A 220,768-nucleotide genomic window follows, 5' to 3' on the forward strand; every position below is an offset into this window, starting at 1 on the left:
GCGGTGAGCACCGGCGATCCGGCCGCGCCGGTGCCGAGCGCGCACGGCAGCGAGGTCTGCCCGCCCGTGTCGTGCTGCGGCCGGCCCGCGCACGCCTCGAGCGTCGAGGAGGCGGATCCGGCGGTCGGGTAGCCGAGGATCGCCAGGCGCGGCGCCTGACCGGTCGCCGGCACGAGGGGCGTCCCGAAGACGGGCTCGGCGGCGCCCACGGAGGCCGCGAGCACCTCGCCCGCGGGGCCCTTCACGCGCGCGAACCCGGCGTCGTCCGAGGCGCGGCCCGTCGTCGTCCACGAGGAGGACACGGCCGCGACGCGCACCGGCCAGATGCCGTGGGGCGCCGTGGCTCCCTGGGCTCCGGGGATGAAGGTGGCCAGAGTGGTGGCGGCGCCGGTCCTCCGGTCGACGAGGCAGTGGGCGGCGGTCGCGATCGCGTCGCCGTCCGGGGTGTCGACGACGCTCGCGGTGCACGCGTGGTCGCGCCCGCCCGAGACGTAGAAGAGGACGCCGACGAACGGCTGGCCGGGGTGCGGGACCGGCGCGGCGGCGCTCGCGTCCCCCGATGCGGAGAGGGTCGCGGACCGCGAGGCCGAGGCCGATCCGGTGACCGAGGACGCGTCGGCGGCGAGGGCGTCCGCGCGGGCGGCGGGCGTCCAGTGCGCGGCGGCGGCGGCCGGGTCGCCGGACGCGGGGACGACGACCGGTGCGGCGGATGCGGCGGACGCCGAGGACGGCACCGCGAGGCCGGCGGCGGCGAGGCCCCCGGCGAGCGCCAGCGCGGCGAGCGCGTGGCGGGAGCGGCCGGCGGCGGCCGGCGGGGTCGAGGCGGGGGTGGATCGCGGACGGATGCGCATGGTGTTCTTCCTCCAGGATCGGACGGCTCGCGACGCTCCGCCGGAGCGGCACCCGTCGACACGGGGCATCGGGACGCATGCCGCTCGCCGGAGGTCGCGCGGATGCCCGCACGCTACCGGTCGGGAGGCGCCCCAGGACGGGGGCGTCCCCAGGCCGACGATGGGGCGCCCGCGGGGGCCGGTGCGGTACCCGCGGGGGCCGCCGCCTCACACGAGGATCGAGCGGTCCTCCACGTCGTGCCCGAGCCCGGCCGCCGGCGCGAGCCCGCGCCAGGCGTCCTCGAGGATGTCGAGCGCGCGGTCGGTGGCCGCGGGCGGGGCCGTGATCGGGATCCGGAGGAACCGCTCGAAGGCGCCGTCGTGCCCGAACCGGCTCCCGCCCGTGATCGCGAGCCCGCGCGTGCGGGCGGCGAGCGCGAGCTCCGTGCTCACGGGCGCGCCGATGCCGACCCACACCGCGAGCCCGCCGTCGACGTGCGGCACCTCCCAGCCGGGGAAGCGCCGCGCGAGCTCCGCCTCCATGTGGTCGCGGGTCTCGCGGAGGCGCGCGCGGCGCTCGGCGAGGATCCCGTCCATGCCGCCCAGCACCTCGGCCACCACGAGCTGCTCGAGCACGGGCGTGCCGAGGTCCCGCGCCGAGCGCGCCCGGGCGAGCTCCCGGAGGAGCGGCCGGCCGGCGCGGATCCACCCGACGCGGAGCCCGCCCCACACCGTCTTGCCGACCGAGCCCACGAGCACCACCGTGCCCGGCGACCCGTGCACGGCGAGCGGCGGATGCGCCTCGGCCCGGTCGATGTCGAGCTCGGCCGTCGTCTCGTCCGCGATCACGGTCACGCCGTGCGCCTCGGCGAGCGCCACGATCCGGGCGCGCTGGTCCTCGGGCATGGTGCGCCCGGTCGGGTTGTGGAAGTCCGGCATGAGGTACGCGAGCGCGGGCCGGGTGCGGCGGATCGTCTGCTCGAGCACGTCCTCGTCCCAGCCGTCGGCGCCCACGCCCGCCCCGACGAGGCGCGCGCCCGCGTCGCGCAGGGCCTGGATCGCGTGCGGGTAGCTCGGCTGCTCGACGAGCGCCCGGTCGCCGCGGCGCAGGAGCACGGACGCCAGCAGCCCGATCGCGTGCTGCGCGCCCACGGTGACGAGCACGTCGTCGGCCTCGGTCGGCAGACCGCGGGCCCGGTAGCGGGCGGCGATCGCCTCGCGGAGCTCGGGCAGCCCCTCCACGTCGTAGCCGTGCCCGTCGAGGTGCGCCGGGAGCCGGGTCGCCGCGCGCATCGCGGCCTCGGCGAGCGCGGGCGCCGCGGGCACGGCCGCGCGGCTCATGTCGGCCACCTCGCGGCCCTCCCCCTCGGCGTCGGGCGCACGCCGCGGGATCCGCGTCACGCTGCCGGACCCGCGCCGGCTCGCGAGGTGGCCGGTCCCGCGGAGCGCCGCGTAGGCCGCCGCGACGGTGGTGCGGCTGAGCCCGAGCGCGGCGGCGAGCTCGCGCTCGGCGGGCAGGCGCGCGCCCACGGGCACGCGGCCGTCGAGCACGAGCCGGCGGATCCCGTCGGCGAGCGCCCGGTAGGCCGGGCTCCCCGGCCGGGTCCACTCCCCCAGCAGTGCGGTGAGGGCGGCCGGGCCGAGCACGGCGGAGGGCGCGGATCCGGAGAGGGTCATGGGGCCACAGCCTGCCGATTGGCACCTTGTCCCGCAACCGGCGACGCGATTGGATCTCCCTCATGCTCCGTCGCTCAGTCCAGTTCGCCATCGGGATCTTCCTCTACGGCTTCGCCATCGGGCTGATGCTCCAGGCCGCCGTCGGCGTCTCCCCGTGGGACGTCCTCAGCCAGGGCGTGACGCTGCGCACGGGCCTCCCCTTCGGGCTGGTGACGAACATCATCGGCGCGCTCGTGCTCCTGCTCTGGATCCCCATCCGCCAGCGACCGGGCTGGGGCACCGTCCTCAACGTCCTCTTCGTCGGCTACAGCGCGCAGGTCGCGCTGGCGGTGGTGCCGGCCGTCGAGACGCTCTGGATCCGCATCCCGCTCTTCGCCGCCGGCCTCGTCCTGCTCGGCGTCGCGACGGGCCTCTACATCGGCGCGCACTTCGGGCCGGGGCCGCGCGACGGGCTGATGACGGGGATCCACCGCCGCACGGGCTGGCCGGTGTGGCGCGTGCGCGTCGGCATCGAGCTGGTGGTGCTCGCGATCGGCTGGGCGCTCGGCGGCAACGTGGGGCTCGGCACGCTCGCGTTCGCCCTGCTGATCGGCCCGATCGTCCAGCGCACGCTCCCCCTGTTCGACCTCCCCGTGCCCCCGCGAGACCGCCGTCGCCGCGGCCGCCGCGACGCGTCCGCGGACGACGCGGGCGCCGTCCCGACCGGACCCGTCGCGACGGCGGGCTAGTCCGCGGGGCGACGCGGATCCAGCGGGGTCTCGGGCCGCGCCCAGCGCCGTCGCGACCCGGGCGCGTCGCGGGGTATCGTTGCCGCTCGTGACTCCGGACCCCCAGGCCCCCGAGAGCAGTCCCGCCAAGCGGCTGCTCATCGGCGAGAAGCTCGCCAGCGACAAGCTCGAGGGCCAGCTGCTCCCCAAGCACCTGGCGCTCCCCATCTTCGCGAGCGACCCGCTCAGCTCGGTGGCCTACGCGCCGCAGGAGCTGCTCCTCATCCTCACGCTCGGCGGGCTCGCGTTCCTGAGCTTCGCGCCGTGGGTCGCGGCCTGCGTCGTGATCCTGCTGGTCGTCGTGGTGCTCAGCTACCGGCAGCTCATCAAGGCGTACCCGTCCGGCGGCGGCGACTACGAGGTCGCGCACAAGAACCTCGGCGAGAAGGCGGGCCTCGTCGTCGCGTCGGCGCTCCTCGTCGACTACATCCTCACCGTCGCGGTGTCGGTGGCCTCGGGCGTCGACAACATCATCAGCGCGATCCCCGAGATCGCGCCGTTCCGCGTCGAGATCGCCGTGTTCTTCGTCGCGCTGCTCGCGGCGGTGAACCTCCGCGGCGTGCGCGAGTCGAGCAAGGCCTTCGCCGTGCCCACCTACCTCTTCATCGCCAGCGTCGGCGTGATGATCGCGGTCGGCCTCGCCCGCACCGCCCTCGGCGACCCGCCCGTCGCGGAGTCCGCGGCGTACACGGTCGACACCCCGAGCCTGTCGCAGGTGGCCTTCATCCTGCTGCTGCTCCGCGCGTTCTCGAGCGGCTGCTCCGCGCTCACCGGCGTCGAGGCCATCTCCAACGGCGTGCCCGCGTTCCGCACGCCCAAGGTCAAGAACGCGCAGGCGACGCTCGTCATCATGGGCGGCACGGCGATCGTCCTGTTCGTCGGCCTGACGACCCTCGCCCTCATCGCGCGCGTGCACTACGGCGAGCACCCGTGCGACCTCATCGGCTGGGCCGAGTGCGCCACCGAGCCGCAGAAGAGCCTCATGGCGCAGGTCGCGGCGGCCACCTTCGGGAACGGCAGCGTCATGTTCTACCTGCTGCAGGCGACCACCGCGGCGGTCCTCCTCCTCGCGGCCAACACGGCGTTCAACGGCTTCCCGCTGCTCGGATCCGTGCTCGCCAAGGACGCCTACGCCCCCAAGTCGCTGCTCACGCGCGGCGACCGCCTCGTCTACAGCAACGGCATGCTGCTGCTGGCGCTCGGCGCGACGCTCATCCTCGTCGTCTACCAGGCGAACCTCACGCAGCTCATCCAGCTCTACATCATCGGCGTCTTCGTCTCCTTCACCCTCGGGCAGACGGGCATGGTCGTGCACTGGACCCGCATGCTCCGCGAGGGCTGCGCGAACCGCGGCGAGGTGATCCGCGGCCTCGCCATCAACGCGTTCGGCGCGCTGCTCACGGCGCTCGTCCTCATCGTCGTCACCATCACGAAGTTCACGCACGGCGCCTGGCTGGTGTTCGCGATCATGCCGGTGCTGTTCCTCCTCATGCTCGGCGTCAACCGCTACTACCGGGACGTGGAGAAGGAGATCGAGGTCGACCCCGTCACGGTCTTCGGCTCCACGGGCGACCACGCGGTCGTGCTCGTCGGCCGGATGCAGAAGCCCGTGCTCAAGGCGCTCGACTACGCGATCGCCGCGAACCACGACAGCATCGAGGCGGTGCACGTCTCCGTCGACGACGAGGCGACGAGGCTCCTCGAGCGGCAGTGGGTGGAGATGGAGATCGAGATGCCGCTGCGCATCGTCGCCTCCCCGTACCGCGACATCAGCTTCCCGCTCATCAAGTACCTGAAGTCGCGTCGAGCGGAGCACGGGAGCGAGATCATCACGGTCTACACGCCCGTCTACATCGTCGGCCACTGGTGGGAGACGCTGCTGCACAACCACAAGGCCCGGCGGATCCGCCAGAAGCTGCTGCTCGTGCACGGCGTCACGCTCGCCCTGGTGCCGTGGCTGCTCGACTCGTCGGAGCTCATCTACGGCCGCCGGTCGCGGCCCGTCCCCGGCCAGGACCGACGCGGCGAGCCCGTGCGTCCGGTGTCGCGCCGCCCCGGCCCGCCGCCCACCACCCCCGTCAAGCACACGAGCGGGCGCGAGACGCCGTAGCGGGCGCGCGCATAGCGCATCTGCGCACGAATAGTTAGTGCCCCCCTTTTTTCGGCGGGGGGCTATGCACTGCCCTCCTCTCGGAGTTGCGTGTGGTTCGCAGGGTCCGAGCCCTGCGCACCTCGAACACCACGAGAACCGAGAGGGAATCACATGTCGAACGACCTCACACCGGCGTCGCCCGCGACCGGCGGATCCATCGCCGACGACGCGTACGCCACGGGCCCCGTGCCCGCGTACCCCGTCGCGGACGGCGGAGTCCCCACGGGCGGAAGCAGCACCACCGGCAGCACCAGCAGCACCAGCACGACCGACACCGCGAAGGAGCAGGCCGCGAGCGTCGCCGACGACGCCAAGGCCGGCACCCGGCACGTCGCCGGCGTCACGAAGGACGAGGCCGGGAAGGTCGCGTCCGAGGCGAAGGCCCAGGCGCAGGACCTCCTCGCCCAGACGCGCGACCAGCTCCGCGAGCAGACCGGCGTCCAGCAGGAGCGCGCCGCAGGCAGCCTCCGCACGCTCAGCGACGAGCTCCGCGACATGGGCGACAAGTCGGAGAGCACGGGCATCGCGAGCGAGCTCGTCTCCCAGGTCTCGCGTCGCGCCGGCAGCGCGGCCGAGTACCTCGAGGGCCGCGACCCCGGCACGCTCCTCCAGGACGTGACCGACTTCGCGCGCCGCCGCCCGGGCCTGTTCGTCGGCCTCGCGGTCGTCGCGGGCGTCGCCGCCGGTCGCCTCACCCGCTCGCTCACGAGCGAGGCGCACGACCAGAAGGAGGCGGAGGAGGCGGAGGAGGCGTCCGGCACCACGGGAGCCACCGCGACCGGCGCGACGACGACGGGCGCCTCCACGGGCTACGTCACGCCCGCCGTCCCCACCGCGAGCGCCTACGCGCCCACCGAGCTCAGCGCCGACGAGCCGCTCGGCGTCGGACCGTACGACGCCCCGGCGACGGACGCGTCCACCCCGCTCTACGACCAGACGCGCCCCGTCGACCCGCTGACCGAGACCTTCGGCACGGGCGAGCGCGCCGACGGATCGCGCGCATGACCGACGGACGCACCCCCTCCGAGGAGAAGGCCGCGACCACCAGCCTCGGCGACCTCCTCGGCAACGTCACGAAGGACGTCTCCACGCTCATGCGCCAGGAGATCGCCCTCGCCAAGGCGGAGATCAGCGACTCGGCCAAGAAGGCCGGGAAGGGCGCCGGCCTGTTGGGCGGCGCCGGCTATGCGGGCATCATGGCCGTGCTCTTCCTCTCCGTGGCCCTCATGTACGGACTGGCCTACTGGTTCGACAACCTGGCCTGGGCCGCGGTCGTCGTGGCCGTGATCTGGGCCGTCATCGGCCTCGTCATGTACCTGCAGGGCCGCAAGCAGCTGAAGACCGTGCAGGGAGCACCCCGAACGGCCGACAGCGTCAAGAAGATCCCCGAAGCGATGAAGAGGAACGAGGCAGACCGATGAGCGACAACCCCGACCAGATCCGTGCGGACATCGAGCGCACGCGCAACGAGCTGAGCATCGACGTGGATGCGGTGGCCGACAAGGTCACCCCCGCGAAGGTGGCCCAGCGCCAGACCGACAAGGTGCGCGGCGCCCTGTCGAACGTGAAGGACAGCGTCCTCGGATCCGCGAGCGACGCCCGCGCGAACGTGGGCGACGCCGTCTCCGGCACCGCCGGCGGCGCGAAGGCCAAGGCGAAGGGCAACCCCGTCGGCCTCGGCTTGGTCGCGTTCGGCGCCGGTCTCCTCATCGCCTCGCTGATCCCGGCGAGCGACAAGGAGAAGGAGCTCGCCTCGACCGTCAAGGACAAGGCGCAGCCCCTCGTCGAGAAGGCGACCGACGCGGCCAAGGACGTCGCGTCCGAGCTGAAGGAGCCCGCGCAGCAGGCCGCCCAGTCGGTCGCCAGCACCGCGAGCGACTCGGCCGGGACGGTCAAGTCGGAGGCGCAGTCGACTGCGCAGGACGTCACGAGCAGCGCCCAGGACGCGAAGCAGGCCGTCCAGGACGACGCCCGCGGCTGATCCGCCGCACCCGGAGGGGAGCCGGCCCATCGGGTCGGCTCCCCTCCGCCGTCGGCGCGACGCGCCGATCGTGTCCTCGAAAAGGAGGACACGGCTGTACAGTTGTTTGTGCACGAACTCTTTCCCCCGGGAGCTCGTGCGGCTCGACCGGAACGCGCGGTGCCCCGATGACGGTGCACCGCGCTCCGGTCGGACGGCATCCGGATCGACCCGTGAGGTCCGGATCGACGCGGGGGTCCGCGTCGTGAGTACCCGCGAAGGGCGCAGGACCCCCGCGTCCCCCGTCGGCCGGCGCAGCCGCGCTCAGCCCAGCGCCGCGACGACCTGCCGGGCCACGCGCCGCCCCGCGCGGTTCGCGCCGATCGTGGACGCCTGCGGCCCGTAGCCCGCGAGGAACACCCGCGGATCCCGAGCGGATACCCCCGACTCGACACGCACCCCGCCCTCCTTCTCCCGGAGGCCGAGCGGCGCCAGGTGCCGGATCTCCGGCCGGAAGCCCGTGGCCCAGATGACCGCGTCCACCTGGTCCCGGCCGCCGTCGGCCCAGACGACGCCGTCCTCCTCGAAGCGCGCGATGGCGCCCCTGCTCGCGAGCACTCCGCGGCGGATCCCCGCGACGATGCGCCGGGTGCGCGGCACGCCCGTGCCGCTGACGATGCTCGGCAGCGCCTCGCCCGCGCGCGCCGCCTGGTCCTGCAGGTCGACCGCCCGGACGGCGGCCTCGACGTCGAGTTCGCCCGCCTCGAGGAAGTCGACGGGCCGCCTGGTCGACCACAGCGTCCGCGCCGCGACCCCCTCGAGCTCCAGCAGGAAGCCGATGGCGGAGGTGCCGCCGCCCACCACGAGGACGCGCAGGCCCCGGAGGTCCGCCGCAGCGCGGTAGCCGGAGGTGTGCAGCTGCCGCCCGCGGAAGGTCCCGAGCCCCGGGTAGGAGGGGATGAAGGGCGCGCCCCAGGTGCCCGTCGCGTTGACGACGAGGCGCGCGACGCGGTCGCCGTCGGTCGCGCGCACGAGGAGCGGACGGGCGGCGTCGGAGGGGTGGGCGGCCCGGCGGCGCGACGCGGCGGGCGGCGGGACGTCCGCGTCGAGGACCGCGCGGACCTCGACGGGCCGCGCCACGCGCAGGTCGAAGTGCTCCTCGTACCTGGCGTAGTGGTCGCGCACCACCTCGCGCGCAGGGAGGCGCCGGTCGGCCGTCGCGAACGAGATGCCGAGCTGGGACATGCCGGGCAGGTCGGCGACCCGGTGCGCGGATCCGAGGCGGAGGGCGGCCCACCGGTGCTGCCAGGCGCCGCCCGTGGAGGGACCGCGGTCGAGCACGACGGCGTCCGTGCCCATGCGGAGGCCGAGGCGCTGCAGGTGGTACGCGACGGAGAGCCCGGCCTGTCCGGCACCGATGACCACGACCTGGGTCTCAGCGGGTTCGCGGCTCATGGGACGACCAGGCTAGCGCCCGCCCCCGCGTGGATCCCGAGCACCGGGGCGAGCACGTACGATGCCGTGTGCGCCTCCCGCCCAGGGGGACACGCCCGGGACGACGAAGGCCACATGTTAGGGTAGCCCCTAGGTTTTCTCCAATCCCTGTCCGCTGCATCCAGCGTTGTCACCGCCCGTCGGGGCCTGAGTCGTGAGGGGGTCTCGCATGGGGCGCGGCCGTCAAAAAGCTAAGCACACCAAGATCGCGCGAGAGCTGAAGTCGTTCAGTCCCAATGTGGACTACACCCAGCTGGAGCGCGAGCTGACCACCCACGGGGCGGTCGACGAGCAGTACGCGGCCGAGGCCGCGAAGTGGGATGAGTACGCCGACGAGCCGGACGCCTACGTCCCGGGCGACGAGCAGAAGCGCGCCTGATCCCGCCGCCGGCTGACGCCGGACGCGCACCGGACCCGTCTCCTCGTGAGGCGGGTCCGTTCACGTGCGCCCGGGGACGGCGGCGTCGCCACGACGACCGCGCTCCGGCCGGTCGTCCCGCGGGAGATCCCGCCGAGGCCGCGCGGGATCAGTCGCGGTAGCGGCCGGTGAGGCGCACGGCCCCGCCGTCGACGCCCTTGGCGCCCTGCTCGAAGCCGGCTCCCACGGGGGCCTCGCCGATCGTCACGCGGCCGGCCTCCCACGTCGGGATGCCCGCGGCGGTGAGCGCGCGGGCGATGCCGTCCGCGGCCGCGGCGTCGACCACGGCGATCATGCCGATGCCGAGGTTCCAGGTGCCCTCGGCGCTCTCGAGCGTCGAGCCCGCGATGCCGGCCAGCGCGCGGAACACCGCGGGCGGCGACCACGTGGAGCGCTCGAGCTCGCTGAAGGATCCGCGGGGCAGCACGCGCGCGAGGTTCGCCGCGATGCCGCCGCCGGTGACGTGGCTGAGGGAGTGGACGCCCGGGCCGAGCTCGGGCTGGCCGAGCACGTCGAGCAGCGGGGTCGTGTAGAGGCGGGTGGGCTCGAGGAGCACCTCGCCGACCAGGCCGCCGAGCTCCGCCGACGTGTCGCCGAAGCCGATGCCGGCGCCCGAGAGGATGTGGCGGACGAGCGAGAAGCCGTTGCTGTGCAGGCCGCTGGAGGCGAGGGCCAGCACGACGTCGCCGTCGCGCACGCGCTCGGATCCCAGCACGGAGTCGGCCTCGACCGCGCCGACCGCCGCGCCCGCGACGTCGTAGTCGTCCGGTCCGAGGAGGCCGGGGTGCTCGGCGGTCTCGCCGCCGACGAGGGCCGTGCCGGTGTCCGAGCAGGCGCGGGCGATGCCGGCGACGATGTCGGCGATGCGCGCCGGGACGACGCGGCCGCACGCGATGTAGTCGGTCATGAAGAGGGGGCGCGCGCCCACCACGACGATGTCGTCGACGACCATGCCGACGAGGTCCTGGCCGATGGTGTCGTGCTTGTCGATCGCCTGCGCGATGGCGACCTTGGTGCCCACGCCGTCCGTCGACGTGGCGAGGAGCGGGTGGCGGAAGCGCGTGAGCGCGCTCACGTCGAACAGGCCCGCGAACCCGCCGAAGCCGCCGATGACCTCGGGGCCGTGCGTGCGGGAGACGGCCTCCTTCATCAGCTGGACCGCGAGATCGCCGGCCTCCGTGTCGACGCCGGCCTCTGCATAGGAGCTCTTGGTGGTCACCTGAGACACAGTAGCGGCCGGGCGCGTCGCTCCCGTGTGGGAGACTGGCGACTCCCCCACCTCTTCTACTCTTCAGGAGTCAGCCGAAGCATGTGCGGCATCGTCGGCGTCGTATCGTCCGAACCCGTCAACCAACTCGTCTACGACAGCCTCCTGCTCCTGCAGCACCGCGGTCAGGACTCCACCGGCATCGCCACCGCCGAGGGCAACACCTTCCACGTGAAGAAGCTCAGCGGCCAGGTGCGCGAGGCGTTCCGGACGCGCGACATGCGCTCGCTCCTCGGCACCATGGGCCTCGGCCACGTGCGGTACGCGACCCGCGGCAGCGCGGCCGACGAGGACGAGGCGCAGCCGTTCTACGTGAACGCGCCCTACGGCATCGTGCTCGTGCACAACGGCAACCTCACGAACACGCGGGAGCTCGCGCAGGAGCTCTTCCACGTGGATCGCCGCCACACGAACACGAGCTCCGACACCGAGCTGCTCGTCAACGTCCTCGCGCACGAGCTGCAGTCGCAGGTCTCCGGCATGGCGCTGGATCCCGACCAGGTCTTCACCGCCGTCGAGCGCGTCCACGAGCGGGTCGAGGGGTCGTACGCGTCCATCGCGATGATCGCGGGGCACGGCATGCTCGCGTTCCGCGACCCGTTCGGGATCCGCCCGCTCACCCTGGGCCGCCGCGAGCTCGCGGGCGGGCGCATGGAGTGGGTCGTGGCGAGCGAGTCGCTCGTCATGGAGTCGCTCGGCTACGAGATCGTGCGCGACGTCGCGCCCGGCGAGGCCGTCTTCATCACGATGGACGGCGAGATGCACGCGCGCCAGTGCCACCCGACGCCGCGCCTCATCCCCTGCGCCTTCGAGTTCGTCTACCTCGCGCGGCCGGACTCGGTCATGTCCGGCATCAGCGTCTACGACGCGCGCCTGCGCATGGGCAACCGGCTCGCGGCGACCATCGCGGAGCACAGCCCGGCGGGCGACATCGACGTGGTCATGCCGATCCCCGACTCGTCCCGGCCGTCGGCCATGCAGGTCGCGCAGACGCTCGGCATCGAGTACCGCGAGGGGTTCTACAAGAACCGCTACGTGGGCCGGACGTTCATCATGCCCGGGCAGGCGCAGCGCAAGAAGTCGGTGCGCCAGAAGCTGAACGCCATGAGCTCCGAGTTCAAGGGCAAGAACATCCTCATCGTCGACGACTCCATCGTGCGCGGTACGACGAGCCGCGAGATCGTCGACATGGCGCGGCAGGCCGGCGCCAACAAGGTCACGTTCACCTCGGCCGCGCCGCCGGTGCGCTACCCGCACGTGTACGGCATCAACATGCCGTCGCGGCAGGAGCTGATCGCGCACGGGCGCAAGATCCCGGAGATCGCGCAGGAGCTCGGCGCCGACCACCTCATCTACCAGGAGGTCGCGGACATGCGCGACGCCATCGTCGAGGGATCCACCGGCGTGGAGGACCTCGAGATGAGCTGCTTCACGGGCGAGTACATCACCGGCAACGTGACGCCCGAGTACCTGTCGTGGCTGGAGCGCACGCAGCTCAGCTGACCCGCGGCGACCGCGGGCGCCGGAGCCGGATCAGGCGCCGGGCTCGCCGCGCTCGCGCTCGGCCGTGAGCACGCGGGAGCGGCGCGACGCCGTGCGGTCGAGCGCCAGCGCGATGAGCGCCGCGAGCCCGCCGAAGAGCACGACCGCGAACAGCGCGAGGAACGCCAGCACCTGGGCCTCGGAGAACTCCGGGTTCGGCGGGAACGTGAGCGTGAGGACCATCGCCACGACGAGGCCGAGCACGGCGCCCACGCCCATGAAGCGGAAGTAGCGGGGGGACCGCCGCACGAGGACCTCGGTGCGGCGCTCGTCGTCGGGCTGGGGTCGGGCGTCGGTCATGCGTCCATCATCCCCCGAGCCGCGGACACCCGGCGAACCGCGGGCGGCAGCGACGCGCGGCGACCCGACGGGTCAGCGGTCCGCGGGGAGCTGCCACGGCACGGGCAGCAGGCCGCGGAGGTCCGCCCGGAGGCCGGACGCGCGCACGGCGCCCGCCTCGACGCCCGCGTCCCAGGTCGTGCCGCCCGTGGCAAGCGCGATCCAGGTGGCCGGGTCGGTCTCGATGACGTTCGGCGGCGTGCCGCGCGTGTGCCCCGGGCCCTCGATGCACTGGACGGCGCCGAACGGCGGCACGCGCACCTCGACGGTGCCGCCGGGTGCGAGATCCGCCAGCGACTGCAGCAGGAAGCGCACAGCCGTGGCCCGCGTCTCGCGGTCGGCGTCGGCGCCCTGGGCGAGCGCGGCGCGCACGGCGGGCTGTCCGACGGTGGGGTGGATGCGCGCCTTGGCCATCGTCCCAGGATGCCAGAGCGCGCGGCGCCCGGGCTCCGGACGGCGGCCGCGCACCCCTCCTACTGGGGCGTCCCGCACGGTCCGCCATTAGGGGGACATCCATTACCGTGTATGGAAGTGCCCGGCGGTGACACGACCCGCCAGGCACGACATGACGTCCTCCCTCCCGTCGCCTCCCCCGGCGCCGGGAGGGTCGGGACGACACGCCTGCCGGCGGACCCGAAGAACGCCGGACGAGGCAGGGAGCCGACCCACCCCGTTCCCGCGGAGGGTCGGCCTCCCGCCCTCCTCGCCCCCTCCCCGGGCGCGGCAGCGGCATGCCCATGGGGCCGTCCCCGGTGCCCGGAGCGGCGGGGCCCGCGTCGATAGGGTGGGGGCGTGAAGATCCTGGTACTCGGTTCCGGTGCGCGCGAGCACGCCATCGTCACGGCTCTGCTCCGGGAGGACGCCGGGCACGACATCGTCGCCGCCCCCGGCAACGCGGGTATCGCGGGCGCGGTCCCCGTCGTCGCGATGGACATCGACGACCCGGTCGTGGTCGCCGAGCACGCGCTCGCGGAGGGCTTCGAGCTGGTCGTCGTGGGACCCGAGGCGCCGCTCGTCGCCGGGGTCGCGGACGCGCTCCGCACGCGCGGCATCCCGGTGTTCGGCCCGGGCCGCGCGGCCGCCGCGCTCGAGGGATCCAAGACCTTCGCCAAGCGCATCATGGAGGAGGCGGGCGTGCCCACCGGCCGCGCCGCCCAGGCCGGCACGGTCGACGAGGTCGAGGCGGCGCTCGACGAGTACGGCGCCCCCTACGTCATCAAGGCCGACGGGCTCGCCGCGGGCAAGGGCGTGCTCGTCACCGCCGACCGCTCCCTGGCCCTCGAGCACGCGCGCCACTACCTCGGCCAGGGCACCGTGCTCGTCGAGGAGTTCCTCGCCGGGCAGGAGGTGTCGCTGTTCCTCCTCTCCGACGGTCACGACGTCCTCCCCCTCTCCCCCGCGCAGGACTACAAGCGCCTGGGCGACGGCGACGCGGGGCCGAACACCGGCGGCATGGGCGCCTACTCGCCGCTGCCGTGGCTGCCCGCGGGCTTCGTCGACGAGGTCATCGACACCATCGCGCTGCCCACCGTGCGGAAGCTCGCCGAGGAGCAGACGCCCTTCATCGGGCTGCTGTACTGCGGCCTCATCCTCACCGCCGACGGCATCCGGGTCATCGAGTTCAACGCGCGGTTCGGGGATCCGGAGACGCAGGTCGTGCTGCCGCGCCTCGTCACCCCGCTGTCGCAGCTGCTGCTGGCCGCCGCGTCCGGCGAGCTCGGCGGGATGCCGCGCCCGGAGTTCTCGGACGACGTCGCGGTCACCGTGGTCGTCGCGAGCGAGGGGTACCCGGAGTCGCCGCGCACGGGCCGCGTGATCACGGGCCTCGAGGAGGCCGAGAGCGTCCCCGGCGTGAGCATCGCGCACGCGGCCACCGCCCGGTCGGACGCCGGACTCGTCGCCACGGGCGGTCGCGTGCTCAGCGTCGTCGCCACGGGGGCCGGCTTCCCGGAGGCGCGGTCGCGGGTCTACGAGGCCGTGGACCGGATAGGGCTCGACGGGTCGCAGCACCGCACCGACATCGCCGCGCAGGTGATCCGATGAGCGCCGCCGTCCCCGCCGGGCACGCCGCCGAGTGGGACCTGCCGGGCTGGGAGCACGCGTACTCGGGCAAGGTGCGGGAGCTGTTCAGCCCCGCGATCGACGACACCGAGGATCGCGCGCTCGAGGGCGAGCCGCACGTGCTCGTCGTCGCGACCGACCGCGTGAGCGCCTACGACTTCGCGCTCGAGCCGGGCATCCCCGGCAAGGGCGAGCTGCTCACGCATCTGAGCCTGTGGTGGTTCGACCGGCTCGACGTGCCGAACCACCTGGTCGACCGGGCGACCCTCGACCGCATCGGCATCCCCGACCAGGTGCGCGGGCGCGCCATGCTCTGCCGGGTGCTCGAGATGCTGCCCATCGAGTGCGTCGTGCGCGGGTACCTGGCCGGATCCGGCTGGGAGGAGTACTGCGAGCACGGCACCGTGTGCGGCATCCCGCTCCCCGCGGGGCTCCAGCAGGGCGACCGGCTGCCCGAGCCGATCTACACGCCCGCCTGGAAGGCGCCGCAGGGCGAGCACGACGAGAACATCACCTTCGCGCGCACCGAGGAGCTCGTGGGGCACGAGGAGGCGGCTCGCCTGCGCGACCTCTCGCTCGACGTCTACCGCCGGGCGTCGGCCATCGCCGAGGAGCGCGGCGTGATCCTCGCGGACACCAAGTTCGAGTTCGGCATCGACCCGCGCACGGGCATCACGACGCTGGCGGACGAGGTGCTCACGAGCGACTCGTCGAGGTACTGGGACGCCGAGGCGTACGCGACGGGCAACCGCACGGACAGCTTCGACAAGCAGATCGTGCGGGACTGGCTCGCGGCGAACTGGGATCGCACGGGCACGCCGCCGGTGCTGCCGCCCGAGATCGTCGAGCGGACGGCCGAGCGGTACCGCGAGCTGATCGCGCGACTCACCGGGGAGTAGGGCCGGCGGCGGACGGCGGATCGTCGCCCGCTGCCCGGCGCTCGCTAGAGGTGGTCGTAGCCGCGCACGACGCGGTCGATCGCGACCTCGGCGACGTCGCGGGCGTCCTCGTCGGGGAGCGCGTCGAGGGCCCCCTCGATGTCCTGGCCGCCCATGCGGAGGACGGCGAGGCGCTCGAACTCCTCGACCGCCTCGGGGGCGGGCTGTTCGGATCGCTCGGGTGCGGATGCCGTCGGCTCGTCGGCGTGCTGGTCGGTGCGCTCGTCCATGTTGGGTCCCCTCGGTCGTCCGTGGTCGGTGCGGATCGCGCCCCGGCCCTGCCGTCAGGGTCCCACACCCGCGTGGCCGGGGGATCCGTGGAGACCAGGGTGCCACGATGCGGCGCCGCGCCGCGCGTCGGGATCCACCGGACGGCACCGCGGGGGCACGAGCCGGGCCCGTCTACCGTGCAGGATCTCCGCGCCGGGGCAGCCGGCCGCGGACGCTTGTAGGTTCGGAGGAGGACCGGGCCGCACCCGGTCGACCCCTCGACGAACTGGCGCCCCTCCACGTGACATCCGCTCCCCCGCCCGGCTCCCCCCTCGACGCGACCGCACCCGCGCGCGTCCGACTCGCATCCGGGGCGGTCCCGCCGGGCGAGGACGCCGCCGGGCCCGCGGTCGCGCGCGTCCGGGACGCGCTCGCGGCGACGCCCGCCGGGCCGGGCTGGTCGACGGAGCGGGCGCTCGCCCTCGCGGTGGAGCTCGGCGACGGCGGGGCACGACCGGGCGGCGGCGGCACGACCGACCTGTGGGAGGCCCTGGCGACGCTCGCCGCCGCCGACCTCGGGCTCGCGCGCGCGGTCGAACCGCACCTCGACGCGCTCGCCATCCTCGACCAGGAGCGCGCCGCCTCAGGCGCCGCTCCCGCATCCGTCGCTCCCGCGGGCGACGCGGCTCCGACGTGGGGCGTGTTCGCGGCGGAGGGCGGCGGGGATCCGCTCACCGCCGTCGACGGATCCGACGGGGTGCTGCTCACCGGCACGAAGCCGTGGTGCTCGCTCGCCGGGTCGCTGACGCACGCGCTCATCACGGCCGCCGTCGCCGACGGATCGCGCGGCCTCTTCGCGGTGGACCTGCGCCAGCCGGGCGTCGAGGTCGTGCCCGGCGCCTGGGTCGCCCGCGGGCTGACGGAGGTGCCGAGCGGACCGCTGCGCCTGCGCGACGTGCCGGCGCGGCGCGTCGGGGCGCCCGGCTGGTACCTGGAGCGGCCCGGCTTCCACTGGGGCGGGATCGGCGTCGCCGCCTGCTGGTACGGCGGCGCCGTCGGGCTGGCGCGCACGCTGCTGCGCGCGGCGTCCCGCGAGGGGGCCGACCGCCTCCTCCTCATGCACCTGGGCGCCGTGGACGCGGCGCTCGACGGCGCCCGGGCGTCGCTCGCCGAGGCCGCGGCGCTCGTCGACGCCGGACGCGCCGAGGGCGACGCGGGGCGGCTGCTCGCGAAGCGCGTGCGCGCCGTCGTCGCGCGGGCCGTGGAGGAGACGCTGACGCACGTCGCGCACGCCCTCGGGCCGGCGCCGCTCGCGCAGGACGCGGATCACGCCAAGCGCGTCGCCGACCTCGAGCTCTACGTGCGGCAGCACCACGCCGAGCGCGACGACGCCTCGCTCGGCGGGGCGCTCGCGGAGGAGGCGCGGCGGCGGGCGGCGGAGGCTGCGGCCCCGGCTGCGGCTCCGGCTCCGGCTCCGGTCGCGAGCGCGCCGGCTGCGGATGTCGCGGATGCCGCGGATGTCGCGGCGAGCGTGGCCTTCGACGCGCGCGAGCCGGGGAACGACGCGGACGCCTGGCCCGCGGATCCGCGCTGGGATGCCATGCCCGCCCCCGACCTCGACGGGATGGCCGCGCTCGTCGTCGTCTCCGCGCACGCCGACGACGAGTCCATCGGCGCCGCCGGGCTGATGACGACGGCGGCCGCGCGCGGCGTGCCGGTGACCCTCGTGATCGTGACGGACGGGGCCGCCTCGCACCCCGGATCCCCCACCCGCACGCCCGCCGACCTCGTGGCGCTCCGCCGCGACGAGGCCCGGGCCGCGCTCGACGCCGTCGCGCCCGACGCCCGGCTCGTGCTCCTCGGCCACCCCGACGGCGGCGTCCGCGAGCGCCGCGACGCCGTGCGCGACGACCTGGCCGCGCTCCTCGACGGGTCCGCGCCGGGCACCTGGGTCGCGGCGCCGTGGCGCGGCGACGGGCACCGCGACCACCGCGTCACGGGCGAGGTCGTCGCCGAGCTGGTGGCGGCGGACGGGGGCGAGCGCGGGATCCGGCTCGTCGAGTACCCCGTGTGGATGTGGCACTGGGCCGCGCCCGACGACCCGCGCGTGCCCTGGTCCGCGATGCGCGCGCTGCCCCTCGACGCGCGGACGCGTGAGGCGAAGCGCGCCGCCATCCGCGCGCACGCCAGCCAGGTGGAGCCGCTCTCGGACGACCCCGCCGACCGCGCGGTGCTCCAGCCCGGCTTCCTGCGGCACGCGGACGCCGACCGGGAGGTGCTGATCCTCGCGGAGGAGCCCGCCGCGCCCGCCACCGCCGCCGAGCGCTTCGACGCCGCGTACGCCCGCCACGAGGACCCGTGGCGCGTCACGACCCGCTGGTACGAGCGCCGCAAGCGCCTCGCCACGCTCGCCGCCCTGCCCGACGAGCGCTACGGCCGGGCGCTCGAGATCGGCTGCTCCATCGGCGTGACGACCGCGGGCCTCGCCGAGCGCGTGGACGAGCTGCTCGCGGTGGACGTCGCGCCGACCGCGGTGGAGCGCGCCCGCGCCCGGCTGGCCGATGCCCCGCACGTGCGCGTCGAGGTGCGCGACGTCGGCGCCGACTGGCCCGCGGGCGCCTTCGACCTCGTCGTCATGAGCGAGGTCGGCTACTACCTCGACGACGCCGCCTTCGACCGGGTCCTCGCGGCGCTGCCCGACGCGCTCGGCGCCGCGGGCACCCTCGTCGCGTGCCACTGGCGGCACCCGGAGGGCGACTTCCGGAGGTCGGGCGACGAGGTGCACGCGCGGCTCGCGGCCGTCCCCGGGCTGCACCGCCTCATGCGGCACGAGGAGGACGACTTCGTGCTCGAGGTGCTGTCCGCGGATCCGCGCTCGGTCGCGACGCGCACGGGGCTCCGGTGACGGGGGACGCGGCCGGCGCGTCCGCGGCCTGCGCCGTGGAGCCGGCGACGCGGATCCGCGCGGTCGCCGTCGTCATCCCCGCGCGCGACGAGGAGGCGCTGGTCGGCCGGTGCCTCGCGTCGGTCGAGCTCGCCGCGGCCCGGGCGCGCGCCGCGGGGATCGGCGTGCGCGTGATCCTCGTGGCCGACGACTGCCACGACGGCACGGCCGACATCGCGCGGGCCGCGGGCGTCGAGGTCATCGAGAGCGCGGCCGGCCGGGTCGGCGCCGCGCGCGCCCGCGGGGTCGACGCCGCCCTCGCGGGCTGGGACGGGCCGGACGACGAGCTCTGGATCGCCTGCACCGACGCGGACTCCAAGGTGCCGCCCGCGTGGATCACGAGCCAGCTCGAGCTCGCCGACGCCGGGGCGGACGTGGTCGTCGGAACCGTCCGGCCCGAGCTCCAGGACCTCAGCCCGGAGCAGGTCGCCGCTTGGTGCGCCACGCGCGTGCCCGGGGAGGCGAACGGGCACGTGCACGGCGCGAACCTCGGCGTGCGCGCCGACGCCTACCTCGCGGCCGGCGGGTTCCCGGCGGTCGCGGAGCACGAGGACGTGGACCTGGTCGCCCGGATGCGCACCCGCGGGGCGAGCGTCACGTCGTCCGCGGCGGGCGAGGTGCTCACGTCCAGCCGCCGCGAGGGCCGGACGCCCGGCGGCTACGCGGGCTACCTCCACGTCTCGCTGCTCGAGCGGGCCCGCGAGCGCGCCGAGGGCGGGCGCGGGCCCTGCGTCGCGGCGGGCTGACGCGGATCCGGATCACCGTCACGCCTCGGGCGCGCGCTCGCGATCCTCTCGCAGCGCCGCCCAGCGACGGTGTGCGAGGACGTGCAGGACGAGGGAGACCGCCGCGACGACCGCGAGCGCGCCCGCGAGGACCCAAAGGCCGGAGTCCACGATGATCCCCGCCGCCACCGCGCTGACCACGGCCGCGACCGCCAGCCCGACGCCCACCGCGCGGAGCCCGTTCGTCGGGCCCTCCCCCTGCCGCGCGACGGGACGCTCGGGAGCGCGCTCCCACGTCACGATGAAGAATGTCGCGATGGGTCCGAGGAGCAGGGAGACGAGGAACCAGGTCCACCTCGACCGGTTCTTCTGCTGGGCGAGACCGGCGTTGACGAGCGCGAGGGCGAGCCAGCCCCAGGAGCCGATCCACTGCTGATCCGTGCCGTGATCCATGCCCCGACGCTAGTTCACGGGCGCCCGGCCCGGCTATTTCCCCACCTGCTCCGATACCCTCCCCCCATGCACAGAACCGCGCGGGAGCCCGCTCCCGACAGCCACAGTCCCGGCGCCCGGACGACCCCGGGCACGCCCCGCACCCTCCGCGCCACCGGCATCCGCTCGACCGCCACCCGCCCGACCGGCACCCGCTCGTGAACGGCGGCCTCGTCCTCAACATCGTCCTGGTCGTGGTGTTCGTCCTCATCGGCGGCGTGTTCGCCGCCACCGAGATGGCGCTCGTCACCCTCCGCGAGGGCCAGCTCAACGCCCTCGCCGCCCGCGGCCGCCGCGGCGAGAAGGTCGCAGCCCTCGCCCGGAACCCCAACACCTTCCTCGCGGCGGTGCAGATCGGCGTGACCGTCGCCGGGTTCGCGTCCGCCGCGTACGGCGCCTCGTCGATCGCGCCGTCCGTCGTCCCGCTGCTCGAGGCGTGGGGCCTAGAAGCGGGCATCGCGTCGACGATCGCGACCCTCGTGCTCACGCTGATGATCGCGTACCTCTCGCTCGTGCTCGGCGAGCTCGCGCCCAAGCGCCTCGCGATCCAGCGCAACGCGGGCTTCGCGTACGGCGTCGCGCCCGTGCTCAACGGCTTCGCGATCCTCATGCGCCCCGTGATCTGGCTGCTCTCCGCCTCGACGAACGTGGTCGTGCGCCTCCTCGGCGGCGACCCGCACAAGACCGGCGAGGAGATGACCGAGGAGGAGCTGCGCGACATCGTCTCCAGCCACGAGGGGCTCCCGGACGACGAGCGCCGGATCCTCGACGACGTGCTCTCCCTCCGCCACCGCCAGCTCAGCGAGGTGATGCGGCCGCGGCCCGAGATCGCCGCGCTCGACGGCATGGGCACGGTCCGCGACGCGGGGATCGACGTGCAGGACCGGCCGTACTCGCGCTACCCGGTGGTCGACAAGACCATCGACGACGTCATCGGATTCGTGCACGTGCGCGACCTGTACCAGGCGATCGCGGCGGATCCGGAGCGGCCCGTCTCCGAGATCCTCCGCCCGATCCCCTACCTCCCGGCGACCGCGCGCGTGCTCCCGACGCTCACGATGATGCGCGCCGAGGGCCACCAGATCGCCGTGATCGTGGACGAGTACGGCGGCACCGACGGCATCGTCACGCTCGAGGACCTCGTGGAGGAGGTCGTGGGCGAGATCTTCGACGAGTACGACACCGACTCCGCCGCGCGCGACCTCGCGGAGGACGGCGGCACGATCGACGGCCGCCTCAACTTCCAGGACTTCGAGGAGGCCACGGGCGTGAAGCTGCCCGACTCGGCGTCCGACACGGTGGCGGGCTTCGTCATCGAGAACCTCGGCCGGCTCGCGCAGGTCGGCGACTCGGTCGAGGTCGACGGGGTGACGCTGCAGGTCACCGCGCTCGACCGGCGGCGGATCTCGGAGATCCTCGTGATCCCGCGGGAGGAACCGGCGGATCCGGACGCGGAGGACGCGGAGGACACAGAGCGCGCCCCGGCCTAGGCGCGGACGCGACGGCCGGCTGGCGCACGCGGGTCAGGGCAGCGGGATCACCCGGTCCGGCACCGTGCGCCCGCCGACCTCGGCGAGCCCGTCGGCGAGCAGGCGCGTCACGAGCTCGCTGCCGCGGCCCTGCGTGATGCGGAGGTCGCGGCCGAGGTGCGCGGTGACGCGGAGGGCGGCGGATCCGGTCGCCTCGTCCTCCGCGATGCCGAGCGCGGGAGCGCCCATGCGCGCGCGGATCCAGCCGGCCGCCTCGTCGATCCACGCCCACGCGTACAGGTGGCCGGCGTCGGCCTCCGCGACCGCCGCCGCGAGGTCGAGCGCGAGGAGCTCCGCGACGGACGCCATCGGCAGCCACGCGAAGGCGGGCGCCCATGCGGGATCCGCCGTGACGCGCACGACGCCCGGCGCGCGCGCGGCGCGCACCGTGCCCGCGGGCACGCGCAGGTGGTCGACCGCGACGCCGCGCGATGCCAGCCACCAGGCGGTGCCGACGGTCGGGTGCCCGGCGAAGGGCAGCTCGCGCGCCGGCGTGAGGATGCGGATCGAGGCCCCGAGCGGATCCGCACCCGGCGCGTCCACCGCGTCCACGAACACCGTCTCGCTGAAGCCGAGCGCGCTCGCGATCGCGGCCTCCCGGCCGTCGGTGCGCGGCGACGCGAGCACGATCCCGAGCTCGTTCCCGTGGCGTCCGTCCGCGTCCGCGAACACCCGCACCACGTGCACCTCGTCCGGCCGCACGCCGTCGAGCGCGACGACCGGACGCTCCGTCACAGCTTGGCGTAGCGCGCGCGGGCGCCGCAGTACAGGCCGTAGGCGACGAGGCCGAGGCCCGTGATCGCGAGCACGGCGACGCCCGCGGGCAGCCCGGCGAGCGCTTGCAGCGCCCCGTCGAGCCCGGTGGCGCGGCTCGGGTCGGCCGTCACGGCGCCGACGACGAACAGCACGCCCACCGCCACGAGGGCGACGCCCTTGGCGACGTAGCCGGCGACGCCGAGCGCGGTGATCCCCCGCCCGAGCGATCCTGACGGCACGGAGATGTCCTCACGGAAGCGCTTCGTCGCGCCCTTGAACCCGAAGTAGACGCCGACCGCGACGACGGCGAGGCCCAGGACCACGAGCAGCCCGACGCCGCCGGGCGCCGCGAGGAGCCGGGCGCTGAGCGACTGGGTCTGCTCGGACGAGTCGCTGGATCCGCCCGTCGCGAAGCGCAGCGCCGTGAACGCGATGGCGAGGTAGGCGACGGCCTTGCCGAGCTCCTTCGCGCGCGCTGCCCAGGTGCGCTTCGCGTCCTCGCCGCGCGCGAGCACGGTCTCGACGAGCTGCCACAGGCCGAGCCCGATCAGGCCGACCACGACGATCCAGAGGAGCACGCGGCCGCCGGGCGATCCCGCGATCGAGCCGAGCGCGCCGGACTGGTCGGCCTCGCCCCCGCCGCCGCCCGTGGCGAGGCGGAACGCGATCACGCCGATGAGGAGGTGCAGCAGGCCGTTGACCGCATGCCCGAGACGGGCCGCGACCGCGAAGCCGGGCTTGCGCTGGAGGCTCGACGCGGCGCCGGTGGCGCTCATCGGTCGGCGCGGGTGGTCGTGGCGGGGGCCGACGAGCGGCCCGTGACGAGCGACGTCAGGCCGCGGACGCCGCGCTTCGCGGGCGGCGCATGCGGGTGGGCCGGGGGCGACTCGGGCGACGGCTCCTCCTCGTCGGGCTCCATGACGATCTTCCAGGCGGTCCAGGCGACGGCCGTGAGCGGCACCGAGAGGATCGCGCCGATGATGCCGCCGAGGATCGTGCCGGCCGTCAGCGCCAGCAGCACGACGAGGCCGTGCAGCTTGAGCGCGTTGCCCAGCACGACCGGCTGGAGCAGGTTGCCCTCGAGCTGGTTCACGGCGACCACGATGATGATCACGATGACGGCGGTGCCGAGGTCGTTGGTCACGAGCGCGACGAGCGCCGCGAGGATGCCCGCGACGGTGGCGCCGACGATCGGCACGAACGCGCCGATGAACACGATGAGCGACAGCGGCAGCGCGAGCGGTACGCCGAGGATGAACAGGCCCGCGCCGATGAAGACGGTGTCGACGAGCGCGACCGTCGCCGTGCCGCGGATGTAGCCGCCGAGCACCTTGGAGCCCTCGTGGCCCACGCGCACGGCGCGCTTCCGACCGCGGCCGCGGAACGGGCGGATGAGGAAGGACCAGATCTGCGGCCCGTCCTTGACGAAGAAGAAGAACACGACGAGCCCGAGCACCGCGCCCGTGACGACCTCGGCCGCGGCGGAGACGCCCGCGATGGCGCCGGATCCGAACTGGCTGCTGGTGAGGAAGTCGACGGCCGACTGGCGGAGCGAGTCGATCTGCGCCGAGTCGATGGGCAGCCCGCCCTCCTCGACGGTCGACTGCAGCTTGTCGATGCCCTCGCTGGTGGCCTTCACGAGCGTCGGCCACTGGCTCTGCACGCCGAAGACGACGAGCGTGATCGCGCCGCCGAACAGCACGAGGCCCGTGAGGAGCGCGATGGCGGCGGCGAGCGCGTCGGGGACGCCGCGGCGCTCCATCCACAGGACGAGCGGGCGCACGGCGCACGCGAGGATCAGCGCGATGATCACCGGGATCACGACGAGCTTGAGCGAGACGGCGGCGTACACGATCGCGACGGCGACCACGAGGACCGCCAGGATCTGCACGCAGCGGATGGAGAGGCGGCCGAGCTTGTCCTGCCAGACGGACTGCGGGGTGGTCATGCCGTCAACCCTACGGGCGCGAGCGCCGCGCGACCGGGCCGCGGTCGGGCCCGGCCAGGCGCCCGACCGGCCGATACCCTCGACCCATGGGACCCCGCCTCTCCGTCGTCCGCGAGGGCGCGCTCGACGTCGCCGCGCACACCTCCATCGCGGCGCTCCTCGCGCTCGCCTTCCCCGACTTCCGCGAGGGCTACGCGGGCGCGCGCAGCTGGGCGGGCGCGCAGCCCGAGCTGCGGATCCTCGTGCACGACGGAGACGAGCTCGTGGCGCACGCGGGGATCCGGCGCATGTTCGTGGAGGTGGGCGACGGCCGGGGCGACCCGGCGGACGACCTGCTCGTGGGATCCACCGGCATGGTCGCCGTGCACCCGGGTCGGCAGGGGCAGGGCATCGGCACGCTGCTCGCCGACGGGATCCGCGGTGCCCTCGCCCGCCTGGCCGTCCCGTTCGGCCTGCTCGAGACCAGCGACGAGACGGCGGGCTACTACACGCGTCACGGCTGGCTGCCGCTCGACGGCCGCGTCGGCCACTACAACGGCTTCACGCTCCGCGGCGCCGCGGAGGTCGTGCACCAGGACCACGGCTGGCTGATGCTGCCGGTCACCGCGCCCGCCGACGCGTTCCCCGCGGGCGACGTGCACGTGAACGGGCAGCTGGTGTGAGCGCGCCCGCCGCCGTCATCCGACGCGTGCGCCCCGAGGACTGGCGCGAGTACCGCACCCTCCGCCTCGAGATGCTCGAGGACACCCCGCTCGCGTACCTCGAGACCCTCGAGCACGCGCTCGCCCAGCCCGACGCCGACTGGCAGGCCCGCACGCTGCGCTCCGCGCGCCCCGGCAACACGGCCTACGCCGCGGTGGATCCCACGACCGGCCGTTGGCTCGGCGCCATGAACGCCTACGTCGGCACCGACCCCAGCCGCGTGATGCTCGTGAGCGTCTACATCACGCCGGACGCCCGGGGCCGCGCCGCGGGCGTCACCGACATGCTCCTCGACGCCGTGGTCGCCTGGGCCCGCGACCGCCCGGGCGCCCGCGCCCTCCGCCTCGAGGTGCACGAGGACAACCCGCGCGCCCGCGCCTACTACGAGCGCCGCGGCTTCGTCCTCACGGGCCGCAGCGTGCCGTACGCGCTCGACCGCTCGCAGAAGGACCTGGAGATGGAGCTGCCGCTCGTCTGAGGTCCCGCCCGGACGCGATGACGCCCGCCCCCTCACCGAGGGGACGGGCGTCGTGTCGTTCGATCAGCGGATCACCGCCGCGGCTCAGTGGGCCGCGACGGAGACCTCCTCGGCGTCGCGCGTCGGGCCGGGGGTGGCCTCGGCGACGGGCGCGGATCCGGCCAGCGGCGGCAGGCCCGCGGCGACGGCGGCACCGAGCCAGGCGTCCACGTTGGTCCAGTACTGGATGACGCGGGCGCGGAGCTCGGCCGTGGTGACCTTGCTCACGTGGCCGACGATGTTGCCGACGAGACGCTCGCGCTGGGCGTCGTCCATCGACTCGTTGACGAGCATGCGCGCCTGGACGAAGTCGTCGTCCTCCGCGTGCAGCGTGGCGGCCGAGCGGACGAGCTCGCCGTCCTGCTCCCAGCCGGCGCTCTCCGCGGCGCGGGCGGGGTCGGCGTGCGCGCCGCCGTGCGAGTTGGGCGCGTAGACGGGCGTGCCGGCGTCCTGGAACGTGTAACGCCCCTGGCCGTCCTTCGAGTAGCTGTGCACGGGCGACTTCGGCGCGTTCACCGGCAGCTGCGCGTGGTTCGTGCCCACGCGGTAGCGGTGCGCGTCGGCGTAGCTGAAGATGCGCGCGAGGAGCATCTTGTCGGGGCTGGCCTGGATCCCGGGCACGAAGTTCGAGGGCGCGAACGCGGCCTGCTCGATCTGCGCGAAGTAGTTCTCCGGGTTGCGGTTCAGGGTCATGGTGCCGACCTCGATGCGCGGGTAGTCCTTCTGCGACCAGACCTTGGTGAGGTCGAACGGGTTGAAGCGGTACGACTTGGCGTCCTCGTAGGGCATGATCTGCACCTCGAGCTTCCACTCCGGGTAGTCGCCGCGGTCGATGGCCTCGGTGAGGTCGCGGATGTGGAAGTCGGCGTCCTCGCCCGCGATCTGGTCGGCCTGCTCCTGCTTCAGGATCTCGATGCCCTGCTGCGTCTTGAAGTGGTACTTCACCCAGAAGCGCTCGCCGGCCGCGTTGATCCACTGGTAGGTGTGCGAGCCGAAGCCGTCCATGTGGCGCCACGAGGAGGGCAGGCCACGGTCGCCCATGAGCCAGGTGACCTGGTGGGCGGACTCGGGCGAGAGCGTCCAGAAGTCCCACTGCATGTCGTGGTCGCGCAGGTGCGAGCCCGGCAGGCGCTTCTGCGAGCGGATGAAGTCGGGGAACTTGATCCCGTCGCGGATGAAGAAGACGGGGGTGTTGTTGCCGACGAGGTCGTAGTTGCCCTCGTCCGTGTAGAACTTCAGCGCGAAGCCGCGGGGGTCGCGCCACGTGTCGGGGCTGCCCTGCTCACCGGCGACGGTGGAGAAGCGCGCGAGCATCTCGACCTCGGCGCCGGGCTGGAAAAGGGAGGCGCGGGTGTAGGCGCTCACGTCGTTGGTGACGCGGAAGGTGCCGAACGCTCCGCCGCCCTTGGCGTGGACGACGCGCTCCGGGATGCGCTCGCGGTTGAACTGCGCGAGCTTCTCGACGAGGTAGTGGTCGTGCAGCGGGATGGCGCCGTCGGGTCCGACGGACAGCGAGTGCTGGTCGCTGGCGACCGGGGCTCCGGAGTCGGTGGTCGTGTACTTCTGGTCGGTCATGGTGTTTCTCCTGTCAGCGGTGGAACGGGGAGGTGCTGGCTCGGGTCGTCCGGACGTGGGGCGGCCGGTGGCGACGGTCAGGTCGCGACGGTTTCACCGGGATCCGCGGCTGCGGTCCGGCAGGCGGGGCACAGGCCCCAGTACGTCACCTCGGCGCTCGCCACGAGGAACCCCGCCGAGTCGGACGGCATGAGGCAGGGGGACTCCCCCACCGCGCAGTCCACGTCGACGATCGTCCTGCACGACGTGCAGACGAGGTGATGATGATTGTCACCCGTCCGCCGCTCGTACCGCGCGGATGATCCCGCGGGTTCGATGCGGCGCACGAGACCCGCGGCCGCGAGCGCGCCGAGCACGCCGTAGACCGCCTGGATGCTCGTGCCGGGCAGCTCGCCCTTGACCGCGCGGAGCACCTCGTCGGCGTCCGAGTGCGGCTGGGCGTCGACCGCCTCGAGGACGGCCACGCGCGGTCGGGTCACCCGCAGCCCCGCCTCCCGGAGCGCGGCGCGCAGGGCGTCGGCGTCGAGGGGCGGCGCGTGGTGGTGCGCGTGGTCGGCGGGCATGCGGAGGAGTCAAGCACACTTCCCTTGAGCGATTCAAAACAAGTCGTGAACGCGGCGCGTCGCGACCGGGACCGTGCCTAGGCTCGACAGGCGGCCCATCCGGCCGCGGGAGATCGGAGCACCGCATGAAGCACATCCACACCGGCACGGGCCTCGACGTCGGCCGCATCGGCCTCGGCTGCATGGGCATGAGCGCCTTCTACGACGGCGCCGGGCAGGACGAGGCGGAGTCGATCCGCACCCTCCGCCGCGCCGTCGACCAGGGCGTCACGCTCTTCGACACCGCCGAGGCGTACGGGCCGTTCACGAACGAGCGCCTCGTCGGATCCGCGCTCAAGGACCGCCGCGACGACGTCGTCATCGCCACCAAGTTCGGCCTGCTGAAGCACGCGCCGGGCAAGGACGCCGAGGACTACGAGCGCGGCATGGACAGCTCGCCCACGAGCATCCGCATCGCCGTCGAGGCCTCGCTGCAGCGCCTCGGGACCGACCGCATCGACGTGCTCTACCAGCACCGCGTCGACCCGGCCGTGCCCATCGAGGAGACCGTCGGCGCGATGAAGGAGCTCGTCGAGGAGGGCAAGGTCCTGCACCTGGGGCTCTCCGAGGCCGGGCCCGACACGATCCGCCGCGCGCACGCCGTGCACCCCATCTCGGTGCTGCAGAGCGAGTACTCCATCTGGACGCGCGACCCCGAGGCCGGCGTGCTCGAGGTGCTCCGCGAGCTCGGCATCGGCCTCGTGGCGTACTCGCCGCTCGGCCGCGGCTTCCTCACCGGCGCGATCTCGAGCGCCGCCGACCTCTCCGCGGCCGACTACCGCTCGTCCTCCCCGCGCTTCGCGGAGGAGGCGTTCGCGCAGAACATGCGCATCGTCGACGCCGTGAAGGACGTCGCGGGCGAGCTCGACGCGACGCCCGCCCAGGTCGCGCTCGCGTGGATCCTGGCGCAGGGCGACGACATCGCCGTGATCCCCGGCACCAAGCGCGTCGCGCGCCTCGACGAGAACGTGGCCGCGGACGCCGTCACGCTCTCCGCCGACCAGCTCGCGCGCCTCTCGTCGCTGCCCACCCCGGTCGGCGACCGCTACGCGGACATGGGTCCCGTCGGGCGCTGATCCCGACGCACGCCCGCGGGCCCGGTCGCCTCGGCGGCCGGGCCCGCGTCGTCTCGCGAGGATCAGCGGGAGGTCACGCCTGCTGCTCGAGCCCGCGACGCCGGTTCGCGAGCACGGGCAGCGTGCCGCGCGCGGTCTCGACGGCCGACGGGTCGACGTCCACGACGAGCAGCTCCTCCTCGCCGCCGAGGCGGTGCAGCACCTCGCCGAGCGGGGAGATCACGGCGCTGCGGCCGATGCCCGTCGGCGCGCCGCTCGCGGGGTCGTGGCCGCGGGATCCGGCCGGCAGCGTCGCCGGGTCGCCCTGGCCGACCGCGACCACGAATGTCGTGGAGTCGAGCGCGCGGGCGCGCAGCAGGAGGTCCCACTGGTCGGCCTTGCCGGGACCGGCGCCCCAGCTCGCGCAGACGATGCTCACGGCCGCGCCGCGGTCGGCGCCCGCGAGGAAGAGGGCCGGGAAGCGCACGTCGTAGCAGGTGGCGAGCGACGCGCGCGTGCCGCCGACCTCGATCACGGCCACGTCCTCGCCGGGATCCACGGCGTCGGACTCCCGGAACCCGAACGCGTCGAACAGGTGGATCTTGTCGTACGAGGAGGCGCCCTCGGCCGGCGCCCCCGCGGGCCGGGCCACCAGGAGCGTGTTGCGCACGCGGCCGTCGGCGCCGGGCGTGAACATGCCCGCCACGATCACGACGCCGAGCCGGTCGGCGATCGCCCGCACCCCCGAGGCCCACGGCCCGTCGAGCGGCTCCGCGATCTCCGGCAGCGGGTTCCCGAACGCGCGCTGCGCCGCCTCGGGGAACACCACGAACTCGGCGCCCTGCCGGGCCGCGTCCTCCGCGAAGCGCTCGATCCGTGCGAGGTTGTCCGCGGGATCCGGCGAGCTGATGATCTGGGCGAGCGCGATCTTCATGGTCCTCCTCGTGATGTATACATAGCGTATGCGAGAACGGGCGGGCGATCCAGGCACCTCGGCGAGCGCCCTCTCCGGCCGCGCGCGGGCCTACGAGTTCCTGCACGCGCACGTCCTCACGGACCCCGACCAGCAGGGCGCGTTCCTCAACGAGCAGGAGCTCGCGGAGCGCATCGGCGTCTCCCGCACCCCGGTCCGCGAGGCCCTGTTGCTGCTCGCGGCCGACGACCTGGTGGAGATGATCCCGAAGCGCGGCGCGCGGATCCCCGTCATCACCGGCCGCGAGATCGCCGAGCTGATGGAGCTGCGCGGCGTCCTCGAGCGGCACGCCGCCACGAGCGCCGTGGAGCACGACCGCACCCCGCTCGACGAGATGCGCGAGGTGCTCGAGCAGCAGCGCGCGATGGTCGCCAGCCCGCCGCGCGAGAGCGGCCGGGAGTTCATCGAGCACGACCGTCGCTTCCACCAGCTGCTCGTGGACGCCGCGGGCAGCGGGCTCATGAGCCGCACCTACGCGAAGCTCCGCGCCCGGCAGATCCTGGTGGGCGTCGAGGCGCTCTACCGCGCGGTCGACCGGCAGGACCGCGTCTGCGAGGAGCACGCCGGGATCGTCGACGCGCTGGCCGCGGGCGACGCCGAGACGGCGCGCGACGCGATCGACCGGCACCTCGCCGTCACGCTCGACGTGCTGCTGCGCGCCTGACGCGCATCGCGCCACGCGCCGCGCCGCCCGCACGCGACGACGCCCGGACCCGCGTCGGGATCCGGGCGTCGTCGGGTGACGGCGAGCGTCAGACGCGCGGCGCGGCCACGCCCTCGGCACCCGTGCGCACGTACTCCTCGTCCTCGGACACGTCCGAGTCGCGGCCCATCGCGAGGCCCACGAGCGTGAGCACGACCGCGGCCGTGAGGTACAGCGCGATGCCGACCCAGCTGCCCGTCTCCTCGTAGATGATCGTGAACATCAGCGGCGCGATGGCCCCGCCGATCACGCCGGCGATCGTGTACGCGAGCGAGGCGCCCGTGTAGCGGAGCCGGGGCGAGAACTGCTCGATGATGTACGCCGCCTGCGGCCCGTACATGAAGGAGTGGAAGAAGAGGCCGAGCACGATGCCCACGCCGAGCACGAAGGTCGACGACCCGTCGGTGATCGCGAAGAACACGTAGGCCCAGACGGCGGCGCCCACCGCGGCGGCCGCGTACACCGCCCGGCGGTTGATCCGGTCGCTCACGGCGCCCGCGAACGGGATCGTGAACAGCTGCACGGCGGATCCGACGAGCACGGCCACGAGCACCTGGCTACGGTCGAAGCCGAGCGTGTTCACGCCGTAGGTGAGCGTGAAGACGGTGAAGAGCGCGTAGAGGACGTCGGGTCCGACGCGGGACAGGATCGCCGCGACGAGCGGCCGCGCCTGCGTGCGGAAGATCTCCGAGATGGGCGCGCTCGGCCGGTCGCCGCGCTCCTGCAGCGCCTTGAACACGGGGGTGTCCTCGAGCTTCAGGCGGATCCAGAGGCCGAACGCGACGAGCAGCGCGGAGAGCAGGAAGGCGACGCGCCAGCCCCAGTCGAGGAAGTCCTCCTCGGTGAGCAGCACGGTGAGCAGCGCGAGCGCGCCGTTGGCGAGCAGGTTGCCCGCGGGCGGGCCGACCTGGGCGGCCGAGGACCAGAAGCCGCGCCTGCGTGGATCCCCGAACTCGCTCGAGAGCAGCACCGCGCCGCCCCACTCGCCGCCGACGCCCACGCCCTGCGCGAAGCGGAGGAGCACCAGGATGATCGGCGCCGCGAGCCCGATGGTCGCGTAGCCCGGCAGGACGCCGATGAGGAACGTCGCGATGCCGATGAGCAGCAGCGTGAGCACGAGGACGGGCTTCCGGCCGATCTTGTCGCCGAGCCGCCCGAACACGAACCCGCCGACGGGGCGCGACACGTAGCCGACCGCGTACGTGGAGAAGGCGAGGATCGTCGCCGTGTAGGGGTCCGACGCGGGGAAGAACACGACGGGGAAGACGACGGCGCTGGCTGCCGAGTAGACGGCGAAGTCGTACCACTCGAGCGAGGTGCCGGTGAGGCTCGCGGTGAACGCCTTCACGAGCTCGCGGCGGGTGGGCTTCACGGTGGTCGCGGGCGCGCCGGGTTCGGGGGCGGGCGCGGGCGTCGCCCTGACGGCGGAGGGGTCGTCGGCCATGGGTGCTCCTGGTCGGTTCATCCGGGCGGCGGATCCCGGGGGTCGGATCCCGCCGGTCGTCCGGTCGGTGTGCTGTATACAGTAGGCATACCGGGGGCTCGGCACCATGGTCGAGGCGTCCGGATCCGCATTTCTTCACACGCTCGAAACACCACCGGAGGACCGATGACCACCCTGCGCTTCCAGCTGCCCGACGGATCCACCACGAGCGTCGAGGTCGTGTCGCTCCTCAACGCCGGCTACGCGGGCCGCGACCAGGCCGAGGTCCAGGCGCACATCGCGGAGCTCGCCGAGCTCGGCGTGCCCGGACCCGACGTCACGCCCGCGCTCTACCCCGTCGCGCCGTACCTCGCGTCGCAGGCCGACGCGGTGCCCGCGCAGCACGGCCGCACCTCGGGCGAGGCCGAGTGGGCCCTCGTCATCACCGACGACGACGTGCTCCTCACGGTCGCGTGCGACCACACCGACCGCGCGCTCGAGGTGCACGGCGTCGCGTGGAGCAAGAACGCGGGCCCCGACGTGCTCGGCCAGAGGGCCTGGCGCCTCGCCGACGTGCGCGACCGCCTCGACGCGATCCGCCTGCGCGGCTGGGTCGGCGAGGAGGGTGCCGAGGAGCTCATCCAGGACTCCACGCTCGGCGCGCTCCTCACCCCCGACCACTGGCTCGAGGTGCTCGAGCGGCGCGGCCTCCGCGTCCCCGGCACGGTGCTCATCTCGGGCACGGTCGCCATGGTGCCGGGCGTCGACCAGTTCGCGTCGCGCTGGCACGTGCAGCTCGAGGACCCCGCGACCGGCGAGACCATCGACGCCGCGTACCGCGTGGAGCTGCTGCCCGAGGCGATCGGCTAATCCGCCCGGGAGCCCGGGAGCCCGGGAGCCCGGGAGCCCGGCCGGCAGCGCCCCGCCGTCCGGTACGCTGAGCGCATCCACCCGCCTCCAGGAAGCCGGAGATCCATCGTGCCCACGATCGTCGTCGAAGTGATGCCCAAGGCCGAGCTGCTCGACCCCCAGGGGAAGGCCGTGGCCGGCGCCCTCGCCCGTCTCGGCAAGGACCGCTTCACCGGCGTCCGCATCGGGAAGCGCTTCGAGCTCACCGTCGAGGGCGAGGTGGACGACGCGCTGCTCGCGGACGTCCAGAGCCTCGCCGCCGACATGCTCTCCAACTCCGTCATCGAGGACGTCATCAGCGTCCACGTCGCCGGGCTCGACGGGTTCGGCATCTCCGCCGAGGCCGACATGGCCACCGGCAACGTCACCGACGACCACACGGTCGTCGACGGCGGCACGGCCGACACCGACGTCGCGGCGCACCCGCTCCCCCACGGTTCCGCCGCGGCGGAGCAGCGCTGATGCGCGTCGGGGTCATCACCTTCCCGGGATCCCTCGACGACCGCGACGCGCAGCGCGCCGTCCGTCTCGCGGGCGCCACCCCGGTCGCGCTCTGGCACGGCGACCACGACCTCCAGGGCGTCGACGCGGTCGTGCTCCCCGGCGGCTTCAGCTACGGCGACTACATGCGCGCCGGCGCCATCGCGGCCTTCGCGCCGATCATGCGCGAGGTCGTGGATGCGGCCGAGCGCGGCGTGCCCGTGCTCGGCATCTGCAACGGCTTCCAGATGCTCACCGAGGCGCACCTGCTGCCCGGCGGGCTGATCCGCAACGAGGCCGGCGCCTTCGTCTGCAAGGACCAGCGCCTGCGCGTCGAGGCCACCGGCACCGCGTGGACGAGCGCCTTCGCCGAGGGCGAGGAGATCACCATCCCGCTGAAGAACGGCGAGGGCGGCTTCATCGCCGACGCCGACACGCTCGACCGCCTCGAGGGCGAGGGCCGCGTGGCCTTCCGCTACCTCGGCGGCAACCCGAACGGATCCCTGCGCGACATCGCCGGGATCACCAACGCCCGCGGCAACGTCGTCGGTCTCATGCCCCACCCCGAGCACGCCGTCGAGGAGGGCTTCGGACCGGACACCCCGGCCGCCATGCGCTCCGGTGTCGACGGCCTCCGTCTCTTCACGTCCGTCCTCGAAGGAGTCCTCGCGCAGTGAGCGTCCACCCCGATCCCGCATCCGTCCCCACCGAGACCCCCGCGGGAGAGGGGCAGGGCGTCCGTCGCCATGTCGCCGACACCGTCGAGATGGCCGAGCGCACCCCGGAGAAGGAGCAGCCGTACGCGGCGCTCGGGCTCACCAAGGGCGAGTACCTCAAGATCCGCGAGATCCTCGGCCGCCGCCCCACGAGCGGCGAGCTCGCCATGTACTCGGTCATGTGGAGCGAGCACTGCTCCTACAAGTCCTCGAAGAAGTACCTGCGCCAGTTCGGGCAGAAGGTGTCCGAGTCCATGAAGAAGGACCTCATGGTCGGCATGGGCGAGAACGCCGGCGTCGTCGACGTGGGCGAGGGCTGGGCCGTCACCTTCAAGATCGAGAGCCACAACCACCCCTCCTACATCGAGCCGTTCCAGGGCGCGGCCACGGGCGTCGGCGGCATCGTCCGCGACATCATCTCGATGGGCGCACGTCCCGTCGCCGTGATGGACGCGCTGCGCTTCGGCGACATCGACGACCCGGACACGGCGCGCGTCGTGCACGGCGTGGTCTCCGGCATCAGCTTCTACGGCAACTGCCTGGGCCTCCCGAACATCGGCGGCGAGACCTACTTCGACCGCGTGTACCAGGGCAACCCGCTCGTCAACGCGCTCGCGGTCGGCGTGCTCCGCCACGAGGACCTCCACCTCGCCAACGCGCGCGGCGTCGGCAACAAGGTCGTCCTGTTCGGCGCCCGCACGGGCGGCGACGGCATCGGCGGCGCGTCCATCCTCGCGAGCGACACCTTCGCCGACGGCGGCCCCACCAAGCGCCCCGCGGTGCAGGTGGGCGACCCGTTCGCGGAGAAGGTGCTCATCGAGTGCTGCCTGGAGCTCTTCCGGGAGGACCTCGTCGAGGGGATCCAGGACCTGGGAGCTGCCGGCATCTCCTGCGCCACGAGCGAGCTCGCGTCCAACGGCGACGGCGGCATGCACATCCGGCTCGAGGAGGTGCTGCTGCGCGACCCGTCGCTCACGGCCGAGGAGATCCTCATGTCGGAGAGCCAGGAGCGCATGATGGCGGTCGTCACGCCGGAGAAGCTCGAGGGCTTCCTCGCGGTCGTCCGCAAGTGGGACGTCGAGACGAGCGTGCTCGGCGAGGTCACCGACACCGGCCGCCTCGTCATCGACCACCACGGCGAGCGCATCGTCGACGTGGAGCCGCGCACGGTCGCGGTCGACGGCCCCGTCTACGACCGGCCCGTCTCCTACCCCACGTGGATCGACGCCCTCCAGGCCGACTCCGCGTCGCGCCTGGCGCGCCCCACCGCGGCCGACGACATCCGCGACCAGTTCCTGCAGCTGCTCGGCAGCCCGAACCTCGCCGACGCGTCGTGGATCACCGACCAGTACGACCGCTACGTCATGGGCAACACGGCGCTGTCGTTCCCCGACGACGCCGGCATGGTCCGCGTCGACGAGGAGAGCGGCCTCGGCTTCTCGGTCGCGACCGACGCGAACGGCCGCTTCTGCCAGCTCGACCCGTACCGGGGCGCGCAGCTCGCCCTCGCGGAGGCGTACCGCAACGTCGCCGCGTCCGGCGCCACGCCCGTCGCCGTGAGCGACTGCCTCAACTTCGGCAGCCCCGAGGACCCCGAGGTCATGTGGCAGTTCAGCCGCACGGTCGAGGGCCTGGCGGACGGCTGCCTGGAGCTCGAGATCCCCGTCACGGGCGGCAACGTCTCGCTCTACAACCAGACGGGCACGCAGGCCATCCACCCCACGCCCGTCGTGGGCGTGCTCGGCGTGATCGACGACGTCGCGCGCCGCATCCCGTCGGGCTGGCAGGACGAGGGCGACAACATCTACCTGCTCGGCGTCACGCGCGAGGAGCTCGACGGATCCGCGTGGGCCGGCACCGTGCACGACCACCTCGGCGGCGTCCCGCCCGTGGTCGACCTCGGCGCCGAGAAGGACCTCGCGTCGCTCGTCGCTGCCGGCGCCTCGCAGTCCCTCATCGCCAGCGCGCACGACCTCTCGGACGGCGGCCTCGGCCAGGCGCTCGCGGAGTCCGTGATGCGCTTCGGCGTCGGCGCCCGCGTCTGGCTCGACGGCATCGTGCAGCGCGACGGCGTGGACGCGGCGACCGCGCTCTTCTCGGAGTCCACCGGGCGCATGCTCGTCACGGTCCCCCGCGAGGACGACGTCAAGTTCCAGGGCCTCTGCGAGGGCCGCGGCTACCCCGTTCTCCGCATCGGCGTCACGGACGCGCAGGCGCCCGGCCTCGAGCTGCAGGGCCTGTTCACCCTGTCGGTCGAGGAGCTCCGCGGGATCCACCGCGCCACGCTCCCCGCCCGCTTCGGCACCGCCGTGGAGGCATGAGCATGACCGACCCCGCATCGATCCCCGTCTGGTCGCCGTCCCTCGCCGAGCTCACCGAGCGCGTGCCGCTGCCCGCGGGCGCCGACATCCAGATGGGCCCCGTGCTGTACGACCACGCGGGCACCGAGCTCGAGGGCCTGCTGGCCCGCGACGCGTCGCAGGGCGGGCGCCGCCCGGCCGTCCTCGTGATCCACGACTGGTTCGGCGTCGGCGGGCACGTGGCCGCCAGGATCCAGATGCTCGCGCGCCTCGGCTACGTCGCCTTCGCGGCCGACGTCTACGGCCGCGACGTGCGCCCCGGCCCCGAGGAGGCCGGCCAGGTCGCCGGGTCCTACTACGCCGACCTGCCGCTCATGCGCGCCCGCGTGCAGGCCGGCATCGACCGCCTCGCCGCCGAGCCCGACGTCGACCCGTCGCGCATCGCCGTCATGGGCTACTGCTTCGGCGGCAGCGCCTCGCTCGAGGTCGCCCGCGCGGGCGCCGAGATCAAGGCCGCCATCTCCCTGCACGGCAGCCTCGTGGTGCACGAGCCCGCCGACGTCGCCGACGTGAAGGCCGCGATCCTCGTGCTCACCGGCGCGGACGACCCGATGGTCCCCGACGAGAAGGTCGCCGCGTTCCAGGACGAGATGCGCACGCGTCCCGCGATCGACTGGCAGGTCGTCACGTACAGCGGCGCGATGCACGCGTTCTCCGTGCCGGGGGTCGACTCCCCCGACCACGGCGCGCAGTACCAGGACCGCGCCGAGCGCCGCTCGTGGCGCGCGCTCACGGACTTCCTCGCGGAGCACCTGGGCTGACGCCCCGCCGCACCGATCCGTGCGCCGCCGGCACCCGCCCGCGGCGCGCGCGTCTGTCCGCGGCCCCTGCGCCGGCTGGCGGATCCCTCCGCGACGGGCCGACACGCCGCCTCCGGGTTGCCATCGCCGCACCCCTCGCGTAGACCTGTGCGTGCAGTTCACGCATCCGCCATGCGCCGTTGGTGCCCCGCAGGGGCACGTGCACGCAGGCTGATCATGCGAGACACGTGCGACCCGAGGAGATCTCCATGATGGCGAGCGGCGGATTCAGCCGACGCGACCTGTTCGACGGTGCCGGATCATCGGATCCGGGCGTCGGACGCCCCACCCGCGGTTCTGGCACGGCGCTCCTCGAGCGGCCGCGCGCGGACGAGACGACGACCACGACGGACGGCCCCGACGGCACCGCGGAGGCCGACCCCCCTCCGTCTCGTCAGGCGGAGGCGACGCGCGTCGCTCCCGCCCCGCCCCAGCAGGCGACCATCGGCTCGGCCGAGGGCGACCTCGTGCACGTGATGACCTGCAACATCCGCCTGGCCCGCCCCTCCACCGAGCCCGGCGACCCCGACCACTGGGCCGACCGCGAGCCCGTGCTCGCCCGCTTCCTCCAGCTCGAGCAGCCCACCGTCCTCGGCGTGCAGGAGGCCCTCGCGGCCCAGCTGCCCGCCATCGCCCGGGCGCTCCCCCACCACCGCATGCTCGGCTACGGCCGCGACGGCGGGTCCGGCGGCGAGTACAGCGCGATCTTCTACGACGAGCGCCGCCTCGACGTCGTCGCGTGGGACCAGTTCTGGCTGTCCGACCTGCCGGAGCTCATCGGATCCCGCTCCTGGGGCTGCAGCACCACGCGCATCGCGACGTGGGCGCGGTTCCGCGACCGCCGGAGCGGCGCCGAGTTCGTGCACCTCAACACCCACCTCGACCACGAGTCCGAGCTCGCGCGCGTGAAGAGCGCCGACCTCATCACGGAGCGGCTGCAGGAGGTCGCGTCCGGCGCGCCCATCGTGGTCACGGGCGACTTCAACGCGCCGGCCGAGGAGTCGGCGGCGTACGACATCCTCACCCGCGACGCGGGCCTCGCCGACACCTGGACGACGGCCGCGCACCACGCCACCCCCGGCATCGGCACCTTCACGGCGTACGGCGACCCGGTGCCCGAGGGCGAGCGCATCGACTGGATCCTCGCGGGCAGCGGCGTCGAGGTGGTCGACTCGGCCATCAACCCCTACACCTTCGAGGGCCGCTCCCCCTCGGATCACGCCGCCGTGCAGGCGCTCGTGCGCCTCGCCCGCACCGCCTGATCCGCCGCTCTCCCGGGCCCCGCCGCGCCACGCGCACGGCGGGGCCTTCCGCGTGCCGCCGTCCCGCGGCGCGCCACGCCGCCACGGGCCCGACGGAAACCGCATGCCACAATGGTTTCCGAGCGGCCCCGTGATCGCAGCGGCTGACGGGGTCACCGGCTCGCCGCTGCCGCGGACCCCACCACGATCGGATGTCACACCTATGCCCGCACGTCGCATGGCCCGGGGCGCCGTCAGCGCCCTCGCCGCCGTCCTCCTGCTCGCCGGGTGCACCAGCGCGCCGCAGCCCTCCCCCACCGCGACCGACGGCGAGCCCGCCCCGAGCGCGTCCGCCACGACCGCGCCCGAGGACATGGTCCGCATCGTCGTCATGGGCGACTCGAACACCAACGGCTTCGTCGGCACGCTGCCGCAGGGCATCGACCAGGGCATGGCCTACGTCGACTACGTCGTGGGCGACCCGCTGACCTTCGCGGGCGGCTGGGGCAACGACGGCGCGACGAGCACCTTCATGGCGGCGAACACGCCGACCGTCGAGGACGTCGACGTCGCGCTCATCATGATCGGCACGAACAACCGCCTCGCCGGCATCCCGGACACGCAGCTCGACACCGACATCATGCAGACGGTCGAGAAGCTGGCACCCAAGGAGACGGTGATCCTCGGCATCCCGCCGCAGAACGCCTCGCCCGAGACACCGCCCGAGGTCAACGCGCACCTCGAGCAGTTCGCCGACGCGCAGGGGTTCCACTTCTTCGACCCGTGGAAGAACCTCACGAACAAGGACCGCAAGTGGCGGACCGAGTTCTTCCGCGACGGGATCCATACGAACATGACCGGCTACAAGCTCATGGGCTCCGAGGTGCGCAAGTACGTCCGCACCGAGGTCCTCGACGACGGCGCCCAGAAGTAGGGGCATCCCCCCGCCCTGCCGCCGGCGACCTGGCGGATAGGGTCGAACCGGTGCGCCGGAGCGTCGCGCCCGCACCAGAGGAGGGTCCCGCGTGGCCAGCAGCGTGACAGTGAAGAGCGAGACCGGTCGGAAGATCGAGTTCCTCGAGGCGGTCCGCGGCGTCGCGTCGTTCGTCGTGGTCCTCCAGCACCTCATCGCCGCGGAGTACCCGGCGTTCGAGGACTTCAGCCGCCAGTGGGTGGACGCTGGCCGGGTCGGAGTCGTCGCCTTCTTCCTCGTCAGCGGCTACGTGATCCCGCTCAGCCTGCAGCGCCAGGACACCCGCACGTTCCTGGTGCGCCGCGTCTACCGCCTCTTCCCGCTCTACTGGCTCGTGCTCGGCCTCATGATGCTGTGGGTCGCGACCACGGGCGAGGGCGAGCTCGGCGGGCCGCTGACGATCATGGCCAACGTGCTCATGGTGCAGGGCGCCGTCGGCATCTCCACCATCGTGCCGACCGCCTGGACCCTCGGCATCGAGCTGATCTTCTACGGGCAGTCCCTGGTGGCCAAGCTCATCGGCCGCCTCGACCGCAGCGTGGTCATGGGCTACGTGTGGCTCGCGGGCTTCGCCGCCGCCGCCGTCGCCGGCCGTGTGCTCGAGCGCGAGCTGCCCTGGACGCTGCCGCTCCTGCTCTACACGGCGTCGCTCGGGCACGCGATCCACCTGCGCGACCGCGACGGATCCACCGCCTGGCGCGGCCTGCTCGTCGCGGGCGTCGTGGGCGTGCCGCTCTTCACGTACCTCAACGGCGGGCAGGACGCGACCTGGCCGCCCTTCGACTACGCCGTGTCGTTCCTCCTCGGGCTCGGCCTGTTCTTCGCGTTCTACGCGACGCGGCAGGCGGCCCACTCCCGCGTGCTGATCTGGCTCGGCGCGATCTCCTACGCCGCGTACCTGCTGCACCCGCTCGCGTACCGCGTGATGCGCGCCCTGGACGTGCCCGAGGGGATCTTGCGCGTCATCGCCGCGATCGCCGTGACCCTCGTCGTCTCCTGGCTCGTGCACCGCTTCGTGGAGGTGCCGTTCATCGGCGTCGCGCGGCGGCTCACGAGCCGCTCCTCGGGCGCGAAGGCGCCGCGGCACTAGTCGTCCCGAGGCGCTCCCCGGGGCGCCCGAAGGCGGGCCCTCGCGCCAGCATCCCGCGCGGACCCTGCACGTCGCGCTCCGGGCCGGCGCCGCGCGCCGGACGCCGGACGCCGGACGCGACATGCCGGCCGCCGCACGCGCGGCCCGAGCCGACGGACGACGACGGGCGCCCCTCCCGGAGGAGGAGCGCCCGTCGTGGCGTGAGGTGGTGCGGGTCAGCCGGCCGCGGGGGCCACGAGTCCGCGCTCCGCGAGCACGTCCGACATGATCGGCGCGAGGTCCTGCGACTGGCGCGCCGTGAGGTGCGACGTGTCGCCGCGCACGGGGATCCCGTTCACGAACGCCGGGCAGTTGCCCTGGCTGCAGAACCAGCCCTGCGTGTTGATGAACTGGACCGGCGCCCCGACCTCCTCGGCGGCCGCGGCCATGGTGCGCGCGTGGCTGATGAACGACGGCGACACCTCCGCGCGGCAGTCGTTCGGCGAGCTGGTCGGCGTCTTGCACTCGACGAGCGCGGTCGCTGCCGGCGGACGGGACAGGACGATGACGTTCGCCGCGGCCGTCTTCAGGCTGTTCATCGTGGTGAGCGCGCCGTCCTGCCACTCGCGGTCGGCGGCGCCGCCCACGGCCTTGCTCGACAGGTAGGAGTTGTCGACGGCCTCGCTCATGAGGATCAGCGCGGGCTTGGTCGCGTTCATCTCGCCGAGCGCCCAGTCGCGGAAGCCGGTGCACTCCGTGAACTCGGATCCGTCGGTGTCGATGCTCGTGACGGTGGAGGCGGGGCAGCGGGCCATGGTGAGCACGCGGACCTTCCACTCCTCGCCGAGGCTGGCACGCAGCATGGGCGCGTAGCTGATCGCGAGCGAGTCGCCGAAGATCACCGCGGTCTTGTCGGCGCCGGCGGCCTGGTTCCCGTAGGAGCAGTGCTCGGCGTTCTCGACCGCGTCCTTCTCCTTGGCGAGGTCGCCGCCGAGGCAGCCGTCCTTCGCCCACTCGGGCGCGATGACGTCGCGGCCGAAGTCGCCGAACGACTCGACGGCGGGATCCAGCGCGGGCCACTCAGTGGCGGCGAGGGCCGCCGTCACCTGCTCCGAGCGGACCTGGAGCGCGTTGCCCGTGGAGCCGACGGCGGGGCCCGCCGTCGGCGAGGTGGCGAGCTGGCTGCCGCCCGTCGGCTCGTCGCGGACGACGGCCACGGCGACGACGCCCACCACGGCGACCGCCACGACGGACAGCGCCGCGACGGTCATCCTCAGCTGCACGGCGGAGGACCGGCGGCCGGCCTTCTTCGGGTCGAGCCAGCTGGATCGGCGGATCGGGTCCTCGACGAGGTGGAACGACGCGATGGCGAGCACGAGCGTCGCGCCGATCGCGGCCGCGTAGTAGACGGTGCGGTCGCGGATCAGCGAGTCGAGCAGGATGATGACCGGGAAGTGCCAGAGGTACAGCGAGAACGAGAGCCGGCCGATGTAGGTCGTGACCGGGTTCGTGATCGGCGCCATGGCCTTCGACACCCCGCCGATGCCGGACGCGATGACCAGCGCGGTCGCGACGACGGGCAGCAGGGCGAAGGGCACCGGGAACGCGTTGTCACCGGAGACGAGGAAGAAGGACGCGACGATGCCCGCGAGGCCGACGTAGCCGAGCACCGGGCGGATCGAGGCGGGCAGCGTGGCGATGCGCGCCGCGAAGATCGCGAGGAGCGCGCCGATGCCGAGCTCCCAGGCGCGGGAGAAGGTGGAGAAGTACGCGACCGTCGGGCGGGCCGACGTCTCGTAGAAGCCCCACGCGAGCGACGCGACGATGAGGACGCCGACCGTGATGCCGATCGCGCGCGTGAAGAGGCGGGCGCGCTTGACGCGGTTCTTCGGGGTGCGGCGGCGGGCGAACGTGATGACCAGGAAGATCAGCACGGGCCAGACGAGGTAGAACTGCTCCTCGACCGAGAGCGACCAGTAGTGGCGGAACGGCGAGATGGGGCCGTCGGACGCGAAGTAGTCGGTGCCCGCGCTCGCGAAGTGCCAGTTGGAGACGAAGAGGGCGGACCAGACGGCGTCCCAGAGGCTGGCCTGCGCGCGGATCACGTTGAAGACGAGGAACGAGACGGCCGTGGTGACCACGAGCACCAGGAGCGCGGCCGGCATGATGCGGCGGACGCGGCGCTTGTAGAAGTCGAGGAACGAGATCGTCTTCGTGCGCTCGTACTCCTTCAGCAGCAGCCCCGTGATGAGGAAGCCGCTGATGACGAAGAAGACGTCGACGCCGACGAAGCCGCCCGAGGGCCAGTCGAACAGGTGGTCGACGATGACGGCGACCACCGCGAGGGCGCGCAGGCCCTCGACGTCGGGGCGGAACCCGCGGTTCACCGCGACGGGCGAATCCCCCTCGGGTGGCGGGTTCTTGTCGCTCGGTGCCGAGCGGAGCTCCGACGGATCCGGGAGCGCGGGAGTACCCCGGCGAAATGTCTGCGAGCTCATGGCCCAGGTCCCTACTCACTCGTGTACCGCCGCGCAGCACTGCTGTCTGAGCGACCCTAACAGGGCGTCAAGGGGCCTACCATGCCCCGGACGGGGGCGTTCCCGGCTGCCTGCACCTCTCGTGAGCTGTGTGATGATAGACAGCCGAGGCTGTGGATATCCCACGTATGCGGACACTCCGCGCCTGTGTGCTTTTGGGGAAGGGTTTTACATCATGGCGCTCCGTGACTTCATTCGGATGCTGCGGAGGGGCGCGGTGCTCATCATCCTGACCCTCCTGGTCGGGGTCGGTGCGGCCGCCGCGTTCTCCCTCCTCCAGACCCCCGAGTACGAGGCCTCGACGAAGATGTTCGTCGCGCCGAGCAGCTCCGGCAACGTCCAGGAGCTCCAGCAGGGCAACAACTTCACCCAGCAGGCCGTGAAGAGCTACGCGGACGTCGTCACGACCCGCGCCGTGCTCCAGCCGGTCATCGACCAGTTCGGCCTCGACATCACGTCGCGCGAGCTGGCCGAGTCGGTCCGCGCCTCCGCGCCGCTCGACACCACGATCATCGACATCACGGTCAAGGACCAGTCCCGCCAGGACGCCGCGACGCTCGCGGACGCCATCGGCGCGAGCCTCACCACGGTCGTCGGCACGCTCGTCCCCGAGACGATCGAGGGCACGCCGCAGGTGCAGATCACGCAGCTCGAGCAGGCGGAGATCCCCGAGTCGCCGTCCTCGCCGAACCTGCCCGTCAACATCATCGTCGGCGCGCTCATCGGCCTCCTCATCGGCGTGGGCGTCAGCCTCCTCCGCGAGACGCTCGACAACCGCATCCGCGGGGAGCGCGACGTCGAGCTCGTCACGACCAAGCCCATCCTCGGCGGCATCGCGTACGACCCGAAGGCGACCGAGCGTCCCCTCATCGTGCAGGACGACCCGCGGAGCCCCCGGGCCGAGTCCTTCCGCAGCCTCCGCACGAACCTCCAGTTCCTGGAGTTCGGCGGCCGCTCGCGCAGCTTCGTCATCACCTCCTCCATCCAGGGCGAGGGCAAGTCGACCACCAGCTCGAACCTCGCGCTGGCCCTGGCCGACTCCGGCATCAAGGTCGTCCTCATCGACGCCGACCTCCGCCGTCCGCGCCTCGCCTCCTACATGGGCCTCGAGGGCGCCGTGGGCCTCACCGACATCCTCATCGGCCGCGCCGAGATCGAGGACGTCATCCAGCCCTGGGGCTCGGGCATGCTCTCGATCCTCCCCGCCGGCCAGATCCCGCCGAACCCGTCCGAGCTCCTCGGCTCGCAGGGCATGGCCCGCCTGCTGCAGGACCTCGAGGCGCGCTACGACGTGGTGCTCATCGACGCCCCGCCGCTGCTCCCCGTCACCGACGCGGCGATCCTGTCCAAGAACGCCGGCGGCGCGATCGTCGTCGTCGCCGCGGGCCGCACGCACCGCACCCAGCTGAAGAGCGCCATCGCCAACCTCACCAACGTGGGCGCGGACGTGCTCGGCCTCGTCATCACCATGCTCCCCACCAAGGGCCCGGACGCGTACGGCTACGGCCACTACGGCTACGGGTACGGGTACACGGAGGACGAGGACGGCAACAAGTCCAAGGCGCCCATCGAGAAGATCAAGGCGTAGCTCCCCTCCATGTCGGAACTCCCCCCCACGAGCCGCAGGGCCGCACGCGCGGCCCTCGGCGACGCATCCACCGAGAGCGTCGACGACGGCTCGTTCCGCGTCCTGTTCGTCTGCTCGGGCAACATCTGCCGCTCGGCCCTCGCCGAGCAGGTCCTGCGCGCACGCGTCCGGGCCATCTTCGGCGGCGACGCCGCGGAGGCCGACTCGGTCGTGCGCTTCTCGAGCGCCGGCACGATCGCGGCCGACGGGCAGCGCATGCCCGAGCAGGCCGCGGAGCTGTCCGTCCGCTACGGCGGGGACCCGAGCGAGCACCAGGCCAGGTTCCTGACGCCCGGCATCATCCAGGGCGTCGACCTGGTGCTCACCATGGCCCGCGAGCACCGCAGCGCCGTCGTGCGCGCGGTGCCCCGCGCCAACCGCTTCACCTTCACGATCCGCGAGTTCGCGGCGCTCTTCCAGCACCTCGTCGAGGTCACCGGGGACGAGAAGCACATCGCGTGCGACGGCGACGTGCCGGCGCAGCTGCGCGCGCTCATCCCGCTCGTCGCGGCGCAGCGGGGCGTGACCCTGCCTCCCGCGCACGAGGACGACTACGACGTGGTCGACCCGTACCGCCGGTCCCAGGCCACCTACGACGCGTCGGGCGAGCAGGCCGGGGGCGCCATCGAGTCGATCCTCGAGTCCGTCCGCGCCGTCACCCGCACGGACGCTCCGCGCACCCGGGGCTGACCCGACCAGCACCACCGCACACGCGAGCGCAACCCGCTCCATCCAGACACCGCCGGCCCCGATCAGGAGCCGCCTGCCCCGGGGGACCAGTGGACACGCACCAGACACGACGCACGGACGAGGCCCAGGAGGGGTCGCGCTGGCGGGTCGTCTACGCCCGGCGCCTCGCGCTGAGCGACGCGATCGTCATCGTGCTCACGACCTTCGGCGTGCAGTTCCTGTGGTTCGGGACGACGGCCGGCACGGTGGACCTCGGCGGCAACGCGCGCGGCGTCGCGGTGACCTACACGATGGTCTCCGTCGTGCTGATCCTCGCGTGGCTGTTCGTGCTCACCGTCTACAGCACGCGGGACTACCGCATCGTCGGCACGGGCACGCAGGAGTACAAGCAGGTCGCCGACGCGACGCTGCGGCTCTTCGGGATCATCGCCATCGTCGCGTTCCTCGTGAAGATCGACCTGGCGCGCGGCTACATCGTCACGGGCCTGCCGCTCGGCCTGGTGCTCCTGCTCCTGTCGCGCGCGCTCTGGCGCGTGTGGCTCTCTGCCCAGCGCCGCCGCGGTGAGTTCTCGTCGCTGATCCTCCTGGTCGGTTCCCTGGAGAGCACCACCCACACCGCCACGACGCTCGCCCGCGCCCCCAAGGCCGGCTACCGCGTGGTGGGCGCGTGCCTCACGGGCGACGCCCGGCCGTCGCGCCTGCCCGGCCTCGACGTGCCCGTGGTCGGGAACGCCGACGACGTGCTCGTCGAGCTGGAGCGCCTCGGCGCCGACACCCTCGTGCTCACCTCCAGCGACGAGCTGCCGCCCGAGCGGATCCGCGAGCTCAGCTGGTCGCTCGAGCCCGGCCGCCACCACCTCGTCATGGCGCCCGGCCTCACCGACATCGGCGGCCCGCGCATCCACACGCGCCCGGTCGCCGGCCTCCCTCTCATCCACGTGGAGACGCCGCGCTTCGAGGGCCGGAAGCTCCTCTCCAAGCGCCTGTTCGACATCGTCGTCTCCGGGATCACGCTCATCGTGCTGAGCCCGGTGTTCCTCCTCCTCGCGATCCTCATCAAGGCCACGAGCAAGGGCGACGTCTTCTACAAGCAGGAGCGCATCGGCCTGAACGGCGAGCCGTTCCACATGCTGAAGTTCCGCTCGATGCGCATGAACGCCGATGCCGAGCTGTTCGCGCTGCTGGAGCAGCAGGGCACGGCCGACACCCCGCTGTTCAAGGTGACCGACGACCCGCGCATCACGAAGGTGGGCGGCGTCCTCCGCCGCTACTCGCTCGACGAGCTGCCGCAGTTCCTCAACGTGCTGCTGGGATCCATGAGCCTCATCGGCCCGCGCCCGCAGCGCGAGGGCGAGGTGGCGCTCTACGACAGCGCGGCGCGCCGCCGCCTGCTCATCAAGCCCGGCATGTCGGGCCTCTGGCAGGTGTCCGGCCGGTCGTCGCTCTCGTGGGAGGACGCCATCCGCCTCGACCTCTACTACGTGGAGAACTGGTCGCTCACCGGCGACATCATCATCCTGGCGCGCACGTTCAAGGCCGTCTTCGGCGCGGACGGGGCCGTCTGATGGGCGGGCTGGTGGTCCAGGAGTGGATCGAGAAGTCGGGCGGATCCGAGAAGGTCTTCGACGCCTTCGCGCACGCCTTCCCCGACGCCGACCTCTTCACGCTCTGGAACGACGACCCGGGCCGCTTCGGCGACCGCCCCGTGCGGGAGAGCTGGATCGCCCGCACGCCGCTGCGGCGGAAGAAGCCCCTCGCGCTGCCGTTCATGCCGCTCACGTGGAGCTCGCTCGACCTCGACGCGTACGAGTGGACCCTCGCGAGCTCGCACCTCTTCGCGCACCACCTCGGCCACGGCGACCACGGCACCCGCCGCCACGTCTACGTGCACAGCCCCGCGCGCTACCTCTGGACCCCCGACCTCGACCAGCGCGGCGCCAACCCGCTCGTGAAGGCCGCCGCTCCCCCGCTGCGCGCGCTCGACCGCCGGCGCGCGCAGGCCTCGCGGGCGTCGTACGCGGCGAACAGCGCGTTCGTGCAGGACCGGATCCGCACCGCCTGGGACGTCGACGCCGAGGTCATCCACCCGCCGGTCGACGCCACCGCCATCCGCGCCACCGCCTCGTGGGAGGACGCGCTCACCGGATCCGACGCCGCCCTGGCCGCGTCGCTGCCCGACCGCTTCCTCCTCGGCGCCAGCCGCTTCGTGCCGTACAAGCGCCTCGACCTCGCGATCCGCGCGGGCGAGGCCGCCGACGTGCCCGTCGTGCTCGCCGGATCCGGCCCGCTCGCCGACGAGCTGCAGGCGCAGGCCGCCGCCGCGCGCGTGCCGGTCACGATCATCCCGCGCCCCTCGGACGCGCTCCTCTACACGCTGTACCAGCGCTCGCTCGCGTACGTGTTCCCCGCCGTCGAGGACTTCGGGATCATGCCCGTCGAGGCCATGGCCGCGGGCGCGCGCGTGCTCGTGAGCGACGTGGGCGGCGCGACCGAGAGCGTCGTCGACGGCGTCACCGGCGTGCACGTGCACGACTGGGAGGGCGCCGGCCTCGCCGACGCGGTGGCGCGCGCCGCGTCGCTGGATCCCGCCGCGAGCGTCCGCCGCTCCGCCGACTTCGACGCGGCCGTGTTCGAGCGCCGCGTCGCCTCGTGGGTCCGCCACGACGGATCGCGCCTCGACGGGGTGGCCGCCTGATGCGCCGGCTCGTCGTCAACGAGGCCTACGCGGGGCAGCGGGTGACCGGCCAGCAGCGCTACGCGACCGAGATCGCCCGCGCGCTCGAGGGCAAGCAGGGCGTCACGCGCGCCACGCCCTCCGAGCGCATCGCGTCGTCGGGCGCCCGCAGCTGGCTCTGGGTGCAGACGACGCTGCCGTGGATCACCCGCCAGGACGTCCTCCTGTCGCTCACGAGCCGCGCGCCCCTCGTCCACCGTCGCCACATCGTGGTCGTGCACGACCTCTTCGTGCTCACGAACCCCGAGTGGTACAGCCGCGAGTACGTCGTCACCCACGTGCCGCTGCTCAAGGCGAACCTGCGCGACGCGCGCGTCATCGTGACCGTGAGCGAGCCCGTCGCCGAGCAGGTGCGCGAGCTCGGCCTCTCCAGCGCGCCCGTCGTGGTCGCGCCCAACGCGCCGAGCCCCGTCTTCGGCGAGCCGCGCGGCGCCGAGGAGCGGGCGCGCGTGCTCGACAAGCACGGCGTGACCGACGGCGGGTACCTGCTCGCGGTCGGCAGCATGGATCCGCGCAAGAACCTGAAGCGCCTCACCGAGGCCTACCTCGCCCTGCCCGAGGAGACGCGCGCCGCGGCGCCGCTCGTGCTCGTGGGCGCGAAGAGCGCCGTGTTCGGCGACGTCGACATGGCCGAGTCCGACGACATCAAGCTGGCCGGCTACGTGAGCGACGACGAGCTCGCCGTGCTCTACTCGGCCTCCCGCGGCGTCGTGTTCCCGAGCCTCGCGGAGGGCTTCGGCCTGCCGCTCGTGGAGGCGATGGTCGCGGGCGCGCGCCTCGCCGTGTCCGACATCCCCGTCTTCCACTGGATCTGCGGGGACGACGCGACCTACTTCTCCCCCGCCGACACCTCCGCCATCACCGAGGCGCTCGCCGGTCTCGCCGCCGCCGACCCGCTCGGCGACGAGGAGGCCGAGCGCATCCGCCGCGCCGTCACCCGCCGCTTCGACTGGCGCACCTCCGCGCAGACCGTGCACGACGCCTACCAGAGCATCGGCGCCCGATGATCCGTCGTCTCGGACTGCTGCTCCCCACGGGCGCGGCAGGGCTCACGCGCGTGCTCCAGCTGGTGCTGCTCGTGGTCCTCACGCGCGTGTCGGAGGGGTCGGCGCAGAACGCGCTCGTGACGGGGTTCGCGCTGCTCAGCTCGTTCGCGATCATCACCGACTCCGGCGCCGCCAACTTCCTGCTGTCGCTGCCGCGCACGCGCCTCACCCGCGGCGTGCACGCGCGGGCCGTCGCGTTCCACGCGGGCCTCGGGTCGCTGGGCGCGGCGATCGCCGTGGTGCTCACCGTCGCCGCCGCGTCCGCGATCCCGGGCGAGGCCGTGCTGCTGCTCGTCGCGCTCGGCGTCAGCCAGGTGCTCGACTCGCTCACCCGCACGATCCGCGCTCCGCTGCTCGTCGGCCGCCGCGACGCCTCCTACGCCTTCCCCGACCTCGCGCTCGTGGTGCTGAAGGCCGTGCCGCTCGCCATCGCGGCGCTCGTGCCCGAGGCCCTCGTGCTGCTGGCGTTCCCGGTCGTCTCGCTCGTCGTCACCGCGGGCACGTGGATCGCCGTCCGCCGCGGCCTCCCGACCACGGGCGACCAGCCCGTGCGCGTGTTCCCGCAGATCCTCGAGTTCGGCCTGTCGGGATCGCTCAGCGCGCTCTACTCGCAGGCGCCGCTCGTGCTCGGCACGGCGATCCTCGGGGTCGACGCCGTCACGCCGCTCGCGCTCGCCTACCGCGTGGTGCAGCCGCTCGAAGTGCTGCCCGCGACGCTCTCGCAGCAGCTGATCCCGCGCATCCGCACCGCCGGCCGTGCGGCCCGCGCCTACTGGTGGCGGTTCGCGCTCGGCGGCCTCGTGCTGGCCGGGATCCTGGCTCTCCTCCGCGAGCCGGTTGCCCGGGTGTTCGGCGGCGACGCGTTCGACCAGGTCGTGTTCCTCGTGATCCTGCTCTCGGTCGCCCCCAAGTTCGGCAACTACGCGCTCATGGCGTACGCGATGGGCTCCGGCCTCGTGCGCGTGCGGCTCACCGCCACCGTCGTCACGGGCGTCGTCGCCGTGGCCCTCACGCTGATCGCCTGCCTCACCGCGGGCACCGTCCTCCTCGCCGGCGTCACGCTCGCCGCCGAGCTCGTCCTGAGCGCCGCGATCGCCGTGCTCCTCATCCGCACCCGCAACGTCAGGAAGGAGGACGCATGAGGATCCTCATCGTCTCCGCCGACCGCACCCTCGCGTCCGGCCACCCGCAGAACCTCGGCGACGCCTTCCTCACCGACGCGCTCTCGGAGCGGCTCCGCCGGGCCGGCCACGAGACCGTGGTCGCCGACTTCGGGCAGACCGCCCGGCTCGACTCCACCGAGGAGCGCGCCCGGGTCGGCGGCGTGCGCGGCCTCGCGGACCTCGTGCGCCAGGTCGACGCGGTCGTCGTGGGCGGCGGCACGCTCCTCGCCGACGACCAGCCGGGCCGCCCGTTCGCGGGCCTGCCGCGGCTGATGGCGGTCACGGGCCTCATCGCGCGCACCAGCCGCACGCCGCTCGCGGTGTTCGGCGTGGGCGCGGATCCCGTCACCCGCCGCCGCGCGCGCCTCGCCCTCCGCGCGGGCCTCGACGGCGCCCGCGTCTGGACCCGCGACCCCGCCTCCGCGGGCCGCTCCGCCGGCTACTCGAAGCTCCCGGTCGAGGTCGCCGCCGACGTCAGCCTGTTCGCGGCCCCCGAGCTCGACCGGCTCGCCGCGCCCGCCGACCGCCGCCGCGGCGCCGTCGTGGCGCTGAACGCCAAGCACTCCCCGCAGGCCACGCTCGCGGACGTCGAGGCGCTCGAGGAGCGCTTCGGCGAGGTCGTCTTCGTCTCGATGGACCAGGGCGACGACTCCGACGTCGGCGCGCTGCACCCCGAGGTCCGCGCCCGGTTCCGAACCGAGCCCGGCGACCACGGATGGCGCCGCGCGGCCGAGCTCATGGCGGACCGCGAGGTCGTCGTCGCCTCTCGCATGCACGCCATGTACCTGGGTACGATGCTGAGGACGCCCGTGGTCGCGGTCGGCGGCGCCACCAAGGTCGGGGCGTTCGTCACGGAGTTCGGGACGCGCACGGAGCCGTCCGTCGACCGGGCGGTCCGCACCGCCGTCGCCGGGCCCGCCGATCCCGGCGCCGCATCCACCACCGCGGCGGCTCTCGTCGCCGCCACCGCCCGCCTGGACGCGGCTTTCGAGGAGATGACCACATGGGTCCGACGTTCCGCCTAGCGACCCCGGCGGTCTTCGCGGCCGCCGTGGCGCTCACCATCCTCGCCGTGCTCGGCGGCGTGGCCCTCCTCGGCAACGAGCTGTCCTACCCGTTCATGATCGCGGTGCTGGCGATCCTGCTGGTCGGCGTGCTCGTGAAGGAGACCGTCTCCAACGGGGACCCGATCACCCCGGGCGGCATCGTCGCCTTCACGGGGCTGCTCCTGTTCGTGCTGCGCCCGCTCACGGTCGCGAACAGCATGGAGACGAGCCCCGGCGCCATCGCCGACACGCGCTTCTTCTCCCCCACGCTGCAGCTCGCGGCGAGCACCGCCCTCATCGAGGCGCTGATCTTCTTCTCCGCGTTCTTCGTCGTGTACTACTACCAGGTGGCCCGCGAGGCGCGCCGGGTCGCCCGCGGCGGCGAGGACGCGAAGGCCCTCGAGCAGAACGCGCTCGCCGGCGGCCCCGCGGTCGTCGACCCGGACACGCAGGTGCGCTGGCAGCGCGTCTTCAACACGTCGGTGTCGCAGGCGCTCGTGGTCATCTCCTCGGTCGTGGCCCTCGGCCTCCTCGTGTACCTGGTGCTCTCCTCCGGCGGCATCCAGGCGTACACGACGGGTCTCGCCAACCGGAGCGACTTCCTCTCCGGCAAGTCGTTCATCGGCCTCTCCTACATCCCCGTGCAGATCGCGATCGTCTACAACGTGCTGGCCCGCCGCCAGAAGGGCCTCGAGGGCTGGAACTGGGTCAACCTCGTCGCCGTCGTGGTGCTCGTGGTGTGCGCCGGGTCGGCCGGCGGCCGCGGCCCGCTGATCATCGGCGTGTTCCTGCCGTTCCTGATCCTCAAGCAGATCGGCCCGAAGCCGTTCCGCTTCCGCACGATCGCCCTCATCGGCGGCGTCACGGCCGTGGTCGCGATGGTCTACTCGATCGTCATCCGCGAGTCCACGTTCGACAACGGCCGCTCGCTCGACCGCCTCACGCAGGACCCGATCGGCGTCCTCCTCGACCGCCTCACCAGCGGCATCGAGACGCGGCCGTTCGACGTGCTCATCCGCCTCAACGAGGTCGCGGCGCTGCCCGACTTCGTCTACCAGTGGGGCGCCACGTACGCCGCGGTGCCCGCGTGGTTCGTGCCCCGCGGGCTCTGGGAGGACAAGCCGTTCGGCGGCGGCAACACGTGGTTCACGTCCACGTACGTGCCCCGCTTCTACGGCGTCAACCGCGTCGAGACGAGCCTCTCGGCCATCGGCGAGGCCTTCTCGAACTTCGGCATCCCCGGGGTCGTCGCCGTCGGCGCGCTCCTCGGCCTGGTCGCGGGCCTGTTCATCCGCGCCCGCATGCGCCGCCGCGGCCTCCTCGGCGCGGCCATCGCGGTCGTCGTCACGCCGTACCTCTTCTCCCTCATCCGCGGCGACGCGTACCAGGGCATGTCGACGAGCATCGCGTCGCTCGTGATCCTCGTGCTGTTCTTCTGGATCTCCTCCACCCGCAAGCAGGTCACCGGCCCGCTCAGCGCGCCCGAGCCCCTGCCCGACGAGACCGCCTCCGCCGCCGTGCGCGAGCAGGCGCTCGTGGGGGCCGCCGCCGGCACCGCCGACGACGCGCGTCCCGCGATCGGCAACGGTCGGGCGTTCCCCGCCGGACGGCCGGCCGGGAACTGGAGCCCCGAGCGATGAGCGGCATCGACGACATCCTGCCCCCGGCCGACGGCCCGGACGGCGATCGCGACCGGGACGCTCGCGGCCGCCGCGACGCCTCCCGCACCCGCCGCCCCCTGTGGAAGCGCAAGCGATTGTGGATCCCCGTGGGCGTCGTCGGCCTCGCCGTGATCGGCACCGCGGTCTCCGCCGCGCTGATCCTGCCGCGCGTCGACACCGTGCAGTCGGAGCTCCGCGAGGCGCTCCCGCTCTCCGACCGGGTGCAGACCGCGCTGCTCGCCGGCGACGTCGACACCGCCAAGACCGGCGCCGCCGAGCTCCGCGACCACACCGCGAAGGCCGCCGAGGCCGCGGACGACGGCGTCCTCGCGGCCTACGAGTGGATCCCCGCGGTCGGCCCGAACCTCCACGCCGCCCGCGTGCTCGCCGCCACCAGCGACCGGCTCGCCACCGACGTCGTCACGCCCGCCACCGAGGTCTCGCTCTCCGCGTTCACGCCCGTGCTCGGCCGCATCGACGTCGACGGGATCCGCTCCCTCGGCCAGACCGTCGACACCGCGAGCGACGGCCTCGCCGGCGCGCGCGCCCAGCTCGACACCATCGACCGCGACGCCCTGTGGGCGCAGGTCGCGAACGACGTCGACCTCATGGACGACACGCTCACGAGCACCGAGGAGACCGCGGGCACGTTCCGCGAGGTCACGGGGATCCTCCCCGACCTGCTCGGCGCGGAGGGGGCCCGCAACTACCTGCTCATGTTCCAGAACAACGCGGAGGTGCGCTCCACGGGCGGCAACCCGGCCGCGCTCGTGCTGCTGACCGTCGAGGACGGCACCGTGCGGATCGCGAAGCAGGCGTCGAGCAACGACTTCCCGCGGAACGTGCGCCAGGGCTCCATCCCCGACGAGACCGTGCGCCTCGTCGAGCCGCGAGCGGACCGGTTCGAGCAGAACATCACGATGTTCCCCGACTTCCCCACCTCGGGCGCCCTCGCGAAGGCGTACTGGGAGCGCTACGTGGGCGGCCGCGTCGACGGCGTCCTGTCGTTCGACCCCATCGCGCTCAGCTACCTGCTCGAGGCGACCGGCCCCATCACGCTGGCCACGGGCGACGAGCTGAACGCCGAGAACGCGGTGCCCACGCTCCTCGGCGCGGTCTACGGCCAGTACCCGGACTACCTCGCGCAGGACCGCTACTTCGCGAGCGCCGCCAGCACGATCTTCGCGAAGCTCGTCACCGACACCCCGCCCGTCGTGCCGCTGGTCACCGCGCTCGACCGGGCGATCGACGAGCGGCGCCTGCTCATGTGGAGCACCGTGCCCGAGGAGCAGGCGCTCATCGAGGGCGGGCCGCTGAGCGGCGCGCTGCCGGACGACAACGCCGACCAGACGGCCATCGGCCTGTTCTTCAACGACATCGGCTCCGGATCCAAGATGAGCTACTACCTGCGCTCCGGCTCCCGGATCCAGGCGGAGACCTGCGGCGACACCACCACGTACACGGTGTCCGTCGACATGACGAGCATCGCGCCGCCCGACGCCGCGAAGACCCTGCCGCGCTACGTCACGGGCCTCGACGGCCAGGCCAAGGGCCGCCAGTTCGACGACCTCCTCGTGTACGGGCCCGTCGGGTCCACCGTCACGGGCTGGTCGACGCAGGCCGACCTCACCACCGAGGAGGCGCGCGGCACCGACATGGGGCGCGGCATGATCCGCATCCGCACCGAGCTCGCGCCGCAGGACACGAAGACCGTCGACGTGACCTTCACGATGCCCGCGTCGGACGACGCCGGACCGCTCGAGGTGCGGCACACGCCGCTCGTGCGGCCCCTCGAGTCCGAGATCACGCAGGTCCCCTGCACCACGGGCGGCTGACCCGCCGCACCGCGCCCCGACGACGCCTCCCGACCGCTCCCTCCCCGGATGGGGGCTTAGCGACCGCCATCGGCTCCCCCTAGGCTCGACGAGCCGCCGGGACCACCCGCCCGCCTGCCCGCACACCGCCCCCCGCGGATCCTCCACGCCGAGAGCACACGTTGACACCCAGCACCGCCACCACCCCGCCCCGCCGGGCGGGACGCGTCCGCCGATGGATCCTCCGCACTCTCCTGGCGCTGTTCGTGCTGCTGCTCGCGTGGCTGCTCGCGGGCATCCCGCTCTTCGTCCTCCCGCCGGCGAGCCAGCCGGACAAGGCCGACGTGATCTACGTCATCGGCCCGCCCAACCCCACGCGCCGCGACCTCGCGGCGAAGCTCGTGGACGAGGGCTACTCCGACACGGTCGTCTTCTCCGTGCCGTCCACCGGCCCGCAGTCGGCCGGCGAGCTCGCGGCGTGCAAGGGCGAGTTCCCCTACCCCGTGACGTGCGACACCCCGTCGCCGTTCACGACGCAGGGCGAGGCGCGCTACCTCAAGGAGAAGTCCGAGGAGAACGGGTGGACGAGCGCCATCGTCATCACCTGGACCCCGCACGTGACCCGCACGCAGCTGATCTTCGACCGCTGCTTCGACGGCGACCTCATGGTGGTCGAGGACCCGGTCGACTTCGGCCTCCGCCAGTGGATCTCGCAGTACACGTACCAGACCGGCGCCTTCGTCAAGGCCCTCGTCACGCCCGGCTGCTGACCCGATCGTCGCGTCGCGGCCCGTCCGGTCAGCCGGGCGGGGTTGAATGGACGGCATGACCCTCGCGATCGGCCCGACGACCGGCGACGACCTCCACCTCATCTCCCTCAACGTCCGCATGCCGTGGCACGGCACGCGCGCCGGCGAGGCCGACCACTGGCCCGAGCGCCAGGAGGTGCTCACGCGCTTCCTGCAGCAGGAGCGGCCCACGGTGCTCGGCGTGCAGGAGGCGCTGTGGCCGCAGGTACAGGCGATCGAGAAGGCGCTCCCGCCCTCGTACCGCATGGTCGGGCAGGGCCGCGAGGGCGGCAGCCACGGCGAGCACGGCGCGATCTTCTACCAGGCCTCCCGCCTCACCCTCCTCGAGCACGACGTGATGTGGCTCTCGGACACCCCGGACGTGATCGGCAGCATGACGTGGGGCAACCCCATGCCGCGGATCCTCACCTGGGCCCGCTTCCAGGACGAGGCCACCGGCACCCCGTTCGTGGTGCTCGACACGCACCTCGACCACGACGTCGCCGAGGCACGCGACCGCGCCGCCGAGGCCATCGCCGAGCTCGTGCGCACGCGCTTCGCGGGCCTGCCTCTCGTGCTCATGGGCGACTTCAACGCGCCCGTCGACTCGTTCCCCTACGACGTGCTCACCCGCCGCGCCGGGCTCCGCGACTCCTGGCTCGACACCGCGCGGCAGGCCACGCCCGCGTTCGGCACGTTCCCCGACTACCGGCCGCCGGTCGTCGACGCCCCGCGCATCGACTGGATCCTCGTGAGCGAGCGGGTGGACGTCCGCGCCGCCGCGATCAACGACTTCGCCTGGCGGGGCCGCATGATGAGCGACCACCTGCCGGTGCAGGCGCTCGTGCGGCTCGGCTGACGCGAGCCGTCACGCGTCCTGCCGCGGCCGGCGGGCCTCGTAGCCTGGGTGGATGACCACCGCACCGAAGGTATTCGCCATCCACGAGAACCCCGAGTGGTTCGGGCCGTTCGCCGAGGCGCTCGACGCGCGCGGCGTGCCGTACGAGGAGTGGCTCCTCACCGACGGCGTGCTCGAGATCGACGAGGCGCCGCCCGAGGGGATCTTCTGGTCGAGGATCAGCGCCTCGGCCCACACGCGCGACCACGCGCTCTCCAAGGACTACACGCGCGCGCTCATGAGCTGGCTGGAGGCGCACGGCCGCCGCACGGTCAACGGGCGCCGCACGATCGAGCTCGAGGTGAGCAAGGTCGACCAGCTCACGGCCCTCCGCGCCGCCGGCATCGAGGTGCCGCGGACGCGCGCCGTGATCGGCAGCCACCGCATCGTCGAGGCGGCGCGCGGCCTGCCGACGCCGTTCATCACCAAGCACAACCAGGGCGGCAAGGGGCTCGGCGTCCGGAGGTTCGACAGCGTCGAGGAGCTGGCCGCCTACGTGGAGGGGCCGGACTTCGAGGAGCCGCAGGACGGGATCACGCTGCTGCAGGAGTTCCTGGAGGCGGCGACGCCGCGGGTGACGCGCGTCGAGATCGTGGGCGGGCGCTTCGTCTACGCGATCCAGGCGGACACGGCGCGCGGCGGGTACCAGCTGTGCCCGGCCGACGCCTGCGCCATCGACCCGACCACGGGCGCGCTCGTGATGCCGCCCGGCGCGACCATCGCGCAGCAGCCCGGTGACACGATCTTCTCGCTGCGGGAGGACATCACCGCGGAGCACCCGCTCGTGGAGCGCTACGTCGCGTTCCTCGCGGGCCTCGGGATCGAGGTGGCCGGGATCGAGTTCATCGAGACCGCCGACGGCCGGCTCGTGACCTACGACGTGAACACGAACACCAACTACAACGCGGGCGTCGAGGCGGTCGCTCCCGCCTCGGGCCCGGGCGCGGTGGCGGAGCTGCTGGAGCGCGTGCTGCGGGAGGCCTACCCGGAGGGCTGAGCCCCGGGCGTCCGGCGGCCTCAGTCCGTCGGGCCGCCGTCCTCGGGCGCCACCGCGGAGGTGGCCGCGCCCTGGTCCTCGGCGATCTGCGTGTGGTGGTGGATGACCTCCGCGACGATGAAGTTCAGGAACTTCTCCGCGAAGGCCGGGTCGAGCCGCGACTCCTCGGCCAGCGCGCGGAGGCGGAGGATCTGGCGGCGCTCGCGCTCGGGATCCGCCGCCGGCAGCCCGTGCGCGGCCTTCAGGCGGCCGACCGACTGCGTGAACTTGAACCGCTCGGCCAGCAGGTGGACGAGCGCGGCGTCGATGTTGTCGATGCTGCCGCGGATCTCCCCCAGCTCCTCGAGGGCGGCTCGGGCGTCGTCGTCGAGGGGAGCCCCTGCGGGGCCGGTGTTCTCAGGCATGGCACGACCCTACCGATGCGGGCCTGGACGACGGAGGCGGGCGTCCCCATCGGGGACGCCCACCTCGCGGGTCGTGCTGGCGCGTCAGTCGACGATGGAGATCGTGACCTCGATGTTGCCGCGCGTGGCGTTGGAGTACGGGCAGACCTGGTGGGCCGCGTCCGCGATCTCCTGGCGGCGCTCGGGGGCGACGTTGGGGAGGTAGACGTCGAGCTCGACCGCGAGGCCGAAGCCGCCCTGGCCGTTGTCGCCGATGGAGACGCTGGCCGAGACCTCGGCGTCCTTCGTGTCGACGCCGGCGTTCTTGCCGACGAGGTGGGTGGCGCCGAGGAAGCAGGCGCTGTACCCGGCGGCGAAGAGCTGCTCCGGGTTCGTGCCCTCGCCCGAGCCGCCCATCTCCTTGGGGGGACGGGTGTCGAAGTCGATGCGGTCGTCCTCGCTGCGGACGTGTCCGTCGCGTCCTCCGCCGGAGGCGTGCGCGATAGCGGTGTAGATGGATTCCATGGATCCATCAGACCACGACGGAGCTGGGAGCGCGCGCCGCTCGCCGTGCACGTTCGCCGCACGGACGGTGGACCGCGGGCGAACGCGAGCGATGGGGCGGGCGGCCTCCCGGGCGCGTCGTCGAGCGGCGTGCCGGGGCGGATCCGGTCAGGGCAGGAGGCCCGAGCGGTAGCCCCAGACCACCGTCTGCAGGCGGTCGCGCGTGCCGAGCTTGGTCATGATGCGGGTGAGGTGCGACTTCACGGTGCTCGTCTCGATCACGAGCCGGCCGCCGATCTCGTCGTTGGAGAGGCCGTCGCCGAGGAGCCGCACGATGTCCTGCTCGCGCGGCGTGAGCACGTCCGCGCCCGGGTGCACGGCGCTGGCGGCGCGGCGGCGCGTGAACTCGGCCATGACGCGGCGCGTGGTCACGCCGTCGAGGGCGGCCTGCCCGGCGGCGAGCGCGCGGACGGCCGCGATGAACTCGTCGGGCTCGGCGTCCTTGAGGACGAAGCCGCGGGCGCCGGCCTCGAGCGCGCCGAAGACGTACTCGTCGAGGTCGAAGGTCGTGGCGACGAGGACGGCGGGGCCCTGCCGGTCGTCGAGGGGCGCGCGGCCCGGGGCGGGGTCGGCATCGGCGTCCGCCCCGGTGATCGCGCGGGTCGCCTCGATGCCGTCGCCGCCCGGCATGCGCACGTCCATCACGACGACGTCGGGCGCGAGGCGGTCGACGAGCGCGACGGCCTCGCGTCCGCCCGCTGCCTCGCCGACCACCTCGATCCCGCCCGCCGTCTCCAGCACGACGCGGAAGCCGGCGCGGACGATCGACTGGTCGTCGACCAGCACCACGCGGATCACGCGTCGCCCGCCCGGTCCGCGGCGACCGGCTCCACCGGGAGCTCGAGGCGCACGCGCCAGGTGCCGGATCCGGTCGGGCCCGCCTCCAGGCGGCCGCCGACGAGCGCGGCCCGCTCGCGCATGCCGACGAGCCCGTAGCCGGGCGAGGCCGCGGACGCGACGGCGGGGAGCCGGTTCTCGATCTCGAGGGCGAGGCGCGTCGGACGGGCGTCCAGGGTGAGCGTGACGGCGGATCCGGGCGCGTGGCGGCGCGCGTTCGCGAGGGACTCCTGCACGGTGCGGTACGCGGTGACGTCGGCGAGCGGGGCGAGCGCGGGGAGGTCCCCCGCGGTGCGCTCCTCGACATCGGTGCCGGAGGCCCGCGCCGCGTCGACGAGGCCGCCGACGTCGGCCAGGCCGGGGACCGGGTCGGTGCCGCCGCCCGCGCCGCCGGTGGGGCCGTCGTCGGTCTGGCGCAGGATCCCGACGATGGAGCGCAGCGCATCGAGGGTCTCGCGGCCCTGCACCCGGATCCCGCGGAGGGAGTCCTTGGCGCGGTCGGGATCGAGGTCCACGAGCCGCTCGGCCGCGCCCGCCTGCACGACGAGGGCCGTGAGGTGGTGCGCGGCCACGTCGTGCAGCTCGCGGGCCATGCGGGTGCGCTCGGCCGAGACCGCGGCGCGGGTGAGCGCGGCCTGGTGCTCGATCGACTCCGCCGCGCGGGCCAGCGTGTCGCGGTCGTGGCGGCGGCGGAGGGCGACCCAGGAGCCGACGGCGGCGCTCGCGACGGCGATGAGGATCCCGCTGACGAGGATCGAGGTCGCCGAGACGACCGTGTCGACGCCGAGGCGGACGTCGACGGAGTCGGGCACGAGCAGCGCGCGGACGTGGCCGGTGGCGGCGAGGACGGCGCCGACCGCCTCGATGCCGACGGCCGCCGCGACGACGCGCACCGCGGATCCGGCCGGGAGCACCGCCCCGACCGTGTACGCCGCGACGACGGGCGCCGCGGCCCAGAACCCGAACTCCGGCGGGAGCACCGCGATCAGGACGGCCTGGAGGGCCGACACCGCCAGGAGCGTCGTCCGCGGGCGGCGTCGCCGGGCCGCGAGGGGCGCGCACTGCACGAGGGCGATCGCCGCGATGACCGCGCCCTGCGCCGGGGACATGGTGCGCAGGGTGCCGTCCGCCCAGACGAGCGCGGCGAGGACGCCGAGGAGCAGCACCGTCATGACCGCCCAGGCGACCGCGGCGGCCGCGTCGCGTCCGTCGTCGGTGCGGATCCCGAGCCGCTCGAGGCCGCGCCGGGCCCGGTCGCCGAGGGCGACGCCGGGCCGGCCTGCCGCGGGACGGCGGGGCGGGACGGGCGCGCCGTCGACCGCGGCGGGCGCGGGCATCGGATCGGTCACGCTCCGAGCATGGCAGGCGTCACGCCCGTCCCGGCCCCGCATCAGTAGCTCACGCTCGGCGCGAGCAGGCGGAAGCCGATCGCGAAGGCCGCGACGCCGATCAGCGCGAGGAGCACGAGCGCGCGGCCCACGACGATCCACAGCCCGCGCCGCGTGCGGACGGCCTGCCAGACGGCGAGCGCGGCGGGGATCACGGCGAGGACGCCGACCACCTGCATCGCCTGGAGGGTGCGCATCGTGCCCGCGCCGACGTCGACGAAGGAGAGCGCCTGCACGGCCGCGACCGACCAGCCGAGGAGCGCCACGAGCGTCACCGCCTGCCCGATGCGGGACAGGAGGAGCGTGCGGCTGCGGCGGGGGCGCGGCGTCGCCACGGCGTCGTCGGCGGCGTCGGCGCGGGTGGCGCGACGACGGCGGCCGAAGCCCGCGATCGCGGTGACCGGCCAGACCACGACCGAGACGAGGAGCACGGCCACGGCGGCCAGCAGGCCCGGGATCGCCGTCCCGGCGACCTGCCACGGCTCCGCGCGGAGGAGCGTGAAGGACGCGCCCCACGCGATCGCGTCGACCGGCCCGCCGTCGGCGGAGGCGCGCGTCGCGATCACGGCGTCGCCGCCGACCTCGCGCCAGAGGTCGTCGCCGGCCCTCTCGTACACGCCCGTCGTGACGCCGAGCGGCTTCGGGGTGATGGCGATGGTGCCGTCGGCGCGGGGCACGATCTCGGTCTGGCCGCTGAGGTTCAGCAGCGCGCCCGGGTTGGAGAACGGCGAGCGGGACGAGAGCCAGGTGCCGGCGAGATCGGCGGCGGCCTCGGGATCGCCCACGGGGGCGGCGGATGCGGTGCCGGCGTCCGCGGGGCGCAGGTACCGGTCGGCGAAGCCCTGGAGCACGGTCGTCCGCAGCTCGAGGGTGTCGACGGCGTCGCGGCCGTTGCCGTTGAAGGTCACGAAGATGCCGGCGTCGCTCTCCGGGAACATGCGCATCGCCGTGTGGAAGACGTTGGTGTCGCCGTCGTGGCCGAACGCGGGGACGCCGGGCGTGCTGTCGTCGAAGAAGGCGAGGTCCATGCGCTGGCCGGCGGCGAGCGTGCCCAGCTGGTCGGCGCCGAGGGCCGGGCGGTGCATCTCGTCGAGGGTGGCGGGATCCAGCAGCGCCTGGTCGTCGGGCAGGTCGCCGAGGTGGCCGAGCATGAAGCGGGCCATGTCGGACGCGGTGGCCGAGAGCGCGCCGGCGGGCGCCGCGTTCACGACCTCCGTCGGGTACGCCGGCTGCGTGTCGTCGGGGTAGCCCTTGGCGAGGCGCGCGTCGAGGTCGGCGGGGAGCGGCTGCGCGAAGGACGACGAGGTCATCCTCGCGCGGTCGAGCACCTCCTGCTGCACGAGGTCGACGAACGACTTGCCCGCGACGCGCTCGGCGACGTAGCCGGCGAGGCTGGCGCCGTAGTTCGAGTAGGCGGGGGTGGTGCCGGGCGCGAAGACCTGCTCCGGCGGATCCGTGCGCATCACGTCCCCGAGGTCGCGCTCGCTGCCGGCCACGCCGATGAGGCCCGTGATGACCTCCTCGAACCCGGCCGTGTGCGTGAGCAGGTGGCGGAGGGTGACGGGGCCCTTCGGGGTGCCGAGGTCGAAGTCGAGGTACTCCTGCACGTCGGCGTCGAGGTCGAGCCGGCCCTCCTCGACGAGCTGCATGACCGCGGTGGCGGAGACCACCTTCGAGACGGAGCCGACGCGGAAGAGCGTCTCGTCGGGATCCACCGGGCGGGCGGGGCTCCCCTCGGTGCCGGTGTCGGCGAGGCCGTAGCCGCGCGTGGTGAGCACCTGGCCGTCGGCGACGACCGAGACGGCGGCGCCGGGGATCCCGGTGGTCTGCAGGGCGGAGCCGACCGCGCCGTCGAGCCACGCGTCGACGTCGGTGCGCGTGAGGTCGTGGCCGCCCTTCTGGTGCTGCGGCGGGGCGGGCGGCGGCGGATCCGTCGGGGTCGCGGCGGTGGCGGCCCCCGCGGCGAGCGGGATGGCGACGGCGAGCGCGAGCGCGCCGAGGATCGAGGCGGTGCGGCGGCGCGGCCGCCGGCGGGGGGTGGAGGTGGAGCGGGGTGTCGTGTCCATGCCTCCACGCTCCCGGCTGCGCGCCGCGGGCACAGGGCGCGGGAGTCGGCACCTCGGTTGCGACTCGAGTCGCAGGCGGGCGTCGACCGGGGTCAGGCGTCGGCGACGAGCTCGACCTTGAACCGCTCGCCGTCCTCGAGGAACGCGGCGTGGTGGTCGGGTCCGCCGGCGAAGGGGTGGCGGTCGGCGTAGAGGCGCGACCAGCCGTGATCCGGGGCCTCCGCCCACAGCCGCTCGACCTCCGCGGCGGATCCGGCGGGGAACGCGAGGTGGCTGAGGCCGGCGCCGCGTCGGTCGTGCGGGAGGTCGCGCGGGGCGCGGGCGATCACCAGGTACGCGTCCCCGAGGCGGAGGCTCGCGCCGTCGGACCAGCGGGCGTCCTCCGCGTAGCCGAGCTCGCCGAGGATCCAGCCCCAGGAGGCGAGCGCCGCGTCGAGGTCGTGCACCTGCAGCTCGACGTGGTGGAGGGATCCGCGGGCGGGGCCCCTGCCTCGATCGCCGTCCGCCATGCCGCCCACGGTACGGGCGACGGCCGTTCGGGGGCGAGCGCCGCGCCCGCGGACGACGTAGGGTGAGCCCGTCGCCCCGCATCGCCGGGGCCGAACGACGCGCCGACCCGACATCCCCCGTCACGTGCGCGAGCTCGTCCCCCGATGCACGCGCCGCCGCCCTTCCGGCCCGACGCGCCGCGCGCAGGACCGGGCACGGCTTCCCGGCCGCGCCCCGACGCTGCGTCCCGTCACACCGATGTGCACCTCCCGGAGGCACTCCATCCCCCACGTCCGCTCCTACCCCGCCGGCGACGCCTCGCGCGTCCACGCCGCGACCACCCCGCCCGACGACGCCGAGCCCGGCAGCCGCAGCTACCTGGACTTCGCCGTCGTCGCCGACCAGGCCGGCCCCCACACCGTCTCCGTCACCTACGACCACTGCGCGTCCACCCCGCTGGCCCTCGGCTTCGCCCTCGACCGCGGGCAGACCCGCACGGTGCACTACCCGCCGCTGCCGCGGGGCGCGACCCGGCGCACGCTCACGGTCGACGTCGACATGCGTCGCGGCCCCGGCGTCATCCGCGTGGCCGAGGGGCCGACCGGCGCGCGGCTGCACGTGCACTCGCTGTGCCTCGCGGGGATCCGCACGGGGGACGACGCGGATGCCGCCGACGGATCCCGGGCGGCCGCCGCGCCCCGGCTGACGCCCTAGTCCCCCCGATCTCCGAGCCCATCGCCGTCCCCCGCGGGACGGCCGTCCGGCCTGCCCGCGGGTCCTGATGCCACCGCGCCCCCGAATCGCGGGCGCAGTGGCGCGGGTGTGCCGGACGCGTTACGTTCGCCCCAGTCCCGATCGGTCACCCGGCGATGGGGACGTCGTGCGCACCGGTGGATCGCGTCATGCCGGCGGTGCTGTCGCGATCACACCAGGAGCCCGACCCATACGGGGGCGCCTGGGAGCAGGGCCCGGCACGCGGTCGCGCGCTCGCCGGGCTCGGGCTCGGTGAGCCGTCCGCATCTGCACATCTCCTCGCCGGATCCGCCCGCGCACGTGACCGACCAGCCGCCGAACCACGACCGAGACGACACCCATGACCGCGGACGCGCACCTCCCGCTCGGCCGGCGCGCGATGAGCCGCGAGGACATCGAGCTGATGGTCGCCGTCGCCTGGAACGAGGAGGGGCAGCAGCGCGGCCTCCGCCCGCTGGCCTGGCAGCTCGGCGACGCCGACTTCGTGCACTTCATCGGCAGCGCCGACGCCTACTCGCGCGCGGCCCGGCGGGAGATCATCGAGGACTGGATCGCCGGCCTCGGCCTCGCCGACACGATCGACTCCACGGCGCCGCCGCTCCACCGCATCGGGTCCGACATGGTCTGGACCGGCACCATCGACGCCGTCGGCCTGCAGTTCCACTACCCCGCCGACGGCGACGAGCTGGACCCCTACGCCGACTGACCCGCGCGGGCGCCTCAGCCGGCGGGCGGAGTGCGGAAGAGGACCGGCCGGCCCTCCTGCGCGGCGATGCGGGCGTCGAGCCCCGCGCGGACGGCCGGCCACTCGTCGGCGAGGATCGAGTGGATGGCGGCGTCGCGCCAGGTGCCGTCGGCCCGCAGCTGGTCCCGCCGGCAGACGCCCTCGAAGGTGGCGCCGAGCTTGAGGATCGCGGCGCGGGAGTGCGCGTTGCGCGCGTCGGCCTGCAGCTTGACGCGGCCGAAGCCGGAGTCGAATGCGAGGCCGAGGAGGAGGCGCTTGGCCTCCGCGTTCACGACCGAGCCCCAGACGCGCGGGTCGTACGCGGTCCAGCCGAGGTGCACGCGCTCGCGGCGGACGTCGAGCTCGGTGAGGCTCGAGGTGCCGACGAGCTCGCCGTCGTGCGGGCCGCCGACGAGGATCACGGCGTACGGCAGGTCGTCCCAGCGGAAGTAGCCGCGGGCCCACTCCTCGAACGCCCGGGCATCGGCGGGCAGGCCGGCCGCGCCGCCGCCGAAGCCGCCCGCGAAGACGGCGGGGTGCCCGATCACGGCGTGCAGCGCGGGGACGTGGTCGGGCGTGAGCGGGTCGAGCCGGACGTGGGTGCCGACGAGCGGCCGGGGCGCGGGGACGGTTGCGGTCACCCGGCCAGCCTGGCAGAGAGGCGGCCGGGACCCGCGGGAGTCGCGGGCCCCGGCCGGGCCGTGGATCCGGTCAGCTGCCGGCCGTGGGCGCGGGCGTCGTGGCGGGCGCGTCGCCGGACTGCTGCGGGGCGGCGGGAGCGGTGGCGCCGCCCCGCGTGCCGGGGCCGACGGGCGGGGTCGGCGGCGTGGGCGCCGTGCCGTCGGCGCCGACCGGCGGGGCGGGAGGCGCGCAGCCGTCCGCGGGCGGGGTCGGCGGGGTAGCCGGGGTGCCGTCCGCGTTCGTGGGCGTCGGCGGCGGCGCGGGCACGGTGGCCGTGGATCCGTCCGCGTCCGTGGGCGGCGTCGGCGGCGCGGGCGGCGTGGCCGGGGTCCCGTCGGCGTTCGTGGGCGGCGCGGGCACGGTGGCCGTGGACCCGTCCGCGTTCGTGGGCGGCGTCGGGAGCGCGGGCGGCGTGGATCCGTCCGGCAGCGCGGGCGGCGCGGGGCAGGTGGCGGTGGATCCGCTCGAGGACGCGGATCCCCCCTGGCCCGACGTGTCGCCGCCGTTCCCGTCGGCGTACGCCGCAGAGGAGAACAGCGCGACGAGGCCGAGGGACGCGCCGGCGATGCCGACGGCCATGCCGGTGCGGCGCTTCCGCGGGGCCGGGGCCGGCGCCCGCTCACCGGGCTGGCGCTCGAAGACGGTGATGGTGTCGTCCATGGTGGTCCTTCCGTGTCCGCCGCGGCGCCGGGTGCGCCGTCGGTCGATGGATCCAGGCTCGGCACCGGATCTGAAGTCCTGCTTAAGTTCCGCGCCCCGGCCGGGCACCTGGCCGGGACCGCCCATCCGCGCCTCCTACAGTCGGCACATGCTCCCTCCCGCGCGCGTCCTCGTGGTCGAGGACGACGAGGCCATCCGCGCCGCCGTCGTCTCCACCCTCACCGCCGAGCGGTTCGTCGTGCGCGGCCTCGCGTCCGGCGTCGAGCTCGAGGACGAGGTCCGGACGTTCCTGCCCGACCTCGTGGTGCTCGACTGGATGCTCCCCGGGCCGAGCGGCATCCGGCTGGCCGAGGGGATCCGCCGGTGGAGCGACGCGAGCGTCATCATGCTCACGGCCCGCGACGCCGTCGAGGACCGCCTGCGCGGCTTCGGCCAGGGCGTCGACGACTACATCGTCAAGCCGTTCGCGCTCGCGGAGCTCGTGGCGCGGGTGGGCGCGGTGCTCCGGCGGCGCGGGAGGCTCGCGAGCGTGGTCGAGATCGGCGACCTGCTGGTGGATCCCGACTCGGGTCTCGCGCGCCGCGGTGGCGAGGTGCTCGACCTCACGTCCATCGAGTTCCAGCTCCTCGCCTACCTCGCCGCGCACCGCGGCCGCACGCTCTCGAAGACGCAGCTGCTCACGCAGGTGTGGGGCTACGACGACGCCGACCCGAACCTCGTCGAGGTCCACATCAGCGCGCTGCGCAAGAAGATGGAAGCGCGCGGGCCGCGGCTCCTGCACACGGTCCGCGGGCTGGGATACCGGGTGGAGGCGTGAGGGCGCTCGCCCGCGCGCGAGGTGCGGGACGCGATCGCGCACCCGCGCCTGACGCGCCCCTGCGCACCGCTTCCCTCCGCACCCGCACGGTCCTCGCCGTGCTCGCGCTCCTCGCCGTGCTGCTCGTGGCGCTGTCGCTCACGGTGCAGGCGATCCTCGGGGCGCAGCTGCGGCAGCAGATCCAGGACCGGCTCGCCGACCGGGCGTCCGCCGCCGCTGCGCTCGTGGGCGTGCTCGACGACGACGCGCTCGCCCAGCGGCTCAGCGCGCAGGGCGTGGCCGTGGAGATCACGAGCCCCGACGGCGGCGAGGTCTCGGCGCGACCCGGGCGGGATCCGCTCGGCGGCACCCTGCCCGCCCCGGACCCGCTCGGCGACGCGCCGTCGACCACCCCCGCGCCCGAGGCCCCCGCCCCGCCGGCCCCTCCCGCCGCGCGCGCCGAGGCCGTGACCGTCACGTCGAGCTCCGTCAGCTCGTCGGCCGACGGGATCACGCTCCGCTCCGACCTCAGCGACGGCACCGTGCTGGCGCTCTCGGCGGGCACCGGATCCGTGGACGACACGCTCGCCTCCCTCCGCGGGATCCTCGCGGTCGCCTCGCTCGCCTTCCTCGTGCTCGCGGCCGCGGCCCTCGTGCTCGTCGTGCGCCGCACGCTCCGGCCGCTCGAGGACATGACGGGCGTCGCGCGCTCCATCGGCCGGGGCGACCGCGGCCGGCGCCTCCGCCCCACGCGCCCGACCACCGAGCTCGGCCGCACCGCCGTCGCCTTCGACGAGATGCTCGACGACATCGAGCACGCCGAGCGGCAGGCGCTCGCCGCCGAGGCCCGCATGCGCGCCTTCGTGGCCGACGCCGCCCACGAGCTGCGGACGCCCGTCGCCGGGATCCGCGCCTCCGCCGACGCGCTGGTCCGCGCGGATCCGGGCGCCGAGGAGCGCGAGCGCCTCTCCGTGCACGTGGTGCGCGAGGCGATCCGCGCGGGCCGCCTGGTCGACGACATGCTCACGATGGCGCGGCTCGACGAGGGGCTGTCGGTCGAGGGCCGGCCGGTGCGCGTGCCGCCCGTGGTCGAGGCGGCGGTCGCCCAGCAGCGGGCGCGGACGCCGGGCACGCGCGTCGTCGCCGACGTGCGCGGCGCTCCCCCGGCCGTGCGGGCGGATCCCGACCGGCTCGCGCAGGTCCTCGACAACCTCCTGCAGAACGCCGCCCGCTACGCCGCGTCCGAGGTGCGGGTGGAGGCCGAGCCGGGCGACGCCGGCACCGTGCGGATCACGGTGGCCGACGACGGCCCGGGCGTCCCCGACGCCGACCGCGAGCGGATCTTCGACCGCCTCGTCCGCCTCGACGCCGGCCGCGACCGTCAGCACGGCGGCGCCGGCCTCGGCCTCTCCATCGCCCGCGCGCTCGCCCGCGCCCAGGGCGGCGACCTCGTGTGCCTCCCCGCCGCGCCGGGCGTCGGCGCGCGCTTCCGGCTGACGCTGCCGGTGGATCCCGCGAGCTGAGTCCTTGCGCGGACGCCGGCGATGGTGTTGGTTGTCGATAACATCGAGCATCGATAAGGGGACGTCATGGCGAGCACGGGGATCATCGAGAGCCGACCGGTGCGCGAGCGGCCGTGGGTGCTGCGAATCACGCGCTTCGTGCTGCTGCTCGTGATGACGTGGACGGTGCTGGCCGACGCGAGCCGCACCCTGACCACGATCACGGGTCGCTACCTCGTCCTCGTCGGCGAGGGCGATCCGCGCCTCCCCCTCGCCGATCTCCCGCAGCTCGCCGACGCCGAACCCGCCGCGGGCGCCACCGGTGCCCTCGCCGACGCCGACCTCCTGCTGCGGATCCTCGGGGCGCTGCCGTCCCTGGTCCACGGCGTGACCGCCGTCCTCGCGATCGCCTGGCTGCTGCGCGCGCTCCGCGGCATCGCGCAGGGCGAGCCGTTCCATGCGTTCGTCGTCGCGAACTGGCGGCGGCTCGCGATCACCCTGCTCGTGGGCGGTGCGGCACAGGGGATCGCGGATCTGGCCTCCCACGCCTACCTCTCGGCGGGCCTCGGGTTCGGCGCCCTCTTCGGCGCGGTGGGGACCTTCTCCGCCGGCGAGCCCCAGAATTCGGCGTTCCTCGGCGGCGACTACGCGTCCATCAGCAGCCGAGCAGTCACCTGGCCCGTCGACCTCCTCCTCGCGGGCCTCGTCGCCCTCGCGCTCACGGCCGCGTTCCGCGCGGGCGCCCGCCTCGCCGAGGACGCCGATGGCGTCGTCTGATCCGCACCGCATCGCCTGCCACCTCGACGCCGTCCTCTCCGCGCGCGGCATGACCCTCACCGAGCTGTCGGCGCGCACGGGGATCACGATGGCGAACCTCTCGATCCTCAAGAACGACCGCGCCAAGGCCATCCGCTTCACGACCCTCACCCTCATCTGCGACGCGACGGGCGCGACGCCGCAGGAGCTGTTCTCGATCCGGCCCCTTCCCTGATCCCCGGTCGCGCCGCTGCCCCCGGCCTACGCTGACCACATGAGCACCGACGCCCACGCCCCGCGCACCCTGTCCGAGCACCGGCCGAAGGACGCGGAGGACCTCACGATCGAGGTCCCGGCGGCGCGGCTGTCGGCCGTGCGCGTGCCCGCCCGCACCGGGGATCCGGCGACCGCCCCCGTCGCGCTGCTCGTGCCCGGCTTCACGGGATCCAAGGAGGACTTCTTCCCGCTCATGGGCCCGCTCGCCGACCGCGGCTTCACGGTGGTGGCGTTCTCGCAGCGCGGGCAGTGGGGATCCACCGGCCCCGGCCAGGCCGAGCCGCCCGTCGACGCGACCGGCTACGAGCTCGAGACGCTCGGCCAGGACGTGCACCACGTGGTCGACGCGCTCGCGGGCGTCGGCGGATCCGGCGGGCGTCACGTCGCGAACGGCGCCGCCCCGGCCGCGCCGCTCGGCCCCGTGCACCTCCTCGGCCACAGCTTCGGCGGCGTCGTCGGACTGCAGGCGCTGCTCAGCGACCCGGGCCGCTTCGCCAGCTACACGCACTGGAACTCGGGGCCCCGCAGCCGCGCGGACCGCTCCGAGCAGATCGCCGCGGTCCGCGCCTCGGGCAGCGCCGGGCTCTGGCCGCTGTGGTTCCTGCCCGAGCAGCTCGCGGGCGACGACCCCGAGGTGGAGTGGTTCCGCACCCGCCTGTTCGGCACGGCGTCGGCGCAGCTGCTCGGCGCGCTGGAGATCATGCAGGCGCAGACCGACCGCGTCGAGGAACTCCGGGCGACCGGCGTCCCCGTGCTCGTCTCGCACGGCGACGCCGACGACGCCTGGCCCCAGGACTGGCAGCGCGACATGGCCGAGCGCGCGGGCGCCCGCTACGAGGTGGTGGCGGACGCGGGCCACTCGGCCCAGGTCGACCAGCCGCAGGCGAGCGCGGATCTCCTCGCCGGCTTCTGGCGGGGCGCGACGGGCACCGTCTGAGCCAGGCCGCCGACCCCCCGGGGTCCGCGGCCGCGTCCACGACGGGTCACCCCGTCGGCATCCCCACCTGCGGATTCAGCCCCACCGGTCGCGGGATCACGAGCCCCGCGTCGATCACCTCGCGCTCGCCCAGCGGCGCCGAGAGCGCCACCGAGAACGGGGTGGCGGGGTTGCTCGGGCAGAAGGCCCCGACGTTCCGGGGCCGCACCCCGAAGGCCACCTCCACGCGGTCCTCGGTCTCCTCGAGGGCGAGCAGCTGCACGCGTCCGGCCGCGTCCTCACCGGAGTTGCAGGCGTGTTCGGTGACGAGGAACGTGATGCGGTCGGACGACGGATCCGGCATCGCCTCGAAGGCGACGGTCGCCACCCCGAGGTCCGTGTGCTCCAGCCGCAGCGCGCACGGCGACGACGACCACGTCATCCACGCGGGCTCCTCCCCCGGCTGCCCGATGAACTTGGCGGCGAGGTACTCGTGGTCCGGCGGGATCTCGCCGTTGCCCAGCTCGTACGGCTCCGTGACCGCGCGCATGATCTCGATGTCGGTCGCCGACGATGCGACCACGAACCACCCGTCCTCCTCCGGGAAGCCGCGGTCGTCCCCCTGCCCCCGCGTGGCCTCGGCCAGAGCGTCCGCGCCTGCCTGCCCGAGGCTGCTGAGGGGCACGTGCGCCGCGAACGCCTCGGGGTCCACGGGACGGACGTTGCAGTCGTACCGGACGACCTCGGCCGGCGTCGGCACCGCCACCGGCTCGCCGCCCGAGGCCGCGGCGGGCGGAGCGGAGGCGATCAGCGTCCCCGCGTCGTCGTCGGCGGCGGGCGCGCAGCCCGCGAGGAGGACGAGCGCCGCGAGGGCGGTGGGGATGAGCGGTGAGCGGCGCATGCGGATCCCTCGGTCGGATGCCCTCAGCGTGGGGCACGAGCCGCGGATGCACCACCCCGCATCACGGGGACAGGAGCCGTCACGCCTTGTCGTGCAGCGTGACCTGGTAGCCGTCCGGGTCCGCGAACGCGAACGTGCGGCCGAACGGGCCGTCGAACGGGGCCGTCACGATGGGGACGCCCGCGGCGACGAGCCCGTCGTGGATCTCCTGCACGCCGGTCGCGTGCAGCCAGACCGCCGCGCCGATGCCCGGCTGCGGGGTGCCCGCGATGTCGGTTCCCGGGACCACCTCGCGGAGCGCGAACGCGATGGGCGTCGTGGTGAAGACGACGGCGTGCGGGGGCCCGGCGGGCGAGCGGACGAGTCCGAGGTGGTGCTCGTAGAACGCCTGGGAGGCGTCGAGGTCGGTGACCTGGAGCGAGATGAAGTCGGGGCCGGTGACGGGCATGGTGTCTCCTCGTATCTATGTCAGATGTCTGACATGGATGACCGTATGTCAGAATGCTGACATGAGTCAAGGCGCCGACGGCATCGACCTCCCGACCTCCCTCGGCTACCTGCTGAAGGAGGCCGCGAGCGCCCTGCGCGGGGCGATGGAGGAGGCGCTGCGGCCCCTCGGCATGACCATCACCCACTACTCGTGCCTGGAGCTCCTCGCACAGCGCCCCGGATCCTCGAACTCCGACCTCGCCCGCGGCGCCTTCGTCACGCGCCAGTCGATGAACGTGCTGCTGCAGACCCTCGAGCGCGACGGGATCGTCACCCGCCCGGCCGCGGAGGCCGTCGGCCGCGTGCAGCCCACGCGCCTCACGACGAAGGGCCGCCGCGACCTCGCCGCCGCGAGCGCCGCGGTGCGCGCGGTCGAGCTGCGGATGCTCGGCGACCTCACGGCGGAGGATCGGGAGGCCGCGACGCGGATCCTGCGCGCCATGGTGCGATCGCTCCGCGCGGAGGACGGCGCCTAGGCGGTCGTCGCGCTCGCCACCGCGCGACGGTAGAGGACCCCCTGCCGCATCGCCGTCACGACCATCAGCGCGCACGTGACGACCAGCAGCAGCGGGAGGCCCACCCGCATGACCACGAACACCGTCTCGAACAGGAACGCGCCGACGAAGCGCCCGCCCTGCATCTCCCAGAGGCCCGGGGTCAGGTACCACTCCTCCGGACGGAGCAGCGCGTGGAAGCCGGACTCACGCGACGACATGAGCACGAACACCACCACGAGCAGCGACAGGAGCACCGCGGCGTTCACCTCGAGCGCCCGCTTGTAGCGCTCCGCGCGCGACCGGGCGTCGGAGAAGATCTCGGCGTCCGCATCCGCCGTCGTGGAGGCGAAGTGCTGCGTGCCGCTGGTCCGGGTGCCGCTGATGTGCCGCCAGCCGCCGTCCGCGAAGAGCTGGCGGTAGTCGTCGAAGTCGGCCGCGCTCATGCGGGGTCGGTAGTCGATCCGGACGACGGCGGATCCGGGCTCGATGTCCGTGGACGAGTAGACGAACCCGCGCTTCCGCATGAGCCGCCCCTCGTCCGCCATCCGGTCGAGCCAGCGCTCCTCCTCGTCGAAGTCGACGAAGAACCTGATCACCATGGTCATCCCTCCCTGCCTCCCCGACCCCGCTCGTGCAGGCGCACGAGATGGGCCATCCGCTCGGCGTCCTGCGCGAGCACCTCGAGGCCGAGATCCGTGATCCGATACACCTTGCGGCGCGGATCCTCGCTCGCCACCCGCGTGATGAGCCGCTGCTTCACGAGGGTGTCGAGCGCGCCGTACAGCGTGCCGGGCGCCAGTCGCACGGCGCCCTCGCTCATCTCCTCGACGCGGGCCATGATCGCGTAGCCGTGCGCCGGCTCGATCAGCGCGAGCAGGATGCAGTTCACCGTCTCGGTGAGCGGCAGCAGCGGGTTGCGGGTCACGTCGGCCTCCTCATATCGCCCGACTCTACAGTCGGACGATATACAGCGCAACGATATACCAAAAGCGCCCGCAGGGCCGAGGAAGCGCGCGGGACCCGCGGCCTCCGCGCCGAGGCGTGCCTCATCGGCCCGGCCGTCGTGGATCAAAGCCAGGCCTCGGGGGGGGCGACCACCGCGTCGCATGTGAGCAGCCGCAAATCTCGCGCTGGCAGGACAGGACAGATGGCTCCGCAGAGCTCCGCGGGCATCGACGCGTAGGACCGACTCGTTGTCTGCCTGCCGTGAAGACGCAAGGAGCCGGGGTCACCCAACGTCAAAGTTGGGTAGTGTGGCGTCATGGAAGCACAGAGGGCCCCAGGAGCCACGCCAAAGCAGGGCAGCTCCCTGAAAGACATGATTGTTCTCGCTCACGTCGGTAAGAATCAAGAGGTCTTGGATCAGGTCGTAGTTGTCGGAAGCAAACGGGACGCGACGCTTGAGAATCTCCTGACTCTGATCGAGGGCAAAAACATAGTCGACAAGGTCATGCCGCGCGTAGGAAATATCCTGCTGTACGAAGCAATGGAAACAGCAAGCCAGACCCCTAGCGCCTCGTTGCAAGTCACAGGCGCAGATTTGAAGCAAAGTTCAACTATGATGCAGACGAGTTATCTCATCGACGCCTTGGGCAGCGCGGCGGAGCTCGCGCGGCTTCTTGGCGTGAACCGTAGCCAGCCGACGCAGTGGCGCGCAGGAAACGAAACTCCAGGGCCTGAGTCACGCCGGAACCTTCTCGATCTGTACTATGTAGTGGCGAAGGCGCTAGAATTATATCCCACAAAGGCCGCCATTGATTGGTTGAATGGCAGCAATGCCTATTTAGATGGTGCGCGTCCAATCGACGTACTGAAAATGCGGGGGAGCAAAGATGTAGTTCAGGCCCTTGAAGTGGCTATGGCTTGAAATGCTCGTCTACAGAGTTTTCACCTACGAACCCAGGGCTGCTCCAGGCGAACCAGGGCACGAAGATTACGTGCACCAACCAGCGCAAGGCTTGTCTCGGCTTGATAATCCAAGCTCTTATGTCAGCTGGTACTTTGGACAGTCGCCCGAAGCAGCAGTGGCGGAATCCTTTGGGGGCATCGCATCGTGGTCTGAAGAGATGTTCGAGACGCCATACCTCCCTTCCGGCCGCCGAACACTTGGCGTCTTCGAGATCGACACCGGCACTCCGTTTCTGGACCTTGACGATGCGAATGCGCTAGCTCAGCGATCACTCCGACCAACTCAAGTCATCTCTCGCACGCGTGCCGTCACACAGACATGGGCGTTGAACATCTTCCGCGAGACGGACCACAGTGGTGGGCGACTCTGGCGCGGTGTCAAATGGTGGTCGTGGTACGGACCTCAATGGACCATCTACGGAGCATGGACGACCGGCTCAGAAGTTCCCGTCCATACTCTTGTTGACGTCCAGGACCTCAGCCGGCATCATCCAGTGATCCAGTCCGTCCAGGCCGAGCTACAACGCACCTGGCATTAACGAATTCGATGTCGGATAGCGAATCCCGAATGCGTCACACAGAGGTCGAAGTTGGTCGGTTCGCATCTGAGCCGGCGGGCCGCCCGGTAACGCAGGAGGATCTACCGCTCGACGACGAGCCGCCTGAGCTCCGCCGACGACACGTACCCGAAGCGATGCAGCTCGCGCCACGCCGCCACGTACTGCTCCTGCCCCATGTCGAGATCCGCCTGGAGCCGCTCGCGGTTCATCGTGCGGGCGTCGGCGCGGCTGAGGAAGCGCGCGAGGTCGGCGGCGTCGGTGCCGAGGCGGGCGTCGTCGGCCCAGCCGTCGTGGATCAGGGTCAGGCCTCGAGGAGGTCGTGCAGCACGACGACCTGCTCGCGCTCCGGGCCCACGCCGACGGCGGAGATGCGCGCGCCGCTCATGCGCTCGATGGCCATCACGTAGTCCTGCGCGTTCTTCGGCAGGTCCGCGAAGGTGCGGCAGCCCGTGATGTCCTCCTGCCAGCCCGGCAGCTCCTCGTAGATGGGGGTGGCGTGGTGGAAGTCGGACTGCGAGACGGGCACATCGTCGTGGCGCACGCCGTCGACGTCGTAGGCCACGCAGACCGGGATGGTCGCGAGGCCGGAGAGCACGTCGAGCTTGGTGAGCACGAAGTCGGTGACGCCGTTGATGCGGGCCGTGTAGCGCGCGATGGGCGCGTCGTACCAGCCGCAGCGACGCGGGCGGCCCGTGGTGGTGCCGAACTCGAAGCCCTTGGCGCGCAGGTACTCGCCCGACTCGTCGTGCAGCTCCGTGGGGAACGGGCCGGCGCCGACGCGGGTCGTGTACGCCTTGACGACCGCGATGATCCGCTCGAGCCGGTTCGGCGCGACGCCCGAGCCCGTGGCCGCGCCGCCGGACGTGGCGCTCGACGACGTGACGAACGGGTACGTGCCGTGGTCGATGTCGAGCATGGTGGCCTGGCCGGCCTCGAACAGCACCGTCTTGCCCTCGTCGAGCGCGGCGTTCAGCTCGAGCGACGCGTCGCCCACCATGGGGCGCAGGCGCTCGACGTAGGAGAGCAGGCTCTCGACGATCTCCTCGGCCGAGATGGCGCGCCGGTTGTAGATCTTGACGAGCATGTGGTTCTTGGCGTCGAGGGCCGCCTCGACCTTCTGGCGCAGGATGTTCTCGTCGAAGAGGTCCTGGATCCGGATGCCGACGCGGTTGATCTTGTCCGCGTACGTGGGCCCGATGCCGCGGCCGGTGGTGCCGATCTGGCGCTTGCCGAGGAACCGCTCCGTGACCTTGTCGATGGTGCGGTGGTAGTGCGTGATGACGTGGGCGTTGGCGCTCACGCGGAGCTTCGAGACGTCGACCCCGCGGGCGGCGAGCGCGTCGAGCTCGTGGAAGAGCACCTCGATGTCGACGACGACGCCGTTGCCGATGACGGGCACGACACCGGGCGTGAGGATGCCGGACGGCAGCAGGTGCAGCGCGTACTTCTCGTCGCCGACGACGACCGTGTGGCCGGCGTTGTTGCCGCCGTTGAACTTCACGACGTAGTCGACGCGGCTGCCGAGGAGGTCGGTCGCGCGTCCCTTGCCCTCGTCACCCCACTGGGCTCCGATGATCACTACTGCGGGCATGGCTCACTCCTCGTCGGGGCGGGTCGGTCGGGTCGGGATCGGGTGTCGTGCGGTGGTGCGGGTCGTGCGGGCGGTGCGATGGGGCTGCGGGTCAGTCCTGGCCGCGGATGACGATGGCCTCCGTGGGCGGGAGCGCCCCGGCGGTGGCGGCCTCGATGTGGCCGGCGGCCGTGGGATCCGCGTCGCGCAGGAAGGCGCTGAGGCGCGAGACCTCGTCCTCCTCGCCGATGGCGGCGGCCGCGCGGCGGAGCGCGTAGAGGGAGCGGAGGACGCCGCGGTTCGGCTCGTGGCTCCACGGCACGGGGCCCTGGCCCTTCCAGCCGGACTTGCGCAGCGAGTCGAGGCCGCGGTGGTAGCCGACGCGCGCGAACGCGTAGGAGGCGATGCGGTCGCCCTGCACGTACGCGGAGTCGGCGAGCAGCGCCCAGACGAGCGACGACTGCGGGTGGTCGGCCGCGATGGCGCCGAGGGTGTCGTGATCGCCGTCGGCATTCTGGATGCGGGCGGCGACCTCGGGCTCGTCGGCCAGGCGCGTCTCGGGGACGCCGAGCAGGTTCTCTCCAGTCACACTCGATCCTACCAAGGCGGTCCTGCGGTTCCCGAGGGCGGGCGGATCCGGGATCCGGGGCATGCGCGGGCCGCGCCCGGCGTTGGCGGAGGGGTACCGACGAGAGGACATCCCCATGACGACCTGGTTCATCACCGGAGCATCCAAGGGCTTCGGCCGCGAGTGGGCGGAGGCGGCGCTCGAGCGCGGCGACCGCGTCGCCGCGACGGCCCGCGACATCTCGACCCTCGACGCGCTCGTCGAGCGGCACGGCGACGCCGTGCTCCCCCTCCGCCTCGACGTCACCGACCGCGACGCCGGCATCGCCGCCGTGCAGCAGGCGGCGGAGCGCTTCGGCACGCTCGACGTCGTCGTCAACAACGCGGGCTTCGGCCAGTTCGGCGCCATCGAGGAGCTCACCGAGGAGGAGGTGCGCGGCCAGTTCGAGGCCAACGTGTTCGGGGCGCTGTGGATCACGCAGGCCGCCGTCACGATCATGCGGGCGCAGGGATCCGGCCACATCGTGCAGGTCTCGAGCATCGGCGGGATCAGCGCCTTCACCAACACCGGGATCTACCACGCGTCGAAGTGGGCGCTCGAGGGGTTCAGCCAGTCGCTGGCGCTCGAGGTGGCCGAGTTCGGGATCCACGTGACGCTCGTCGAGCCCGCCGGCTACAGCACCGACTGGTCGGGCGCGTCGGCGAAGCGCGCCGAGCCCATCGCGGCCTACGACGGCATGCGCGAGCGCCGGGCCGAGGGCTACAAGCGGGTCACGCCGGGCGACCCGACGGCCACGCGCGACGCGATCCTCGCGGTGGTCGACGCGGACGAGCCGCCGCTGCGGATCTTCCTCGGCGACGGGCCGCTCGCCATCGCGGAGAAGGACTACGCGCAGCGCCTCGCGACGTGGCGTGAGTGGGAGCCGGTGTCGGTCGCGGCGCACGGCAAGAAGGACTAGCCCGCGCGGGCGCCGACCGGCTGAGGCCGTGTCGGCGCCCTCGGGTAGCGTGACGGACACCGCCGCCGCCCCGAGGAAGGACCCGCGTGCGCATCCTCCACACGAGCGACTGGCACCTCGGGCGCACCCTCCACGGCGAGGACCTGCACGCGCATCACGCCGCGTTCCTCGACCACCTCGTCGAGGTCGTGCGCGAGCGCTCGGTCGACGTGGTGCTCGTCGCGGGCGACGTCTACGACCGCGCGGTGCCGGGCGTGCCGAGCGTGCGGCTGCTGGGCGACGCGCTCGCGCGGCTGACCGCGCTCGCGACCGTCATCGTCACGCCCGGCAACCACGACTCGGCCGCGCGGCTCGGGTTCGCGTCGGCGCTGCTGCGCGACGGGCTGCACATCCTCGCGTCGGTGGAGACGCTCGACGTGCCGGTGGTCGTCGAGGACGCCGACGGGCCGGTCGCGTTCTACGGGGTGCCGTACCTGGATCCGGACGCCGTGCGCGCCGCCCTCGCCGCCCCCGGTGCCCCACCGCTGCCGCGCTCGCACGAGGCCGTGCTGGGCGCCGCGATGGACCGGGTGCGAGCCGACGCCGCCGGGCGGGACGGCGCGCGCGTCGTCGTCGTGGCGCACGCGTTCGTCACCGGTGCGGAGCCGAGCGAGAGCGAGCGCGACATCCGCGTGGGCGGCTTCGACCAGGTGCCGGCGTCGGCGTTCCAGGGGGCCGACTACGTCGCGCTCGGGCACCTGCACGGGGCGCAGGAGGTGCGGGCATCGGGATCCACGCGGCCGCGGATCCGCGCTCCGCACATCAGGTACTCCGGCTCGCCGCTCGCCTTCTCGTTCGGGGAGCGGCTGCAGCGGAAGTCGAGCGTGCTCGTGGAGCTGGCGGCCGACGGATCCACGACGGTCGAGCTCGTCGACGCGCCCGTGCCGCGGCGGCTGGCGGAGGTCACGGGGACGCTCGCCGAGATCGTCGACGGGCGGCACGCCGACCTCGCCGACGCCTGGCTGCGCGTGCACGTGACGGATCCGGTGCACCCGCCGCACCTCGTGGCCCGCGTGCGCGAGGCGCTGCCGCACGCGCTCGTCGTGCTGCACGAGCCGGAGGGGCGCGTCGAGGGCGTCCGGTCGCGCGTGGTCGACGCCACGACGGATCCGCTCGAGGTCGGGGCCGACTTCGTCGCGTACGCGACCGGCGCCCCGCCCACCGAGCCCGAGGCGCTCGTCCTGCGGCAGGCGTACGAGCAGGCGCTGGCCGCGGACCGGAGCGCCTGATGGACCTGCACCGCCTCACCCTCCGGGCCATCGGGCCGTTCGCCGGCGAGCACGTCATCGACTTCGCCGAGCTCGGGCGCTCGGGGCTGTTCCTGCTGGAGGGGCCCACCGGATCCGGCAAGTCGACGCTCATCGACGCCGTCGTGTTCGCGCTCTACGGGTCGCTGGCGAGCGACGGGTCGAGCCGCGACCGCCTGCACAGCCACCACGCGGCGCCCGGTGTGGAGCCGTTCGTGGAGCTCGTGTTCGAGACGGCCGCGGGGATCCACCGCGTGCGCCGGAGCCCGCAGCACCAGCGCCCGAAGGCCCGCGGCACGGGCACCACGAACCAGAACGCGACCGCGAAGCTGTTCCGGCTGTCGTCGCCCGAGGCCGAGGCGGGCGAGGTCGTCGGCACGAGCACGCAGGAGGTGGGCACGGAGATCGCGCGCATCGTCGGGCTGACGCGCGCGCAGTTCGTGCAGACCGTCGTGCTGCCGCAGGGCGAGTTCGCGGAGTTCCTGCGCTCGACCGGGGAGCAGCGACGGCTGGTGCTCCAGTCGCTGTTCGGCACGGCCGTCTACGACGCCACCGCGAAGCAGCTCGCCGAGATGCGCACGGCCGCGAAGGCCCGCACCGACGCGGCCGACGCGCGGGTCGCCGAGGCGCTCACCGGGCTGCGCGAGGCGGCGCGGGTGGATGCGCTGGAGGTCGCCGACGCGCCCGACACCGTGCGGCTCCTGGCCGAGCTGGCGGACGCGGCCGAGGCGGCGCGCGAGGAGGACGAGCGGATCCGGCACGACGCGGCCGCGGCGCTCCAGGACGCCGAACGGGTGACCCGGGCGCTCGCGCGGAGGCGGGCGCTGATGGAGCGCGAGGCGGCCGTGCGGGACGCGGCGGCCGAGATCCAGGACCTGGCGGAGCGCGTGGCGGAGGCCCGGCGCGCGGCGGCCGTGGTCGGCCCGCTCGCGGCGCGCGACAAGGCGGAGGCGGCGCGGGTCGCCGCCGCCGAGGCCGACGACGACGCCCGCATGGCGTGCCGGGATGCGCGGCCGGCGCTGGCGGACGCGCCACCCGCGGAGCTGGCCGAGCGGCGCGACGCGCTCGTGGCCGAGCTGACGACGCTGGCCGACGCGGAGGAGCGGGAGCGCGGCCTGCCGCGGCGCGTCGCGGACGTGCGCGCGGCCGAGGACGCGGTCGCGGCGCGCGAGGCGACGGCGGACGCCGCGGAGGCGGCGCTCGCGGAGCGGCCGGCCGCACGGATCCCGCTGGTCGAGGCCCGCGACGCCGCCGCGGCCGCCGCGGGCGGGGTCGACGCCGCGCGCGCGGGCCTGGCCGAGGCGGAGGCGACGCGGCGGCGCGTGGACGAGCTGGCGGAGCTGGAGGCGCGGATCACCGCCGCCCGTGATGCCCTCGACGCGCGCTCGGCCGACGCGACGGCCGCCGTGCAGCGCGAGGCGGAGCTGCGGCAGCGCAAGATCCGGGGGCTCGCGGGCGAGCTGGCCAGGGAGCTCGAGGACGGCGCGCCCTGCCCCGTCTGCGGCGCCGTCGACCACCCGCGGCCCGCGCCCAGCGCGCCCGGGCACCCCGACGACGACGAGATCGAGGCGGCCGCCGGCGCGCGCGCCCGCGCCGAGCGGGCGCAGGGGGACGCGGTCGCCGCGCTCTCGGCGGCGACCACGCGGCACGAGGTCGCGCAGGCGGCGCTCGACGGGATCACGCGGGAGACCGCCGACGCCGACGTCGCCGCCCGCGCGGCCCGGCTCGCGGAGGCCGAGGAGGCAGGCGGCGCGCTGCGCGATGCCGAGGCGGCGCTCGTGGCGCACGACGCCGAGACGGAGCGGATCCGCACCCGCCGCGACGACGCCCGCGCGGCGCTCTCGGGGCTGCGCGAGCGCGCGGCCCGGGCCCGAGAGCTCCGTGCGGAGGACGAGGCGGCCGTGCGCGCGGTGCTCGCCGACGAGGAGGCGGGCGACGCCGGATCCCCGGCCCGCGTCGCGGCACTCGTGGCCGACCGCGCCGCCGAGCGCGCCCTGGTCGAGCGCCTCATCGCCCTCGCGGCCACCCGCGAGCGCACGGCCGCCGATGCCGCCGCGCGCGCCGACGAGCTGGCGCAGGCGCTGGCCGCGGAGTCCTTCGCCACCGAGGAGGACGCGCGCGCCGCCGCCCTGCCGCCCGCCGAGCTCGAGGCGCGCGCCCGCCGGGTCGCCGCGCACGAGCGGGAGCAGGCCGTCGTCGCGGAGGGGCTGGTGGATCCCGAGGTCGCGTCGCTCACGGGTGCCGAGGACGCGGATCCCGACGCCGCCCGCACCGCCCTCGACGCCGCCCAGGCCGCCGCGCGCGCCAGCGCCGAGCGCGCCGCGCGCGCCCGCGACCGGGCCGACCGCGCCGCGTCCGCCCTCGCCCGCCACGACGAGGCCCGCCGCGAGAGCGCCTTGGCGGGCGACCGGGCCCGCGCCGCGATCCGCATGTCCGACGTCGCGAACGCGACGACCCCCGAGAACACGCGCGGCACGACGCTCGGCACCTACGTGCTGCTGCGCCGCTTCGAGGACGTGGTGCAGGCGGCCAACGCGCGCCTGCGGATCATGTCGAGCGGCCGCTACGAGCTGGAGGTGAGCGAGGAGCGGGAGGCGACGAGCCGGTCGCGGAAGACGGGGCTGGCCCTGCAGATCCGCGACCACGTCGTCGACCGCGTGCGCGAGCCCGCGAGCTTCTCCGGCGGCGAGACGTTCTACGCGTCGCTCAGCCTCGCGCTCGGCCTCGCCGACGTGGTGCAGGCCGAGGCCGGCGGGCTGCAGCTCGGCACGCTCTTCGTCGACGAGGGGTTCGGCACGCTGGATCCGGAGACGCTCGACGCGGTCATGTCCGAGCTGGGGCGGTTGTCGTCCGACGGCCGCACGGTCGGCATCGTCAGCCACGTCGAGGAGCTGAAGCAGCGCGTGGCCGACCGGATCGAGGTGCGGCGGCGGCCGGACGGGTCGTCGACGCTCACGTCGACGGTCACCGATCCGGCGTGATCGGGCGAGCGCCGCGGATCAGCTGAACGGGTCGCGGCGCTTCGCGGCGAGGTGGCGCCGCCAGTAGAAGGTCGCGCCGCCGCCGAGTCCCGCCGCGAGGACGAACGCGACGACGCCCACGACGCCGAGGCCGCCGCCCGTCTGCACGGTGACGAACCCGAGCGCGACCATCACGAGGCACGAGCGCAGCAGGATGAAGGCCAGGGACCGGTCGCTCGTCATGCGGCGCCTCTCGGTGATGCGGTGGATGGATGCGGGCGGGTGGAGGGGGATGCACCCGAGCCTAGGTGCCCCGGCCGGGGGACACCGGTTCGCTCAGCGGCTATCCGCGGAGCGTCGACCCGCTGCCCCGGGGGACCGCGCCGAACACCGCACATCTGACGGGAATCCCCGTCAGCCCTCTGCCGCGCGATCACCATGCATGATGAGCGGACGCGGCGGAGACGACCGACGCCCAGAGACCGCAGGAACCATGACGAGCACCCTGACCCCCACCCTGACGAGGGATCCCTCGCACCGCCCGCGCACCGTGGAGACCGCTGCCGCGGAGGACGAGGGCGCCGACGCCCTCCGCATCGACCCGGCCGCCACGCCCTCGGACGCCTCGTTCGTCCGCTCCGTCATGTCCGGCGCCGACGTCGACGAGGCCACCGCCACCTTCGCGCCCACGCTCGAGGGGATGCGCTTCGCCCCCGACCGCCGCACCGGCTCCTTCTCCTACCGCTACGCGATCCTCGGCAGCGAGCGCGTCACGCTGCGCACCATGCGCGTCGCCGGCCCGCACTGGGCCACGGGCGCGACGCTGCCCCAGCACGTCGTCACCTGGTTCCTCGAAGGGCGGATCACGGTGGACCGCGGATCCCGCGCCTTCGCGAGCTCCGGCCAGCTCCCCCTCCTCCTGCCCGCCGACAAGACCTTCCAGTACCAGGCGAGCGCGACGCGCCAGAACTGCGTGCACCTGGACACCGCGTTCCTCGAGCAGACCGCGACCGAGTTCCACCACGGTCCCGCCCGCCCGCTCCTGTTCGAGCACCGCAGCGTGCCGAGCGCCGAGGCGGCCGCCGTGTGGCGTCGCGCGGTCGCCGCGGCAGCCCCGATCATCACCGACCCCGACGCCTCCTCCGTGATGCGCGTCGAGGCCGACCTCTCCCTCGCCCGCGCGACCCTGCGCCTGTTCCCCTGGGACGACGTGGAGCTGCCCGACGAGCTGCGGGCCCCGCGCATGGCGCACATCCGCGTCGCCGTGGAGTACCTGCACCACAACGCGCACCTGCCGATCACGCCCGCCGAGGCCGCGGCCGCCGCGGGGATCTCGACGCGCGTCCTGCAGCTCGCCCTCCGCCGCCACCACGGCCAGACGCCCACCGAGTACCTGCGCGGGATCCGCCTCCGCCGGGTGCGCGCCGAGCTCCTCGACGCGACGCCCACCACCACGACCGTCCGCAGCGTCGCCGAGCGCTGGGGATTCGCGCACCTCGGCCGGTTCGCCGCGTCGTTCGCGGGCGCGTTCGGCGAGCTGCCGAGCGAGACCCTCCGGAGCTGACCCGCCCGGCGACCGCACCGCGGCCTGGGAGCTCGCCGCGGTCTGGGAGCTCGCCGATCTAAGTTGCACACACGTGTGCAGGATCACTACCCTGGTCGCATGACCTCCCTCGCCTCCGCGCGCGCGCCCCGCAAGGACGCCGCGACGAACCGCCAGGCCCTCGTCGACGCGGCCGTGGTCGCGCTCGACCGCGACCCGGACGCCTCCCTCGAGACCATCGCCACCGCCGCCGGCCTCAGCCGCCGCGCCGTCTACGGGCACTTCGCCACGCGCGACGACCTCGTACGCGAGGTGGTGCAGCGCGGCGCCCGACGCATCGTCGAGGCCCTGGCCGGGATCACGCACGAGGACAGCCGGATCCACGTCGCCCTCATCGGCGCGCGCCTCTGGGCCGAGGTCGAGCAGGTGCGCGTGATGGCCCGGGTCGCCGTGCGGGGTCCGCTCGCGCGCGAGGTCGGCACGGAGCTCGCGCCGCTGCGCGCCGAGCTGCTCCGCGTCGTCGAGCGCGGGATCGCCGCGGGCGAGCTGCGCGGCGACATCGCCGCGGCGACGCTCGCGCGCCTGGTCGAGGGCGGCGCGCTCGCGGTGCTCGACGAGGCGACCCGCAGCGACATCGGCCGCGCCGAGGGCCACACGCTCGTGATCCTCACCTCCCTCGCCCTCTGCGGCCTCGACTGGCGGTCGGCGGGCGACCTCGTCGCCGCCACCCCCGAGCTCCGCGAGGTCGCGCCCCGCAGCACGGAGGCGGCATCGTGATCGTCACCCTGACCGACGCGCGCGTCGGCGACGGACCCGCGCCCGCCCTGCCCGCGATCTCCCTCTCCTACGGCGGCCCGGATCCCGTGGTCGCCGTCGCCGAGACCGAGCTGCGGCCCACCGTCCTCTCGCTCGTCGCGTCCGGGCGCATGCGGATCGACGGCGGCTCGCTCGCCCTCGACGGCGACGACTCCCCCGGCGTCGCGGCGCGCATCGCCGAGCGGGTCGCGCTCGTCGACACCCCGCGCATCAACGAGCCCGCCGACGACGTCGCGCTGCGCGCGGTCGTCGCCGAGGAGCTCGCCCTCGCCGGGCACCGCTCCGGCCGGCACGAGGTCGGCGTGATCCTCGACGACCAGGGCCTCGCCGACCTCGCCCGCGCGCCCTTCTCCGCGGTCCCCGCGGTCGCCCGCATCCGCCTCCTCACCACGCTCGCCGCCAGCCGCGACGGCGTCGAGGCCGTCGTCGTCACCTCGCCCGAGCGGCACGGCGGCGCGGTGGGCGAGTGGATGCGCGTCCTCCGCGACCTCGCCCGCGCGGGCACCGGCGTCCTCGTCGTCACGAGCGAGGCCGCCGCCGAGGCGATCGCCGCGCTCCCGGCCGACGACGCGATCGCGACCCCCGAACCCACCCCCTCGATCGACGGAACGCAGACCCGATGAGACTGATCCCCCTGGTGCGCGCCGAGCTGACGCGCCTCACCGCCACCACCATGTCCAAGATCGCGCTCGTCGCGCTCGTGCTGGTGCCCGTGCTCTACGGCGGCCTGTACCTCTGGGCGAACCAGGACCCGTACAGCAGCCTCGACAAGGTCCCCGCCGCGCTCGTCGTCTCCGACCAGGGCGCCACGGTCGACGGGAAGCCCGTCGACTACGGCACCGACGTCGCGAAGGACGTGCTCGACGACGCCTCCTTCGACTGGCACGAGGTCTCCTCCGCCGAGGCGCGCACGGGCCTCGAGGACGGCACCTACGACTTCACGCTCACGATCCCGTCCGGGTTCTCCGCGGCGCTGACGTCGTCCTCGGGCACGGATCCGCAGCAGGCCCGCGTGGTCATGGCCACCGACGACGCCAACAGCTACCTCGCCACCACGATCGCGCAGCAGGCCGGCGCACGGATCACGAAGTCGGTCGCCTCGCGCGTCGGCACCGAGGCGGCGGGCAAGCTCCTGCTCGGCCTCGCGGACGTGCGCTCGAGCCTCGGCGACGCGGCATCCGGCGCGCAGCAGCTCGTCGACGGGACCGCCACCGCGCGCTCCGGCGCCGATTCGCTGGCGGACGGGAACGGGAAGCTCGCGACGGGCGCCGACACGCTCGCGTCCGGCCTCGGCCAGCTCCGCACGGGCACGGCGCAGCTCCCCGCGCAGACGCAGCAGCTCGCGGCGGGCGCCGACCAGGTCGCGTCCGGCGCGTCCACGCTCGCGGGCGGCGCGACCGACCTCTCGAACGGCGCCGCCGCGCTCACGCCGGGCGCGCAGAAGGTCGCGTCGGGTGCGCGGCAGGTCGCCGACGGGAACGCCAAGATCGCGGCGCTCGGATCCGCCGCGACCGCGGGCGTCGACCAGCTCGCCGGGCGGGTGCCGACGATCCGCGCCGCCATCCAGGAGCGCATGGCCACGGCAGGCGTCCCGCAGGCGGACATCGACGCCGCCCTCGCGAAGCTCGACGTGCTCGGCACCGACATCACGGGCGCCGCGAAGCAGGCCGACGGCCTGGACACGCAGCTGCAGACCCTCGCGACCGGCAGCGAGCAGGTCGCCCAGGGCAGCGCGCAGGTGGCCGACGGCGCCGGGAAGCTGCAGACGGGATCCGCCGCCCTGGCGACCGGAGCGGGCACCCTCGCGACCGGCAGCCGCCAGGTCGCCGACGGCGCCGACCGGCTCGCGAAGGCCTCCCCCGCCCTCGCGACCGGCATCGCGCAGGCCGCCGACGGCAGCGCCACGCTCGCCACCGGCGCGCACTCCGCGGCCGACGGCGCCACCTCGCTCGCGTCCGGCCTCGGCACGCTGCAGGACGGCGCCACGAAGCTGCGCGACGGCCTCGACTCGGGCCTCGACCAGATCCCCGCCTCCACCGAGGCGCAGCGCGGCGCGCAGGCCGACACGATCGGCGACCCCGTCGCCCTCCGGCAGGACGCCGTCACGCAGGCCGGCGAGTACGGCGCCGGTCTCGCGCCGTTCTTCATCAGCCTCGCCGCGTGGATCGGGATCTACGCCCTGTTCCTCATCGTCAAGCCGCTGTCGCGCCGCGCGATCACGGCACGCAAGGCGCCGCTGCGGATCACGCTCGCCGGCTGGCTGACGCCCGCGCTCCTCGGCGTCGTGCAGATGGCCGGCCTCTACGCGATCGTCGCCGGCGCGCTCGGCTTCCGCATCGCCCACCCGCTCGCCATGTACGGGACGATGGTGCTCGCCTCCATCACGTTCGCGGCGATCATCCTCGCGCTCAACGTGCTGCTCGGCAGCGTCGGCCAGTTCCTCGGGCTCGTGCTCATGGTCGTGCAGCTCGTCACCGCGGGCGGCACGTTCCCCTGGCAGACGCTCCCCGGGCCGCTCGCCGCGCTGCACCACGTGCTGCCCATGAGCTTCGCGGTGGACGCGCTCCGCCAGCTCATGTACGGCGGCGACCTCGGCAAGGCGGCCATGGACGCGGGCGTGCTCGCGCTGTGGCTGGTCGCGGGGCTCGCGGTGGCGCTGACGGGGGCGATCCGGATCACGTCGCACCGCACGCTGCGGGACCTGCGGCCGTCGCTCATCGGGTAGAGCGCGCACGGCGGGTCGCGGGGCACCCCTAGCCTGCCCGCGACCCGCCTCCGGGATGGCGCACGCCGTGCGCCGAGGGGGTCGTCCCCCGAGAGGAATCCCGTGCCATCACGCACCGCTGCCCGCACGCTCGCCCTGACCGCCGTCGTGGCCGGCACGCTCGCGGCGGTGACGCTCGCCGGGCCCGCCGCCCTGGCCTCCCATCCGCCGGCCGCCACCGCGGCGACGGCACAGCTCGCGGCCGCCACCGGCGGCACGGGCGACCGCCGCACCGTCACCGAGCCCGTCGACCCCGCCACCACGTGCGCCACCGTCCCGGCCCAGCTCGACATGCCGGACCGCTCCGCCTCCGCCGCGGACGAGGCCCGGGCGCCCGACACCGCCCGCATCCAGGCCGCGCTCGACTCCTGCGCGCAGTCCGGCACCGCCGTCGTGGCCGTGCGGCTGGCCTCCTCGAGCCGGGGCGCGAGCTTCCTCAGCGGGCCGCTGCAGCTGCGCCAGGGCGAGACGCTGGTGCTCGATCCCGCCGTGACCCTGTTCGGGTCGCGGGACGCCGCCGACTACCAGATCCCCCAGGGGCCGACCTGCGGCACCATCGGCGGATCCGGCAAGGGGTGCGCCGCGCTCATCACCGCCACCGCACCGCACGCGGGGGTCGCCTCCCGCGGCGGCATGGACGCCCGGCGCGGCCGCGTCGACGGCCGCGGGGACCACGCGATCCTCGGCGGCACGACCACCTGGTGGCAGCTCTCCGACCAGGCGCGCGCGGGCGGCGCGCAGAACGAGCCCCGGCTGATCCAGGCCGCCGGCGCCGACGACTTCACGCTCCACGACGTCGACCTGGTCGACGCCGCCATGTTCCACGTGTCCTTCCACGACGCCGACGGCTTCACGGCGTGGGGTGTGCGGATCCAGACCCCCGCCACCGCGCGCAACACGGACGGCATCGACCCGGCGGGCGCGACCGACGTGACCATCGCCCACTCCTATGTCTCGGACGGCGACGACGGCATCGCCATCAAGGGCGGCACGCACGCGTCGAGCCACATCAGCATCATCGACAGCCACTTCTACGGCACGCACGGCATCTCGATCGGCAGCGAGGTGACGTCCGGCGTGAGCGACGTGCTCGTCACCGGGTCCACGGTCTCCGGCGTGGACGCGTACGGCACCGCGAGCGTCTCCAGCGCCGGCGTGCGCATCAAGAGCAACCCGCTGGTGGGCGGCCCGGTCACGGGCGTGACCTACCGCGACGTCTGCCTGAGCCGCACCCAGGCCCCCGTGGTGTTCGACACGCACTACGCGAAGGGCACCGGCAGCGCGATCCCGTCCTTCAGCGGCATCGTGGTCGACGGCCTCCGCGCCGTCGACTCGCCGGCGAAGGCCGTCTCGACGCTCGCCGGGTACGACGACGCCCATCGGCTCGGCGTCTCGCTCTCCCGCGTCGCCGTGGATGCGCCCGCCGTCACGGCCGCGTACGCGGACATCGCCACGGCGGGTGCGACCTTCGGCGGATCCCCGCTCACCTCGACGCGGGCGGACGTGCGCATCACCGCCTCGGCGAGCGCGGGCGCCGCGCCCACGTGCGCGTTCCCGGCGTTCCCGCTCCTGTCGGGCCTCGCCCCCACCGCACCCTGACGCCGCTCGCGGGAGCGCCGGGTGCGGACCGCATGCCGCGGGTCGGATCAGGCCAGGCGCTCCAGCGGGTTCTCCGCGAGCTTCCGCACGAGCCCGCCGTCGACGAGGCGGCGGGCCGCGGTCGTGGGCTTCCGCTCCGCCTGGTCCACGACGCACGCGCCGAACTCGGCGGCCAGCGCCCCGCGCGGGTGGGCGGCGAGCACCTCGCGCAGGTACTCCTCCGGCAGCGCGTCGGGCCGGGCGCCGGAGATGTCGAGGCCGGTCGCGACCTCCAGGAGGTGCCCCTCGACGTCGAGCGCCGGATCCACCGACGGCCAGTTGTGCCGCACGATCGCGTCGAGCACGCGCTGGCGGCGTGCCGCGGGCCAGCCGGCTCCGGCCGTGAGCGCGACGGCGACGTGGCCGCCCGCGTGCTCGTACGAGATCGTGTGGTTGTCGTACTCGGTGACCGTGCCGATGTCGTGCAGCACCGCGGAGACGTAGAGGACCTCGTGGTCGACGTCGGTCAATCCCTCGACGACGGCGAACGCCTCGGCGAACAGCCACGAGCGGATCCCATGGGCCGTGATCGCGGCCGACTGGTACGAGGTCGCGAGCTCGAGGGCCCCGCGGGCGGCGGCCGTGTCGGGCACGGGGAAGTCGGCGATGCGCATGGCCCATGCTGGCATGGCGGCCGGGCGGATCCGCGCCCGGCCACGCCTCGTCGGTCCGCGGCCGCGGGCTGCGGGGCGCCCGATACGTTTCTCGCATGATCCGGCTCCAGAACGTCACGTACCTCGTCCGCGACCACGACGAGGCGCTGGCGTTCTTCGTCGGCGCCCTGGGCTTCGTCGTCCGGCAGGACGAGACGGCGCCGAGCGGCTGGCGTCGCGTGGTCGTGGGGCCCGAGGGCGAGGGGGCCGGCTTCGTCCTGGCGCTCGCGGAGGATCCCGCACCCGTGGGCCGCCAGGCCGGCGACGACGTCGCGTTCTTCCTCGAGACCGACGACTTCGCCGCCCAGCACGCCCGGATGCTCGCGCACGGCGTCGCCTTCCGCGAGGAGCCGCGCCACGAGCCGTACGGCACCGTCGCGATCTTCGAGGACCCGTACGGCGCCGCGTGGGACCTCATCCAGCCGCCCGTCGCGTGACCGCCCGGCGCGTGACCGCCCGTCCGCCCGCCGCGCCGCGGGGTGTCGCCGCCCGCGCCCGGCGGATGCGGATCGCCGCCGTCGTCGCCCTGGCGGTGGCCGCGTGCGCGGTGCCGGTCGCGTTCCTCCCGGCGTGGGGATCCGCGGGCGGCCGCCTCCTGCCGCTCGCCGTGATCCCGCTCGGCGGCGTCGTCGCGCTCGCGCTGGCGACGCGGCTGCTCGCCGGATCCGCCGGGCGCGACGAGAGGTCAGCCCGCCCGGACGTCGCGCTGCTCCTCGCGGGCGCGTTCGCGGTGCTGGGCGCGGTGCCCGCGCTCCTCGCGACCGTGCTGCTCGTCGCCGGCCCCTGACCGGAGCGCGCGCTACGCCGGCGTCGGCCGCGTCACGAAGGCGAGGCGCACGTGGTCGAGCTCGGCCCGCGGGATGACGGCCGTGAGGATCCGGTCGCCGACCTGCGCGCCCACCGCGACGACGTGCGCGTCGCGATCGAGCCGGAGCCCGTCGACGAGGACCCCATCCACCTCGATCTCGGCGGGCTCCAGATCCCGGGCGGTCGGGCTGTCGGAGACGACCGGCGGGAACGTGCCGCCGGTGCGCGCATCGCGGAAGGTGTTCGCGATGATGTGCTCCGCGTGCCGGAGGAGGACGCCCTCGACGTCCTTCACGTGGGCGCGCGGTCCCTCGGGACGCATGGGCGTCGTCATCACCGCCTCCCACAGGGACGGCCAGCGCATGCGCTGCCGCACGTCGTCGAGAGCCGGGGGCAGCGGTCGTGGCGTCGGCTCATCGAGCGCCGCCAGCTCCGCGCCGGTGAGGGGGCCGCGGTTCACGGGATCCGCCCGGTCGTCCGGATTCCGCCACAGCGTGTACATCAGGCTCGCATCGGCGAGCGACTCCGGTCCGCCTGCGGGCGTCGACGTGACGCGGTTCACGCCCCACTCCTCCAGCGTCGCCTGGGGCGCGAAGGTGAACAACGGGACCCCGAACTCGGCGGTGATCCCATCCGCGGTCGGCAGGTCGGGTAAGTCGAACGGCTCGTCGCTGATCTGCATCACCCCACACTGACGCCCGCCGCCGTCCGTCCACCCGGCCGCCGCATCCGATTCACCCGCCGCCCCTACCGTCGTCCCCCGTGACCCAGGACCCGACGACGCCTCCCTCCTCCGCGCTCTCCCGACGCGGCTTCCTCATCACCGGCGGCGCAGCCGGCGCGCTGGGCGTAGCCGGCCTCGGCGGGGCGCTCCCGGCGACCGCCGCGACCGTCGCCGACGTCGCGGACAGCGCGAAGGCGAAGGCGCCCGCCGCCCAGCAGGGATCCGGCGCCCGCTGGAAGCCCGACACCACGTCACCCCGCTTCACCATCGCCGTGCTGCCGGACACGCAGTACCTCTTCGACGGCGCCGCGATCCACCCGGAGCCGCTCGAGGCGTCGCTCCGGTACGTGCTCGCCGAGCGCGACCGGCACAACATCGTGTTCCTCGCGCACCTCGGCGACGTGACGCAGAACGGCGCCGCGAACGAGATCCAGGCCGCGAGCGCGCAGTTCACGCTGCTCGACAAGGCCGGCGCCGCGTGGAGCGTGCTCGCCGGCAACCACGACGTGGACTCCTCCACCGACGACCAGCGCGGCCGCACCCCCTACCTCGAGGCGTTCGGCCCGAAGCGGTTCCGGAAGTCGCCGAGCTACCGCGGATCCAGCCCCGACGGCTACAACTCGTTCCACACCTTCACGGCGGGCGGCCGCGACTGGCTCGTCCTCGCGCTCGACTGGCGCACCAGCGCCCGCGGCGTCGAGTGGGCGCGCGGCGTGCTGGCGGCGCACCCGACGCTGCCGGTGATCCTCACGGCGCACGACATCGTCGACTCGAAGCCCGACGGATCCGCCGTGCTCGACGACTACGGCCAGGGCCTCTGGGACTCCTTCATCTCGCAGCACGACCAGATCTTCCTCACGCTCAACGGCCACTACTGGAAGCCCGGGCGGACGACCCTGAAGAACCGCGCGGGCCACGACGTGGACCTGCACCTCGTGAACTACCAGGACCGCTACTACGGCGGCGCCGCGATGATCCGGCTGTACCACGTGGACCTCGAGCGGAACGCGATCGACGTCGAGACCCTGTCGCCCTTCCTCCTGGCCGGCGGCCTCGGCACGGGCAACGAGCTCGCGGACGAGGAGGTGCGGCTCTCCGGCGACGTGGATCGCTTCACCGTGAGCGTCGACTTCGAGCAGCGCTTCGCGGGCTTCGCCCCGGTGCCCGCACGTGCCGCCCGACCCGCCGCCGCGATGCTCGTGCCCGGCACGGTCGCGTACTGGCGCTTCGACGGCCACACCGACGGATCCGCGCTCGGCCCCGGCACGCGGATCCCGGACGCCTCCGGCCACGGCAACGACCTCGTGGTCGCGGGTCGTGCGGGCGCCGCCCCCGGATCGCTCCGCTTCTCCGCGGAGCACCACGACGACTCCCCCAGCGCCGGCAGCCTCACGCTCACGGGCGGCAAGGCCTCGGGCGACCACCTGCGCACGATCGACGGCGCCCCGCTCGACCAGGCGACGTTCCGCCAGGGCTACACGTTCGAGGCGTTCGTGCGGATCCCCGAGGGCTACGGCGGCGACGACGCCTGGAGCTCGATCCTGTCCCAGTCGGCCTCCGCGAAGGACGCGGGCAAGGCCACCAGCTCAGGCGACCCGGACGAGCCGGCCGTGGTGCTCACCGTCTCCGGCAGCCGCGAGATGCAGTGGTGCGTCTACCCGGCCAGCCAGGACGGATCCCTCACCAACTGGTCACACGAGCTGCCCGCCGCGACCTGGTGGCACGTCGCCGTGGTCAACGACAGCCAGCACACGACCATGTACGTCGACGGCTGCCCGGTGGTGCGGAACCCGACGACGGCGAACCGCGGGCTCGCGTCGGCCTCCCGACCATGGCTCCTCGGCGCCAACTTCTACGGCGGGAAGCTCGACCACGTGTTCCCGGGATCGATCGGCGACGTGCGCATCGTGGAGCGCGCGCTGAAGCCCTCGGAGTTCATGAACGCGTGAGGCAGGGCCGCCTGAGGAGCGAGCGACCGTCCGGGGCCTACAGCTCCGGGTGGTCGTCCTCGAGCAGGTGGAACCGGCGGTCGCGGTAGACGAGCGGCGGGGCGGGCTCGCCCAGGATCACGTCGAGGACCTCGGCGACGACCAGCACGGATCCGCCGACCGGCACGGTCTGGATGGTGCGGCAGCGGAGGGCGGCGCGCGCGTCGGCGAGCAGCGGTTCCCCGGTCGGCAGCTCCTGGAACCCCTGCTCCTCCGTGAAGCGCGGCGAGCCGGAGACGGCGAAGGCGCGGGCGAGCGCGGCGTGCTGCCCGGCGAGCAGGTGCACGAGGTAGGTGTCGGCCCCGAGGATCGCGCCGGCGGATCCCGTGGCGCGCGTCACCGAGAACGAGAGGGCGGGCGGATCCGCCGACAGCGAGGCGACGCTCGACGCGGTCAGGCCGGACGGGCCCTCCGCGGTGCGCGCCGTGATGAGCGCGACGCCCGCCGGGTGCCCGCGGAACGCGGCCTTGAAGAGATCGGGGTCGGCGCTCACGCCGGGTCGCCCTGGGGCGGCAGCACGGCGATGACCGGGTGGTCGGAGTGCGTCACGCCGACCTTGGTGGCGCCGCCCGGGGATCCCATCTCGGCGAAGAACTCGACGTTGGCCGTGTAGTAGTCCGACCACTTCTCGGGCAGGTCGTCCTCGTAGTAGATGGCCTCGACAGGGCAGACGGGCTCGCAGGCGCCGCAGTCGACGCACTCGTCGGGGTGGATGTAGAGGGAGCGCTCGCCCTCGTAGATGCAGTCGACGGGGCACTCGTCGATGCAGGCGCGGTCCTTCACGTCGACGCACGGGAGGGCGATCACGTAGGTCACAGGGCGTCCTCACGGGTGGGGGCCGTCGGGACGGCGAGGGTGGTGATGCGCATGGTCTCCAGGGTAGAACCTCACGTACCCTTGAGGTCAATCGGGAGGAGGCGTCGTGGCGGATGCGCAGGAGCCGACGGCGATCGCGGCGACGCCCCGGCACGCGCCCGGCGAGCTGCTCACGGTCGGCGAGATGACGCGCCGCACGGGCGTCGCCGCCTCCGCCCTCCGCTTCTACGAGGACCTCGGCCTCATCGCCGCCGAGCGCACGGCCGGCAACCAGCGCCGGTACGCGCGGCACATGCTGCGGCGGGTGTCGCTGATCACGGTGGCGAAGCGCCTCGGGATCCCGCTCGCCGACGTGCAGGCCACCTTCGACGACGTGCCGCTCGACCGCCCGCCGAGCCACGCCGACTGGCAGCGCGCGTCGCGCCGGTGGAAGCGCCTGCTCGAGGAGCGGCGCCAGGGCATCGAGCGGCTGGAGCGCGAGCTGACGGGCTGCATCGGCTGCGGCTGCCTCTCGATGAAGGCGTGCGGCCTGCTCAACCCGGACGACGCGCTCGGCGACCGCGGGTCGGGGCCGCGGCGGGTGCAGATCGACTGACGCCGCCGGATCCCGCAGCCGGCGTCAGCGCCGCTTGCGCCGCACCACGAAGAGCAGCGCCACGGCCGCGATCGGCCAGGCGCCCACGATCAGCGGGTCCATCCACGCGTGCTTCATGTCCGCGCGGCCGCGCCCGACGCGCGACGACACCGGGTGGTGCCCGCCCTCGGTGAGGATCCCCGCCTCGGTGAGCGGGTCGTCCGGCCGCCCGCTCACGAGGGATCCGAGGTGCGCGCCCGCCGCGTCCACCCGGTCGCCGAGCATCAGCAGCAGCCAGTGCACGGAGCGGCCCTCGCTGAACGTCGCGTAGGCGTAGCGCTTGATCGCGCCCGAGACGCCGTGCAGCGGCGCGACCGTGCCGAACACGGGCGGCAGCTCGGTGTGCTCGATGGAGCGCTCCCGGGGCGCGAGCTCCGGCTGGTGCTCCGGCATGTCCCAGTGGGCGCCCGAGACGAGGTCGGTGCGCTCGCGCGGGAACGCGGGGCGGTCGGCGGGGTCGAGATCGGCGCCCCAGCCGGGGATCCGGGCCCGGAGCGCGTCGGCGTCGATCGGACGGTGGTGGTCGCTCGCGCGGTACGGCATGTCCTGCTCCTACTTGTCGTCGAACGTGATGACGGTCTTGACGCAGTCGTCGAGCTTCGCGGAGAACACGTGGTACCCCTCCGCGATGTGCTCGAGCGGGATCCGGTGCGTGATGATGTCCCGCGGCGAGAAGTGCCCCGCCCGGATGTGCTCGATGAGCCGCGGCCACTGCCGCTTCACGGGCGCCTGGTTCATCCGCATCGTGATGCCCTTGTTCACGGCGTCGCCGAACTTGATCGCGGCGGGCACGGGCCCGTAGGCGCCCATGACGCTCACGGTGCCGCCCTTGCGCACGCCGTCGATCGCCCAGTTCAGCGCCACCGGGGATCCGCCCTGCACCTTGATCTTCGTGCCCGTGATCTGGTGCAGCGCGTGCCCGTCGGCCTCCGCGCCCACCGCGTCGATGACGACGTCGGCGCCGAGCCCGTCGGTCATGCGCTTGAGCTCGAGCACGGTGTCCTTGACCGCGGAGAAGTCGAGCGTCTCCGCGTGGGCGAACGACTCGGCCATGCGCAGCCGGTAGTCGAGCTGGTCGACCACGATCACGCGGCCGGCGCCCATGAACCACGCCGAGCGCGCGGCGTACAGGCCGACGGGTCCGGCGCCGAGCACGGCGACGGTGTCGCCCTCGACGATGTCGCCGAGCTGCGCGCCGAAGTAGCCGGTGCTCAGCGCGTCGGTCATCACGAGCGCGTCCTCGGCGTGGATGTCGTCGGGGATCACCATGGGGCCGACGTCCGCGAACGGCACGCGCACGTACTCGGCCTGGCCGCCGTCGTAGCCGCCCGTGGTGTGCGAGTAGCCGTAGATGCCGCCGACCGCCGTGGCGTTCGGGTTCACGTTGTGGCAGTTCGAGTAGAGGCCGCGGGCGCAGAAGAAGCAGGACCCGCAGTAGATGTTGAACGGCACCATCACGCGGTCGCCGACGGACAGGTTCTCTACCGACGGGCCGACCTCGTGCACGACGCCGATGAACTCGTGGCCGAACGTGGTGCCGACCCGCGTGTCCGGCAGGAGCCCGTGGTACAGGTGCAGGTCGGATCCGCAGATCGCCGCCCGGGTGACGCGGATGATCGCGTCGTTCGGGTGCTCGATGCGCGGGATGTCCTTCTCCTCCACGCGGATCCGGTAGGGCCCTCGGTAGACCATCGCTCGCATGTCGTTCCCTCCGTCGGTGCGTCGAGCCGACTCCCCCGGAGGAGGAGCGCCTACCCCCTTGACAGGCGGCGGCCGGATCCGGACGGCACCTCGGACGCGCGCCGGGCCGCCCGCGGAGGCGCGCTGGATAGCATCGGCCACGCCGCCGTCCGGACGCGGCGCGACGGAGGTGCCCGATGCGGGATGGTGCGCTCAACGCCCGCGGCGTCCGGCGCCGCGCGGAGATCCTCGAGGCCGCGCGCGCCGCGTTCGTCGCCGACGGCTACCGGGGCGCGACGATGGCGGCCGTCGCCGTCCGGGCAGGCGTCACCCACGCGGGACTGCTGTACCACTTCGCCACCAAGGAGGACCTCCTCGAGGCGGTGCTCGCCGACGAGAGCGGGCGGCAGACGGGACTCCTCGACGCGGCGGGATCCGCGGACGCTGCCGGATCCGCGGACGCGGCCGACGCCGACCCCGGCCGCCCGGACGCGCTCGACCGCCTGCACGCGCTGGTCGTGCGCAACGAGGCGGAGCCCGAGTGGGCGCGGCTGTTCTCCATGCTGCTCGGCGAGGCCGTCTCGCCCGACCACCCGGTGCGCGCGCGCATGGCCGAGCGCTACGACACGGTGTCCGCCGGCCTCGCGGAGCGCCTCCGCGCCCTCGGCGGCGACGTGCCCGCGGCCGAGCGGGAGAGCATCGCGCGGCTGCTGCTCGCGGTCATGGACGGGCTCCAGTACCAGTCGCTGACGGGATCCGCCGTCGACGTGGACCGGGAGTTCGGGCGCATGGTCGACCTCGTGCGCGCGCGCCTCGGCAGCGACCCGCCCGAGGTTTCTTAAGTCCGCTTGACACAATTTCCCCACCCGCGGCATGCTCGGACCTGCGCCGGCGACGGAGCCGGCGCGGATTCACGAGGGAGTGGACATGGGCGGACCCCGCACGTCACGACGACGGCGCATCATCGGCACGACGGCGACAGGGGCGCTCCTCGCCTCGTTCGCGCTGGGATCCGCGGTGGCGGCACCCGCGATCGCGGCGCCCGGGGACGCCACGCAGCCCGAGCTCGAGAGCGCCGGGTCCGCGCCCGTCATCACCGTCGACGGCCTCCGCTTCCGCGACCTCGACAAGGACGGCGCGCTCACCCCCTACGAGGACTGGCGCCTCTCCGCGGACGCGCGCGCGGCCGACCTCATCGGCCGCATGTCGCCCGAGGAGCAGGCGGGCCTGCTGATGCACGCGAGCCTCACGAACGCGGGCGCCGCGTACGACCGCGCGGCCTTCGACCCGCTGCTCGCCGAGCGGCACATCACGACCTACATCTCCCGCCTCGGCGAGGACGCGGTGACGCTCGCCACCCAGCACAACGCCCTGCAGGCTGCGGCGGAGGCGGAGCGGTGGGGCATCCCGCTGAAGATCAGCACGGATCCACGCCACGGCTTCACCGTGACCGCCGGCCAGACGGTCTCCAACGGCGACTTCTCACCCTTCCCCGACCCCATCGGCATGGGCGCGGTCGACGACCCGGCGATGACGCGGGAGATGGGCCGGATCATCGCGGCCGAGTACCGCGCCGTGGGGATCACCGAGGCGCTCTCCCCGCAGGCCGACATCAGCACCGAGCCGCGCTGGACCCGGCAGGACGGGACCTACGGCAGCGTCGGCGCCGACGTCGCGCCGCAGGTGGCCGCGTACGTCGAGGGGCTGCAGGGCGGCACCGACGGGATCACGCCGGAGGGCGTCGCGACGGTCGTCAAGCACTGGGTGGGCTACGGCGCGCAGGTCGACGGCTTCGACAGCCATTACTACTACGGCCGCTACGCCGCGTTCCCCGGCGGGGACTTCGCCGAGCACCTGGAGCCGTACGAGGGCGCCTTCCGGAACCACGCGGCCGGGATCATGCCGACGTACTCGATCCTCAAGGACCTCGACCTCGGCCAGGGCGTCATCGAGCAGGTCGGCGCGAACCACAACGAGTTCCTGCTGCAGGACCTGCTGCGCGAGCAGCACGGGTTCGACGGCGTGATCACGAGCGACTGGGGCATCGCCAACGACTGCCCCGAGGCGTGCCGCGAGAACCGGCCGCCCGCGTTCTTCGTCGGCCCGTGGGGCGCCGGCATGCCGTGGGGCGTCGAGGACCTCTCGCTCCCCGCGCGCTACGCCAGCGCGATCTCCGCGGGCGTCGACATCATCGGCGGCAGCGATCAGCCGCGCTACATCCTCGAGGCCGTCGAGCAGGGCCTCCTGACCCAGGAGCGGGTGGCCGACGCCGGCCGCCGCGTGCTCGACCAGAAGTTCCAGCTCGGGCTGTTCGAGGACCCGTACGTGGATCCCGCCGCGGCTGACGCCGTCGTGGGCAGCGACGCGTCACTCGCGGCCGGCATGCGGGCGCAGGAGCGGAGCCTCACCCTCCTCACCGACCGGGCACCGCAGGGCGGGGCCGCGCGCCTCGCCGCGGCAGACGCCGCCGGATCCCCCGCGCTCCCCGTGGACGTGCAGGACGGCACGACCGTGTGGCTGAGCGGCGTGCGCGCCGAGGCGGCGGCCGCCGCCGGCTTCACGGTGGTCGACGACCCGGCGGACGCCGACGTCGCGATCGTGCGCCTCGCCGACCCGCGCGGCGGGGACGACCTCACCGACCTGGGCTTCACCGGATCGGAGGCCGACTTCCAGGCGCTCGTCCGCGCCCACGACGCCGGCGCCCGCACCATCGCGGTGCCCCAGCTGACGCGGCCGCTGATCCTCGGGAACGTGGTCGAGGCCAGCGACGCGGTGCTCGCCTCCTACGGCGTCTCCGACGAGGCGCTGCTCGCGGTGATCACGGGCGAGGCCGAGCCCGAGGGACGCCTGCCGTTCGAGCTGCCGTCGTCGATGGAGGCCGTCGCGGCGCAGCTGTACGACGTGCCGAACGACTCCGCGGACCCGCTCTTCGCCTACCGCGCGGGGCTGTCCTACGCGGCGGCGCCCGGCGGGGAGCCGACGCCGGTGCCGACGCCCGCCCCCGGCGAGCCGACGCCCGCGCCGACCGTCGCCCCGGCGCCCGTGCCGGCGCCCGCGCCGACGCCGACGCCCACGCACGCGGCGGCGCACTCGGCCTCCGGTCGGGGCGGCCTGCCGATCACGGGAGCGGATTCGCTGCCCTGGATCGGCGGCGGCATCGTGCTCGTCGGACTCGGCACGGCCCTGACCCTGCTGGCGCGACGCCGCCGGGCCTGACCCGGCGAGCGGGGCCCGTCGATCGGCCACCGCACGCGAGGAGCCCCGGGGGACCGGGGCTCCTCGTCGTCGCGGCGGTCGGCCGGTGGCGACGACGCGGGCCGGGCGGGCGCATTCAGCCGCGGTCGAACCACATCCCGCAGGCCCGCGCGTCCGCGTCCGCCGCGACCTCGCCCGTGCGGGCGAAGTCGGCCCAGACCTGCCGCACCGCGCGGCCGCGCGCCGCCACCTCCGGCCACGCCTCCGAGGGCACGAGCCGCATCCGCGTCCAGGCCTCACGCGTGCCGAGGACCAGCGGCACGTCGGACGTGTGCCCGGCGCCGATGGGACTCGACGCCGGGGCCGCGCGGAGGACGTAGCGCACGGCCCGGCCGCCCGCCGCCCGGTGCCGCGCGACGAACGCCGCGACCGGCCGCGCGTAGACGCGGCGCGTGGTGGGACGCACGACCGCGCGCATCAGGATCGCCCGCAGCGCCCGGCCGACGACGGGCACGCGCAGCAGCGGCGCGACCACCGGCAGCGCGGGCAGGTACATCGCCGTCTCGTCGCGCGTCGTGCCGATGAGGAGGTCGACGTCGGGCGCGACGGCCCGCCAGGCGGCGTCGCGGCCGGCCTCGGCGGGCAGCGGCGCGTGCCCGTAGCGCGGACCCCACGGCAGGCCCGCGCGGATCCCGGACGCCCACGACGCGCGCTCCGCCCGCGCCTGCCGCCGCATCACGACGTCGAGCGGCGCGTCGCCCGGCAGCGCCCGGGTCGCGCGCCCCATCGCGCGGAACATGCGCTCGCGCCCGCCCGTGATCCCCACGGGCGGGCTCTGCACGATCGCCCGCCGGAAGAGGCCGCGGGCGCCGTCGCTGATCATGAGGTGCAGGATCGCGTCACCGCCGGCCGACTGGCCCATCGCGGTGACCGCGTCGGGGTCGCCGCCGAACGCGCCGATGGAGTCGCGGATCCAGCGCAGCGCCTCGATCTGGTCGAGGAGGCCCAGGTTGGCCGGCGGACCGCCGGGAGCGCCGCCGCCGAAGCCGAGCAGCCCCAGCCGCGCGGTCACGGCGACCACGATCACGCGCTGCTCGACCACGAGGTCGCGCGGGTCGTGGATCGCGAGGTCACCCGCGCCCGTCGTGTACCCGCCGCCGTGGAACCAGACGATCACGGGCAGCGTCTCGCCGGGCGCGAGGTCCGCGGGCCGCGTGATCGAGACCCGCTGGCAGTCCTCCGAGCGCTCGATCCCGTCGAGCGCGCCCTGCATGAGCGTGTCGAGGATCCGCGAGGAGGGCTGCGGGCACGCGGGCGCCGGACGCACGGCCGCGAGCACGACCGGCCGACCGTCGGATCCGCGCACGGGCATCGCCGACACGGGCGGGGCGCCGCGGTCCGCCGTCGCGTAAGGAATCCCGAGGCACCGGATCACGTCGCCGTCCCGGAACCCCGTCACGGGCCCGGATCGCGTCGGAGTCGGGCCGAGGACGGAGGGAGCGGGCATCCGGCCACGTTATCCGGCGGCCGAGGAAAAGCCGCGCCGTCTCGGGGAACCGCTCGGGTGGGCGTACCGTCGAGGGGTACCGCATCCGAAGAGGGCGCGGCCGGATCGACCCGATCCCTCCCCTCCCCCACCGGACAGCTCTAGGAGAACCATGCGCACCGTCAACGCCTACGCGGCCACGTCCGCCACCGATCCCATCACCAAGACCACCATCGAGCGCCGCGACGTCGGCCCGAAGGACGTCTCCATCGACATCGCCTACTCGGGCGTCTGCCACTCCGACATCCACACCGTCCGCGGCGAGTGGGGCCCCATCCAGTACCCGCAGGTCGTCGGCCACGAGATCGTCGGCCGCGTCACCGAGGTCGGCTCCGAGGTCTCCAAGCACGAGGTCGGCGACCTCGTCGGCGTCGGCTGCATGGTCAACTCCTGCAAGGAGTGCGAGCAGTGCAAGGCCGGCCAGGAGCAGTACTGCCTGAAGGGCAACATCCAGACCTACGGCGGCGTGGACCCGGCCGACGGCACCATCACGCAGGGCGGCTACTCCGAGGCCGTCGTCGTGGACGAGGACTTCGTGCTCCGCGTCCCCGAGTCCCTCGACATCGAGAAGGTCGCGCCGCTGCTCTGCGCCGGCATCACCACCTACTCGCCGCTGCGCCACTGGAACGCGGGCCCCGGCACGCGCGTCGCGGTGGTCGGCATGGGCGGCCTCGGCCACATGGCCGTGAAGATCGCGCACGCCATGGGCGCCGAGGTCACCGTGCTCTCGCAGACGCTCTCCAAGAAGGAGGACGGCCTCCGCCTCGGCGCCGACCGCTACTTCGCGACGAGCGACGACCAGACGTTCACCGAGCTCGCCAGCTCGTTCGACCTGATCATCAACACCGTCTCCGCGAAGCTCGACATGTCGAAGTACATCGGCCTGCTCGCGATCGACGGCACGCTCGTCAACGTCGGCGCGCCGTCGGAGCCGCTCGAGATCCCCGCGTTCGCGCTCATCCCCGCGCGCCGCAGCTGGGCCGGCTCCATGATCGGCGGCATCGCCGAGACGCAGGAGATGCTCGACTTCTGCGCCGAGCACGACATCCTGCCCGAGACCGAGCTCATCTCGGCCGAGCAGATCAACGAGGCCTACGAGCGCGTCCTCAAGTCGGACGTGCGCTACCGCTTCGTCATCGACGCGAAGACGTTCGCGTAAGCAGCGACCCCACGTCGAAGGGCCCCGCGGATCATCCGATCCGCGGGGCCCTTCCGCGTCCCGGGCGGCCTCGTCATCCGCGCGATCCCCATGACCGGTGCGCGAGCGCCGTGGTCGCGAGGCAGAGGACCACGATGACCGGCACCGCGACGAGCACCGCGGTGCCGAGGCTCGTGCCCGTCGCCAGGGCGCCCACGATGACGGCCGTGCCGCCCTGCGCGAGGTAGGCGACGAGGTACATGCTCGAGAAGGTGCTCGCGCGCCGCCCGTCGTCCGCGGCGGACGTGACGCAGCCCAGCCCGCCGTACATGAGGAACCCGTAGCCGACGCCGGAGAGCACGGCGGATCCGAGGAACAGGGCGAGCGAGTCCGCGACGCTCGCCGCGAGCAGCAGCGCCAGGCCCACGGCGGCGACCAGGCCGCCGAGCCGGACGGCCGCGAGCGTGGGCATCCGCCGGGCGAGCAGCGTGGTGGGCACGACCACCAGCGGCCAGGTCGCGAGCGTCGCGGCGGCGTGGAACGCGTTCGCGGTGCCGACGAGGTCCCGGATGATCTGCGCGCCGAGGGCGAGGAAGACCGCGCCCGTGACGAAGGCGACCGTCACCGCGGCGGTGCCCACGACGAACCCGCGGCGTCCGTCCCGCGGAACGGCGAGCAGAGCGCGGCGCCGGGCCGGTGCCGGGCCGGTCCCCGCCAGCCGCGCCGTCCGGGCCGTCTCGGGGAGGAACAGCAGCGCGACGAGGAGCGCGAGCACCGCGGCCAGGAGGATCCAGAAGGCCAGGTGCGTGGGATCGCCCGTGTACTCCACGAGCCAGCCCCCGACGAGGATCGAGGCGGTCGCGCCCAGCGAGGTCGCCGCCGCGTTCACGGCGCTCGCCCGCGTCGGGCTCGCCGACCGGTCGTACTCCACCAGCGCGGCGCTCGCGGCGCTCATCGCCAGGCCCACGCCCGCGCCCTGCACGATCCGCCCGGTGAACACCAGCGCGGGCGACGCGGCCACCGCGAACAGGACCGTGCCGACCGCGACGACCCCCACGCCCGCGAGCATCAGCCGGCGCCTGCCGAACCGGTCGGACAGCCCGCCGCCGAGGACCATGACCACCACGAGCGCCACCGGGTACACGGCGAACAGCGCCGTCGAGACCACCGGCCCTGTGCCCCAGAGGGCCGAGAACGCCGGGTACAGCATCGCCGGCGCGCCGCTGGCCCCGAGCGACAGGACGAGGACGCCTGCCGCGACCCAGAACGACGCCGCGGGCGAGAGTGCGGGGCGTCGCGACACGGGCAGGGCCTTCCGGTGGGCCGCGCGGAGCGGATCCGGGCGTGACGCCAGCGTAGGCGCGCCTGCGGTCGGCTGCGGGCCGGCCGCGGCTCCGTCCGCCGCGCGACGGGCGCGGCCTCGGCGGGCGCGTCGGTAGCGTCGAGGCCATGGACATGAGCTCGATGATCATGGGTGCCTCCATCGCGTCGGTCGCCTGGGTGGGCCTCTACCCGTGGGCGAAGCTGAAGAAGCTGCGCGCCATGGAGACCGCCGAGGAGGCGGCCGACGGACGAGGGCCGGTCGCATGATGCGCAGCGGTACGGGACGGATGATCGTCAACCCCGGGCCGTGGGAGCACCCGCTGCGCCAGTGGGTCGCCGGCGACGAGGACGGGGCCGTGAACCTGGCTCTCATCGTGGACACGATGGGCGCCCGCGACTCGCTCGTGCGGCTGCATCGCGGGCAGCCGCTCGACGACCACGACCTCGCGCTGTTCGGGATCGTGAACTTCCAGGCGTTCCTCATGACCTACGAGCCCGTGGTCGCGCTGCTCCCCGCGCCCCGGCGCCCGCAGCTGCACCCCGCGGTGATCGAGCTCCTGCCGGAGCTGGCCGACGGCCCTGCATCGCCGTAGGGACGGCGATCCGCTCGCCCACGAGCGGCGAGGACGGCCGCCCGGCCCCGCACGGTCTTTCGCATTGCTGGGCGTGGCCCAGGAACGGACACAGTCCGTGAGCTCGCCCGTAGTTTGTGTACTAAGAGACCGCGACGCGGGCAGGGGACGCGACCGGCGGCCCCGGCACGAGAGCCCGCCGATCCCCCACCCGGACCGCACGCCCGCGTGCATCCTCCTCGTCCCGTCGCCTCCCGCGACCCGCACCCCGAAGGACTCCGATGCGCGACACAGCCACCCCGACCACCCGCCGACGACGCCGCCCGATCCGCCTGGCGCTCGGCGCCGCGGTGGCCGCCGCCACCGTCGCCCTCACCGGCTGCGGCGCCGGCGCCGACGTGGGAGGCGCGGGCGTCGCCTGCGACATCCCGCAGCCCGACGCGAAGACGACCGTCAACGTGCTCTCCTACAACAGCCCGTCGACGAACCCCTTCACCGACGCCATCGCCACCGGCTGCACGGCCGGGAACCTCACGGTCAACGCCCCGACCACCGACTTCGGCGGCCAGAACCAGCGCGCCGTGCAGTCCATGTCGGGCACCAACCCGAGCTACGACCTCGTCGAGGTCTACGGCACCGTCTACCCGCTCTACGCGGAGCGCGGCTGGATCGAGCCGCTCGATGACCGCATCGCCGAGAAGGGCGACGACCTCGGCATCGACGACATCGACCCGACCCTGCTGGAGTCGCTGCAGTACGACGGCGAGCAGGTCGGCATCCCCACCTTCTGGGGCACGATCATCTTCATCTACCGCGAGGACATCCTCTCCGACCTCGGCATCGAGGTGCCGACCACGTTCGACGAGATGTACGCGGCGGCCGACAGGATCCGCACGGAGACCGGCATGGCGAACCCGCTGGCCCTCCCGTTCAACGCCGCGGGCGACAACTCGAGCGCCTACAACCAGTACCTCGGCTCGCTCGGCGGCACGTGGTTCGAGGACGGATCCGCCACCCCGACCCTCGACACCCCCGAGTCGATCCAGGCGCTCGACACCCTCCGCGCCACCTACCAGCAGATGAGCACGCAGTCGACTTCGTGGTCGTCGCCCGAGGTGATCACGCAGCTGCAGACCGGCCAGGCCGCCATGTCGATGCTGTTCGCCGGCCGCGTCTCCGCGCTCCTCGACGAGGGGCAGACGGAGAACTTCGACGAGTTCGCGTTCGCCGTGCCGCCCGCGGTCGAGGAGGGCGGCACCCCCGCCACCAGCCTCTCGGTCGACGGCCTCTCGATCGCCGCGAACTCGAAGGTCGACAAGGACCTCCTCTTCGACCTGCTCGGCGTCGCGACCGGCGCCGACGCCGCCACCGAGGCCGCCAAGGCCACGATCCCCGCCCGCACCACGCAGGCGCAGGCCGCCGACCTCCCCTTCGAGGAGGCCGCGCGCGACGTGCTCGAGAGCGAGAAGCCGAACGGCCTGCCGCTCGTGCCGTACATGTCCGACGTGTTCGCCGCGATGGCGCCGATCCTCGCGCAGGTCGTCGACGGCACGCTCTCCTCCGCGGACGGCGCCGCGCAGCTCCAGGCGGCGGCCGTGCAGGCCATCGCCACGGCGGGCTTCGCGCCCTGATGCACGGGATCCCCGGCACCACGTCCCGCCCCCGCCTCCGCCTCCGGGCATGAGGCTCAAGACCTTCGCCGCGTTCACGGCCCCCGCCATCATCCTGATGGCGGGGCTCCTGATCGTGCCGCTCATCACCACGCTCGTCTGGAGCTTCCAGAACGTGCCGGTCGGCCAGCCCGGCGTCTTCAACGGCATCGCGAACTACGTCGAGATCTTCACCGACCGCCGGTTCGGCCGCGACGCCGCCTTCACGATCACGTACGCGATCGTCATGACGGTCGCGAAGCTCATCGTCGGCTACGGCATCGCGCTGCTGCTCAACCGCATCGAGCGCGGGCGCATGGTCATCCTCGGGCTCCTCATGGCGAGCTACGTGGTGCCCACCGTGATCGGCGCGCTCAACTTCTCCTGGCTCTTCAACGACATCTTCGGCGGCGTCGTGAACCAGGGCCTCGCCGTGTTCGAGATCCACGTGGACTGGCTGACGGAGACCGGGCCCGCCCGCGTGCTCATCGGCCTGCACGCGCTCTGGCACGAGACGCCGTTCGTGATCCTCGTGCTGCTCGCCGGCCTCCAGACCCTGCCCGAGGAGCCGCTCGAGGCCGCGCAGCTCGACGGCGCCGGCTGGTGGCAGCGCCAGCGGTACATGATCATCCCGCTGCTCGCGCCGCTGTTCTCCTTCGTGACGCTGATCAGCCTGATGGACAGCCTCAAGGTCTTCGACTCGATCCGGATCATCACCCCGGCCGCCGGCAGCGTCGGCACCGAGTCGCTCATGGTGTTCGTGTACCAGGTGGCCCTCGGGGAGTCGTACCGGCTGGGGGTGGCGAGCGCGGTGAACGTGGTGACCATCCTCATCACGCTCGTGCTGCTGATCCCGTTCCTCCGACAGACCTGGAAGGGGGCGCGGGCCGCATGACCGCATCCACTCCGCTCGTGCCCACCGGCCGCCGCCGCGCCCCCGGGGACGTGCGCACCCTGACCGCCCGGGAGCGTCGCCGCCGCGAGGCGCTCGGCTCCCTGTGGGCCGGGGCCGCGCTCGTCGTGATCGTGCTCATCTCCCTGAGCCCGTTCCTCTGGGCCCTGCTGACGGCGATCAAGCCGTTCCAGGACGCCTTCACCAACCCGCCCACGTGGGTCTTCGAGCCGCGCCTGGACGCCTTCGTCGACCTCTGGCGCGGGACCCGGTTCGCGGCGGTGCTCGTGAACACGTTCATCGTGGCGCTGCTCACCGTCGTGGTCGCGCTCGCGGTCGGCGCTCCCGCCGCGTACGCGTTCGCCCGGTACGCCGGGGTGATCGGCCCGCTCCTCCTCGTGCTGGCCGTCGTCCTCCGCACGATCCCGCGGTTCGCCGTGGTGCTGCCCTTCTACGAGATGAGCCAGGCGCTCGGGATCTACGACACGAACGTGGCGCTCACGGCCGCGCTCGTGGCGGTGAACATGCCCTTCACGCTGCTGCTGCTCGTCGGGTTCTTCCGCGACATCCCGACCGAGCTCGACGAGGCCGCGATGATCGACGGCTGCAGCCGCTTCGGCGCGTTCCGCCGCGTGATCGTGCCGCTCATGGGCCCGGGGCTCGTGACCGCGGGCGTCTTCACGCTGCTCGTCGCGTTCCAGGAGTACCTCGTGGCGCTCACGCTGACGCAGAACCAGGCCGTCACGATCCCCGTGTTCATCGCCGCGCAGAAGGGCGCCGACGACATCTCGACGTACCAGACGCTCGCGGCGGCCAGCATCGCGCTCGTGATCCCGGTGGTCCTCATCGCGGTCTTCGCCCGGAAGTACCTCGTGGCCGGGCTCGGCGGCGGCGCCGTCAAGGGGTGACCGGCGCCGACGGGTGGTGGCGCAGCGCCGTCATCCACCAGGTGCTCCTCCGCAGCTTCGCCGACGGGGACGGCGACGGCGTCGGCGACCTCGCGGGCCTCCGGGCGCGCCTGCCGTACCTGGCCGAGCTCGGCGTCGACGCGATCTGGGTGAACCCCTGGTACCCGTCGCCCATGGTCGACGCGGGGTACGATGTCGCCGACTACCGCGACGTGGATCCGGCGTACGGCACCCTCGCCGACGCCGAGGCGCTCATCGTGGAGGCGCACGCGCTGGGGCTCCGGGTGCTGCTCGACATCGTCCCGAACCACACCTCCGACGCGCACCCCTGGTTCCGCGGCGCGCTGGCCGGGGACGCCGGCGACCGCGCGCGGTACCTGTTCCGCGAGGGCCGCGGATCCGACGGCGAGCTGCCCCCGAACGACTGGGAGAGCTGCTTCCGCGGGCCCGCGTGGACGCGCACGACCGACGCCGACGGACGCCCCGGCGCCTGGTACCTGCACATGTTCGCCCCCGAGCAGCCCGACCTCGACTGGACGAGCGCCGAGGTGCGGGCCGAGTTCGTCGACGTGCTCCGCTTCTGGTTCGACCGCGGCGTCGACGGCTTCCGCGTCGACGTCGCGCACGGCCTCGCCAAGGCGCCCGGCCTGCCCGACGGCCTCGGCGCCGACCGCCGCACGGAGGCGCACCCCGGCTGGGACCAGGACGAGGTGCACGACGTGTACCGGGAGTGGCGCCGGGTCGCCGACTCCTACGATCCGCCGCGGGTCTTCGTCGCCGAGGCGTGGGTCGCCCGGCCCTGGCGCCTGCCCCTGTACCTGCGGCCCGACGAGCTGCACACCGCGTTCGAGTTCGAGCCGCTGCACACGGCCTTCCGGGCCGCACCCTGGCGCCGCGTCATCGACGACGGCCTGGCGAAGGCGCGGGAGTCGGGCGCGCCGAGCGCGTGGGCCCTCACCAACCACGACGTCGTCCGCCAGGTGACCCGGTACGGCCGGGAGCAGCCCGCGGTGCGCGCCTCGAACGAGGAGCAGCGGGCGCGTTTCGGCGTGGATCCGGTCGACCACGACCTCGGCCGCCGTCGCGCCCGCGCCGCCGTCACGATGACCATGGCGCTCCCCGGCGCCGCCTACGTGTACTCCGGCGAGGAGCTGGGGCTGCCCGAGGTGGAGGGCCTGCCCGACGCGCGCCGGGTGGATCCCATCCACCACCGCTCCGGCGGCACCGACCCCGGACGGGACGGCTCACGCGTGCCGCTGCCGTGGTCGGGGAGCGCGCCACCCTACGGCTTCACGACCGCCGGCGCGGACGCGGACGGCGACCCCGCCGAGCCGTGGCTGCCGCAGCCGGACGCCTGGGCGGAGCTGACGGTCGAGCGCCAGGAGGCGGATCCCGCGTCCACCCTGCGGCACTACCGGCGGCTCCTGGCGGCCCGCCGCGCCCTGATCGTGCCGACGGAGCCGCTCGTCTGGCTGGACGCGCCGCCCGACGCCCTGGCCTTCCGCCGGGGCGACCTGCAGTGCTGGGTCGCCTTCGGGACGGATCCGGTGCCCCTGCCGACCGGGTTCCGCGTCGTCATCAGCTCGACCGGCGACGTCGACGGGATGCTGCCGCCCGACACCGCCGCATGGCTGGTGCCCGACGGGTCACGGTGACGGCGGGGCGCGCGAGCGGATCCTCCGACCCCGGCCCTGCTCCGCTCCCCCGCGCTACCGTCGGGGCATGCGCCTGATCCTCATCCGCCACGGCCAGACCAGCTCCAACGTGGCCGGCGTCCTCGACACCCGCGTCCCCGGGCCCGGGCTCACCGACCTCGGGCGCACGCAGGCGGCGCTCCTGCCGGAGACGCTGCGGGACGAGGCGATCGGCGCCCTGCACGTCTCGACCATGCGGCGCACCCACGAGACCGCCGCGCCGCTCGCGCACGCGCTCGGCCTCGCCCCCGTCGAGCGCGCCGGGATCCGCGAGATCGGCGCGGGCGGCCTGGAGATGCGCGGCGACCGCGCGGCCGTCGAGGAGTACCTGGACACGATGATCCGCTGGGTGGCCGGCGAGGACGAGCGGCGCCTGGCGGGCGGGGAGACGGGGCGCGAGTTCGCCGCGCGGTTCGACGAGGTCGTCGCGGAGGCGGAGCGCTCGGGCCACGGCACGGTCGCGCTCGTCAGCCACGGCGCCGCCATCCGCTGCTGGTCGGGGATGCGGGCCCGCGGCCTCGACGCGGCCTTCGTCGCCGACCACGCGCTGGAGAACACGGGCGTCGTGATCCTGGAGGGCTCGGGCCGCGACTGGACCCTCGAGTCCTGGGAGGGCGAGCCCGCGAGCGGCGTCGGCGAGGACGCCCCGTCCGGCCCGACGGGCGGGACGACGGCCTAGGCGGGCTCCGCCGTGGCGGGCCGCTCCCCGATCGACGACTGGAACCGCACCAGGTAGCCGTCGGGATCCTGCACGAGGAACTGGCGGACGCCCGCCTCCTCGTCGCCGATCCGGTACCAGGTCGTCTCCGGCTCGAGGAAGAGCGCGACGCCCGCCGCGGCGAGCGACTCCGCGACGACGTCGGCGTCCTCGACGGCGATCTGGAAGTTGATCCCCCGCCCGTACGGCCGCTCCAGCGGCCCCGTCACCCAGTTCCGGATGATGCCCGCCTGCTCGAGCATGAGGTGCGCGCCGCCGCGCGCGATGTACGCGAAGCCCTCCGCCGGGCGGTCGTAGCGCACCGCGAAGCCGCAGAGGTCGCGCCAGAACACGAGGCTCGCGGCGAGGTCCGTGACCAGCAGCTCGGGGACCAGGTCGGGCTCGTCGTCGGGATCCATGCGGCCATGCTCGCAGACGGATCGCGGGCCGGAGCAGCGCCGGCCCCCGTCACGCGAGCAGGTGCTCGGCGACCGGCCATCCGTTCACGACGACGTGCGCGGCGATGATCGCGGGCAGGTTCCGATGCCGCCACCACAGGATCCCGAGCAGGAGACCGAACGACCCCTGCGCGACGACGACGCGGGCCACGTCCAGCACCGGGGCGCCGGTGCCGTGGGAGGCCAGGTGCATGAGCGCGAAGGCCAGCGACGCGAGGGCGATGCCGGGCGCAGGGCCGAGCGACGCCTCGAGCCGCGTCTGCAGCCACCGCCGGTAGAAGAGCTCCTCACCGATCCCGGCGGTCAGCGCCGTCGCCACCGCGGCGACGAGCAGCGTCGAGGTGTCGACGCCGCCCAGGTCCGGCCGCGGGTTCCACGGGGCGACCTGCGACAGGAGCGCCCACACCACCACGACGACGGCCGGCGCCCACCAGCGCCCGGCATCGCGGACGCGGTCGATGCGGATGCCGCGCAGCACGCCGACCACGACGGCGGGGAGGGCGATCAGCATGACGGCCTTCAGGAGCACGTAGCCCTCGCTCCGCGCCAGCCCGAGCGCTCCCACCGCGAGCGGGAAGGCCGCGGCGAGCACCAGCAGGATCCACGTCGCCGCCCGGTGCCGCGCCGGCGCGGACACGATCGCGGGCTGCTCCGGCATCCGTCGCGGCAGCATCAGCGTGAGGGCGATGCCCACGGCTGCGGGCAGGAGCACCGCCCACCACGGGACCGAGGGCGCACCCGGATCCGCCGACGTCGGCGCCCCGTCGGGCTCGGCGACGAGGACGATCCCGAGCGCCAGCACCCCGAGGGCCGCGCAGAGGACGAGGACCGTGCGGCCGAGGATCCGGTGATGCACGCGCACGCTCATGCGCGCCCCGGCGCCGGCTGCCCGCCATGCCCCTCGCCGCGGAAGCGGGCCGGGACGAAGCCCGGGAAGTCCTCGCCGATCCCGCCGGGCTCGGCGAAGCCGTCCACGAACGCGGTCGCTTCGGCGATCAGCTGCTCGGGGGTCAGGTGCCCGCCCCCGATGGTGAACCCGTACGTGCCGCCCGCCGGTCCGGTGAGCCAGGCGAGGTCGTACGTCGGGGTCGCGCCCCTCGGCTCCCGCTCGGCGATCCGCCACCGCTCCCCGAGCACCGTGACCTCGAACGCCTCCATGCCCCGAGCCTACGGACGTCCGCGCCCACCGCCCAGCGGTCGGCCCGGCGGTCACCCCGACGCGGCCCGTTACCGTGGACGGATGATCTCCACGCTCCCGCCCACCGCCGAGCTGCACCTGCACGTCGAGGGCACCCTCGAGCCCGAGCTGGTGTTCGAGCTGGCCGAGCGCAACGGCGTCGACCTCCCCTACGCGGGCATCGAGGACCTCCGCTCGCGCTACGCCTTCACCGACCTGCAGTCCTTCCTCGACCTCTACTACGCGTGCACCGCGGTCCTCCGCACGCGCCGCGACTTCCACGACCTCGCCGCCGCGTACCTCGAGCGGGCCGCGGCCGACGGCATCCGGCACGTGGAGATGTCGTTCGACCCGCAGGCGCACACCACCCGGGGCGTGCCGGTCGACGACGTGCTCGACGGCCTGCTCGACGCCCTCCGCGACGCGCGCGTCCGCCACGGCATCTCGGGCGGCCTGATCCTCAGCTTCCTCCGCGACCGCCCGGTGGAGGAGGCGATGGCGACGCTCGAGTCGGTCGCCGGCCGGGCCCACGAGCTCCTCGCCGTCGGGCTCGACTCCGCCGAGGTCGGCTACCCGCCGTCCCTGTTCGTCGACGTCTTCGCGCGCGCCCGCGAGCTCGGCCTGCACGCGGTCGCGCACGCGGGCGAGGAGGGTCCGCCCGCCTACATCCACGAGGCGCTCGACCTGCTGCACGTCGAGCGGGTGGATCACGGGGTGCGCTGCCTCGAGGATCCCGCGCTCGTCGACCGGCTCGTCGCCGAGCGGATCCCGCTCACCGTCTGCCCGCTCTCGAACGTGCGCCTCGGCGTGAACGAGACGCTCGACGAGCACGCCCTCCCGGAGCTCCTCGCCCGCGGCGTGCTGGCGACCGTGAACAGCGACGACCCCGCGTACTTCGGCGGCTACCTGGGCGAGAACCTCCGCCAGCTGCGGGCCGCGCACGCCTTCGACGACGACGCCATCGCGCTCCTCGCCCGCAACTCGTTCGAGGCGTCGTTCCTGTCCGACGAGCGCCGCGCGGAGCTGCTGGCCGTGGTGGACGCGTGGCGGGCGTCCGCGCTCTGACGCCGGGCCAGGCGGCGTGCTGCCTCCGGGTGCCGCCTCGACGGGACGACCGGCGCCGCGTCCGTGGTTGCCTAGGAGCATGACGCCGCACGAGGATCCCGGGAGCAGCCGCTCCGTGATCATCACGATCGGGGACGAGGAGCTCGTCATCCGCCACAAGTACGAGGTCGCGAGCATCGCCAACGACATCATGGTCGCCGCGTGGTTCGTCGCCGGCAGCCTCCTCTTCTTCTCCGAGTCGACCACCACGGCGGGGACCTGGCTGTTCCTCGTCGGCAGCATCCAGCTGATGATCCGGCCGCTCATCCGCCTGGGTCGCCGGGTGCACCTCACCCGCATCGGGTCCCGTGCGCCCGGAGACACGGGACGCGACTTCTGACGTCCCGGGTCGGCCCACGACGGCGGCGTCGGCCGTCGCACTGTCCGCGTCGAGCAGGCAGGATCCGGCGAGGAAGACGAGCCGCGCGTCAGCGCGCGCCGCGGCGGGCGCGGTCGGCATCGCTCGGACCCGCACGACTGGGGGCCACGCCGACCGGGCCCGCGAGCCCCGGGCTACCCTCGCCGGATGCCTGATTTCGTGCGCTTCCAGAGCGCCGCCCCCAATCGCCGCGGCACCTTCCCCGGCGTCTTCGCGCTCGCGAACGGCCTGCGTGACGATGGCCGCCTGTCCGAGGAGGAGATGGCCTGGATCGCGGCCTCGAACGCGCACATGAACGCGACGTACGCGGATCCGTCCAGCGTGGTCCCCGACTGCTACGACCGCACGCTCAACCCGCGGGCGCGCGCCTGGTTCCGCGCTGGCTCCGTCGACCTGCTCCGCGTCACGCGCGCGTACCTCGACCTCCTCGACCGGCACGACGTCCCCTGGCACGAGCTGCGCACCCGCACGCCCGGCCGCATCGTGTACGAGGACGACGTGCAGGTCGTCGCGGTGCCGCACACGCACGACGAGTGGCCGTTCCGCTGACCGTGCCGGATCGCGACGGCGCTCAGATCCCGCGCGCCGCGCGCGCCGCCCGCGCCCGGGCGAGGATCCCCTGGATCACCGCGGTCTTCGCGTCCGCGTAGGCGTCCATCGTCTCCCACCGCCGGATCATCAGCTCCCGCTTCGTGCGCTCGTAGAGGTCGCGATCGGCGTCGTCGCAACGCAGCCGGTCGCGGAGCAGCAGGTAGGCCTCGACCGCGGGAGCGCCCTCCTCGTACACGTGCACGTGGACGTCCCGCGCGGGCGTGCGCACGAGTCGGTGCCCGGGCTCGCGGACGCGCAGCTCGTAGCCCGCGGCGACGAGCTCCGCGACGTGGTCCTCCTCCGCCGTGATGTCGGCCACCACGAGCACGACGTCGACGATGGGCTTCGCGGCGAGGCCCGGCACGGAGGTCGAGCCGATGTGCTCGACGGCGAGCGCCGCGTCACCCACGGCATCGAGGATCCGCCGCCGATGCTCGAGGTACGCCTCCGCCCACGCCGGGTCGTGCTCCTGCAGCCCGACGGTGAGCGGCGGCTGCCCGCCCACGACCTCCACGGTCGTCACGTCGGGTCGGCGGCGATCGCGGTCGTCCATCACCGGGACATCCTGGCGGGCCTCCGCGAGCCAGGACCCGGCTTCGCCGACCCCGGCGCGGGCGGACGCGGCGCCCGGACCGCGACAGCCGCGCCGACCGACGCCAGCACCAAGCCCGCCCCGAGGGCCTGCACCGGCGACAGCGACTCGCCCGACCAGCACAGCCCGATGGCGACGGCGACGAGCGGGCTGAGCAGCCCGAGGAAGGCGGGCACGCGTGCCGGGAGCGCGCGCACGCCGCGGAACCACAGGAGATAGGCGAGCGCGGTCCCGACGAGCGCCAGGTACGCGTACCCGGCGACGTTCACCGGCGTGAGCGGCGCGGTGGGCAGCGGCTCGCAGGCCGCAGTGAGCGCTGCGAGGAGGAGCCCGCCCGCGAGGAGCTGCCACGACGTGGTCACGAGGGGCGGGTGAACCGAGCCCCATCGCTTCGCGAGCACCACGCCCACCGCCATGCAGAGCGCGCCCGCGACAGCTGCGACGACACCGGTCGCGTCGAGTCGCGCGTCGGCCCGGAGGACGATCAGGGCGACGCCCGCCAGGCCGACGATCCCCGCGAGGACCACGCGCACCGGCAGCCGATCCCGCAGCACCCACGCGGCGAGCACGGAGACCAGCAGCGGCTGGATCCCGCCGATCACCGCCGCGACGCCGCCCGGCAGCCGGTCGGCCGCGATGAACAGGAACGCGAAGAACGCGCCGATGTTGAGCGCTCCGAGGACAGCGGAGCGCCACCACCATGCGCCACGCGGCAGCTGGCGGCCGATCGCGAGAAGTACCAGCCCGGCGGGCAGCGCTCGGAGCGTCGCGGTCAGCAGCGGATGGCCCGGGATGAGGAAGGCAGTGGAGGTGGCGTAGGTCGTGCCCCACAGTGCGGGCGCGATGGCCGTCAGGAGGACGAGGCGGAGTCGGTCGGTGAGCACGGAGCCAATGTAGCTCAGTGCTTAGCTAGTAGGGTGGGCGGCATGGATCACGTGGATCGCATCCTCGAGCAGTGGGGTGTCGAGCGCCCCGACCTCGACCCGTGGCCCATGGCCGTCATGGGGCGGCTCGCGCGGGCTGCCGGAGTTCTCTCCGCCGAGCTCGACCGGACCTTCGCGCGCCACGGGATCGACGCATCGACCTTCGACGTGCTCGCGACCCTCCGGCGTCAGGGCACGCCCCATCGGCTGGCTCCGGCGGTGCTCGCGCAGGAGTCGATGATCACCACCAGCGCCGTCGCCCAGCGCCTCAACCGCCTGGAGGCGCTCGGCCTCGTGACCCGGCACCCCCGCCCCGAGGACGGGCGCGGCAAGCTCGTCGAGCTCACGGCGGCGGGCCGGGAGCTCGTCGACCGCGTGCTCCCCGACCACCTCGCCACGGAGGAGGCGCTGCTCGCCCCGCTGGACGCCCGGGAGCGCCGGACGCTCGCAGAGCTGCTCGGCCGGCTCGGTCCGACGAGCGCCTAGGCCACTGCGCCGCGGGTCAGCCGAACGACACGTGCTGCGTGATCCACGCGTGCATCACGACCGCGGCCGCCGCCGACGCGTTGATGGAGCGGGTGGATCCGAACTGCGAGATCGCGACGGTCATGTCGGCCGCCGCCACCGCCTCGTCGCTGAGGCCCGGGCCCTCCTGGCCGAAGACGAGCACGCAGCGCTCCGGGAGGCGCGTGGTCTCGAGCAGCACGGATCCGTCGACGTTGTCGATCGCGATGATCGGCAGGCCCTCGCCGCGCGCCCACTCCACGAGGTCGGCGATGGTGGCGTGGTGCACGACGTGCTGGTACCGGTCGGTGACCATCGCGCCGCGCTTGTTCCAGCGGCGGCGGCCGACGATGTGCACGGTGTCGGCCGCGAACGCGTTCGCGCTCCGCACGATCGACCCGATGTTCATGTCGTGCTGCCAGTTCTCGATGGCCACGTGGAACGGGTGCCGGTGCTGGTCGAGGTCGGCGACGATCGCGTCCATGCGCCAGTAGCGGTACCGGTCGATGACGTTGCGGGTGTCGCCGCGCTCGAGCAGCTCGGGATCCAGGTGCGGCTCGTCCGGCCACGCCTCCGGTCCGCCGGGCCACGGGCCGACGCCGTGCGTGGAGAGCTCGACCGTCGGCGTCGGCTCGGGGGCCTCGGAGTCGGCCATCAGATGTAGATCGCCGGGTCGACGAAGAACGCGGGATCCACATGCGCATCGGGCGCGCGCCCGGCCCGCTTCCCGGTCTCGACCGCGGGGATGCCCGTGAGCACGGATCCCGCAGGCGCGTCCTTCACGACGACCGCGTTCGCGCCGATGACGCTGCCCGCGCCGATGGTGATAGGCCCGAGCAGCTTCGCGCCGGCGCCGATCGTGACGCGTTCGCCCACCGTCGGGTGCCGCTTGCCGTGCACGAGGCTCTTCCCGCCCAGCGTGACGCCGTGGTACATCAGCACGTCGTCGCCGATCTCGGCCGTCGCGCCGATCACGACGCCCATGCCGTGGTCGATGAACAGCCGTCGCCCGATGCGCGCGCCCGGGTGGATCTCCACCCCGGTCAGCGCCCGCCCGGCCTGCGCGAGGAGTCGCGCCGCCAGACGGATCCGCCGTCGCCAGAGCGCGTGCGACACCCGGTGCAGCCACACGGCGTGCAGGCCCGGGTAGCCGAGCACCATCTCCAGGTACCCGCGCGCGGCCGGGTCGTGGGCGCGCGCCGAGCGGAGGTCCTCGACGAGGCGGGCGACGACTCCCACGCCTAGTCGCGCAGGTCGTCGAACAGCACGGTGGAGAGGTACCGCTCGCCGTAGTCGCACACGATCGCGACGATGGTCTTGCCCTTGCTCTCGGGGCGCTTCGCGATCTCGAGCGCGGCCCACACGATGGATCCGGACGAGATGCCGCAGAGGATGCCCTCGTCGGTCGCGAGCGCGCGCGAGACGCGGATGGAGTCCTCGAGCGAGACGTCGACGACCTCGTCGTAGACCTCGGTGTCGAGGATCTCGGGCACGAAGTTCGCGCCGATGCCCTGGATCTTGTGCGGGCCGGGCTTGCCGCCGTTGAGGATGGGCGAGTCGAGCGGCTCGACCGCGACGATCTGCACGCCCGGCTTCCGCTCCTTGAGCACCTGGCCGACGCCCGTGATGGTGCCGCCCGTGCCGACGCCCGCGATGAACACGTCGACGGCGCCGTCGGTGTCCGCCCAGACCTCCTCGGCCGTGGTCTCGCGGTGCTTCTGCGGGTTGGCCGCGTTCGCGAACTGCTGCGCCCAGATGGCGTTCGGCGTCTCGGCGACGATCTGCTGGGCCCGCTCGACGGCTCCGCGCATGCCCTCGGGCCCGGGCGTCAGGACGATCCGCGCGCCGTACGCCCGCAGCACCAGCCGGCGTTCGATGCTCATGGTCTCGGGCATGGTGAGGATGACCGTGTACCCGCGCGCCGCGCCGACCATCGCGAGCGCGATGCCGGTGTTGCCGCTCGTGCCCTCGACGATGGTGCCGCCGGGCTTCAGCTGGCCCGACGCCTCGGCCGCGTCGATGATGGCGACGCCGATGCGGTCCTTCACACTGGACGCCGGGTTGTGCGACTCGAGCTTCACGAGCACGGTCGCGTCGAGCCCCTCCGTGAGCCGGTTGAGCCGGACGAGCGGAGTGCCGCCGACCAGCTCGGTGATGTCGTCGTAGACGCGACCTGCCATGGGTTCCACCTTCGTCGTGATCCTGATCGGTGCGGGGCCGGGCCGCGCGCACCTGCTCGTCGTCGAGCCTATGGGAGCGCAACCGCGCGTGACGCGACGGCATTCCAGGGCGGGCGGACGGTCTGCCCGGGCATCCTGTGGAGGAGCCCGTCACCGCCGGCGTCGCCCGAGCGAGGATTCGCGCGACAACCCCGAGGCGATCCCGCGGCGTCCGTCATCCGCACCCGAACCGGGATCCCTCCTGCTCACGAAGGAGAGACATGCCCATCCCCGCGCGTCCACTCACGATGATGCTCGTCGTCACCGCCGCCTCGCTGGTCGGCGCGATGACCGCCGCCCTGGGAGCCGCTCCCAGCGCAGTCCCGCACGCCGCCGCCGCGCATCAGGCAGCGGTCGCACGCGCGAGCGTCGACTCCGTCGCCCGGACGGCCCCGGCTATCAGCCGCGCTTCCACCCCCGCCATGACCGACGCCGACCTCGACGGCCTCGTCGCCGTGCTCGATGCCCTGCCCGACGACATCAAGTCGGCAGATCCCCGCACGACACCGGACTACGAGCACCGCCTGGGTCAAGCCATCGACCGGGTGACCGCATCGTCGCGCATCGACACATCGATGCGGTCCTCGACGCCAGACGATGCGCTCTCGCCTATCGGCACGGGACGCGCCGTGCACGCAGCGGATCTCCGCAGCGCCGCTCCCACGGTTCGACTCGCCATCGACTGGATCGCCTGCGGCGCAGCCGTGGCAGGTGTCATCGCCCAATACGGCCTGCCCGTGTTCTAGGTGGTCGGTTGGATCCGGGAGGCGCGCGAGATCTACGGCAGCGTGCGAGGCATCATCGAGGCGCTGAACACGGGTGCGTTGGCTCAAGAGATCCCTGGCGAGGCAGCCGAGCTGATCACCACGCTCCTGGGCTTCGACGGAGTGGTGGCCGCGTGCTTCAGCCCCGCCTCGCTGGAGGCCTGAGATGTCCGATGAGATAGCGGGTGACCCGGTCCGGCGGAACCCTCCCGGCTGGACACCGCCCGGCTTGTGGGCGCCGCTGTGGGGGCACCTCACGGTGGCGCTGGTGAAGGCACCGATCGTGGTCGTGGCGTCCCAGGTCCTCATGCTCGTCCCCGCCTGGGGCCCGGGCTCGCTCGACCGGACGATCGGAGCCGTGACCCTCATGACCCTGGTCTTCTGCACCGTCGAGGTCGTGGTCGAGCGCCCCTTCGTCATCCGCGGTCGACTGATGGCCCCGGGTGGATGGGGCTTCGCGGTCCTCCCGTGGCTCGCGGGGTCGATGGCCGCAGCGGCGACGGTCATCCTGTGGCTCGGCGTCCCCACCGGTGGCGTGCTCGCCTCGGTGATGTCCGGCGTGGAAGCGGCCTTCGTCCTCTGGTCGCGCGCCTGGCGTCCCGGGGACACCGACGCCGGGTACCACGAGAAGTGGGTCAAGACGAAGGAGATGACCAAGGAGATGTTCGCGCCCGACGTCGCCGAGATCCGCCACCGGCTGGACGAGCGGGCGATGGACGGGTACCGCCGCAAGATCGCCGAGCGCGAGGAGCAGCGGCGACGGGAAGAGGAGCAGGACCAGGGGGACCGACCGCCGCGCGACGCGTGACCGCCGCCCGCCGACACGGCAGGCTGGACCCATGAGCGCGCGCATCGAGGTGGAGGGGCCCGGCGGCCCCGAGGTCATGACCCTGACGGACGGCCCGGTGCCGGATCCCGGACCCGGCGAGGTGCGGATCCGCGTGCACGCCGCGGGCGTCAACTTCATCGACACGTACCGCCGGAGCGGCGTCTACCCGATGGCGCACCCGTACGTGCCCGGATCCGAGGCGGCGGGCGTGATCGAGGCGCTCGGCGACGGCGTGAGCGGCGTGCACGTGGGCGACCGCGTCGCGACCGCCGAGGCCGAAGGCACGTACGCGGAGCACGCGCTCGTCCGTGCCGAGACGCTGCTGCCGGTGCCCGACGGCGTCGCGATGGAGACCGCTGCCGCCCTCCCGCTGCAGGGCCTCACCGCGCACTACCTCGCGACGAGCTCGTACCCGGCCGGCCCCGGGGATCGTGCGCTCGTGCACGCGGGCGCCGGCGGCGTGGGCCTCCTGCTCACGCAGCTGCTGGTGGACCGCGGTGTCGAGGTGATCACGACGGTCTCGACCGAGGAGAAGGCCGCCCTCTCGCGCGCGGCCGGCGCGACGCACGTGCTCGGGTACGACGACGTGCCGATGCGCGTCCGCGAGCTGACCGACGGCCGGGGCGTCGACGTGGTCTACGACGGCGTGGGCCGCGACACGTTCGCCGGCTCGCTCGGCAGCTTACGGATCCGCGGCACGCTCGTGCTCTTCGGCGGCGCGAGCGGGCAGGTGCCGCCGTTCGACCTGCAGCGGCTCAACTCCGGCGGATCCCTCTCCGTCACCCGCCCGACGCTCGCCCACTTCCTGCTCGACGCCGAGGAGCGACGGTGGCGCGCGGGCGAGCTGTTCGCAGGCCTCCTCGACGGATCCCTCGATGTGCGGGTGGGCGCCACCTACCCGCTGGCCGACGCGGCGCGGGCGCACGAGGACCTGGAGGCCCGTCGCACGACCGGCTCCGTCGTCCTGATCCCCTGACGGCGGATCGTCGTTAATCGTTTGCCATGAGGGAAAACGACATGTAGCTTTCCCTCATGGAAAACGATCGAGCAGCGGACGCGGCCGCAGCCCTCCGCGACGTCCAGGCCGACCGCGAGGCGCTCGCCGCCCGCATCCCGGAGCCGCGCGCGCACCTCGCCGGGTTCGGCGCCATCGCCCTCGCGTGGGTGGCGCAGGCCGCGACCCTCTCCCCCGGCGCCGACTACGAGCCGCCGACCACCTCATGGGTCGCGATCGCCGCGGGGCTCGTCCTCCTCGTGCTCCTGCGCCACCGCACCGGGATCCGCTTCCGCGAGGTGGGCGCACGCGCCGTCCTGCTCGTGGTCGCGTGCCTCGTCGCCTGCCTCATGCTCTTCTCGATCTCGCTGGGCCTCGTCGCGCAAGGCCTGCCTTGGGGAGTGGCGATCACCGCGCTCGCGGCCTTCGCGCTCGTCACGTGGCTCGCCACGCTCGCGTTCCGGGCCGCCGTCGCGCGGATCCACCGGGCGTGACGCGCGCCGTGCCCGGCCCCGCCCCCGCCCCCACCTTCGACGAGCTGATCCACGCGCCCGTCCGCCTCCGCATCTGCGGGCTCCTCCGCCGCGTCGACCAGATCGACTTCACCGTCCTCCGCGACACCCTGGGCGTCGCCGACGCCAGCCTCTCCAAGCACCTCAAGCTCCTCACGGAGAGCGGCTACGTCGCGTCGCGGAAGGCCTCCTCGTCGGTGCGCTCGGACCGGCGGCAGCTCACGTGGCTGTCGCTGACGGCCTCGGGCCGCCGCGCGTTCGACGCGCACATGGCGGCGTTGACGGAGATCGCCGGCACCGACGGCTGAGCTCCGGCCCGGCGCCCTCCCGGCGGCACCGCCTACCCTCGTGCCATGCCCGCACCCGGATCCCCGCTGACGCGCCTCGGCCTCCTCACCACCGGCCCCTTCGACCCCGCGGATCCCGCGCGCGGCTTCGAGGAGGCCCTGCGGCTCGTGGAGCTCGGCGACGCGCTCGGCCTCGACACCGCGTGGCTGCGCCCCGACCACCTCCGGACCTCGATCTCCTCCCCCGTCGCGATGCTCGCCGCCGCGTCGCAGCGCACCCGCCGCATCGGGCTCGGCACCGCCTCGATCCCCGTCCGCGCCGAGAACCCGCTCCGCCTCGCCGAGGACCTCGCGACGGTCGACCTGCTCGCCGGCGGCCGCCTCCGCCCCGGCCTCTCGGTCGGCAACCCGGGGCGCGTGGCGGCCCTCGACCGGGCGATCCATCCCGTCACGGCCGACCACGAGGAGCCGGGGCGCGAGCGCCTGCTGCGCTTCCGCGACCTGCTGCGCGGCGGCCGGGTGCCGGGCGCGGAGGAGCACGACGCGGATCCCGACGACGACGAGGCCATGACGCCCACCGTGCAGCCGTCCTCCCCCGGACTCGCCGACCGGCTCGGCTACGGCGCGGCGACGCTGCGCACCGCGGCCTGGGCGGGCGCGCACGGCTTCCGCCTGCTGGCCTCCGGCGTGACGGAGCGCGGATCCGGCGCGGGCTTCGGCCGCGACCAGCGCGCGCTGATCGACGCCTACCGGGACGCCCATCCGGATCCGGCCGCCGCCCACGTCACGCTGGCCCTCGTGGTCGTGCCCACCGACGGCGCCACGGCCGCGCAGCGCTCCCGGTACGCGGCCGACGCGGCGGTGCGCGCCGAGCGGGCCGACCGGGCGGAGGGCCGGCCGGGCGGCGCGAGCATGGTCCGGGCCGGCGACCTCGTGGGTCCGGCCGAGGAGCTCGCCGCGGCCCTCCGCGCGGATCCCGCTGTGCAGGCCGCCGACGAGCTCGCCGTCGTGCTGCCCGCCGGCCTCGTGGAGGACGACGCCGCGCAGATCCTCGCCGACGTCGCGGAGCGCCTCGGGCCCGCGCTCGGCTGGACCCCCGCCGGCGCCTGACCCCACGCACGACGACGCCCTCCCGACGACGGGCCGGGTCAGTCGGCGATGAACGCGAGGATGTCGGCGTCGAGCGCCTTCTGGTACTCGCCCGAGATGCCGTGCGGGGCGCCCGCGTAGACCTTGAGCGTGCCGTGCTCCACGAGCTCGGCCGACTTGAGCGCGGCGTTGGCGATGGGCACGATCTGGTCGTCGTCGCCGTGCGCCAGGAGGATCGGCACGTCGAGCGCCTTCAGGTCCTCGGTGAAGTCGGTCTCGGAGAACGCCGCGACGCAGTCGTAGGCCGCGGCGAGGTTCACGAGCATGCCCTGGCGCCAGAAGTCGCGCTTGGCGCCCTCGGACACGACGCTGCCCTCGCGGTTCGCGCCGAAGAACGCGTCGGACAGCTCGATGTAGAACTGCGACGCGTCGGCGAGCACGCCCGCGCGGATCCCGTCGAAGACCTCCATCGGGACGCCGTCCGGGTTGGACTCCGACGCGACCATGACGGGCGGCACGGCGCCCGCGGTCACGACCTTGCGCACGCGGCCGACGCCGTGCTGCGCGGCGTAGCGGACGACCTCGCCGCCGCCCGTGGAGTGGCCGACCACGACGAGGTCCTGCAGGTCGAGGTGCTCGACCAGCTCCGCGAGGTCGCGCGCGTAGGTGTCCATGTCGTTGCCCGCGTACGTCTTGGACGAGCGGCCGTGTCCGCGGCGGTCGTGCGCGATGGCGCGGTAGCCGGCGTCGGCGAGCACCTTCAGCTCGACCTGCCAGGCGTCCGAGCTGAGCGGCCAGCCGTGGCTGAGCAGCACGGGCTTCCCGGTGCCCTGCTCCGTGTAGTAGAGCTCGGTCCCGTCGGAGGTGGTGAAGTACGGCATGGTTCCCTCTCGGCTGTGGGTCGGGGCGCCCGCCGCGTCGCGCGGCCGATCAGCGGCCCGTTCCGCGTTTGCGGGGAGCTCCGCGGTCTGCGAATCTCTCCCTGGTGATCACGCCCATCGAACCGTCACCAGGGGGTGAGCCGCCATGCAGGAAGCAGGCAGTTCCCGTGCCGTTCCCGCGGTGATCGCGCGGCGGCGCGCATGACGGGCGTCGGCGGGATCCTGCGCGGCCTGCGCGTGTCGGCCGACCTCACGCTCGAGGCCCTCGCGGAGCGCTCGGGCGTGAGCGTGCGCACCATCAGCGACATCGAGCGCGGCGTCAGCGCGCGTCCCCGCCGGGCGACCACGTACGCGCTCGCGGATGCGCTCGGCCTCGAGGGGAGCCGGCGCGACCGGCTGCTCGCCGCGGCCCGGCCCCCGGTGGACGCCGCCGGCTCGTCGACCCGACCGTCGGGATCCGGCGACACCGCGCCCTACCGACTCGCCGACTTCCGCGGGCGGGACGAGGAGATCGACCGCCTGGTCGCCGCCGCCACGGGCCCCGCCACGGGCCCGGACGCCGAGGGCCCCGGCCCCCGCCAGGCGCCCCTGCTCGTGGTGCTGAGCGGCGCGCCCGGCGTCGGCAAGTCGAGCATCGCGGTCGAGGCGGCCCACCGGATCGCGGGCGCGTCGCGGCCGCGGCTGTTCGTCGACCTGGGCGGCCTCGACGACGCGCCCGCCGAGCCGCTCCAGGTGCTCCAGTCGCTGCTGCGGCAGCTCACCGGTGCGGAGGCGGCCCGGGGCGAACTCACGGAGGCGACCGCGGCCTGGACCGAGGCCACGGCCGCGCGGCCCGTCGTGGTGGTGCTCGACGACGCCGCGACCGAGGCGCAGGTGCGGCCCGTGATGGCGGCGGATCCGAGCGCGACGGTGCTCGTCACCTCGCGTCGGACGCTGGCCGGCCTCGCCGGCGCGCGCCACCTGCGCGTGCTCGTCCTGCCCCGGCGGGACAGCGTCGCGCTGCTCGAGGCGATCGTCCCCGCGGCGCAGCGCGTCGGCGCCGACCTGGACGAGCTCGCGCACCTGTGCGGCGACCTGCCGCTCGCGCTCCGGGTAGCCGGGTACCGCATCGCCTCGCAGCCCGCCTCGACCGTGGAGGACCACGTGCGCCGCCTGCGTGCCGAGGGCCGCCGCCTCCGCACCCTGGTCGCGGGCGACACGGCCGTGCAGGCGGCCTTCGCCACCTCGTGCGCCCACCTCACCCCCGAGGCGCGCGACCTGTTCCGGAGCCTCGCGCTCCTCCGCGGCTCCTCGTTCGCGGCGCCGATGGCGGGCGCGATCCTCGGCCTCGACGAGGACGCCGCCCTCGGGCTGCTCGACGAGCTGGCGGACCTCGGCATGGTCGAGACGATGAGCGGATCCCGCTACCGCCTGCACGACCTCCTGCGCCTGTACGCCGCGGAGTGCCTGCACGCGGACGTCGCACCCGACGAGATCCGGCGCCGCTCCGACCGCCTGCGCCGCTGGACGCTCGCGACGGCGTCCGCGGCCGGGCGCCTGTTCACCGAGGACGACGTCCCCCAGCCGGACCTCGGCCCGAGCTCGTCGTTCGCGTCGGAGGCCGAGGCGCGCGCCTGGCTCGTCGCCGAGGTCGACTCCTGGTGGCCCGAGTACGAGGCCGCGGCGGCGGAGGGCGACGAGGAGCTCGTGGCCCGGGCCTTCCCCGCGATACTGCCGTTCGCCGACCGGTGGATGGAGTGGGGCCGCTGGCACGAGCTCTTCGCCCTCTCGGCGGAGGTCGCGCACCGCGTCGGCGACCGCGTGATGGAGGCCGAGGCGCTCAACGACCTCTCCTTCATGCAGTTCTACGGGCGGTGGGATCCGGAGGCGGCGCTGGCCTCCGCGCGCCGGGCGCTCGAGGTGGCCACGGCGGGCGGCGACGCGCGGGGCCGGGCATGGGCTCTGTCCCACATCGCTGCATGCGAGGAGGCGCGAGGCGACGTGGAGGCCGCCTCGGCCACGGCGCGCCTCTCGATCGAGGGATTCGCGGCGCTCGGCGACGTCGAGAGCTCGCTGAACCCGCGCACCCTGCTCGCCCGGCGGCTGCTCGCCACGGATCCCGAGGCGGCGCTGGCCGCCTACGCGGCGATCCGTGCCCTGACCAGCGACCCCGGCACGAGGATGTCGGCGCACGTGCGCTCCACCATGGGGCTCGACGCCATGGCGCAGGCGGGCAAGGCGCTCCTGCTGCTCGGCCGCCTCGACGACGCCCTGGCTCTCGCGGACGAGCACCTCTCGGCGACCGCCTCGGCCTCGGGCGGCGACGGACGCGACCGCGCCCGCGCGCTCCGGAACCGCGGGATCGCGCGCGCCCGCCTCGGCGACCCGACCGGCGCGCGGGCGGATCTCGAGGGCGCCCTCGCCGCAGCCGGCACCCTCGCGCCGGCGGCGTGGTCGGCCGGCCTGCGGGAGGAGCTCGCCGCCCTGGAGGCCGCGCCGCGCTGACAGCCCGCGCACGACGACGCCCCTCCCGCGCGATGCGGGAGGGGCGTCGTCGTCTGACCGGCGGGACCGGATCAGTGCATGCTCACGGCCTCGCTCGACGCGCCCTCGCGGAAGCGCTCGAGGGGCACGCGCACCATCGACCAGGAGATGATCGAGGCGCAGGCCACGCCGATCGCCGCCGCCAGGAACACCACGTGGTAGCCGTCGACCTGCTGCTGGAGCGGGTTCGCGACGCCGTCGGTGGCCGCCGCGGTGACGGCGGAGGCGAACAGGGCCGTGAAGACGGCCGTGCCGATGGATCCGCCGATCTGCTGCGTGCCCGTGAGCGCCGCGCCCGCGACGCCCGCGTCCCGCGGCTCGATGCCGGAGAGCGCGACGTTCTGCATCGGCACGAACACGCACGCGAGCCCGATGCCGAGCAGGATCTGGCCGGGCAGCACCTGAACGACGTACGCGCCGTCGACCGTGACGCGGCTGAACCACAGCAGCCCGGCGGCCGCGATGAGCGGGCCGACCGTCATGAGGATCCGCGGCCCGACCCGCGGCAGCAGCCGCGCGACCTGCGGCGCCGTGAGCATGATGGTCGCGGCCATGGGCAGCGACGCGAGACCCGAGATCAGCGGCGACATGCCGAGCACGATCTGGAAGTGCAGCGTGAGGTAGAGCAGCCCGCCGAGGAGCGCCGCGCCCACCATCACGGAGGTGAGGTACGCGCCGCCGCGGGTGCGGTCGGCGACCACGCGGAGCGGCAACAGCGGGTTGCGTGCCCGCGACTCCCACCACACGAAGGCCACCATGATCCCCACGCCGAGCGCCAGGAAGCCGATGGTGTCCGGCTCGCCCCAGCCGTTCTCCGCGCGGGAGAAGCCGTAGACGATCGACGCGAGGCCGACCGTGACCAGCAGGGCGCCGGGCACGTCGTAGCTGCGGTCGCCGTCGGCGCGGCTCTCCTTCACCAGCGGGATCCCCGCGATGACCGCCACGACCGCGATGGGCACGTTGACGAGGAGGCACCAGTGCCAGCTGAGGTACTCGGTGAGCACGCCGCCGAGCAGCAGGCCGACGGCCGCGCCGGATCCGGCGATGGTGCCGTAGACGGCGAACGCCTTGACGCGGTCGGGCCCGGACGGGAAGGTCACCGACAGGAGCGCGAGCGCGGCGGGCGCGAGGAGCGCCGCGAAGACGCCCTGCAGGCCGCGCGCGAGGAGCAGCATCTCGCCGGAGACGGCGACGCCGCCGAGCGCGGAGGCCGCGGCGAACCCGACCATGCCGAGGAGGAAGGAGCGCTTGCGGCCCCAGTAGTCGGCGATGCGGCCGCCGAGCAGGAGGAGCGAGCCGAACGCGAGCGCGTAGACGGTGACGACCCAGGTGCGGTCGGCGTCGCTCATGCCGAGGTCGCGCTGGGCGGCGGGCAGGGCGATGTTCACGATGGTGCCGTCGAGCACGACCATGAGCTGGGCGAGGGCGACGACGGCGAGGAGGATCCACTTGCTGCGGGCGGACGGCGCGGCGGGGTCGGCCGGGGCGGTGGCGCCGGCGGCCGCGGCGGGGGACGTCGAGGGCGGTGCGTTCTCGGGGGTGCGTGCGTGGGAGATCTGGTGCTCCTGGAGGATCGTGCGGCGCCCGGGCGGGCGAGGACGGTCCAATCTAGGGCCGCCCCGTGGCGAGAGTCAAACGAACCGGTTCGTTTGACATACGCTGTTCACATGGCAGAGACGACGGGGTCCGCCCGCACCACCGACGAGAAGCCGGACGACGTCCGGCACCGCATCCTCCTGGCCGCGCGCGAGGAGTTCGCCGCCCACGGACTGGCGGGCGCGCGCGTCGACCGCATCGCCCGCTCGGGACGGGCGAGCAAGGAGCGGCTCTACGCGCACTTCACCGACAAGGAGTCGCTCTTCCACGCGGTGCTGAAGCTCAACGGCGTCGAGTTCTTCTCCGCCGTGACGCTGGATCCCGCCGACCTCCCCGGCTTCGTCGGCCAGCTCTTCGACCACGCCTACGAGCACCCCGAGCACCGCCGCATGCTCGCGTGGGCGCGGCTCGACGGCGTGGCGCTCGACGTGCCGCACAGCGCGACATCGCCGTCGGCGAAGGTGCAGGCGATCCGCCGCGGGCAGGAGGAGGGCCACATCGACCCGTCGTGGGATCCGCAGCGCCTCCTCACGATGCTGTTCGCGCTCGCGCAGGCGTGGGTGCAGTCGCCGTACCCGGCCATGCACGCGGAGGGTCCGAAGGCGCGCGCCGCCGACCGCGCGGCCGTCGTGGAGGCGGCCCGGCGGATCACGGCGCCGCCCGCCCGCTGACGCCGGCCCCCTCCCACCTGGGCATCCGTCCGGGCATCCTGCGGATTCCCCGGATGAGGAAGACGGATCCCGCTCGCCGCCCGTAGCGTGAACCCATGTCCGACACCCTGACCCGCGAGTTCGAGGCGGGCTCCAGCCACTCGCACCCGCTGCGGCGGTTCCTGCGTCGCTGCCGGGCCTGGATCGAGCTGCACCCGAAGGCGCGCTGGCTCTACCGGATCCTCGTGGGTCTCCTCGGCGTCGCCATCGTCCTCGTCGGCATCGTGCTCATCCCGCTGCCGGGCCCCGGCTGGCTCATCGTCTTCCTCGGGATCGCCGTGCTCGGCACCGAGTTCCCCGCCGCGCACCGCGTGAACGTGTTCCTCAAGCGCCAGCTGCACCGCTTCTGGGACGCCTGGCGTCGCTGGCGCGCCTCCCGCGCCGAGCGCCGCGCCGCCCGCGCGCCCCGCTGACCCCGGCGTCACCCTCCTCCGGGTCCGCGCCATCTCCCCCTTCCGGTCGATCCGGCCCCGTCACCCCGCTCCGTAGGGTCGGAGCATGTCCTCCCCCGCAACGCTCCCGATCCCGGGCAAGGCCCGCCTCCGCCTGCGCACCGTCGGCCGCGAGACCGCGCTGCTGGCCGTGGCGTTCACCGGTGGGGTGCTCGCCTTCGGCATCGCGATCGCCGCGGCCGAGGAGACCGGTGCCACCGGGGCCCGTCCCACGTTCGTGCTCTTCCTCGACCTCGTCGCCGGCCTCGTCGCGATGGGGCTCCTGCCGATCAGGCGTCAGGCTCCGGTCGGCGTCGCGGTGACGATCGCGGCCCTCGGCGGCATCTCGTCCTTCGGGGTGGTCGCCGCGCTGATCGCGGTCGCCTCCGTGTCCGCCCGCCGCCGGCCACGCGGGATCGCCGCGGTCGCGGGCACGCTGCTCGTCGTCACCCTGGCCTGGGAGGGCACCGGGTCCACACCCGCCCCGATCCGCCCGGAGGAGTGGCCGCTGATAGCCGGCGTGATCCTCCTGGTGGTCGCCCTCCCCGTCGTCGTGGGCCTCTACGTGGGCGGCCGTCGCGAGCTGCTCGCGTCGCTCCGGGAGCGCGCCCGGCTCACGGAGGAGGAGCAGGCCCTCCGCTCCGAGCAGGCGGCCGACCACGAGCGCACGCGGATCGCCCGGGAGATGCACGACGTGCTCGCGCACCGGCTCTCGCTCGTCGCCCTGCACGCCGGGGCGCTCGAGTACCGCGACGACCTGGACGCGTCCGAGGTGCGCGCGACCGCGGGCGTGGTGCGCGACAACGCCCGCACCGCGCTCACCGAGCTGCGCGAGGTGCTGGGCGTGCTGCGGGATCCGTCGGGATCGCCCGCCGTCGCACCCCCGCAGCCGACGCTGGCCGACCTGCCCGAGCTCCTCGACGAGGCCCGCGCCCTCGGCGTGGAGGTGCACGCGCACGTCCACCCCGACACCCGCGACGACCTGCCGCGACTGTCCGCGACGACCTCGCGACACGCCTACCGGGTCGTCCAGGAGTGCCTGACGAACGCCCGCCGGCACGCGCCGGGCGCGCCGGTCGAGGTGTCGCTGGTCGGCCGGGCCGGCGGATCCCTGCGCATCGTCGTGCAGAACCCCGTGCCCGCGACGCCCGCCCCCGATCCGACGGCGGCGACGCCGGCGACCGCGCCGGGCCACGGCCTGGCCGGGATCGCCGAGCGGGCCCTCGCGCTGGGCGGCACGCTCGACGTCGCCCGGCGCGACGGCCAGCACGTGGTCGAGGCGGTGCTCCCGTGGACGGCGTGACCGCCGACTGGCCCCGGCCGGACGCCGCGGCGCTCGCGGGCGTCGTCCCCGCGGGCGGCCCGCCGATCCGCGTCGTCATCGTCGACGACGACGCCCTCGTCCGCGCGGGCCTCGCGATGCTGCTGGGCGGCGGGCACGGGCTCGAGGTGGTCGGCGAGGCCGCCGACGGGCTCGCGGCCGGCGCCGTCATCGCGCGGACCGCGCCCGACGTCGTGCTCATGGACATCCGCATGCCGGTCTGCGACGGGATCACCGCCACGGCCCGCGAGGTCGCCCGCCGCCCGGAACTGCCCGTGATCGTGCTCACGACCTTCGACGCCGACGAGCTCGTGCTCGGGGCGCTTCGCGCGGGCGCCCGCGGATTCCTGCTGAAGGACACGCCTCCGGTGGAGCTCGTCCAGGCCGTGCGGCAGGTCGCCGCGGGCCGGTCGATCCTCTCGCCCTCGGTCCTCGACACCGTGATCGGCGTGGCCGCCCAGCGCGACCGCGCCGACCGCACCGCGGAACGGGCGCGCTTCGCGACCCTGACGGAACGCGAGCAGGAGGTGGCCCTGGCCGTCGCACGCGGGTGGTCGAACGCGCGCATCGCGGCCGAGATGTTCCTCGGCGTCGCCACCGTCAAGACGCACGTGGGGCACGTGCTCGACAAGCTCGGGGTCGACGGCCGCGTGCAGGTCGCCGTGCTCGTGCACGAGGCCGGGCTCGCCCCGTCGGGGTGAGCCCGGCCTCGGGCGGTGCCGGCCGGAGCCGGTCAGGCGTCGCGGATCAGCTGGCGAGCGCCGGGTAGTCGGTGTAGCCCTCGGCGCCGGGGCCGTAGAACGTCGCCGGGTTCGGCTCGTTCGTGGGCGCGCCGGACTCCCAGCGCTCGACGAGGTCGGGGTTCGCGATGACCATGCGGCCCACGGCCACGACGTCGGCTGTGCCCTCCTCGACGAGCTGGATCGCCTCGTCGTACTCGGTCTGCACGCCGAAGCCGCTGTTGATCATGAGCGGTCCGCCGAAGGTCTTCCGGAGGCCCTGCACGAGCTCGCCCGCGGGCTCCGCGTGCAGGATGCTCACGTACGCCATGCCGAGCGGCGCGATGCCCGACAGCAGCGCCTCATAGGTGGCGCGCGTCTCGTCGGGGTCCTCCTCGAGCACGTCCTGGATGTTGTGCGAGGGCGAGACGCGGATGCCGACGCGGTCGGCGCCGATCTCGCGGGAGACCGCGTGGGCCACGTCGATGCCGAGCTTCGCGCGGGCTGCGGGCGATCCGCCGTACGCGTCGGTGCGCACGTTCGAGACGGGCGACAGGAACTCGTGCAGCAGGTAGCCGTTGGCCGAGTGGATCTCGACGCCGTCGAAGCCGGCGTCGATGGCGTTGCGCGCCGCGACCGTGAGCTCGTCGACGATGAGCGGGACCTCGTCGGTCTCCGGCTCGCTCGGCACGGGGTACGGCTTCTTGCCGGTGGGCACGTGCACCTCGCCCTGGATCGCGATGGCGCTCGGCGCGAGCAGCGGCAGGCCGCCCGTGATGTCCTCGTGCGAGACGCGGCCGCCGTGCATGAGCTGCATCACCATGCGGCCGCCCGCGGCGTGCACCGCCTCGGTGACCCGGGTCCAGCCCGCGATCTGCTCGTCCGTCACGATGCCGGGCTGTCCCGGGTACGCCTTGCTGCGCTCGCTGGTGAACACGCCCTCGGTGACGATGAGGCCGGTGGACGCGCGCTGGCGGTAGTGCTCGACGATCAGGTCGCCGGGGACGCCGGCCTCGTCGGCGCGCATGCGGGTCAGGGGCGCCATGACGACGCGGTTGGGGAGCTCGAGGGCGCCCAGGGTGACGGGGGAGAAGAGCTTCACGTGGTGGATCCTTCGTCTCGCGGGTGGCCCGGCGGGCGCCGCGACGGATCACGTCGGGCGGGCGTCGGGGACCAGCGGTCCGGGCGGACCGCCCTGGCACGAACCCGGCCGACCGGAGGGCCATTCCTCGGGGCGCGCTTCTCCCAGGCGCTCGTCAGGCTGCTCGCCCGCCGGGCGCGCCCCGATCCGCTCAGTACGACGCGGGAGCCTCGGTGCGGCGCGCGAGCACGACGTCGTCGGCGGCCAGGTCGTGCCAGCCGCGGAGCAGGTGCCGCGGGTCCCAGCCGACGGACGCGTACGGCAGCCAGATGGTGAACAGCCAGCCGAGGGCGAACGCGTTCTGCACCACGCCGCGCAGGAGCGCCCGGCCGAAGCCGAGCATGCCGGGCTCCGAGAAGCGCTGGACGCGGATCCCGACCATGGCCTTGCCCGGCGTCGAGCCCTTCCAGCCGAGCCACCAGGTGGCGATGAGGAGGTACGCGACGAGGCTGATGAGGAGGCCCAGCACGGCACCGCCGAAGTAGGTGTCCATGACGTCCTCGGCCGCCTGGCCGAACAGCTGCTGGTCGTGGATGCGCTGCCGGGCGATGCCCTGCAGCGGGACGATGAAGGCGCCCGCGGAGACCCCGCCGACGATCCCGAAGACCACCTGGTCGAGGATCCGCCCGGCCGCGCGCCGCCCCACGCCGGCGAGCCGCCAGCCCGGGTCGATGTGCTCCGGGAGGGGGCGCATCGCGTGCGGGACGAGGACCATGCCGTAGCCCGGCGGCGGGACCGCGCCCGGGTGCATGGCCGGGTAGGGACCGGCGGGGTAGGGGCCGCCGGGGTATGCGGCGCCGGGGAAGGATCCGGCCGGGTACGCGGGATCCGGATGCCCGTCGTCGGTCGCGGGGGACGCTGGCCCGTACGCCGTCCCGTCCTGCGGATCCGCCGCCCCGCCCTGCTCCCGCGGCCGCCCCTGCCCTGCGTCCGGCCGCCCGTCGTCGTGCGCGTCGCTCATCGCGTCTCCCCTGCTCGTCGCGCCCGCGGCGCGGATCCAGAGTATCCAGCAGGTGGGGAAACGGACGCGAGGAGGGCCCGGCACCCTCGCGGATGCCGGGCCCTCCCGGTCGTGCTGGTCGTGCGGATGACGCTCGCGTCAGCCCTGGATCTCCCCGCGGGAGACGGCCTCGGCGTACTTGCGGAGGTCCGGCCCGGGCTCGAAGTCGATGAACCGGTCCTTCAGCTGCTCGAACAGGCGCTGGTACACGGTCTCCCAGTCCTGGCCCTCGAGCTCCTTGGCCGCGTCCTGCACGGCCTCCTGGAGCACGCGGTCGCTGTCCGTGAGGATCTTGTCGCGCGCCTCCTGGTTCCAGCGGATCTCGGACGTGTCCATGATCAGGCCTTCACGTCCCCGCGCCAGGCGCCGTCCTCGGTGCCGCGCTTCTCGATGAACTCCTTGAAGTTCTTGAGGTCGGCCTTGATGACGTGGTCGTCGACGCCGATCACGGCGCCGACCTTCTCGACGAGGCCCTTGGCCTCCCAGTCCAGCTGGACGGTGACGCGGGTCTCGGTGTCGCTGAGCTTGTGGAACGTGACGACGCCGGCGTGGTCCTCGTCGCCGCCCGTGGAGTTCCAGGCGACGCGCTCGTCGGGGTGCTGCTCGGTGATGTTGGCCTCGAACGTGCGCTCGATGCCGCCGATCTTGACCTTCCACTCGGTGAGCGTGTCGGTGACCTGCGTGATCGACTCCACGTAGCTGAGGAAGTTCGGGAACGACTCGAACTGGGTCCACTGGTTGTAGGCGGTGCTGACGGGGACGTTGACGTCGACGGTCTCGATTACTCGGGGCATTGCTTCTCCTCGTTCGGATTCGGTGCGTGGGGTCGGATCCTCGTGCGATCCGAGAGCCCGGGCGTCGATGTGGACACCGGCGCGGGCACGCCTCCGACGCTACGCCGGGCCCGCACCCGGCATCCCTCACCCGGGGAATGCACAGGGAACGTCCAAGCGCAGGTCACGCCTCGGCGGCGTCCGCGGGTCCGAGCAGCCGCTGCACGAAGGCGCGCGACCACGAGGCGTACACGCGGGACGCCTGCGCGGCGTCCGGGTCGCCGATGTCGATGACGCTCTCGGGAGGGAACGGCACGGCGAGCGCCTCGTGCCGGGAGGCGATGATCTCCGCGGTGACGCGGTTGAGCAGGCGCGCGTGCCGGGCGGCGACCGGGCGCCAGGCCACGGGCACGCCCGTGCTCTCGCGCAGCGGCGGCACCTCGGCCACGAGCACGCGAGCCCCCGCGGGCAGGCCGCGGCTCAGGTCGTCGATGGCCGCGCACATGAGGCGGCGCCAGGTGCGCTGCGGCGTGAGGCGGATGCTGTCGCCCACCCCCACCAGGAGCAGCACGACGTCGACGCCCTCGAGGAGCTCGCGATCGCGGACCGTGCCGGCAGCCGTGTGGATCGTCAGGTCGGCGAAGGGGCGGGTGGCCCACTCGACGCCGCGACCCGTGCGCCGGGCCAGCTGGCGGGAGAAGTGCCCGGCCATGCCGAGCTCGTGCGACAGCACGCCGAAGCCGACGGCCGTGGCCTCCCCGATGACGAGCACGCGCTGGGGCGAGTCGCCCGGCACGACGCCGGATCCCTCGTCCCGCGGGAAGACCTCGCTGGAGAGGCCCGCGCGGAGGGCCAGGTACTGCACGAAGATGGCGGGCCGGGCCACGACCTGCGCCAGCCGCCTGATGTGTCCCGTCATGCGCCGCACCCCCCGGTCATCGACGCTCCCAGCGTACCCGGCGGGTCAGACGCCGCGGTTGCGCAGGAAGGGCATGGGCGAGGTGGCGACGCCGCCCTGCCGGATCTCGAAGTGGAGGTGGCAGCCCGTGCTGTACCCGGCGTTGCCGACGGCGCCGATCTGCTGGCCCGCCTGCACCGTCTGGCCCGTGCGGACCATCACGCCGTAGGAGTAGAGGTGCCCGTAGACGCTCGTCACGCCGCCGCCGTGGTTCAGGGTGATCGCGTTGCCGAAGCCGCTCGACGCCCCGGCGAACTGCACGGTGCCGGACGCGGTCGCGTAGATGGGCGTGCCGCAGCCGGCGCCGAAGTCGTCGCCCGCATGCAGGCGCCAGACCTTGGCGATGGGGTGCAGGCGCATGCCGTAGGACTGGTACGAGCCGTAGCTGCGGATCGGCATGGTCCAGCCGGACGCGGAGGGCTGGCCCCCCGAGGACGGCGGGCGGGGCGCGTTGGCCGGCGGACGCGCGGCGGCGTTCGCGGCGGCCGCTGCGGCGGCGGCCGCGGCGCGGGCGTCGGCCTGGCGGCGGGCCTCGGCGGCCGCCTCCTCCTGGCGCTTCCGCTCGCCGATCGCGAAGCCCTCCTCGACGGAGATGCGGGAGTCGCGGAGGGTGGTGAGCTGCGCCTGGAGCTCGGAGCTGCGGGCCTCCTGCTCGGCGAGCGCCTGATCCGCGCGGGCCTGCGCCGCGGACGCCTCCTGCAGCTTGGCCTCGGCGTCGGCGGCGAGGACGGCGAGCGCCTCCTTCGCGACGGATGCCTGCTTGCCGAGCGACTCGGCCGTGCGGGCCGAGGTGACGGCGGTCGTGAACGCCGTGTCCTGCCGGTCGGCGAGCTTGGTGGCGGTCCCCATGCGGGCGAGGAGAGCGTCGGCGTCCTCGCCGCCGCTCGTGAAGAGGCGGAGGGAGACGTCGCCGCCGCCGCCGCTGCGGGCGAGCTGGGCGACGAGCTGGCCGACCTGGCGCTTCGCCTCGTCGGCCTCGGCCTGCGCCTTCTCGGCCTTGGTCTGGAGGGCCTCGAGCTCGCCCGTGGCCTGGTCGAGCGCGTCCACCGCGGCGGCGTGCTCGTCGGAGCGCTGGAGGGCGAGCGCGGTGGCGGCCTCGACCTCGGCGGAGAGGCCGGAGATCAGGGAGGTGATGCGGGTGACCTGGTCGGCGGTGGCCTGCTCGCTGGAGCGCGCGGCCTGCACCTCGGACCAGGTCGGGTACTCCTCCGCGGCCTGCGCGGACGGGACGCCGAGGCCGAGCAGGAGGCCGGACGCGGCGATCGCGGCGGCGAGCCGGAGGCGCGGTGCGGCGCCGTTCCGCGGGCGCTCGGAGGCGCGGCGGCAGGTGCGGTCGGTGCGGGAGATGGCGGGCCTCGTCGACGTCGGTGGAGCGCGGTCCTTTCGACGGTAACCGAAATGTTCAGGAACACCACCATCCACTTCCGTTTCCGTGCTTGAGGAAATCCGCTTGACGAGGGCAGGACGGGCCGGCCGAGCCCGGCCGCGCGCGAGCCCGCGTGACAGACTCGATCGACACGAGGAGCGCGACGCCGCATGAGCCACGACACCACCCCCGCATCGCCCGGAGCAGGAGCCGACGCCGCCGTCGCCGCGCCGCGCGACGCCGAGCTGCAGAGCACCACCTGGACCCTGGTCCTCGCCCTGAGCGCCGAGCAGGTCTCGGGCGACGGCACCCGGTCCGCCCGGCTGGCCGAGGCGCAGGCCGCGTTCGAGCGCCTGCTGCCCGCCGACCACGTCGTCGTCCGCTGGACCCGCGAGGTCGGCCGGATGATGACGGAGGAGACGCGCCTCTGGACCCGGTGGGAGCTGTTCACGCCCACCGTCGCGACGCCGCTGAAGCTGTGGTCGGAGGGCTACGTCGACGAGGCGTGGTTCGCCGAGCGGCTGGAGGACGACCCGTTCGTCCCCGTCGTGATGAAGGCGCCCGCGGACGCCGCGCAGGACGGGGACGCGTCATGAAGGTCCTCGTCACCGGATCCCGCGGCAAGGTCGGCCGCGCCGCCGTCGAGGCGCTCGTCGCCGCCGGGCACGACGTCACGGGCGTCGACCTCGTCCGCCCCGTCTTCGACGCGGGCGTCGTCGTGCCGGGCCGCTACGTGATGGCAGACCTCACCGACCAGGGCGCCGCGTTCGCGGTCGTCGCCGGCATGGACGCCGTCGTCCACGTCGCCGCGATCCCGCAGCCCACCGGCAACCCCGCGCACGTCGTGCTGCAGACGAACCTCATGTCGACGTTCCACCTGATCGAGGCGGCCGTGCGCTTCGGGGTGCCGCGCTTCGTCAACATCTCGAGCGAGAGCATCGTCGGCAACTTCTTCCCCGAGCGGCCGTTCCTGCCGGACTACGCGCCCGTCGACGAGGAGCACCCGCTCCACCCGCAGGATCCATACGCGCTCTCCAAGGCCTTCGGCGAGCAGCTGATGGACGCGGCCGTGCGCCGGTCCGACATCCGCGTGATCTCGCTCCGCCCGAGCACCGTGCACAACGAGGACAACTACGCGTCGAACCTCGGCAAGCAGGTGCGCGACGCCTCCGTGCTCACGGCGAACCTCTGGAGCTACATCGACGCGGACGACCTGGCCGACGCGATCGTGCTGTCGGTCGCCTCCGACCTGCCGGGCCACGAGGTCTTCTACATCGCGGCCGCCGACAACGCGGGCGGGCACGACTTCGCCGCGGAGCTGAAGCGGCACTACGGCGACGCCATCGAGCTGCGGGCGATCGAGCGCGTGGACTCCTCGGGCATCTCGACCGCGAAGGCCCGGCGCCTCCTCGGCTGGGAGCCGAAGCGCAGCTGGCGCGACCACCTCGACGCCGACGGGAACGCGCTGCCGCGCTAGGCGGATCCGTCGACTGAGCGACGTCCGCCGCGAGCGGCCGTTCGGGGGAATGCGCCCCCGGGCGGCCGGTCGCTAGCCTCCGGAGATGCCCGCCTACGTCCGCCCGCGCATCGACGCGCCACCCGCGCTCGACGACGCCGGCAGCCCCTCCGGCTCCCGGTGGGACCTCGCGGACGGGCCGCCCGAGGACGCGTGCTCGCGCACCTCGCACCTCGAGCGGTTCGCCCCGCTGCACGCGGTCGCCGACGCGCTCGTGGCGCACCTCGTGGCGACGCACGACGTGACGGCCATCGCGGGCGCGGATCCGACGCTCACCGACCCGCATCCCGACGCCGTGCGCACCGTCCGGCTCGCGCCGCGCGACGGGAGCGGCCCGGCCTTCGCCCTCGAGTGGACGTCGTTCCCCGGGGTGATGCTGCGCACGGGCCGCCGGACGTCCGCGGCGTTCCCCGCGTGCGGCTGCGACGCGTGCGACGACCGCTGGGAGGACGTCGCCGACGAGCTGGAGGAGGCGGTGCTCCTCGCGGCGGGCGAGCTGCCGCCGCCGCCCGAGCCCTTCGGCGACCTCGTCCGCTGATCCGCCGCGCGACGCCGCCTCCTCCCGCCCGGTCGCCCGCGCCCCGCGTCGGTACGCTCGCGGGGTGACCAGCCCCGGGGACCCCGTCGATCCCGCGGGCTCGCACCCCGGATCCGCGCCCGGCACCACCCCGGCCGGCGTCGAGGCGGCGGTCGCGGACGCGACGGACGCGGCCGCTCCCGGCGGACCCGGCTCCCGCCCGCGCAGCACGGCCGCGGGCGCCGCGCTCCAGGTCGGCACGATCGTGAGCGTCAGCCTCGGGTCGTCGCTCGCCGGGCTCGTGATCCCCGCGGTCGGCCCCGTGCTCGTCGTCGCCGCGCGCCAGGTGATGATGGCGGCGCTCGTGCTGCCGGTGGCGCGGCCGCGGATCCACCGCATGACGCGCGCGCAGCTCGCGCCCGCCGTGATGCTGGGCCTCGCGCTGTCGCTGATGAACCTCTCCTACTACGCCGCCGTCGACCGTCTGGGCCTCGGCATCGCCGCGACCATCGAGTTCCTCGGCCCGCTGTCCATCGCGCTGCTCGCCTCGCGCCGCCTCCTCGACGCCGCCTGCGCGCTCGTGGCGGCCGCGGGCGTGGTCGTGCTCACGGGCCTCGAGGGGCGGATCGACGTCTTCGGGCTGATCTGCGGCGCGACCGCCGCCGTGACCTGGGCCGGATACATCGTCTTCACCCGCCGCGTCGCCGAGCGGCTGCCGGGCTTCCAGGGAATCGCGGTCGCCAGCGTCGTGAGCCTCGTCGTGCTGGTGCCCTGGGCGATCCTCACACTCGACGTCGCGGCCGTCGACGGGCGGATCCTGGGCCTGCTCGCGGCGATCGGCCTGCTCGCGTCCGCCGTGCCCTACTCGCTCGACACCGTGATCCTCCGCCGCATCACCCCGCGCCTGTTCGCCGTGCTGACGAGCCTCAGCCCCGTGGTCGCGGCGATCCTCGGCGTGATCGTGCTGCGCGAGACGCTGACGCCGGTGCAGCTCGGCGCGATCGTCGTGGTGTGCGGCGCGGCGGGCGTCGCCATCGCGACGCACCCGCCGGCCGCTCGGCCGCCCGCCTGAGAGGCCGCCCGCCTGAGAGGGCGGCCGACCTCGACTCCTAGAAGTGCCCGAAGGGGGTGCACTGCCCGGCGAGGCCCCCGCGGTAGGTGACGCAGCGCGGGGAGTCGTTCGCGACGTGCCAGTGCTCGCCCGGCCGGACCTTGACCGAGTAGGTGTTCAGTCCGCCGATGTCGTCGCAGGACCTCGAGGGCGTGAGCTCCGCGCCGTACCTGCCGCCGGCGGGCGCCTCGATGGGGACGGCGTTCCATCCGCGGGACAGCGGGACGCAGAACACGTGCCCGTGGGAGAAGGTCCGGACGTGCATGCCGTAGAGCTGGCCTCCCGTGATGTAGACGTCGACGCCGTTCCACGGCGCCGTGTGCGGGCCCGCTTCCGGGGACGCGCTCGCCGACTGGGCGGCGAGGGGCAGGACGCTGACGACGCCCGCGAGGGCCAGCGCGCAGGCAGCGATCCGCAGGCGACGGCGCGGGGCGCGGACGGACGGGGAGGAGGGAGCGGTGGGCATGGTGAGCTGCCTTCGGGGTGGAGGGGATGCGGTGCGAGCGCACCGGCGGCTGCACCGTAGCGGCGGCCCCGCCCTCCCCGCGCCCGCTCTCCCCACCGCCCGACGGGGCGCATGTCACGCCCGGCTGCCGCACGCAGCCGGGCGCGACGCACGTGCAGGTCAGCGCGCCCCGAGCTCCGTCAGCACCTCGGCGAGCTGGCCCACGGCCCAGACGAGGTCCTCCTCCTCCACGACGATGGGCGGCGCGAGCCGGATCGTCGAGCCGTGCGTGTCCTTCGCGAGCACGCCGCGCTCGGCCAGCCGCTCGCAGACCGCGCGGCCCGTGGCGAGCGCGGGGTCGATGTCGATGCCCGCCCACAGCCCGCGGCCGCGCACCTCGAGCACGCCGTGGCCCACGAGGTCCGCCAGCCGCGCGTGCAGCACGGCGCCGAGGCGGCGCGCGCGCTCCTGCGGCTCGCCCGTCGCGAGCATGTCGACGACCGCGTGGCCCACGGCCGCGGCCAGCGGGTTGCCGCCGAACGTGGATCCGTGCTGCCCCGGCTGGATGACGCCCAGCACGTCGGCGTCGCCGACGACCGCGGAGACGGGCACGATGCCACCGCCGAGCGCCTTGCCCAGGAGGTAGAGGTCGGGCACGACGCCGGCGTTGTCGCACTCGAAGGTCGCGCCGGTGCGGCCGAGGCCCGACTGGATCTCGTCCGCGATCATCAGCACCCGCTCGCGCGTGCAGATCCGCCGCACGTCGGCGAGGTACCCCTCGGGCGGCACGACGATGCCGGCCTCGCCCTGGATCGGCTCGACCAGCACGGCGACCGTGTCGTCGTCGATCGCGGCCTCGAGCGCCGCGGCGTCGCCGTAGGGCACGGTCACGAAGCCGGGCGTGAACGGCCCGAAGTCGGCGCGCGCCTCCTCGTCGTCGCTGAAGCTCACGATGGTGGTGGTGCGGCCGTGGAAGTTGCCGGCCATCACGATGATCTTGGCGCGGCCCGCGCCCACGCCCTTCACGCGGTAGCCCCAGGCGCGCGCGACCTTGATCCCCGACTCCACGGCCTCCGCGCCCGTGTTCATCGGCAGGACCATGTCCTTGCCGGCGAGCTCGGCGAGCGCCGTGACGAACGGGCCCAGCTTGTCGTTGTGGAACGCGCGGCTCGTGAGGGTGATCCGGCCGAGCTGCTCGGTCGCGACCCGCACGAGGTCCGGGTGCGAGTGCCCGAAGTTCACGGCGGAGTACGCGGCGAGGCAGTCGAGCAGGCGCCGGCCGTCGAGGTCGGTGACCCAGGCGCCCTGGCCGGACGCGACCACGACGGGCAGCGGGTGGTAGTTGTGCGCGGCGTGCGCCTCCTCCGCGTGGATGGCGCGGGCGCCGGCGTCGGATGCGGCGGGGCGGTCGATGGTGTCGGTCATGTCGCGCCTACTTCCGGAGCTCGAGCGTGCAGCACTTCACGCCGCCGCCGCCGAGCAGCAGCTCGGACAGGTCGACGCCGATGGGCTCGTACCCGCGCTCGCGCAGCGACGCCTCGAAGCCCACGGCCCGCTCGGCGATGACGACGTGGAGGCCGTCGCTGTAGGAGTTGAGGCCGAGGATCGAGGCGTCCTGCTCGCTGACCTCGATCGCGTCGGGGAAGCGGCGCTCGATCTGGTCGAGGCTCGCGGCGTCGAACGCGCCCGGCAGGTAGGCGATGTTGGTGTCGTCGAGCACCGCGATGGCGGTGTCCAGGTGGTAGAACGACGGGTTCACGAGGCGGAGGGTCACGACCTCGCGGTCGAAGATCCGGGCCACCTCGGCGTGGCTCGTGCTGTCGCTGCGGAAGCCGGTGCCGGCGAAGATCGTGTCGCCGACGAGCAGGATGTCGCCCTCGCCCTCGTTGACCTCCTCGGGCACGCGCACGTCGAAGCCGGCCTCGCGGAACCAGTCCATGTAGGCCGGGCCCTCGGGCTGGCGCTCGGGGTGCTGGAAGGCGGCGCCGTACGCGATGCCGTCGAGCGTGAAGCCGCCGTTGGCCGCGTAGACCATGTCGGGCAGGCCGGCGATCCCGTCGATGAGGTCGACCTGGAAGCCGAGGCCCACGTAGGTGTCGTGGAGCGTCTGCCACTGGCGGACCGCGAGCGACGTGTCGGTCGGGACGGCGGGATCCATCCACGGGTTGATCTTGTAGACCACGTCGAAGTGGTCGGGCCGGCACATGAGCACGCGCTTCGCGACGGGCGTGCGGCCGGCTGCGGTCTCGGTGGGCAGGGGGAGGGTGGAGGGCATGGTGCTCCTGCTTCGTGCGGCGCGCCGGGTGGCGCGGTCGTGGAGGCGGACGATGTCCCCGAGCCCCGAAGGGACGCCTGTGATGTCAGCCTGGCACGCGCATCACGCCGGTTCGACGGGTCACAGCGCGGATCCCGCGCGTGAGGACCCCTTCTCGCGCACGATCCCGCCGTAGGGTCGGGGCATGGACAACCTCGACCACCGGATCATCGACCTCCTCCGCCAGAACGGCCGCGCCGGCTACGGCGACATCGGCGGCACGGTCGGGCTCTCGGCCAGCGCGGTGAAGCGGCGGGTCGACCGGCTGGTGGCCGACGGCGTGATCCGCGGCTTCACGATCCAGGTGGATCCCGCGGTCGACGGCCTCAGCACCGAGGCCTACGTGGAGCTGTTCTGCCGCGGGACGGTCGCGCCCGACGAGCTGCGCCGGATCCTGCAGGGCGTCCCCGAGGTCGTCGACGCCGGCACCGTCACGGGCGACGCCGACGCGATCGTCCGCATCCGCTCCCGCGACATCCCGAGCCTCGAGGACGCGCTCGAGAAGGTGCGCCTCGCGCCGAACGTCGACCACACGCGCAGCGCGATCGTGCTCTCGCGGCTGGTGAACCGGACGCTGGAGTAGCGGCGACCCCGATCCGTAGGGATTCCCCCACTGCGCCGCGCCCCGCGAGCCGCCAGGCTGAGGCCATGAGCGATGAGGTGCACGTGCGCGCGGTCGAGGTGACGAAGGCGTTCCCGGCGACGCGGAAGATGGACGAGGTCCGGGTGCTCGACGGCATATCCCTGAGCATCCGCCCCGGGGAGATGGTCGCGATCGTGGGCCCGTCGGGTTCGGGGAAGTCCACGCTGCTGTACTGCCTCTCGGGTCTGGAGCAGGTGACGGGCGGATCCGTCTCCCTCTTCGGCCGCGACCCCCGCACGACCCGGGCGGAGGACCTCGCGCGCATGCGTCAGCAGCAGGTCGGGTTCGTGTTCCAGGCGTACAACCTCGTCCCGTCGCTGACCGCGCGGGAGAACATCGCCCTCCCCCTCCGCCTCGCGGGGCGCAAGGTCGATCCCGCCTCGATCGACGCGGCGCTGTCGTCCGTGGGACTCCACGACCGCGGCGGGAACCTGCCCGGCGAGCTGTCGGGCGGGCAGCAGCAGCGCGTGGCCGTGGCCCGCGCCCTGGCGACCCGGCCCCAGCTGCTCTTCGCCGACGAGCCGACGGGGGCCCTGGACTCCCGGACGGGCGCGGACGTGCTGGCGCTGCTCCGCGACATGGCGGCAGGCACGCGCTCCGTGGTGCTCGTCACCCACAGCGCGGAGGCGGCGGCGGTCGCGGACCGCGTGCTCGTCCTGCGGGACGGGACGATCCACGCCGAGCTCGTCCGGCCGACGGCGGACGAGGTCTCCGCGGCGATCGCCGCGGCCCGGCCGGTGCATGTGCGGGATCCCCGGTGATCCGCCTCGTCGTCGCCGAGCTGCGTCACGACCTGCGCCTCTGGATCGGCTCCGCCGTCATCGCCGGCGCGGCCGCCGCGATCCTCGCGATCATGGCCGGCATCGTGTCGAGCGCGCTGCGCCTCGCCGGCGCCGGGCGCATCTCCGACGCGGACCTCGAGGGCGTGATCGGCTTCACGGCCACGCCCGTGCTCCTCAGCGGCATCACCATGGTCATCGTCGTCGGCGGCGCGGCCGAGCTGTCCGTCGCGGCGCAGCGGCAGGACCACGCCAGGTGGCAGCTGGCCGGCATGACCCCGCGTCGCGTCCGCCGCACGATCCTCGGGCTCCTCGCCGTGCTGGCGGTCGCCGCCGCGGTGGCGGGCATCGCGATCGGCGCCGCCCTCACGCAACCCGTGTTCGGCTGGCTGACGTCCCGGGTGCCGACGCTGCAGGGCGCGCGCGCGAGCCAGGATCCCCTGAGCGCCGCGTCCGTCATCGTCCTCATCACCGCCCTGATGCTCCTCGGCGGCCGCCGCGCGGCCCGTCAGGCCTCCCGGGTCCCGCCGATCGCCGCCCTGCGCACGCCCGAGGACCCGCGGATCCGCATGACCGTGGTGCGCTGGATCATGGCCGCGTCGGGGGGCGCCGCGGCCGTCGCCCTGGGAGTCGGCATGCAGGACCTCCCGCTCACGGGCATCGGCCAGAACGGCCTCTTCGTGGGGCTCGCGATGATGGTCGCCCTGGCCGCCATCGCCCCCCTGGCGGTGCGGCCCGTGCTGCGCGCCTGGACCGCCCTGATCCCCGCGCGCGGACGGCCGGCCTGGTACCTGGCCCGCCACGCGTGCGCGCACCGCATCACCCAGTCGACGTCGGCCGTGGTGCCGCTCACCCTGGGCATCGTGCTCGTGGGCTCGGCCACGAGCGTCACGGACATGTTCGCGAGCGCGCAGGCCTCCCTCTCCGGGACGCCGGCCGCCGCCCCAGATCGGGAGGCCGACCTCCTCCTCTTCGGGGCGCCGCTCGTGCTCACGCTGATCGCCTCCGCCGTCAGCGTCTTCATGACGGGACGTGCCCGGGACCGCGAGTTCGCCCTGGTGCAGGCCGCGGGCGCGACCCCGCGGCTCGTGCGCCGGGCCGCGGCGCTGGAGGCCGTCGTCTACGCGGGGACCGCGTTCCTGCTCGGCCTCGTGATCGTGACGGTCGCCTCCGTTGTCGTCTGGGACGCGCTGCGGCGGACGGCACCGGACACGCAGCTCTCCGTGGGCGCCGTCCCGATGCTGGCGCTCCTCGGTGCGGGCCTCCTGGGCCTGCTGCTGGCGACGCTGGGGCCGACGCTCGTGGCCCTCCGGACGAGCATCCCGCGCGCCGTCTCGGCGTGAGGGATCAGGCGAACAGCGCTACCAGGATCACCACGAAGATGACGACGAAGAGGGCGGGGACCGCGTAGCGGATCACGTTCGTGAGGCCCTCGGCGCCGATGACCGCGCGGGCCGCGTGCGAGGTGGCGCCGCGGTCGCGGAGGTCGCGGGCGATGGCGATGGCCTGCGAGTTGATGGAGAACTGCACGGCGGATCCGAGCACGCCCGTCGCGAGCAGGATCAGGGCGGCGGCGAGGCGCGTGCCGAGGTCGGCGTCGGCGAGACCCGTGCGGAGCAGGACCACCGTGGACGTGAGCAGGAAGACCGGGGCGAGCTGGCTCGTGATCATCTGCTTGCGGGCGCGCGACCACATGGTGATCAGCTCGAGCTCGGACATGCGGGATCCTCCTGTCGGCGGCGCGGGGGTGCCGCTCGTCCATCCTCCCCTGCCCGCGCCGTCCCGGGGTGCGGAGCACGTGCATGTCGCGCCCGCCGCCCCGCGGATCGCTAGCCTCGGCGCATGGATCCCGCGCCCGGCTACCGCATCGACCCGGGCTCCACGACCCCGCCCTACGAGCAGCTCCGCGGGGAGATCGCGCGCCGGGCAGCGGACGGCGAGCTGTCGATCGGCGCCCGACTGCCCACCGTGCGGGCGCTCGCGGAGCAGGCCGGCGTCGCCGTCAACACCGTGGCGCGGGCGTACAGGGAGCTCGAGGCCGACGGCGTGATCGAGACCCGCGGGCGCGCCGGGTCGTTCGTCGCCGCGCAGGACGAGGTGCCCGCGGCGCTGCGGGCGGCGGCCGTCGCCTACGCGCAGCTCGCCGGCCGGCTCGGCGTCGCCGCCGACGACGCGCGGCGCGTGGTGGACGAGGCGCTCCCGGCCGGGTGACGGATCCCGCCCACGGGCGCGCGGTGACGCCGGGTCGCCGCGATTCCACCTCCCGTTCACCCGGAGGCCCGACAGTACGCACGCCGCCCGATCCGAACGGAGACCACATGCCCGAGTCCTCCCCGGAGGCGGCGACGCCGCACGACGACGCCGAGGTCGCCGAGGTGGCCGACACCGCGCAGGCCGCCACGGTCGCGCCCGACCCGGGCACGGTGGCCGACGCCGCCCAGCGCGTGCTCGACCGGGCCGACGCCGTCACGCCGCCGCGCACGCTCGTCGACGTGCTCCGCGCCACGGTCGCCGCGCACCCCGACGCGTCCGCCATCGAGGACGGCGACGGCGCGCTCAGCTACCGCGAGCTCATGGCGCGCGTCGTGCAGGTCGCCGCGTCGCTGCGGGACGCGGGCGTCGGCAAGGGCGACCGGGTCGGGATCCGCATGCCGTCGGGATCCCGCGACCTCTACGTCACGGTGCTCGGCGTGCTCGCGGCCGGCGCCGCGTACGTGCCGGTGGACGCGGACGACCCCGACGAGCGCGCCCGCCTCGTGTTCGGCGAGGCGCGCGTCGCGGGCGTCGTGACGGGCACGGGCGAGTTCACGCCGCGGATCCCGGACGCCGCCGAGACGGCCGACTCCGCCGCCGCCGCGCTCCGGATCCTCCCCGCCGCCGCCGCGCACGCCTCCACCTCCGCGCTCCCCCTCGTCGCGCCGCCCGCGCCCGAGGACGACGCGTGGATCATCTTCACCTCCGGATCCACGGGCACCCCCAAGGGCGTCGCCGTCTCGCACCGCTCCGCCGCCGCGTTCGTCGACGCCGAGGCGCGCCTGTTCCTCCAGGAGGAGCCGATCGGCCCCGGCGACCGCGTGCTCGCGGGCCTCTCGGTCGCGTTCGACGCCAGTTGCGAGGAGATGTGGCTCGCCTGGCGCCACGGCGCGTGCCTCGTGCCGGCGCCGCGCAGCCTCGTGCGCAGCGGCATGGACCTCGGGCCGTGGCTCACGACGCACGGCGTGACGATCGTGTCCACCGTGCCGACGCTCGCCGCGCTGTGGCCCGCGGAGTCGCTCGAGAACGTGCGCCTGCTCATCTTCGGCGGCGAGGCCTGCCCGCCCGAGCTCGGCCAGCGGCTCGCGACCGACGGGCGCGAGGTCTGGAACACGTACGGCCCCACCGAGGCGACCGTCGTCGCGTGCGCGGCGCCGCTCGGCGGTCCCGGCCCCGTCCGCATCGGCCTGCCGCTCGACGGGTGGACCCTCGCGGTCGTCGACGCCGAGGGCGCGCGCGTGCCCGAGGGCGGCGTCGGCGAGCTGATCATCGGCGGCGTCGGGCTCGCGCGCTACCTGGATCCCGCCAAGGACGCCGAGAAGTACGCCCCCTTCCCCGCGCTCGGCTGGGACCGCGCCTACCGCTCGGGCGACCTCGTGCGCTTCGAGGCGGAGGGCCTCGTCTTCCAGGGCCGCGCCGACGACCAGGTGAAGGTCGGCGGCCGGCGCATCGAGCTGGGCGAGATCGAGGCGGCGCTGCAGGGCCTCGACGACGTGCAGGGCGCGGCCGTGGCCGTGCAGACCACGGGCGCCGGCAACCCGGTGCTCGTCGGCTACCTCGTGCCGCGGGATCCGGCCGCCTTCTCGCGCGAGGACGCGGTGCAGCGCCTCCGCGTCGCGCTGCCGGCCGCGCTCGTGCCGCTCATCGGCGTCGTCGAGTCGCTGCCCACGCGCACCTCCGGCAAGGTCGACAAGGCCGCGCTCCCCTGGCCGCTGCCCGGCGCCGCGGGCGACGACGGCGCCGACCTCGACGCGGAGCTCCGCCCGCTCGCCGAGATGTGGTCCGCCGCGCTCGGCACGCCCGTCGCGAGCGCCGACGCCAACTTCTTCGACCTGGGCGGCGGATCCCTGTCGGCCGCGCAGCTCGTGGCCCGGATCCGCACGATCGACCCCGAGTTCACGGTCGCCGACGTCTACGCGCATCCGCGCCTCGGCGCCATGCAGGCGGCCATCGCCGGGCGCGCTCCGCGAGCGGAGCGCAGCGGGCCGCAGGTGGACGTGACGCCGACGCCGCGCCGCACCCAGTGGATCCAGACCCTGCTCGGCGCGCCCCTCCTCGCCCTGCAGAGCCTCCGCTGGCTCGCGCTCCTGCTCACGGCGAGCGCGCTGCTGCGGCCGCTCGGCGGCTTCGACGCGCTGCCGGACGTGTCGTGGTGGCTGCTCGTGCCGGGCCTCCTCCTCTTCGCGACGCCGTTCGGCCGCATGGCGATCTCCGCGGTCGCCGCCCGCCTGCTCCTCCGCGGGCTCACGCCGGGCGACCACCCGCGCGGCGGGAGGTGGCACCTGCGGATCTGGCTGGCCGAGCAGATCGCGCAGCAGATCGGCGCGGTCGGGCTCGCGGGCGCGCCGTGGATCACGTACTACGCGCGGGCGCTCGGCGCGCGCATCGCCGACGACGTCGACCTGCACACGCTGCCGCCCGTCACGGGCATGCTCCGCATCGGCCGCGGCGCCTCGGTCGAGCCCGAGGTCGACCTCTCCGGGTACTGGATCGACGGCGACACCGTCCGCGTCGGCGCCGTCCGCATCGGCGCGGGATCCACGGTCGGCACGCGCTCGACGCTGCTTCCGGGCACGCGCATCGGCAAGGGCGCGGAGATCGCGCCCGGCTCCGCCGTCTTCGGGCGCGTGCCGTCGGGTCAGCGCTGGGCGGGATCCCCCGCCGCGCGCGTCGGCAAGGCCCGCGTCTGGTGGCCCGACCACCGACCCGCCAGGAACACGCGCTGGGTCGCCGCGTACGGCGCCGCCTCGGTCGCGACCGCGCTCGTGCCGGTCGTCGCCTTCGTCGCGGGCGGCGGGATCCTCGCGGCGGCCATCCGCGGATCCGCCGACCTCGGCGACGTGTGGTGGCGCGGCCTCGGCGCGCTCGTGCCCGCCGTGCTCGTCACGGGCCTCGTGCTCGCGCTCGTGGTGGTCGGATCCGTGCGCCTGCTCGGCCTCGGCGTCACCGAGGGGATCCACGCGGTGCGCAGCCGCGTCGGCTGGCAGCTGTGGACCACCGAGCGCCTGCTCGACCTCGCCCGCACCGTGCTCTTCCCGCTCTACGCCGGCCTCTTCACGCCCGTCTGGCTGCGCCTGCTCGGCGCCCGCGTCGGCAAGGACGTCGAGGCGTCGACCGTGCTCCTCATCCCCGCCATGACGACGATCCGCGACGGCGCCTTCCTCGCCGACGACACGCTGGTCGCCGGCTACGAGCTCGGCGGCGGCTGGATGCGCGTCGCCCGCGCCGAGATCGGCCAGCGCGCGTTCCTCGGCAACTCGGGCATGGCGGGCCCCGGCCACAAGGTGCCCAAGGACGGCCTCGTCGCCGTGCTGTCGGCGGCGCCCACCAAGTCGAAGGCCGGATCCTCGTGGCTCGGCTCCCCGCCCGTCCGGCTCCGGCGCACGGTCGCCGCCGCCGACGACGCGCGCACGTTCCGGCCGCCGACGCGCCTCCGCGTCGCCCGCATCCTGTGGGAGCTGCTGCGCGTCGTGCCCGTGTTCGTGACCTGCGCCATCGGCCTCGCGGTGCTCGTGACGCTCGCCGCCATCACGGACGCGTGGGGCCCGCTCGTCGCGTTCCTGCTCGGCGGCGTGGTGCTGCTGGCCGCGGGAGCGGTGGCGGCGGCGGTCTCGACGGCGGCCAAGTGGATCCTCATCGGCCGCATCCGCGCGGAGGAGCACCCGCTGTGGTCGTCGTTCGTGTGGCGGAGCGAGGTGTCGGACGTCTTCACCGAGATGGTCGCCGCGCCCTGGTTCGCGTCGTCCGCGGCGGGCACGCCCGCGCTCGTGTGGTGGCTGCGGAGCCTCGGCGCGCGCATCGGATCCGGCGTGTGGTGCGACTCGCACTGGCTGCCCGAGGCCGACCTCGTGACCCTCGGTGACGCGTCGACGGTCAACCGCGGCTGCGTCGTGCAGACGCATCTGTTCCATGATCGGATCATGAGCATGGACACCGTCACCCTCGACGCGGGTGCGACCCTCGGGCCGCACAGCGTCATCCTCCCCGCGGCGCGCATCGGCCCGCAGGCCACCGTCGGCCCCGCGAGCCTCGTGATGCGCGGCGAGCTCGTGCCCGAGGCGAGCCGTTGGAGCGGCAACCCGATCGGCCCGTGGCGCGAGGTGAAGACGGGACGGTACCTGCCGGAGGAGCCCGCGACGGCATCCGCCGACGCCTCGCCGACGACCGCCGCGCCCGCGACCGCCGGTCGCCGGTGAGGGCCGCGACGGGACCCGCGTCCGGCGACGGCTACACCCCCGAGGTCGGATCCTCCGCGTACGCGGTCGAGCACTACGACCTCGACCTCGACTACCGCGTGGCCCGCAACCGGCTGAAGGCGCGCGCCGTCATCACGGCGGTCGCGCGCGAACCGCTCCCCCGCTTCGAGCTCGACCTCACGGGCCTCCGCGCCTCCGACGTGCGCGTCGACGGCCGCCGCGAGACCCGGCACGTGCAGCGTGGCGGGCGGCTCGTCGTCACGCCGGCCGCCCCCATCCCCGCGGGCGCCTCCTTCACGGTCGACGTCGCCTACTCCGGCGAGCCCGGCCCGCGCCGCACGACGTGGGGCGAGCTCGGCTGGGAGGAGCTCGGCGACGGCGTGCTCGTCGCGTCGCAGCCGAGCGGCGCGTCCACCTGGTTCCCCTGCAACGACCGGCCGGACGACCGGGCCGCGTTCCGGATCCGCGTCGCGTGCGAGGTCGACTACTCCGTGATCGCGAGCGGACGCCTCGTCTCGCGCCTCGAGCGCTCCGGCCGCGCCACCTGGACGTACGAGCAGGACGCGCGGACGGCGCCGTACCTGGCGACCGTGCAGATCGGCCGGTACGCCGAGCGGCGCGTGCCCGCCGGATCCACCGAGGCGGTCCTCGCGTACCCGAAGCCGCGCGAGGCCCGCGTGCTGCAGGACCTCGCGCCGATCCCGCGCATGATGGCGTTCTTCGAGACGCTGTTCGGGCCGTACCCGTTCGACGAGTACCGGGTGGTGGTCACCGACGACGAGCTGGAGATCCCGCTCGAGGCGCAGGCGATGGCGGTGCTCGGCTCGAACCACGCCGACGGCACGGGCGGATCCGAGCGGCTCGTGGCCCACGAGCTCGCGCACCAGTGGTTCGGCAACCAGGTGGGCCTCGCGTCGTGGCAGCACATCTGGCTCAACGAGGGGTTCGCCTGCTACGCCGAGTGGCTGTGGTCGGAGGAGTCCGGCGGACGCACCGCGGACCAGCTCGCGCGCGAGCACCACGCGCGACTGGAGCGCGACGGCACGCGGCTCGGCATCGGCGATCCCGGGCCGGAGTCGATGTTCGACGACGTCGTCTACAAGCGCGGCGCCCTCGCGGTGCACGCGCTGCGGCTGACCCTCGGCGACGCCTCGTGGCGGGAGCTGCTGCTGCGGTGGACGGATCCCGCGTGGACGGCGCCGCGCACCACCGCCGACCTCGTGGCTGCGGCCGGCGACGCGGGCGCGCTGCTGCGGGCGTGGCTCGCGGACGGGCCGCTGCCGGCGCTGCCGCGACGGGGGCGGCGCTAGGCGGGACCTCGCCGGGTCGGCGTCGCGGCGGACCCTCAGCGCGTCAGCGTCAGCAGCCCCGTCACGTCGTCGAGCACCGCGTCGGGGCCGGCCGCCTCGAGCGCAGCCCGGTCGTGCGCGCCCGAGAGCACGCCGACGACGAGGCCCGCGCCCGCTGCCCGGCCGCACGCGACGTCGCTCGCGGTGTCGCCGACGACCGCGACCGCGGCCATGCCCGAGACGCCCACGCGGAGGGCGGCCGCGAGCACGAGGTCCGGTGCCGGTCGGCCGCGGCCCGCGTCCGCCGGCGACAGCGCGAGGTCGACGAGGTCGCGCCAGCCGAGCGCGTCGAGGATCGCGTCGCGCGTGACGGGCGCGAAGCCGGTCGTGAGGGCGACGCGGCGGCCGTCGGCGCGGAGGCGGCGGATCACGTGCTCGGCGCCCGGGATCGGCTCGGCGCCCCGGGCCTCGACGATCGCCGCGTAGGCGTCCTCGAAGGCGGCCGTCGCGCGCGCGGCCTCGGCGGCGTCGCCCGCGCAGAGGTGCAGGAACACGTCGGACTTGGAGCGGCCCATCGTGCGCCGCACGTACGCGATCGCCTCGTCCCAGTCGATCCGGTCGACGAGCCCCGTGCGCTCCGCGGCGCCCCGGAACGCGGCCTCGACCACGCCGTCGTCGCGCACGGTCGTGCCGGCCATGTCGAGCACGACGAGCTCGATGCCGTCGAGGGCGAGGGCCGAGGGATCGGTCGGGGCGGTGGATGCGGTGGTCATGGCGGGCCTCTCTCGGCGGTGGACGGCGGGCGCGGCGGCGTGAGGGAGATCCGCGTCCACCGCCCCGAACCTGGCCGCGAGCGCCCGCTCGGCGAGGCCCAGCCCGCAGGTCATGCCGATGCCCGTGGTGGCGGCGAGCGCGAGCACGCCCGGCAGCGGCTCCTCGGCGAGCAGCTCCCCGGGCGCGGACGCGTAGACGCCCTGCCACCGCTCGAGCACCCGCACGGGTGCGTCGAACAGGCGGCCGGCCTCGACGAGGATCAGCTCGGCGGTCGCCTCGGCCTGGAACGGCGACGGCGCGGCGGAGCGCGCGTGCGAGTCGCCGAGGATCACGCTGCCGTCGGCGAGCTGCGTGCACATGAGGTTGAGGTCGACGGCGGCGAGGTCCGGTCGGTCGGCGTGCAGGCGCTCCCGCACGGCGGCGGCCTCGGGCAGCTCCGCGAAGGCGCGGTAGCGCACGAGGGACCAGCCGGTGAGCAGGGGCGCGTCGAGCGGGGCGGCCAGCGGGATCCGCACGCGCAGCATGTCGAGCGCGCAGCGCTCCACGCCGCGCGCCTCGGCGAGTTCCGGCAGCAGCTGGTCGACGTCGTGGTTCACGGCGACGACCACCGTGCCCGCGTCGATGGGCCCGCGGCTCGTCTCGACGCGGCCGGGGGCGACGCGGCCGACCTGCGTGCGCAACCGGAACACGACGCCGAGGGCGGCGAGGTGCCGGCGGATCGCGGGGGCCGCCTCGCGCGGATCGACCTGGAGGTCCCGGGCGAGCAGCGCGCCGCCCACGACGTCGGCGTCGCGCACCGGCGCGAGGCGGCGGATCCCGTCGGCGTCGAGCACGCGCACCGCGCCCGGTCCGAGCGGCCCGTCGGCGGGGATCGCGGCGGCCGCGGCCTCGAGCAGCGCGAGCTCGTCGGCGTGCCGGGCGACCGCGTGGGCGCCGGCCGCGCGGATCCCGAACCCGGCGTCGCGCGCGAGCCCCAGCCACAGCTCCCGCGCCACCACGGCGCAGCGGAGCGCCTCGCCGGACTGCGCCGTGACGCCGACGTGCCCGAAGTTGCGGACGCTCGCGCCCGCGGGCTCCGCGCCCCGCTCGACGACGACCACCGACAGCCCGCGCCGGACGGCCGCGTACGCCGCGCCGAGCCCGACGACGCCCGCGCCGACCACGACCACGTCGGCGCGCTCGGTCACCGCAGCACCCGCCGCATCCACACGGCGAGGCCCTCGATCACGAGCACGGTCGCGAGGATCATCAGCACGATCGCCGTGACCATGCCGTAGCGCGCCCCCTCGCTCGCGTTGAGGAGGTAGTAGCCGACCCCGCCGCCGCCCACGATGCCGAGGAGCGTCGCCGCGCGGACGTTGGTGTCGAGCAGGTAGAAGCCGTGGCCGAGCATGGCCCGCGCCGCCTGCGGCAGGGTCGCGGCGGCGAGGACCTGCGGCCGCGTCGCGCCCGTGGCGGCGAGCGCGCGCTCCGGGCCCGGATCCACCTCCTCGAGCGAGTCGGCCACGAGCTTCCCGAGGAGGCCCACCCCGCCCACCGCGAGCGCGAGCGTGCCCGCCTGCATGCCGAGGCCGCTGATGACGATGAGCACGATCGCGAGGATGAGCTCGGGGACGCCGCGCACCGCGACGAGCACGAGCCGCGCGACGCCGCGCATCCCCGGGCCGGGCGCGACGTTGCGGGCGGCCAGCGCGCCCACCACGGCGGATCCCGCGAGCGTGAGCAGGGCCGCGGCGAGCGCGATGACGACGGTCTGGCCCATGGCGCCGACCAGGACGTCCCAGCCGTACGCGCCCGCGGTCGGCGGCCAGAGCTGGGCGGCGACCGCGGGGATCCGCGCCCAGAAGGAGCCGAGGTCGGACCACGTGACGTCGCTCACGAGCACCGCGCCGACGAGCACGACCGCGGCGACGGCGAGCGCGACGGCCGTGCGCACCCGGGCGCGCGTCCACGGCCGGCGGAGGGCGTCGGCGGGCGTGGCGGGCGACGCGGCGGGCAGCCCGGCAGCGGATCCGCCGCCCGCGCGCCGCGGGAGCAGCCGCGCGACGAGCCGGTCCATCGGCCGCGCGCGCACGACGCCGGCCCCGAGCATCGCGGCGCGCACGGCGGCGGACACGACCTCCATCACGACGCACAGCGCGAAGATCACCGCCGCGAGCCCGAGCCCGCGGCCGTAGTCGAGCGCCTTGAACGCGTACGACATCTGGAGGCCGAGCCCGGCGACGCCGACGTAGCCGAGGATCACCGACCCGCGCAGGTTGATGTCGTTCCGGTGCAGCACGTTCGCGACCCAGGAAGGCGCGACCTGCGGCAGCACGCCCGCGGCGAGCTCCTGCGTGCGGGATCCGCCGGCCGCGCGGATCGCGAGGCGCGGCCCCTCGTCGATCTGCTCGATGGCGTCGGCGAACATCTTGGAGAGCATGCCGACCGAGTGGATCCCGATGGCGAGGATGCCCGGCAGCGACCCGAGCGAGAACATCAGCACGAAGACCATCGCGAGCACCACGTCCGGCACGCTGCGCGCGAGCACGCCGACGAAGCGCGCGGCGCCCTGCCACACCGGGCCGGGCGACGTGTTCGAGGCCGCGAGCACCGCGACCGGCACGGACAGCACGGCGGCGAGGGCGGTGCCGGTGATCACGAAGCCGAGCGTCTGCGCCGTCAGCCGCACCAGGTCCGCGGGCTCCGGCAGCGTCAGCCCGTGGATGCGGCCGGCGAACCGCACGGCGTTGCCCCAGCTCTGCACCATGCGCGGGATCGAGATGTCGACCGACACGAGCGCGGCCACCGCCGCCACGAGGATCAGGCCGAGCACGATCCACGCGGCGGTCCGCGCGCGCGAGGCGCGGGGCCGCGGCGCCCGGGCGGCGACGTCGTCGTGCGCCTCCCCCGTCGGGGCGGCGGCGGTGCGCGCGAGCGTGGCCGTCATCGGGCGAGACCTGCGTCGGATCCCGCGAGCAGCTCGTCCTCCACCGCCCGGAGCTCGGCCGTGGTCGTCGCGACCCGCCCGTAGATCTCCATGACCTCCGCCTTCGTGAGCCCGGCCGCCGGGGTGTCGAGCACCACGCGCCCGTGCCGCAGCCCGACGACGCGGTCGGCCCATGCGATCGCGAGGTCCACCTGGTGCAGGCTGCACAGCACCGTGAGCCCCTGCTCGGCCGCGATCTCCCGGATGAGCGCCATGACCTGGTCGCTCGACTCCGGGTCGAGCGACGCGACGGGCTCGTCGGCGAGGAGGATCCGCGGGTCCTGCATGAGCGCCCGCGCGATCGCCACCCGCTGCTGCTGCCCGCCCGAGAGCGTGTCGGCCCGCTGGTAGGCGCGGTCGAGGAGCCCCACGCGGTCGAGGTGCGTGAGCGCGCGCAGCCGGAGCGCGCGCGGGTACGTGCGCAGCCCGAGCCGCGGCCCGCGCAGCTCGGCGAGCGCGCCCGTGAGCACGTTCTCGAGCACGGTGAGCGACGGCACGAGCTCGAACTGCTGGAAGATCACGCCGACCCGGCCACGCAGCGCGCGGAGCGCCCGGCCGCGCAGGGCGGGCACGTCCTCGCCGAGCACGCGCACGGATCCCGCGGTCGGCCGCTCGAGGCCGTCGAGGTGGCGCAGCAGCGTCGACTTGCCGGATCCCGACAGGCCGAGGAGCACCACCACCTCGCCCCGCGCGACCTCGAGCGAGACTCCGTCGAGCGCGGTCGTCGCGCCGAAGCGCTTGGTGAGGCCGGCGACCTGGACGACCGGCTCGGCGGATCCGCCTACTTCTTCTGGCACTGGGCCGACTTCGTGGTCTCGCACGTCTCGCGCACCTGGTCGTAGTACGCGTCGTCCACGGGCGTGGTGGCGTAGAACACGCTGCGGAACTCGGGGGTGTCGGCGCTCGTGACGCCCGCGGCCACCATCTGGTCCACCGTCACGTCGGAGAGCGCGTCCTTCAGCTGCTGCTTCACGTCGGCGGGCAGGGCGTCGGACTCGACGATCGGGGCGCCCGGCACCATGACCTTGTCGACGACCGTCACGGCGTCCGACTTGTCGACCTCGCTGTCCTCGGCGAAGCCCGCGTCGCACTCACGGCCCTCGCCGACCTTCTGCACGCTCACGTCGTGCTTGCCCGCGAACACGGGGGTGACGTCCTTCGTGGGATCCACGCCCGCCTTCAGCAGCTCGGCGCTCGGGAAGAGGTAGCCCGAGGTGGACGACGGGTCGACGAAGCAGACCTTCTTGCCCTTCATGTCGGCGAGCGAGGAGATGGGGCTGCCCTTCGGCACGATGGCCTCGGAGTAGTACCCGGGCTGCTGGCCCTCGGCCGTGATGATCGACGAGATGGGGTCGAGCTTCGCGCCGTTCTGCGTGGCCGTCACGTAGGTGAGGCCGGAGAAGCTCGCGACGTCGATCTGGCCGGCGATGGACGCCTCGATGAGCGCCGCGTAGTCGGTGCTCTCGTGGTACTCGACCTTCTTGCCCGTCTCCTTCGCGATGTAGTCCATGAGCGGCTGGTAGTTCGTCTGCGCGTTCGCGGAGTCGGGCACGACGCCGAAGACGAGGGTGCCGGAGTCGACCGCGTACCCGCCCGCGTCGGACGTGGATCCGGCCGCGTCGGTGGCCGCGCAGCCCGTGACGAGGGAGGCGACGCCGACGAGGGCGAGGGCGGTGGTGAGGAAGCGGGCGCGGTTCATGGTCGCCTTCCGGGCAGGGGTCGATGCGGGACGCCGACGAGTCTGCAACGGCCTCAGGTGGGGAAATCGCTGGCCAGACGGGTGTTCACGCCGAGTTCACGCGAGCGCGCGGCGGTGTCAGGCGGGCGGGAGCGCGTGCACGCGGATCCGCAGCGGGCCGCCGTCGCCCGTTCCGTCGCGGCGCGCGACGGCGGCGCGGAGGCCCGGGCCGAGGTCCACGTCGCGCAGGCGGAAGCGCGCGCCCTCGCCGTCGATCCATGCGACGAGGGCGTCGCCGTCCGCGGGGTCGGGCGCGGACCGCACCCGCGCCGGATCCACCGCGAGCCCGCGCCCGTCGGCCTTGAGCACGGCCTCGATCCGCACCCACTCCGCGAGGGTCATCCCGGGCGGCGCCTGCCGGTCGCGCGGCTCGGCGTCGATCCCGATCGGCCCGTCGGCGCTCACCGCGACGACCACGACGTCGCCCGCATGCGCGACGCTCGCGTGCAGGCCGTCGAGCGCGCGGGATCCGCCGAGCACCGGCCGCCCGTGCGCCCCGCCGCACGTGGCGCAGCGGGCGCGGACCGTGACGTCGGCGGGATCCGCACCCACGATCTCCGCGGCGAGCGCCCGCAGCGCGGCGCGTGCGGCGGCGGTGCGCGCGGGGCGGTCGGCGGACGGGTCGACGGGCACGCGGGCGATCAGGACGGCGTCGCCGCTCACGTTCCGGCGCCGGCGTCCGGCGGCGGCGTGGGGACGACGCCCGGCCCGCCGTCCTCGGCCGCCGGTCGCGCCGGCGTGAGGAAGGCGTTGACCCGCCCCAGCACGAACGCGGCGACCGCCAGCACGATCACGGCGAGAGCGATCCAGCGGGTGAAGCCGCTCGTCGACGCGCCGAGGAGCGCCCCGACGAACGTCACGGCGATGTCCACGAGGAGGACGACGACGGCGAGGATCCCCACGACCAGGGCGTAGCCGTCCAGAGGCCCCGGAGGTCGCGGGAGCGAGCCCGAGTCCGGCGGATGCGCCTTGCTCCCGAGCCGCTCCCGCTGCACGGGGATCCGCGCGGCCAGCAGCTGCGCGTCCGCGGGCATCGTCCCCGCGGGCAGGTGCAGGAACGCGCGGACGTCACCGCGGACCGGGTACGACGCCGCGAACAGGCGCGCGGTGCGGTCGCGCTCGTAGGTGGTGGTCCAGCCGGGGAACACGATGCCCCAGCGGCCGGCCTGGTCGTGGGTGCCGTCGTCGCGGTACCACTCCGCGAGGATCCGCCGGGCCTCGAGCTCGGTCGGGTTCCGTTCCACGCGCGTCCGCAGCGACTGGATCCCCTTCGCCCGCTCGCCCGCGTCCCGCATCGCCGTGGCGCGCGAGATCGCCCCGGCCTCGTCCATGCGCCCATCGTGGCAGGCCCCCGACCCGACCGCATGCGGCGGGCGACGCGGACGACGTCAGACGGCGCTCCGCGCGAGCGCCACCGCGGCGGCCGCGAGGGCGGAGGCGAGCAGCACGGACGACGGTCCCACCCACCACCACCCGTGACGCGCACGGGTCCCCTCGACGACCGCGGCGACCGCGAGGAGCGCGAGCGCCACGGCGGCGCCGCCGCGGGCGAGCGACGTCGCGCCGGCGCCGGTCAGCGCCACGAGGCCCGCCATGACGAGGGCCCCCGCGAGCACCGCCCAGCCGAGCACGTGCAGGGTGCGGGCGATCTCGCTCCGCCTGTCGCAGCGCCGCAGCGACTTCGCCCCGCGCCAGCCGTCGGGCGCCCGGAGGCCGCCCACGATCACCATGACCTCGTCGAGCTCCGGGGGCCGCTCCCCCTCCGGCAGCGCGAGGAAGCGGCCGAGGTGCTCGTCGCGCACCCCCGACGAGGCGATGAGCCGCGCCAGCAGCTCGCGCTCCCGGGCGGTGGTCCAGCCGGGGAGGGCGATCCCCCAGCGGCCGGCCTGGTCGGGCGCGCGGACCTCGCGGTACCAGGACGCGAGGAGCAGGCGGGCGACCGCGTCGCCCGGCTCGCTGCGCACGCGCGTCCGCAGCTCGACGATCGCGTCGCGTCGCCGGCCCTCGTCCCACATCGTCCGGGCGCGCTGGACGACCTCGGAGCGCTGCATGCGCCCAGGGTCGCGGATCTCCCCCTGGCCGCGCGCGATCCATCCCGGGGCGGGGCCGTCGGGTCGACGTCCTGGCGCAGCCCGCTACGCGATCCCCGCCAGGCCCCAGTAGGCGAAGGCCAGCGCGACGGCGACGACCAGCGCGATCGCGGTGATCCACCGACGGCCGGGTCGCGGTCGCGTGCCCTCGGCGATCACCGCCAGCTTCACCAGGAAGAGGGACGCCACGCCGACCCACCGCGCGACGCCGACCGTGGTCACGCCGAAGAGGGACAGGATCCCGGCGAGGAGCATCCCCAGCGCGAACACCACGGCCGCCGCGATGCACAGCCCGAGGGCCGTGCGGCGACGGGAGTCCGCCGCCGGGGCGAGCTCGCCGATCGGCGTCTCGATCCGGGCGTACCTCTCGCGATGCGCGGCCACGAGCGGCAGCAGCTCGGCCACGTGATCCGGGAGCTGGGGCTCGGGCAGGACGAGGAACGAGGCGATGGCGTCGTCGCGGTGCCCTGACGCCGCGATCATGCGCGCGAGCCGGTCGCGCTCGGGCGCCGTGGTCCAGCCCGGCGTCGCGATGCCCCAGCGGCCCGCCTGGTCCGGCGCTCCGAGCTCGCGGTACCAGCCCGCGAGCGTGAGGCGCGCGACCGCCTCGCGGGGATGGCTCCGCACCCGGTCCACGAGCGACGCGGTCGCCTCCCGCCGCCGTCCCTCGTCCCACATCGCCCGCGCACGGGCGACGGCCTCCGCCTCGCGCATGCGCTCATCGTGGCAGATCGGGAGGGCCGGACACGGCTCAGCGGAGGTCGCGCGCCAGCGCCTCGTCCATCTCCGGCCGTCCGCGCTCGAACCGCCCGACCTCCTCGGCCGCGCTAGATGACCGCCTCGCTCCAGTCGTCCGGGTTGCCGAAGCGGTGGGCCGTGATGCTGATGGCCTGCTCGCGCAGGAACGTGAGCATCTCGACGCGGCCGGCCGCCGTGACCTCGTCGGCGAAGACCGCCACGTCGGGCGTGCCGCGGAGCGCGTCGGACAGGGCCCGCGCCTCCACGAGACGGGAGTCCCGCGCCGCGACGAGCCGGACGCGTTCGGTGGGGATGCCGGATGCGGCGACGCGGGCGAGCCACGCGTCGTCCGTCTCGATGGTCACGTGCACGCTCGGCAGGTCGTCGAGCACCTGGCCGAGGCCGGCCGGCAGGATCCCCGGGACCGACACGTGCATCTCGGCGCGCGCGAGGCGCCCGGCCGCGAGCACGCGGAGCAGGTCGGCGAGCGCGCCCGACTCCGTGAGCCGCACCGTGACGGGCAGCGGCCGGTAGCGGAAGAGGTTGCGCTCGACGCCGAGGCCGCTCGGGTCCTTGACCTGGCCGAACTCGTCGTGCCAGGCGACCGCGTCGCTGAGCGCCGAGCGGCGGACGAGGTCGAAGTCCTCGTAGCGGATGGCGGGCTGCGCCGACTCGATGAGCTCGGTGACCCGCGGCGACAGCCCGCGGAGGTGCAGCGAGCTCGAGTGCCGGCCCTCGTCGGAGACCCAGGAGCCGAGGCCCATGAGGTAGTTCGGGCCGCCGGCCTTGGTGCCGGATCCGACCGAGGAGCGCTTCCAGCCGCCGAACGGCTGGCGCTGCACGATCGCGCCCGTGATCCCGCGGTTCACGTAGAGGTTGCCCGCCTCCACCGTCTCGAGCCACTGCTCGAGCTCGCGCGCGTCGAGGCTGTGCAGGCCCGCGGTGAGGCCGTACGGGATGGCGTTCTGGAAGCGGATGGCCTCCTCGAGGGTCCGCGCGCGCATCACGCCGAGCACGGGCCCGAAGAACTCGGTGAGGTGGAAGTACGACCCCGGCTTCACGCCGTCGCGGACGCCCGGCGACCAGAGGCGGCCGGTCTCGTCCTTGGCCTCGGGCTCGACGAGCCACTTCTCGCCGACGCCGAGCTGCGTGAGCGCGTGCTTGAGCTTGCCCGCGGCGGGCTCGATGATCGGGCCCATCTGCGTGGTCGGGTCCTGCGGGTAGCCCACGCGCAGCGACGACACCGCGTCGGTGAGCTGCGTGAGGAACCGGCGCGACTTCCCGACCGAGCCCACGAGGATCACGAGGCTGGCCGCCGAGCACTTCTGGCCGGCGTGGCCGAACGCGCTCTTCACGACGTCGGCCGCGGCCAGGTCGAGGTCGGCGCTGGGGGTGACGATGATGGCGTTCTTGCCGCTGGTCTCGGCGAGGAGCGGCAGGTCGCTTCTCCAGGAGCGGAAGACCTCGGCGGTCTCGTAGCCGCCCGTGAGGATCACGCGGTCGACCGCCGGGTGCGAGATGAGGTGCTCGCCGAACTCGGCCTCGCCCGCGTCGACCAGCGCGAGCAGCTCGCGCGGCACGCCGGCCTCGCGGAGCGCCTCGACGAGCACGGCGCCCGAGCGGCGGGCCTGCCCGGCGGGCTTGACGACCACGCCGCTGCCGGACGCGAGCGCCGCGAGCATGCTGCCCGCGGGGATCGCGACCGGGAAGTTCCACGGCGGCGCCACGACGGTGACGCGCGACGGCACGAAGCGGGCGCCCTGAACGCGGTCGAGGTCGCGGGCGCGCTCGGCGTAGTAGTGCGCGAAGTCCACGGCCTCGCTGACCTCGGGGTCGGCCTCGGCGATGGTCTTGCCGGTCTCCGACGCCATCACCTCGATGAGGCGCGCGCGGTTGCGCTCGATGGCGACGCCCACGCGGTGCAGGAGGGCGGCGCGCTGGTCGCCGGGGCGGGCGCCCCAGGTCGCGGCGGCCGTGCGGACGCCGTCGATGATGTCGTCCAGCTGGTCGGTGGAGTCGATGCGCGCGGCGTCGATGGTCGCGACGCCGAGCTGCGAGGCGGCGACGCGCGACAGGATCTCGCGGCCCCAGGCGCGGTTCGTCGGCAGCGCCGGATCCGTGTCGGCCGCGTTGTGGAACGACGTGGTGGAGGCGTCCGGGTCGACGAGCGCGTCGGGCGTCAGCAGCGAGCCGCGCGTGAAGCCCTGGACCACGTTCGTGAGCTGCGGGTCGACCTCGTCCTCGGGCTCCTCCGGCGTCTCGGGCTCGGCGAGCGGATCCACATCGTCGAGCTCCGGCGGGAACCGGCGGTCCTGCGTGCGGTTCGGCGCGGGGATCGTGTCGTCCACGGCCCGGAGCGACGAGCGGAACCGCGACTCCTCGCGCGCGAACAGCTCGCTCGACGTGCTCAGCTCGAACACCGCCGACATGAAGTTCTCCTGGCTCGCGTTCTCCTCCAGGCGGCGGATGAGGTACGAGATCGCCACGTCGAACTCGGTCGGGTGCACGACGGGCGTGTAGAGGAGGAGCCCGCCGACCGTGCGCTTCACGGCCTCGGCCTGCCCGGTCGCCATGCCGAGCAGCATCTCGAACTCGATCCGGTCGGTCACGCCGCGCTCCTCCGCGAGCAGCCAGGCGTACGCGACGTCGAAGAGGTTGTGGCCGGCCACGCCGACCTTCACGGCGTCGGCCGCGGCGGGCGTGAGCGCGTGCTCGAGCATGCGCTTGTAGTGCGTGTCGGTCTGCTCCTTGGTGGCCCAGGTGGCGACGGGCCAGTCGTGCATCCGGCCGTCGACCTGCTCCATCGCGAGGTTCGCGCCCTTGACGATGCGCACCTTGATGGGCGCCCCGCCCGCCGCGCGCCGCTCCTGCGCCCATGCGGTGAGCCGCTGGAGACCGGCGAGCGCGTCGGGCAGGTACGCCTGCAGCACGATCCCCGCCTCGAGGTCCTTCAGCTCCGGCTGGTCGAGCACGCGCGTGAACACCTCGATGGTGAGGTCGAGGTCCTTGTACTCCTCCATGTCGAGGTTGATGAACTTGGGCCGCGGCGACGCGAGCGCCAGCTCGTAGAGCGGGGTGAGCCGCTCGACGACCTTCTCGACGGCCTCGTCGAACGCCCACATCGACAGCTGCGAGACGACGCTCGAGACCTTGATGGAGACGTAGTCCACGTCGTCGCGGTCGAGCAGCTCGCGCGTGCCCTCCAGGCGGCGCGCGGCCTCCTTCTCGCCGAGCACGGCCTCGCCGAGCAGGTTGAGGTTGAGGCGGGATCCACCGGCGCGCAGCTTCTCGATGGCGGGCCCGAGCTTGTCGCTCGTGGCGTCGACGATGAGGTGGCCGACCATCTCGCGCAGCACGCGGCGCGCGACGGGCACGACGACCTGCGGGAGGACCGGGCCCAGGATGCCGCCCGCGCGGATCGCGCCCTGCATGTACCAGGGCAGGAAGCCGGGGGTCTTGGCGGTGAGGGCGGCGAGGCTGTTGCCGGCGACGGGCAGGTCCTCCGGGCGGACGACCCGGTCGACGAAGCCGATGGTGAAGTCGAGGCCGTTCTCGTCCTTGAGGACGCCCGCGAGGCGCTCGGCGGACGGGTCGGCCGGGTGCTGGGCGGCCTCGGCGAGCCAGGTGCGGACGAGCGCGACCGACCGGTCAGCGAGCGCGTCCCGGTCCGGGGCGGGGGTCGTGCCGTCGACCGTCGGGACGGCGGCGGTCTCGGGGGCGGATGCGGTCTCGGCGGTCATGCGGGAACCTCTTCGTCTCGGGTGGGCCTCGGCCCCGTCGTCGTCCGCGCGGCGAGCGCGTCCTCCCAGTGTGGGACCATGCTCTCATCGGATGCGCTGAACGTTTCCGATGATCATCGTGCGGCCCTGCCGATGATTCCACGCTCGCCGGAGATCCATGGGAGGCGCACGTGCTCGAGATGCGACGGCTGCGGCTCCTGCGCGAGCTCAAGCTCCGCGGCACCATCGGCGCGGTCGCCGACGCGCTGTCCTTCAGCCCGTCGTCGGTGTCGCAGCAGCTGTCGCAGCTGGAGCGCGAGGCGGGCGTCACGCTGCTGCGCCGCGTGGGCCGGCGGGTGGTGCTCACGCCGCAGGCCGAGATCCTCGTCGAGCACACGACGGCCCTGCTCGAGCGGCTGGAGCGCGCCGAGACCGAGGTGAACGCGTCGCTCGCGAACGTGTCCGGCACCATCCGCATGGCGGCGTTCCAGTCGGCGCTGCTCGCGCTCGTGCCGCCCGCGCTCACGATCCTCCGCGACGACTACCCGGACCTGCGCGTGGAGATCACGATGCGCGAGCCCGAGTCGGGCCTCCACGACGTGTGGGCGCGCGACCACGACCTCGTCATCGCCGAGCAGTACCCGGCGCACGCGGCACCCCGGCCGGCCGACCTCGACCGCGAGGAGCTGTGCGTGGATCCGCTCCGCCTCGGCCTCCCGCCCGGCCGCGACGACGTCCGCTCGATCTCCGACGCGCGCCGCCTGCCGTGGGTGATGGAGCCCGCGGGCACGGCCTCGCGCCACTTCGCCGAGCAGGTGTGCCGGGTCGCGGGCTTCGAGCCGGACGTCCGCTACGTGACCGCCGACCTGCAGGCGCACATCGACCTCGTGCGCGCGGGCCACGCGGCCTCCGTGCTGCCCGACCTCGTGTGGGCGGGCCGCGAGCCCGACGTGCGGCTCATCGGCCTGCCGGGCTCGCCGCGGCGCACGGTCTTCACGTCGTCGCGCGTCGGCAGCCTGGACCGGCCGGGGATCCGCGCCTGCCGTGACGCCCTCGCGCGCGCGGCCGAGACCATGGCCCAGGGCGCGGGCTGAGCCGCGGCGCCCGGACGACGACGGGCCCGGATCCGCATCGGATCCGGGCCCGTCGTCACGGGGAGCGCGCTCAGGCGGCGGGCGGGCCGCCCTCGGGATCGCGCGCGGCGTCCGTCCCGTCCGTCGCGGCGGCGCCGGACGGCTTCCGCCTGCCGGTCACCACGATGAGGACCACCGCGGCCGCCGCGAGCACGACGATGCCGATGCCCACGCCGACGATGACGCCGAGGTAGGGCGCGACGCCCTCCTCCTGGCCGGCGGCGGTGCCCGGATCCGCGGCGGACGAGCCCGGGTCCGCGGATCCCGCCCCGCCGCCCGAGGAGGCCGCCCCGCCCGGCGATGCCGCGGCGCACGCCGGGCCGTCGGGCGTGCCCGCCGACGCGGCAGCCCCGGCGGGCGCCTGGTACGTGAAAGCGATCGAGTCGGAGACCGGGTGCCCGTCGGCCGAGACCACGCGCCACGTCACCCGGTACTCGCCGGATCCGCCCAGCGCGACCGGCACGGACACCGAGCGCCCGGCGTCGGTCGCGCAGCCGGTCTCGTAGTGCGTGCCCTGGCCGTCCGGCCCGGTCACCTGCACGACGGACGAACCGCCGGCGGCAGGTGACGACCCGCCGCCCGCGTCGCCGCCCGCGCCCGCTCCCCCGGCCTTGGCCAGGTCGAGGATCACGTCGTTGAAGGTCAGCGTGACCTCCGACGGCGGCGCGTCGACGGTGGATCCGGCCGCGGGCGAGCTCGACACGAGGTAGTTGTGCGCGGACGCCGACAGCGCGCCGTCCGGGCCGCTCCCCTGCGCCAGCCCGACGAGCGCGACCGCGGCCGTGGCCAGGGAGGCGCCGGCGAGCGCGGCGGCGACCCGCCGGAGCGGTCCCCGTCCCGTCGCCCGGCGCCGACCGTCGCGGGGGCGGATCCGGTCCCCGGGCGTCACGCGCGGTCGCCGGTCTCGCGGCGCACGCGGGTCAGCGCGAAGACCGCGACCACGAGCGAGACCGCGCCGAGGGCGAGGCCGCCCACGCCGAGGCCCACGGCGACCGCGCTGGCCGACGCGCTGGAGTCGGCGGCCGTGGCGACGGTCGCGTCGGCGGCGGGCGTGGTCGTCATGGTCGCGCCCATGGAGTCGGCGGGCGGCGCGTCGTCGACGTAGAGCGTGGGCGCGGGGTGCTCCGGCTCCTCGCCCGAGGCGGGGGTGGCCTCGTCCCAGTCGACGACCGAGCCGTCGGAGTAGCCCTGGTGGGCGGGGAGCATGATGCTGCCGGTCTCCGGCACGGGCCCGACCGAGATCGTGAAGCGCTGGAACTCGCCGGCCTTGAGGCCCACGCCGTCGTCGGCGGTCCACTCGACCTCGATGGGCGCGTCGGTGATGGTCGCGTCGTCCGTCTTCACGGGGGTGTCGAGCTTCTCGGTCGTGACCTTCGCCGTCCAGCCGGGCACGGGCTCGGTGGAGAGGCTGGAGAACGGGGTGTCCTTCGGCAGGTCGACCGTGACGCTCGTGGTGGTCGCGGTGGCCGACTCGGTGGGGACCTTGAACGTCAGCGTGCTGTAGCTGCCGGCGGACGCGGTGTCGGGCGAGACCCGGACGTGCGCGGAGGCCGCGAGCGGCACGGCGACGGCGAGCGCGACGCCGCCGACGAGCGCGGTGGCCGAGCGGAGGATCCGGCGGCTGCGGGGAGCGGAGGTGGTTGAGCGGGTCATGGCAGGTCCTGTTCCGGGCCGCGCGCGGCGGCCCCGGGAGCGGACGCGGCGGTGCCGGCGTCCGGAGGGAGGAGAGGAGAAGAGGAGCGGTGGATGCGCGGGCATCCACCGCGGCGCGACCGCGAGCGCGGTCGCGCAGGGGCGAGCCGCGGATCCGGCAGGCGGATCAGGCGGCGGCGAGGGCGAGGCGGAGGGCGGTCGCGCGCGGCGGACCGCGGTGCCGCAGCCGGCCGATCCGGGCGCGGAGGTCGCGCAGCGGTCGGGGCGCGCGGTGGGCCCGGACGAGCGCGGTGCCGCGCCGCTCGGGCCGGAGGAACGGGATCGCGAGGGCGAGCACCACGCGGAGGGAGGAGGCCGCGACGAGCGCGCGGAGCGCCGCCTCGCCGTGCCGGAGCGCGAGCACGGTGACGACGAGCGCCGCCCCGTGCGACAGGAGCATGCCGGCCTCGAGCGCGCCGGGCGCGCCGGGCGCGCCGGCGGCCGGGTCGAGGCCCGGGACGTCGAGCGGGAGGGCGCCGTGCCCGGCCATGCCCGCGTGCGGATCCGCCGCGACGGCCGCACCCGACGCGTCGCCCGCCGCGGTGAACAGCCCGTGGAACAGCAGCTGGCTGATCGCGACCGCGGCGGTCAGCCGCCACAGGGCGGTCCGCGGCCCGGCGAGCGCGATGGCCGCGAGCGAGGCGAGCGCGAGCCCGAAGGCCACGACGCCCCACGACGGAGCGGCCCCGCCACCGGCCTCGTGGAACAGCGCGGCGACGAACGTGGCGGTGGTGGATGCGGCGAGCCCCCGGATCACGCGCTGGACGCGCGGGGCGATCGGGGACGGGGCAGGCATCGAGGGAAGTGTAGATGAGCGGGCCGGGAGGACGCGGCGACGGCGGGGGTGCCCGCCGTCGCCGCGCCGGTCCGTCCTACTGCGGCGGGTGCGCCGGGTCGAAGACCTTGGTGGTCGGGATGTCGGCGTACGCGCCGAGCCCCCCGTCGCCGTAGCCCCGGTCGAGCTTCGAGGTGTCGCCCGTGATGTCGAGCTTCACGGTCGGCCCGAGCGTCCCGCCGCGGCGGAAGGACTCCTTCGAGCCGACGGCGTCGATGAACGACTCCACCAGCCCGCCCGGGAGGATGTAGCTCGAGTACGCCTGGAACGCGCCCGGCGTCTGGTTGTAGTCGGGCGCGTACGCGGTGCCGCCCGCGTAGTTGAGGTTCGTCGGGTTGCCGAGCACGAGGCCGGATCCGCCGTTCATGGGCTTGTAGTCGCTGCGGAGGCCGTTGCCCACGAAGCCGTAGACGCCCTCGGGGCCGTCGATGCCCTTCGCGAAGGTCGACCGGTGGCTGATGGTGAACAGGTAGTGCTTGCCGTCCTGGATCATCACCTCGGGCCGCTCGGTCTGGTCGGTGACGCAGGCCGCCTCGAGCAGCGGATCGAGGTAGTGCCACTTCGTGAGGTCGGCGTCGTCCGCGACCGCGAGGCCGATGGACGCCATCTGGTAGTTCGCGCCCGAGGCGGTCACCTCCTTCGGGTCCTCCGCGGCCGGATCGCCCTTCCGGTAGCCGAGGTCGGTCGCGTCGCACTGCTGCTCGCCGCGCTTCCCGGCCACGTTGGCCTCGAACACCATGTAGGTCTTCCCCGGGTGGTCCGGATCCGTGAACGTGTACGGGTCGCGGAAGTTGACGCCCGCGTTCTGCTGGTTCGTCTGGTACCTCTGCCCGTCGGGGCGCAGGAGCGGGGTCACCGTCTCGAAGCCCTTCAGCGCGACGGCGCCGTCGGTCTTCTCGATGCGGCCCTGGCTGAGCGAGATGACCGGGTCGGCCGCCTTCACGTCCTGCCCCTTCGCGTCGCGGTAGAAGGCCACGTCGGTGAAGAACAGCTTGATCGTGCCGTCCGGCATGATCCGCGTGGATCCCGACCACTCGGCCTGCTGCGAGAACGACTGGTCGGGGAAGACCCCGTCCGTCACGCCGTCCTCGAACACGTTGCCCTGGTAGGTCCAGCCGCCGTTCTCGGGCCGCTGCTCCGCCGGGATCCCGGTGGGCCTGGTGAAGTAGCCGATCTTCGCGGCCGTGTGCCGGTCGTCGAAGGACAGCGTGCGCGGGGCCGTGAGCGCGAAGATCACGTCGTAGCCGTCGACGCTGTAGGTCTGGCCCGACGAGTCGGTCAGCGGCCACGTGTCCCACACGTAGGCCTTGTCGGTCATGGACGGGAAGTCCTGCGGCACCTGCGGCATGGTGAGCGCCTCGGGCATGGAGTTCTGCCGGGGCGCCGCGGTCGGGTCGGACAGCTTCGCGATCTGCTTCGCGTCGGCCCGGGTCCAGTGGGCCGTGAAGTCGTCCTCCGGCGCGTACGCCTTCTGGGTGTGGACGGTGGGCCGCGGCGGGGTCGAGCCCGCGGCCTGGGCGGATCCGCCGGCGAGCAGCGCGGACGCCACCACCAGGGTCGCCGCAGCGGACGCGGACAGCCCGCGCCTGATTCTCTTGGTCACCTGTTCTCACTCTCGTTCTCGTATCGATGAGACCGATCGCGTCGCGCGGTGCACGCTCCCCCGGTCGGCGAGCATAGGGGGTCGACGGCCTCGCCCGTGCCCCCTCTCGGGGTCGTCGACGGATCCCGGGCGTGTCCCCCGAACGGGGTGGACGCGAGGCCGTCGAGCCGATACCGTCGCTCATCGGTCGTGCGGCGGTGCATGCTCTCCCGCTCCGCTCCGCCACCCGTCTGCCCCCCGATCGCCAGCGCGAGGAGCTCGACGAACATGACCGCATCCCCACCGCGCCCGGAGATACCGGCGCTCGTCCCCCGGCTCGCGGAGCGCCTCCGGCCGTTCCTCCGACGACACCGGCGCGCCCTCTTCACGATCGTCGCGATCCTCCTGGTCGCCGCGCTCGTCATCACCGTGCGCGGCCTCGCCGGCGGCGGACCCGGCCCCGTCACGCCGCCGCCGCCCGCGCCCCGCGCCGCCGACGACGGGATCCACATCCGGCCGGCCGGCGAGTTCATGAACGACCCGCAGCGCCCCTTCCAGCTCGACGGCGTCTGGCACGCCTACGCGCTCGTGAACGCCGACCACCCGGGCGGCAACGGATCCTCGTGGCGGCACTACACGTCGCCCGACATGGTCACGTGGCACGACGAGGGCGTCGCGATCGACAAGTACGACACCCCGCTCGGCGACGCCGAGACCGGCAGCGTCGTCGTCGACACGGCGAACACGTCGGGGCTCGGCGCCGGCACGGTCGTCGCGATGCTCACGCAGCAGTCCGACGGCGTGCAGCGCCAGTCCCTCTACTACTCCACCGACGGCGGCTACCGGTTCCGGCCGTACGCGGGCAACCCCGTGCTCGACAACCCGGGCGGCCCCGACTTCCGCGACCCCAAGGTCGTGTGGGACGGCGCGCACGGACGGTGGAGCATGGCGCTCGCGGAGGGCCGGCGCATCGGCTTCTACACGTCGCCCGACCTCATCCACTGGACGTACGCCTCCGACTTCGGGCGCGACGACCTCGGCACGCTGGAGACCCCGGACGTGTTCCCGATCGCGAGCGCGGAGGATCCCGGCCGCGTCCGCTGGGTCCTCGGCGCGAGCGCGAACGGCACCGAGCAGGGCCGCGGTACGGGCTACGCCTACTGGGTCGGCGACTTCGACGGCGAGCGCTTCACGGCCGACGACGACGCCCCGCGCTGGCTCGACCAGGGCAGCGACTTCTACGCGGGCGTGACCTGGGCGGATCCGGCCGACGGCGACGCGCCCACCCGCCGCTACGCGATGGGCTGGACGAGCAGCTGGGACTACGCGGGGCGGCTCCCCCTGCGCGACGGCGGCGCGGGCGGCGGCCAGTCGCTGGTCCGCGAGGTCCGGCTGGTGCCGGACGGCGACGGCTGGGCGCTGCGGTCGTCCGCGCTCGACGCGCTCGACGGCCGCGAGGGCGAGGCGCGGCCCCTCGCCGACGCCCGCGTCGCCGCGTCGACGCCGCTCGCCGACGGACCGGCGGGGCCCTCGCGCCTCCGCCTCACGCTCACGCCCGACCCGGCGGATCCCGCGCGCGAGACCCGCGTGCGGCTCGCGTCCCCCGAGGGCGGCTCCGTGACGGTGGGCTACGACCGGATGCGGCGGCAGGCCTTCGTGGTCCGCGACGACGACCCGGACGGGATCATGCCGGACGCCTACGACCGGCCGTCGACGGCGCCGCTGCCGAACACGGCACCCGAGGATCCCGTGACGCTCGACCTGGTCTTCGACGACCGCACGGTGGAGGTCTTCGTCGACGGCGACCGCGCGGTGCTCACGACGGCGACGGTCGGGTCGCTGGGCGGCGCGGCCCTCTCCGCGGAGGCCGTGGACGGCACGACGCGCGTCACCGACGCGAGCTGGACGCCCTTCGACGCCGCCCGCTGACGACCCGCGCCGCCGCGGTCGGGCGGCCCGCCCGTCCGCGTCGCGGTCAGCCCGCGGCGACGAGCTCGACGTTGATGTCGTCCGGGTCCTGCACGGAGAGGATCGACATGCCGGTCGGGAAGTCGATGACCTCGCCGTGGACGATGCCGCGCTCCTCCAGGAGCGCCGCCGCGCGGACGAGGTCGTCGCGCGAGCCGACCTGCAGGCTCACGTGGTCGAGGCCGCGCGACGCCGGGTCGAACGCGGCGCCGCCGTCCGCGAGGGGGCGCAGGCCGAGGAGCTGCGAGCCGACGCCGTAGATGACGCCGCCGAAGTACTGCGCGGGATCCCGCAGCACGGCGGGGTCGCTCGGGTCGCCCTCGCTCTCGATCGCCGGGGTGAGGCCGAGCACGCCCTCGTAGAAGGCGCGCGAGCGGGCCAGGTCGGAGACGGAGATGCGCACGTGGTGCACGCCCGTGATGCTGTCGAGGGGAGCGGTGGTCGCGTCGGTGTCGGTCATGGTCCGACGCTAGGACGGTCGGCGTCGCCCGTCGCGGGCGGGTTCGTTCTCCGACCACGGCTCCTGGCGCGGGATCAGTCGTGCAGGTCGATGCCCCAGGTGCCGGACCACTCGGATCCGGGCGCCAGCGTGATGAGGCCGTCGCCCGAGTTGAACGCGTCGGCCGGCGCCGTCATCGGCTCGACCGCGACCGCCCACACGTGGCCGTCGACCACCGGGTACCACGGCGTCACGAAGACCTGCCAGTACGTGAACTCGCCGTCCGCCCAGATCTCGGTGCGGCGGCCGTCGGGCGCCTGCACGCCGTGGCGCGTGACGCCGTCGACCACGCGGGCGTCGGCCCACGCGTCGTCGAGCTGCGCGTCGCGCACGCGGACGCCGCCGCGCAGGTCGAAGCGGGTGCCCTCGACCGGGGTCTGGGTGCCCGTGGGGTTGAGGCGGACCGGATCCACCTCGATGTGGATGGGCGCGTCGATGACGACCTCGAGGTCCTCGGTGGGCACGTCGCCCACGCGGAGGAAGGGGTGCGTGCCGACGGCGACGGGCGCGTCCGCGTCGCCGACGTTGCGGATCCCGTGCGTCACGCGCACGCCGGAGCCCGTGAGCTCGTAGCGCACGGTCGTCTCGAGGGCGAAGGGGTAGCCGCGCTGCGGGTGGACGTCGGCGGCGAGCGTCACGGAGACGTCGTCGCGCTCGACGAGGCGGTACGGCGCGTTCTCGAGGAGGCCGTGGATCGCGTTCTCGCGGTCGACCTCGGTGATGTCGAGCTGGTGCACGACGTCGCCCTGCTGCCAGATGCCGTCGCGGATCCGGTTGGGCCAGGGCGCGAGCACGATGCCGCTGCAGAAGGGGGGCCGTGCCTGGTCCGGGTAGGACTGGACGAGGTCGGTGGCGTCCACCTGGAGCACGCGGAGCGCGGCGCCGACCTCCGCGATCACCATGCGCTGGGTGCGGCCGTCCACCTCCGCGATGAGCTCGTGCTGCTGGCCGGTGGGGAGGCGGGGGATGTACGACACGTCTTCGGGCACGCGCCGAGCCTATCCATACCGCCCCCTGTGGCGCCTCCCAGGGGCACGGCCGCGGCGCTCCCTAGGATCGTGCCCATGGCCCGGCATGAGAACGAGAAGGTACGCGCGATCCGCGAGAAGGCACGCATCGAGAGGGCCCTCGACGACAGGCGCCGCAAGCGCCGCCGGCTCATCACCCAGTTCTCCGTCGCGGGCGGGCTCGTCATCGTCATCGCGGCCATCGCCGGCGGCGTCTACCTCCTCGGCCAGTCGCAGGCCGCGAGCGCCGCGGGCCCCGCCGCCGACGCGACCGCGCCGCTCTCCACGGGCGACCAGGTGCGCGTCGCCTCCGAGCCCACGGGCGTGAGCGTCGGGGCGGCCGACGCCCCGGTCACCATGGACGTCTTCGAGGACTACTCGTGCCCCCACTGCGCGCAGTACGAGGCCGAGACCGGCCCGCTGCTCGACCGGATCGCCGCCACCGGCCAGGTGCGCATCGTCTACCACCCCATCCAGATCGTCACGAAGTACGGGCAGGTCGCGGGCAGCGCCGCCGCGTGCGTCCTCGCCGAGGAGCCCGACAAGTGGCCGGCCGTGCACTCCGCCCTGTTCGACAACCACTCCACCGTCACCGACTCGTGGACCCACGCCGACTTCGTCACGTGGCTCACGACCGAGGGCGTCTCCTCCGACGCGGCGCGCACCTGCGTCGCCGAGGGCAAGTACTCGTCGTGGATCACGAACAACACCTCGGACGCGACCTCGGCGGGCGTCACGGGCACCCCGACGCTGCGGATCCAGGGCGACATCGTGAAGACGGTCGCCGGCCAGGACCTCGTCGATGCGCTGAAGACGGCGGGCGCGCAGCTCCCCGACGGCATCGCGGCCGACAGCTGATCCGACGGATGCAGGACCACTGCCCGGCTCAGTGCCCGCGGTGGTCCTGCACCGTCATGCGCGGCCCGAACCGCGGCTTGCGGAAGCCGCTCGCCTCGATGAGCCGCATCACCCGCTGACGGTGGCCGCGCCACGGCTCGAGGAGCTCGAGCATCCCGTCGTCGTCGACCGCGTGGCCGACGAGCGCCCACCCGACGGTGTCGTGCACGTGGTAGTCGCCGACGCTCACGGAGTCCGGATCCCCGTGGGCGCGCTGCGTGGTCTCCGCCGCCGTCCAGATCCCGACGCCCGGGATCGAGCGCAGGCGCCGGGTGATCTCGTCGCTCCCCCGGCCGAGCGCGAGCGTGCGCTCGAGGCCCGCCGCCGAGGTCGCGACGGCGATGAGGGTGCGCGACCGCTTCGGGTCGACGCCCGCGCGGTGCCACTCCCACGACGGGATCAGCCGCCAGCGCTCCGGTGAGGGCAGCACGCGCATGCCGATCGGCACGGGCCCGGGCGCCGGGTCGCCGTGCGCGAGGATCAGCTGCCGCCACGCCCGCCGGGCCTCGAGACCGGTGACCTTCTGCTCGAGCACCGCGGAGGCCATGGCCTCGAAGACGTGGTTCGTGCGCATCAGCCGGAGCGCGGGCAGGCGGCGGTGCGCGTCGCGGAGGAGCGGGTGCGCCGAGACGTCGAGGTCGGACCAGTCGTCGCCCTCGCCGAGCAGCTCGGGCACCCCGTCGATCGCCCATTCGGCGCCGGGGCCCCAGGCGCGCGCGTCGACGCCGCCGTCCGCCCGCGGATCCAGCCGGAGCGACGCGGGGCCGAGCGGCGTGCGCGCGGTGCGCCAGACGCCGACGCGGCGCGAGCCGGGCGGGGCGGGATCCCAGCGGCAGGTCGGATCCACGACGCCGCGGAACAGCGGACGGAGCACCAGCCGCAGATCGACCTCGCGGTCGGGGAGGTAGGTCGTCCGCGCGTCGGGCGCCGTCACCTCCGCGCCGCCTCGTCCATCCCCTCAGGGTACGGACGGCCACCGACCGCCGGATCCGCGTCAGCCGCCGACCGCGTCGCGGACCGCCGCGGCCGTGCCGTCCACCACGAGGTCGGCGCGCCCACGCGTGCCCTCGATGAGGACCGCGTTGGCGCCGTCGACCTCCCGCGCCCACGCCGCCGCCGCGTCGAGGTCGCGGCCGCCGGCCGTGTGCCGGTCGACCAGGCGCGAGAAGCGCGCGTCGGCCGGGGTCGCGCAGAACCACGCCTCGTCGAGCTCGGCGCGGAGCTGCCCCCACGGGTCCTCGTCGACGAGCAGGTAGTTGCCCTCGAGCACGACGAGCCGGACGCCGGGATCCACCGCGATCGCGCCGGCCACCCCCTCGTCGACGGCCCGGTCGAAGGACGGCGCGTAGACCGCGTGGTCCGTCTCGGCGCGGATCCGGCGCACGAGCGCGAGCACGCCCCACCCGTCGAAGGTGTCGACGGCGCCCTTGCGGTCGTGCCGGCCGAGCCGGTCGAGCGTCGCGTTGGCCAGGTGGAAGCCGTCCATGGGCACGTGCACGGCGGTGCCCGCGCCCGCCATCGCGTCGACCCGCGCGACCAGCGCCCGCGCGAGCGTCGTCTTGCCGGCGCCGGGGCTGCCCGCGATGGCGAGGATCGCGCGGCGGCCGCCCTGCACGAGGCCGAGGGCGCGTCGCGCGAGGCGATCGAGGTCGGCGGCGGGGCGGGATCCGGGGTGCGGGCGCGCGCCCGGCTCGATGTCCATCCGTCCAGTCTCGCGGGACCGTGCCCCATGATGGACCTGTGCGCATCGGAATCCTCACCTCAGGCGGAGACTGCCCCGGACTCAACGCGGTGATCCGCGGGGCGGTGCTCAAGGGAACGACCATCCACAAGCAGGAGTTCGTGGGCTTCCGCGACGGCTGGCGGGGCGTCGTCGACGGCGACGTCATGCCGCTCGCGCGCCGCGACATCCAGGGCATCGGCAAGCAGGGCGGCACGATCCTCGGCACCAGCCGCACGAACCCGTTCGAGGGCGACGGCGGCGTGGAGCGGATCCAGGAGAACCTCGACCGCCTCGGCATCGACGCGATCCTCGCCATCGGCGGCGAGGGCACGCTCGCGGCCGCCAAGCGCCTCACCGACGCGGGGCTGAAGATCGTCGGCGTCCCCAAGACCGTCGACAACGACCTCGACGCCACCGACTACACGTTCGGCTTCGACACGGCGGTGCAGATCGCGACCGACGCCATGGACCGCCTCCGCACCACGGGCGACTCGCACAGCCGCTGCATGGTGGCCGAGGTCATGGGCCGCCACGTCGGCTGGATCGCGCTGCACTCCGGCATGGCCGCGGGCGCGCACGCGATCCTCATCCCCGAGCAGAAGACGAGCATGGACGAGATCATCGCGTGGGTGCGCTCGGCCTACGACCGCGGGCGCGCGCCGCTCGTCGTCGTGGCGGAGGGCTTCATCCCCGAGCACGCCTCCGACGCGCACGGCGAGCGCGGGCTCGACGCCTTCGGCCGCCCGCGGCTCGGCGGCATCGGCGAGCAGATCGCGCCCATCATCGAGGAGCGCACGGGCATCGAGACGCGCGCCACGACCCTCGGCCACATCCAGCGCGGCGGCACCCCGTCGTCGTACGACCGCGTGCTCGCGACGCGCCTCGGCCTCGCCGCGGTCGACAGCGTGCGCGACGGCCACTGGGGCCGCATGGTCGCGCTCCGCGGCACCGACATCGTGCACGTGGGCTTCGAGGAGGCGCTCGGCCGCCTCAAGACCGTGCCGCAGCACCGCTACGACGAGGCCGCGATCCTCTTCGGCTGACCCGGTCGGCTCCCGCCGCTCGCGACGCCCGACCGCCCGGGCGTAGCGTGACGGCATGACGTACCGCGCGCTCGTGGCCGAGCAGACCGTCGCCGACGACGGCACGAAGGGCATCGAGGTCGCGCTGCGCGACCTCCCCGACGAGCAGGCGACGGGCGGCGCGGCCGGCCCGGGCGACGGCGAGGTCCTCCTCGACGTCCTCTTCTCCAGCGTCAACTACAAGGACGGCATGCTGCTCGGCGGACGCCCCGGGATCGCGCGCACGAGCCCGCTCGTGGCCGGCATCGACGCGGTCGGCACAGTGGCAGCGAGCGGATCCGCCGCCTTCTCGCCCGGCGACCTGGTGGTCCTCAACGGCGCCGGCCTCGGCGAGAGCCGCGACGGCGGGCTGGCGGAGCGCGTGCGCGTGCCGGCCGACGCGCTCGTGCGCGTCCCCGACGGGATCTCCGCGGCGCGCGCCGCCGCCATCGGCACCGCGGGCTTCACGGCGATGCTCTCGGTGCTCGCGCTGGAGCGCGGCGGCGTCGCGCCCGGATCCGGCGACGTGCTCGTCACGGGCGCGGGCGGCGGGGTCGGATCCGTCGCGGTCGCGGTCCTCGCCCGCCTCGGCCACCGCGTGGTCGCCTCCACCGGCCGCGTCGACGAGCTCGGCGACCGGCTGCGCGCGCTCGGCGCGGCCGAGGTGATCGACCGCTCCGAGCTCGGCGAACCGGGCAGGCCGCTGCAGAGCATCCGCTGGGCGGGCGCCGTCGACAGCGTCGGCAGCGCGACCCTCGTCAACGTCCTCGCGCAGACCCGGTGGGGCGGCGTCGTCACCGCGGCCGGGCTCGCGCAGGGGCCCGACCTGCCGGGCACCGTGCTCCCCTTCATCCTCCGCGCGGTCACGCTCGCGGGCATCAACTCCGTCGAGGCGCCCGCCGGGCTCCGCCGCGAGGCGTGGGCGCGCCTCGCGACCGACCTCGATCCCGCGCTGCTCGACTCCATCACCACGACCGTGCCGCTGGCGGGGGCGATCGCGGCGGGCGAGCGGATCCTCGCGGGCGCCTCGAGCGGACGCGTCGTGGTGGACATCCGCGCCTGAGGCTCGCCGTCGCTCCGTCCGCCGCCGCGTCACCCCGCGCGGGGGCCCTGCCGCGCTAGCCTGGGCGCGACGCGGCACGCTGCCGCCGGAGCGAGGGATCATGACCGCAGTAGCCGCCACCGGAACCATCTTCGTCGGACTCGCGGCCCTGCTGCACGTGTTCTTCTTCCTCCTGGAGAGCGTCTGGTTCGAGAAGCCCTTCGCCTGGAAGCGCTTCGGCGTGGCCGACCAGGAGAAGGCCCTCATCATCAAGCCGTGGGCCTACAACCAGGGCTTCTACAACCTGTTCCTCGCGCTCGGCGCCGGCCTCGGCCTGATCCTCTACTTCGTCGGCAACGTCCCCGCCGGCCTCACGCTCGTGCTGTTCACCACGGCGTGCATGGTGCTGGCGTCGATCATCATCGCGAGCACGGGCAAGAAGTACCTCATCCCCGCGCTCGTCCAGGGCGTGCCGCCGCTGCTCGGCCTCGTCTTCTTCGCCGCCGCCTCCTGAGATCTCGCCGACGGTCGGCCTCACACGGTCCCCGGGCCTTCCGCCCGGCCGGCTGATGAGGTTAGGCTCACCTACATCATGACCGTCGTATCCCTCACCGAGGCCCTCCGCGACCGCGCACGACCGCGCGCCGAGGCCCAGGACGCGGACGAGTTCATGACCGCGCTCGTCACCGGTCGCGGCTGCCGCGACGACTACGTCGCGCTCGTCGCCCAGCACTACTTCGTCTACCGCGCCATCGAGGCGGCGACCGAGCGCATGGCGGCGGATCCCGTCGCCGCGCGCTTCATCAGCCCCCGCCTCACGCGCCTCCCGGCCATCGAGGCCGACCTCGACTTCCTCGTGGGACCGGACTGGCGCGACGTCGTCCGCCCGCTCGCGAGCACGGCCGCGTACGTCGAGCGGATCGAGCAGGTCGCCTCGGTGTGGGTCGGCGGCTTCGTCGCGCACCACTACACGCGCTACCTCGGCGACCTGTCGGGCGGCCGCCTGCTGCGCTCCCTCCTGCAGCGCCAGTTCGGCTTCGACACCAACGGCGTCGGCCTGTACCTGTTCGCCGAGATCGCGGAGCCCCGCCGCTTCTGCAGCACGTACCGCGAGGCGCTCGATCAGGTGCCGTGGGACGACGACGAGCGGGCCCGCGTGGTCGCCGAGGTCGAGAACGCGTACCGGCTCACGACCGACGTGTTCGCCGAGCTCGCGCGCGGACGCGCCACGGCTCCCCTGCGCCGCGCCTGATCCGCCGGCCGGATGTCCGGTGCCGGGCATAGGCTCCGGCCATGGACGGCTACGACCTCGACTTCCTGCCCATCCCGCTCCCGCTGCCCGAGGCCCCGGCCGACGCCCGGCCCGTGCGGCTCGACTACCTGCACTTCACCGTGCTCATGGACACCGGCCGCCGGCTCGCCGCCCTCACGGCCGTGAACATCGACGGCGCGCGCCTCGTCGACGTGGAGCGCTCCGACGGCTGGCACCTGGATCCGCGCCTCCCGGCCGACCAGCAGTGCGGCCCCGAGCTGTACGCGCGCAACGACATCGACCGCGGGCATCTCGTGCGGCGGCGGGATCCGGTGTGGGGCGAGATCGCGGAGGCGGCCCGCGCGAGCGCCGACACCTTCGTCTACACGAACGCGGCCCCGCAGGCGGCGGAGTTCAACCAGTCCAAGGAGCTGTGGCTCGGGCTCGAGGACTACGTGCTCGACAACGCCGACCTCGGCGACCGGCGCATGACGGTCTTCACCGGCCCCGTCTTCTCGGCCGACGACCCCGTGTACCGCGGGGTCCGGATCCCGCTGATGTTCTGGAAGATCGCGGCATGGGTGTCCGGTGACGAGCTCGCGGCCACCGGGTACCTGCTCGACCAGGCGCCGGAGCTCGGCGACCTCGACCGGACGTCGGCGACCGCGGACGCGCCCGAGCTCGGGCCGTACCGCACCTACCAGGTGGCGGTGGCGGAGATCGGCGCGCTCACGGGCTTCGACGTGGCGCAGCTCGCCGCGGCCGACCGGCTCGGCGTGCCCGCGACCGCGCGCACCGGGACGCCCGAGGACGGCCGCGACGGCTGGGTCGAGCTGGAGCGGTTCGCGGCGATCACGCTCTGACGCGCTACGCCGGCGGGGTCGCCGCGGCGGCCGCGCGGGCGGCGGCCGGGAGGGCGCGGATCACGCGGTCGAGCGAGGCCTCGTCCATGGCGGCCGAGACGAACCACGCCTCGAAGACCGACGGCGGCAGGCTGACGCCCTGGTCGAGCATGGAGTGGAAGAAGGCCGGGTAGCGCCAGGTCTCCTGCGCCTGCACGGTGGCGTAGTCGGTGATCCCGTGCTCGGGCGGCGTGCCGAACGTGAAGCTGAAGAGGCTCCCCGCGCGCTGCACCGAGTAGGCGAGGCCGGCGCGGTCGAACGCGAGCTCGACGGCGTAGATGAGGATGTCGGCCGCGATGTCGAGAGCGCGGTACACGTCGGCGTCGGCGAGGCGCAGGGTCGTGAGGCCCGCGGCGACCGCGACCGGGTTCCCGGAGAGCGTGCCCGCCTGGTAGACGGGGCCGAGGGGCGCGAGGTGGTCCATCACGTCGGCCCGGCCGCCGAGCGCGGCGACGGGGAGGCCGCCGCCGATGACCTTGCCGTACGTGACGAGGTCGGGGGTCCAGGCGTCGGGGTGGTCGGCCGCGAGGCCGGCGTTGTCGAGGCCCCAGTAGCCGGCCGGGTGCACGCGGAAGCCCGTGAGCACCTCGTCGGAGATGAGGAGGGATCCGTTGTCCTGGGCGATGCGCGCGAGCTCGGCGGTGAAGCCGGGCAGCGGCGGCACGACGCCCATGTTCGCGGCGGCGGCCTCGGTGATGACGGCGGCGATGCGCGGGCCGTGCTCGGCGAAGACGGCGCGCACGGCGCCGAGGTCGTTGTACGGCACCACGATCGTCTGCGCGGCGATGGCCTCGGGGATGCCCGCGGAGCCCGGCAGCGCGAGCGTCGCGACGCCCGAGCCCGCCTCCGCGAGGAGGCTGTCGGAGTGGCCGTGGTAGTGGCCGGCGAACTTCACGAGCAGGTCGCGGCCCGTGAACCCGCGGGCGAGGCGGATCGCGGTCATGGTGGCCTCGGTGCCGGTGGACACGAGGCGGAGCTTCTCGACGGGGCGGCGGTCCGCGGATCCGTCGACGCCCGCGACGCGCACGCGCTCGGTGACGAGCTCGGCGAGCTCCGTCTCGGCGGGCGTGGTGGCGCCGAAGCCGAGGCCGAGGGCGGCGGCGTCCTGCACGGCACGCACGACCTCGGGACGGGCGTGGCCGAGGATCGCGGGGCCCCACGAGTTGACGAGGTCGACGTACTCGACGCCGTCCGCGTCGGTCACGTACGGGCCGGCGGCCTTCACCATCATGCGGGGCGTGCCGCCGACGGAGCCGAAGGCCCGGACGGGCGAGTTCACGCCGCCGGGGATGACGTCGCGTGCGCGGTCGAAGAGGTCCTGGGAGTGGGTCACGGTGAGTCCTTCGGTGCCGGGCGCCGATGCGCTCGGATGCTGCGGGCCGGACGCGGGTCCGGCGGGGGCGGGTGGGTCAGCGGCGGGCGAGGCGCTCGGCGAGCTCGACGGCCCAGTAGGTGAGGATCGCGTCGGCGCCGGCCCGCTTGATGCCGAGGACGCTCTCCTCGATGGCGCGCTCGCGGTCGATCCAGCCGTTCTGCGCGGCGGCCTCGATCATGGCGTACTCGCCGGAGATCTGGTACGCCCAGACGGGCACGCTGCTGGTCGCGGCGACGTCGGCGAGGATGTCGAGGTAGCTCATGGCGGGCTTCACCATGACGATGTCGGCGCCCTCCTCGATGTCGAGCTCGACCTCGCGCAGGGCCTCGCGGCGGTTGCCGTTGTCCATCTGGTAGGTGCGGCGGTCGCCCTGGAGCTGCGAGTCCACGGCCTCGCGGAACGGGCCGTAGAAGGCGCTCGCGTACTTGGCGGCGTAGGCGAGGATCGCGACGTCGTGGTGCCCGGCGTCGTCGAGGGCCTCGCGCACGGCGGCGACCTGGCCGTCCATCATGCCGCTGAGGCCGAGGAGGTGGGAGCCCGCCTCCGCCTGGGAGAGGCCCATCGCGCGGTAGCGCTCGAGCGAGCGGTCGTTGTCGACCACGCCGTGCGCGTCGAGCACGCCGCAGTGGCCGTGGTCGGTGAACTCGTCGAGGCACAGGTCGGTCTGGACGACGAGCGCGTCGCCGACCTCCTCGACGGCCACGCGCGTGGCGACGTTGAGGATGCCCTCGGGGTCGCTCGCGCCGGAGCCGTCCGCGTCGCGGACCTCGGGGACGCCGAACAGCATCACACCGCCGATGCCCGCTTCGGCCGCCTCCACGAGCGCGCGGCGCAGGCTGTCGAGCGAGTGCTGGGACACGCCCGGCATCGACGTGATGGGCGACGCCTCGGTCAGGCCCTCGCGCACGAACATCGGCAGCACGAGGTCGGCCGCGTGCAGGCGCGTCTCGGCGGTGAGCCGGCGCATGGCCGGCGAGGTGCGGAGGCGGCGCGGGCGGTAGTACGGGGAGGTCATTCGGTGGTGCTCCGATCGAGGAGGTCGGCGAGGCCGGGGAGGCCTCCCGTGTCGGGACGCGGCTCCTCGTGACGGGCGATCTCGACGAGGGACTGGATGAGGGCCGCGGCCGAGCGCTCCGACGCGACCACGTCGACGCGGACGCCGGAGCGGCGCGCGTCCTTCGCGGTGCGCGGGCCGATGCACGCGATGAGGACGCCGTCGGGCACGTCGCCGAGCTGCTGGTGCACCTGCTCCGCGACGCTGCCGGACGTGACGAGGATGGCGCGGACGCGGCCCGAGGCGACGTCCTCGCGGATCCGGTCGCTGACGGGCACGCCCACCGTGCGGTACGCGACGACCGAGCGGACGTCGTGGCCGCGCGCGATGAGCCCGTCGGTCAGCGTGGGCTTCGCGATCTCGGACCGGAGCGTCAGGACGCGGCGGCGCGGGGATCCGGCGGCCATCTCCGTCCACTCCTCGAGGAGCGCGGTGGCCGACGAGTCGATGGACGGCACGAAGTCGACCGTGTAGCCGGCCGCGACGAGCGCCGCGGCCGTGGTCTCGCCGACCGCCGCGATGCGCGTGCCCGCGGGCACGACGGCACGGTGCGACGCGAGCACGTCCACCGTGGTGGCGCTCGTGACGGTGAGCCAGTCGAAGGATCCCGCGGCGAGGTCGGCGAGGGCCGACTCAAGCGCCTGCGCGTCCTGCGTGGCGGCGAAGTTGATCATGGGCGCGACCACGGGCGTGGCGCCCTGCGCGCGGAGGTCGTAGGCGACGCCGTCGCCCCACGGCCCGCCGCGGGGCACGAGCACGCGCCAGCCCTTCAGGGGCTTCTGGTCGGTCGAGGTCATCGGGTCCCTCCCAGCGGCGCGAGATCGGCCGCTCCGGCATCGAGGAGCTCCTGGGACACGGGTCCCGAGAGCGTGGAGGCGCGAGCGCCCAGCTGGTCGAGGTCCAGCCCCGAGGTGTCGAGCTCGTGGCTCGCCGCCATGCGCTGGGATCCGTCGGGCCGGTAGACCACGGCGGTGAGGGCGAGGCGCGCGCTCGTGACGGTCGCCCACGCGCCGATCGGCGCGGCGCATCCGGCCTCGAGCGCGGCGAGCACGCCGCGCTCGGCGAGCACGGCCGCGTGCGTGAACGGGTCGTCGACGGCCTCGACCGCGCGGCCGACCACGGAGTGCGTCTCGGCGTCCTCCGTGCGGATCTCGAGCGCGAGCGCGCCCTGCCCGGGGGCCGTCGGCCAGCGGTCGAGCTCGAGGTGCTCGGTCGCGGCGTCGATGCGGTCGATGCGCTCGAGGCCGGCGGCGGCGAGGATCACGGCGTCGAGGTCGCCCGCGGTCACCCGGGAGAGCCGGGTGTCGATGTTGCCGCGGATGTCGACGACGTCGAGGTCAGGCCGCTCGGCGAGGATCTGCGCGCGGCGGCGCGGGGATCCGGTGCCGATGCGGGCGCCGCGCGGCAGGGTCGCCAGCGTGAGGCCGTCGCGCGCGCAGAGCACGTCACGGGGATCCTCGCGCGCCGGCACCGACGCGACCGTGAGGCCCTCGTACGGCGCGGTCGGCAGGTCCTTGAGCGAGTGGACCACGAGGTCGCAGTCCCCGCGCAGGAGCGACTCCCGCAGCGCGCTCGCGAAGACGCCCGTGCCGCCGAGGCTCGCCAGCGACTCGCGCGACGTGTCGCCGTGCGTGGTCACGGGCACGAGCTCGACCTCGAGTCCCGACGCGCCGGTGATCTCCGCGGCGATCGCCCGCGTCTGGGCCAGGGCGAGCGCGCTCCCCCTGGTCCCGATGCGGAGCGTGCCGCGCGTGTCCGGCGTCGTGGGACCGTCCGTCACGGTGCGAGCCCGGACACGGCGGGCTTGAAGCCCAGGCGCACGTTCTCGCAGCAGCCGGGTCGGCAGACGTCGTACCAGGGTCCGAGGTCGGTCATGTGGGGGCGGTCGGCCGCCTTCACGCCGTCGCGGCGCTCCAGCACGAGGTCGATGAGGCCGTCGACGTACGCGGCGTGCACGCCCGGCGTGGGCACGCGCACCGAGTACAGGCCGTTCTCCTGCGCGGACTCGGTGGCCTCGTTGTCGAGGTCCCACTTGACCTCCATGTGGTCGCTCACGAAGCCGAGCGGCACGATCACGACGGCGCGGCGGCCCTGCGCGGGCAGCTCGCCGATGGCGTCGTTCACGTCGGGCTCGAGCCACGGCATGGAGGGCGGGCCGGAGCGCGACTGGTAGACGAGCTGCCACGGCACGTCCTGGTCGATGCCGAGCTCCTCCTTGACCTCGTGCATGACGACCTCGGCGACGGCCAGGTGCTGCGCCGCGTAGGCGCCGTCCTGGTCGAAGCCGCGCTCGGCGGGGCCGGACTTGGACGCGTCCGACGACGGGATGGAGTGCGTGGAGAACAGGATCTCGACGTCGGTCGCGAGGTCGACGGGCGCGCCCTCGGCCTCGAAGTGGGCGACCACGTCGCGGATCCCGTCGCGCGTGCCCTCGATGAAGGGCGTGACGAAGCCGGGGTGGTCGAAGAACTGGCGCACCTTGTCGATGCGGACGACGCCCTGCAGGCTCGTGTCCTCGAGCGCGTCCGCGAAGTCCTCGCGGTACTGGCGGCAGGAGGAGTACGAGCTGTACGCGCTCGTGGCGACGGCGATGAGCTGGCGGTAGCCCTTCTCCTCGGCCTCGCGCAGCGCGTCGTTGAGGTACGGGCCCCAGTTGCGGTTGCCCCACAGGACGGGCAGGTCGATCCCGCGCTCGGCGAGGCGCGCCTCGAGGGCGGCCTTCAGCTCCCGGTTCTGCTCGTTGATGGGGCTGATGCCGCCGAACGCGCGGTAGTGGTGGGCGACCTCCTCGAGGCGCTCCTCGGGGATCCCGCGGCCGCTCGTGACGTTGCGGAGGAACGGGATGACGTCGTCCTGGCCCTCGGGGCCGCCGAAGGAGGCGAGCAGGATCGCGTCGTACGCGACGGGCTCCTCGACGTGCGGCGGGCCCATCTTCGCGGCCTCGCTCGCGGCGGAGACGAGGGCGCCGGGCGCCCGCGGGGCGTCGGTGGCGGGGGCGGGCTTGCGACCCAGGTTCACTGCGGCCATTACTGGAGTACCTCCACGAGCTCGGCGGTGGTGATGCGGCGGCCCGTGTAGAACGGGACCTCCTCGCGCACGTGACGGCGCGCGTCGGTGTTGCGCAGGTCGCGCATCATGTCGACCAGGTCGACCAGCTCGTTCGACTCGAGCGGGAGGATCCACTCGTAGTCGCCGAGGCCGAACGACGAGACCGTGTTGGCGATCACGCTGCGGAAGGCCGCGCCCTGGCGGCCGTGCTGGGCGAGCATGCGCCCGCGCTCCTCGGGCGGCAGCAGGTACCACTCGTAGGAGCGGACGAAGGGGTAGACGCAGAGCCAGTCGCGCGGCTCGACGCCCCGGAGGAAGCCGGGCACGTGGCTGCGGTTGAACTCGGCGTCGCGGTGGACGCCCGCGGCGCTCCACGACGGGATGAGCGCGCGGATGAGGCGCGCGCGGCGGATCTCGCGGAAGGCCCACTGGAGGGTCTCCATCTGCGGGCCGTGGATCCAGACCATGAGGTCGGCGTCGGCGCGCATGCCCGAGACGTCGTAGAAGCCGCGGACGGTCACGCCCTCGGCCTCGACGATGTGGACGATGCCGTCGAGCTCGTCGACCGCGCCCGGCACCTCGCGACCGTCGAGGTCGTCGGGGCGGGCGGGATCGCGGCGGAGCACGGCCCAGAGGGCGTAGCCGCTGGGGGATGCCTCGGGGGTCGACCCGTCGTCAGGACGGGCCTCTCCGGGGGACTCGATCGGGGGGACCTGAGATGCCGCCGACTCGGCAGCCGGGATGCTCATGATCTCCATGGTACGTCTCGCGGACACCCCGCCCCGCATCGGCCGGACGGCCGTCAGATCATTCCCGGGCTATCGGGCGTCGCGGCCCGTCAGCGCGAGGAGCCGCACCTGGAGGGGGGCGTCCTCGGCGACCGGCACGGGCGACGCGAACAGGCCGCTGGCCTCGAGCGTGTCCTTCTGCGGGGCGAAGACCGTCCAGGTGGCGCGCACGAGCTCGTCGTCGATGCGCTCGTCCGCGCCGGTGGCGCGCGCCAGGTCCCAGCCGTGGATCACGACGTCGGACAGCTGCTCGCGGAGGTACTCGCGGGCGGGCACCCGGTCGGTGGACAGCACGACGGGGCGCTCCGGGTCGGCGGCGCCCCAGGCCTCCAGCGCCTCGCGGGAGTAGCGGCCCCACTCGGCGACGAGGTCGTCGTCCAGGTCGCGGATGAGCGGCTTCCCGGTCTCGGCGGTGTGGCCGGCGAGCAGGAGCGGCACCCACTGCTGCTCCTCGATGACGTGCGACACGAGCTCGCGGACGTCCCACTCGACGTCGGGCGTCGGGGCCGTCCAGTCGATGACCGCGCCCAGGCGGTCGGCGAAGCCGCTGTGCGCGCGGCGGAGGAGGTCGTGCCAGTCGAGGTCGGTGTCCATGGTCGCGCTCCCGTCGGTGGTGTCCCGGGGGAACGTCCGCGACGGGCGCGCGCATTCCCGGGGGATGTCCGGGGCGGCGTCCGCCCGGCCGGCGCGGGTCAGGCCGGGGGCTGCCGGGCCGCGGAGAACTGGTGGCGGGGCGCGCGGAGGGCGCGGAACGGATCCGTGCCCGCGAGCCCCTGCAGCCCCGGCGCGAGCACCCCGAGCACCCCGACGACCGCGATGAGCACGACCACGAGCCGGGGCCAGCCCGAGGCGACCGTGTGCACCACGGCCATGGGCTCCAGCAGGTTGACGCCGATGAGGAAGACGGTCGCGGAGACGGCGAGCGACATGGCCGCCCCGTCCGCGATGCCGACGATGGCGAGGATCACGAGCACCCACAGGCCGTACCAGGGGTAGACGACGGGCGACATGGCGACGATGCACGCGAAGGCGAGCGCCAGGCGCGCCTCCCCCGACAGCGTGCGCTTCGTGAGGATGCACCAGGCGGCGCCCGCGAAGCCGAGGAGGATGCCCGCGGTCTTGATCCCGCCCTCGACCGCGTCGCCCGGGCCGCCGAGCAGGTCCACCAGCGGGCCGAACGCGCCGGCGGCCAGGCCGAACGGCATGAACCACGAGACGACGGACACGGGGCTCGACAGCGCGGAGATCCAGCCGAGGCCCACGCCGAGCACCTCGCCGCCGAGCGCGAGGAGGCCCATCGCCGCGATGCCGGACGCGGTCCACGCGGCCCAGACGCGGGGATCGCGCGTGGGCGGGCGGAGGCCGGGGACGCCGCCGACCGACCCGTCGACCGCGACGCCGTCGGGCGCGCGGTCGTCGACGCGGCGGGCGCGCATCTCCGCGTGCACGATGGCGACGATCGGCAGGGCGAGCAGCGCGATCGGCTTGACGGCGATCGCGGCGGTCACCAGCAGCACCGCGAGCACGGGCCGGGAGTCGATCGCGGCGAGGATGCCGGCGACGAGCAGCCCCATCATGAGCGCGTCGTTGTGGGCCGCGACGACGAAGTTGAAGATCACGAGGGGGCTCGCGGCGAGGAACCACACGGTGCGCACCGGGTCGATGCGCCGGCGGCGGGCGATGCGGAGCCCGCACGCGACCATGAGGACGACGCCGGCGAGCGCGACCAGGCGCGCGGCGAGGACCGCCACCTCGAGCCCGACGGCCGTGTCGATCCCGCCGATGACGCGCTCGATCGCGAGGAAGAGCGGGCCGTAGGGCGCCGGGTTGTGCGCCCACAGGGGGTCGACGCCCGTGCTCCGCCAGTCGGAGAGCACCGCGGGGCCGTGCTGGTAGGGCGAGAGGCCCGCCCCGAGCACGCGACCCTGGGCGATGTACGAGTAGACGTCGCGGCTGAAGAGCGGCACGCTCACGAGGAGCGGCGCCGTCCAGAGGGCCGCGAGCCGGAGGGTGGCGCGGAGCCCGGCCGCGCCGAGGCGCGGGAGCAGGGCGCCGAGCAGGAGCCACGCGGCGATCATCATCACGCCGCCGATCACGACGGCGGCGGACGCGACGCCCGTGGCCAGGGGCGACACCCGCAGCGCGCCGATGGCCGGCAGACGCGACAGGTCCGACTCGGCGGGCGCGTGGCCGACGACGACAGACGCGCCGAGCAGCAGGAGCGACCCGGCGAGGCCGACGAGGGCCGGCAGGATCAGCGGGTGACGCCCGAGCTCGCTCGGATCCCGCCCCTCACGCCGGAGCGGACGGACGGGTCCCCCCTCGACCATGCGCGCGCTCCCGTCCGGCGGGTCAGCGACGCGCGGCGCGGGCCACGGCCCAGACCACGCCGCCCACCACGACGACGGCGCCCATACCGACGGCGACGAGGAGCAGCGGGTCCTCGTCGGCCGTGCGGCGGAGGCGACGGCGCAGGTCGGCGATGCCGTCCTTCGCGCGGCGGCGGACGTTCAGCTTCGCCTCGAGCGCGTCGAGCGTCGCGGAGATCTCCTCGCGCGTGTGCTGGATGTCGAGCTTCAGCTCGGTGCGGGAGCGGGGTCCCTGCGGGCGGGGGCGGTCAGTGGTCATACTTGCCGGTCCCCTTCACCGCGTCGACGTCCTCCTTGAGGCTGTCGACCGTCTCCTCGGGCGTCGGCGGGACGCCCTTCTTGAGCCAGCGGATGCCGAGCAGCGCCAGCACGACCGTGATGAGGAGGAAGACGCCCGCGACGATGAGCGCGGAGAGCCACGGCGAGAACGCCTCGGACAGCCCGAGGATCGCGGCGGCGACGAGCACCAGGAACGCGATGAACGCGAAGAAGAGGGCCACGACGAGGAAGCCGGCGCCGATCCCCGCGTGCTTGAGCTTGGAGACGAGCTCGTTCTTGAACGACTCGATCTCGTCCTTGATCAGCTGGACGATGAGCGTCGGCAGGTCGGCGACGAGCCGGACGAGCGAGCGCTTGCTCTTCGGATTGAGATCCTGATCCGTCATGCGGGGTTCCCTCCTGGGGATGGGCGGGCGGGTCAGCGGGTGGTGCCGGAGCCGTGGGGCTCGGGCGAGGCGGGGTCCATCGTCGGGTACTGCGAGGAGCCGCTGCTGGAGGGGGTGGAGCCGTTCGAGGAGTCCTTCTTGCCGCCGGTGACGGTGCCGACGACCTTCTTGGCGCCGCCGACGACCGCGTGCGCGACGTCGGGGGTGTGGTCCTTCACGAAGCCGGCCGCGTTGTCGACCTGGCGCTGGACCTTCGGGTCGTCCCAGACCTTCTTGGCGTTCGTGCGGATCTGCTCGTAGCGCTTGCGTCCGGCGCGGGCGCCGAGGACGTAGCCGACACCGGCTCCGGCGACGAAGAGAAGCTTGCCTTTCATGGGAGATCTCCGATCGTTGAGGGGGCACGTGCAGCACACGCCCGTTCAGCGTATCCCTCCGGCGCACCGGCGTGGTCGGGGGCGGCGGGGCCGTCGCCGACCGGCCACGGGGCCGCGACGGGGCCCGTCACCGCGCGAGGACGCGGTCGGCGGCGGCGACCGCGTCGGCCACGACGGAGGCGAGGCCGGTGCCCGCGACGGCGGATCCGGTGATCTCGAGGCCCGGGTGCTCGGCGGCCTCGTCGCGCACCGCCTGCACGCGCTCGCGGTGCCCGGAGGCGGCGAACGGGAGGGCGTTGGTCCAGCGCACGCGGGCGGATCCGGTGACGCGGCCCGCGAGGTCGACCCCGAGGAGGGCGGACGCGTCGCGCACGGCGATGGCGGTCAGCTCGTCGTCGGGGACGGCCGCGGTGTCGTCGTCGCCGCCCGCGCGCCCGTAGGAGAGGCGGAGCACGTGCCGGTCGCCCGCGAGCTCCTTCAGCCACGGCCACTTGGCGGTGGCGTGCGTGAGGGCCTTGGCGCGGATCCCCGGGGCGTCGGCGGAGACGAGCACGCCCGTGCCGCGCGGGGCCGCGTCGAGCTCGGGCGCCCGGACGACCAGCGTCACGAGCTCGACGGAGGACGGCTCGGGCCATCCGTCCGTGACGTCGCGCGGCGCGAGGCCGCCGAAGAGACGGAGGAGCCCCGCGGCGGGGATGGCGAGCACCACGCCCGCGGCGTCGATGCCGCGGCCGTCGGCGAGCTCGACGTGCCAGTCGTCGTACGCGGCGGCGCCCTCGTGCGAGCGGTGGCGGTGCACGGCCTCCACGGCGAGCGACGTGCGGACGTCGACGCCCAGCCGCTCCAGGTCGGCGACGAGCGCGTCGACGAGGAGGTGCACGCCGCCGGCGATGCCGCTCACGGCGGATCCCGCGGGCGAGGCCGCGCGCATCGACGCGACGGCCCGGCCGAGCGAGCCCTGCTCCGCGAGCCCGGCGCGGAGGCCGGGCGCGACGGCGTCGGCGTCGACCTCGTCGGGGTGGGCGCTGTGCACGCCGGAGACGATGGGGGCGACGAGGCGGTCGACGACGCGGTCGCCCATGCGCGCGCGGACGAGGCCGCCGAGCGTGCGCTCCTTGGCGCCGACGGCGGCGGGCAGCACGAGGTCGGCCTTGGCGCGGGCGACGCCGGCGCGGCCGATGGCCGTCGCGATGGTGGCGTCGAAGGGGTGCGCGGGGATCCCGAGCAGGCCCGTGCGCGGCAGCTGGATGGCGCGGTCGGCGAGCTGCACCCACGCGCCGTCCGGGTTCGGCTGCACGATGCGGTCGGCGAGGCCGAGCTCCCCGAGGTAGGCGGCGACCGTGCCGCGGCGGGTGGCGAAGCTCTCGGCGCCGCTGTCGAGGCGGAGGCCGTCGACCACGTGGGATCCGACGGTGCCGCCGAGCGCGGGCGACGCCTCCACGAGGATCACGCGCTGGCCGGCGAGCGCGCACGCGCGGGCCGCGATGAGCCCGCCGACGCCGCCGCCGACGACCACGACGTCGGTCGGGTCGACCTCGCCGGCCGCCTGCCGCGGGTCGCTAGCCACGGACGAGGTCCACGATGCGGGTGAGCACGGTCGGGTCGGTCTCGGGCGGCACGCCGTGGCCGAGGTTGAGGATGTGCGCGGGCGCCGCCTTCCCGCGCTCAAGCACGTCGCGGACGTGCGCCTCGAGGATGGGCCACGGCGCCGCCAGCAGCGCCGGGTCGACGTTGCCCTGCACGGGCACGGATCCGCCGAGCCGGCGCGACGCCTCGTCGAGCGGGATGCGCCAGTCGACGCCCACCGTGTCGACGCCCACGTCGCGCATGGCGCCGAGGAGCTCGCCCGTGCCGACGCCGAAGTGGACGAGCGGGACGGTGCGGCCGTCGGCCGCGGTGATCGTGCGCACGTGGTCGAGCGCGAGGGCGGACGCCGGGGCGACGCGCTCGGTGTAGTCGGCCAGCGAGAGGCCGCCGGCCCAGGAGTCGAAGAGCTGCGCGGCGGAGGCGCCCGCCATGACCTGCGCGTGCAGGAAGACGCCGGTGATCTCGGCGCACCAGCGCATGAGGGCGTCCCAGGCGTCGGGATCCGCGTGCATGAGGCCGCGGGCCGCGATGTGGTCCTTGCTCGGGCCGCCCTCCACGAGGTAGGCGGCGAGCGTGAACGGGGCGCCCGCGAAGCCGATGAGCGGGGTGTCGCCGAGCTCGGCGACGGTGCGCGCGACGGCCTGGCGGATGGGCTCGAGGGCGGCGGGATCCAGCGACGGCAGCGCGGCCACGTCGGCGGCGGTGCGCACGGGCTTCTCGAGCACGGGGCCGCGGCCCGCGACGATGTCGACGCCCACGCCCGCGAGCTTCAGGGGGATGACGATGTCGCTGAAGAAGATGCCCGCGTCCACGTGGTGGCGGCGCACCGGCTGCAGCGTGATCTCGCTGGCCATCTCCGGGTCGAGGCACGCGTCGAGCATGCGGGTGCCGACGCGCAGCTCGCGGTACTCGGGCAGCGACCGGCCGGCCTGGCGCATGAACCACACGGGGGCGCGCTCGCCGCGGTGGCCGCGGTACGCCTCGACGAGCAGCGACGACGCGGTGCGGGTGTTGAGCGGATGCTCCGCGGGGAGCGGGACGGCGGCGGACGCGGGCGCGGAGGACGAGGAGGAGGGCGTGATCACGGGGAAGATCATCGCATCCCCCGCCTGCGCGCCGGCTCCGCTGGGGAGGGACGCGGGCGACGGCGCGGGCCGCGCGGGCACGTAGTCAGGGTGCCCTCACCGAGCCGGCCCCGGCCCCGAGCACTCGGCCGGGAGGTTTACCATGGAGCGTGCTCATATGTCTGACGGCGAGTCATCACAACGCCAGCTTCGAGGTCCTCGAGAAGCTGTCCGTGGCCGCACCCTCCGTCGCCGGCACGCTCATGGAGCAGAACGACTTCATCGCGGGGGCCGTCGTCCTCGCCACCTGCAACCGCTTCGAGGCCTACCTCGACGTGGAGGAGCCCCTCACCGCGGCCCGCGCGCTGGCCGTCGAGGCCACGATCGACGTGGTCAGCGGCGCGAGCGGCATCGCCCGGGACGACGTCCGCGGCAGCGTCGACGTGAAGTGCGGCGACGCGGTCGCCGAGCACCTGTTCGCCGTCTCCTCGGGCCTCGAGTCCGTCGTCGTCGGCGAGGGCGAGATCGCCGGCCAGGTGCGCCGCGCGCTCGAGGGCGCGCGCACGGGCGGCACCACGAGCACGGGCCTCGAGCGCCTCTTCCAGACCGCGTCCAACACCTCCCGCGGCGTCAAGACCCGCACGGGCCTGCAGAGCGCCGGCCGCTCCATGGTCCGCCTCGCGCTCGACCTGGCCGAGAGCCGGATCGCCGACTGGTCGGCCACGCGCGTCCTCCTCGTCGGCACGGGCGCCTACGCGGGGGCGAGCCTCGCGGCCCTCCGCGACCGCGGCGTCGTCGACGTGCACGTCTACTCCCCCTCCGGCCGCGCGCGGAAGTTCGCCGGGCCGCACGGCATCCCCGCCGTCGAGGGGCGCGACCTCCTCAAGGCGCTCGCCGCGTCCGACGTCGTCGTCACCTGCAGCACCGCCCCCGCCGCCGTGCTCGCCGCGCACCACATGCAGGGCGCGGCCGCCGTCTCGGGTGACGGTCGCCGCCGCCTCGTCATCGACCTGGGCCTCCCCCGCAACGTGGATCCCGACGTCGTCACCGTCGCGGGCGTGGAGCTCCTCGACCTCGAGACCATCAGCCTCCACGCGCCGCTGCGCGACCTCACCGCCACGGACGACGCCCGCGAGATCGTCAGCACCGCCGCCGCCGAGTTCCGCGCCGCGAGCGCCGAGGACGCGGTCGCCCCCGCGGTCGTCGCGCTGCGCACCCACATCTTCGACGTGCTCGAGGGCGAGCTGGAGCGCGTCCGCAAGCGCGGCGGCTCCTCGGAGGCCACCGAGAAGGCGCTCCGCCACCTCGTGAGCGTCCTCGTGCACCAGCCGTCCGTCCGCGCCCGCGAGCTCGCCCGCCAGGGCGAGGGCGCCCGCGTGGTCGACGCCGTGCAGGCGCTCTTCGGCCTGGACGTGGAGCTGCCCGCCGCGGTCTCCTCCCCCGTCGCCGTGGCCCTGCCGCGCGCGGCCGAGGCGGGCTCGGCGTCGTGAGGCCCCGCATCCTCCGCGGCCCGCGCCTCGACGCGCCGCTCAGGATGACCGAGCCGGTGCGCACCGAGCGCCTGGTGATCCGGCCCTACACGGCCGACGACCTCGACGACTACGCCGACATCCAGCGCCGGCCCGACGTGGTCCAGTACATGTTCTGGCCCCTCCGCGACCGCGAGGCCTCCAAGCGCCACCTCGCCGGACGCCGCCGCCAGACGCGCCTCGAGCAGAGCCACGACTTCCTCGGGCTCGCCGTCGAGCTGCCGGACGAGCCCAGCCTGAACCCGCGCGCGGGATCCGGTCGCGTCATCGGCGACGTCTCCCTCCTCCTCCGCAACGCCGCATCCCGCCAGCTCGAGGTCGGCTGGGTCATGAACCCGGACTTCGCCGGGAAGGGCTACGCCACCGAGGCCAGCCGCGCCATGCTCGACATCGCCTTCCAGCGCGCGGGCGCCCACCGCGTCCTCGCGCAGCTCGACGCCCGCAACGCCTCCTCCGCGCGCATGGCCGAGCGCCTCGGCATGCGCCTGGAGGGCCGCTTCCGCGAGGAGCACCTCGTGAAGGGCGAGTGGGTCGACAGCCTGTACTACGCCGTGCTGGCCGACGAGTGGGCGGCGACGCCGCCCGCCACGACCTGACCCGCGGATCCCCGTGGACGGCGACCTGCCCGCGCTCGACCCGGTCGAGGTGCGGGGTCCCGTCCGCACGGCCCGGCTCGTGCTGCGCCCCTTCGTCCTGGACGACGTGGTCGCCCTCGAGGCCTACGCCGCCGCGCCGGGCGCTCGGGAGCACCTGGCCGGATCCGCGTCCGACCCGGAGCGCATGCTCGCCGACCGCCTCGGCTGGACCCGCCTGGCCGCGGTCGGCGACCGGCTCGCGCTGGCGGTCGAGCTGCCGGCGCTGGGTCCGCGGTCGGCGCGCGTGGTCGGCAAGGTCCACCTGCGGCTGCGCGCTCCCGGCGCCCGGCAGGCGGAGCTCGGCATCGTGCTGCACGAGGACGCCCGCGGCGCGGGCCTCGCGGCCGAGGCGGCCGACCGGGTCATCGAGCTCGCGTTCGCGGAGGCCGGCGTGCACCGCGTCGCCTGCCGGGTCGACGCCGCCGACGCCACCGCGCTCGGGCTGGCCGAGCGCCTCGGGATGCGACGGGAGGCGCTCCTCGTGCACGACCGATGGGATCACGGAGCCTGGGCCGGTACCGTGGTCGTCGCGCTGCTCGACGTGGAGTGGGCGGCTCGCAAGAGCCTCGACGGACTGTAGGAGGACCGCGTGACATCGACCCCCGACCCCGCCGGCCGACCGGTCGTCCCCGTCCTCGACGACGACGATGACGACGACCTCGACGAGCTCGACGAGCTCGACGCGGCGGATCCCCGCGTCGCCGCCGCCCGCCGCCGCACCGCCGCCGACAGGCCGCTCCGCGTGGCCGCCCTCGCGCTCATCCGCGACCGCCGCGTGCTGATGGTGCGCGTCGCGGGGCAGGACGTGCTCTACCTGCCGGGCGGGAAGATCGAGCCCGGCGAGGGGGCGCGGCAGGCGCTCGTGCGCGAGGCGTCCGAGGAGGTCGGGCTCGACATCGACCCCGCGAGCATCGAGGACCTCTTCACGGTGCTGGCCGAGGCGCACGGCGCGCACGAGGGGCGTCTCGTGAGCATGACGGTCTACCGCGCGGAGCCGCGCGCGGGGACGCGGCAGGAGCCCGTGGCGTCGGGCGAGGTGGCCGAGGTGGAGCTCGTGGGATCCGCGGACGCGGACCGCTGCCCGCCCGCCGGCCGGGAGGCCCTGGAGCGCCTCGTGGCGCTCCGGCTCATCGACTGACGGCGTCGTCCCCGGGGGCGGGGGCGTCCGCCAGCTCCGCCGTGCGCGTCGCGCGCACCTTCCGCCGCTGGTCGACGAACGCGACGATCGCGACCAGGGTCGCGATGCCGCCGGCGACGAGCGTCCCGGTCACCTCGCCGACCCCGTCGACCTGCACGGCCGCGACGAGGATCGCGATCGTGAAGGCCGCCATCACGACGCCGACCGCGAGGAGGAGCCAGGACAGGAGGCCCTTCGCGCGGGCGTCTGGGGTGCGGGTGGCCATGCGCCCATCCTCCCACGGGGAGCGCGCGGAGCACGGGGCCCCGGGCGGCTCCCGCCCGTGCGTCCGGTGGGAGCGGGGTGACGACGCGCCCGCGCAGGCGTAGCGTCGGAGACGTCCCATCCACCGAACGAAGGAGCGCGAATGAGTGCAGACGACAAGGCCCAAAACACCGGCGAGAAGCTCGCGGGGAAGGCCGAGGAGGCCTTCGGGAAGCTGACCGGCGACGACAGCAAGGTCGCCGAAGGCGAAGCGAAGCAGGCCGGGGCAAGCGCCAAGCAGGCCGGCGAGAACGTGAAGGACGTCTTCAAGAAGTAGGACTTCCGGGGGGACGTCCGTCCCGAGAGGCGAGGGGCCGGGTGCGGAGCATCCGGCCCCTCGTCATGTCCAGGGGCGGGCTGGGCCGGGCGTTGCGGCTCAGGCGGACGGGTCCGCGTCGGCCAGGGCCCGGAGCGCCCGCCGGTCGGGCTTGCCGGACGGCAGGGTCGGCATGGCGTCGATCCCGCGCACGACGGCGGATCCGGCAACACGGCCCAGCCGCGTGGCGAGCTCGCGGCGCACGCGCTCGGCGAGCACCGGATCCACGGCGCCGGGCGCGAACACGACCGGACGCTGCCCCCATCCCGCGTGCTCGCCGGGCACCGCGACGGCCTCGCCGAGCCGCGCGTCCCACGCGGCGAGCGACCGCACGGCCTCCTCCACCGCGGCGAGCCGCAGCTTCTCGCCACCGGAGATGACCACGTCGTCGAGGCGGCCGGTGATCCGCAGCACGCCGTCGACCAGCTCGCCGCCGTCGCCCGTGCGGTACCAGCGGCGCCCGTCGTGCTCGCCGAACGCGGCGTCGGTCGCGGCCGGATCCCCGAGGTAGCCCTCCGCGAGCATCGGCCCCGCGAGCTCCACCTGGCCGTCGACCACGGCGATCTCGGCCGTCGCGACCGGCACGCCGTCGTAGACGCATCCGCCCGCTGTCTCGCTGGATCCGTAGGTGCGCACCACGCGCCAGCCCAGCGCGGCCGCGCGGTCGACCAGCTGCGGCGGCGTGGCCTGGCCGCCCACGAGGATCGCGTCGAGTCGGCGCACGGCGTCGCGGACGCGCCCGCCCTCCGCGCCGACCTCCGCGGCCTCGACGAGCCTGTGCAGCTGCGTGGGCACGAGCGACGTGTAGCGGGCGACGCGCGCGTCCATCGACGCGGCGAGCTCGGCGAACGCGCGCGGGTCGAAGCTGCCGCGCGCGAGGACCGCCGGCGCCGTGCCCGCGGCTATGGAGCGCACGATCACCTGGAGGCCGGCGATGTAGTGGGTGGGCAGCGCGAGGATCCACTGCCCGGGCGCCCCGAGCGCCGTCTGCGACGCGGCCGCGCTCGCCAGCAGCGCGTCCGCCGACAGGGCCACGCGCTTGGGCCGTGAGGTGGTGCCGGACGTCTCGACCACGAGCGCGACGCGGCGCTCGACCTGAGCTGGCGGCGGCGGATCCCCGGCGGCGACGGGAGCGCCGACCGGCCGCGCGAGCAGCGCCGGCCCGTCGCCCGCGAGCGCGGCGCGGAGGAGCGGGACGACGTCGGCGCCCGTCGCGGTCAGGCGTGCGAGCGGCCTCACGGGCGCGCGGCCGCCGCGGTCAGAACTGCCACGGGAACGGCGACCAGTCGGGCGCGCGCTTCTCGAGGAAGGAGTCGCGCCCCTCGACGGCCTCGTCGGTGCCGTAGGCGAGGCGCGTGGCCTCGCCCGCGAACACCTGCTGGCCGACCATGCCGTCGTCCACGGCGTTGAAGGCGTACTTGAGCATGCGGATCGCGGTGGGCGACTTGCCGAGGATCGTCTCGGCCCAGTCGAGCGCCGTCGTCTCGAGCTCGGCGTGCGGCACGACGCGGTTCACGGCGCCCATCTCGTACATGCGCTGGGCGCTGTGCTCCTCGGCGAGGAAGAACACCTCGCGCGCGGACTTCTGGCCGACCTGCCGGGCGAAGTACGCGGATCCGTACCCGCCGTCGAACGACCCGACGTCGGCGTCGGTCTGCTTGAAGCGGCCGTGCTCGGCCGACGCGAGCGTGAGGTCGCAGACCACGTGCAGCGAGTGCCCGCCGCCCGCCGCCCAGCCCGGGACGACCGCGATGACGACCTTCGGCATGAAGCGGATCAGCCGCTGCACCTCGAGGATGTGCAGGCGTCCGGCGCGGGCCGGGTCGACGCCCTCCGCGGTCTCGCCCTCCGCGTACTTGTAGCCGTCGCGTCCGCGGATCCGCTGGTCGCCGCCGCTGCAGAACGCCCACCCGCCGTCCTTCGGGCTCGGGCCGTTGCCGGTGAGGAGCACGACGCCGATGCGCGGATCCTGGCGGGCGTCGTCGAGCGCCTGGTACAGCTCGTCGACCGTGCGCGGGCGGAAGGCGTTCCGCACCTCGGGCCGGTCGAAGGCGATGCGCGCGATCCGGCCCGTGAGGTCGTGGTGGTAGGTGATGTCGGTGAAGCCCTCCGCGAGGGGCACGTCGCGCCAGCGGGTGGGATCGTGGATGTCGGAGACCTGCTTCACCATGCGTCCAGCCTAGGCGTCGCCCCGTCGGCGGCCCGCGGGTGCGAGGCTGGATCCATGCTCCCCGCCCTGGACGACCTGCTCGCCACCGCCCGCGTCGTCGCCCTCCCCCTCCGCACGCGCTTCCGCGGCCTCGACGTGCGCGAGGCCGTGCTCTTCGAGGGCCCGCTCGGCTGGACGGAGTTCTCGCCGTTCGTCGAGTACGACGACGCGGAGTCCGCCGCCTGGCTCGCGGCCGCGGTCGACTTCGGGTGGACGGCGCCGCCCGCGCCGCTCCGCGACCACGTGCTCGTGAACGCGACCATCCCCGCGGTCGAGGCGTCGCGTGTCGCCGAGGTGCTCGCGCGGTTCCCCGGCTGCCGCACCGCCAAGGTCAAGGTCGCCGAGCGCGGCACGACGCTCGCGGACGACGTGGCGCGCGTCGCCGAGGTGCGCCGCCTTCTCGGCCCCGAGGGCCGCGTGCGCGTCGACGCGAACGCCGCGTGGAACGTCGACGAAGCCGAGCACGCGGTGCACGCCCTCGCCGAGCACGACCTCGAGTACGTGGAGCAGCCCTGCGCGAGCGTGGAGGAGCTCGCCGAGCTGCGGGAGCGGATCCGCCACCTGGGGGTGCCCGTCGCCGCGGACGAGAGCGTCCGCAAGGCCGACGACCCGCTGCGGGTCGCGCGGGCCGGCGCCGCCGACTTGCTGGTGGTCAAGGCGCAGCCGCTCGGCGGGATCCACCGCGCGCTCCGGATCACGCAGGACGCGGGCCTGCCGGTGGTGGTCTCGAGCGCCCTCGACACGAGCGTGGGCATCTCGATGGCCGCGCACCTCGCCGCCGCGATCCCCGAGCTGCCGCACGACTGCGGCCTGGGCACGGTCTCGCTCTTCGTCGAGGATGTCACGGCCGACCCGCTCGTGCCGGTCGACGGCCGGATCCCGGTGCGTCGCGTCACGCCGGATGCGCGCCTGCTCGACGCCCACGCCGCCGACGCGGACCGTCGCGCATGGTGGCTCGACCGGATCCGCCGCACGCACGCCCTGCTCGCACGCGCCTGACGCGGCGAGCCCGGCGCGGCCCGATCGGCCCGGCGCCTACAGCCCGCTGTAGGTGTGCAGGCCCTTGAAGAACACGTTCACGACGCCGAAGTTGAACATGACGGCGGAGAACCCGATGATGGCCAGCCACGCGGAGCGCGACCCGCGCCAGCCGCGCGTGGCCCGTGCGTGGATGTAACCGGCGTAGAGCACCCAGATGATGAAGGTCCAGACCTCCTTGGTGTCCCAGCCCCAGTAGCGACCCCAGGCGCGCTCGGCCCAGATGGCACCGGCCATGAGCGTGAAGGTCCAGAAGATGAAGCCCACGATGTTGAGGCGGTACGCCATCGACTCGAGCGTGACGGAGTCGGGCAGCGTCGCGAGGAAGCGCAGCTTCATGGACTGCGCGTCGGCCGCGAGCGACTCGCGCCGGAACTGCAGCAGCTGCACGCCCGAGAGCGCGAAGGCCAGGGCGAAGAAGCCCGTGCCGAGCGCGGCGACGAAGACGTGGATCACGAGCCAGTACGACTGCAGCGACGGCGGCAGCGGCGCGACCTCGACGCGGTACTGCACCACGGCGATGCCCAGCAGGATGAGGATGAGCCCGGTGACGAACGTGCCGAGGAACCGCAGGTCCCGGCGCGTGAGCACGATGAGGTAGACGCTGAGGATGAGCAGCGTGCCCGTCATGGCGAACTCGTACATGTTCGCCCACGGCACGCGCGAGGCGGCGAGGCCGCGGAGCACGGTGGCGACGGCGTGGGCGACGAAGCCGACGACGAGCAGGACCATGGCGACGTTGAGGCTGATCGACCGGCCGGCCGCCACGGGCGCGTCCGGCCCGGAGGCCACGGGCTCCCGCTCGAGGGTGGCTGTGCCGCCGCGCCGGGCGGCGGTGGCGCCGACCGCGGAGGGCTGGCGGGCCGCGGCGGTGGCCGCGTCGGCGACGAGCGCCGAGCGGCGCGCGAGATCGAGGGCGAACGCGATGAACGCGGCCGCGTAGAGCCCCATCGCGACGAGGAGCGCGATGAGGGAGACGTCGTCGAGCATGGCCGTGTTCACGAGGGGAGCCTAACTTCCGCTTCTGACATCGCGCCCGGCTCGAGGCCGGCCGCGTGCTTGTCCGCCAGGGCCGCGACCGCGGCCTCCAGCGTGGGGTCCTCGCCGCGGGCTAGTCCCGCGTACTCGAGGGTGGTGGAACCGTCCGCCTGCGGCACCGCCTTGACCCAGACGCGCCGACGCGGCACGAACAGGGACGTGAGCAGGCCGCCGAGGATGAGGATCGCGAACAGCAGGACCCAGCCCTGCGTCGGGTCGTGGTGCACGTCGAAGGAGACGAAGCGCGGCACGGAGTCGAGGCTCACGGTGCCGAGCCCGTCCGGCAGGTCGACGGTCTGGCCGGGCGCGAGCTCGATGGACTGCACGCCCGTCTTGCCGCCGGTGAGCTGCGTGAGGTTCCCGGTGTCCAGCGTGTAGACCGATGTCGGCACGCCGCCGTCGATCCCGAGGTCGCCCGTGTACACGTTGAGGGTCAGCAGCGGGTTGTCGAGGTCGGGGTACGAGGAGAAGAACGGCGCCTTCTCCGCGCCCTGCGTCGGGTAGAAGAAGCCGAGCATGCCGACCTGCTCGCGCAGGCCGTCCGGCACCTTGACCACGCCGAGCGACGTGAGCTTCGCGTCCTGCGGCAGGAACGGCACGTCGGCGCTGTAGACGCTGTTGCCGTCCGGATCCCGCACCGTCACGTGCGGCGCGTACCCGTTGCCGAGCAGGTACATGTCGGTGCCGCCGATGGCGAGCGGGTCGTTGACCTTGACCTCGCGGTCCTGCGGCTGGCCGCCGGGGACGTCGGCGGTCACGTCGGCCGTGAAGTCGAGCGGCTGGCCGATGGCGTTCGGGTTCTCCTGCTCGTACTGCACGTGCAGCGCGTTCAGCTTCACCCGGTACGGGGTGAGGGCCGAGTCGTCGAAGAAGCGGCCGGGGTTGAACGAGTCGAAGGTCGAGAGCGTGTTGACGAACGACTGGCCCTCCACGAGCACCTTCTGCCCGGAGTAGCCGAAGCCGCCGCCGATGCCGACCGTGACCAGGATCCCCACCAGCGCGGAGTGGAACACGAGGTTGCCGGTCTCGCGCAGGTAGCCCCGCTCGGCGGAGACGGAGAGCACGCCGCCCGCGGCCGACGCGTCGTCGACGAGGACCGTGCGGTACCGCTGGCGCTTGAGCAGCGCGCGGGCCTGGCGGATGGCGTCGACGGGATCCGCGGTGGTCGTGCGGGTCGTGTACCCGGCCAGGCGCGAGAGCCGCGCGGGCGTCTTGGGCGGCGCCTGGCGGAGCGCGTCGAGGTGGTGCTTGGCGCGCGGCACGACGCAGCCGATGAGGCTGATGAACAGCAGCAGGTAGATGGACGAGAACCAGACGGAGCTGTAGGTGTCGAACACCTGCAGCTTGTCGAGCACGGGATAGAGGTCCGGGTTGTCCGCGCGGAACTGGGTGACGCCGTTCGGGTCGGAGCTGCGCTGCGGCACGAGCGATCCGGGGATGGCGGCGAACGCGAGCAGCAGCAGCAGGAACAGCGCCGTGCGCATGCTCGTCAGCTGCCGCCAGAACCAGCGCAGCGTGCCGAGGAACCCGAGCTTGGGCTGCGCGATGGGCGCGCCGTCGCCGGCGGTCGGCCGCGGCGCCTGCCGCGGGGAGTCGACGTGGTCAGATGGCCGGGACATACGTGGCGATCACCCCCTGGAGCTGGAGCATCCACGCCGACCAGAGGCCCGAGACCATGAGCAGCCCGATGAGGATCAGCAGGGCTCCCCCGACGAGGTTGACGGTGCGGATGTGACGGCGGAGGAACCCGACGGTGCGCGTCATCCACCCGAGGCCGAGGGCCACGAGGAGGAACGGCACGCCGAGCCCGATGCAGTAGGCGACGCCGAGCAGCACGCCGCGGCCCGCGTCGGCCGAGGTGAGGCTCATGGAGATGACGACCGCGAGGGTCGGGCCGATGCAGGGCGCCCAGCCGATGCCGAACACGACGCCGAGCAGCGGCGCGCCCGCCAGCCCGGTCGCCGGACGCCACGAGCTCTTCACCTGGCGCTGCAGGAAGCCGAGCCGGCCGGTGAAGACGAGCCCCATGACGATGAGGACGACCCCGAGGATCCGGGTGATGAGGCCCTGCCAGCGCATCAGCCAGAACCCGGCCGTGGCCGAGACGAGCGTGGTGACGATGAAGACGGCGGAGAAGCCGAGGACGAAGAGCGCGGTGCCGAGGAGCAGGCGACGCCGCGTCGCGGATCCGCCCTTCGCCTCGGCCATGCCGCCGATGTACCCGAGGTAGCCGGGCACGAGCGGCAGCACGCACGGCGACGCGAACGAGACCAGGCCCGCGAGCAGGGCCAGCGGCACCGCGACGAGGAGCTGGCCGGAGAGGGCGCTCTGGATCTGGTCCACCTAGCCCGCCGGCTCCGCGACGGTGTCGGAGACGAGCGTGCGGAGCACGCCGGGGTCGATCTGCCCGAGCACGCGGGACGCGACGCGGCCCTGCCGGTCGAGCACGATGGTGGCGGGCACGGCGTTCGGCGCGATGGTGCCGGCGAACGCGAGCTGCATGGAGGTGTCCTCGACGTCGAGGACGGACGGGTAGGTGATGCCGTAGGTGCGGTCGAACGAGTCGACGTTCGGCGCCCGGTCGCGCGTGTTCACGCCGAGGAACTTCACGCCGTCGGGCGCGTGCTCCTCGCTGGCGGCCTGCAGGTCCTTGGCCTCGAGGCGGCAGGGCGGGCATTCGGCGTACCAGAAGTTGACGACGGTGACGGAGCCGCGGTAGTCGGCGGACGAGATCTCCGTGCCGTCGGCGAGCGTGCCCGAGAAGTCGACGGGCGCGTCGCGGTCGGCGAGCGGGACCTCCGTGAAGGTGCCGTCGCCGGCGATGTAGCGCTCGTTGTTGCCGCTGCGGTACTGGGCGGCCAGCGGATCCTCCGTGCATCCGGCGAGGACGACGGCGGCGAGCGCCGCGGTCGCGGCGACTCCGAGCAGGCGACGCGGGCGGCGGACGCGGGGCATCACACGGCCCCCTCGTCGACCGCGAGGTCGGACAGGCCGGCTGCCGCGTCGATGTAGCCGGTCTCGACGAAGCGGTCGCCGACGCGCTCCACCGTGGTGATGCTCGACAGCGCGCAGCGGCGCTGGCGCGGGTCGTGGAAGAGGCGCTCGCCCGCGAGGGAGAGGTGCACCATCCAGATGGGCAGCTGGTGGGTGACGATGACGACGTCGCCGTCGGGCACCGAGCGGTGCGCGGCCTTCACGGCCTCCGCCATGCGCGCGGCGATGGAGCGGTAGGACTCACCCCAGCTCGGCCGGATGGGGTCGACGACGAGCGGCCAGAGCCTCGGGGAGCGCGCGAGGCGCGCGGGCGAGGGGAAGCGGGATCCCTCGAAGCGGTTGGTGGGCTCGATGACCCGCTCGTCGGTGGTGACCTCGAGGGCGAAGCGCTCGGCCCACGGAGCGGCGGACTCCTGCGCGCGCTGCAGCGGGGAGGCGATCACGCGGTTGACGGGAGCGCCCTCCTCCTCCAGCGCGCGGGCGGCGGCGTCGGCCATGCGGTGGCCGAGGTCGGAGAGGCCGTATCCCGGGATGCGTCCGTAGAGGACTCCGTGCGGGTTGTGCACCTCGCCGTGACGGACGAGATGGATTCGTGAGGCGACCACGCGACAAGTGTAGGTGGCGTGCAGATGTACAACCGCCGAGCAGCGAACGCAACCCCATGCGCTAACCGTTCGTCCCCAATACGATCGAGGACACAGGTGCGGAGCGGCCCCTCGGATCGGTCCGCACCCGAACATTACGCACGTATGCGAACGTTTGGGCCCCAAACGAATTGCACGCTAACTTAGGTGCTCGAGGTCGTGATCCGGCCTCGCGGCGGACTCCCGGAGACAACGGGGATCCGCCCGAGACCCCCGTCGACCGGACGCGGGCCCGCATGACGATGCCGTCCGGGACGGCGCGGAAGGAACGGGCACCATGACGATGACACCGACCAGGCCCACGGCCACCGACAGCACCAGCACCGACTCCTCCCTCGACCAGGTCGAGGCCGTCGGTCCGGTCGATCCGTACGCGGACTCCGACCTCCCCGAGCCCTCGCTCGTGACCCCCGGCGCCAGCACCGACGCCGTCAAGGACTACCTGCGCCAGATCGGCCGCGTGCCGCTGCTCACCGCCGAGCAGGAGGTGACGGTCGCCCGCCGCATCGAGGTGGGCGTCCTCTCCCAGGAGGTGCTCGACACCCGCACCGACCTGACGCCCGGCGAGCGCCGCGAGTACCAGACGCTCGCCCAGGACGGGATGCGCGCCAAGCAGCACCTCGTGAACGCGAACCTCCGCCTCGTCGTGAGCATCGCCAAGCGCTACACGGGCCGCGGCCTGCCGTTCCTCGACCTCATCCAGGAGGGCAACATGGGCCTCGTGCGGGCGGTGGAGAAGTTCGACTACCAGGCCGGGTTCAAGTTCTCGACCTACGCGTCGTGGTGGATCAAGCAGTCGATCACCCGCGGCATGGCCGACACGAGCCGCACCATCCGGATCCCCGTGCACACCGTCGAGCACATCAACCGCATCAACGCGGTGCAGCGCGAGCTCGCGGTCGAGCTCGGCCGCGACCCCTCCATGGAGGAGATCGCGCGCGAGTCGGACACGCCCGTCACCAAGGTGCGCTACCTGCTCGACCGCGCGCAGGAGCCCATGTCCCTGCAGGTCCTCGTGGGCGGCAGCGGCGGCGACGGCGACACCGAGATGGCCGACCTCATCGAGGACGCCGACGTGACCCAGCCCATCGACGTCGTGACGCAGCAGCTCATGGCCGCGCACGTCACGCGCCTCATCGACGGGCTCGCCGAGCGCGACGCCGAGGTCGTGCGGATGCGCTTCGGCCTCGCCGGCCTCGAGCCGCGGTCGCTCGCGTTCGTCAGCCAGCAGCTCGGCGTGACGCGCGAGCGCGTGCGCCAGATCGAGAAGAAGGTGCTCGCCAAGCTCCGCATCCCGGAGCTGGAGACGTACATCCGCGGCTGATCCGCCGCATCCGGGAGGGGCCGTCCGCGCATGTCGCGGGCGGCCCCTCCTGTCGTGCGCGGGCGCTCGAGCGCCCCCAGGGCCCGTGATCCTGCGGATCCGCTCAGAACTGGGCCCACTAGCCATTAGTGCGCATACAGTCGAGGTCCACCCGGAACGGGCGGCGTCGCGACGCGCATCCACGTCGGCGACGACAGCATGCGGCTCGACGACGAGCCGCGAGGAGGAGGAGCCATGGCTCTCACGCAGACCGCACCCGGTCGGACCGACATCCCCGGCATCAGCTGGTCCCCCGTCGCTGCAGGACTCTGGGTCGCCCGCCGCGGCGACGAGTTCGCCGGCATGAGCGAGGAGCGGTGGGGCGTGGGCTTCCACGTCACCGACCGCCTCGGACGCGACGTGGGCGACTTCCGCACGCTGCAGGAGGCGCGCGGCGCGCTGGGCTGAGCCGACCGCCCCGCTCGTCCGGCAGGCGCCAGCACCTCCGGGCGGCGCGCGCACCGACCCAACGACCGCGCGCGAGCGGGCCTAGGGTCGAGCAGGTGCCTTCCTCCGAGATCCGCCCCACCGCATCCGCCCCCGACGACCGCGCCGACGGCTTCGTGCGCGTGCGGGGCGCGTCGGAGAACACGCTCCGCGAAGTGGACGTCGACATCCCGCGCGACCGCATCGTCGCGTTCACGGGGGTCTCCGGATCCGGCAAGTCGTCGCTCGCGTTCGGCACCGTCTACGCGGAGGCGCAGCGCCGCTTCTTCGAGTCGGTGGCGCCGTACGCGCGCCGCCTCATCCGGCAGGAGCAGACGCCGCACGTCGAGAGCATCACGGGCCTGCCGCCCGCGGTCGCCCTCCAGCAGCGGCGCGGTGCGCCCAGCACGCGCTCGACCGTCGGCACCGTGACCACGCTCTCCAACTCGCTGCGCATGCTCCTGTCGCGCGCGGGCACGTATCCGGCGGGCCAGGGCAGGCTCGACTCCGACGCCTTCTCCCCCAACACCGCCGCGGGCGCGTGCCCGGTCTGCCATGGGCTCGGCGTCGCGCACACGGTGACCGAGGACTCGCTCGTGCCGGATCCGTCGCTCTCGATCCGCGAGGGCGCCATCGCCGCGTGGCCCGGCGCCTGGCAGGGCAAGAACCTGCGCGACATCGTGATCGCGCTCGGGTACGACGTGGACGTGCCGTGGCGCGAGCTGCCGAAGGAGGCCAGGGACTGGATCCTGTTCACCGAGGAGCAGCCGGTGGTGCAGATCACGCCGCAGCGGGACCGCGTGGCGAAGCCGTACAACGGGCGGTTCTGGAGCGCGCGTTCCTACGTGCTGCACACGCTCGCCGACTCCGCGAGCCCGCGGCTCCGCGAGGCGGCGCTCGCGCACATGGTCTCGGGCACGTGCGAGCGGTGCGGCGGCAGCGGGCTCACGCCCGAGGCGCTGTCCGTGACCTTCGCCGGCCGCAGCATCGCCGAGCTCAACGCGCTCACGCTCGCCGACCTCGCCGACGCCATCGCACCGGCGAAGGGCATGGGCGAGGTGGCCGTGACGATCACGACCGACCTCGTCGCGCGCCTCGCCGTGCTCGTGGACCTCGGGCTCGGGTACCTCAGCCTCGGCCGCGTCACGACGACGCTGTCGCCCGGCGAGATGCAGCGGCTCCGGCTCGCCACGCAGCTGCGGTCGGGCCTGTTCGGCGTCGTCTACGTGCTCGACGAGCCGTCGGCGGGGCTGCACCCGGCCGACGCCGAGCCACTCCTCGAGGTGCTCGAGCAGCTGCGCGACTCCGGCAACTCGGTGTTCGTCGTCGAGCACGACATGGACGTCGTGCGGCGGGCCGACTGGATCGTGGACGTGGGCCCGGGCGCGGGGCAGGCGGGCGGATCCGTCCTCTACTCCGGTCCCGTCGCCGGCCTCCGCGAGGTGGAGGCCTCCGCGACCAGGCCGCACCTCTTCCCCGACCTCGCGCCGCCGCGCGCCGCGCGGACGCCGCGGACGCCCACCGGGAGCATCCGGGCCACGGGCGTGACGCTGCACAACCTCGTCGACCTCGACGTGGAGATCCCGCTCGGCGTGATGGTCGCGGTGACGGGCGTCTCCGGATCCGGCAAGTCGACGCTCGTGAGCCGCGTGCTGCCTGACCTGCTGCGCGCCTCCCTCGCGCCCGACCGCGTGGTGGTCGAGCCCACAGACGACGCGGACGGCGACGACGACGCCTCCGGCCCCGCACGCATCGCCCGGGTCGAGGGCGCCGACGCGGTCGACCGGCTCGTGTCGGTGGACCAGCGCCCGATCGGCCGCACGCCGCGCTCGACGCTCGCCACCTACACCGGCCTCTTCGACGCGGTCCGCCGCACGTACGCGGCCACCGACGAGGCGCGCGCCCGCGGCTACGGCGCCGGCCGGTTCTCGTTCAACGTCGCGGGCGGGCGGTGCGAGACGTGCCAGGGCGAGGGATCCGTGACCGTCGAGCTCCTCTTCCTGCCCGGCTCCTACGGCCCGTGCCCCACGTGCCACGGCGCCCGGTACGAGCCGGCGACCCTCGAGATCGAGTACCGCGGACGCTCCATCGCGGACGTGCTGGCCATGACGGTGGACGAGGCGCACGGCTTCCTCCACGACGTGCCGCTCGCCGCGCGCGCGCTCGCGACGCTGCGGGACGTGGGCCTCGGCTACCTGCGGCTCGGCCAGCCGGCGACCGAGCTGTCGGGCGGCGAGGCGCAGCGGATCAAGCTGGCCACCGAGCTGCAGCGCGCGCCCCGCGGCCACACCCTCTACCTGCTCGACGAGCCGACCACGGGGCTGCACCCCGCCGACGTCGTGCTGCTGCTCCGCCAGCTGCAGGGGCTCGTCGACGCGGGGAACACGGTCGTGGTGGTGGAGCACGAGATGGACGTGGTGGCGGACGCCGACCGGGTCATCGACCTCGGGCCGTCGGGTGGCGACCAGGGCGGGCGGATCGTCGCGCAGGGCACGCCGCGCGAGGTCGCGGACACCGCCGGGAGCCGCACGGCGCCGTACCTCGCCCGGCGTCTCGACGCGTCCTGATGGGGTCCCGTGCGTCGGCGCGGGCGCAGCGCGACGTGGGTAGTCTGACGTCCAGCGTCCGCGCCCCGCGCGCGTCCGACGCGCATCGGCATCCCGCACCTCCCCAAGGAGCACCACGTGACTGACTCGACCGGAACACCCTCCACGCCCGCGGGCTGGTACGCGGACCCCGCCGGATCCGACCGCCTGCGCTGGTGGGACGGCACGCGCTGGACCGACCACCTGACGGACGCGCCGCCCGCTGCCGCGTCGACGACGGGCTCGACGGCCGGATCCGGGGAGCGGCCCGCCGAGGCGGCACCCGCGACCGCGTCGTCGGCGCCGTACGTGCCGCCGGCCGGGCCGCAGCCCGCGTACGGACAGCAGCCGCACGCGCAGCAGCCCTACTCCCAGCAGCCCTACTCCCAGGCCGGCTACGCCCAGCAGGCCTACGCGGCCCCCGCTCCGCTGCCGACGGTCGCCGCGTCCACGTCGCCGTTCACCTGGGCGATCTGGGTGCTCGCGGCGCTGCCGGTGATCTCCCTCCTCATCGCGCTCAACGTCGACTACCGCGCCGCGCTCGACATGAGCCCGCGCGGGCCGAGTCCCGAGGCCGCCGTCGCGTCCGCGCTCAGCAGCCTCGTCCAGTTCCTGGTGTGGGCCGGCACGGTCGTCCTCGCCTACTTCGACTGGCGCGACCTGGGCCGCCGCGGCATCGCCAAGCCCTTCCACTGGGCGTGGGCGTTCATCCCCGTCGCCGGCGGGGTCTACCTGATCGGCCGGTCGATCATCGTCCGCCGCCGCATCGAGGGCGCCCCCGGCGCCGCGCTGTCGCCCATCTGGCTGTGGGTCGGGCTCAACGTCATCGTCATGTTCGTCGCGATCGTCAAGGGCGTCGAGGCCGCGACCTCGATGATGCAGCGGTACGGCACCTTCGGGTACTGATCCCCGCGCACCACCCGCTCCACCCGCACGACCTGCGCCCCGGTCGGCGCCTCCCCTCAGACGAAGCGGATGCGCTGCCCGGGGCGCAGCTGCGCGGCGAGGCGGACGTCGTCGCGCGCCACCACGCCGATCACCGGGTAGCCGCCCGTCATCGGGTGGTCGGCGAGGAAGAGGATCGGCCGCCCCGACGGCGGGACCTGGAGCGCGCCCGTGACGACGCCCTCGCTGGGGAGCTCGCCCGGGATCCGGCGCTCGAGCGGCTTGCCGTCGAGGCGCACGCCCACGCGGTCGGCCTCCGCCGTGACCTCCCACGGGCGGTCGAGGAGCGCGGCCCAGGATCCGTCGGCGAACCAGTCGAGGCGCGGGCCGGGCGAGACGCGGAGGACCACCTCGCCGCCAGCGGGGGCCGACACGGCGAGCGAGTCGACGGGCGGCACGGGACCCGCTGGCGCGGATCCGACGGGCAGCGCGTCGCCCACCGCGACGGGCGCCGGTCCCACGCGCGAGAGCAGGTCGGTGGCGCGCGAGCCGAGGACGGGCGCGACGTCGACTCCGCCGCGGACGGCGAGGTACCAGCGGATCCCCGCCGCGGCCGCGCCGATCTCCAGCGAGTCGCCCGCGTCGAGCAAGAGCGCCGCCGACCAGGGCGCGGGCCGCGTCTCCCGGCCCGCCGTGCGCATGAGGGGGCCGACGGCGCCGGTCACCGCGACCCACACCGCGGCCGTCGCGCGCAGCACGGCGCCGCCGAGCACGATCTCGAGGCCGGCCGTGCCCGGCGCGTTGCCGACGAGGAGGTTCGCGTCGGCGAGGGCACGCGGATCCAGCGCGCCGGACGGGGAGACGCCGATGCCGCCGTGACCGGGTCGGCCCGCGTCCTGCACGAGCATCAGCGGGCCGGTGCGCTCGACCACGAGCGCGGGGGCGGCGGGGACGGACGCGCGGCGGCCGCGGCGGACGGCCGGCTCGCCGGTCACGCCGTCACCTCGCGGAAGCGCACGGCGGATCCGGGCTGGAGGAGCGCCGCGGGCTCGCGCGCCGGATCCCACAGCACGGCGTTCGTGGTGCCGATGAGCTGCCAGCCGCCCGGCGAGGCCCGCGGGTAGATGCCGCTGAACTCCCCGGCGAGCGCCACGGCACCCGCCGGGACGCGCGGCCGCGGCGACGTGCGGCGCGGCACCTCGAGGCCGGGCACCCCCGCGAGGTAGCCGAAGCCGGGCGCGAAGCCGCCGAACGCGACGGTCCAGGTGCCGGAGGTGTGCCGCTCGACGACCTCGCGCACGCCGACGCCGAGGAGCGCGGCGACGTCCGCGAGGTCCTCGCCGTCGTAGACCACGTCGATCTCCACGGGCTCGCCGCCGCGGGCACCGGCCTCGTCGGCGGGCCGCGCGGCGAGCGCCCAGGAGCGGGCGGCGGCGAGCGGGAGCACGTGCGGATCCACCGTGACGAGGATGCTGCGCGCGCCCGGCACGACGTCGACGACGCCCGGGGGCCGCGTCGCGTCGAGCACGGGCTGGAGGCGGAGGACCTCGTCGAGCGAGTCGAGGTCGAGCATGACGGCGGCGTCGCCGCACGGCAGGAGCCGGAGTGTCACAGCGCGAGCCGCTGCGCCGGCGTCGTGGAACGGGGCCGCCGGGCGGCCTCGTCCTGGTCGGGCACCGGCCGGATCGCCACGCCCGCCGCCTCGAGGGCGTCGCGCACCGCGCGGGCCAGCCCGACGGCGCCCGGGGTGTCGCTGTGCAGGCAGAGGGAGTCGGGGTCGAGCCGCACGACGGATCCGTCGATCGCGACCACCGTGCCCTCCGTCGCCATGCGCACCGAGCGGGCCGCGACCTCGGCCGGGTCGTGGATCACCGCGCCCTCCTGCCGCCGGGACACGAGCGCGCCCTCGGGCGTGTACGCGCGGTCGGTGAACGCCTCGACGCGCGTCGGCAACCCCGCCGCGGCGGCCAGCCGCAGGATCTCGGAGCCGGGGAGGCCCAGCACGGGGAGCGTCGGATCCAGCGCCACGACCGCGTCGACCACGGCCTGCGCCTGGACCGGGTCATGGGCGATGCGGTTGTAGAGGGCGCCGTGCGGCTTGATGTAGGAGACGCGCGCGCCGACCGTCCGGGCCATCCCCGAGACCGCCGCGAGCTGGTAGAGCACGTCGCCCGTGAGCTCGGCGGGCGAGGCGTCGAGGTCACGGCGGCCGAAGCCCGCGAGGTCGCGGTAGGCGACGTGCGCGCCGACCGCGACGCCGTTCCGGGCGGCGCGCTCGAGCGCGTGCAGCATGACGAGCGGATCCCCCGCGTGGAACCCGCAGGCCACGTTGGCGCTCGAGACGACGTCGAGCATGTCGTCGTCGTCGCCGAGGGTCCAGCGGCCGAAGGACTCGGCGAGGTCGCTGTTGAGGTCGATCTGCATGGCGTCTCCCCTGCACCGGGCGCGGCCGCCGCGCTCCGCGGGGCCGTCCGCACCAGGCTAGGCGGCCCGCGGGGCGACCGGCCCGACAGCGGCGCGGATAGACTCGACGACCGTGACCTCACGCACCCTCATCAAGAACCTGGCCGCCCTCGACGACGGGGACGTGGCCGTCTCCGGCTGGGTCGAGACCGTCCGGGATCAGAAGAAGATCCAGTTCGTGATCCTCCGCGACGAGTCCGGCGCCGTCCAGCTCACCTACAAGCGCCAGGGCGAGGAGGACGAGACCGCCGACACCATCTCGGGGCTCGCCGCCGGCACCTTCCTCACCGCGACCGGCACCCTCAAGCACGACGAGCGCGTGAAGCTCGGCGGGCTCGAGATCGGCCTGTCCGGCATCGAGGTCGCGGGCGCGGCCATCCCGGAGACGCCCATCGCGGCCGACTCCTCCATCGACAAGCGCCTCGACTGGCGCTTCATCGACCTGCGCGCGCCCCGCAACTCGCTCATCTTCCGCGTGCAGACCACGCTCGTCCACGCGCTGCGCACCTACTGGGTCGAGCACGACTTCATCGAGGTCTTCTCCCCCAAGCTCATGGCCACGCCCTCCGAGTCGAACGCCGAGCTCTTCAAGGTCGACTACTTCGACGGCGTCGCGTACCTCGCGCAGAGCCCGCAGTTCTTCAAGCAGATGGCGCAGTCCGCCGGCTTCGGCAAGATGTTCGAGGTCGGCCCGGCGTTCCGCGCCGACCCGTCCTTCACCTCGCGCCACGCGACCGAGTTCACCTCTGTGGACGCGGAGATCAGCTGGGTCGAGAGCCACGAGGACGTCGCGCGGCTCCAGGAGGAGCTCATCGTCGCCGCGCTCACCGCGGTGAAGGAGAAGCACGGCGACGAGATCCGCGAGCTGTTCGACGTGGAGGTGACCGTGCCGAGCATCCCGTTCCCGCGGATCCCGCTGCTCGAGGCCAAGGACATCGTCGCGAAGCGCGGCCACGTGATCGACCGCGCGGACGACGACCTCGACCCCGAGGGCGAGCGCCAGATCGCCGCGCACGTGATGGAGGAGTTCGGCCACGAGTTCGTGTTCCTCACGGACTACCCGTCGTCGATCCGGCCGTTCTACCACATGCGCAACGCCGAGGACCCGTCGATCACGAACAGCTACGACCTCATCTGGAACGGCGTCGAGATCACCACGGGCGCCCAGCGCGAGCACCGCGTCGAGGTGCTCGAGGCGCAGGCCCGCGAGAAGGGCCTCGACCCCGAGGAGCTCGGCTCGTACCTCGACTTCTTCCGCTACGGCGTGCCCCCGCACGGCGGGTTCGGCATGGGCCTCAACCGCGTGCTGATGCTGCTGCTGCACCAGTCGAACCTGCGCGAGGTCACCTACCTCTTCCGCGGTCCGAACCGGCTCGCCCCGTAGGTCCCGCTCCACCGGACGGCCCGATCCCCTTCGCCGGGGGTCGGGCCGTTCCGCGTGTCCGGGGCGCGGGAAGGCCCTCGGGGGCGCGGATCTACATCGCTCGGGGGAACCGCGGACGCCCTCGGGTCCGTAGCGTGGCAGGCACCGCCGATCCGACCGGGCCGGCCGCACGCCCCGACGCCGAGGAGCCCGCATGCCCCACGAGACGCGACAGGACCGCCGCCCGGCGCGCGGGATCGCCCGGCACGGCCGGCTGCGGAAGCCGAGCGGGGTGCGCACCGCGGTCATCGGTGCGGTCGTGGTGGCCGCGGTCGCGCTCGTGAGCACCGGATCCGTCGCCGCGTTCGCCGCGTGGGACCTGGCGCGCACGGTGCAGGCCAACGCGGTCGACATCGGGGACGGGCAGGCGCCGCCGCCCTCCATCGGCGGGATCGACGGCGGGGCGAACATCCTGCTGGTGGGCGGCGACACCCGCGAGGGCCAGGGAGACGGCTACGGCACGGGCAAGGACGTCCAGACCGGCAACCTCAACGACGTCACTATGCTCCTCCACATCAGCGAGGACCACACGCGCGCGACCGTCGTCTCCTTCCCGCGCGACATGCTCGTCGACATGCCGGCGTGCACCGGTGCGGACGGAGCGGAGGTCCCCGCGTCCTCCGGCGTGCAGATCAACGTGGCGCTCAAGCGCGGCGGGCTCCCGTGCGTCGTGCGGGCCGTCGAGGCGATCACGGGCCTCGAGGTGCCGTACGGCGGCGTCATCCAGTTCAACGGGGTCGTCGCCATGTCGAACGCGGTGGGCGGGGTGCCCGTGTGCATCGCCAACCGCCTGCGCGACCGAAAGACGGACCTCGACCTGCAGCCCGGGATCCACCCGCTGCAGGGGCGCGAGGCCGTCCAGTTCCTCCGCACGCGGTACGGGGTGGGTGACCAGAGCGACATCTCCCGCATCAGCAACCAGCAGGTGTTCCTCAGCGCGCTGCTGCGCACCATCACGGCGACCGACACCCTCACGAACCCGGCCAAGGTCTACGGGATCGCCCGGGCCGCAGTCGACAACATGGTGCTGTCGACCTCGCTCGACAGCCCGGCCGCGATCGCGTCGCTGGCCCTCACGGTCAAGGACATCCCCCTCGACCGCTTCACGTTCGTGCAGTACCCGAGCACCCGGCTGGAGAGCGGGCGCGTGGCGCAGGACGTCGCCAAGGGCGACGAGATGATCCGCCTCATCGCGGCCGACGCCGACTTCACCCTCGCGCCGGGGAGCACCGGCCAGGGCGTCGCGGCGCCCGAGGCTCCCGCCCCGACGCCGACCACGCCGGCACCCGATGCGGGCGCCGCGCCCTCCGCGGATCCGTCCGCCCCGGCCGTGCTCCCCGAGGGCGTGACGGGCCAGACGGCCTCGGAGGAGACCTGCTCGAACGGCTGACGCGGGCATCCGCAGGGCGACGGGTTCGCCGCCGTCCAGGTCTGCGTTTCCTCTGTTGCCGTAATATCCTTCCCATCGCTCGATGCCCTCACCCGCGGGGTCGCCGAGCCGTGGACGCGCGGACGCCGCCGGATCCATGCCCTCGACGGAGACCAGGACGGGACACGTACGGAGGGCACGGCATGGGCCAGCTGATCTTCGACAGCACGACGCGCACCACCATCGACGACCGCGCCCTCGCGCACCTGCAGATCGTGATGCTCAACAAGCTGCGCCGCAAGGAGAGCTTCGCGTTCTCGTGGAAGTACCCGGCGTCCGAGGGCGACGGCCGCAGCACCGTGTGGGTCGCGCCCGAGCTGCCGCTGCACTTCCGCTTCTCGGGCAGCCGCTCCCCCGCGATCAACCCCGCCTGGGTGGACCTGCTCATGGACAGCGCGAACACCGGCGCCGGGCTGCACCTGGTGCCGGAGCCGCCGCCCGGCACGGCGACGCACCACGAGCCGCGCGCCGACTGACGACGCGCCCTCCGACGCACTCGCACTCGCACCCGCACCCGCCCCGCACCCCAAGGACGCCCATGGCCCTCACGAACCTGCCCTACGACGACGACGCGATCCTCGCCGCGGCCGAGTCCGCCGCCGTCATCGCCCGGGAGGTGCGCGACGTCTCCGTCGACTTCGCCGGCACGAGCGTCTCGGACGACAGCGTGGCGCGCGTGACGGCGACCATCACGTACACGGTGCCCGCGGACGTGGCCGTGCGGATCCTCGACGAGGCCCGCCCGCGCGCCTGACGCGACCTGCATCCCGGCGCGTACGCGGGTCCGTCGCCCGGCCGACGACCGGCCGGCCGCCCGCTGCGAGGGTGAGGGCATGACCCGACCCGACGCGTCCCCGGCACGCTCCGCCCTCGGCATCCTCCGCGCCACCGCGGTCGTGCTCGCCTTCAGCCTCCTCGTCGGCGGCCTCACGAGCCCGGCGCAGGGCTTCCTTCCCGAGGGCGTCGACTCGCTCGCGAACTCCGCCGGCGGCTGGAGCATGCTCGCCTTCCTCGGCGTCTGGCTCTCCCGCGCGCGCCCGCTCCCGGGCGCCGTGCTCGGCGCCGTCTCCTTCGTCGCGATGGTGGAGGCGTACGGCGTCGTCAGCCTGTGGCGCGGGCACTTCTTCGCGGAGCCGTTCTCCTCCATGTGGATCCCGATCGGCCTCGTCGCCGGTCCCGTCATCGGGCTGGCCGCGGCGCTCGTGCGGCACGCGTCGCGCGCCTGGACGATCGCGGGCGTCGCGACGCTCAGCTGCGTGCTGGTCGCCGAGGGCGTCTTCGGGCTCACGGTCATCGCGGACACGACCAGCCCGGTCTACTGGACCCTCGAGATCGTCCTCGGGGTCGCGTTCGTCGTGGCGGCGGTGCGGCGCGGGCGGCGGGAGACGACGACGGCCGGCTAGTCGCGCACCGCGGCGATCCGCCGACGCGCGCGGAGGGCCACCCCGAGGCCCAGCGGCAGCACGAGGGCGGCGCCGACCGGCCCGACCGCCGCGACGGCGGACACGACCGCGAGCACGGATCCCCCGGACAGCACGAGCGCGTCGGCCTGCCACGCGGCGATGACGAGCCCCGACGCGTCGCCCGCCGGCGTGACCACGGGCGCCATGACCTCGAGCGGCAGCGGCCCCTTGGCCGCGTCGAACGCGCGGACCACGACGAGCAGCAGCACGACGGCGGGCGCGACGAGCATCCCGCCGGGCCCCGCGCCGCCCGCCGCGGCGATCGCCGCCCCCGCGAGCGCGCACGCGGCCCCGGCCGTCGCGGGCATCACCGCGTGGAGGAGCAACAGGCGCCCGGTCGGGATCCCGTACAGCGGCGGCGCGGAGGAGACGTCGACGACGTGCCGGAGGCCGTCGGATCCGACCCCGAGCGCGAGGAACCCGACGAGCGCGGCGACGACCGCGGGGAACCAGAGGCCCGCACCCGTCCCGTCGAGCGCGACCGCCACGAGCGCGCCGGACGCCGCCACGCCGAGGCACCCGGAAGCGGCGCGCACGGGCGTGCGCAGCACCCCGACGAGGTCGCGTCGCGCGACGAGGGCCACCGGGGATCCGCCGCCGACGGCGCGCCACCCGCGCCCGATCCGCGGCACGGGCCGGAAGCCGCCCGCCGCCATCGCGAGGTCGCCCGTCGTCGCGAGGGTCGTGGCCGTCTGCCAGCGCTGCGCCTGCGCGAGGAGGTCGGGTCCGCGGAGGCCACGGAGGAGCGCCGGGGCGAGCACGAGCACGACGAGGGCCAGCGCGGCGAGGGCGCCGATCGCGGTCGCCGCGGAGGCCGACGGCAGCCAGTCCCCCGGGCCGGGGAACAGCGCCCGGACCGCGGCCCACGGCACGACCGGCACCGGCACGAGCACGGCGAGCGCGGTGGATCCGAGCAGCACGGCGGCGGCGACGGCCCGCCCGCCCTCGCGCAGCCGCTGCCCCGCGAGCCAGCAGCCCGCGAGGATCACGCCGACCAGCGCGCCGCCGGCCGTCCAGACGACCACCGGCCCCGGATCCGCGTCGCCCGCGACCAGCAGCGCGAGCCCCGGCAGCAGCGCCACGAGCCCGGCGATCGCGGCGGATCCGAGCACGGCGCGCCCGAACGGCCGCGCGAGCACCGCCGCCCGCGACAGCCCGCTGCCCGCGAGCGCCGACGTGAGGAAGGGCGACAGGAGCGCCGGACCCCGCGCGCCGCCCGCCAGCAGGAGCGCGGTGGCGGCGAGGCCCGCGACCAGGGCGGCCGCGGTGGGTCCCTGCGCCCGGAGCGCGGCCGCGGCGCCCGGCTCCGCGAGCTCCAGCACGACGGCGCGCAGCACGGGGACCCCCAGGATCAGCACGGTCAGCGCGCCCGCGTACACCGTGTAGGCGAGGTCCATCACGGAGGCGCCGCCGCGCTCGAGCCGGATCGCCCGGACCGTGCGGAGGACGCGGCCCGCCCTCACGCGGCGTCGCCGACGAGCGCGAGCGACCGGTGCGCGACCGCGTCGCGGAGCACCGGGCTGTGCGTCGCGAGCACGACCGTGCGGCCGTCGTCGAGCTCCTCGCGGAGGACGCCGATCACGAGCTGGAGCCGGTCGGGATCCAGCCTCTGCTCCGGCTCGTCGAGCAGCAGGACGTCGTGGGGTCGCACGGTCGCCATCGCGAGCGCCGCGAGCTGCGACTGCCCGCTCGACAGCTCGTGCGGGAAGCGGCGCGCGAGGGGCGCGAGCCGCCACCGGTCGAGGTGCGCCGCCGCGCGGTCGCGCGCCGCGTCCGCGTCCAGCCCCCAGGTCGCCGCGATCACGGCGAGGTGCTCGGCGAGCGTCAGGTCGCGGGCGACGGGCGGGTGGCCGATGGATCCGGACACCGCGCGCCGGAACGCGGGGTCGCGCTCGTCGACGGGTCGCCCGTGCACGAGGGCGGATCCGGTGCTCGGCCGGCTGAGCCCCGCCAGCACGCGCAGCAGCGTGGTCTTCCCGGCGCCGTTCGGCCCGGTGACCGCGACGGCCTCGCCCGCGGCGACCGCCAGGTCCGTCGGCCGCAGCAGCGGGATCCCGTCGACGACCACCGACACCCGCTCGACCTCGACCGCATCCCCCATCCGGCCATCCTCCCGCATGCGCGGCCACCGGTCCCGGGGCGGTGGCTCACCGCCCCCGCGCGCCCAGCCCGGCGCGCGGCACCAGGCCGCCGTCCGCGAACACGCGCGCGACCCACCGGTCGGCTATCTCCGCGTAGAGCTCCGCGTCCGGGTGCAGCCCGTCGGGCAGCGTGAACCGGTCGACGTCGTCGGGACCGTAGAGCGCGAGCCCGTCGAGGTGCGCAACCGGCTCGCCGGCCTGCCGCCGCACGCGGGCGACGTGCGCGACGTGGTGGCGCGACTCGGCGAGCGTGAGCGCTCCGAGCGGGACGTCGGCGGCGTCGCCCGCGGCGAAGCACCGCACGGATCCGTCGTCGCGGGACTCCACCCCGGGCGGCCCGGGCACGTGCTCGCTGCCCGGCCACAGGATCGAGGACGCCAGCACGATCGGCGTCTCCGGGTGCCCGCGCCGCACGCGGTCGAGGAAGCCGTGCAGCGCGGGCGCGAAGGTGCGCTGGTCCATCGAGCGCGCGCCCACGACGTTGATGCCGACGCTCAGCGAGATCACGTCCGCGGGCTCCGCCGCGATGGCGTCCGCGACGAACGGGTCGAGCATGCACTGGCCGCCGAAGCCGAGGCCCACGATGTCGAGGGCGGCCCGACGCGCGGCGACCACGGGCCAGGCGCCCGTCGGATCCGGCGCCTCGACGCAGTGGCTGATGGAGCTGCCGTGGTGGATCCAGCGCGGCAGCCCGAGCGGATCCGCGGCCCGCACGGGCGCGTCGGCCTCGATCCCGAGCAGGTCGACGAGCATGCCCTGCGGCAGCCAGACGGTCACGGTCGACGGCCCGTCCCCGAGCCCGGCGAACGCGACCACGGACGCGTCGGCCGACCCCACGGTCGTCTCCTCGGCGGCGTCGCCCGGCAGCGTGATCCGGCGCACGACGTCGACGGGCGCCGCGACCGGCGGCAGGTCCACGCCGCCCACCTCCGCGACGAACGTGTTGCGCGGCCCGGGGAGCTCGTCGAAGTGGATCCGCGTGCAGCGCACCCGCAGCCGCACCTCGTCCGCCGCGGTCGTGAACCGGATCCGCACCCCGGCCGCCGTCGACACCTGCGCCCGCAGCAGCTCGCCCGCGGGCGGGAAGTCGCGCCACCTGCTCTCGGGCAGCCGGATCGGCCGGACGCCTCCCGGCACGGCCGCCAGCTCGAGGTGCCCGTGGACGCGGACGGACCCCCCGCCCAGCTCGACGACCGCGCCCTCCGCGCTCACGCGTCCCCGCCCGCCGCGTGGGCGCGCACGAAGGCGACCGTCCGCTCGATCACCTCGTCGCGCTGCGGGAGCTGCGCCCAGCCGTGGTCCGCGCCCTCCACCACCCGGAGCTCCGCGCGGTCGCCGAGCACGTCCGGCGCGGTGTAGCGGCGCGCGTAGTCGACGGGCACGAAGTCGTCGGTGCCGTGCAGGAGCAGGGCGGGACCCCGGTAGCCGGCAGCCCGCGCGTACGGGTCGAAGGCGAGCGCGTCGTCGCGCATCGCCGGCCCCATGCGCTGCCCCGCGAAGTCGAACCAGCCGACCGCGTCGAGCGGCGCGAGCGAGCGGCCCTGGATCGTGCCCGCGCGGATGTCGTCGACGAACACGGCCGCCGTCGACCACATCGCGAGCGACCGGATCCCCGATCCCGCGCCCTCCCCCGCCGCGCCCTCCCCTGCCGCGCCCTCCTCCGCCGCGACCACCGACGCGATGACCGCGCCGAGGCTCATGCCGACCAGGTGCAGGTCCGCCGCGTCCACCTCGGGCAGCGCGCGGACGGCGTCGAGCACGAGCCGCGCGTCGGCCGCGTCCCCCGTGACCGTCGTGTCGAGGAACTCCCCGTCGCTCTCGCCGTGGCCCGCGCGGTCGTAGGCGACCACGCCGATCCCCGCCGCCGCGAGCCGCCGGGCGAGCGCCACGAAGACGCCCGTCGTCTCGACCCGCGAGCCGCCGAAGCCGTGCATCAGCACCGCGGTGGGCCGCGGGCCCGTGGCCTCCGGCAGGTGCTGGGAGCCGCGGAGGACGAGACCCCGCACGCGCGCATCGAACGGCCGGATGCGCAGGGCGCCCGCGCCGCTCACGCGACCGCCTCGACGGTCCGCACCGACGCCGTCGCGGGCACCTGCTCGTCCTCGACGTCGAACGCCGTCCCGCTCACGCGGCGGAACCCGATCCAGCCGACGAGGAACCCCGCCGCCGCGACCACCGCCACCCCGACGTACACGCCCTGCGGGTTCAGCGCGAGGAGCGCGGGCGTCACGGCGTTGAGGGCGGCGGTCGCGAAGCGCGCCACCCCGTAGACGGTGCCCTGCGCCGTCGACCGGAGCAGGGTCGGGAACGACTCCTGCGTCCAGACCTTCATGATCGTCTCGAAGCAGAACGCGCCCGCGAAGGTCGAGAGCACGACCGACACGACGAGCGTCGGGAGGCTGAAGCCGAGGACGACGGGGATGAGGTTCGACGCGACCACCACGACGGATCCGATGACGAAGTACGGCATGCGGAACCGCGTGTCCGCGACCGACATGAACCACAGCGCCCCGAGCACGGCCGCCGGCATCGCGAGGATCGTCCACGACTGGTACTCGTCCACCCGCGCGCCGGCGACGCTCACCGCGACGTACGTGCCGAAGCTGCCGGCGACGCTGATCGCGAGCGACGCGAGCGTGTAGTACACGAGCAGCGTGACGAAGGGGCGGCGGTACGCGGGCCGGCCGAGGTCGCGGATCCGCCCCCGCTGCGCGCGCACCGTGCGCGTCCCGTCCGCGCGCTCGGCCCGCGCGACCAGCCACGACGCCGACTCGGGGATGGTGGCCCGCATGAGCAGCACGACGAGGCCGACGACGCCGAACGCGGCGAACATGACCCGACCGCCGACGGGCCCCTGCTGGCCGAACGCGATCCCGATGAGCACGGCCATCAGGATCCCGAAGCCGCCCAGCAGGTTGGAGAACACGAGGATCTTGCCGCGGTTGCGGTCGGTCGCGGCCTCCGAGATGGTCGCGAGCGCCACCGGCAGGTCCGCGCCGACGCCGAGGCCGATGAGCGCGATGCCGGGGAGGAGCGCCGCGGACGAGACGCCGAGGAACGGCGTGGCGGATCCGATGACGATGAGCGCCATCGTGGTCAGGAACACGCGGCGCCGGCCGAACCGGTCGCCCGCCCACCCGCCGAGGAGCGAACCGGCCGCCACCCCCGCGGTGAGCACGGCCGTGAGGTAGCCGACCTCCGCGCCCGTGAGGCCGGGCCCTCCCGTGGGCGGCGCGAGGAAGAGCACGAGCGCGATGCCCACGCCCGTCGTGGCGGCGGCGTCGACGAACGTCGCCATCCCGCACACGAAGCCCACCCACCAGGCGTTCGGGGCCACGCGGGCCCCCTCGACAGCAGTCATCCCATACTCCTTCGTATGCGTCGTGAGATCGCGACCCGGTCGGGCACCGGACGCGCGGTCAGGATGCTACAACGATCTAGCAACCGGGGGGAACCCCTCTCCCCGACGTCTCAGCGGGCGGGGCCGACCGACGCCCCGGGCACGAGCGCCATCGGGATCCGGTGCACGGCCGGCGTCGCCTCCCGGTCGAACAGCAGCTCCACGGCCCGGCGCCCGAGCTCCAGCTGCGGCAGCGCCACCGAGGCGAGCGGCGGATCCAGCGCGCGGCTGATCGCGCTCCCGTCGAACGCGACCACCGACACGTCCTCCGGCACGCGCAGCCCCTGGCGGTGCAGCGCCTGGTAGGCCCCGGCGGCCACGGCGTCGTTCGCGCAGACCAGCGCGGTCGGACGGGCTCCGGATCCCAGCAGCGCGGCCACCGCGTCGCGTCCGTCCGCGGTGTCCCAGTCGCGCTCCACGTCCTGCACGCCCGCGAGCGCGAGGCCCGCGTCGGCGAGCGCGCGCCGCACCCCCGCGAGCCGCTCCTCGAGGGCGAGCGGCGCCCAGCCGCGCCAGGCCGACCCGCCGGTGACGCCGTCGGGGAGCCCGCCGACGAACCAGATCCGCTCCCGGTGGCCGAGGTCGACGAGCAGGCGCGCGGCGTCGGATCCCGCGGCGTCCTCGTCCGGGACCACCGCGTGCGCGACGCCCCCCTCGGGCACGCAGTTGAGCAGCACGTGCGGCACCTGCTGGAGGAGCGACGGGATCCGCACGGCGCGCGTGAACATCGACGCGTACAGCACCCCGTCGATGGTGCGGCCGAGCAGGCTCTCGAGCAGCTGCTCCTCCTGCCGGGCGTCGCCCTGCGTGTCGACGGTGAAGAGGATCGTGTCGCGCTCCCGCAGCGCGTCGAGCGCGCCGCGCACCATCGAGTTGGCGTGCGACGTGCTGCTGACGAAGTCCGAGACGAGCGCGACCGTGCCCGAGCGGCCTGTGCGCAGCGTGCGCGCGGTCATGTTCGGCCGGTAGCCGAGCTCGTCGGCCGCCAGCCGGATCCGTTCGATCGTCTCCGCGGAGAGCCGCTGGTCGGTCCGCCCGGTGAGCGCGAACGACACCGCGGACCGGGAGACCCCGGCCCGCTCGGCCACCTGCGCGAGGGTCACGCGCCGCCGGGCCGCGGGCGTCGCCGCCGCCGGGCCGGTCACGCCCTCGTCCCCGGCGACGTCAGACCTCGAAGTCGACCGA

General features: G+C 74.4%; 225 protein-coding genes and 1 pseudogene (2 of these 226 cut by a window edge). 118 read left to right on the top strand and 108 right to left on the bottom strand.

Annotated features, from left to right (window positions below):
- Positions 1–851, bottom strand: partial view of a trypsin-like serine peptidase gene (locus tag ACMT9T_RS06480; RefSeq protein ID WP_414744769.1) — the 5' portion only. 112 nt of this gene lie to the left of the window's left edge; 851 of the gene's 963 nt are visible here — the first part of the coding sequence; the start codon lies at positions 849–851; its stop codon lies off the left edge, out of view.
- Positions 852–1,058: 207 nt separating this feature from the next.
- Positions 1,059–2,507 carry a MocR-like transcription factor YczR gene (gene yczR / locus ACMT9T_RS06485; RefSeq protein ID WP_414744770.1) on the bottom strand — a complete coding sequence of 483 codons (1,449 nt, stop codon included), beginning with the start codon at positions 2,505–2,507 and terminating at the stop codon, positions 1,059–1,061.
- A gap of 62 nt (positions 2,508–2,569) precedes the next feature.
- Here yczR and yczE point away from each other — a divergent pair, with 62 nt between their 5' ends.
- The 5 genes from yczE to ACMT9T_RS06510 all read left to right on the top strand — a co-directional run bounded on the left by yczE (position 2,570) and on the right by ACMT9T_RS06510 (position 7,407).
- The gene (gene yczE / locus ACMT9T_RS06490) at positions 2,570–3,235 is read left to right on the top strand and encodes a membrane protein YczE (RefSeq protein ID WP_414744771.1); all 666 of its coding nucleotides are present in this window, start codon (positions 2,570–2,572) and stop codon (positions 3,233–3,235) included.
- Between the two features lie 88 nt (positions 3,236–3,323).
- Positions 3,324–5,384 (top strand): APC family permease, encoded by a 2,061-nt coding sequence (locus tag ACMT9T_RS06495; RefSeq protein ID WP_414744772.1) that lies wholly within the window; start codon positions 3,324–3,326, stop codon positions 5,382–5,384.
- Positions 5,385–5,537: 153 nt separating this feature from the next.
- Positions 5,538–6,431: a hypothetical protein gene (locus tag ACMT9T_RS06500; protein ID WP_414744773.1), complete on the top strand. Its 894-nt coding sequence runs from the start codon at positions 5,538–5,540 to the stop codon at positions 6,429–6,431.
- Positions 6,428–6,847: a phage holin family protein gene (locus tag ACMT9T_RS06505; RefSeq protein ID WP_414744774.1), complete on the top strand. Its 420-nt coding sequence runs from the start codon at positions 6,428–6,430 to the stop codon at positions 6,845–6,847. Before ACMT9T_RS06500 ends, ACMT9T_RS06505 begins: the two co-directional genes overlap by 4 nt.
- On the top strand, positions 6,844–7,407 hold the full coding sequence (locus ACMT9T_RS06510) for a DUF3618 domain-containing protein (RefSeq protein WP_414744775.1): 564 nt from the start codon (positions 6,844–6,846) through the stop codon (positions 7,405–7,407). The genes ACMT9T_RS06505 and ACMT9T_RS06510 overlap by 4 nt, the downstream gene beginning before the upstream one ends.
- A 303-nt stretch (positions 7,408–7,710) precedes the next feature.
- Here ACMT9T_RS06510 and ACMT9T_RS06515 read toward each other — a convergent pair whose 3' ends face one another.
- Positions 7,711–8,841, bottom strand: a complete 1,131-nt coding sequence (locus tag ACMT9T_RS06515; protein WP_414744776.1) for an FAD-dependent oxidoreductase — start codon at positions 8,839–8,841, stop codon at positions 7,711–7,713.
- A gap of 208 nt (positions 8,842–9,049) precedes the next feature.
- Here ACMT9T_RS06515 and ACMT9T_RS06520 point away from each other — a divergent pair, with 208 nt between their 5' ends.
- The gene (locus ACMT9T_RS06520) at positions 9,050–9,259 is read left to right on the top strand and encodes a DUF3073 domain-containing protein (RefSeq protein WP_012037444.1); all 210 of its coding nucleotides are present in this window, start codon (positions 9,050–9,052) and stop codon (positions 9,257–9,259) included.
- A 148-nt stretch (positions 9,260–9,407) separates the two neighbouring features.
- Here ACMT9T_RS06520 and purM read toward each other — a convergent pair whose 3' ends face one another.
- Positions 9,408–10,517 carry a phosphoribosylformylglycinamidine cyclo-ligase gene (gene purM / locus ACMT9T_RS06525; protein WP_414744777.1) on the bottom strand — a complete coding sequence of 370 codons (1,110 nt, stop codon included), beginning with the start codon at positions 10,515–10,517 and terminating at the stop codon, positions 9,408–9,410.
- Between the two features lie 90 nt (positions 10,518–10,607).
- Here purM and purF point away from each other — a divergent pair, with 90 nt between their 5' ends.
- Complete coding sequence (gene purF, locus ACMT9T_RS06530; protein ID WP_414744778.1) at positions 10,608–12,068, top strand: amidophosphoribosyltransferase; 1,461 nt, start codon at positions 10,608–10,610, stop codon at positions 12,066–12,068.
- Between the two features lie 30 nt (positions 12,069–12,098).
- On the opposite strand, the gene ACMT9T_RS06535 is transcribed toward purF, so the two are convergent.
- Together ACMT9T_RS06535 and ACMT9T_RS06540 are read right to left on the bottom strand one after the other, a co-directional pair.
- Positions 12,099–12,407 carry a hypothetical protein gene (locus ACMT9T_RS06535; protein WP_414744779.1) on the bottom strand — a complete coding sequence of 103 codons (309 nt, stop codon included), beginning with the start codon at positions 12,405–12,407 and terminating at the stop codon, positions 12,099–12,101.
- 72 nt (positions 12,408–12,479) lie between these two features.
- On the bottom strand, positions 12,480–12,860 hold the full coding sequence (locus ACMT9T_RS06540; protein ID WP_043674252.1) for a sterol carrier family protein: 381 nt from the start codon (positions 12,858–12,860) through the stop codon (positions 12,480–12,482).
- 378 nt (positions 12,861–13,238) lie between these two features.
- On the opposite strand from ACMT9T_RS06540, the gene purD reads away from it, so the two are divergent.
- Both purD and ACMT9T_RS06550 read left to right on the top strand, forming a co-directional pair.
- A complete protein-coding gene (purD, locus tag ACMT9T_RS06545) occupies positions 13,239–14,489 on the top strand; it encodes a phosphoribosylamine--glycine ligase (protein ID WP_414744780.1) in 1,251 nt (416 codons plus the stop codon).
- Positions 14,486–15,406: a phosphoribosylaminoimidazolesuccinocarboxamide synthase gene (locus tag ACMT9T_RS06550; protein ID WP_414744781.1), complete on the top strand. Its 921-nt coding sequence runs from the start codon at positions 14,486–14,488 to the stop codon at positions 15,404–15,406. The genes purD and ACMT9T_RS06550 overlap by 4 nt, the downstream gene beginning before the upstream one ends.
- A gap of 44 nt (positions 15,407–15,450) precedes the next feature.
- Here the strand turns inward: ACMT9T_RS06550 and ACMT9T_RS06555 are convergent, their stop codons facing one another.
- Complete coding sequence (locus tag ACMT9T_RS06555) at positions 15,451–15,675, bottom strand: hypothetical protein (protein ID WP_414744782.1); 225 nt, start codon at positions 15,673–15,675, stop codon at positions 15,451–15,453.
- 281 nt (positions 15,676–15,956) lie between these two features.
- On the opposite strand from ACMT9T_RS06555, the gene ACMT9T_RS06560 reads away from it, so the two are divergent.
- Both ACMT9T_RS06560 and ACMT9T_RS06565 read left to right on the top strand, forming a co-directional pair.
- On the top strand, positions 15,957–18,560 hold the full coding sequence (locus ACMT9T_RS06560) for a PIG-L family deacetylase (RefSeq protein WP_414744783.1): 2,604 nt from the start codon (positions 15,957–15,959) through the stop codon (positions 18,558–18,560).
- Positions 18,557–19,345, top strand: coding sequence for a glycosyltransferase family 2 protein (locus ACMT9T_RS06565; protein ID WP_414744784.1), 789 nt, complete (start codon positions 18,557–18,559; stop codon positions 19,343–19,345). Before ACMT9T_RS06560 ends, ACMT9T_RS06565 begins: the two co-directional genes overlap by 4 nt.
- An 18-nt stretch (positions 19,346–19,363) precedes the next feature.
- Here the strand turns inward: ACMT9T_RS06565 and ACMT9T_RS06570 are convergent, their stop codons facing one another.
- Positions 19,364–19,777, bottom strand: coding sequence for a hypothetical protein (locus ACMT9T_RS06570; protein ID WP_414744785.1), 414 nt, complete (start codon positions 19,775–19,777; stop codon positions 19,364–19,366).
- 66 nt (positions 19,778–19,843) lie between these two features.
- On the opposite strand from ACMT9T_RS06570, the gene ACMT9T_RS06575 reads away from it, so the two are divergent.
- Together ACMT9T_RS06575 and ACMT9T_RS06580 are read left to right on the top strand one after the other, a co-directional pair.
- The gene (locus ACMT9T_RS06575) at positions 19,844–19,978 is read left to right on the top strand and encodes a hypothetical protein (protein ID WP_414744786.1); all 135 of its coding nucleotides are present in this window, start codon (positions 19,844–19,846) and stop codon (positions 19,976–19,978) included.
- Positions 19,975–21,306, top strand: a complete 1,332-nt coding sequence (locus tag ACMT9T_RS06580; RefSeq protein ID WP_414744787.1) for a hemolysin family protein — start codon at positions 19,975–19,977, stop codon at positions 21,304–21,306. The genes ACMT9T_RS06575 and ACMT9T_RS06580 overlap by 4 nt, the downstream gene beginning before the upstream one ends.
- 33 nt (positions 21,307–21,339) lie before the next feature.
- Here the strand turns inward: ACMT9T_RS06580 and ACMT9T_RS06585 are convergent, their stop codons facing one another.
- Genes ACMT9T_RS06585 through ACMT9T_RS06595 form a run of 3 tightly spaced genes read right to left on the bottom strand, consistent with a single transcriptional unit; the run spans position 21,340 to position 24,049 of the window.
- On the bottom strand, positions 21,340–22,080 hold the full coding sequence (locus ACMT9T_RS06585; RefSeq protein ID WP_414744788.1) for a PhzF family phenazine biosynthesis protein: 741 nt from the start codon (positions 22,078–22,080) through the stop codon (positions 21,340–21,342).
- Positions 22,077–22,877, bottom strand: a complete 801-nt coding sequence (locus ACMT9T_RS06590) for a DUF1206 domain-containing protein (RefSeq protein ID WP_414744789.1) — start codon at positions 22,875–22,877, stop codon at positions 22,077–22,079. Before ACMT9T_RS06590 ends, ACMT9T_RS06585 begins: the two co-directional genes overlap by 4 nt.
- Positions 22,874–24,049, bottom strand: coding sequence for an AI-2E family transporter (locus ACMT9T_RS06595; RefSeq protein WP_414744790.1), 1,176 nt, complete (start codon positions 24,047–24,049; stop codon positions 22,874–22,876). The genes ACMT9T_RS06590 and ACMT9T_RS06595 overlap by 4 nt, the downstream gene beginning before the upstream one ends.
- 86 nt (positions 24,050–24,135) lie before the next feature.
- On the opposite strand from ACMT9T_RS06595, the gene ACMT9T_RS06600 reads away from it, so the two are divergent.
- Positions 24,136–24,711 carry a GNAT family N-acetyltransferase gene (locus ACMT9T_RS06600; RefSeq protein ID WP_414744791.1) on the top strand — a complete coding sequence of 192 codons (576 nt, stop codon included), beginning with the start codon at positions 24,136–24,138 and terminating at the stop codon, positions 24,709–24,711.
- Positions 24,708–25,229 carry a GNAT family N-acetyltransferase gene (locus ACMT9T_RS06605; RefSeq protein ID WP_414744792.1) on the top strand — a complete coding sequence of 174 codons (522 nt, stop codon included), beginning with the start codon at positions 24,708–24,710 and terminating at the stop codon, positions 25,227–25,229. Before ACMT9T_RS06600 ends, ACMT9T_RS06605 begins: the two co-directional genes overlap by 4 nt.
- 84 nt (positions 25,230–25,313) lie before the next feature.
- On the opposite strand, the gene ACMT9T_RS06610 is transcribed toward ACMT9T_RS06605, so the two are convergent.
- Both ACMT9T_RS06610 and ACMT9T_RS06615 read right to left on the bottom strand, forming a co-directional pair.
- Positions 25,314–26,843, bottom strand: a complete 1,530-nt coding sequence (locus ACMT9T_RS06610) for a catalase (protein WP_414744793.1) — start codon at positions 26,841–26,843, stop codon at positions 25,314–25,316.
- 77 nt (positions 26,844–26,920) lie between these two features.
- On the bottom strand, positions 26,921–27,406 hold the full coding sequence (locus tag ACMT9T_RS06615; protein ID WP_414744794.1) for a Fur family transcriptional regulator: 486 nt from the start codon (positions 27,404–27,406) through the stop codon (positions 26,921–26,923).
- A gap of 125 nt (positions 27,407–27,531) precedes the next feature.
- On the opposite strand from ACMT9T_RS06615, the gene ACMT9T_RS06620 reads away from it, so the two are divergent.
- On the top strand, positions 27,532–28,521 hold the full coding sequence (locus ACMT9T_RS06620; RefSeq protein WP_414744795.1) for an aldo/keto reductase: 990 nt from the start codon (positions 27,532–27,534) through the stop codon (positions 28,519–28,521).
- Between the two features lie 73 nt (positions 28,522–28,594).
- Here ACMT9T_RS06620 and ACMT9T_RS06625 read toward each other — a convergent pair whose 3' ends face one another.
- Entirely contained in the window at positions 28,595–29,434 is an 840-nt protein-coding gene (locus ACMT9T_RS06625; RefSeq protein ID WP_414744796.1) for a carbon-nitrogen hydrolase family protein, read from the bottom strand.
- Between the two features lie 28 nt (positions 29,435–29,462).
- Between ACMT9T_RS06625 and ACMT9T_RS06630 the strand changes: the two genes are divergently transcribed.
- Positions 29,463–30,137 carry a GntR family transcriptional regulator gene (locus tag ACMT9T_RS06630; protein ID WP_414744797.1) on the top strand — a complete coding sequence of 225 codons (675 nt, stop codon included), beginning with the start codon at positions 29,463–29,465 and terminating at the stop codon, positions 30,135–30,137.
- An 88-nt stretch (positions 30,138–30,225) separates the two neighbouring features.
- On the opposite strand, the gene ACMT9T_RS06635 is transcribed toward ACMT9T_RS06630, so the two are convergent.
- On the bottom strand, positions 30,226–31,620 hold the full coding sequence (locus ACMT9T_RS06635; protein WP_414744798.1) for an MFS transporter: 1,395 nt from the start codon (positions 31,618–31,620) through the stop codon (positions 30,226–30,228).
- 165 nt (positions 31,621–31,785) lie between these two features.
- Here ACMT9T_RS06635 and ACMT9T_RS06640 point away from each other — a divergent pair, with 165 nt between their 5' ends.
- The 8 genes and pseudogenes from ACMT9T_RS06640 to ACMT9T_RS06675 all read left to right on the top strand — a co-directional run bounded on the left by ACMT9T_RS06640 (position 31,786) and on the right by ACMT9T_RS06675 (position 40,168).
- Positions 31,786–32,469: a DUF2848 domain-containing protein gene (locus tag ACMT9T_RS06640; RefSeq protein WP_414744799.1), complete on the top strand. Its 684-nt coding sequence runs from the start codon at positions 31,786–31,788 to the stop codon at positions 32,467–32,469.
- A gap of 108 nt (positions 32,470–32,577) precedes the next feature.
- Positions 32,578–32,817: pseudogene (gene purS, locus ACMT9T_RS06645) on the top strand (phosphoribosylformylglycinamidine synthase subunit PurS); the annotation flags it as partial.
- Positions 32,818–32,969: 152 nt separating this feature from the next.
- Positions 32,970–33,665 carry a phosphoribosylformylglycinamidine synthase subunit PurQ gene (gene purQ, locus ACMT9T_RS06650; protein WP_414744800.1) on the top strand — a complete coding sequence of 232 codons (696 nt, stop codon included), beginning with the start codon at positions 32,970–32,972 and terminating at the stop codon, positions 33,663–33,665.
- Positions 33,662–36,025 carry a phosphoribosylformylglycinamidine synthase subunit PurL gene (gene purL, locus ACMT9T_RS06655; protein WP_414744801.1) on the top strand — a complete coding sequence of 788 codons (2,364 nt, stop codon included), beginning with the start codon at positions 33,662–33,664 and terminating at the stop codon, positions 36,023–36,025. Before purQ ends, purL begins: the two co-directional genes overlap by 4 nt.
- 2 nt (positions 36,026–36,027) lie before the next feature.
- Positions 36,028–36,825, top strand: coding sequence for a dienelactone hydrolase family protein (locus ACMT9T_RS06660; RefSeq protein WP_414744802.1), 798 nt, complete (start codon positions 36,028–36,030; stop codon positions 36,823–36,825).
- A 248-nt stretch (positions 36,826–37,073) separates the two neighbouring features.
- Positions 37,074–38,126, top strand: coding sequence for an endonuclease/exonuclease/phosphatase family protein (locus tag ACMT9T_RS06665; RefSeq protein ID WP_414744803.1), 1,053 nt, complete (start codon positions 37,074–37,076; stop codon positions 38,124–38,126).
- A 202-nt stretch (positions 38,127–38,328) separates the two neighbouring features.
- Complete coding sequence (locus tag ACMT9T_RS06670) at positions 38,329–39,039, top strand: SGNH/GDSL hydrolase family protein (RefSeq protein WP_414744804.1); 711 nt, start codon at positions 38,329–38,331, stop codon at positions 39,037–39,039.
- A gap of 91 nt (positions 39,040–39,130) precedes the next feature.
- Positions 39,131–40,168, top strand: a complete 1,038-nt coding sequence (locus tag ACMT9T_RS06675; protein ID WP_414744805.1) for an acyltransferase family protein — start codon at positions 39,131–39,133, stop codon at positions 40,166–40,168.
- A gap of 215 nt (positions 40,169–40,383) precedes the next feature.
- On the opposite strand, the gene ACMT9T_RS06680 is transcribed toward ACMT9T_RS06675, so the two are convergent.
- Complete coding sequence (locus ACMT9T_RS06680; RefSeq protein WP_414744806.1) at positions 40,384–42,645, bottom strand: acyltransferase family protein; 2,262 nt, start codon at positions 42,643–42,645, stop codon at positions 40,384–40,386.
- A 214-nt stretch (positions 42,646–42,859) separates the two neighbouring features.
- Between ACMT9T_RS06680 and ACMT9T_RS06685 the strand changes: the two genes are divergently transcribed.
- From ACMT9T_RS06685 to ACMT9T_RS06740, 12 genes are all read left to right on the top strand, one after another.
- Positions 42,860–44,272: a tyrosine-protein kinase domain-containing protein gene (locus ACMT9T_RS06685; RefSeq protein ID WP_414744807.1), complete on the top strand. Its 1,413-nt coding sequence runs from the start codon at positions 42,860–42,862 to the stop codon at positions 44,270–44,272.
- Positions 44,273–44,281: 9 nt separating this feature from the next.
- Complete coding sequence (locus ACMT9T_RS06690; RefSeq protein ID WP_414744808.1) at positions 44,282–45,001, top strand: arsenate reductase/protein-tyrosine-phosphatase family protein; 720 nt, start codon at positions 44,282–44,284, stop codon at positions 44,999–45,001.
- A gap of 89 nt (positions 45,002–45,090) precedes the next feature.
- Positions 45,091–46,566 carry a sugar transferase gene (locus ACMT9T_RS06695; protein WP_414744809.1) on the top strand — a complete coding sequence of 492 codons (1,476 nt, stop codon included), beginning with the start codon at positions 45,091–45,093 and terminating at the stop codon, positions 46,564–46,566.
- Positions 46,566–47,696 carry a glycosyltransferase gene (locus ACMT9T_RS06700; protein ID WP_414744810.1) on the top strand — a complete coding sequence of 377 codons (1,131 nt, stop codon included), beginning with the start codon at positions 46,566–46,568 and terminating at the stop codon, positions 47,694–47,696. Before ACMT9T_RS06695 ends, ACMT9T_RS06700 begins: the two co-directional genes overlap by 1 nt.
- Positions 47,696–48,742 carry a glycosyltransferase family 4 protein gene (locus ACMT9T_RS06705; protein ID WP_414744811.1) on the top strand — a complete coding sequence of 349 codons (1,047 nt, stop codon included), beginning with the start codon at positions 47,696–47,698 and terminating at the stop codon, positions 48,740–48,742. The genes ACMT9T_RS06700 and ACMT9T_RS06705 overlap by 1 nt, the downstream gene beginning before the upstream one ends.
- Positions 48,739–49,923, top strand: a complete 1,185-nt coding sequence (locus tag ACMT9T_RS06710) for a polysaccharide transporter (RefSeq protein ID WP_414744812.1) — start codon at positions 48,739–48,741, stop codon at positions 49,921–49,923. Before ACMT9T_RS06705 ends, ACMT9T_RS06710 begins: the two co-directional genes overlap by 4 nt.
- Positions 49,920–50,969, top strand: coding sequence for a polysaccharide pyruvyl transferase family protein (locus tag ACMT9T_RS06715; RefSeq protein WP_414744813.1), 1,050 nt, complete (start codon positions 49,920–49,922; stop codon positions 50,967–50,969). The genes ACMT9T_RS06710 and ACMT9T_RS06715 overlap by 4 nt, the downstream gene beginning before the upstream one ends.
- On the top strand, positions 50,948–52,630 hold the full coding sequence (locus tag ACMT9T_RS06720; RefSeq protein ID WP_414744814.1) for an O-antigen polymerase: 1,683 nt from the start codon (positions 50,948–50,950) through the stop codon (positions 52,628–52,630). Before ACMT9T_RS06715 ends, ACMT9T_RS06720 begins: the two co-directional genes overlap by 22 nt.
- The gene (locus ACMT9T_RS06725) at positions 52,627–54,486 is read left to right on the top strand and encodes a DUF4012 domain-containing protein (protein ID WP_414744815.1); all 1,860 of its coding nucleotides are present in this window, start codon (positions 52,627–52,629) and stop codon (positions 54,484–54,486) included. The genes ACMT9T_RS06720 and ACMT9T_RS06725 overlap by 4 nt, the downstream gene beginning before the upstream one ends.
- A gap of 161 nt (positions 54,487–54,647) precedes the next feature.
- Positions 54,648–55,235: a YdcF family protein gene (locus ACMT9T_RS06730; protein ID WP_414744816.1), complete on the top strand. Its 588-nt coding sequence runs from the start codon at positions 54,648–54,650 to the stop codon at positions 55,233–55,235.
- A 55-nt stretch (positions 55,236–55,290) separates the two neighbouring features.
- Positions 55,291–56,112, top strand: coding sequence for an endonuclease/exonuclease/phosphatase family protein (locus ACMT9T_RS06735; RefSeq protein WP_414744817.1), 822 nt, complete (start codon positions 55,291–55,293; stop codon positions 56,110–56,112).
- Between the two features lie 52 nt (positions 56,113–56,164).
- Positions 56,165–57,148: an ATP-grasp domain-containing protein gene (locus ACMT9T_RS06740; protein WP_414744818.1), complete on the top strand. Its 984-nt coding sequence runs from the start codon at positions 56,165–56,167 to the stop codon at positions 57,146–57,148.
- 20 nt (positions 57,149–57,168) lie between these two features.
- On the opposite strand, the gene ACMT9T_RS06745 is transcribed toward ACMT9T_RS06740, so the two are convergent.
- From ACMT9T_RS06745 to ACMT9T_RS06770, 6 genes are all read right to left on the bottom strand, one after another.
- Positions 57,169–57,552, bottom strand: a complete 384-nt coding sequence (locus tag ACMT9T_RS06745) for a chorismate mutase (RefSeq protein WP_414744819.1) — start codon at positions 57,550–57,552, stop codon at positions 57,169–57,171.
- Positions 57,553–57,636: 84 nt separating this feature from the next.
- Positions 57,637–58,056, bottom strand: coding sequence for an organic hydroperoxide resistance protein (locus ACMT9T_RS06750; protein WP_053773723.1), 420 nt, complete (start codon positions 58,054–58,056; stop codon positions 57,637–57,639).
- 147 nt (positions 58,057–58,203) lie between these two features.
- Positions 58,204–58,893, bottom strand: a complete 690-nt coding sequence (locus tag ACMT9T_RS06755) for a response regulator (RefSeq protein WP_414744820.1) — start codon at positions 58,891–58,893, stop codon at positions 58,204–58,206.
- Positions 58,890–60,281: a sensor histidine kinase gene (locus ACMT9T_RS06760; RefSeq protein ID WP_414744821.1), complete on the bottom strand. Its 1,392-nt coding sequence runs from the start codon at positions 60,279–60,281 to the stop codon at positions 58,890–58,892. The genes ACMT9T_RS06755 and ACMT9T_RS06760 overlap by 4 nt, the downstream gene beginning before the upstream one ends.
- A gap of 41 nt (positions 60,282–60,322) precedes the next feature.
- Positions 60,323–62,386 (bottom strand): serine hydrolase domain-containing protein, encoded by a 2,064-nt coding sequence (locus ACMT9T_RS06765; RefSeq protein ID WP_414744822.1) that lies wholly within the window; start codon positions 62,384–62,386, stop codon positions 60,323–60,325.
- A gap of 92 nt (positions 62,387–62,478) precedes the next feature.
- Positions 62,479–62,895: a VOC family protein gene (locus ACMT9T_RS06770; protein WP_414744823.1), complete on the bottom strand. Its 417-nt coding sequence runs from the start codon at positions 62,893–62,895 to the stop codon at positions 62,479–62,481.
- A gap of 238 nt (positions 62,896–63,133) precedes the next feature.
- Here ACMT9T_RS06770 and ACMT9T_RS06775 point away from each other — a divergent pair, with 238 nt between their 5' ends.
- Positions 63,134–63,589 (top strand): hypothetical protein, encoded by a 456-nt coding sequence (locus ACMT9T_RS06775; RefSeq protein WP_414744824.1) that lies wholly within the window; start codon positions 63,134–63,136, stop codon positions 63,587–63,589.
- A 379-nt stretch (positions 63,590–63,968) separates the two neighbouring features.
- Positions 63,969–64,334 carry a hypothetical protein gene (locus tag ACMT9T_RS06780; protein ID WP_414744825.1) on the top strand — a complete coding sequence of 122 codons (366 nt, stop codon included), beginning with the start codon at positions 63,969–63,971 and terminating at the stop codon, positions 64,332–64,334.
- A 14-nt stretch (positions 64,335–64,348) separates the two neighbouring features.
- Here the strand turns inward: ACMT9T_RS06780 and ACMT9T_RS06785 are convergent, their stop codons facing one another.
- Together ACMT9T_RS06785 and ACMT9T_RS06790 are read right to left on the bottom strand one after the other, a co-directional pair.
- A complete protein-coding gene (locus ACMT9T_RS06785) occupies positions 64,349–64,993 on the bottom strand; it encodes a GNAT family N-acetyltransferase (protein WP_414744826.1) in 645 nt (214 codons plus the stop codon).
- A gap of 70 nt (positions 64,994–65,063) precedes the next feature.
- Entirely contained in the window at positions 65,064–65,693 is a 630-nt protein-coding gene (locus tag ACMT9T_RS06790) for a hypothetical protein (protein ID WP_414744827.1), read from the bottom strand.
- Between the two features lie 148 nt (positions 65,694–65,841).
- On the opposite strand from ACMT9T_RS06790, the gene ACMT9T_RS06795 reads away from it, so the two are divergent.
- The 5 genes from ACMT9T_RS06795 to ACMT9T_RS06815 all read left to right on the top strand — a co-directional run bounded on the left by ACMT9T_RS06795 (position 65,842) and on the right by ACMT9T_RS06815 (position 69,960).
- Entirely contained in the window at positions 65,842–66,510 is a 669-nt protein-coding gene (locus ACMT9T_RS06795; RefSeq protein WP_414744828.1) for a response regulator transcription factor, read from the top strand.
- A 98-nt stretch (positions 66,511–66,608) separates the two neighbouring features.
- Positions 66,609–68,012: a sensor histidine kinase gene (locus tag ACMT9T_RS06800; protein ID WP_414744829.1), complete on the top strand. Its 1,404-nt coding sequence runs from the start codon at positions 66,609–66,611 to the stop codon at positions 68,010–68,012.
- A gap of 66 nt (positions 68,013–68,078) precedes the next feature.
- On the top strand, positions 68,079–68,768 hold the full coding sequence (locus tag ACMT9T_RS06805) for a hypothetical protein (protein WP_414744830.1): 690 nt from the start codon (positions 68,079–68,081) through the stop codon (positions 68,766–68,768).
- Entirely contained in the window at positions 68,755–68,982 is a 228-nt protein-coding gene (locus tag ACMT9T_RS06810; RefSeq protein ID WP_414744831.1) for a helix-turn-helix domain-containing protein, read from the top strand. The genes ACMT9T_RS06805 and ACMT9T_RS06810 overlap by 14 nt, the downstream gene beginning before the upstream one ends.
- Positions 68,983–69,021: 39 nt before the next feature.
- The gene (locus ACMT9T_RS06815) at positions 69,022–69,960 is read left to right on the top strand and encodes an alpha/beta fold hydrolase (RefSeq protein ID WP_414744832.1); all 939 of its coding nucleotides are present in this window, start codon (positions 69,022–69,024) and stop codon (positions 69,958–69,960) included.
- A gap of 46 nt (positions 69,961–70,006) precedes the next feature.
- On the opposite strand, the gene ACMT9T_RS06820 is transcribed toward ACMT9T_RS06815, so the two are convergent.
- A complete protein-coding gene (locus ACMT9T_RS06820; RefSeq protein WP_414744833.1) occupies positions 70,007–70,840 on the bottom strand; it encodes a hypothetical protein in 834 nt (277 codons plus the stop codon).
- Positions 70,841–70,919: 79 nt separating this feature from the next.
- Complete coding sequence (locus tag ACMT9T_RS06825) at positions 70,920–71,288, bottom strand: VOC family protein (RefSeq protein WP_414744834.1); 369 nt, start codon at positions 71,286–71,288, stop codon at positions 70,920–70,922.
- Between the two features lie 61 nt (positions 71,289–71,349).
- On the opposite strand from ACMT9T_RS06825, the gene ACMT9T_RS06830 reads away from it, so the two are divergent.
- On the top strand, positions 71,350–71,805 hold the full coding sequence (locus ACMT9T_RS06830) for a MarR family winged helix-turn-helix transcriptional regulator (protein ID WP_414744835.1): 456 nt from the start codon (positions 71,350–71,352) through the stop codon (positions 71,803–71,805).
- Here the strand turns inward: ACMT9T_RS06830 and ACMT9T_RS06835 are convergent.
- Positions 71,802–72,431 carry a DUF2812 domain-containing protein gene (locus tag ACMT9T_RS06835; RefSeq protein WP_414744836.1) on the bottom strand — a complete coding sequence of 210 codons (630 nt, stop codon included), beginning with the start codon at positions 72,429–72,431 and terminating at the stop codon, positions 71,802–71,804. The two genes, ACMT9T_RS06830 and ACMT9T_RS06835, sit on opposite strands and share 4 nt — an antisense overlap.
- Positions 72,428–72,751, bottom strand: coding sequence for a PadR family transcriptional regulator (locus ACMT9T_RS06840; RefSeq protein ID WP_414744837.1), 324 nt, complete (start codon positions 72,749–72,751; stop codon positions 72,428–72,430). The genes ACMT9T_RS06835 and ACMT9T_RS06840 overlap by 4 nt, the downstream gene beginning before the upstream one ends.
- Before the next feature lie 336 nt (positions 72,752–73,087).
- On the opposite strand from ACMT9T_RS06840, the gene ACMT9T_RS06845 reads away from it, so the two are divergent.
- Entirely contained in the window at positions 73,088–73,693 is a 606-nt protein-coding gene (locus tag ACMT9T_RS06845) for a hypothetical protein (protein ID WP_414744838.1), read from the top strand.
- A 1-nt stretch (position 73,694) separates the two neighbouring features.
- Entirely contained in the window at positions 73,695–74,273 is a 579-nt protein-coding gene (locus tag ACMT9T_RS15640; protein WP_489672269.1) for an RES domain-containing protein, read from the top strand.
- 101 nt (positions 74,274–74,374) lie between these two features.
- Here ACMT9T_RS15640 and ACMT9T_RS06850 read toward each other — a convergent pair whose 3' ends face one another.
- From ACMT9T_RS06850 to ACMT9T_RS06860, 3 genes are all read right to left on the bottom strand, one after another.
- Positions 74,375–74,503, bottom strand: a complete 129-nt coding sequence (locus tag ACMT9T_RS06850) for a hypothetical protein (RefSeq protein ID WP_011931910.1) — start codon at positions 74,501–74,503, stop codon at positions 74,375–74,377.
- 92 nt (positions 74,504–74,595) lie between these two features.
- Positions 74,596–75,885, bottom strand: a complete 1,290-nt coding sequence (locus tag ACMT9T_RS06855) for an adenylosuccinate synthase (protein WP_414744839.1) — start codon at positions 75,883–75,885, stop codon at positions 74,596–74,598.
- 91 nt (positions 75,886–75,976) lie between these two features.
- Positions 75,977–76,453: a DUF3151 domain-containing protein gene (locus ACMT9T_RS06860; protein WP_414744840.1), complete on the bottom strand. Its 477-nt coding sequence runs from the start codon at positions 76,451–76,453 to the stop codon at positions 75,977–75,979.
- 115 nt (positions 76,454–76,568) lie between these two features.
- Here ACMT9T_RS06860 and ACMT9T_RS06865 point away from each other — a divergent pair, with 115 nt between their 5' ends.
- The 3 genes from ACMT9T_RS06865 (at position 76,569) to ACMT9T_RS06875 (ending at position 81,657) form a co-directional block, all read left to right on the top strand.
- A complete protein-coding gene (locus tag ACMT9T_RS06865; RefSeq protein WP_414744841.1) occupies positions 76,569–77,390 on the top strand; it encodes an SDR family oxidoreductase in 822 nt (273 codons plus the stop codon).
- Positions 77,391–77,476: 86 nt separating this feature from the next.
- Positions 77,477–78,658, top strand: coding sequence for an exonuclease SbcCD subunit D (locus ACMT9T_RS06870; RefSeq protein WP_414744842.1), 1,182 nt, complete (start codon positions 77,477–77,479; stop codon positions 78,656–78,658).
- Positions 78,658–81,657 carry an AAA family ATPase gene (locus ACMT9T_RS06875; protein WP_414744843.1) on the top strand — a complete coding sequence of 1,000 codons (3,000 nt, stop codon included), beginning with the start codon at positions 78,658–78,660 and terminating at the stop codon, positions 81,655–81,657. Before ACMT9T_RS06870 ends, ACMT9T_RS06875 begins: the two co-directional genes overlap by 1 nt.
- An 18-nt stretch (positions 81,658–81,675) precedes the next feature.
- Here the strand turns inward: ACMT9T_RS06875 and ACMT9T_RS06880 are convergent, their stop codons facing one another.
- Positions 81,676–81,879: a hypothetical protein gene (locus ACMT9T_RS06880; protein ID WP_116053065.1), complete on the bottom strand. Its 204-nt coding sequence runs from the start codon at positions 81,877–81,879 to the stop codon at positions 81,676–81,678.
- 250 nt (positions 81,880–82,129) lie between these two features.
- On the opposite strand from ACMT9T_RS06880, the gene ACMT9T_RS06885 reads away from it, so the two are divergent.
- The 5 genes from ACMT9T_RS06885 to ACMT9T_RS06905 all read left to right on the top strand — a co-directional run bounded on the left by ACMT9T_RS06885 (position 82,130) and on the right by ACMT9T_RS06905 (position 88,358).
- Positions 82,130–83,200, top strand: a complete 1,071-nt coding sequence (locus tag ACMT9T_RS06885) for an AraC family transcriptional regulator (protein ID WP_414744844.1) — start codon at positions 82,130–82,132, stop codon at positions 83,198–83,200.
- A gap of 99 nt (positions 83,201–83,299) precedes the next feature.
- Complete coding sequence (locus tag ACMT9T_RS06890) at positions 83,300–83,956, top strand: TetR/AcrR family transcriptional regulator (RefSeq protein WP_414744845.1); 657 nt, start codon at positions 83,300–83,302, stop codon at positions 83,954–83,956.
- Positions 83,953–84,618, top strand: coding sequence for a hypothetical protein (locus tag ACMT9T_RS06895; RefSeq protein WP_414744846.1), 666 nt, complete (start codon positions 83,953–83,955; stop codon positions 84,616–84,618). Before ACMT9T_RS06890 ends, ACMT9T_RS06895 begins: the two co-directional genes overlap by 4 nt.
- Positions 84,615–86,720 carry a YhgE/Pip family protein gene (locus tag ACMT9T_RS06900; RefSeq protein ID WP_414744847.1) on the top strand — a complete coding sequence of 702 codons (2,106 nt, stop codon included), beginning with the start codon at positions 84,615–84,617 and terminating at the stop codon, positions 86,718–86,720. The genes ACMT9T_RS06895 and ACMT9T_RS06900 overlap by 4 nt, the downstream gene beginning before the upstream one ends.
- 102 nt (positions 86,721–86,822) lie before the next feature.
- Complete coding sequence (locus ACMT9T_RS06905; RefSeq protein WP_414744848.1) at positions 86,823–88,358, top strand: glycoside hydrolase family 28 protein; 1,536 nt, start codon at positions 86,823–86,825, stop codon at positions 88,356–88,358.
- A 47-nt stretch (positions 88,359–88,405) separates the two neighbouring features.
- Here the strand turns inward: ACMT9T_RS06905 and ACMT9T_RS06910 are convergent, their stop codons facing one another.
- Positions 88,406–89,026, bottom strand: coding sequence for an HD domain-containing protein (locus ACMT9T_RS06910; protein ID WP_414744849.1), 621 nt, complete (start codon positions 89,024–89,026; stop codon positions 88,406–88,408).
- 80 nt (positions 89,027–89,106) lie between these two features.
- Here ACMT9T_RS06910 and ACMT9T_RS06915 point away from each other — a divergent pair, with 80 nt between their 5' ends.
- The gene (locus ACMT9T_RS06915) at positions 89,107–89,487 is read left to right on the top strand and encodes a VOC family protein (protein ID WP_414744850.1); all 381 of its coding nucleotides are present in this window, start codon (positions 89,107–89,109) and stop codon (positions 89,485–89,487) included.
- 11 nt (positions 89,488–89,498) lie between these two features.
- Complete coding sequence (locus ACMT9T_RS06920; protein ID WP_414744851.1) at positions 89,499–89,837, top strand: hypothetical protein; 339 nt, start codon at positions 89,499–89,501, stop codon at positions 89,835–89,837.
- A gap of 12 nt (positions 89,838–89,849) precedes the next feature.
- Here ACMT9T_RS06920 and ACMT9T_RS06925 read toward each other — a convergent pair whose 3' ends face one another.
- A complete protein-coding gene (locus tag ACMT9T_RS06925) occupies positions 89,850–90,539 on the bottom strand; it encodes a hypothetical protein (protein WP_414744852.1) in 690 nt (229 codons plus the stop codon).
- Positions 90,540–90,619: 80 nt separating this feature from the next.
- Here ACMT9T_RS06925 and ACMT9T_RS06930 point away from each other — a divergent pair, with 80 nt between their 5' ends.
- Positions 90,620–92,530 carry a LamG-like jellyroll fold domain-containing protein gene (locus ACMT9T_RS06930; RefSeq protein ID WP_414744853.1) on the top strand — a complete coding sequence of 637 codons (1,911 nt, stop codon included), beginning with the start codon at positions 90,620–90,622 and terminating at the stop codon, positions 92,528–92,530.
- A 37-nt stretch (positions 92,531–92,567) separates the two neighbouring features.
- Here ACMT9T_RS06930 and ACMT9T_RS06935 read toward each other — a convergent pair whose 3' ends face one another.
- Entirely contained in the window at positions 92,568–93,062 is a 495-nt protein-coding gene (locus ACMT9T_RS06935) for a flavin reductase family protein (protein ID WP_053773700.1), read from the bottom strand.
- Positions 93,059–93,385: a ferredoxin gene (gene fdxA, locus ACMT9T_RS06940; RefSeq protein WP_414744854.1), complete on the bottom strand. Its 327-nt coding sequence runs from the start codon at positions 93,383–93,385 to the stop codon at positions 93,059–93,061. The genes ACMT9T_RS06935 and fdxA overlap by 4 nt, the downstream gene beginning before the upstream one ends.
- A gap of 106 nt (positions 93,386–93,491) precedes the next feature.
- Between fdxA and soxR the strand changes: the two genes are divergently transcribed.
- Positions 93,492–93,980 (top strand): redox-sensitive transcriptional activator SoxR, encoded by a 489-nt coding sequence (gene soxR, locus ACMT9T_RS06945; RefSeq protein ID WP_414744855.1) that lies wholly within the window; start codon positions 93,492–93,494, stop codon positions 93,978–93,980.
- A gap of 24 nt (positions 93,981–94,004) precedes the next feature.
- Here the strand turns inward: soxR and ACMT9T_RS06950 are convergent, their stop codons facing one another.
- Together ACMT9T_RS06950 and ACMT9T_RS06955 are read right to left on the bottom strand one after the other, a co-directional pair.
- The gene (locus ACMT9T_RS06950) at positions 94,005–94,562 is read right to left on the bottom strand and encodes a hypothetical protein (RefSeq protein WP_414744856.1); all 558 of its coding nucleotides are present in this window, start codon (positions 94,560–94,562) and stop codon (positions 94,005–94,007) included.
- A 9-nt stretch (positions 94,563–94,571) separates the two neighbouring features.
- Positions 94,572–95,720: a zinc-dependent alcohol dehydrogenase gene (locus tag ACMT9T_RS06955; RefSeq protein WP_414744857.1), complete on the bottom strand. Its 1,149-nt coding sequence runs from the start codon at positions 95,718–95,720 to the stop codon at positions 94,572–94,574.
- A 176-nt stretch (positions 95,721–95,896) separates the two neighbouring features.
- Here ACMT9T_RS06955 and ACMT9T_RS06960 point away from each other — a divergent pair, with 176 nt between their 5' ends.
- Both ACMT9T_RS06960 and ACMT9T_RS06965 read left to right on the top strand, forming a co-directional pair.
- Positions 95,897–96,541: a TetR/AcrR family transcriptional regulator gene (locus ACMT9T_RS06960; RefSeq protein WP_414744858.1), complete on the top strand. Its 645-nt coding sequence runs from the start codon at positions 95,897–95,899 to the stop codon at positions 96,539–96,541.
- 85 nt (positions 96,542–96,626) lie between these two features.
- Positions 96,627–98,915: a glycoside hydrolase family 3 protein gene (locus ACMT9T_RS06965; RefSeq protein ID WP_414744859.1), complete on the top strand. Its 2,289-nt coding sequence runs from the start codon at positions 96,627–96,629 to the stop codon at positions 98,913–98,915.
- Positions 98,916–99,030: 115 nt separating this feature from the next.
- On the opposite strand, the gene ACMT9T_RS06970 is transcribed toward ACMT9T_RS06965, so the two are convergent.
- The gene (locus tag ACMT9T_RS06970) at positions 99,031–100,401 is read right to left on the bottom strand and encodes a carboxylesterase family protein (protein WP_414744860.1); all 1,371 of its coding nucleotides are present in this window, start codon (positions 100,399–100,401) and stop codon (positions 99,031–99,033) included.
- A 151-nt stretch (positions 100,402–100,552) separates the two neighbouring features.
- Between ACMT9T_RS06970 and ACMT9T_RS06975 the strand changes: the two genes are divergently transcribed.
- Positions 100,553–101,599, top strand: a complete 1,047-nt coding sequence (locus ACMT9T_RS06975; protein WP_414744861.1) for an NAD(P)-dependent alcohol dehydrogenase — start codon at positions 100,553–100,555, stop codon at positions 101,597–101,599.
- Between the two features lie 73 nt (positions 101,600–101,672).
- Here ACMT9T_RS06975 and ACMT9T_RS06980 read toward each other — a convergent pair whose 3' ends face one another.
- The gene (locus tag ACMT9T_RS06980; RefSeq protein WP_414744862.1) at positions 101,673–102,881 is read right to left on the bottom strand and encodes an MFS transporter; all 1,209 of its coding nucleotides are present in this window, start codon (positions 102,879–102,881) and stop codon (positions 101,673–101,675) included.
- A 146-nt stretch (positions 102,882–103,027) separates the two neighbouring features.
- Between ACMT9T_RS06980 and ACMT9T_RS06985 the strand changes: the two genes are divergently transcribed.
- The 7 genes from ACMT9T_RS06985 to ACMT9T_RS07015 all read left to right on the top strand — a co-directional run bounded on the left by ACMT9T_RS06985 (position 103,028) and on the right by ACMT9T_RS07015 (position 109,295).
- On the top strand, positions 103,028–103,168 hold the full coding sequence (locus ACMT9T_RS06985) for a hypothetical protein (protein WP_414744863.1): 141 nt from the start codon (positions 103,028–103,030) through the stop codon (positions 103,166–103,168).
- A 20-nt stretch (positions 103,169–103,188) separates the two neighbouring features.
- Positions 103,189–103,494, top strand: a complete 306-nt coding sequence (locus tag ACMT9T_RS06990; RefSeq protein WP_414744864.1) for a hypothetical protein — start codon at positions 103,189–103,191, stop codon at positions 103,492–103,494.
- 260 nt (positions 103,495–103,754) lie between these two features.
- Positions 103,755–105,104 (top strand): ABC transporter substrate-binding protein, encoded by a 1,350-nt coding sequence (locus tag ACMT9T_RS06995; RefSeq protein ID WP_414744865.1) that lies wholly within the window; start codon positions 103,755–103,757, stop codon positions 105,102–105,104.
- 49 nt (positions 105,105–105,153) lie between these two features.
- Positions 105,154–106,017, top strand: a complete 864-nt coding sequence (locus ACMT9T_RS07000) for a carbohydrate ABC transporter permease (RefSeq protein ID WP_414744866.1) — start codon at positions 105,154–105,156, stop codon at positions 106,015–106,017.
- The gene (locus ACMT9T_RS07005; RefSeq protein ID WP_116053104.1) at positions 106,014–106,922 is read left to right on the top strand and encodes a carbohydrate ABC transporter permease; all 909 of its coding nucleotides are present in this window, start codon (positions 106,014–106,016) and stop codon (positions 106,920–106,922) included. Before ACMT9T_RS07000 ends, ACMT9T_RS07005 begins: the two co-directional genes overlap by 4 nt.
- Positions 106,919–108,577 carry a glycoside hydrolase family 13 protein gene (locus ACMT9T_RS07010; RefSeq protein ID WP_414744867.1) on the top strand — a complete coding sequence of 553 codons (1,659 nt, stop codon included), beginning with the start codon at positions 106,919–106,921 and terminating at the stop codon, positions 108,575–108,577. The genes ACMT9T_RS07005 and ACMT9T_RS07010 overlap by 4 nt, the downstream gene beginning before the upstream one ends.
- Positions 108,578–108,644: 67 nt before the next feature.
- Positions 108,645–109,295: a histidine phosphatase family protein gene (locus ACMT9T_RS07015; RefSeq protein ID WP_414744868.1), complete on the top strand. Its 651-nt coding sequence runs from the start codon at positions 108,645–108,647 to the stop codon at positions 109,293–109,295.
- On the opposite strand, the gene ACMT9T_RS07020 is transcribed toward ACMT9T_RS07015, so the two are convergent.
- The 3 genes from ACMT9T_RS07020 to ACMT9T_RS07030 are packed head-to-tail and all read right to left on the bottom strand — an operon-like array spanning position 109,292 to position 110,929.
- Positions 109,292–109,732 carry a bleomycin resistance protein gene (locus tag ACMT9T_RS07020; RefSeq protein WP_414744869.1) on the bottom strand — a complete coding sequence of 147 codons (441 nt, stop codon included), beginning with the start codon at positions 109,730–109,732 and terminating at the stop codon, positions 109,292–109,294. The two genes, ACMT9T_RS07015 and ACMT9T_RS07020, sit on opposite strands and share 4 nt — an antisense overlap.
- A gap of 49 nt (positions 109,733–109,781) precedes the next feature.
- Entirely contained in the window at positions 109,782–110,627 is an 846-nt protein-coding gene (locus ACMT9T_RS07025; protein ID WP_414744870.1) for a CPBP family intramembrane glutamic endopeptidase, read from the bottom strand.
- An 8-nt stretch (positions 110,628–110,635) separates the two neighbouring features.
- Positions 110,636–110,929, bottom strand: a complete 294-nt coding sequence (locus tag ACMT9T_RS07030) for a hypothetical protein (protein WP_414744871.1) — start codon at positions 110,927–110,929, stop codon at positions 110,636–110,638.
- 82 nt (positions 110,930–111,011) lie between these two features.
- Here ACMT9T_RS07030 and ACMT9T_RS07035 point away from each other — a divergent pair, with 82 nt between their 5' ends.
- The 3 genes from ACMT9T_RS07035 (at position 111,012) to ACMT9T_RS07045 (ending at position 112,980) form a co-directional block, all read left to right on the top strand.
- Positions 111,012–112,013: an adenosine deaminase gene (locus tag ACMT9T_RS07035; RefSeq protein ID WP_414744872.1), complete on the top strand. Its 1,002-nt coding sequence runs from the start codon at positions 111,012–111,014 to the stop codon at positions 112,011–112,013.
- Positions 112,014–112,092: 79 nt separating this feature from the next.
- Entirely contained in the window at positions 112,093–112,392 is a 300-nt protein-coding gene (locus ACMT9T_RS07040) for a YrhK family protein (protein WP_414744873.1), read from the top strand.
- 186 nt (positions 112,393–112,578) lie between these two features.
- Positions 112,579–112,980 carry a hypothetical protein gene (locus ACMT9T_RS07045; RefSeq protein ID WP_414744874.1) on the top strand — a complete coding sequence of 134 codons (402 nt, stop codon included), beginning with the start codon at positions 112,579–112,581 and terminating at the stop codon, positions 112,978–112,980.
- A gap of 22 nt (positions 112,981–113,002) precedes the next feature.
- On the opposite strand, the gene ACMT9T_RS07050 is transcribed toward ACMT9T_RS07045, so the two are convergent.
- Together ACMT9T_RS07050 and ACMT9T_RS07055 are read right to left on the bottom strand one after the other, a co-directional pair.
- Positions 113,003–113,575: a GrpB family protein gene (locus tag ACMT9T_RS07050; protein WP_414744875.1), complete on the bottom strand. Its 573-nt coding sequence runs from the start codon at positions 113,573–113,575 to the stop codon at positions 113,003–113,005.
- Positions 113,575–114,498, bottom strand: a complete 924-nt coding sequence (locus tag ACMT9T_RS07055; RefSeq protein ID WP_414744876.1) for an EamA family transporter — start codon at positions 114,496–114,498, stop codon at positions 113,575–113,577. Before ACMT9T_RS07055 ends, ACMT9T_RS07050 begins: the two co-directional genes overlap by 1 nt.
- A gap of 42 nt (positions 114,499–114,540) precedes the next feature.
- On the opposite strand from ACMT9T_RS07055, the gene ACMT9T_RS07060 reads away from it, so the two are divergent.
- A complete protein-coding gene (locus tag ACMT9T_RS07060; RefSeq protein WP_414744877.1) occupies positions 114,541–115,023 on the top strand; it encodes a MarR family winged helix-turn-helix transcriptional regulator in 483 nt (160 codons plus the stop codon).
- A 16-nt stretch (positions 115,024–115,039) separates the two neighbouring features.
- Here ACMT9T_RS07060 and ACMT9T_RS07065 read toward each other — a convergent pair whose 3' ends face one another.
- From ACMT9T_RS07065 to cysK, 3 genes are read right to left on the bottom strand one after another with little or no spacing between them, the layout of a single operon-like run.
- Positions 115,040–115,696, bottom strand: a complete 657-nt coding sequence (locus ACMT9T_RS07065) for a TrmH family RNA methyltransferase (RefSeq protein ID WP_414744878.1) — start codon at positions 115,694–115,696, stop codon at positions 115,040–115,042.
- Positions 115,696–116,280 carry a serine O-acetyltransferase EpsC gene (gene epsC, locus ACMT9T_RS07070; protein ID WP_414744879.1) on the bottom strand — a complete coding sequence of 195 codons (585 nt, stop codon included), beginning with the start codon at positions 116,278–116,280 and terminating at the stop codon, positions 115,696–115,698. The genes ACMT9T_RS07065 and epsC overlap by 1 nt, the downstream gene beginning before the upstream one ends.
- 2 nt (positions 116,281–116,282) lie before the next feature.
- Positions 116,283–117,221, bottom strand: coding sequence for a cysteine synthase A (gene cysK, locus ACMT9T_RS07075; RefSeq protein ID WP_414744880.1), 939 nt, complete (start codon positions 117,219–117,221; stop codon positions 116,283–116,285).
- Between the two features lie 260 nt (positions 117,222–117,481).
- Here cysK and ACMT9T_RS07080 point away from each other — a divergent pair, with 260 nt between their 5' ends.
- The 7 genes from ACMT9T_RS07080 to ACMT9T_RS07110 all read left to right on the top strand — a co-directional run bounded on the left by ACMT9T_RS07080 (position 117,482) and on the right by ACMT9T_RS07110 (position 121,756).
- On the top strand, positions 117,482–118,006 hold the full coding sequence (locus ACMT9T_RS07080; RefSeq protein WP_414744881.1) for a hypothetical protein: 525 nt from the start codon (positions 117,482–117,484) through the stop codon (positions 118,004–118,006).
- Positions 118,007–118,189 (top strand): hypothetical protein, encoded by a 183-nt coding sequence (locus tag ACMT9T_RS07085; RefSeq protein ID WP_414744882.1) that lies wholly within the window; start codon positions 118,007–118,009, stop codon positions 118,187–118,189.
- Positions 118,190–118,292: 103 nt separating this feature from the next.
- Complete coding sequence (locus ACMT9T_RS07090) at positions 118,293–118,832, top strand: hypothetical protein (protein ID WP_414744883.1); 540 nt, start codon at positions 118,293–118,295, stop codon at positions 118,830–118,832.
- A gap of 31 nt (positions 118,833–118,863) precedes the next feature.
- A complete protein-coding gene (locus tag ACMT9T_RS07095) occupies positions 118,864–119,829 on the top strand; it encodes a quinone oxidoreductase family protein (protein ID WP_414744884.1) in 966 nt (321 codons plus the stop codon).
- A gap of 56 nt (positions 119,830–119,885) precedes the next feature.
- Positions 119,886–120,341 (top strand): hypothetical protein, encoded by a 456-nt coding sequence (locus ACMT9T_RS07100; protein ID WP_414744885.1) that lies wholly within the window; start codon positions 119,886–119,888, stop codon positions 120,339–120,341.
- Positions 120,338–120,667 carry a transcriptional regulator gene (locus tag ACMT9T_RS07105; protein ID WP_414744886.1) on the top strand — a complete coding sequence of 110 codons (330 nt, stop codon included), beginning with the start codon at positions 120,338–120,340 and terminating at the stop codon, positions 120,665–120,667. The genes ACMT9T_RS07100 and ACMT9T_RS07105 overlap by 4 nt, the downstream gene beginning before the upstream one ends.
- 45 nt (positions 120,668–120,712) lie before the next feature.
- Positions 120,713–121,756, top strand: coding sequence for an LLM class flavin-dependent oxidoreductase (locus ACMT9T_RS07110; protein WP_414744887.1), 1,044 nt, complete (start codon positions 120,713–120,715; stop codon positions 121,754–121,756).
- A gap of 38 nt (positions 121,757–121,794) precedes the next feature.
- On the opposite strand, the gene ACMT9T_RS07115 is transcribed toward ACMT9T_RS07110, so the two are convergent.
- The gene (locus ACMT9T_RS07115) at positions 121,795–122,616 is read right to left on the bottom strand and encodes an alpha/beta fold hydrolase (RefSeq protein ID WP_414744888.1); all 822 of its coding nucleotides are present in this window, start codon (positions 122,614–122,616) and stop codon (positions 121,795–121,797) included.
- Positions 122,617–122,817: 201 nt separating this feature from the next.
- Between ACMT9T_RS07115 and ACMT9T_RS07120 the strand changes: the two genes are divergently transcribed.
- Entirely contained in the window at positions 122,818–125,100 is a 2,283-nt protein-coding gene (locus tag ACMT9T_RS07120; RefSeq protein WP_414744889.1) for a helix-turn-helix domain-containing protein, read from the top strand.
- 71 nt (positions 125,101–125,171) lie between these two features.
- Here the strand turns inward: ACMT9T_RS07120 and ACMT9T_RS07125 are convergent, their stop codons facing one another.
- Positions 125,172–126,746 carry an MFS transporter gene (locus tag ACMT9T_RS07125; protein WP_414744890.1) on the bottom strand — a complete coding sequence of 525 codons (1,575 nt, stop codon included), beginning with the start codon at positions 126,744–126,746 and terminating at the stop codon, positions 125,172–125,174.
- Between the two features lie 60 nt (positions 126,747–126,806).
- On the opposite strand from ACMT9T_RS07125, the gene ACMT9T_RS07130 reads away from it, so the two are divergent.
- From ACMT9T_RS07130 to ACMT9T_RS07145, 4 genes are all read left to right on the top strand, one after another.
- Positions 126,807–127,406 (top strand): TetR/AcrR family transcriptional regulator, encoded by a 600-nt coding sequence (locus ACMT9T_RS07130; RefSeq protein ID WP_414744891.1) that lies wholly within the window; start codon positions 126,807–126,809, stop codon positions 127,404–127,406.
- Between the two features lie 95 nt (positions 127,407–127,501).
- Positions 127,502–127,858: a TIGR02611 family protein gene (locus ACMT9T_RS07135; protein ID WP_414744892.1), complete on the top strand. Its 357-nt coding sequence runs from the start codon at positions 127,502–127,504 to the stop codon at positions 127,856–127,858.
- Between the two features lie 85 nt (positions 127,859–127,943).
- Positions 127,944–129,179 carry a sensor histidine kinase gene (locus ACMT9T_RS07140; RefSeq protein WP_414744893.1) on the top strand — a complete coding sequence of 412 codons (1,236 nt, stop codon included), beginning with the start codon at positions 127,944–127,946 and terminating at the stop codon, positions 129,177–129,179.
- Positions 129,176–129,898: a response regulator transcription factor gene (locus ACMT9T_RS07145; protein WP_414744894.1), complete on the top strand. Its 723-nt coding sequence runs from the start codon at positions 129,176–129,178 to the stop codon at positions 129,896–129,898. The genes ACMT9T_RS07140 and ACMT9T_RS07145 overlap by 4 nt, the downstream gene beginning before the upstream one ends.
- A gap of 46 nt (positions 129,899–129,944) precedes the next feature.
- Here ACMT9T_RS07145 and ACMT9T_RS07150 read toward each other — a convergent pair whose 3' ends face one another.
- From ACMT9T_RS07150 to ACMT9T_RS07175, 6 genes are all read right to left on the bottom strand, one after another.
- Positions 129,945–131,018 carry an alkene reductase gene (locus ACMT9T_RS07150; RefSeq protein WP_414744895.1) on the bottom strand — a complete coding sequence of 358 codons (1,074 nt, stop codon included), beginning with the start codon at positions 131,016–131,018 and terminating at the stop codon, positions 129,945–129,947.
- A gap of 190 nt (positions 131,019–131,208) precedes the next feature.
- Positions 131,209–132,018: an RDD family protein gene (locus ACMT9T_RS07155; protein WP_414744896.1), complete on the bottom strand. Its 810-nt coding sequence runs from the start codon at positions 132,016–132,018 to the stop codon at positions 131,209–131,211.
- Positions 132,019–132,156: 138 nt separating this feature from the next.
- Positions 132,157–132,393, bottom strand: a complete 237-nt coding sequence (locus ACMT9T_RS07160) for a hypothetical protein (RefSeq protein WP_414744897.1) — start codon at positions 132,391–132,393, stop codon at positions 132,157–132,159.
- Positions 132,394–132,395: 2 nt separating this feature from the next.
- Entirely contained in the window at positions 132,396–132,851 is a 456-nt protein-coding gene (locus ACMT9T_RS07165; protein WP_043672042.1) for an SRPBCC family protein, read from the bottom strand.
- 163 nt (positions 132,852–133,014) lie between these two features.
- Complete coding sequence (locus ACMT9T_RS07170; RefSeq protein ID WP_414744898.1) at positions 133,015–133,749, bottom strand: SGNH/GDSL hydrolase family protein; 735 nt, start codon at positions 133,747–133,749, stop codon at positions 133,015–133,017.
- Positions 133,750–133,794: 45 nt separating this feature from the next.
- On the bottom strand, positions 133,795–135,210 hold the full coding sequence (locus ACMT9T_RS07175; protein WP_414744899.1) for a peptidoglycan DD-metalloendopeptidase family protein: 1,416 nt from the start codon (positions 135,208–135,210) through the stop codon (positions 133,795–133,797).
- A 114-nt stretch (positions 135,211–135,324) separates the two neighbouring features.
- Here ACMT9T_RS07175 and ACMT9T_RS07180 point away from each other — a divergent pair, with 114 nt between their 5' ends.
- From ACMT9T_RS07180 to ACMT9T_RS07195, 4 genes are all read left to right on the top strand, one after another.
- On the top strand, positions 135,325–135,750 hold the full coding sequence (locus ACMT9T_RS07180; protein WP_414744900.1) for a hypothetical protein: 426 nt from the start codon (positions 135,325–135,327) through the stop codon (positions 135,748–135,750).
- Complete coding sequence (locus tag ACMT9T_RS07185; RefSeq protein ID WP_116053144.1) at positions 135,747–136,631, top strand: NAD-dependent epimerase/dehydratase family protein; 885 nt, start codon at positions 135,747–135,749, stop codon at positions 136,629–136,631. Before ACMT9T_RS07180 ends, ACMT9T_RS07185 begins: the two co-directional genes overlap by 4 nt.
- A gap of 85 nt (positions 136,632–136,716) precedes the next feature.
- A complete protein-coding gene (locus ACMT9T_RS07190) occupies positions 136,717–137,208 on the top strand; it encodes a DUF6226 family protein (protein WP_414744901.1) in 492 nt (163 codons plus the stop codon).
- A gap of 64 nt (positions 137,209–137,272) precedes the next feature.
- On the top strand, positions 137,273–138,259 hold the full coding sequence (locus ACMT9T_RS07195; protein ID WP_414744902.1) for an EamA family transporter: 987 nt from the start codon (positions 137,273–137,275) through the stop codon (positions 138,257–138,259).
- Between the two features lie 37 nt (positions 138,260–138,296).
- Here the strand turns inward: ACMT9T_RS07195 and ACMT9T_RS07200 are convergent, their stop codons facing one another.
- From ACMT9T_RS07200 to ddaH, 3 genes are all read right to left on the bottom strand, one after another.
- Positions 138,297–138,764 (bottom strand): hypothetical protein, encoded by a 468-nt coding sequence (locus tag ACMT9T_RS07200; RefSeq protein WP_414744903.1) that lies wholly within the window; start codon positions 138,762–138,764, stop codon positions 138,297–138,299.
- Between the two features lie 159 nt (positions 138,765–138,923).
- Positions 138,924–140,168, bottom strand: a complete 1,245-nt coding sequence (rocD, locus tag ACMT9T_RS07205) for an ornithine--oxo-acid transaminase (RefSeq protein ID WP_414744904.1) — start codon at positions 140,166–140,168, stop codon at positions 138,924–138,926.
- A gap of 7 nt (positions 140,169–140,175) precedes the next feature.
- On the bottom strand, positions 140,176–141,018 hold the full coding sequence (ddaH, locus tag ACMT9T_RS07210) for a dimethylargininase (protein ID WP_414744905.1): 843 nt from the start codon (positions 141,016–141,018) through the stop codon (positions 140,176–140,178).
- A gap of 184 nt (positions 141,019–141,202) precedes the next feature.
- Between ddaH and ACMT9T_RS07215 the strand changes: the two genes are divergently transcribed.
- The 3 genes from ACMT9T_RS07215 (at position 141,203) to ACMT9T_RS07225 (ending at position 143,822) form a co-directional block, all read left to right on the top strand.
- Complete coding sequence (locus ACMT9T_RS07215) at positions 141,203–141,640, top strand: Lrp/AsnC family transcriptional regulator (protein ID WP_011931848.1); 438 nt, start codon at positions 141,203–141,205, stop codon at positions 141,638–141,640.
- A gap of 65 nt (positions 141,641–141,705) precedes the next feature.
- The gene (locus ACMT9T_RS07220) at positions 141,706–142,461 is read left to right on the top strand and encodes an ABC transporter ATP-binding protein (protein ID WP_414744906.1); all 756 of its coding nucleotides are present in this window, start codon (positions 141,706–141,708) and stop codon (positions 142,459–142,461) included.
- A complete protein-coding gene (locus ACMT9T_RS07225) occupies positions 142,458–143,822 on the top strand; it encodes an FtsX-like permease family protein (protein WP_414744907.1) in 1,365 nt (454 codons plus the stop codon). Before ACMT9T_RS07220 ends, ACMT9T_RS07225 begins: the two co-directional genes overlap by 4 nt.
- Before the next feature lie 4 nt (positions 143,823–143,826).
- Here the strand turns inward: ACMT9T_RS07225 and ACMT9T_RS07230 are convergent, their stop codons facing one another.
- Positions 143,827–144,198: a hypothetical protein gene (locus tag ACMT9T_RS07230; RefSeq protein WP_414744908.1), complete on the bottom strand. Its 372-nt coding sequence runs from the start codon at positions 144,196–144,198 to the stop codon at positions 143,827–143,829.
- A 123-nt stretch (positions 144,199–144,321) separates the two neighbouring features.
- Here ACMT9T_RS07230 and ACMT9T_RS07235 point away from each other — a divergent pair, with 123 nt between their 5' ends.
- The 3 genes from ACMT9T_RS07235 (at position 144,322) to ACMT9T_RS07245 (ending at position 150,238) form a co-directional block, all read left to right on the top strand.
- On the top strand, positions 144,322–144,690 hold the full coding sequence (locus ACMT9T_RS07235) for a GntR family transcriptional regulator (protein ID WP_414744909.1): 369 nt from the start codon (positions 144,322–144,324) through the stop codon (positions 144,688–144,690).
- A 107-nt stretch (positions 144,691–144,797) separates the two neighbouring features.
- Positions 144,798–148,928: a Pls/PosA family non-ribosomal peptide synthetase gene (locus ACMT9T_RS07240; RefSeq protein WP_414744910.1), complete on the top strand. Its 4,131-nt coding sequence runs from the start codon at positions 144,798–144,800 to the stop codon at positions 148,926–148,928.
- Positions 148,925–150,238: a M1 family metallopeptidase gene (locus tag ACMT9T_RS07245; RefSeq protein ID WP_414744911.1), complete on the top strand. Its 1,314-nt coding sequence runs from the start codon at positions 148,925–148,927 to the stop codon at positions 150,236–150,238. Before ACMT9T_RS07240 ends, ACMT9T_RS07245 begins: the two co-directional genes overlap by 4 nt.
- Positions 150,239–150,273: 35 nt before the next feature.
- Here ACMT9T_RS07245 and ACMT9T_RS07250 read toward each other — a convergent pair whose 3' ends face one another.
- From ACMT9T_RS07250 to ACMT9T_RS07290, 9 genes are all read right to left on the bottom strand, one after another.
- Entirely contained in the window at positions 150,274–152,178 is a 1,905-nt protein-coding gene (locus ACMT9T_RS07250) for a TIGR03364 family FAD-dependent oxidoreductase (RefSeq protein WP_414744912.1), read from the bottom strand.
- Entirely contained in the window at positions 152,175–153,920 is a 1,746-nt protein-coding gene (locus ACMT9T_RS07255; protein ID WP_414744913.1) for a PhnE/PtxC family ABC transporter permease, read from the bottom strand. Before ACMT9T_RS07255 ends, ACMT9T_RS07250 begins: the two co-directional genes overlap by 4 nt.
- Positions 153,917–154,756: a phosphonate ABC transporter ATP-binding protein gene (gene phnC, locus ACMT9T_RS07260; protein ID WP_414744914.1), complete on the bottom strand. Its 840-nt coding sequence runs from the start codon at positions 154,754–154,756 to the stop codon at positions 153,917–153,919. The genes ACMT9T_RS07255 and phnC overlap by 4 nt, the downstream gene beginning before the upstream one ends.
- The gene (locus tag ACMT9T_RS07265; RefSeq protein WP_414744915.1) at positions 154,741–155,658 is read right to left on the bottom strand and encodes a phosphate/phosphite/phosphonate ABC transporter substrate-binding protein; all 918 of its coding nucleotides are present in this window, start codon (positions 155,656–155,658) and stop codon (positions 154,741–154,743) included. Before ACMT9T_RS07265 ends, phnC begins: the two co-directional genes overlap by 16 nt.
- 117 nt (positions 155,659–155,775) lie before the next feature.
- Positions 155,776–156,360, bottom strand: coding sequence for a 4-phosphopantetheinyl transferase (locus tag ACMT9T_RS07270; protein WP_414744916.1), 585 nt, complete (start codon positions 156,358–156,360; stop codon positions 155,776–155,778).
- On the bottom strand, positions 156,357–157,028 hold the full coding sequence (locus ACMT9T_RS07275; protein ID WP_414744917.1) for a DUF6584 family protein: 672 nt from the start codon (positions 157,026–157,028) through the stop codon (positions 156,357–156,359). The genes ACMT9T_RS07270 and ACMT9T_RS07275 overlap by 4 nt, the downstream gene beginning before the upstream one ends.
- A gap of 57 nt (positions 157,029–157,085) precedes the next feature.
- Positions 157,086–157,748: a hypothetical protein gene (locus ACMT9T_RS07280; protein ID WP_414744918.1), complete on the bottom strand. Its 663-nt coding sequence runs from the start codon at positions 157,746–157,748 to the stop codon at positions 157,086–157,088.
- A gap of 84 nt (positions 157,749–157,832) precedes the next feature.
- On the bottom strand, positions 157,833–158,501 hold the full coding sequence (locus tag ACMT9T_RS07285) for a hypothetical protein (RefSeq protein WP_414744919.1): 669 nt from the start codon (positions 158,499–158,501) through the stop codon (positions 157,833–157,835).
- Between the two features lie 113 nt (positions 158,502–158,614).
- The gene (locus ACMT9T_RS07290) at positions 158,615–162,265 is read right to left on the bottom strand and encodes a proline dehydrogenase family protein (protein WP_414744920.1); all 3,651 of its coding nucleotides are present in this window, start codon (positions 162,263–162,265) and stop codon (positions 158,615–158,617) included.
- Between the two features lie 170 nt (positions 162,266–162,435).
- Between ACMT9T_RS07290 and ACMT9T_RS07295 the strand changes: the two genes are divergently transcribed.
- Entirely contained in the window at positions 162,436–163,338 is a 903-nt protein-coding gene (locus ACMT9T_RS07295; RefSeq protein WP_116053167.1) for a LysR substrate-binding domain-containing protein, read from the top strand.
- Between the two features lie 70 nt (positions 163,339–163,408).
- On the opposite strand, the gene ACMT9T_RS07300 is transcribed toward ACMT9T_RS07295, so the two are convergent.
- From ACMT9T_RS07300 to ACMT9T_RS07315, 4 genes are all read right to left on the bottom strand, one after another.
- Entirely contained in the window at positions 163,409–164,266 is an 858-nt protein-coding gene (locus ACMT9T_RS07300; RefSeq protein WP_414744921.1) for a copper resistance CopC family protein, read from the bottom strand.
- Entirely contained in the window at positions 164,263–165,030 is a 768-nt protein-coding gene (locus ACMT9T_RS07305) for a YcnI family copper-binding membrane protein (protein WP_414744922.1), read from the bottom strand. The genes ACMT9T_RS07300 and ACMT9T_RS07305 overlap by 4 nt, the downstream gene beginning before the upstream one ends.
- 166 nt (positions 165,031–165,196) lie before the next feature.
- Entirely contained in the window at positions 165,197–165,865 is a 669-nt protein-coding gene (locus ACMT9T_RS07310) for a hypothetical protein (protein ID WP_414744923.1), read from the bottom strand.
- A gap of 76 nt (positions 165,866–165,941) precedes the next feature.
- Positions 165,942–167,507, bottom strand: coding sequence for a glycoside hydrolase family 68 protein (locus tag ACMT9T_RS07315; RefSeq protein WP_414744924.1), 1,566 nt, complete (start codon positions 167,505–167,507; stop codon positions 165,942–165,944).
- A 267-nt stretch (positions 167,508–167,774) separates the two neighbouring features.
- On the opposite strand from ACMT9T_RS07315, the gene ACMT9T_RS07320 reads away from it, so the two are divergent.
- The gene (locus tag ACMT9T_RS07320) at positions 167,775–169,415 is read left to right on the top strand and encodes a glycoside hydrolase family 32 protein (protein WP_414744925.1); all 1,641 of its coding nucleotides are present in this window, start codon (positions 167,775–167,777) and stop codon (positions 169,413–169,415) included.
- Positions 169,416–169,461: 46 nt separating this feature from the next.
- Here the strand turns inward: ACMT9T_RS07320 and ACMT9T_RS07325 are convergent, their stop codons facing one another.
- Both ACMT9T_RS07325 and ACMT9T_RS07330 read right to left on the bottom strand, forming a co-directional pair.
- Positions 169,462–169,914 carry a VOC family protein gene (locus ACMT9T_RS07325; protein ID WP_414744926.1) on the bottom strand — a complete coding sequence of 151 codons (453 nt, stop codon included), beginning with the start codon at positions 169,912–169,914 and terminating at the stop codon, positions 169,462–169,464.
- 74 nt (positions 169,915–169,988) lie between these two features.
- Positions 169,989–170,942 carry an aldose 1-epimerase family protein gene (locus ACMT9T_RS07330; protein ID WP_414744927.1) on the bottom strand — a complete coding sequence of 318 codons (954 nt, stop codon included), beginning with the start codon at positions 170,940–170,942 and terminating at the stop codon, positions 169,989–169,991.
- Positions 170,943–171,017: 75 nt separating this feature from the next.
- On the opposite strand from ACMT9T_RS07330, the gene ACMT9T_RS07335 reads away from it, so the two are divergent.
- A complete protein-coding gene (locus ACMT9T_RS07335; RefSeq protein WP_414744928.1) occupies positions 171,018–171,818 on the top strand; it encodes a DsbA family protein in 801 nt (266 codons plus the stop codon).
- Positions 171,819–171,846: 28 nt separating this feature from the next.
- Here ACMT9T_RS07335 and ACMT9T_RS07340 read toward each other — a convergent pair whose 3' ends face one another.
- Together ACMT9T_RS07340 and ACMT9T_RS07345 are read right to left on the bottom strand one after the other, a co-directional pair.
- A complete protein-coding gene (locus tag ACMT9T_RS07340; protein WP_414744929.1) occupies positions 171,847–172,791 on the bottom strand; it encodes a DNA-3-methyladenine glycosylase family protein in 945 nt (314 codons plus the stop codon).
- Between the two features lie 60 nt (positions 172,792–172,851).
- Positions 172,852–173,559: a nucleoside/nucleotide kinase family protein gene (locus ACMT9T_RS07345; RefSeq protein WP_414744930.1), complete on the bottom strand. Its 708-nt coding sequence runs from the start codon at positions 173,557–173,559 to the stop codon at positions 172,852–172,854.
- Between the two features lie 38 nt (positions 173,560–173,597).
- On the opposite strand from ACMT9T_RS07345, the gene ACMT9T_RS07350 reads away from it, so the two are divergent.
- From ACMT9T_RS07350 to ACMT9T_RS07370, 5 genes are all read left to right on the top strand, one after another.
- Positions 173,598–174,623 (top strand): 6-phosphofructokinase, encoded by a 1,026-nt coding sequence (locus ACMT9T_RS07350; RefSeq protein ID WP_414744931.1) that lies wholly within the window; start codon positions 173,598–173,600, stop codon positions 174,621–174,623.
- A gap of 55 nt (positions 174,624–174,678) precedes the next feature.
- The gene (locus tag ACMT9T_RS07355) at positions 174,679–175,704 is read left to right on the top strand and encodes an MDR family oxidoreductase (RefSeq protein ID WP_414744932.1); all 1,026 of its coding nucleotides are present in this window, start codon (positions 174,679–174,681) and stop codon (positions 175,702–175,704) included.
- A 100-nt stretch (positions 175,705–175,804) separates the two neighbouring features.
- Positions 175,805–176,197, top strand: coding sequence for a DUF1304 domain-containing protein (locus ACMT9T_RS07360; RefSeq protein WP_063072406.1), 393 nt, complete (start codon positions 175,805–175,807; stop codon positions 176,195–176,197).
- Between the two features lie 78 nt (positions 176,198–176,275).
- The gene (locus tag ACMT9T_RS07365) at positions 176,276–176,935 is read left to right on the top strand and encodes a biliverdin-producing heme oxygenase (protein WP_414744933.1); all 660 of its coding nucleotides are present in this window, start codon (positions 176,276–176,278) and stop codon (positions 176,933–176,935) included.
- 41 nt (positions 176,936–176,976) lie between these two features.
- Positions 176,977–177,798, top strand: coding sequence for a DNA/RNA non-specific endonuclease (locus tag ACMT9T_RS07370; RefSeq protein WP_414744934.1), 822 nt, complete (start codon positions 176,977–176,979; stop codon positions 177,796–177,798).
- Positions 177,799–177,802: 4 nt separating this feature from the next.
- On the opposite strand, the gene hemL is transcribed toward ACMT9T_RS07370, so the two are convergent.
- From hemL to hemE, 13 genes are all read right to left on the bottom strand, one after another.
- The gene (hemL, locus tag ACMT9T_RS07375; RefSeq protein WP_414744935.1) at positions 177,803–179,170 is read right to left on the bottom strand and encodes a glutamate-1-semialdehyde 2,1-aminomutase; all 1,368 of its coding nucleotides are present in this window, start codon (positions 179,168–179,170) and stop codon (positions 177,803–177,805) included.
- 76 nt (positions 179,171–179,246) lie between these two features.
- Positions 179,247–180,227 carry a porphobilinogen synthase gene (gene hemB / locus ACMT9T_RS07380; RefSeq protein ID WP_414744936.1) on the bottom strand — a complete coding sequence of 327 codons (981 nt, stop codon included), beginning with the start codon at positions 180,225–180,227 and terminating at the stop codon, positions 179,247–179,249.
- The gene (locus tag ACMT9T_RS07385; RefSeq protein ID WP_414744937.1) at positions 180,224–181,063 is read right to left on the bottom strand and encodes a uroporphyrinogen-III synthase; all 840 of its coding nucleotides are present in this window, start codon (positions 181,061–181,063) and stop codon (positions 180,224–180,226) included. Before ACMT9T_RS07385 ends, hemB begins: the two co-directional genes overlap by 4 nt.
- Positions 181,060–182,046: a hydroxymethylbilane synthase gene (gene hemC / locus ACMT9T_RS07390; protein ID WP_116053211.1), complete on the bottom strand. Its 987-nt coding sequence runs from the start codon at positions 182,044–182,046 to the stop codon at positions 181,060–181,062. Before hemC ends, ACMT9T_RS07385 begins: the two co-directional genes overlap by 4 nt.
- Positions 182,043–183,293 carry a ferrochelatase gene (locus ACMT9T_RS07395; protein ID WP_414744938.1) on the bottom strand — a complete coding sequence of 417 codons (1,251 nt, stop codon included), beginning with the start codon at positions 183,291–183,293 and terminating at the stop codon, positions 182,043–182,045. The genes hemC and ACMT9T_RS07395 overlap by 4 nt, the downstream gene beginning before the upstream one ends.
- On the bottom strand, positions 183,293–184,063 hold the full coding sequence (gene hemQ / locus ACMT9T_RS07400; RefSeq protein WP_414744939.1) for a hydrogen peroxide-dependent heme synthase: 771 nt from the start codon (positions 184,061–184,063) through the stop codon (positions 183,293–183,295). The genes ACMT9T_RS07395 and hemQ overlap by 1 nt, the downstream gene beginning before the upstream one ends.
- A 69-nt stretch (positions 184,064–184,132) precedes the next feature.
- Positions 184,133–184,696, bottom strand: a complete 564-nt coding sequence (locus tag ACMT9T_RS07405; RefSeq protein WP_414744940.1) for a TIGR03086 family metal-binding protein — start codon at positions 184,694–184,696, stop codon at positions 184,133–184,135.
- 98 nt (positions 184,697–184,794) lie between these two features.
- Positions 184,795–186,432 carry a polyprenol phosphomannose-dependent alpha 1,6 mannosyltransferase MptB gene (mptB, locus tag ACMT9T_RS07410; RefSeq protein WP_414744941.1) on the bottom strand — a complete coding sequence of 546 codons (1,638 nt, stop codon included), beginning with the start codon at positions 186,430–186,432 and terminating at the stop codon, positions 184,795–184,797.
- 22 nt (positions 186,433–186,454) lie between these two features.
- Positions 186,455–186,730, bottom strand: a complete 276-nt coding sequence (locus ACMT9T_RS07415) for a DUF3618 domain-containing protein (protein ID WP_414744942.1) — start codon at positions 186,728–186,730, stop codon at positions 186,455–186,457.
- Complete coding sequence (locus ACMT9T_RS07420; RefSeq protein WP_086515234.1) at positions 186,720–187,136, bottom strand: phage holin family protein; 417 nt, start codon at positions 187,134–187,136, stop codon at positions 186,720–186,722. The genes ACMT9T_RS07415 and ACMT9T_RS07420 overlap by 11 nt, the downstream gene beginning before the upstream one ends.
- Positions 187,137–187,168: 32 nt before the next feature.
- Positions 187,169–187,510 carry a YtxH domain-containing protein gene (locus ACMT9T_RS07425; RefSeq protein ID WP_116053218.1) on the bottom strand — a complete coding sequence of 114 codons (342 nt, stop codon included), beginning with the start codon at positions 187,508–187,510 and terminating at the stop codon, positions 187,169–187,171.
- Between the two features lie 127 nt (positions 187,511–187,637).
- Positions 187,638–189,077, bottom strand: a complete 1,440-nt coding sequence (gene hemG / locus ACMT9T_RS07430; protein WP_414744943.1) for a protoporphyrinogen oxidase — start codon at positions 189,075–189,077, stop codon at positions 187,638–187,640.
- Entirely contained in the window at positions 189,070–190,194 is a 1,125-nt protein-coding gene (hemE, locus tag ACMT9T_RS07435) for a uroporphyrinogen decarboxylase (protein WP_414745865.1), read from the bottom strand. Before hemE ends, hemG begins: the two co-directional genes overlap by 8 nt.
- Positions 190,195–190,331: 137 nt before the next feature.
- On the opposite strand from hemE, the gene ACMT9T_RS07440 reads away from it, so the two are divergent.
- The 4 genes from ACMT9T_RS07440 to ACMT9T_RS07455 are packed head-to-tail and all read left to right on the top strand — an operon-like array spanning position 190,332 to position 193,463.
- On the top strand, positions 190,332–191,651 hold the full coding sequence (locus ACMT9T_RS07440; protein ID WP_414744944.1) for a glutamyl-tRNA reductase: 1,320 nt from the start codon (positions 190,332–190,334) through the stop codon (positions 191,649–191,651).
- Positions 191,648–192,286 carry a GNAT family N-acetyltransferase gene (locus ACMT9T_RS07445; protein ID WP_414744945.1) on the top strand — a complete coding sequence of 213 codons (639 nt, stop codon included), beginning with the start codon at positions 191,648–191,650 and terminating at the stop codon, positions 192,284–192,286. The genes ACMT9T_RS07440 and ACMT9T_RS07445 overlap by 4 nt, the downstream gene beginning before the upstream one ends.
- 13 nt (positions 192,287–192,299) lie before the next feature.
- A complete protein-coding gene (locus ACMT9T_RS07450; protein WP_414744946.1) occupies positions 192,300–192,905 on the top strand; it encodes a GNAT family N-acetyltransferase in 606 nt (201 codons plus the stop codon).
- Positions 192,906–192,914: 9 nt separating this feature from the next.
- Positions 192,915–193,463, top strand: a complete 549-nt coding sequence (locus tag ACMT9T_RS07455; RefSeq protein ID WP_414744947.1) for an NUDIX hydrolase — start codon at positions 192,915–192,917, stop codon at positions 193,461–193,463.
- Here ACMT9T_RS07455 and ACMT9T_RS07460 read toward each other — a convergent pair.
- Positions 193,453–193,728, bottom strand: coding sequence for a hypothetical protein (locus ACMT9T_RS07460; protein ID WP_414744948.1), 276 nt, complete (start codon positions 193,726–193,728; stop codon positions 193,453–193,455). The genes ACMT9T_RS07455 and ACMT9T_RS07460 overlap by 11 nt on opposite strands.
- A 141-nt stretch (positions 193,729–193,869) precedes the next feature.
- On the opposite strand from ACMT9T_RS07460, the gene ACMT9T_RS07465 reads away from it, so the two are divergent.
- Positions 193,870–194,043, top strand: a complete 174-nt coding sequence (locus ACMT9T_RS07465) for a CsbD family protein (protein WP_015489305.1) — start codon at positions 193,870–193,872, stop codon at positions 194,041–194,043.
- 99 nt (positions 194,044–194,142) lie between these two features.
- Here ACMT9T_RS07465 and ACMT9T_RS07470 read toward each other — a convergent pair whose 3' ends face one another.
- Together ACMT9T_RS07470 and ACMT9T_RS07475 are read right to left on the bottom strand one after the other, a co-directional pair.
- The gene (locus ACMT9T_RS07470) at positions 194,143–195,321 is read right to left on the bottom strand and encodes an AMP-binding protein (protein WP_414744949.1); all 1,179 of its coding nucleotides are present in this window, start codon (positions 195,319–195,321) and stop codon (positions 194,143–194,145) included.
- Positions 195,322–195,340: 19 nt separating this feature from the next.
- Positions 195,341–196,252 carry a 1,4-dihydroxy-2-naphthoyl-CoA synthase gene (locus tag ACMT9T_RS07475; protein WP_414744950.1) on the bottom strand — a complete coding sequence of 304 codons (912 nt, stop codon included), beginning with the start codon at positions 196,250–196,252 and terminating at the stop codon, positions 195,341–195,343.
- A 54-nt stretch (positions 196,253–196,306) separates the two neighbouring features.
- On the opposite strand from ACMT9T_RS07475, the gene ACMT9T_RS07480 reads away from it, so the two are divergent.
- Entirely contained in the window at positions 196,307–197,290 is a 984-nt protein-coding gene (locus tag ACMT9T_RS07480) for an o-succinylbenzoate synthase (protein WP_414744951.1), read from the top strand.
- Between the two features lie 36 nt (positions 197,291–197,326).
- On the opposite strand, the gene ccsB is transcribed toward ACMT9T_RS07480, so the two are convergent.
- Genes ccsB through ACMT9T_RS07505 form a run of 5 tightly spaced genes read right to left on the bottom strand, consistent with a single transcriptional unit; the run spans position 197,327 to position 201,966 of the window.
- A complete protein-coding gene (gene ccsB, locus ACMT9T_RS07485) occupies positions 197,327–198,331 on the bottom strand; it encodes a c-type cytochrome biogenesis protein CcsB (RefSeq protein WP_414744952.1) in 1,005 nt (334 codons plus the stop codon).
- Complete coding sequence (gene resB, locus ACMT9T_RS07490; RefSeq protein ID WP_414744953.1) at positions 198,328–199,986, bottom strand: cytochrome c biogenesis protein ResB; 1,659 nt, start codon at positions 199,984–199,986, stop codon at positions 198,328–198,330. The genes ccsB and resB overlap by 4 nt, the downstream gene beginning before the upstream one ends.
- A complete protein-coding gene (locus ACMT9T_RS07495; protein ID WP_414744954.1) occupies positions 199,970–200,710 on the bottom strand; it encodes a cytochrome c biogenesis CcdA family protein in 741 nt (246 codons plus the stop codon). The genes resB and ACMT9T_RS07495 overlap by 17 nt, the downstream gene beginning before the upstream one ends.
- A complete protein-coding gene (locus ACMT9T_RS07500) occupies positions 200,711–201,322 on the bottom strand; it encodes a TlpA family protein disulfide reductase (RefSeq protein WP_414744955.1) in 612 nt (203 codons plus the stop codon).
- A complete protein-coding gene (locus ACMT9T_RS07505; RefSeq protein ID WP_414744956.1) occupies positions 201,322–201,966 on the bottom strand; it encodes a histidine phosphatase family protein in 645 nt (214 codons plus the stop codon). The genes ACMT9T_RS07500 and ACMT9T_RS07505 overlap by 1 nt, the downstream gene beginning before the upstream one ends.
- 316 nt (positions 201,967–202,282) lie before the next feature.
- Between ACMT9T_RS07505 and ACMT9T_RS07510 the strand changes: the two genes are divergently transcribed.
- From ACMT9T_RS07510 to ACMT9T_RS07525, 4 genes are all read left to right on the top strand, one after another.
- The gene (locus ACMT9T_RS07510) at positions 202,283–203,329 is read left to right on the top strand and encodes a sigma-70 family RNA polymerase sigma factor (protein ID WP_414744957.1); all 1,047 of its coding nucleotides are present in this window, start codon (positions 202,283–202,285) and stop codon (positions 203,327–203,329) included.
- Positions 203,330–203,563: 234 nt separating this feature from the next.
- Positions 203,564–203,776, top strand: coding sequence for a hypothetical protein (locus ACMT9T_RS07515; RefSeq protein WP_414744958.1), 213 nt, complete (start codon positions 203,564–203,566; stop codon positions 203,774–203,776).
- A gap of 95 nt (positions 203,777–203,871) precedes the next feature.
- Positions 203,872–206,361, top strand: a complete 2,490-nt coding sequence (locus tag ACMT9T_RS07520) for an excinuclease ABC subunit UvrA (RefSeq protein WP_414744959.1) — start codon at positions 203,872–203,874, stop codon at positions 206,359–206,361.
- A 117-nt stretch (positions 206,362–206,478) separates the two neighbouring features.
- Positions 206,479–207,285 carry a DUF2510 domain-containing protein gene (locus ACMT9T_RS07525; RefSeq protein WP_414744960.1) on the top strand — a complete coding sequence of 269 codons (807 nt, stop codon included), beginning with the start codon at positions 206,479–206,481 and terminating at the stop codon, positions 207,283–207,285.
- Between the two features lie 56 nt (positions 207,286–207,341).
- Here ACMT9T_RS07525 and ACMT9T_RS07530 read toward each other — a convergent pair whose 3' ends face one another.
- From ACMT9T_RS07530 to ACMT9T_RS07540, 3 genes are read right to left on the bottom strand one after another with little or no spacing between them, the layout of a single operon-like run.
- A complete protein-coding gene (locus ACMT9T_RS07530) occupies positions 207,342–208,259 on the bottom strand; it encodes a 5-oxoprolinase subunit C family protein (protein ID WP_414744961.1) in 918 nt (305 codons plus the stop codon).
- The gene (locus ACMT9T_RS07535; RefSeq protein ID WP_414744962.1) at positions 208,256–208,876 is read right to left on the bottom strand and encodes a 5-oxoprolinase subunit B family protein; all 621 of its coding nucleotides are present in this window, start codon (positions 208,874–208,876) and stop codon (positions 208,256–208,258) included. Before ACMT9T_RS07535 ends, ACMT9T_RS07530 begins: the two co-directional genes overlap by 4 nt.
- Positions 208,873–209,688 (bottom strand): LamB/YcsF family protein, encoded by an 816-nt coding sequence (locus ACMT9T_RS07540; RefSeq protein ID WP_414744963.1) that lies wholly within the window; start codon positions 209,686–209,688, stop codon positions 208,873–208,875. The genes ACMT9T_RS07535 and ACMT9T_RS07540 overlap by 4 nt, the downstream gene beginning before the upstream one ends.
- Before the next feature lie 112 nt (positions 209,689–209,800).
- On the opposite strand from ACMT9T_RS07540, the gene aspS reads away from it, so the two are divergent.
- The 5 genes from aspS (at position 209,801) to ACMT9T_RS07565 (ending at position 213,982) form a co-directional block, all read left to right on the top strand.
- On the top strand, positions 209,801–211,111 hold the full coding sequence (aspS, locus tag ACMT9T_RS07545; RefSeq protein WP_414744964.1) for an aspartate--tRNA(Asn) ligase: 1,311 nt from the start codon (positions 209,801–209,803) through the stop codon (positions 211,109–211,111).
- 193 nt (positions 211,112–211,304) lie between these two features.
- Positions 211,305–212,540, top strand: coding sequence for an LCP family protein (locus ACMT9T_RS07550; RefSeq protein ID WP_414744965.1), 1,236 nt, complete (start codon positions 211,305–211,307; stop codon positions 212,538–212,540).
- Between the two features lie 182 nt (positions 212,541–212,722).
- The gene (locus ACMT9T_RS07555) at positions 212,723–213,055 is read left to right on the top strand and encodes a DUF7882 family protein (RefSeq protein WP_116053248.1); all 333 of its coding nucleotides are present in this window, start codon (positions 212,723–212,725) and stop codon (positions 213,053–213,055) included.
- Between the two features lie 62 nt (positions 213,056–213,117).
- Positions 213,118–213,333 (top strand): hypothetical protein, encoded by a 216-nt coding sequence (locus ACMT9T_RS07560; protein ID WP_414744966.1) that lies wholly within the window; start codon positions 213,118–213,120, stop codon positions 213,331–213,333.
- Positions 213,334–213,412: 79 nt separating this feature from the next.
- Entirely contained in the window at positions 213,413–213,982 is a 570-nt protein-coding gene (locus tag ACMT9T_RS07565) for a DUF6518 family protein (protein ID WP_414744967.1), read from the top strand.
- Here ACMT9T_RS07565 and ACMT9T_RS07570 read toward each other — a convergent pair.
- The 7 genes from ACMT9T_RS07570 to ACMT9T_RS07600 all read right to left on the bottom strand — a co-directional run.
- Positions 213,979–215,505 (bottom strand): hypothetical protein, encoded by a 1,527-nt coding sequence (locus ACMT9T_RS07570; RefSeq protein WP_414744968.1) that lies wholly within the window; start codon positions 215,503–215,505, stop codon positions 213,979–213,981. The genes ACMT9T_RS07565 and ACMT9T_RS07570 overlap by 4 nt on opposite strands.
- Complete coding sequence (locus tag ACMT9T_RS07575) at positions 215,502–216,143, bottom strand: ABC transporter ATP-binding protein (RefSeq protein ID WP_414744969.1); 642 nt, start codon at positions 216,141–216,143, stop codon at positions 215,502–215,504. Before ACMT9T_RS07575 ends, ACMT9T_RS07570 begins: the two co-directional genes overlap by 4 nt.
- A 46-nt stretch (positions 216,144–216,189) precedes the next feature.
- Positions 216,190–217,395 (bottom strand): GDSL-type esterase/lipase family protein, encoded by a 1,206-nt coding sequence (locus tag ACMT9T_RS07580; RefSeq protein ID WP_414744970.1) that lies wholly within the window; start codon positions 217,393–217,395, stop codon positions 216,190–216,192.
- Positions 217,392–218,234: an alpha/beta hydrolase family protein gene (locus ACMT9T_RS07585; RefSeq protein WP_414744971.1), complete on the bottom strand. Its 843-nt coding sequence runs from the start codon at positions 218,232–218,234 to the stop codon at positions 217,392–217,394. Before ACMT9T_RS07585 ends, ACMT9T_RS07580 begins: the two co-directional genes overlap by 4 nt.
- Positions 218,231–219,544, bottom strand: a complete 1,314-nt coding sequence (locus ACMT9T_RS07590; RefSeq protein ID WP_414744972.1) for an MFS transporter — start codon at positions 219,542–219,544, stop codon at positions 218,231–218,233. Before ACMT9T_RS07590 ends, ACMT9T_RS07585 begins: the two co-directional genes overlap by 4 nt.
- Positions 219,545–219,654: 110 nt before the next feature.
- A complete protein-coding gene (locus ACMT9T_RS07595; protein WP_414744973.1) occupies positions 219,655–220,728 on the bottom strand; it encodes a LacI family DNA-binding transcriptional regulator in 1,074 nt (357 codons plus the stop codon).
- Between the two features lie 19 nt (positions 220,729–220,747).
- Positions 220,748–220,768 carry the 3' end of a Dabb family protein gene (locus ACMT9T_RS07600; protein WP_414744974.1) on the bottom strand. 282 nt of this gene lie beyond the right edge of the window, so only the last 21 of its 303 coding nucleotides appear in the window; the start codon falls outside the window, past its right edge — the gene reads right to left on this strand; the stop codon is at positions 220,748–220,750.

This window comes from Clavibacter vidaverae, from assembly GCF_047529985.1.
Taxonomy (GTDB): Bacteria; Actinomycetota; Actinomycetes; order Actinomycetales; family Microbacteriaceae; genus Clavibacter; species Clavibacter nebraskensis_A.

Bases quoted from the DNA above. Each gene is read 5' to 3' on its own strand.
- hemQ (WP_414744939.1), bottom strand. From the start codon at position 184,063: ATGAGCATCCCGGCTGCCGAGTCGGCGGCATCTCAGGTCCCCCCGATC.
- ACMT9T_RS06680 (WP_414744806.1), bottom strand. From the start codon at position 42,645: ATGAGCTCGCAGACATTTCGCCGGGGTACTCCCGCGCTCCCGGATCCG.
- ACMT9T_RS07420 (WP_086515234.1), bottom strand. From the start codon at position 187,136: ATGACGGATCAGGATCTCAATCCGAAGAGCAAGCGCTCGCTCGTCCGG.
- ACMT9T_RS07235 (WP_414744909.1), top strand. From the start codon at position 144,322: ATGGATCCCGCGCCCGGCTACCGCATCGACCCGGGCTCCACGACCCCG.
- ACMT9T_RS07265 (WP_414744915.1), bottom strand. From the start codon at position 155,658: ATGAACCGCGCCCGCTTCCTCACCACCGCCCTCGCCCTCGTCGGCGTC.
- ACMT9T_RS06890 (WP_414744845.1), top strand. From the start codon at position 83,300: ATGACCTCCCTCGCCTCCGCGCGCGCGCCCCGCAAGGACGCCGCGACG.
- ACMT9T_RS07020 (WP_414744869.1), bottom strand. From the start codon at position 109,732: ATGGATCCCGACGACGAGCCCGACCTGGTCCCCGAGCTGCTGGTCACG.
- ACMT9T_RS06775 (WP_414744824.1), top strand. From the start codon at position 63,134: ATGTGCACCTCCCGGAGGCACTCCATCCCCCACGTCCGCTCCTACCCC.
- ACMT9T_RS06765 (WP_414744822.1), bottom strand. From the start codon at position 62,386: ATGGACACGACACCCCGCTCCACCTCCACCCCCCGCCGGCGGCCGCGC.
- ACMT9T_RS07370 (WP_414744934.1), top strand. From the start codon at position 176,977: ATGGACGGCTACGACCTCGACTTCCTGCCCATCCCGCTCCCGCTGCCC.
- ACMT9T_RS07095 (WP_414744884.1), top strand. From the start codon at position 118,864: ATGAGCGCGCGCATCGAGGTGGAGGGGCCCGGCGGCCCCGAGGTCATG.
- ACMT9T_RS07180 (WP_414744900.1), top strand. From the start codon at position 135,325: ATGAGCCACGACACCACCCCCGCATCGCCCGGAGCAGGAGCCGACGCC.
- ACMT9T_RS07185 (WP_116053144.1), top strand. From the start codon at position 135,747: ATGAAGGTCCTCGTCACCGGATCCCGCGGCAAGGTCGGCCGCGCCGCC.
- rocD (WP_414744904.1), bottom strand. From the start codon at position 140,168: ATGACCGACACCATCGACCGCCCCGCCGCATCCGACGCCGGCGCCCGC.
- ACMT9T_RS06500 (WP_414744773.1), top strand. From the start codon at position 5,538: ATGTCGAACGACCTCACACCGGCGTCGCCCGCGACCGGCGGATCCATC.
- ACMT9T_RS07045 (WP_414744874.1), top strand. From the start codon at position 112,579: ATGCCTGATTTCGTGCGCTTCCAGAGCGCCGCCCCCAATCGCCGCGGC.
- ACMT9T_RS07030 (WP_414744871.1), bottom strand. From the start codon at position 110,929: ATGGAGGCGTTCGAGGTCACGGTGCTCGGGGAGCGGTGGCGGATCGCC.
- ACMT9T_RS06740 (WP_414744818.1), top strand. From the start codon at position 56,165: ATGACCACCGCACCGAAGGTATTCGCCATCCACGAGAACCCCGAGTGG.
- ACMT9T_RS06550 (WP_414744781.1), top strand. From the start codon at position 14,486: ATGAGCGCCGCCGTCCCCGCCGGGCACGCCGCCGAGTGGGACCTGCCG.
- ACMT9T_RS06745 (WP_414744819.1), bottom strand. From the start codon at position 57,552: ATGCCTGAGAACACCGGCCCCGCAGGGGCTCCCCTCGACGACGACGCC.
- ACMT9T_RS06670 (WP_414744804.1), top strand. From the start codon at position 38,329: ATGCCCGCACGTCGCATGGCCCGGGGCGCCGTCAGCGCCCTCGCCGCC.
- ACMT9T_RS06710 (WP_414744812.1), top strand. From the start codon at position 48,739: ATGATCCGTCGTCTCGGACTGCTGCTCCCCACGGGCGCGGCAGGGCTC.
- ACMT9T_RS07310 (WP_414744923.1), bottom strand. From the start codon at position 165,865: ATGCCTGCCCCGTCCCCGATCGCCCCGCGCGTCCAGCGCGTGATCCGG.
- ACMT9T_RS07385 (WP_414744937.1), bottom strand. From the start codon at position 181,063: ATGACCTCGACCGACCAGAAGCCCCTGAAGGGCTGGCGCGTGCTCGTG.
- ACMT9T_RS06635 (WP_414744798.1), bottom strand. From the start codon at position 31,620: ATGGCCGACGACCCCTCCGCCGTCAGGGCGACGCCCGCGCCCGCCCCC.
- ACMT9T_RS07040 (WP_414744873.1), top strand. From the start codon at position 112,093: ATGACGCCGCACGAGGATCCCGGGAGCAGCCGCTCCGTGATCATCACG.
- ACMT9T_RS06735 (WP_414744817.1), top strand. From the start codon at position 55,291: ATGACCCTCGCGATCGGCCCGACGACCGGCGACGACCTCCACCTCATC.
- ACMT9T_RS07335 (WP_414744928.1), top strand. From the start codon at position 171,018: ATGGCCCGGCATGAGAACGAGAAGGTACGCGCGATCCGCGAGAAGGCA.
- ACMT9T_RS06885 (WP_414744844.1), top strand. From the start codon at position 82,130: ATGACGAGCACCCTGACCCCCACCCTGACGAGGGATCCCTCGCACCGC.
- purQ (WP_414744800.1), top strand. From the start codon at position 32,970: ATGCGCGTCGGGGTCATCACCTTCCCGGGATCCCTCGACGACCGCGAC.
- ACMT9T_RS06950 (WP_414744856.1), bottom strand. From the start codon at position 94,562: ATGCCGTACCGCGCGAGCGACCACCACCGTCCGATCGACGCCGACGCG.
- ACMT9T_RS07290 (WP_414744920.1), bottom strand. From the start codon at position 162,265: ATGACCGCCGAGACCGCATCCGCCCCCGAGACCGCCGCCGTCCCGACG.
- ACMT9T_RS07360 (WP_063072406.1), top strand. From the start codon at position 175,805: ATGACCGCAGTAGCCGCCACCGGAACCATCTTCGTCGGACTCGCGGCC.
- ACMT9T_RS07475 (WP_414744950.1), bottom strand. From the start codon at position 196,252: ATGGTGAAGCAGGTCTCCGACATCCACGATCCCACCCGCTGGCGCGAC.
- ACMT9T_RS07305 (WP_414744922.1), bottom strand. From the start codon at position 165,030: ATGACCCGCTCAACCACCTCCGCTCCCCGCAGCCGCCGGATCCTCCGC.
- ACMT9T_RS07365 (WP_414744933.1), top strand. From the start codon at position 176,276: ATGACCGTCGTATCCCTCACCGAGGCCCTCCGCGACCGCGCACGACCG.
- ACMT9T_RS07115 (WP_414744888.1), bottom strand. From the start codon at position 122,616: ATGCCGTACTTCACCACCTCCGACGGGACCGAGCTCTACTACACGGAG.
- ACMT9T_RS07515 (WP_414744958.1), top strand. From the start codon at position 203,564: ATGGCTCTCACGCAGACCGCACCCGGTCGGACCGACATCCCCGGCATC.
- ACMT9T_RS07170 (WP_414744898.1), bottom strand. From the start codon at position 133,749: ATGACGGGACACATCAGGCGGCTGGCGCAGGTCGTGGCCCGGCCCGCC.
- ACMT9T_RS07425 (WP_116053218.1), bottom strand. From the start codon at position 187,510: ATGAAAGGCAAGCTTCTCTTCGTCGCCGGAGCCGGTGTCGGCTACGTC.
- ACMT9T_RS06795 (WP_414744828.1), top strand. From the start codon at position 65,842: ATGCTCCCTCCCGCGCGCGTCCTCGTGGTCGAGGACGACGAGGCCATC.
- ACMT9T_RS07005 (WP_116053104.1), top strand. From the start codon at position 106,014: ATGACCGCATCCACTCCGCTCGTGCCCACCGGCCGCCGCCGCGCCCCC.
- hemB (WP_414744936.1), bottom strand. From the start codon at position 180,227: ATGACCTCCCCGTACTACCGCCCGCGCCGCCTCCGCACCTCGCCGGCC.
- ACMT9T_RS07325 (WP_414744926.1), bottom strand. From the start codon at position 169,914: ATGACCGACACCGACGCGACCACCGCTCCCCTCGACAGCATCACGGGC.
- ACMT9T_RS07415 (WP_414744942.1), bottom strand. From the start codon at position 186,730: ATGACCACTGACCGCCCCCGCCCGCAGGGACCCCGCTCCCGCACCGAG.
- ACMT9T_RS07165 (WP_043672042.1), bottom strand. From the start codon at position 132,851: ATGCCCCGAGTAATCGAGACCGTCGACGTCAACGTCCCCGTCAGCACC.
- ACMT9T_RS06600 (WP_414744791.1), top strand. From the start codon at position 24,136: ATGGGACCCCGCCTCTCCGTCGTCCGCGAGGGCGCGCTCGACGTCGCC.
- ACMT9T_RS07190 (WP_414744901.1), top strand. From the start codon at position 136,717: ATGCCCGCCTACGTCCGCCCGCGCATCGACGCGCCACCCGCGCTCGAC.
- yczR (WP_414744770.1), bottom strand. From the start codon at position 2,507: ATGACCCTCTCCGGATCCGCGCCCTCCGCCGTGCTCGGCCCGGCCGCC.
- ACMT9T_RS06985 (WP_414744863.1), top strand. From the start codon at position 103,028: ATGGACATGAGCTCGATGATCATGGGTGCCTCCATCGCGTCGGTCGCC.
- ACMT9T_RS07575 (WP_414744969.1), bottom strand. From the start codon at position 216,143: ATGGGGGATGCGGTCGAGGTCGAGCGGGTGTCGGTGGTCGTCGACGGG.
- ACMT9T_RS06725 (WP_414744815.1), top strand. From the start codon at position 52,627: ATGAGCGGCATCGACGACATCCTGCCCCCGGCCGACGGCCCGGACGGC.
- ACMT9T_RS06590 (WP_414744789.1), bottom strand. From the start codon at position 22,877: ATGAGCGCCACCGGCGCCGCGTCGAGCCTCCAGCGCAAGCCCGGCTTC.
- ACMT9T_RS06520 (WP_012037444.1), top strand. From the start codon at position 9,050: ATGGGGCGCGGCCGTCAAAAAGCTAAGCACACCAAGATCGCGCGAGAG.
- ACMT9T_RS06955 (WP_414744857.1), bottom strand. From the start codon at position 95,720: ATGCGAGCGATGGTCTACCGAGGGCCCTACCGGATCCGCGTGGAGGAG.
- ACMT9T_RS07550 (WP_414744965.1), top strand. From the start codon at position 211,305: ATGCCCCACGAGACGCGACAGGACCGCCGCCCGGCGCGCGGGATCGCC.
- ACMT9T_RS07510 (WP_414744957.1), top strand. From the start codon at position 202,283: ATGACGATGACACCGACCAGGCCCACGGCCACCGACAGCACCAGCACC.
- ACMT9T_RS07240 (WP_414744910.1), top strand. From the start codon at position 144,798: ATGCCCGAGTCCTCCCCGGAGGCGGCGACGCCGCACGACGACGCCGAG.
- ddaH (WP_414744905.1), bottom strand. From the start codon at position 141,018: ATGCCCTCCACCCTCCCCCTGCCCACCGAGACCGCAGCCGGCCGCACG.
- ACMT9T_RS06575 (WP_414744786.1), top strand. From the start codon at position 19,844: ATGCACAGAACCGCGCGGGAGCCCGCTCCCGACAGCCACAGTCCCGGC.
- ACMT9T_RS07405 (WP_414744940.1), bottom strand. From the start codon at position 184,696: ATGGACACCGACCTCGACTGGCACGACCTCCTCCGCCGCGCGCACAGC.
- ACMT9T_RS06750 (WP_053773723.1), bottom strand. From the start codon at position 58,056: ATGGAATCCATCTACACCGCTATCGCGCACGCCTCCGGCGGAGGACGC.
- ACMT9T_RS06715 (WP_414744813.1), top strand. From the start codon at position 49,920: ATGAGGATCCTCATCGTCTCCGCCGACCGCACCCTCGCGTCCGGCCAC.
- ACMT9T_RS07500 (WP_414744955.1), bottom strand. From the start codon at position 201,322: ATGCCCCGCGTCCGCCGCCCGCGTCGCCTGCTCGGAGTCGCCGCGACC.
- ACMT9T_RS07110 (WP_414744887.1), top strand. From the start codon at position 120,713: ATGCCCGCACCCGGATCCCCGCTGACGCGCCTCGGCCTCCTCACCACC.
- ACMT9T_RS07065 (WP_414744878.1), bottom strand. From the start codon at position 115,696: ATGGCCGACTCCGAGGCCCCCGAGCCGACGCCGACGGTCGAGCTCTCC.
- ACMT9T_RS06995 (WP_414744865.1), top strand. From the start codon at position 103,755: ATGCGCGACACAGCCACCCCGACCACCCGCCGACGACGCCGCCCGATC.
- ACMT9T_RS06815 (WP_414744832.1), top strand. From the start codon at position 69,022: ATGAGCACCGACGCCCACGCCCCGCGCACCCTGTCCGAGCACCGGCCG.
- ACMT9T_RS06505 (WP_414744774.1), top strand. From the start codon at position 6,428: ATGACCGACGGACGCACCCCCTCCGAGGAGAAGGCCGCGACCACCAGC.
- ACMT9T_RS07560 (WP_414744966.1), top strand. From the start codon at position 213,118: ATGGCCCTCACGAACCTGCCCTACGACGACGACGCGATCCTCGCCGCG.
- ACMT9T_RS07060 (WP_414744877.1), top strand. From the start codon at position 114,541: ATGGATCACGTGGATCGCATCCTCGAGCAGTGGGGTGTCGAGCGCCCC.
- ACMT9T_RS06700 (WP_414744810.1), top strand. From the start codon at position 46,566: ATGGGCGGGCTGGTGGTCCAGGAGTGGATCGAGAAGTCGGGCGGATCC.
- ACMT9T_RS06780 (WP_414744825.1), top strand. From the start codon at position 63,969: ATGACCGCGGACGCGCACCTCCCGCTCGGCCGGCGCGCGATGAGCCGC.
- ACMT9T_RS07280 (WP_414744918.1), bottom strand. From the start codon at position 157,748: ATGCAGCGCTCCGAGGTCGTCCAGCGCGCCCGGACGATGTGGGACGAG.
- mptB (WP_414744941.1), bottom strand. From the start codon at position 186,432: ATGGTCGAGGGGGGACCCGTCCGTCCGCTCCGGCGTGAGGGGCGGGAT.
- ACMT9T_RS06660 (WP_414744802.1), top strand. From the start codon at position 36,028: ATGACCGACCCCGCATCGATCCCCGTCTGGTCGCCGTCCCTCGCCGAG.
- ACMT9T_RS06855 (WP_414744839.1), bottom strand. From the start codon at position 75,885: ATGCCCGCAGTAGTGATCATCGGAGCCCAGTGGGGTGACGAGGGCAAG.
- ACMT9T_RS07540 (WP_414744963.1), bottom strand. From the start codon at position 209,688: ATGCAGATCGACCTCAACAGCGACCTCGCCGAGTCCTTCGGCCGCTGG.
- ACMT9T_RS06825 (WP_414744834.1), bottom strand. From the start codon at position 71,288: ATGCCCGTCACCGGCCCCGACTTCATCTCGCTCCAGGTCACCGACCTC.
- purF (WP_414744778.1), top strand. From the start codon at position 10,608: ATGTGCGGCATCGTCGGCGTCGTATCGTCCGAACCCGTCAACCAACTC.
- ACMT9T_RS07215 (WP_011931848.1), top strand. From the start codon at position 141,203: ATGGACAACCTCGACCACCGGATCATCGACCTCCTCCGCCAGAACGGC.
- ACMT9T_RS07100 (WP_414744885.1), top strand. From the start codon at position 119,886: ATGGAAAACGATCGAGCAGCGGACGCGGCCGCAGCCCTCCGCGACGTC.
- ACMT9T_RS07200 (WP_414744903.1), bottom strand. From the start codon at position 138,764: ATGCCCACCGCTCCCTCCTCCCCGTCCGTCCGCGCCCCGCGCCGTCGC.
- ACMT9T_RS07460 (WP_414744948.1), bottom strand. From the start codon at position 193,728: ATGGCCACCCGCACCCCAGACGCCCGCGCGAAGGGCCTCCTGTCCTGG.
- ACMT9T_RS06630 (WP_414744797.1), top strand. From the start codon at position 29,463: ATGCGAGAACGGGCGGGCGATCCAGGCACCTCGGCGAGCGCCCTCTCC.
- ACMT9T_RS06705 (WP_414744811.1), top strand. From the start codon at position 47,696: ATGCGCCGGCTCGTCGTCAACGAGGCCTACGCGGGGCAGCGGGTGACC.
- ACMT9T_RS06880 (WP_116053065.1), bottom strand. From the start codon at position 81,879: ATGACGAGCGACCGGTCCCTGGCCTTCATCCTGCTGCGCTCGTGCCTC.
- ACMT9T_RS06720 (WP_414744814.1), top strand. From the start codon at position 50,948: ATGGGTCCGACGTTCCGCCTAGCGACCCCGGCGGTCTTCGCGGCCGCC.
- ACMT9T_RS06845 (WP_414744838.1), top strand. From the start codon at position 73,088: ATGGAAGCACAGAGGGCCCCAGGAGCCACGCCAAAGCAGGGCAGCTCC.
- ACMT9T_RS07275 (WP_414744917.1), bottom strand. From the start codon at position 157,028: ATGGACGAGGCCGGGGCGATCTCGCGCGCCACGGCGATGCGGGACGCG.
- ACMT9T_RS06540 (WP_043674252.1), bottom strand. From the start codon at position 12,860: ATGGCCAAGGCGCGCATCCACCCCACCGTCGGACAGCCCGCCGTGCGC.
- ACMT9T_RS07050 (WP_414744875.1), bottom strand. From the start codon at position 113,575: ATGGACGACCGCGATCGCCGCCGACCCGACGTGACGACCGTGGAGGTC.
- cysK (WP_414744880.1), bottom strand. From the start codon at position 117,221: ATGGCAGGTCGCGTCTACGACGACATCACCGAGCTGGTCGGCGGCACT.
- ACMT9T_RS06900 (WP_414744847.1), top strand. From the start codon at position 84,615: ATGAGACTGATCCCCCTGGTGCGCGCCGAGCTGACGCGCCTCACCGCC.
- ACMT9T_RS07015 (WP_414744868.1), top strand. From the start codon at position 108,645: ATGCGCCTGATCCTCATCCGCCACGGCCAGACCAGCTCCAACGTGGCC.
- ACMT9T_RS07480 (WP_414744951.1), top strand. From the start codon at position 196,307: ATGCTCCCCGCCCTGGACGACCTGCTCGCCACCGCCCGCGTCGTCGCC.
- ACMT9T_RS07395 (WP_414744938.1), bottom strand. From the start codon at position 183,293: ATGGCCGCAGTGAACCTGGGTCGCAAGCCCGCCCCCGCCACCGACGCC.
- ACMT9T_RS06790 (WP_414744827.1), bottom strand. From the start codon at position 65,693: ATGGACGACACCATCACCGTCTTCGAGCGCCAGCCCGGTGAGCGGGCG.
- ACMT9T_RS06960 (WP_414744858.1), top strand. From the start codon at position 95,897: ATGCGGGATGGTGCGCTCAACGCCCGCGGCGTCCGGCGCCGCGCGGAG.
- ACMT9T_RS07465 (WP_015489305.1), top strand. From the start codon at position 193,870: ATGAGTGCAGACGACAAGGCCCAAAACACCGGCGAGAAGCTCGCGGGG.
- ACMT9T_RS06835 (WP_414744836.1), bottom strand. From the start codon at position 72,431: ATGACCATGGTGATCAGGTTCTTCGTCGACTTCGACGAGGAGGAGCGC.
- ACMT9T_RS06850 (WP_011931910.1), bottom strand. From the start codon at position 74,503: ATGAACCGCGAGCGGCTCCAGGCGGATCTCGACATGGGGCAGGAGCAG.
- ACMT9T_RS07220 (WP_414744906.1), top strand. From the start codon at position 141,706: ATGAGCGATGAGGTGCACGTGCGCGCGGTCGAGGTGACGAAGGCGTTC.
- ACMT9T_RS07000 (WP_414744866.1), top strand. From the start codon at position 105,154: ATGAGGCTCAAGACCTTCGCCGCGTTCACGGCCCCCGCCATCATCCTG.
- ACMT9T_RS06685 (WP_414744807.1), top strand. From the start codon at position 42,860: ATGGCGCTCCGTGACTTCATTCGGATGCTGCGGAGGGGCGCGGTGCTC.
- ACMT9T_RS06515 (WP_414744776.1), bottom strand. From the start codon at position 8,841: ATGAGCCGCGAACCCGCTGAGACCCAGGTCGTGGTCATCGGTGCCGGA.
- ACMT9T_RS06770 (WP_414744823.1), bottom strand. From the start codon at position 62,895: ATGGCGGACGGCGATCGAGGCAGGGGCCCCGCCCGCGGATCCCTCCAC.
- ACMT9T_RS06640 (WP_414744799.1), top strand. From the start codon at position 31,786: ATGACCACCCTGCGCTTCCAGCTGCCCGACGGATCCACCACGAGCGTC.
- ACMT9T_RS06690 (WP_414744808.1), top strand. From the start codon at position 44,282: ATGTCGGAACTCCCCCCCACGAGCCGCAGGGCCGCACGCGCGGCCCTC.
- ACMT9T_RS07230 (WP_414744908.1), bottom strand. From the start codon at position 144,198: ATGTCCGAGCTCGAGCTGATCACCATGTGGTCGCGCGCCCGCAAGCAG.
- ACMT9T_RS06625 (WP_414744796.1), bottom strand. From the start codon at position 29,434: ATGAAGATCGCGCTCGCCCAGATCATCAGCTCGCCGGATCCCGCGGAC.
- ACMT9T_RS06915 (WP_414744850.1), top strand. From the start codon at position 89,107: ATGATCCGGCTCCAGAACGTCACGTACCTCGTCCGCGACCACGACGAG.
- ACMT9T_RS06595 (WP_414744790.1), bottom strand. From the start codon at position 24,049: ATGACCACCCCGCAGTCCGTCTGGCAGGACAAGCTCGGCCGCCTCTCC.
- ACMT9T_RS06570 (WP_414744785.1), bottom strand. From the start codon at position 19,777: ATGGATCACGGCACGGATCAGCAGTGGATCGGCTCCTGGGGCTGGCTC.
- yczE (WP_414744771.1), top strand. From the start codon at position 2,570: ATGCTCCGTCGCTCAGTCCAGTTCGCCATCGGGATCTTCCTCTACGGC.
- ACMT9T_RS06975 (WP_414744861.1), top strand. From the start codon at position 100,553: ATGCGCACCGTCAACGCCTACGCGGCCACGTCCGCCACCGATCCCATC.
- ACMT9T_RS06810 (WP_414744831.1), top strand. From the start codon at position 68,755: ATGGCGTCGTCTGATCCGCACCGCATCGCCTGCCACCTCGACGCCGTC.
- ACMT9T_RS06875 (WP_414744843.1), top strand. From the start codon at position 78,658: ATGGACCTGCACCGCCTCACCCTCCGGGCCATCGGGCCGTTCGCCGGC.
- ACMT9T_RS06615 (WP_414744794.1), bottom strand. From the start codon at position 27,406: ATGCCCGCCGACCACGCGCACCACCACGCGCCGCCCCTCGACGCCGAC.
- ACMT9T_RS07285 (WP_414744919.1), bottom strand. From the start codon at position 158,501: ATGCGCGAGGCGGAGGCCGTCGCCCGTGCGCGGGCGATGTGGGACGAG.
- ACMT9T_RS07345 (WP_414744930.1), bottom strand. From the start codon at position 173,559: ATGGACATCGAGCCGGGCGCGCGCCCGCACCCCGGATCCCGCCCCGCC.
- ACMT9T_RS06610 (WP_414744793.1), bottom strand. From the start codon at position 26,843: ATGACCGACCAGAAGTACACGACCACCGACTCCGGAGCCCCGGTCGCC.
- ACMT9T_RS06665 (WP_414744803.1), top strand. From the start codon at position 37,074: ATGATGGCGAGCGGCGGATTCAGCCGACGCGACCTGTTCGACGGTGCC.
- ACMT9T_RS06990 (WP_414744864.1), top strand. From the start codon at position 103,189: ATGATCGTCAACCCCGGGCCGTGGGAGCACCCGCTGCGCCAGTGGGTC.
- ACMT9T_RS07130 (WP_414744891.1), top strand. From the start codon at position 126,807: ATGGCAGAGACGACGGGGTCCGCCCGCACCACCGACGAGAAGCCGGAC.
- ACMT9T_RS07120 (WP_414744889.1), top strand. From the start codon at position 122,818: ATGACGGGCGTCGGCGGGATCCTGCGCGGCCTGCGCGTGTCGGCCGAC.
- resB (WP_414744953.1), bottom strand. From the start codon at position 199,986: ATGTCCCGGCCATCTGACCACGTCGACTCCCCGCGGCAGGCGCCGCGG.
- ACMT9T_RS06620 (WP_414744795.1), top strand. From the start codon at position 27,532: ATGAAGCACATCCACACCGGCACGGGCCTCGACGTCGGCCGCATCGGC.
- ACMT9T_RS06830 (WP_414744835.1), top strand. From the start codon at position 71,350: ATGAGTCAAGGCGCCGACGGCATCGACCTCCCGACCTCCCTCGGCTAC.
- ACMT9T_RS06555 (WP_414744782.1), bottom strand. From the start codon at position 15,675: ATGGACGAGCGCACCGACCAGCACGCCGACGAGCCGACGGCATCCGCA.
- ACMT9T_RS07590 (WP_414744972.1), bottom strand. From the start codon at position 219,544: ATGACTGCTGTCGAGGGGGCCCGCGTGGCCCCGAACGCCTGGTGGGTG.
- ACMT9T_RS06970 (WP_414744860.1), bottom strand. From the start codon at position 100,401: ATGCCCGCTCCCTCCGTCCTCGGCCCGACTCCGACGCGATCCGGGCCC.
- ACMT9T_RS07155 (WP_414744896.1), bottom strand. From the start codon at position 132,018: ATGAGCGACGCGCACGACGACGGGCGGCCGGACGCAGGGCAGGGGCGG.
- ACMT9T_RS06805 (WP_414744830.1), top strand. From the start codon at position 68,079: ATGGCGAGCACGGGGATCATCGAGAGCCGACCGGTGCGCGAGCGGCCG.
- ACMT9T_RS06965 (WP_414744859.1), top strand. From the start codon at position 96,627: ATGGGCGGACCCCGCACGTCACGACGACGGCGCATCATCGGCACGACG.
- ACMT9T_RS06910 (WP_414744849.1), bottom strand. From the start codon at position 89,026: ATGCCAGCATGGGCCATGCGCATCGCCGACTTCCCCGTGCCCGACACG.
- ACMT9T_RS07255 (WP_414744913.1), bottom strand. From the start codon at position 153,920: ATGACGGCCACGCTCGCGCGCACCGCCGCCGCCCCGACGGGGGAGGCG.
- ACMT9T_RS07160 (WP_414744897.1), bottom strand. From the start codon at position 132,393: ATGGACACGTCCGAGATCCGCTGGAACCAGGAGGCGCGCGACAAGATC.
- ACMT9T_RS07035 (WP_414744872.1), top strand. From the start codon at position 111,012: ATGATCTCCACGCTCCCGCCCACCGCCGAGCTGCACCTGCACGTCGAG.
- ACMT9T_RS07565 (WP_414744967.1), top strand. From the start codon at position 213,413: ATGACCCGACCCGACGCGTCCCCGGCACGCTCCGCCCTCGGCATCCTC.
- ACMT9T_RS06820 (WP_414744833.1), bottom strand. From the start codon at position 70,840: ATGCGCCGCTCACCGCTCATCCCCACCGCCCTCGCGGCGCTCGTCCTC.
- ACMT9T_RS07320 (WP_414744925.1), top strand. From the start codon at position 167,775: ATGACCGCATCCCCACCGCGCCCGGAGATACCGGCGCTCGTCCCCCGG.
- ACMT9T_RS07355 (WP_414744932.1), top strand. From the start codon at position 174,679: ATGACGTACCGCGCGCTCGTGGCCGAGCAGACCGTCGCCGACGACGGC.
- ACMT9T_RS07555 (WP_116053248.1), top strand. From the start codon at position 212,723: ATGGGCCAGCTGATCTTCGACAGCACGACGCGCACCACCATCGACGAC.
- ACMT9T_RS06535 (WP_414744779.1), bottom strand. From the start codon at position 12,407: ATGACCGACGCCCGACCCCAGCCCGACGACGAGCGCCGCACCGAGGTC.
- ACMT9T_RS15640 (WP_489672269.1), top strand. From the start codon at position 73,695: ATGCTCGTCTACAGAGTTTTCACCTACGAACCCAGGGCTGCTCCAGGC.
- ACMT9T_RS06925 (WP_414744852.1), bottom strand. From the start codon at position 90,539: ATGCAGATCAGCGACGAGCCGTTCGACTTACCCGACCTGCCGACCGCG.
- hemE (WP_414745865.1), bottom strand. From the start codon at position 190,194: ATGATCTTCCCCGTGATCACGCCCTCCTCCTCGTCCTCCGCGCCCGCG.
- ACMT9T_RS07140 (WP_414744893.1), top strand. From the start codon at position 127,944: ATGTCCTCCCCCGCAACGCTCCCGATCCCGGGCAAGGCCCGCCTCCGC.
- ACMT9T_RS07135 (WP_414744892.1), top strand. From the start codon at position 127,502: ATGTCCGACACCCTGACCCGCGAGTTCGAGGCGGGCTCCAGCCACTCG.
- ACMT9T_RS06865 (WP_414744841.1), top strand. From the start codon at position 76,569: ATGACGACCTGGTTCATCACCGGAGCATCCAAGGGCTTCGGCCGCGAG.
- ACMT9T_RS07080 (WP_414744881.1), top strand. From the start codon at position 117,482: ATGCCCATCCCCGCGCGTCCACTCACGATGATGCTCGTCGTCACCGCC.
- ACMT9T_RS06510 (WP_414744775.1), top strand. From the start codon at position 6,844: ATGAGCGACAACCCCGACCAGATCCGTGCGGACATCGAGCGCACGCGC.